The sequence below is a fragment of the Dyella sp. Tek66A03 genome, from assembly GCF_052567735.1.
Map to the genome: position 1 here is coordinate 3,944,509 of NZ_CP199584.1, position 230,686 is coordinate 4,175,194.

A 230,686-nucleotide genomic window follows, 5' to 3' on the forward strand; every position below is an offset into this window, starting at 1 on the left:
GCCCGAAGATCGCCGCACGCATCTGGCTCCAGCCCAGCGCGCTGAGGGCATCGTCCAGCTGTCCCCGATAGCTTCGCTGGCCGGTGTCGCCATGGCGCAGCAAATCGATGCCGATGTGCTTGCCGCTCATGCGCCACTTACCCCTGCCTGGGCGAACGTGGCCATGCGCGAATGCAGCTCACAGGCCAGGCGCATGAGTGGCACGGCGGTCGCTGCACCGCTGGCTTCGCCCAGGCGCAAACCAAGATCAAGCAGCGGATCGGCATTCAGCGCGGCGAGCACCTGCGCATGCCCGCGCTCCCTCGACCGATGGCCAAAGAACATCCATGGGCGACAAGCGGGATTGATGCGGGTCGCCGCGAGCGCCGCCACCGTCGTGATGAAACCATCGACCAACACCGGCAGGCCTCGCTGGGCCGATGCGATATAGGCGCCGGTCAGCGCCGCGATCTCGAAACCGCCTACCCTTCCCAGCCACGTCAGCGCGTCATCATCGGGCTCAAAACGGGCCAGGGCGCGCGCAATCACCGCGGCCTTATGGTCGATACCGGCCGCATCCAGCCCCGTGCCCGCCCCCGCCAACCGGCTCGGCAATTCACCGAGCAAGGCGCAAGCCAGCGCCGCCGCCGAGGTGGTATTGGCGATACCCATTTCACCGCCGATGAAAAGCTGCGCGCCGGCGTCGCGCGCCGCAGCAACACTTTCGGCACCGGCGCGCAGCGCCATGTCGAGCTGCGCCTTGGTCATGGCCGGCCGCTCGCAGAAGTTCTGCGTCTGCGGCGCGATGATCGCGCGACGCACCTGGGGCAATTCACCCGGATCGTTCACCGTGCCCAGGTTCACCACTTCGAGCATGGCGCCGAGCGAGCGCGCGAGCACGCTGATGGCGGCACCGCCGTGCGCAAAGTTCCGCACCATCTCGCCAGTCACCACCTGCGGGAAGGCCGACACACCTTCGGCCGCGACGCCATGATCACCTGCGAACACGCTGATCCACACTTGCTGCACGGCCGGACGCGCCGTGTGTTGAAGCCCCGCCAGTCGAATAGCCAAGCTCTCCAGCGTACCCAGCGAACCGGGCGGCTTGGTCAATTGGGCCTGATGCTCGCGCGCGAGTTGCTCACTTTTCGTATCAACGTTCTGACAGGGCACGAACAGCCAATCGAGGCTCATGCAAGACTTCCTTTGAGGGCCAGCGGTATGCCGGCCGCAACGAACAGCACACGCTCGCATTGACTCGCGAGCGCCTGATGCAATCGGCCCGCTTCGTCGACGAAGCGGCGCGTAAGTTCACCCAGTGGCACCACGCCAAGACCTACCTCGTTGCTCACCAGCAAGACCTGGCCGGTCAACGAGGGGAAAATATCGAGTAGGGCCGCGCGCTCGCGCTCGAAACGCGAGGCATCGGCATCGCCAAGCAGATTGCTCAACCACAGCGTGAGGCAGTCGACCAGGACGCAGCGCCCTGGCCGAACCTGCGCACGCAAGACGTCGGCCAGTGCCAGCGGCTCTTCCACGCTCAGCCAGTGCGCCGGGCGCTGCGCCCGGTGATGCGCGATACGCGCCGCCATTTCGGCGTCATGGGCCTGCGCGGTGGCGATATAGACCACGGCATGACCGGACGAGACGGCGAGCCGTTCGGCCAAGGCGCTCTTGCCCGAGCGGGCACCGCCCAGAATCAGAGTGCGCATGCATCCCCCGTGGCGCCGATCTTCAGCAAGCGCAGCAGCGTCGTGGTGTCGAGATGCGTTTCAACGGCATCGGCCAGCCGCTCGATGCTGGCTTCGCGCAGGGCATGCATGTCGATGGACGATGGGTCGCGCAAGCCAGACCATGTCAGCAGGGCAGCGAGAGCGGGTGGCTCGTCGAACAAGCCGTGCAGATAGCTACCCAAGATCCTGCCATCGGACGACAAGGCGCCGTCAGGCACGCCACCATCGAGCACGCTCGAAGGCGTTGCCAGCGCTGCGCCATGGCTGACGCCGCAATGGATCTCGTAGCCGCTCACGCTTACCTCTCCCGGGACCAGCACCCCAGCCACGCGACGCAATTTCTTGCGTTCCTTCAGGGTCGTTTCCATGTCCAGCCAGCCTAGTCCAACGCTCGAGCCCGGCTCGCTCTCGATGCCATGTGGATCATGCACGAAGCGGCCCAGCATCTGGAAGCCGCCGCAGATACCGATCAGCTTGCCGCCATAACGAAGATGCCGCTCGATCGCCTCCTGCCAGCCGTTCGCGCGCAACCAGGCGAGATCCGCACGGGTCGACTTGGAACCGGGCAGCACGATCAGGTCACAGGCGGGCGGCAGCTCGCCAGGACCGACGAACAGCACGTCCACTTCGGGGTGCGCGCGCAAGGCATCGAGATCCGTGTGATTACTGATGCGCGGCAACGCCGGCACGATTACGCGCAGGCGCGCGTCAGGCTTGTAGGCCCGATCGCGCGGCAAGGCGTCTTCCGCTTCGAGTTGCAGGCCATGCAGATAAGGCAGCACGCCGAGTACCGGCTTGCCGGTTTCGCGCTCCAGCCAGTCCAGGCCCGATTGCAATAACGCCGGGTCACCGCGAAAGCGATTGATGATGAATCCGGCAACGCGCGCGCGCTCGGTCTCGGACAGCAGGGCGAGCGTACCGACGAGATGCGCAAACACGCCGCCGCGATCGATGTCGGCAATCAGCAATACCGGACAATCAACCGCTTCGGCATAGCCCATGTTGGCGATATCCCGGTCGCGCAGATTGATCTCGGCGGGGCTGCCCGCTCCTTCTACGATCACCGCGTCGTACTGCGCTACCAGCCTTGCGTGCGACGCGAGCACCGCCTGCATCGCGATGCGCTTGTAGTCGTGATAGACACGCGCATCCATATGGGCAATGGCGTGACCGTGCACGATGACCTGCGCCCCCACGTCGCTATTCGGTTTGAGCAGGATCGGATTGAAGTCGGTATGCGGCGCCACCCCAGCCGCCTGCGCCTGTACGGCCTGGGCACGGCCGATCTCGCCACCATCGACGGTCACGGCGGAATTCAAGGCCATGTTCTGCGGCTTGAATGGCGCCACCGCGACGCCGCGCCGGTGTAGCCAACGACATAGCGCCACCACCAAGGTGCTCTTACCTGCATCGGACGTGCATCCCTGCACCATCAATACGCTGGCGCTCATCGTGTAACCTCCATCAAACGGATGCTTGCCAATGCATCGTCCAGGCGACGTAAGCCAAGCTCATCGGCAGGCAATCCAAAACGCAGACTAGGTGGCGCGTCGAACAGCCGCGTGAGAATGCCGCGCTCGGCCAGCGCGCGATGCAGGTGCACGGCCAGCTCATCGCGCCACCAGTGAAAGAACGCGCACCCTGCCGTCGGTGTGATCCCGTGCCTGTTCAACACCTCGGCGAGCCGCGCGCTGCTGTCCTGCAGCCATCCACGCGCCTGCGTTTGCCAGTCGCGATCGGTCAGCGCCAGCTTGAGCACGTGGCGAGTCGGTCCGCTCAATGGCCACGGACCTAGATAGTTACGAAGCGCATCCAGTAGCGGCTTGGACGCGCAGACAAAGCCCGCGCGAGCACCGGCCAGCCCAAAGAACTTCCCTACCGAGCGCAGCACGACCAGACCGTCACGTGTGGCAAAGGGGCAAAGACTGTCGTCCGGCGAGGCGTCAATAAACGCCTCATCGACAATCAGCCAACCACCTCGCCCACTAAGCCGCGCGTGGCAAGCCAGCAGCGCCTCGCGCTCGAAGCGCTCGCCGCCCGGGTTATTGGGGTGGATCAGCACGATCACGTCGACATCCTCGATGCGCTCGAAAAGCAACGACGCCGACATGCAGGTCACTTCGTGCCCTGCCCTGCGCCACGCATGTGCGTGTTCGCCGTAGCCGGGCGCGATGACGCCCACGCGGGAGCGCCCGCGCAACATCGGCAAGGCCTGGATCGCAGCCTGCGAACCGGCAACCGGCAACAACTGGGGCGCGCCATAGTAGTCCTGCGCCAGCTCGATCAGACCATCGTCATCCTCGGGGAGGCGATGCCACGCCACGGCCGGAATGTCCGGCAGCGGCCACGCGAACGGACTGACACCCGTGGAGAGATCGAGCCAGTCGCCGACCGCGATGCCATAGCGGCGGGCGGCCTGGTGCAAGCGTCCACCATGCTCAAGCATGCATCACTCCCTGACGCAGCAGCGCGAGCAACATGACGACCATGAGCCAGAGCACCACGCCACGACGCACCAGGCGGAGCGCGCGCGCGATCGAGCCCGCGTCTGCCGGCCTGCCTTCACCCAAATCCGGACGCGACTTCCACACGCCGTCATAGGGAGCCGCACCACCGAGCTGCACATCCAGTGCGCCGGCGCCTGCGGCCATCACGGGACCGGCATTGGGGCTGTCCCATGTTGGCGCTTGCGCTCGCCAGCAGCGCCACGCGCGCGTTGCGTTGCCGAGCAGCGCATAGGTGACCGCAGTAAGTCGCGCCGGAACATAGTTGAGTGCGTCATCGAGGCGTGCCGCCGCCCAACCGAAGCGCCCGTAGCGCGCCGTGCGGTATCCCCACATGGCGTCCAAGGTATTGGCCAACCGGTACAACACGACCCCTGGCGCACCGAACAGGACAAACCAGAACAGCGCGCCGAAGACGGCATCGTTGCCGTTCTCCAGTAGCGACTCGGTGGCCGCCGCCGCAACCTGCGTTTCGTCGAGCATGTGCGTATCGCGACTGACCATGCGACCCACCGCGGTACGCGCCTTGACGATGTCGCCATCATGCAGCGCACGCGCCACCGGCCGCGCATGCTCGCCCAGGCTGCGCAGCCCGATGGCCAAATAGAGCACGAGCACATCGAATACGAACGACAGGGTCGCCGCGCCAAGCATCTCTACCGCCAGCCATGTGAGTGCCACCAAGGGCAAGACCGCCATGCTCCAGGCCAGAAGGCCGGCCAGGTGCCGGTCGCGATACAGGCGCGCTTCGATGCCGCCCGCAAACCGGCCGAAGCCTATCAATGGATGCGCACGCCTTGGCTCACCCAGCCAGGCGTCGAGCAGGATCGCCGCCAGCATCGCCAGCGCGGTCGTCATGGCAGGAACAGCTTCGTGGCAGCCTCCGGGTTCGAGGAGAAGTACGCATGCATAAAGCTCGCGGTCATGCGCGCGCGGCGGTAGACGCCTTCGCTGCTGGGTCCTTTGTCGGGATTGAGCGCGATCGCCAACGGCTCCGCCTCGATTTCCGCGTGGGCGTAGTGGAACGTGTGTCCGCGCAGCGTGCCTTCCGGCAACGCGACGGACTGCATGCCGAGACCTCCCAGGCGCGCCTGCATCGCGGCCCGTCCCGGCAGCAGACCTGCCATGGCGAAGCTTTCACCCGCGAGGTCGGTCAAGACATCGAGCGCATAGAGCATGCCGCCACACTCGGCAAGCAAGGGCTTGCCGGCCTCGACATGCGCATGCAGCGCCCGTCGCAACAGGTCGTTGCGCGATAGCGCTGACAAGTGCAGCTCCGGATAGCCGCCCGGCAGCCACACCGCATCGCACGGGGGCAGCGACTCGCCCGCGACCGGCGAGAAGTAAAGGAGTTGTGCGCCGGCCGCACGCAATACATCAAGATTCGCGGGATAGATGAAGCAGAAAGCCTGGTCGCGTGCGACCGCAATCCGCCGTCCCTTTAACCAGGCCGATATCGGCGAAGTCGCGCTTGGCTGGAAGGCCACCGGAGCAGGCAGCTCGGACGATGCGTGCGCGGCCCACGCATCCGCCAGCGCGTCCAGCCGCGCATCGATATCAGAAAGCTCGCCCGCCGATACCAGGCCGAGATGCCGCTCCGGCAAGGCGAGCGACCCGTCCCTTGGCAACGCGCCGAGCCAGTGCAAATCAGGCGGCAGGCTGCCGGCCAATAGCTGCGCGTGATACGCGCTGCCAATGCGATTGGCGGCCACACCATGCACCTGAAGCCCCTCGCGATAGCGCGCCAAACCCGTCGCCACCGCACCGAAGGTCTGTGCCATCGCCGAGCCATCGATCACGGCCAACACGGGCAAGCCAAGCTTCTGTGCGAGATCGGCGCTGGACAAACTCCCGTCGAACAGACCCATCACGCCTTCGACCAGGATCAGGTCAGCTTCCCCGGCAGCCTCGTACAAGCGCGCACGAACATCCTCCTCGCCACCCATCCATAGGTCGAGCTGGTACACCGGCGCTCCACTGGCTCGCTCGAGCACCATCGGATCGAGAAAATCCGGCCCCGTCTTGAACACACGCACGCGCTTGCCAGCGCGCGCATGCCAACGCGCCAGCGCAGCCGTCACCGAGGTCTTGCCCTGCCCCGATGCGGGTGCCGAGACCAGCAGTGCCGGGCAATGATGGGTCTTGGGTTGCATCGCCATCACCTATAGCTCGATGCCTTGCTGGGCCCGGATGCCGGCCTGGAACGCATGCTTCACCACGCGCATCTCGGTGACGGTATCGGCTTGTTCAACCAATGCATCCGGTGCCCCGCGACCGGTGATCACCACGTGTTGCCGGGACGGACGCGAGGCAAGGGTGGCGCAGACCACGGCCACGTCGAGATAGCCTTGCACCAGGGCGATATTGAGCTCGTCCAGCAGCACGAAGTCGTAACTGGCATCGGCCAGCATGCCAGCCGCGATCTGCCACGCGGCCTCGGCGGCCTGGATATCGCGCGCCTTGTCCTGGGTCTCCCAGGTATAACCCTCACCCATCACGTGGTAGTCGAGCTCGTCGGGAAAGCGACGGAAGAACGCTTCCTCGCCCGTCGAAAAACTGCCCTTGATGAACTGCACCACGCCGCAGTGGAAGCCATGGCCAAGCGAGCGCGCCAGCATGCCGAAGCCCGACGAACTCTTGCCCTTGCCGTTACCGGTGTTCACCACCAGCACCCCACGCTCAATGGTGGCGCGGGCGATCTTGCGGTCCACCAGTTCCTTCTTGCGCTGCATGCGTTCGCGATGGCGTTCTTCGGCGGTCATTGCATCACTGCCTGATGGATCATTCATGAGTCGGTTCCTCGGCCAAGCAGGTGATCAGGCCCTGGCATCTATGACAGGACGTTTATGCTTGCTGCGCAGACGGGTCGGCGCGCTTCGCCATCAGCGTGGCCATGCCGGCATACGCCACCAGGGCGACCGTGACATAAGCCTGGGTGGTACGCACGAACAACGGGCCCCACTGCCATAACCGCGATACGTACTCGGCAACATGCGGCTGCGCGTAACGACCGCCCAGCCAGTAGAAGGCGCCATTGGAAATGGCGAAGGAAAGCGACGAAGCCAGCAGGGCCACGCCCCATGCCCCGATCAATGGCGCGGCGCTGGCGTGCAGGCGCGGCGCATACCAGCGACCGCCATACCACAGCACCGCGTAGGCCAACGGCTGGAAGGCATAGGCTGGCGTCACGCAGAAATCGCTGACACCTGCGTAGTGGATCGACGCCCAATCCACACCCACGGCAAGCGCCACCAGCGACGCCAACATCCAGTGTCGGCGCAGCATCAGGCCGCCCATGAAAAACACGGCCATCGACGCATCGGGCAGATGCATCACATCGCCAAAATGCTTGAAGCGGGTGGATAGCATGACCAGCACCAGCAAGCCGGACAGCAAGATGGATCGCGAACTCGACGGTAACTTCATAAGGTGACTCCCGGATGTCGGTGAAACGTCTAGTAGGAATCACGCGGGGCTGGACCGACCAGCCCCGCGCTTGGGCTTATGGCGCCGGCTGGTAGCGCAGGGTCAGCATGGTGTTGCGACCCGGCTGGTTGTAGTACCAGGCCGTCTCATAGTTCTTGGCGAACACGTTATTGAGCGCCAACTGCAGCTTCCAGCTGCGATCCAGCGCATAGGCCACGCGCAGGTCGGTCAAGGCGTAAGCGCCCAGTGGATGCTGATTGGCCAGATCGTCGTAGCGACGGCCTGCGACATACCAGCTGCCGCCCACGCTGAACGCACCGAAGCTGCGGTCCAGGTCGACGCGAGCTGTCTGGCGGGCACGGCGCGGCAGCAGGTTGCCGTGCTGGTAGCCAGGCGTTTCATCGCGCGGATCAAGCCAGGTGGCCGTACCCGTGACCAGCCAGCCTGCGACGTGCCCGCTGACTGCGCCTTCGACGCCACGAATACGTGCATCTTCCACATTGCCTGGCAGACCGGTCGAAGCGTCATAGGTGATCAGGTCGTCGACCTTGTTGCGAAATGCATTGAGCGACCAGTAGCCCCAGCCGTACGTGCCACGCAGGCCCAGCTCGATGTTCTGCGACTTTTCCGGCTTGAGGTCCGGATTGCCGTAGTACGGGTAATACAAGTCGTTGAACGTGGGCGCCTTGAACGCGGTGCCGTAGCTGGCCGTCAGGCGCAAAGAGCGGGTGAAGTCCCAGCCCCACAGCACGCTGCCCGTGTTCTTGCCGCCGAACTGGCTGTTGTCGTCGCGGCGCACGCTGGCCTGCAGCGATTGACGCCCAAAGGTCTGCTGCCACTGCACGAACACACCGCGATCGATACGGCTGTCCACCGCGTAAGCCGTGCTGCTGTCCACTTCGTCACGCTGCCAGTCGAAACCGGTGCTGAGCAGGCCAGCGCCAACACCGATATCCGCCTGCAAGGAGCCGATGTCGCGGTGGGTGTCGAAGCGGTCGACGTAGACGCCCTGCAGGTAATCCTTGCTGAAGTCTCCGCTGGTGCCCACGCTCAGGGTAAAGCTGAGGTCCTTGCTGGGACGGTAATGCAGACGGCCGCCCACCACCTGGGTCGCACTTTCGTCGGAATCGGAATAGGTGCCGTCGTAATAGTTGTGACCCTCGCTGCGGAACAGGCGGACGTCGGCATCCCACTGTTGGTCGAAGCGATAGCCGCCCTGCAAGGTCACGGCGGTGTTGCGATATCCGTCCCTGTCGGGCTGGTCCGCAAAACAGGCGGCGCCGACTTCGGCTGCACCCACGCGACAGGCGTTGATGCCGTCGGTCTGGTCGTGCGAGGCCTGCAGCGAGTACCAGCCATTGCCACTCTGCCCTGCCAATCCGGCCGCACCGGCAAGATGGCCGTAGCTGCCCACACCGAGGCTAAAGCTGGGTACGAAGGCGCCCTCGGGGCGACGGGTAAAGATCTGGATCACACCACCGATGGCCTCCGAGCCGTACAGGCTGGAGAACGGCCCACGCACGATCTCGATGCGCTCGATCTGCTCGACGGGAATGTCCTGCAGTGCCGCCGTACCGGTGGTGGCCGATCCGATCTTGATGCCATCGACCAGCACCAGCACGTGATCGGACTCGGTGCCGCGCAGAAATATGCTGGTGGCCTTGCCGGGACCGCCGTTGTTGGCCAGCTGCATGCCGGGCGTGCCACGCAGCAAATCCGCCAGCGATGCTGGCTGCAGGCGCTCGATATCGGCGCGATCGATCACGGTGATCGCCGAAAGGGTCTGATCCTGGGTCTGCTCGGTACGGGTGGCGGTGACCACGACGCCGCTGAGATCGGTCGTCGCCTCGTCCGCGAACGCCGACGAGAACACGCTCAACAACGCCGCCGCCAGGATCGTCTGGCGGACTTGGGAAATCTGAAATGCCACAGCAATGCTCCTCGACCGCGCCTGCCCGTGCGGTCTTGCATGAGATGAGGAACAGGCGTGAGGAGACGTGGCGGCCGTGCGTGAGGCACGGCATCCATGACATGGCCCGCCGCCTGTCTGGTCGTACCTCGAGGCCGGTCTCCGGGCTCGCGAGCGAAGGCATCGGATGCCTTCCGGACCAGCGCCTTCCCATGCCTAGGCACAGTGGCTGTTGCTGACCGTTTACTCGCCTACCGTTGCGGGGGCAGCTCCGGAATTGGCGCGTGCAACGAGCACACGCAACCGCACCGGATTCCCGTTTCAACCGCCAACGCAATGTTGGCGGTCACCTCAGGCCGGGCGATCTTAGCAGCATCGGCCAGGGATGGCTTGATCGAACGTTGGAGTGCGGCCAGCGCGCCGGGCCGGATAGGTACTGTCTAGAAACCGTCCCGAAACTGGCGCGAGATTGAAACACCAAAGCGTTGTCATTGATGCCCGCGAATCCCCGGCTGGCATCCCCCGCGCCAGCCCCCAGCCCGGAGCGCGGCATTGGACGAGATCGACGACGTCAATCGACGCAGATTCCTCAGGATGGCCGCCGCATCGGCCGGCGGACTGGCCGTCCTGTCAGCCCTTCCCCCGGTCATCCGCCAGGCGCTGGCCACGCCCGCAGCTAGCGTGACCGGCAGCATCGACGATGTGCAGCACATCGTGATCTTCATGCAGGAAAACCGCGCCTTCGATCACTACTACGGCAGCCTGGCTGGCGTGCGCGGCTTTGCCGACCGCGTTCCCGCACCGCTACCGGGTGGTATGCAGAACGTGTGGTACCAGCCCTACACGGGGAACTCGGCCGGCCACATGCTGCCGTTCCACATGAACACCACGATCACCAGCGGCATCTGCGTGAGCGCGCCGGCCATGAGTTACCCGGTGGACATCGCCATCTGGAACAACGGCAACTTCGACGCCTGGAACACCGCGCGCCCGGCCGGCCTCGGCATGGGCTATTTCACCCGCACCGATCTGCCGTTCTATTACGCGCTGGCCGACAATTTCACCCTCTGCGACCAGTATTTCTGCTCCACCCTCACGCAAACCAACCCCAACCGCCTGCACGCGTTCACGGGCAGCAATGGATTGTCTGTTGGGCAACCCGCCGTGCTCGACAACACCGAGCCCGGCGCCGGCTTCAGCTGGACCACCTATGCCGAGCGCCTGCAGGCCGCCGGCATCAGCTGGAAGGTCTACCAGGAAGACAACAACTTCGACGACAACGCACTGGCGTGGTTCGCTTCGTTCAAGCACGCATCGCCCGGCCAACCGCTCCACGACCAGGGCATGGCCACGGTGCCCGACCTGGTGGCCGCCTTTGCCAACGACGTGGCCAACAACACCCTACCCCAGGTGTCGTGGATCATCGCACCCGACTACCTCTCCGAGCACGCAAACTTCAAGCCGGCCTACGGCGAAAATCTCAGCGCGCAACTGCTTGCCGCCCTGGTCGCCAACCCCAGCGTGTACGCCAAGACGGTTTTTATCCTCAACTACGACGAGAACGGGGGCTTCTTCGATCATGTGCCGCCACCCACGCCACCGTCCTCCTCCGCCGATGGCCTGTCCACGGTCAGCACGCGCGGCGAAATCAGCAACGGCCAACCGATCGGCCTGGGCTTTCGCGTGCCGATGATGGTGGTCTCGCCCTGGACGACGGGCGGCTGGGTGTGCTCGGAAGTGTTCGATCACACCTCAGTGTTGCGCTTCATGGAAAATCGATTCGGCGTCGCCGAACCCAATATCAGCGCGTGGCGACGTGCCGTCTGCGGCGACCTTACCTCGGCCTTCGATTTCAGCGGCAGCCAAACGAGATGGCCGAAGCTACCCGAGACCACCGGTTATTCGGCTCAAGCCGACCTCGAATGCGCAACGCGCCCCGCGCCCAAAGCACCCATCACGCAGTCGATGCCTGTCGCCGAATCATCGAACACGCGACCGGCGCGCGCGCTGCCGTACGAAATCGACATCCAGGGCAGTGTCGACCCATCGGAGGGACACTACGGACTGGAGTTCATCAATACCGGCACGGTCGGCGCCGTCTTTCAGGTGTATGCCGCGAATCGCAATGATGGACCTTGGCGCTATACGGTCGAAGCCGGCAAGGCCCTCGCCGACTACTGGAGTGCGAGAACCCGTAGCCAGAGTGTCTATCAACTCGAAGCACACGGGCCGAACGGCTTTCTTCGGGTATGGCAAGGCAAGCTCGAGAGCGCGGCGGTCATGCCGGAGATTTCGCTGGCTTACGACCCAAACAGCAACCGTGTGCAGCTGATCATGACCAACGCGGGTACGGGCACGTGCACGTTTACCGTCAGCAATGGCTACTTCAGCGAAGACGTGCGCATTTATGCCGTGCCCGCGCGTGGCAGCAAGACGGACACCTGGGACCTGAGCAGCTTCGCCAACTGGTACGACTTGAGCATCACCGTGGCGGAAGCGAATGGGTGGTTGCGGCGTGTTGCGGGACATATGGAGAACGGTGGGGCAAGCCGCAGCGAGCCGCACTGAGCCAGGCCCAACAGCTTCCGCCCCGGATAACGACTCAGGGGCGGGAGCTGAGTGCCTTGTCTCGCGGCTTAGCCCTGCTTGCGGAAGACCAGGTGCCCACCCTCGGCATCCACCGCGATGGTGTCCCCGGGCGAGAAGCGACCCTCAAGAATCTCCCGGGCCAGCGGATTCTCCAGTTGCTGCTGGATCGCGCGCTTGAGCGGGCGTGCGCCGTAGACGGGATCAAAACCCACGTTACCGAGCAGGTCTAGCGCCTTGTCACCGATCTCCATCTTGAGCTGGCGCTCGGCCAGACGCTTCTCAAGATAGGTGAGCTGGATCTTGGCGATCGCGCGGATCTGCTGCTTCTGCAGCGGACGGAACACCACCAGCTCGTCCAGGCGGTTGATGAATTCCGGGCGGAAATGCGCCTGCACCACGCCCAGCACGCTCGCCTTCATCTGCAGATAGTCCGCTTCGCTGTCGCCCGCTTGCTCCTGAATCATCTGCGAGCCAAGGTTGGAGGTCATCACGATGACGGTATTGCGAAAATCCACCGTACGACCCTGGCCGTCGGTGAGGCGACCATCATCGAGCACCTGCAGCAGGATATTGAACACATCCGGATGCGCCTTCTCCACTTCGTCCAGCAGGATCACGCTGTACGGACGGCGACGCACGGCTTCAGTCAGATAGCCACCTTCCTCGTAGCCGACATAGCCCGGGGGCGCACCAATCAAACGGCTGACGGAGTGCTTCTCCATGAACTCGCTCATGTCGATGCGCACCATCGCGTCCTGCGTATCGAACATGAACTCGGCCAAGGCCTTGCACAACTCGGTCTTGCCCACGCCAGTAGGACCCAGGAACAGGAACGAGCCATACGGGCGATTGGGATCGGACAAACCGGCACGCGCGCGACGGATCGCGTCGGATACCGCTCGCACGGCTTCGTCCTGGCCCACCACGCGCTTGTGCAGCGCGGACTCCATTTGCAGCAGCTTTTCGCGCTCACCTTCCAGCATCTTGTTGACCGGGATACCGGTCCAGCGCGACACCACCTCGGCGATCTCTTCCTCCGTGACTCGATCCTTCACCAGCTTGAAGTCCTGCGTTTCGGCGGCCTGCGCGGCGGCAAGCTGCTTCTCCAGCTCCGGCAAGGTGCCGTACTGGATCTCGCTCATCTTGGCGTAGTCCTGGCGGCGCTGCGCGGCCTCCAGCTCGACGCGGGCAGCTTCGATCTGCTCCTTCACCTTGGTCGCGCCCTGCAGCGCAGCCTTTTCGGACCTCCAGATCTCGTCGAGGTCGGAGAACTCGCGCTCCAGCTTCTGGATGTCCGCATCCAGATCCGCAAGGCGCTTCTTGGACGCCTCGTCGGTTTCCTTCTTCAGCATCTCGCGCTGGATCTTCAGCTGGATCAGGCGACGCTCCAGGCGGTCGAGCTCTTCGGGCTTGGAATCGATCTCCATGCGGATGCGTGAAGCGGCCTCGTCCATCAGGTCGATGGCCTTGTCCGGCAGCTGGCGATCCGCAATATAGCGATGGGATAGCGTGGCCGCGGCAACTATGGCCGGGTCGGTGATCTCCACGCCGTGATGCACCGCGTAGCGCTCCTTGAGGCCGCGCAGGATGGCGATGGTGTCCTCCACGCTGGGCTCGCCCACATAGACTTTCTGGAAGCGGCGCTCCAGCGCGGCATCCTTCTCGATGTACTTGCGGTATTCGTCGAGCGTGGTCGCGCCGATGCAATGCAGCTCGCCGCGCGCCAGCGCAGGCTTGAGCATATTGCCGGCGTCCATGGCGCCCTCGGCCTTGCCGGCACCGACCATGGTGTGCAGCTCATCGATGAACAGGATGATCTGGCCTTCGTTCTTGGACAAATCATTCAAGACGGCTTTCAGGCGCTCCTCGAACTCGCCGCGGAACTTGGCGCCGGCGATCAGCGCGCCCATGTCGAGCGCCAGCACGCGGCGATCACGCAGGCCTTCCGGCACTTCACCCTTGACGATGCGCTGGGCCAGGCCTTCCACGATGGCGGTCTTGCCGACGCCGGGCTCGCCGATCAGTACCGGGTTGTTCTTGGTACGACGTTGCAGCACCTGGATGGTGCGGCGGATTTCCTCGTCGCGACCGATCACCGGATCGAGCTTGCCGCTCTCGGCGCGGGCGGTGAGGTCGATGCAGTACTTCTCCAACGCCTGGCGCTGTTCCTCCGCATTCTCGCTTTGCACTTTTTCGCCACCGCGCAGTTTCTCGATGGCCGCTTCGAGATTGGCCTTGTTGGCGCCAGCTGCCTTGAGTGCGACACCCAGTTCGCCCTTGTCTTCCAGTGCCGCCAAGACGAACAATTCGCTGGCGATGAACTGGTCGCCGCGCTGCTGCGCGAGCTTGTCGGTAAGGTTGAGCAGGCGCGTCAGCTCGTTGCCGACGTGCACATTGCCTTCCTGCCCGCTGACCCGCGGCAGCCGCTCGATCTGCTCGCTGATGCGCTGGCGCAAGGCAGGCACGTTGACCTGTGCCTGGGTGAGCAACGGCGCCGTCGATCCACCTTGCTGATCCAGCAAGGCGGCCATCACGTGCACCGGTTCCAGCATATTGTTATCGCGACCGACGGCCATCGATTGCGCGTCAGCCAGCGCCTGCTGGAAGCGCGACGTGAGTTTGTCCATCCGCATGGGCATGCCCCTCATCAAAGGTGATCTGGCGGCATCGCCGCCACTGCCGCAGAGATGCGGACAAGGCGGCGCGATTCAAGCACCTCGTCATCACGTACACCTCACGCCTTCGTTTTTCGCGGCCGTCATCCATAGCTAGCCTTCACATATGTCTTGCTAGGCTCGCGCTCGTGATGTCGTCCTCACCCTCCCCGGCCATGTCCGCTCAACTGCCTCTGCCAGCGCCCCCCTTGCCGGGCGTCGGCGAGCACTGGGCCCTGTTTCTCGACGTCGATGGCACCCTGCTGGATTTTGCCGATCGGCCGGACCAGGTAGCCGTCGACACGGACCTGCGCGACCTCCTCGACGACCTGTTCGGCACCCTGGATGGCGCCCTCGCCCTGGTCAGCGGGCGCAGCCTGGATGACCTGGACGACCTATTTGGCCACCCGCCCTGGGCCATGGCTGGTTTGCACGGGCTGGAGCTGCGTGGCGCCGATGGCAGCTATCGCGGTGTGCACATTGGCGCGGCACGGCGCTCGCTGGTCCGGGAGATCGCAGGCACCATCGCCGCGGATCTACCCGGCGTGCTGTTGGAGGACAAGGGCATGGCGGTGGCCCTGCACTGTCGCAGCGCACCCGAGCAGTTCCAGGCCTTGCGCGCGAGCGTGGAAGCCTTGTTGCCCAGCCTGGCCGGCTACGACATGCAGCTGGGCAGCATGGTGATCGAACTCAAACCCCATGGCATGGACAAGGGCACCGCGATTGCCCACCTGCTGGCCCATTGGCCCTTCCATGGTCGACTACCTGTCTACGTCGGCGACGATCTCACCGACGAACACGGTTTTGCCACCGTCAATCTGGAAAGCGGCTTGAGTGTGCGGGTCGGCAGGCGCGAGCCCAGTCTTGCCCACTATTCGCTGCCGGAGCCCGCTTCCACGCGTGCCTGGTTGGTCCGCGTGCTGATTGCACTCAAGCATGGAGCCCTCTCTCATGCCGACTACTCCGGAGGACATGCCTGACGCCCCCTCCAGCCTGGCACTGGGCGTTATCGGTAACGGCAGTGTCGCCGTTCTGATCGACGAGCGCGGTCGCATCGTCTGGGGTTGCCTGCCCCGCTTCGATGGTGACGCGAGCTTCTGTGCACTGCTGTCGCCCCTGCGCGAGGGGGGCGACTGGACCATCCAGCTCGAGGATTTCGAGCATGCCGAACAACACTATCTGCCCAATACGGCCGTGCTGGTCACGCGCCTCTACGACCGCGATGGCGCGGGCGTGGAGATCGTCGATTTCGTGCCGCGCTTTCGCTCCAACGGGCGCTTCTACCACCCGGTACTGATTGCCCGGCGCGTGCGCCCCATCGGTGGTGCACCGCGAATTCGGGTATGGCTGCGGCCGCTGTGCGATTACGGCGCTCAAGCACCGCAGACCACCTCGGGCAGCAATCACATCCGCTACCTGCTCAGCGGCGTGGTGCAACGACTGACCAGCGACGTGGCAGTACCGATGATCGAACGTGGACTGCCTTTCAGCCTGGAACGTCCGGCGCACTTCGTGTTTGGCCCCGACGAAACGCTCAACCACAATCCCGCCGACTTCATTCACCACACGCTGGAGCGCACGCTGGAATATTGGCGCGAATGGGTGCGAAACCTGTCCGTGCCTTACGAATGGCAGGAGGCGGTGATCCGCTCGGCGATCACCTTGAAGCTGTGCCAGTACGAGGCGACTGGCGCGATTATCGCCGCCTTGACCACCTCGATTCCCGAGTCGCCCCACTCCGCCCGCAACTGGGACTACCGCTACTGCTGGCTGCGCGACGCCGCCTTCACCGTGCGCGCCCTCAACCGCCTGGGCGCCACGCGCAGCATGGAAGAATACATCCGCTATGTATTCAACCTGGTAGCCGCGGATGGCGACCGCGAGATCGGCCCCGTCTTCGGCATCACCTTCGAGCACGAATTGACCGAGCGGCAGGTGGAGAGCCTCGCCGGCTATCGCAACATGGGGCCGGTGCGCGTCGGCAACGATGCCTGGCGACAGCGGCAGAACGACGTCTATGGCTCGGTCGTGGTTGCGTCGGCGCAGCTGTTCTTCGATCGGCGCCTGGAACACCCCGGCGACGAGCTCACCTTTCGACGGCTCGAACGCATGGGCCAGATGGCGCTGCGCATGGCCGAGGAGCCTGATGCGGGGTTGTGGGAATTTCGCGGGCGGGCGGCGATTCATACCTACTCTGCCGCCATGTGCTGGGCCGCGTGCGATCGGCTCGCCCACATCGCCACCGAGCTCGGCCTGGACGAGAGCGCACGCCACTGGCACAGCGCGGCGATTGCCTTGCATGCGCGCATCGAAGCACGCTGCTGGAGCGACAAGCTCGGTTATTTCGTCGACGCCTACGACGGCGAGCACCTCGATGCGAGCTTGCTGTTGCTGGCCGACATCGGCTTTGTCGACGGCAAGGACCCACGATTTATCGCCACCGTGGATGCCATTGGCAGCGCACTGGGTCGCGGCGACTATCTGTTCCGCTATATCGCCCCCGATGACTTCGGCGCGCCCGAGACCAGCTTCAATATCTGCACGTTCTGGTACATCGACGCGCTCGCCGCCACCGGTCGACATGAACGCGCCCGCGCGATGTTCGAGCACATGCTGGCCCAGCGTAATCCGCTCGGCCTGCTGTCCGAGGACATTGCGCCCAGCAATGGCGAACACTGGGGCAATTTCCCGCAAACCTATTCGATGGTCGGCCTAATCCAGGCCGCCATGCGCCTGTCGCGGCGCTGGGAGGACGCATTGTGAATGTTGGAGGCGATGCCCATTGGAACCGCCTGGTGGTGGTTTCCAATCGGGTCGCGCTACCGGAACAGACAGCCACCGGAGGCCTCGCCTCCGCCATGCGCGCCGCGCTGCAGGAGCGCGGCGGCCTGTGGTTTGGCTGGAGCGGCAAGATCGCCCGGCAAACCGCCGAACAGGTCCACCGACTCAAGGACGGCGCGGTCGAGTACGCCACCATCGATCTCTCGCGTGCCGATCATGACGACTTCTACGACGGCTTCGCCAATCGTACGCTGTGGCCGCTGCTGCACTATCGCCCCGATCTGGTGGACTACAGCCGCCGCCATCTGGCCGGCTATTTGCGCGTCAACAGCGTGTTTGCCGATCACCTCATGTCGCTGATCGGGCCGCACGACCTTGTCTGGGTCAACGACTTTCACCTGATTCCGCTGGCGGCCATGCTGCGCGAACGTGGCGTGCGCAACCGCATTGGCTTCTTCCTGCACACGCCGTTACCGGCGGCGAGCCTGCTGATCACCCTGCCACACCATCGCGAACTGCTGGAGACGCTGGCCAGTTATGACCTGGTCGGCTTGCATACGGCGCGCGACCGGCGCGCGCTGGAGGAATATTTCCTGTACGAGATCGACGCCACGATGCGACGTGATGGAAGGCTGCGCACCCACGCGGGCCGCATCTTCCGCGCGGCGGTATTTCCCATCGGGATCGACACGCGGCAGGTCGCCGACGATGCAAGCCATGCCGATGAACACGAGGAGATCGGCCAGCTGCGCACGAGCCTCGAAGGCCGCGCCTTGATTATTGGGGTCGATCGCCTGGACTACTCCAAGGGACTGGCGGAGCGCTTCCAGGCCTATGCGCGCCTGCTGGAGCGCGCGCCGGAACTGCATCGCAAGGTGAGCTTTCTGCAAATTGCCCCGCCATCGCGAGGTGGCGTGCCGGAGTATCGCCAGATCCGCCGCGAGCTGGAGCGCAGCGCCGGCCACATCAACGGCATGTATGCCGCGCCCGACTGGGTGCCGATCCGTTACGTCAACAGCTCGTTCCCGCACACCCTGCTTAGCGGTTACTACCGGACAGCCCGCGTCGGTCTGGTGACGCCGCTGCGCGATGGCATGAACCTGGTGGCGAAGGAGTACGTGGCAAGCCAGGACCCCGACGATCCGGGCGTGCTGGTGCTATCGCGCTTTGCCGGCGCTGCGCAGGAACTGACCGACGCGCTGCTGGTGAATCCGGCGGATACGGAGGAGGTCGCCGAAGCGCTACAGCGGGCACTGACGATGCCATTGCAGGAACGCCGCGCACGCTGGCGACGCATGATGGACGTGCTGGAACGCCACGATGTAACGGCCTGGCGCACCGCGTTTTTGGGGCGGTTGGCGGAGTAGGCGTGGCGCGTTGCACGTCTGTGGGCAACGCCCAAATCACGAGCTCTTTGTTGCGCGTCATCCCAGCGGCTCTCAACAGCCGAAGGGCTGGTCATGCTGGGATGACGCGCGGAGGGGTTTATCTACCCTTCCATCCAGATCAGGCTGGCGAAACGCCCGCTATGCGCACCATCCCTGCGATAGGAATAGAAGCGCTCATCGATCCGCGTATCGAAGCCACCGCCGTAGACCTGCGCGACACCCGCCGTCAGCAGCCGGCGACGCGCCAATCCGGCGAGATCGCACAGCCAGTGTCCTGGCCTGGTCGACATGAAGCATCCATCCGCGCCGGCATCGACAGCGAGGAACGCATCGCGCACCTCTTCGCCTATTTCGTAGCTGGGCGCACCGATGCACGGCCCCAACCAGGCCATGATCTTCGCTGGCGGTGCCGGCAGCGAAGCTAAGGCCGCCTCCAGCACACCAGCCACCATGCCGCGCCAGCCGGCATGCGCCGCCGCGACAGCGTCGCCGTCGAGCGCGCAAAACAGCACCGGCAGGCAGTCGGCTGTGAGTATTGCCAGCGGCTCACCCATCCGGCAGGTCACGGCGGCGTCTGCCCGCGGCTCGTCCTCGTCGTACAGGCGATCGATATCCGCTACGTCGACGCCATGCACCTGTTGCAGCCAGTGCGGCGCCCGTTCCAGCCCCAAGGCCGCCTGCACGGCATCGCGATTGACCGCCACCGCCGCCGGCGCATCACCCGAACGCGCGCCGAGATTGAGGCGATCGTAAGGTTCGGCGGACACCCCGGGGCCCTGCCGCGTGCTGACCGCCGCGCGCACCCGCGGCGGCGCCGGCCAGTCGGGGATCAGCCAATCCGTCACGCGATCACTGCCAATCATCCCGCGGTGCCTGTGCCGTATCGGCACGCAGGGCATCGATCAGCGCCTGCTGATCCGCCGGCCGCTCCGCGCTGAACGACAACGGCTCGCGGCTGACCGGGTGCTCAAAGGCCAGCCGCTCGGCATGCAGCGCCTGCCGCCGGAACCCGCGCAGGGCGGCGGCCAGTTCCGGCGTGGCGCCCTTGGGCAGCTTCAGGCCGCCGCCGTAAAGCGGGTCACCGATCAGCGGATGGCCAATATGGGCCAAATGCACGCGGATCTGGTGGGTACGGCCGGTTTCCAGGCTGCACTGGATCAGGCTATGGGCGCGGAAGCGCTCGCGCAGCCGATAGTGGGTGACGGCATGCTTGCCGTCCTCCTCGTCGCGTACCGCCTGGCGCAAGCGGTCGCCCATGTGCCGGCCGATCGGTGCATCCACCGTGCCGCCGGCCACCAGGGTACCCAGCACCACGGCTTCGTACTGCCGTTCCACGTCGTGGCGCGACAGCATGTCGACCAGGGCGGTATGCGCCGGCAGCGTCTTGGCCACCACCATCAGGCCCGAAGTGTCCTTGTCCAGCCGGTGCACGATGCCGCCGCGCGGCAACTGGGCCAGCACGGGATCGTGATGCAGCAAGGCGTTCAGCAGGGTGCCCGCGCTGTTGCCGGCGCCTGGATGGACTACCAGCCCGGCCGGCTTGTTCAGCACCAGCACGTGCGCATCTTCGTGGACGATGTCCAACGCGATGTCCTCGGGAGCCATTTCCACCTCGGCCTCCAGTTCCGCTTCCAACCGCACCTGCTCCCCACCCCGCAGCAGCTGGCGGGGCGGCGCCAGGGCGCCGTCCAGGGTCACCGCCCCCGCCTTGATCCACGCCGTCAGGCGGGAGCGGGAGTAGTCCGGGAACATCTCGGCCAAAGCCTGGTCGAACCTCCGACCCGCGGCAGACAGGGGCACCGTGGCCTCATGACTTATGGTCGTCATGGCCGCCTGCCCGGGCAACCGGTGGTTTCGGCTATCATCCCTTTTCGATCAAACATCTGAACCCTTTACTCATGCGCGTAACCAAGCTGCCGGCTTTCAAAGTTTTCGTCGTGCTCGCCATCGCCGTATCGATGAGCGCTTGCTCGATGTTTGGCCACAAGAGGGACACCAACGATAACCTGCCGGTGGACAAGCTTTACGCCAAGGCCCACGACTCGATGGAGCACGCCGACTATTCGGCAGCCTCCAAAGCGTATCAGCGCCTGATCGCGCGTTTCCCGTCCGGCAACTACAACGAGCAGGCCCAGCTTGATCTGGCCTACTCACAGTACAAGGACAACCAGCCGGACGACGCTTACTCCACGGTCAACCGCTTCATCAAGACGTATCCGACGCATCCACATGTGGATTATGCCTATTACTTGCGCGGTCTGATCAATTTTGATCGCACCGGCGGTGCGATGGAGCGCCTCCTGCAGCGCAACGAGGCCCAGACGCGCCGCGACCAGGGCTTCAACCTGAAGTCGTTCGACGACTTCTCGGAACTGTCGCGTCGCTTCCCGGACAGCGCCTACACCGCGGATGCGCGCCAGCGCATGATCTACCTGCGCGACGTGCTGGCCCAGTTCGAGATCAACGTAGCCGAGTTCTACCTGCGCAATAAGGTCTATGTCGGCGCCGCCAACCGTGCCCAGTACGTGATCGAGCATTACCAGCAGGCGCCGCAGACCGGCGATGCGCTGGCCATCCTTACGCGCAGCTACCTGAGCATGGACCAGAAGGGCCTCGCCGACCAGACGCGTCAGGTGCTGGCACTGAACTACCCGAATCATCCATACCTGAAGGATCCGAGCTGGCCGCATTCGCCGTCGCTCATCCGCAAGATGATTCCGTTCTCGGGTCACCATTGATGCAAGAAGGCTAGCCGCGACGCGGCTGGTAATGGCAAAACAAGAAGGCCGGTGAGCGCGAGCTCACCGGCTTTTTCCGTTGGCTCACTGGTTTTTCGCGCACAGTGTGCGCGATCACGCCTTAATCCATCACTTCCAACCGGAGGTGATCGGATAGCGCCGCTCGCGACCAAAGGCACGCGTAGTCACACGGGGGCCCGGTGCAGCCTGGCGACGCTTGAACTCATTGAGCAGCACCAGGCGCACGACGCGACGTACCGTGTCCGCGTGGAAGCCCTGCGCCACGATCTCGGCCTGTGACTGCTCGCTTTCGATGAATCGGGCGAGGATGGCGTCCAGTTCGTCGTAAGGCGGCAGCGAGTCCTGGTCGGTCTGGTTATCGCGCAGTTCGGCCGATGGCGGACGCTCGATCACCGCCGACGGAATCGGCTCGGGCTCGCCCAGGCGCGCCGCATGGGCGTTGCGCCAGCGTGAAAGGCGATACACCACGGTCTTGTAGACATCCTTGAGCGGCGCATAGGCGCCACACATGTCACCGTAGAGCGTGGCGTAACCGACCGCCATTTCACTCTTGTTACCGGTGGCCAACAACAGGCGGCCATGCTTGTTGGACAGCGCCATCAGCATCACGCCCCGAGTGCGTGACTGCAGGTTTTCCTCGGTGGTATCGGCGGCCTTGCCTGCGAATGCCGGCGTCAGCGCATGGATAAACGACTCGTAGGTCTGCTCGATATCGATGACGTGGTAGTCCACGCCAAGCTGGTCGGCCTGCGCGCGCGCGCCGTCCAGCGACAGTTGCGAGGTGTAGCGCGTGGGCATCATCACCGCCGTCACGCGTTCGGCACCCAGCGCGTCCACCGCCAGCGCCAACGTCAGCGCTGAATCGATGCCACCCGACAAGCCCAGCAGCACGCCGGAGAATCCGTTCTTGTCGATATAGTCGCGAATGCCGCGCACCAGGGCGGCGTACAGCGTCGCCTCCAACGAACCGTCCGCCGCAATGGGCCAGTCTTCGGCACGCAACGTACGCGTTTCGCTATCGAATTCGGCCCATAGCAAGGCGTCGACGAAATTCGGCGCGCGTGCCGCGATGCTGCCATCGCTGTTCACCAGCAACGAGCCGCCGTCATATACCACTTCGTCCTGGCCACCGATCAGGTTGAGATAGACGAGCGCGCAACCGGTTTCCTGCGCGCGCGCCTGCAGCACCGCTTCGCGGCCGGCATGCTTGGCATCGTCCCAGGGCGAGGCATTGATCACCACGATCAGTTCGGCCCCCGCCGCAGCGGCCTTGGCGGCAGGCTCGGGTTCCCAGATGTCTTCGCAAATCAGCATGCCCACTTGCACGCCATCGATCAGCGCCACCGCACTGTCGTGCCCGGGGCGGAAATAGCGCTTGTCGTCGAACACACCGTAGTTGGGCAACGCCTGCTTGTGCGTGGTCAACTCGATCCGCCCACCGCGGAGCAGGCTGGCGGCGTTGTATACCTCGCCTTCGCTGTGCGGGTGGCCGACCAACGCGGCGACGCCGTTGGTGCCGCCGGCCAGCGCGTTGAGTTCGCACTGACATGCGGCGAGGAAACTTGGGCGCAGCAGCAGGTCTTCCGGCGGATAGCCGCTCAGGGTCAACTCGGGGAACACCACCAGCGCGGCGCCGCCTTCACGCGCCTGCGCCAGTAGATCACCCACCTTGGCCGCATTGGCCGCAACCGCGCCTACCGGAAAATCGAATTGCGCGAGCGCGAGGCGTAGGGAGGACATGCCGGGGAATCCGTGTTCGGGGTAGCGCCTTATGATACCCGAGGCGCTCCCTGGACCCGGCGATCAGCCCGTCGGCTAGGCCACCAACAGTACCGCCAGGGTGATCATGAAGGCGGCTACCGCGACGTCGAAAACGCACCAAGCCACGGGATTGCGGAACACCGGCAGCAGCACACGAGCGCCATAGCCCAGCGACACGAACCACAACACGCTGGCCGTGGACGCACCCGCCGCAAAGGCCCAGCGCCCGTCGCCGTCGTAATGGGTGGAGAGGCTCCCCAGCAGCACCACCGTATCCAGGTAAACGTGCGGATTGAGTAGGGTGAAGCCCAGGCAGGCCAGCACGATACGGCTACGGCTGTGCATACCATTGCCGGCCGGCTGCAGCCCGCTTTCGCCGCGCCACGCACGCCACAGTGCCAGCACGCCGTACGCAGCCAGGAACGCCGCGCCGGCATAGCGTAGCCATTGCAGTAGCCCAGGATGCAGCTGCACGGCCAGACCCATGCCAGCCACGCCCAGCAGAATCAGGCTGATGTCGGCCAGGATGCAGACCAGCACCACGGCACCGACGTGATGACGCCGCAGCCCCTGCCGCAGCACGAACGCGTTCTGCGCGCCGATGGCTATGATCAAGCCCGCGCCTGCACCAAGACCGGCCAGGTAAGCCGAAGAGAACATGCCAAGTACCTCGAAAAAGTGGTTACTTTGGCGCACCGCCTTGCTTCAGTAAAACTAAATATTTTTATGTTTGATTAGAAACTCTAAACTAGATCCAACACCTTAGCGGTTGATGCTGCCCCATGAGCCTGCTCAATCCCCAACTCGCCGCCTTCGCCTCCGTCCTTGATGAAGGGAGTTTTGAAGGCGCTGCGCAGCGCCTCGCACTCACGCCGTCAGCCATTTCGCAGCGGATCAAGGCCTTGGAGGATCGCCTCGGCCAGGTGCTGATCCTTCGCCGCTCACCCTGCACGGCCACGGAGGCCGGCCAACGCCTGCTGCGCAGCGTGCAACAGATGCGGTTGCTGGAAGCGGAAACACTGGAGGCTTTTCATGCGGAGCCGACCCGTAAGGGCCCAACGTCCGTGGCGATCGCGGTCAATGCGGACTCACTCGCCACCTGGTTTCTCACCGCATTGGCTCCTCTGCACGAGCAGCACGGGCTGCTGTTCGACGTGCGCGTGGAAGACCAGGACCATTCGACCGACCTGCTGCGCGATGGCTCCGTGCTGGGCGCGATCACCGCCACCGCCCAACCCGTGCAGGGCTGTAGCGTGATCAAGCTGGGTGTGATGCGTTATCTGCCGGTGGCCTCGCCCGCCTTCGTGGCGCGCTACTTCCGGCGCGGCGTGAATGCCGCCTCGCTAGGGCAGGCGCCCATGCTCGTATTCAACCGCAAGGACGCACTGCAGCGGCGTTTCATGCACAGCGTGACGCGTGCGCGGCTGGCGCCGCCGATGCACTTCCTGCCCTCCTCCACCGCCTTCGTGGAAGCGGCAGCACTGGGTCTGGGTTGGGCGATGGCGCCGGAGTCGATGCTGGCGAAGCCGTCTGCGCAAGGCACATTGCAGGCGATCGCCCCCAGCCGTTGGCTCGACGTGCTGCTGTACTGGCAGCACTGGTCGATTCGTTCGGCCACGCTGTCGATTCTGACCGAAGCGCTGCAGCACGCCGCGCGCAAAGGACTACGAAACGCGCCACGCACCTGAGTTGTAGGAGCGCACCCTGTGCGCGATCAGGACGTTACCGCTCCGTTGGTTGTTAGCGCACAGGGTGCGCTCCTACACAGTCAAAGACGGTGCATGTGGAAACGGCCCGTCACCGCACAAACAAAAAAAGGGCCGCATCGCTGCGGCCCTTTTTGCGTCGATCATGCAGACTCGACTTACTTCTTCATCAGACCTGCGAGGGCTTTGCCGAGGTCAGCCGGCGACTTCACCGTGGTGACGCCCGCCTTCTCCAGCGCAGCGAACTTGGCCGCTGCCGTGCCCTTGCCACCGGAGATGATCGCACCGGCATGGCCCATGCGCTTGCCCGGAGGAGCCGAAGCACCCGCGATGAACGACACCACCGGCTTGGTCACGTACTCGCCGATGAACTCGGCGGCGTCTTCTTCAGCGCTGCCACCGATTTCGCCGACCATGATGATGCCTTCGGTCTGCGGATCGTCCTGGAACAACTTCAGGCAGTCGATGAAGCTCAAGCCATTGATCGGGTCGCCACCGATGCCGATCACGGTGGATTGGCCCAGGCCTTCGTTGGTGGTCTGGAACACGGACTCATAAGTCAGCGTGCCGGAGCGCGACACGATACCGACCCTGCCCGGCGTATGAATGTGACCCGGCATGATGCCGATCTTGCACTCGCCCGGGGTGATGATGCCGGGGCAGTTCGGGCCGATCAGTACGGTTTCCGGATGCTGGGCCAGCACGTTCTTCACGCGCAGCATGTCCAGCACCGGGATGCCCTCGGTGATCGCCACGATGACGCGGATGCCCGCGTCGATCGCTTCGAGGATCGAGTCAGCCGCGAACGGCGGCGGCACGAAGATGACGGACGCATCGGCGCCCGTCTCGTCGACGGCTTCGGACACGCTGTTATAGACCGGCAGGCCGATGTGCTCGCTGCCGCCCTTGCCCGGGGTGATACCGCCGACAACCTTGGTGCCGTAATCCAGCGCCTGCTGGGCGTGGAAGGTGCCCTGCTGGCCGGTAAAGCCCTGCACGAGGACCTTGGTGTTCTTGTTAACGAGAACGCTCATGGTTCAGTTGCTCCTCAGGCCTTGGCCGCAGCCACGGCTTTCTGCGCCGCGTCGTTAAGATCGTCAGCCGGCGTGATCGCCAGGCCAGAATTGGCCAGCAGTTCGCGGCCCAGCTCCACGTTGGTGCCCTGCAGGCGCACCACCACCGGAATCTTCAGGCCCACTTCCTTCACCGCGGCAATGATGCCCTCGGCGATCAGGTCGCAACGCACGATGCCGCCGAAGATGTTGACCAGGATGGCCTTCACCTTGTCGGAGGAGAGAATCAGCTTGAACGCCTCGGTCACGCGCTCCTTGGTGGCGCCGCCGCCGACGTCAAGGAAGTTGGCCGGCTCGCCGCCTGCCAGCTGGATCACGTCCATGGTGGCCATGGCCAGGCCGGCGCCGTTGACCATGCAGCCAATGGTGCCGTCCATGGTCACGTAGTTGAGGTTATAGGTGATCGCGGCAGCTTCGGCAGCGTCTTCCTGGGTCAGGTCGCGCATGGCGGCCAGATCGGCGTGACGGAACTCGGCGTTGTCGTCGGAATTGACCTTGCCGTCGAGCGCGGCGAGGTTGCCGTCCTCGAGGATGGCGAGCGGATTGAGCTCGACCAGGGCCAGGTCCTTCTCGTTGAACAGCTTGTACAGGCCCAGCATGATCTTGGTCAGCTGGCCGACCTGCTTCGCGTTGAGGTCCATGGCGAAGCCGAGCTGGCGACACTGGTACGGCTGCAGGCCTTCGACGAAATCCACCACGATGGTGTGGATGTCTTCCGGCGTGTCCTTGGCGACCTGCTCGATGTCGACGCCGCCGTGCTTGGAGGCGATGAACGAGATGGACTTGGTATCGCGATCCGTCAGGATCGACAGATACAGTTCCTTGGCGATGTTGGTCGCGTCGGTGACCAGCACCAGGTTCACCGGCAGCGCACGGCCGGCGGACTGGTAGGTTTCCATCTGGGTGCCCAGCATGCCCTTGGCAGCGGCATGGACATCATCGAGGCTGCGGCAGAACTTCACGCCGCCGGCCTTGCCGCGGCCACCTGCGTGGATCTGTGCCTTAACCATCCACTGCGAACCACCAAGGTGCTTGGCGGCGTCGACAGCGGCATCGGGAGAGTTGGCTACTTTGCCCGGCGGGACGGCGATGCCGTACTGCGCGAACAATTCTTTGGCCTGGTACTCGTGGAAATTCATTCGATACCTCGAGCGAACGGGGAAACATGGCGGCCGCTACCAGGCTCGAGCCGGGGCGGGCGGGGGACGGACGGCGTTACAGCGCTGCCGGGACACATGCAGTGCGCTGCTGCCATGCCTGTCGACATGGCAAAAACCGCGCAATACGGCCAGGTATTTTCGCGGAAGCGGGCCCCGATGGAAAGGGGCAGATCGCCAACCGCCGACCTTACGACCCCTTGATGCCCTACCCCTATACGGGCTAGGGATGCTCTGATTAACTCTGCGCAGGCGGCATGATGTCCAGAAGGCCCGCAGGGTGTGTCGCGCGGCGCCGGGAAGACTGGCCGTCTTGCCAAGACGCGCGGTGCACCCTGCGGGCCTTCTGGACATCACCCCATCGCTTTGAATTCAATACGTTGGGGCCGGCTCTGTCTGTCCGCATCCCTTCGGTGCGCCGGCTCGACAGACGTCCAGTCTGCCTTCGCCGCCACCCCTGTGGTCTGCGAACAGACAGAGCCGGTGCCGCCTGCGCAGAATTAATCAGAGCATCCCTAGGCCCGTTTATACTCATCCGGACCGTCCGGTCAGCCCAATCGAGAGTACCCCGCCAGGTGTCCAGCGCCGTTCAGCCCATGTACCCCAGCGCCCGCCCGACTCCCGAGGCGGCGCGGCATGAACTCCTGTTCCTGAACTGTTTCCGCCTGGCCCAGGCCCTGGTTTATGTGGGCCTGTCCCTCAGCCCGACCACCCTGGGTTGGCCCAAGCTGGCCGACGTCGGCCTGGCCCGTGGCGTGGCGGTGCTGTTCCTGCTCTTCGCGCTGGGCATGCTGTCGCTCACCCGACGTTCCACGCGACACGTCTGGCTCACGGTCTCGGGCGCCCTGGTGGTGGACATCATCGCCGCGGTACTGGCCATCACCACCATGCACGACGCGCGCATCGGCATCGCCATGATGCTGGCCGTCAACCTGGCGGCCGGCGCGCTGATCCTGCCCTTGCGCCTGTCCTGCTTCTTCGCCGCCCTGGCCACCCTGGGTGTGCTCGGCCACTCCTTCCTGGAAGGCCGGCACTCTGATATCGGCATGGACAGCGAGCTGCTCGAATCGAGCCTGTTCGGCCTGGCCTACTTCGCCATCACCATGCTCTGCTACGTGCTGAGCCGGCAGATGCGCGCCACCGAAGCGCTGGCCGAGCAGCGTGGCGTCGACCTGGCCAACCTGGCCCAGGTCAACGAGCTGATCATCCGCCGCATGAAGACCGGCGTGCTGCTGGTGGACGATGCCAACCGCATCCACCAGATCAACGAGTCGGCCTGGATGCTGCTGGGCAACCCCACCGCCGATCAACGCGACCTGGGCCGTGTGGCGCCGGAGTTGTCGCGTCGCCTGTATCACTGGATGACCTCCGGCAAGCTGGACGAATCCGCCACCCAGCTGGCCGATGGTGTACCCGAGGTGGTGCCCCGCTTCAGCCGACTGGCGCCAAACGACGACTCCCACGTGCTGATCTTCCTCGACGACACCTCACTGGTGTCGCGCCGCGCGGAAGAACTTACGCTGAGCTCGCTGGGTCGCCTGTCTGCCTCCATCGCCCATGAAATCCGCAACCCGCTGGCCGCCATCCGCTATTCCGCCCAGCTGCTGGCCGAGTCCGAAGGCCTGGACAACACCGACCAGCGCATGGTCGAGATCATCAACAACCATTGCGTGCGCCTCAACGAGATCATCGAGAACATCCTGCAGCTGTCGCGCCGCGAGCGCTCACGCCCGGAAACCCTCGACCTCGGCCATTGGGCCAACGGCTTCGTCGACGAATACCGCCAAGGCAACGACCTGGGCGTGGATTCGCTGCGCGTCATCCAGGCCAGCACCCCGGTAGCCGCCGTGGCCGACCCGCAGCAACTGCAGCAGGTGGTATGGAACCTGGTGCAGAACGCCCTGCGCTACGGCCGCCTGCCCGGTGAGCCGGCGCGGGTCATGGTGGTGGCGCGACACGGAGAGCATGGCGTGCCGATCCTGGAAGTGATCGACCGCGGCCCGGGCATCGCGCCCAAGGTGGCGGCGCAGATCTTCGAGCCGTTCTACACCACGCATGAATACGGCACCGGCCTGGGCCTGTACCTGGCGCGCCAGATGAGCGAAGCAAACCAGGCCTCGCTGGAATATGTCCGCGTGGCCGGCGGCGGCAGCTGTTTCCGGCTGGTGCTGACGCCACCGGCGCGTGGCCCGACCGAGCACGGAGAGACGGCACGTGCCGCACAACTTTGACCCTTGCGCGCGTCGCCTAGTAACCTTCCGACGCTACCTACATCCCGAGAAATCATGAGCGCACAGACCGTCCTGGTCGTTGACGACGAACGCGACATCCGCGAACTGCTAACCATCACCCTGGGCCGCATGGACCTCCAGGTCGATGCGGTAGGTACCGTGGGTGAAGCCCGACGCGCTCTCGGGGAGCGCAGTTACGACCTTTGCTTCACCGACATGCGCCTGCCGGACGGCACCGGCCACGAAGTGATCGAGCTGATTTCAGCCGAACATCCGGATACACCCGTGGCCATGATCACGGCCTACGGCAACGTCGATGCGGCCGTGAGCGCGCTCAAGGCAGGTGCCTTCGATTTCGTCTCCAAGCCGGTCGACATCCAGATGTTGCGCCGACTGGTGCGCACGGCGCTGGCACTGGCCGAGCAAAAGCGCAGCGGCAATGCCGCCTCGTCGCGACAGGATTCCAACGAGCGCCTCATCGGCGACTCGTCGGCCATGCAGCAGGTGCGCTCCACCATCGGCAAACTGGCGCGCAACCAGGCCCCGGTCTACATCGCCGGCGAATCGGGCGTGGGCAAGGAACTGGTTGCCCGCCTGATCCACGAGCAAGGACCGCGCGCCAGCGGTCCCTTCGTGCCGGTGAACTGCGGCGCCATCCCTTCGGAGTTGATGGAGAGCGAGTTCTTCGGTCATCGCAAGGGCAGCTTCACCGGTGCCGCGGGCGACAAAGAAGGTCTGTTCCAGGCCGCCAACGGCGGCACGCTGTTCCTCGACGAAGTGGCCGAGCTGCCGCTGCATATGCAGGTGAAACTGCTGCGCGCGATCCAGGAAAAAGCCGTGCGCCCGATCGGTGCGCGCGAGGAGGTGCCAGTGGATGTGCGCATTCTCTCGGCCACCCACAAGAATCTCGCCACCCTGGTCGAACAGGGCCAGTTCCGCCAGGACTTGTTCTACCGCATCAACGTGATCGAACTGCGTGTGCCGCCGTTGCGCGAGCGGCGCGGCGATGTGACCCTGCTGTCGAACTTCGTGCTGCGCCAGCTGGCCGCCAAGAGCGGTGACGGCCCGGGGCAGTTGCTGCCCGCCGCGTTGCAGGCACTGGAAAGCTACGATTTCCCCGGCAACGTACGCGAGTTGGAGAACATTCTCGAACGCGCCATGGCCATGTGCGACGGTGATCAGATCGACGTCAGCGACCTGATGCTGCCGCAGCGCGCGTCACGCACCCCGATCGAGCCGGTTCCGGCCATGGCCAGCAGCATGCCGATGACGCCGCCACCGGTGCCTGCCGCCTCGCCAACCGCCGATGGTGGCCTGGACGACTACATCAGCAACCTTGAGCGCACGGCCATCATCAAGGCGCTGGAGGAGTCGCGTTACAACAAGACGGCTGCTGCCAAGAAGCTGGGCATTACCTTCCGCGCATTGCGCTACAAGCTGAAGAAGCTTGGGATTGATTGATAGAGTTGGCATCGATTGATGACGAGAAGGCCGAACTCTGTTCGGCCTTTTTGTTGTTGCGTGCCCGCTAATTTTGTAGGCGAGAGTACGAAGCCGATCATCCAAGGCCTCTAACCGTCATCCCAGCGGCTCTCAACAGCCGAATGGCTGGTCAAGCCGTGGTCCAGTGACTTTCGCTCTGGTGTGATGCTTCCGCGACCTGGCTCGCCTGCCGCGGGCTTCCGCCCTCCTGCCGGAGGCCGGGTTACTTCTCTTTGTGTGGCCAAAGAGAAGTAACCAAGAGAAAGGCCACCCCGATGGCGCGCCTTCCGGGCTGACGCCCTCCAGGTACGCGGGTGGGTTACGGAGGTTTGTCGACAGGGCCTCCTGCCCTGACGACAAACTGGCTTGCATCCATGCAAGCCACCCTACGGGCTTTTCCTCCACCCACCCGCCGCGTCATAGGGGCCCGACGAGCAGAAGAGCAATCCCCAGAGCAAAGCACACAGCGAAGAGCGATGAGCAGCGCGACGCGCTGCTCGAGCCTTCGGCTCGGGCTTTTGACCTTCGGGACCCCTGTGCGGCGGTGAGGGGCGGACGATCAGGCCCGCAGGGGGATCGACAGGGATGTCGATCCCTTTTCGTCAGGGCAGGAGCCCTGTCGAAAAGCCCGGCCGGCCCTCACGGACTTGCCGAGCTTCGCTCGGCAAGCGCCAAGCGGGGTGCCTTTCTCTTTGGTTACTTTCTCTTGGGCAAGCAAGAGAAAGTGACCCGGCCTCCGGCAGGAGGGCGGAAGCCCGCCGCAGGCGAGCCAGGTCGCGGCCACGCTAGACCAGAGCGAAAGTCACGATGCCCAGCTTCGCCGTTGTAAAGCGCCTCCAGCTTGAGCAGCCATTCGGCTGTTGAGAGCCGCTGGGATGACGTTCGGGAGGGAAGGATAAGTCGCCGCACAACACACCGCACGCCACACCACCTCCACACGGCGCCCCCTTAAAGCGGCCCCTCCGGCAACTGCGTCGCCGCGCTCGCCTCCAGTGCCTCACGTACCGTCCGCAGCAGCTTCTGCGTCGAGATGGGTTTGTCGACCATGTAGAGGTGCTCCATCACGGGCAGTTCGTCCATGTCCGGTGGTGCATCCGGGCGCGCCAGCAGCAACACGGCGCGGCGATAGCCATGGTCGATCAAGGCGGCGAGCGTGCGCACGCCGGTGAACAGATTCATGTCCGCGTCCATCACCACCAGGTCGGGCACGCCTTGCGCCTCGATCCATTGCAACGCGGCCGTACCGCTCTGGCTGGCATGCGCCTGATAGCCCCACGAGTCGAGCGTGTCGACCAGCAGTGACAGCTGGCCGGCCTCCTCGGCCACCACGAGGACGCGTTCCGCCTCGCCCTGCAGGTCGAATTGCTCCTCCTTCTCCGTTGCTTCGGCGGAGCGCTCCAGTGGGATGTAGATATAGAAGCGGGTGCCCTGCCCTGGCGTGCTTTCCACCCGCATGACACCACCATGCGCCGTGACGATGCGCTTGCATGAGACCAGACCCAGTCCGGTGCCCGAGTCCTTGGTGGTGAAAAACGGTTCGAACAGGTGCTGCAGAACGGCTTCGTCCATACCCAGACCGGTATCGGAGACGGTCAGGCGCAGATAGTTGCCCGCGTGCGCCTCTTCGTCGCTAGCGAAGAACGATCCCAGCAGGGCAACCTGCGTGGTTTCGATGCTCAGGTTGCCACCCTCGGGCATGGCCTGGATGGCATTCAGGCTCAGGTTCAACAGGCATTGCTGCAGTTCGGTGTGATTGCCGTCGAAGGTGAGCTCCGTATCGTCCGCATGCATCTCCAGCAGCACGGTACGCGGCACGCTGCCCTGCAACAGCAAGGCCATGGCATCGAGCAGTCCTCCGAGGCGTACCTGCTCGGCACGCCGTGCGCCTCGGGCAAACGAGAGCATCGACTGCACCATGTCCAGGCCGCGCTTGCCGCAGTCGCGCACCAGGCGGCCGAGGCGGGCCAGGCGCGGATCCTCCTGATAGTCCTGCAGACTGTCGCCGGCCAGCAACAGGGGTTGCAGCAGGTTGCGCAGGTCATGACTGAGACCGCCCGCAAGCATGGCCAGGCTTTCGAAACGCTGGGCGCGAATGAGCTCCGCTTCGGCGCGACGGCGCGCACGCTGGGCGTCGGCCTCACGCAGCGCGCGGCGTACCGCCGAGGCCAGGCGCGCCGGGTTCTGCTTGAGGATGTAGTCGGTGGCGCCGTTGCGCAGCGCCTCGATGGCCGCCTCTTCACCGAGGGTGGCCGAGACGAAGATGAAAGGAAGATCCTGGTCCCGCTCGCGCAACAGATCGAGTGCACGCTGGCCCGAAAATCCCGGCATGCTCAAATCCGACAACACGATGTGTGGATCGAATTCCTCCAGCGCCGCCATGTAGTCGCGCTCTTCGTCCACCAGGCGCACGTCGTATTCGATCGCGTCGGCGTCCAGTTCAGACAACACCAGTTCGGCATCGAGTTGGCTATCCTCGATCTGCAGCACGCGTATTCTGGCAAGACCCCAGGGGTGCCTATCGGGCATTTGCGCCTCCAGCGCCTGTTTCGATCGGACTTAAGGCTCCGGGCCCTGATTCAACACGGCCCAGAATTGCCCCAGTGTCCGCACGGCATCGAAAAACTGATCGACGTCGACCGGCTTGATCACGTATGCATTGGCGCCGATGTCCCAACTGCGCGCCAAGTCGCTTTCCTCGCGCGACGAGGACAGGATCACCACGGGTACGCGGCGAAAGCGCTCATCGGCACGCAAGTGCGTCAGCACCTCAATGCCGCCCATGCGTGGCATCTTGATGTCCAGCAGCACCACCGCGGGATCGTTTGGTTCGCGGCTGGCCCACTCGCCACGGCAATAGAGATAATCCAGGCAATCGACGCCATCCTCCACGTGCACGACGGGATTGGCCAGATGCGCGCCATTGAGCGCGTCCAACGCCATTTCAGCATCAGCCAAGCTGTCTTCGACCAACAGGATGGTTCGGATATCGCGATGATTCATGGCCGCCTCTGGGCAAGACTTTCCGCCAGATCGGAGGACGGCAGCGTGAAATGGAAGCGTGCGCCCTGGTCGGGCTGGGCGTCGGCCCACACCCGTCCACCGTGGCGCGAGACGATGCGGCGCACATTGGCCAAGCCAATGCCGTTGCCGGGAAACTCCGACGCGCGATGCAGCCGCTGGAACACACCGAACAGCTTGCCGGCATATTGCATGTCGAAGCCGGCGCCGTTGTCGCTTACCAGAAACTCGTAACTGCCGTCACGATTGCGCTGGACGTCGACGTCGATGCGCGCCACTTCGCATTTGCCGGTGTATTTCACCGCATTGCCCAGCAGGTTCTGCCACACCGTGCGCAACATGTTCTCGTCGCCGATGACGATAGGCAGCGGCGCAATCGACCAGACGATATGGCGACCGTGCGCATCGGTCTCGGCCAGCGCACGCGCCTCGTCGGCCAGGGACTGCATGTCCACCGGCTGCAGGCGCAGCGCCCCGCGGCCCAGGCGCGAGAACACCAGCAGGTCTTCGATCAACAAGGCCATGCGGCGGGCGGCATCGTTGATGACTTCGATGTAGTGCTTGGCCTTCTCGTCGGCGCCATCGCCCAGATGATGCGACAGCTTGCCGGCGAAGCCACTGATATGCCGCAGCGGCGCGCGCAGATCGTGCGATACCGAGTAGCTGAAGGCCTCCAGTTCGCGGTTCACGTCCGACACCTGCTCGATCTTTCCCTCGAGCTGGCGGTTGAGCTCCTTCACCTGCTGTTCGACCAGTGCGCGTGCCGTCACGTCGCTGAGCGTCAGCAGCAACACGGGCTCACCTTCGCCATCCTGTTCCAGGCGGCGGGCATTGATCACCACGTGACGATCGACGCCGTCCACGGTGCGCTGGATCAGCTCGTAGTCCCACAGCTCACGATCTAGCAGCAGCACATCGTTCAGGCGTTGCAGCAGTGCGCCATCGGTCCATGCGCCATCACCGATCTCGACCAAGGGCATGGACTGCCGAAAATCCGGCGGCAATCCATAGAGTTCGCCGAAGGCCGCATTGACCAGCAGCGTGCCGAGCGAGGTATCGAGCAATGCAATGGGTTCGCGCACCGCCTGCACGATCAGTTGCGAGCGCTGCACGGCCTGCCCTTCGCGCACTTCGGCGCGCAAGCGGCGGCTGATCTGGCGTTCGGACACGATCACCACGATGGTCAGCAACACGATCTGGGCGATGGCGGTGATCGCCAGCGCCAGACTGCTATTGAAGGACTCCCGTTGGGCGTCGGAACGCCGCGCCAGCAGCGTGCTGTCCTCATTGCGCACGATGCCGTCGATGAGATCATCCATCTTGAACAGCGTGCCGGAGTCGCGCATGGCGTCGCTGGCGCCGTTCTGGTCATGCTGCTTGTAGCGCAGGATGGCCTGGCTGGTGAGCGCCAGGCGGCCGTTGACGGTGGAACTCAAGGCGCCGATCAGCGATTGCTGATCAGGGTTGTCTCGCGTCATTTCCCGCAACTGCGCCAGCAATCCTGGCACTTGATGGCTGGCGCGCTCGGCCCGCATGTGCACCTGGGGATCGGTGTCGCCATGGATCAGGCGGTAGATGGCCGCCTCGCTGTCGCGTGTTACATAGGCGATTCGATAGGTAAGTGATTTCACTTCCGACGAGTGCGTCACGCGCTCGTTGGCCTGGATGGCCTCGCCCGAGCCGCTGCGCGTGACCATATAGGGCAACGCCACGATCACCAGTACGGCAAACAGCAGCCCGCCCAGGCGCCAACGCAGCGCCATGCGGTCCTTCATGGCGGGCCGCAACGTCGACGCCAATTTCCAGGATGAGCGCAACATATAGGGCATGTTTGCAGAATCACCCAGGCACTTCCAGCTTTATGACCTAGACCTCCCTTACATGGAGAGTCAGCGATTTCCCGGCATGCTCATCGATGACGGCCTGGCCTTAGGCGCCTGCCCCCAGCTGCGATTGGGTTCGGCCTGCATGGTGAAGTGCAGCTCGCCGCCGGCAAGGATTTCCCCGTGCCGCAGGAAGACGCGGTCCAGCGGCTTGCCGTTGAGTGTGACTGCGCCGACATAGGGGTGGGCATCGTCCAGCGGCTCGGCGGTGACCGTGAAGTCCTTGCCATTGGTCAGGTGCAGCGTGGCTCGCGCGACGAAGGGGCGGCCGATGGCGTATTCGTCGCTGGCCGGGGTCACCGGATAGAAGCCCAGGGCGGTGAAGATGTACCAGGCGGACATCTGGCCCAGGTCGTCATTGCCGGCCAGGCCATCCGGGCGCTGCGCGTACTGGCTGTCCATGATCTGCTTGAGCCGCTTTTGCGTCTGCCACGGCGCGCCGGCGTAGTCGTAGAGATAGGCCAGGTGATGACTTGGCTCGTTGCCGTGGGCATACCAACCGATCAGTCCGGTGATGTCTTCCACGTTCGCAAAGTGCGAGGGGTCCACCTTGGCTTCGAACACGCTGTCGAGCTTGGTCACGAAGGTCGCATCGCCACCCATGGCCTTGACCAGGCCGGCGACGTCCTGCGGCACGTACCACGAGTACTGCCAGGCATTGCCCTCGGTGTAGTCGGTGCCGTAGCCGGCCGTATCCGGATTGAACGGTTCGCGGAACACGCCATCGGTTTTGCGCGCGCGCATGAAGCCGGTCTTCGGGTCATACGCATGGCGCCAGTTGCCGGCGCGCTTGTCGAACGTCGCGGCGATGTCCTTGCGCCCCAAGGCCTTGGCCATCTGCGCCAGCGACCAGTCGTCGTAGGCGTATTCGAGGGTCTTGGAAGCACCCTCGGGTTCCTTGTCGATCGGCACATAGCCGAGTTTCATGTAATCGCCGAGATCACCGTAGGGTGCATAGGTCGCGCTGGCCACCATCGCCTTGAGCGCGGCATCCACATCGAAGCCGCGCACGCCCTTGATATACGCATCGGCGATGACCGGCACCGCGTGGTAACCGATCATGCACCACGTCTCCATGCCCTGGTACGCCCATACCGGCAGGATGCCGAACGGGCTGGCCTCACGCGCGGCGATCAGGGAGCGGATGAAGTCGGTGCTGCGCTGGGGCATTAGCAAGGCCATCAGCGGTTGCTGGGCCCGATACACGTCCCACAGCGACCAGGTCGAATGGAATTCGAACTTGCCGTTCTTGTCGGTGGCCTGGTGCACCGCGCCGTCGGGGCCGCGGAACTGGCCATTCACGTCCATGCTCAGCGTGGGCGACAGCATGGCGTGGTAAAGCGAGGTGTAGAAGCCTACGCGCTGGTCCTTGGAGGCATCCACGTCGATCACCGCCAGCGCCTTGTCCCAGGCTGCGCTCGCTTCCGCGCGACGTGCATCGAAGTCCCAGCCCTGCCCTTCGGCGTCGAGGTTGGCGATGGCGTTGTCTTCGCTCACCGGCGAGATCGCCACCTTGACGCCGAGCGGCTGCTTCAGTGCGCCGAAGTCGAATACACCCACCAGGGCGCGACCGCTCTGCGCATCGTGGTCTTCGGGCTGATGGCCCGGGCCGGCGAAGCCCTTGTAAACATTGTCCGTCTCGCGGTTGTACAGCGTGCGCGAACGCAGCGGCTGCGAGAAACGCATGGCAAAACACAGTTCGCGCCCAGGTGCCCAGCCACGCGTCGTTCGGCAACCGGTCACGGTGCCGTCGTCATGCACGCGCAGGCTCGACCACAGCACCTTGCCCTGATAGTCGTAAACACTCGGCCGCAGATCCAGCAGCAGATGCGCCGGCTTGCCGGTCGGGAAGGTGTAGCGATGCCAGCCGACGCGACGCCCGGCGGTCAATTCGGCACGCACGCCGTAATCGCTCAACGTCACCGCGTAATAACCCGCCTGTACCGTCTCGCTGTCATGACTGAAACGGGAGCGGTAGCCACTGCCCGGCTTGGCCACGTCGCCCGGCTCCAGCCGCACCTCACCGGCGATGGGCATCACCAGTACGTCACCCAGGTCCGAATGTCCCGAGCCGGAAAAATGCGTGTGGGAGAAACCGAGCAGGCTGCTATCGCCGTACTGGTAGCCGGCGGCGTACTTGTAGGCGTGTTTGAAGTCCGGCATCGCGGTATCCGGCGACAGCTGGATCATGCCGAACGGCATCGTCGCGCCCGGGAAGGTATGTCCGTCGCCGCCGGTGCCGATACGCGAGTCGACATCCTCCGCATGGCCGGTAGCCGCGTGACTCAGGCCAGAAGACAACGACAAAGCGGCGGCAAGCAGGCTCGGCAGCCATGCGCGGGACAGCAGACAGCTCATGGATTCCCCTTCAGGAATAGATTTGAATCGTTCTAAATTGGAAAACTAACACTGCCCCGGGCGCTCATGCATGCTGCAGCGCGCCATCGATTCTGTTTCCGTTTCAGGTAGGGAGCGGGTTACATTTAGATCGTTCTAATCACAGCGGCCCGCTATGGAAAGCCAGACATCCGTTGATCGCAAGATCACCCTGAACGACATTGCGGCCGGCTGTGGCGTGTCGCGCGCCACCGTGTCGCTGGTGCTACGCGGCAGCCCGCTGGTGAACAAGCATACCCGGGCGCGCGTCGAAGACGAACTACGCCGTCAGGGTTATGTCTACAACCGCGCCGCGGCGAATCTGCGCCGACGCACCTCGTCGAGCATTGCCCTGGTCGTCAACGAACTGGGGAACCCGTTCTTCGCCGAATTTGCCGCCGGCGTGGATGAGGCCCTGGGCGAAGCCGGCTTCGTCACCCTGCTTGGCAGCACGGGCGAGTCGAGCTCGCGCGAACATGCCGTGCTCAGCTCGCTGGTCGAACACGGTCCGGGCGGCATCATCCTGTCGCCCGCCGAAGGCAGCGAAGCGCGCGATGTACTTGCCGCCGTGGGTGCCCGCACACCGGTGCTGCTGTTCAACCGCGAACTGGGCGGCACCCTGCCGGAATACGCGCACTGGGACCGGCTGATGCTCGATAACCAGCGCGGTACGCGTTTGGCGACGGAGCACTTGATCGCGCGGGGACATCGCCGCATCGCGTTCTTTGGCGGCCACGACGATGCCAGCTCCAGCCGTGAACGATATGCCGGCTACGAGCAGGCGATGCAGGCCGCCGGGCTCGCCATCGCACCGGCGTGGCGCGTCGAAAGCGCGCCGACGCGTGTCGATGCGGCACGCGCCACGCAGGCCCTGCTCGCTGGCGACGCGACGCTTACGGCGGCGGTTTGCTACAACGATGCCGTTGCGCTGGGCTTGATGCTTGGCCTCAATCAACATGGCCGACAGCCGGGACGCGACTTCGCGGTGACCGGCTTCGACGATATTGCGGAAGCCTCGCTGAGCATGCCGCCGCTCACCACCTTGTCCACGGCACCACGTGCTCGCGGGCGTCAGGCCGCTGAACTCATCCTCGCCCGTCTGCGGCAACCGCAGGCCAAGGCAGGCACCGTCGTCGCACCGGTGGAGCTGGTGGTGCGCGAGAGCAGCTGTCCTCCCCTCTGACCGACGGAATCCGCATGGCCTTTGCAGCCCCTCCCACCTTGTCGACGAGCGCGTCCCAGGGCACCGGCAAGACACGCTATACCGACTACCCACTGGCCATGGCGGTGGCCACCACGATCTTCTTCATGTGGGGGTTTCTCACCGTACTCAACGACATCCTCATCCCGCACCTGAAGTCGGTGTTCGAACTGAACTACGCGCAAGCCATGCTCGTGCAGTTCACGTTTTTCGGGGCGTACTTCCTGATGTCGCTGCCCGCCGGACGGCTGGTGGCGGCACTCGGCTACAAGAAGGGCATCGTCGCCGGACTGGGCATCGCGGCGCTCGGCGCCTTCGGCTTCTGGCCCGCGGCGCAGCTGCACTCCTACGCGGCGTTTCTCGGTGCGCTGTTCATCCTGGCCACCGGCATCACGGTGCTGCAGGTGGCGGCCAATCCCTATGTCGCCCTGCTTGGACCGGAGCGCACCAGTTCGAGCCGCCTGACCCTGGCGCAAGCGATGAATTCGCTCGGCACCACACTGGGACCGTTGCTTGGCGGCCTGCTGATTCTTTCCGCCACGTCGGCAGCGATACCGGCGAGCCTGCACAAGGCGCCGGAGACAGTGGCGCTGGTTCATGCGCTCAACAATGCCGAGCCCGCCCAAGCCATCGTCGCCATGCAACAGGTGCCCGCCGACCGCCTGATCACCGCCTTGGGCGATGCGGCGGCGGGCGCGCTCGATCGATTGCCCAGCGATCAGGTGGCGGCAACGATGACCCAGCTACCGCCAGCGCAACTGGCTGACGTACTCGACAAGCTCCCAGTCAACCAGCTTGCGGCCACACTGGCCGCGCAATCGGCCGACCGCATGGCGGCACTGCCGGCGGAGCGACTCGCCAACGCACTCGACAAATTGACTGCCGCACGTCTCGACGCGACCGCAGCAGCGCAACTGCAGTCCGTACGCGGCAGCCTGTCCGTCGACACCCAGCACACGCTGAGCAGCTATCGCCAGAAACAATCCGACCTCGTACGCGTGCCCTATCTGGGACTGGGCCTGGTCCTGATCGTACTTGCGGCGGGCGTGTGGATGTTCCGCATGCCCGCGCTTACCGAGGCCACCGAACGGGCGGACCAGGGCCATCACACGCTGCTGGACGCCCTGCGCCATTCGCATGTGTTCTTCGGCGTACTGGCGATCTTCTTCTACGTCGGTGCCGAGGTCTCGATTGGCAGCTTCCTGGTCAACTACCTCTCGCTACCGGATATCGGCCATATGAGCGAGCAACAGGCATCGCGCTACGTGTCGATGTACTGGGGCGGCGCCATGGTGGGACGTCTCGCTGGCTCGGCCATGCTGGTATGGATCAACCCACGCAAGCTGTTGGCGGCATTTGCGGCCATCGCAGGCCTGCTCGTGGTCATCACCATGCTCACGCATGGCCAGGTGGCGATGGCCAGCGTGATCGCCATTGGCCTGTTCAACTCCATCATGTTTCCCACCATCTTCACCTTGGGCATCGAACGCATGGGGCCCATGACCGGCAAGGCGTCGAGCCTGCTGGTGATGGCCATCGTCGGCGGCGCCATCCTGCCGCTGCTGCAAGGTGTGCTGGCTGATCGTCTCGGCATCCAGCACGCTTTCATCCTGCCGGTACTTTGCTACGCCTATATCGTTTTCTATGGCCTGCGTGGCTCGCTGATACGCGACAACGCCTTGCCCGCTTCTACTTCCTGAGACTCATTGATGTCACGCACCATTCTCTGTTTTGGCGAAGCACTGATCGACTTCCATAGCGAAGGCGGCGATGAATTCGGCTTTCCGCGCAGCTTCGTACCGTATGCGGGCGGCGCACCCGCCAATGTCGCCGTAGCCGTCGCGCGGCTCGGGGGCGCGGCGGCCTTTGCTGGCATGCTGGGCCAGGACCTGTTCGGCGATTTCCTGCTCGACAGCCTGCAACGCGCCGGTGTCGACACGCATGGCGTGGCGCGTACCGGCGAGGCGAACACCGCGCTCGCCTTTGTCGCACTCGATGCCAAGGGCGAGCGCAGCTTCAGTTTCTATCGTCCGCCGTCCGCCGACCTGCTGTTTCGACCCGAGCATTTCAGCGACGACAGTTTCCGCGAGGCGGCCGTTTTCCATGTCTGCTCGAACAGCATGACCGACCCGCAACTGGCACAAACCACGCGCGAAGGCATGCGTCGTGCACGCGCGGCCGGGGCCCTGGTCAGCTTCGATCTCAACTTGCGCCCGGCGCTGTGGCCGCACGATGTCGAGCCGCGCGAATTGCTGTGGCCGGCACTCGAACTGGCCGACGTGGTGAAGCTGAGCGCCGAGGAATTCACCTGGCTGGCGGTGGATGGCGAAGAGGCGACGCTCGAACGCCTGTGGACCGGCCATGCCCGCTTATTGATAGTCACCGATGGCCCCAACCGGCTGCGCTGGTTCCATCCCGATGCCGATGGCGAACTGCCGGTCTATGCCGTGCCGGCGGTGGACACCACCGCCGCGGGCGACGCCTTTGTCGGTGGCTTGTTGTGCAAGCTCGCCGGGCTCGATGCCACCAGCGATCGTCTCGACAGACTCGTCACGGAACTGCCGCGCCTGCACGCCGCCTTGCGCTTCGCTGCTGCCTGCGGCGCGCTGACCGTGACCCGTCAGGGCTCGTTCGCCGCCATGCCGGACGAGGCCGAAGTGCTCGGCTTCATGGAGACCTACGCATGAGCACGCCGACGACTCCCGATTTTCGCAGCGAAGCGTTCCTGCGCGCGCACATCGCACAGACGATGGCGTTTTATCATCCACGCGCCATCGACCCAGCCGGTGGCTTTTTCCACTACTTCAAGGACGACGGCACGATCTACGAACGGAGCCATCGGCACCTGGTGAGCAGCACGCGCTTCGTCTTCAACTATGCGATGGCGGCGCGTGAGTTCGACAACGCCGACTACCTCGATGCCGCACTGCATGGCCTGCGTTATCTGCGCGAAGTGCATCGCGACCCGGTTTCCGGCGGCTATGCGTGGACGATCCGCGACGGCGTACCGGAAGACCGCACCAACCACGCCTATGGCGTTGCCTTTGTGCTGCTTGCCTACGCCACCGCGCGCAAGGCCGGCATCAAGGAAACCGAGGCGTGGATGGACGAGACCTGGAACCTGCTTGAGCAGCGTTACTGGGACGCCGAAGCCGGCCTCTATCGCGATGAAGCGGACGAGCACTGGCAGTTCAGCGGCTATCGCGGGCAAAACGCGAACATGCATATGTGCGAGGCGATGCTCGCGGCCTATCAGGCCACCGACGAACCCCGTTACCTGGAGCGCGCGCTCACACTCGCCGACCATATGACGCGCCGGCAAGCGGCCAAGGCCGATGGCCTGGTGTGGGAGCACTACGACAGCCACTGGCAGGTGGATTGGGACTATCACCGCGACGATCCCAAGCACCTGTTCCGCCCCTGGGGTTTCCAGCCCGGGCACCAGACCGAGTGGGCCAAGCTGTTGCTGATCATGGAGCCGCTGCTGCTCGAGCGCGGCCGCGAGGAAAACTGGCTGGCCCCTACCGCCATGCGCTTGTTCGATACCGCCCTCGCCCGCGCCTGGGATAACGAATACGGCGGCATCTGCTACGGCTTCGCGCCGGACGGTCGCGTCTGCGATGACGACAAGTACTTCTGGGTGCAGGCCGAATCCTTGGCCGCCGCTGCGCTGCTACACGCTCGCACCGGGCTGGCCGCGTACGACACTTGGTACGCGAAGCTCTGGGCCTACGCCTGGCAGCACTTCATCGACCACCAGCATGGCGCGTGGTATCGCATCCTCACTCGCGACAACCGCAAGCTCGATGACGAGAAAAGCCCGGCCGGCAAGACCGACTACCACACCATGGGCGCGTGCTATGAAGTGATGGAACTGATCCGCGAAGGCGGCGTGCCCTGATCGCTTAGCGCCGTTCGTCCCGGGCGGCCAGGAAGGTCACACGAGTGACCTTCCTGTCGCGTCGTCAGCCTTTCGTCTTGGCCTTCGGCGTGACCGTGATGGCCAGCGCCTCCACATACGTGATGCGTACCATGTCGCCCACTTTCAGCTGGCTCATGCGCGCCTGGCGCGCCGGATCCTTCACCTCAATGACTTGCTTCTCACCGTTGTCCCCCTGCAGGGTCACCGTGTGATTCTTCATGTCGACAGCCGCAAGCTTGGCCACGATGGTGACCGAGTGCCCCCCCGTCATACCTGGCTTTTCGCCCTTGGGGGCGCCGACCACACCACCTTCGACGGCCACGCCGGTCGATGCGCTGCCGGCAGGCAATAGCTCAAGCGCCAGCGCGCGTTGGAAATGGGCGGTGACCACGTCGCCCGCGTGCAGCTGGGCAAGGTTCTTTATCTCGGGGCCGGCTTCGATCGTGGCTTCTTCGCCGTCGGTGCTGCGCAAGGTGATCATGCGGGTGTCTTGATCCACCTTCACGACGGTGGCCGTAAGCGTCTCTTCGCCGCGCGCCATCTCGTGCGCCGTGCTGTGTACCGTTGACGAATGCGCGACTTCCTGCGGCTGGGCAACGGCACACAAAGGCAGGCTCATGGCCATGGCAGCGCCGAGCAAATACGACCGGGAACGATGCAGGGTGTTCATGATGACGATCTCCTTCGGATCACATGGACTGGGACTTGTCTGATGACCGCAGGCGCATTACGTCGGCGGCCCACTATCGGCAGCCGGTGAAGCGCTGCCCTTGCTACCATCCGACGCCTTCGGAGGGACCGACGTCGCCGACCCACGTGCAGGAGGGTCGTACCAATGCTCCGTCGGCACCCAGACTTTCTCGTCGGGATTACGGCGGAAATGCGGCGACATGATCTGCACGCCGAATTCGTTAAACGCGTCCTGGATGTTCTGGTGCAGGTCCGACAGCGTCTGCTTGTAGACCGACGGATGCAGGGTCCCTACGTTGAGCAGGTATTCGACGTAGTAGTCCGACAATGCGGTTTGCAATACGAATGGGCGCGGCTCGCGCAGCAGGCCGGCCGTGCGCGAGGCGGCCAGTTCCAGCAAGCCCTCCACCTGTCGCCATGGCGTGTCATAGCCGATGGTCACCGCCGTGGTGAGCAGCAATCCGCCCTCTTGCAACTGACGGGTGAGATTGCGCATCGGCGTGGACGACAGCACCGCATTCGGGATGATGACCTCTTCGTGCGTGCGCGTGATCAGCTTGATGGAGAGCGCTCCCATCTCACGTACGGTGCCCTCGTGGTCTCCCACGTGCACGAAATCACCTACCCGCACGGCGCGCGAATACAGCACCACGAGCCCGCTCATCAGCTGATTGACGATACCGGCTGAACCGAGCGAGAGCATCAGGCCGACAAACACGCTGACACCCTTGAACGCGTCGCTGCCGGCACCCGGAATATAAGGATAGGCGACCACCAGCGCGAACAGTCCGATCAGCACTGACACCAGCTTGCGCGTGATCGAAGCCGTCGGGGGATCGAGCCAACCCACTTGCACGGTGCCTTTTTCCACCGCATGGAACCAGGCGGAGATCAAGCGGACGATGCCCCGCGTGATGAAGAAGATCACGAACAGCGTCAGCAGATTGGGCAACTGCTCGACCAGGCCCCCCATCATTTGCAGGGCCAGGTCGATCAGGTACAGGCCGAGCTGAGCACCCCATGGACGGCTGTAGGGAAACTGCCGCAGCACATAGCTCAGCCACAGGTAGAAAACGAGGACCACCAGTAGCAGGTGCACCAGCGCCACCAGTCGCCGCAGACTTACCCAAACAACGGGCCGCAAATCGAATCCAGCGATGTCCAGGCGCATGCGCGCCTCTGTGATCGCAATCAGTCGCCGCTGCACGACTCGATTGAGCCGGACCAACAACCAGCACAGCACCACCAGCACCAGCGTGGCCAGCACGGCGAAGGCGATATCGGTCAACAGTTCCATCGGCCGGCGCGCCTCGGATCGCTCCTTGACGATGTCGCGCAACACATCGGCGGCTCGGCGCCCTTCCTGTTCCACCGCCGCGCGATCGCCGCCCTCGACGTCGCCGGTGAGTAGCGCAAATAGCACCAGATTGCCTGTCCGAATGATCACCCCCTTGTCCGCACCCGACTCGGCCCAGACTTCGGAAATGTCGTCGACGCTCAGCTTGTCGAGCGCGTCGTCAATCCGCTTGCCCGCTGCGGCGGCGCGATCGTGTGCCGACAGGCCGCGAAACGGTACGGACATGGTCGTCACCGTCCGGTTCCAGACCACGACCGGGAACGTCGTCGACTCGGTGGCGGCCAGGGACGACGGCGCGCTCGAGGCGCTCGCAGGTGGCGCATCCGCCAGGGACAGCCCGGGCAGGCATGCCAGCAGGACTACCAGCGGCCACGTTAAAGCCCGCGCTCCATGAGGGCCTTGGCGCGCGCGGGCCTCCCATGCCGGCCCTCGGTCAACGCATAGCGGGTCGTTCGGATACGCCATAAAGTGCCAACGCTCTTCCCGGGCATGAGACGAAGGTGCGGCAAACCAGCGCCCCATGTATGGCTGCAGCAAAGCTCTTGCGGGAGATCCTCACCGTGCTCCCGGCCGTGCTCATGCCGCTCATAGGGCGCACTTCCCTTGAGCAATGAAGTCCGGCCATGGCCCGAAAGCGTCAGGCGGCCCCAGCAGGCTAAGTAGCGCTCCCGTCGTCACGATGGCGTGAGCATCGGGCACGCTCCGAATGGCCGAACGTCTCGCGACCGGGCCGCTTTGGCGTTTCCCCGATCGGGGAGTGACGTCGCCCATGCCAGGCGCTAGGGTGAGGCACCCAACGCACTTCGGCCAGGCGTCCAAGGGTAGGCTTACAGCGACGGTGAATGCGCGGCCTCCCGACCAGGCGCTGCAGCGCAACGATGAGCCATTCGTCATTTGTCTGGAGGTTTCCGTCATGTCAGCCACCCACCGGCTCGATACAGCGCTTATTACCGGCGCCTCCACCGGCATTGGCGCCACCTATGCCCAACGCCTGGCCCAGCGCGGGCATGACCTGGTGCTGGTGGCCCGCGACAAGGCTCGCCTGCAAGCCCTGGCCGAACGGCTGACACGAGAGTCCGGTGTGAAGGTCGATGTCCTGGCCGCGGACCTCACGTCGGCGCCCGAACGAGAACTCGTCGAGCAACGTTTGCGTGACGACGGCAGCATCGGCCTGCTGATAAACAACGCCGGCATGGCGGGTTCGGGCCCGATCGTGGCGCAGCAGTTGGATCGGTTCGAAGCGATGATCCAGCTCAACGTGGTTGCCCCCACACGACTCACCAGCGCCATCCTGCCGCGCCTGCTGGAACGCGGCCGCGGCAGCATCATCAATATTGCCTCGGTGGTTGCACTGGCGCCCGAGCTGTTCGACGGCACCTACAACGGCACCAAGAGCTATCTGCTGAATTACACGATTACGCTGCATAAGGAAGTAGCCGGGCGTGGCATTCAGGTTCAAGCCGTCTTGCCTGGCGTCACACGCACCGAGATCTGGGAACGTTCGGGCATCGACGCGAACACCCTTCCCGCCCATCTGATCATGGAAGTGGACGAGATGGTGGATGCCGCCCTGGCGGGCTACGACATGGGCGAGCTGGTCACCATTCCTTCACTGCCCGACGTCGAAGACTGGAACCGCTATACCGCCGCGCGGCTACATTTGGGGCCGAACCTCTCACGCGATCACGCCGCCGATCGTTACAAAAGTGACATTTCCGAAGACGCTTGAATCGGATGGCCGAACGCAGCAGCCGTTGTCGATTCGCATGCGCGAGACGACGGCTCAAACCGTGGCAGGTAACGATCGTGCCGCCCGCTCCCGCCTGGCCGGTAACCGTCATCACGGTGTGCCGCAGCCGGCCCCGCGCGCGATATAGTGGTGCCGGCCGTGCTGCCAACGGGCGGCGGCCGTTGCAAGGCCAGGGCGAGCGCCGTGCTCGCATGCGCCAGGTACATTCATGGGAGAACCACCATGCGATATACGTTCCTGGAAAGCAGTAAAGACGGATGTATCCTGATTGCCCGCATCCTGCTGATGGTCCTGTTCGTGATCTTCGGTTGGAACAAGCTGGTGGGCTTTTCGGGTGCGGCCGCCTACATGGCCACGGAGGGCGTTCCACTTCCCGTCGTCACTGCCGCCATCGCCGTCATCATGGAGTTCGTCGTGGGCCTGGCGATCCTGGTGGGCTTCTACACCCGTCCGCTGGCGCTTTTGCTCGCGATATACACGCTGGCAGCCGCGCTCATTGGCCACCAGTTCTGGAACATGGTTGAGCCCGACCGCGCGGCCAACGTGATCAATTTCTACAAGAACGTGAGTATTGCCGGCGGCCTGCTGTTGTTATGCATAACGGGGCCAGGCAGCTATTCGATCGACAGGCGATAGGCTTGCACGAAGCATGAGGAGCCCCGCAGTCCGGGACTCCTCCGACAGGCCGGAACCCGCGCCCGCGGCGACCGGCCGGAATGCGTTTTGCAGAGTCTCGTCCTAGCCGGCCAATGCGCGCAGTTCGGGATGACGCGAGTGCTTCAGCTGCTCCAACAACGCAGCCGCGAAGTAAGCGGGCGCCGTCACCAGAGCCGACCTCAGCAAGGTGCACGCCTGTTCCAGACGTCCTTCTTCCGCGAGAAAGGACGCCCAGCTGCATTGCCCACGGTAATCTCCCGCCTCCGCGGAGCGCCGATACAGCTCGCGGGCCTTGCCGAGATCCACCGGCGTCTCCCATCCGTACTCGTAGTACTGCCCCAGGAAATGCATGGCGCGAGCATGCCCTGCCCCCGTCGCCAGTCCGAAATACACGAAGGCCTGGGCCCGATCCACAGGCACGCCGCGCCCGTTGGCGAGCACATGGGCGTAGTTGTACAAGCCCCAGTGCGAGCCGTGTTCCGCCGCTCGCCGATACCATACGGCGGCGAGGGCGTAGTCCACCGATGCACCCCAGCCATTTTCATAGCAACGACCGAGCATGTTCATCGCAGCGGGCTCGGATTGGTGGGCAGCGTGCTGGAACCAGTACAGGGCTTCCTGCGCATCGCGTTCGCAACCAATGCCTTCCAGATACGCCTGCGCCAAGGCCAACTGCGCTGCGCGATCACCGGCCAGTGCAGCGGTCAGCAACCGGCCATGCGCCTGCCCGGGTGCGGTCTGCAGAAGTTGCTGCAACTCTCCGACATCTACCCGTCGCGATTCGCTCACGTTTCGGACCAAGTGCGCAGCAGATTGTGATAAACGCCTGTCAGCCGCAGCACATCCGAGTGATTGGCCTTGGCCTGCGTCAAACTCTGGATGGATACATCCAGCTCAAGCAATAGACGGCGCTTGTTCTCGTCGCGAATCAGGCTCTGGATCCAGAAAAACGCGGCCACGCGCGCGCCCCGCACCACCGGCTCCACCCGGTGCAGGCTGCTTGAGGGATACAGCACGAGATCACCTGCGGGAAGCTTGACCGTGTGCGTGCCGAAGGTGTCCTCGATGATCAGGCCGCCGCCTTCGTATTCGTCCGGTTCGCTCAGGAACAGGGTCGCCGAGAGATCCGTGCGGATCGGCATGCCCTGACCCGATCGACGGTCATAGCGGATCGCGTTGTCCACATGCACGCCGAACGAGCCGCCGCCCTGATAGCAATTGAACAAGGGCGGAAAGATGTGACACGGCAGCGCGCCGGCAAAGAACGTCGTGTGGCGGTTCAGTGCGTCGAGCACCAGTTCACCCAACTGCCTTGCTTCGGCCGAGTCCTCCGGCAGTTGCAGATTGTCCTTGGCCAGCGCGGACTGATGTCCAGCGGTTGTCCGCCCATCCGCCCAGGGCGCGTCCTGCAGTCGCTGCCGGCAATACGTCAACTCTTCGGGCGACAGGACATGGGGTATGTGAAGCAACATGGCCTTTCCTTCTTTTCAGGCCGCGCCTCCTCGCGGGAGGCACGGCAGATGCCTGCGACCAACCGTGTCAGAGGCTGAAATTCGCCGTGAGCATGGCGGCCCGGCCGGGCGCCACCGAGGCGTAGTGCGCGGCGTACGCCTTGTCGAAGTAGTACTTGTTGGTGAGGTTCTGCACGTTGAGCTGTAGCGTCAGATTCTTGCTGACCTGGTACGACGCCATGGCATCGAAGCGCGTATAGCTCGGTACCCATTTGAGATTGGCGGCGTCGCCGAACACCTTGTCCTGGTAGTAGGCCCCACCGCCCACGGCCCAACGCGAGGTGATCGCCACGCTGGTCCACAACGTGAAGCTGTTCTTCGGCGTATTGGGGAATTGGTTACCCTGGTTCGCAGCAGCGCCCGGCCCCGTCTTCACCAACTCGCTATCGAGATAGGTGTAGCCGCCGAACACGCTCCAGCGCTCAGTGATCTGACCGTTGAAGCCAAGCTCCAGCCCGTCGACGCGTTGCTCGCCGACATTGATCAGCGGGCTACCGCGCCCACCGGTTGCCACGCGCGCATTGGTTTTTTCGCTGCGGAACACGGCGGCGGTAAGCGACAGGCGCTGATCCAGCACATCCCACTTCGTGCCCAGCTCGATGTTGCGACTGTCCTCTGGTTTCAGATCGGCATTGGTCACCGCAATGCCATCGGCACCATCGCCCGCGTCGACACCCGGCGGATTGGACGATGTGCCATACGACAGGTAAACGCTGCCGTTCTGTGCCGGCTTGTAGACCACACCCAGCTGGTAGTTCCAGAAATTGGAGTCGTTGCTCAGTCGCGTGACCACGCCCGTGGTGGTCGTCGTCGCGGTGGACCGGGTACTGAAGCTGTCGAAGCGTACGCCGGCGTTGACCGACCATTGCGGATTGAACGTCACCGTATCGAAAGCCCAGGCCGCACGCGTATCGGTAACGATCCGCGTCGGGTTCTGGCCGCCAATGGTCGTGCCATTGAACGGATCGTTGGGGGTGGGATGCTGGGCGGATGTGCACCAGTAGCCGGAGGCCACGCCGATGCCGTACTTGCTGCTGCACGCGCCGTTGACGATGGCGCCCGTGTTGTGGGTGTCCGCCGCGTTTTTCGCCGGGTCCACCAGGTAGCTCGTGCGTTGCGTCTTCTCGCTGCTGAGCTCGATACCTGCGGCAAGGCTGTGCTTGAGCGAGCCGGTTTCGAACTCGCCGGTGAGATCGGTCTGGTTGGTGAGGTTGGTCGTACTGCTGTCGCGATTGTTGTTACGACGCCACACGCCACCATTCAGCAGGAAGTTGCCCTGGCTGTCATCCGGCTGTGTCCAGATGTAATCGTTGGTGGATCGCGCATATACCGTGGTGTTGCGCAGCAACCAGCCGTCGCCGAAGTTGTGCTTGACCAGGATCGAACCGATGTCATTGCTCTGCTTCTGGTAGTCGCGATCCAGCCAGCCGTAGTAGGTGCCGCGCGAAACGGCATACGGGCGGCCGTCACCGTTGAGCTTGGCGTACGGGCTCGTTGTGGCAAACGGGTTGTTATAGGGAATGCCGCTGTCTGGCGTGTCGTCACTTTGCAGGTGGTAGTAACCCAGCGTCACGCTGGTCGGCGCATGCAGCCCGAAGGTGACCGACGGCGCGATACCCCAGCGCCCCATCTCCGGCCCGTTGCGTCCCGGCACATCGTTGCTATGACCCATGACGTTGAGGCGTACGGCCGAGTCCGCACCCACCCGATGGTTCCAGTCCGCGGTGCCGCGATAGTAGTTATCCGTGCCGATGCCGGCCGTGCCGCGCAGGAAGTCCTCGGCTATCGGCTGCTTGGTGGTCAGGTTGACGCTGCCGCCCACACTGCCACGCCCGGTATAGGCGGAGCTGGGGCCTTTGATGACTTCGACCTGGTCGATGTCGAAGATCTCGCGGGTTTGCGAGCCCGAACTGCGGATGCCGTCGATGAAAACCGAGCTTTCCGAGTCGAAGCCGCGAATGATCGGCCGGTCGCCATTCGGGTTGCCGCCCTCGCCCGCACCAAAGGTGATGCCTGGTACCTGGCGCAACACGTCGAGCAGGGACGTCGCAGCGGTCTGCTGGATGATCGCCTGCGGAATCACCGTCACCGAACGCGGCGTGTCGAGCAGCGGCGCGGTGAACTTGGGCGACGGCGTGTTGACCACGGTGGAGCGTACCTTGATCCCATCCAGCTCCTGCGCCTTCTGCGGATCGGCCGCGCCCTCACGGACATCCGTGGCGTCGCCGGTAGCCGCGGAGGCCGCCGTGGAAGCCAAGGCCAGACCCAGGGCGCTGGCCACCAGCTTGATGGGAGGGTTTGCCGCAGAAGACACACATGCTTTGGGGGTCATGCTCGATCCTTCGCGCAGGCGCGCGCCGCCCACCTCGGGAAAACCGGGGGCTCTGGCACCGTCTGCTTAGTTGGGGGAATTAGTGCGCTGACCGTGGCGGGGCATGGCCCCTTGGCTAGGTGACGCAAGCGGCAAGATACGCTTATTGCGAATGATTCGCAATCTCTTTCGATGCAAGTCCGGAGGATTCCGGCGTCAACACCTCCTCCCTATCGTTAGAAATTGTGATTTCCGTCACATTTTCGGCGATACTCTGCCGCATCGCAGGGGTGTCGGTCGGTTCCCGATCGATAGCGCATCAATCCGATCCGATGGACGGCAATTTCCCGGCAGGGAATGCGTAACCTCGTACGAGGGTGCGGCTTGTCATGACTCAGGCCTCTGCGGAACCGGTTTTCCGGTATCGGGCATTTATCAGTTACAGCCACCAGGACAAGACCTGGGCCGACTGGCTGCACAAGGCCCTGGAGACCTATGCCATTCCGAAGCGCCTGGTCGGACAGACCACCAGCGCCGGCGTCACGCCCAAGCGCCTCGCACCCATCTTTCGCGACCGCGACGAGCTGGCCAGCGCCACCGACCTTGGCCGCAAGGTCAATGAAGCGCTGGGGCAATCCGCAAATCTCGTCGTTATATGCTCGCCTCGCTCCGCCACCTCACACTGGGTCAACGAGGAAGTGCTCGCCTACAAACGGCTGGGCCGAAGCGAGCGCATCTTCTGTTTGATCGTCGACGGCGAACCGAATGCCAGCGCCCTGCCCGGCCACGAGGCCGAGGAATGCTTCGCTCCGGCGCTGCGCTACCAGCTCGGTGCCGACGGCGAACTAACGGAACAACCCACAGAGCCCATCGCTGCCGATGCACGGCCTGGCAAGGACGGCAAGACCAACGCCAAACTAAAGCTGGTCGCCGGCATCCTGGATGTCGATTTCGATGCCTTGAAGCGGCGTGAGCTACAGCGGCGCACCCGGCGCATGACGGCACTGGCAACTCTGGCGCTGATCGTGTTTGCGGTGACGACAACCCTCGCGATCACTGCCGTCATCGCACGCAATGCCGCAGTGCGCCGCCAGAAGCAGGCCGAAGACTTGATCAGCTTCATGCTCGGTGACCTCAATGACAAGCTGGCGCAGGTGTCACGTCTGGACATCATGGAAGCCGTCGATGATCACGCGATGAGCTACTTCCAGTCGCTGCCGACCACCGATGTCACGAGCGAAGCGCTGGCGCAGCGCGCCAAAGCGTTGGAAAAAATTGGCAGCGTGCGCCTTGACCAAGGCCATCTGCCGGCGGCGATGGTCGCCTATCAGGCGGCATCGAACATCGCGGCTAAGCTCGCTGATGCCTCGCCCGAAGATACAACAAGGCAACTATCGAACGCAGAGATCTGGGCGTTCATCGGCATGGCGCACTGGCGCCAGGGACAACTGGATGCCGCACAGCAGGCTTTCGCTTCCGCGCAGAGCATTCTTCAACATGCCCGTTCGCGTGCGCCGAACGACACGCAACTACGATTTCAGCTGGAGACGATCGACAACAACGTCGGCCATGTGCTTGAGGCGCACGGCCGGCTAGACGAAGCCACTACACAGTATCGCGAGATGCTGGCGATCATGCAGAGGTTGGTGGTCGAGCAGCCCAATGACACCGAATGGGCCGCAGAGCTTGGCAAGGCACACAACAATCTCGGCAGGATGGCTTTGCTTAGCGGCGACCTTGCCACGGCCGTGACGCAATACGCCGACGACGACGCCATTGAGTCAGCACTGGCCACGCGGGACCCGAAGGACAACAACCAACGCGACAACATGTTGACCGTGCGAGCCATCCTCGGACGCACTGTGGCAATGACGGGCGACATAAAGACCGGTATGGACGATTTGCAACAGGCTGTCGATATCGCCACGGCACTGAAGGCCATCGACCCTAACAACACCGACTTTCAAGTGCATGTTGCGCTGTACGCCACACAGCTTGGCCGTCTGCGACGTCTTAATGGCGAGTTGCCCGCGGCAGGCACCCTCACTGAGGAGGCATTGGTGATTTTTATCGCATTGACCAAACAGGATCCGGACAACGCCAGTTGGAGGCGCGAATTCGCCGAGGCCCAACTCGAACAGGCCGAACATTCGCTTGCCGCCGGCCAGGCTGACAAAGCACTCTCGCAGGCTGAGTCTTCACTGCTCACACTTCGGCCACTTCTCGCGAAACAACCTGACGATCGCGCCACCTTGCTAGCCACAGTCGGCGCGAAGTTGTTGCTCGCACAAGTCAGCGCCAATGCGGAGGTCTCGCAACGCTTGCTTGACGAAGCCTTGAGAGAAACGCAGTCAGCAAAAAAAGGGAACGCCGACCCGCGACTTCTCGCTTTGAGGGTTGAAGTGCTACTAACGCTAGGCCGAAAGGCCGAAGCGCAGCCCGCCATTCAGCAACTTTGGAGCAGTGGATATCGCGATGCGGCACTGGTTGGAGTGCTGCAGCGCGAGCAGGTCGACTACCCAATCAACACGGCGTTCCAGCAGAAGCTGCTGGCGGCAAGCAGTGCAGGCACTCGCCGGTAACGGCTGGTTTAGCGAACGGGGGAATGGCGGTAAGGAAGAGTGCGATACCAGCTCGATCCTCTCATTCATAGGAGTACATCATGCCCAATAATCTCAAAGTGACCCTCGACAAAACCACGACTCCCTGGAGTCTCGATATCGATCAGCATGGAAATGCTAACCACGTGGGCCAAGGCTCCAGTGCACAAACGATTACATGGCAACTTTCCGGCAGCGCCGCCTCGGGATCGTTCGATTCGCAAATCGCTAACCAGCCAGGATTTGCCTGGATCCAGACACCTCCCGCTGGCATCTTCGGCAGCCCAACGCTTAGTAATAACGCCAACGAAATCACGATGAGCGACCTCAATAACAGCCCTAGCACTGGGGGGGAGTGGATCTACCAGCTGAGTGCCACAATCAACAATGTCGTCTATCAATCAAACGCGACCTCAATTACAGGGACCACAACGAACCCGTCAATTAAAAACAACTAGCAGACGATGGTAAGCGGAGGCTGCGCTAAGAACGCAGCCTCTTCCCTTCCGACCGAAGCAGAGTTTGCAGGTCAGCATGCCTTGAGGGACATCTTGCCAAATGAAACGCTCTTTCTCATGCTAAGACCCCCGGCAACCCCACAAGCTCGCACCATCGCACCGCTGGTCATTGGCGTGACTAGCCATCGCAACATCTCTGCGAGTGAGATCTTGCCGATCCAGCAACTCGTGCGCGACTTTTTATCCAAGCTCCAACATGACTATCCGGAACTTCCACTCGTAGTGCTGTCGGCGCTGGCCGAGGGTGGCGATCAGTTGGTCGCGCACGAAGCGCTCGCCTGTGGTGCTCGCCTGATCGCGCCCCTGCCCTTGCCTAGGGAGCTGTACGTCCAGGACTTTGTGGATCCCGCCGTGCACATCAGCTTCGACGCCCTATGCGATCAGGCCGAGGTGGTGCAGCTACCGTTGCGCAAGGGCGAGACGAGGAAGGCGATCGAGTCGCGTGGCGTGGAGCGCGATCGTCAGTACGCGAAAGCCGGCGTTTATATCGCCAGTCATTGTCATATCCTGCTGGCGATCTGGGACGGCAAGGATTCGGGCCGACTCGGCGGTACCGCACAGATCGTCAAATACCACCTGACCGGCACCATGCCCGGCCTGATCGACCGGCATCGCGATGCGCGCCATATCCTTGGCCGCGGGGACGAGCGGCTGATCTACCACATCGTCTGCTCTCGCGATGATATCGATGGCGAAGTGGCCGAGGGCTTGCTGCCGCTGCAGACGCTATGGCGCAGTGCCGAAAGCACATCCACGGATGCCGACATGCCGGCGGAGTTCGGTCTGATGTTTACGCGTATGTCGGAGTTCAATGTCGATTGCGAGACGTACGCGGAGGAGATTGCAGAAACCGCGACAGGTGTGCCATCGGCGAATTCGTTTCCCGTTGCGTCGATTGATGAACTCTTCCGCGCTTCCGACTGGCTGGCTCTGCACTTTCAGAAGCGGGTGATGCTGGCCATGCGCGCCACTTACACCATCGCCGCCTCGATGGGCATTGCCTTCACGTTCTACGCCCATCTTTCGGAACAGAACAATCTCATCTATTTATTCGTGCTCCTGTTTGCGACCGGTGGTGTCGTGGCGTTTCTCGCCCATCACCATGGCTGGCACCGCAAGTACCTTGACGACCGCGCGCTGGCGGAAGGATTGCGTATCCAGTGGTATTGGCGTCGCGCAGGTGTCACGACCTCGATCGATCACGAATTCGCCCACGGCAATTTTCTGCAGCGGCAAAACATCGAGCTGGGCTGGATTCGCAACGTGATGCGCGCCGCCAGCCTACGGCCACCTCCCCGGCCCACGCTCGAAGACCTGACCGTGGTCATCGACGAATGGGTGGGCAACTCCGGAAAATCGGGACAGCTCGATTACTTCGAACGCAAGATCATCGAGCGCACATCGCTCAACCGTGTCACCGAGACGATCGGTGCGATCAGCCTATGGTCGGGCATCATGATCAGCGTGTTCCTGGCCCTGTTTGCCCTGAAACTGTCCGAATCAACCAAGACGCCCTTGGTGATGACGATGGCTGTACTGTCTATTGTCGCTGCCGTTCGTGAGGCCTATGCGTACCGCAAGGCAGATCGGGAACTGATCCGCCAATACCGTTTCATGCAGCATATTTTCGCCGGGGCGCGCGCAGAACTCGATCGAACCCATGACCCGGTCGAGCAGCGAGACATTCTCATATCGCTGGGTGATGCCGCGCTCAGCGAGCATGCGGAGTGGGCGCTTATGCATCGTGAGCGTCACGTTGAGCACAGCAAGTTCTGACAGGTGCGATGCGCGAGGCGAACGAGCCATTCCCGGGGCACGGCCTGAGCAGACGCATGCCCGCCGCTTCGGCGACAGCCGGAAGCGCCTCAAGGCGGCGCAGCCGACCATCCAATGCTTTCACGATCTTGCAGATTCGCTGGGCCACGGCGCGACCGGCAGCAAAGCGATGGAACAGGCTTGGAACGGCCGCCTGCCCAGCCGATACCGCGCTCATCGGCTTGCGAAACTTGTAGATAAACCGATCCGTCTTGCCATGCATGGATTTATCAAACGCGGGCAGCGAGTGATCGTCTCCGGCCTGACGCAAGGCGTCGCTCTCGCCCACGTATTCAAAGCCTGCAGCCGTTACCTCGGCCTTTACCACGGCCGGATCGATGCGATGCAGATCGTCGGTCTTGGATGCGCCACTCCCGGGGGCAGCGGCGTGGTCAAGCACGATATATACACCGCCGGGCTTCAGCGCATCGAAGATGGCCTTGTTGAGGCGAGCCATGTCCGGCGTTCCCATGAAGGGATCATGCAGGTCGTGGTAGTTCTGCGAGGTCCACACCATGTCGACATGTTGCGGTAGCGACAGCACGGCTATGGGCTGCACAAGTACGCTCACGTTTTCGTAGCCGGGCGTGCTGGCGATGCCTTTCAGGCTCTGCAGGCCTTTGGGCGCTGCCTTGTCCATTTCCGTTGGCTGCAAGGCATACACAACTCCCTTGGACCCGACGATCTTGCTGAAGACCCGCGTGTAGTAGCCCGCCCCAGGCATCAGGTCCACCACCTTGTCGCCTGGCTTGATGCCCGCGAACGCCAGCACCTCGGCCGGCTTGCGACCGGCATCCAGCGACGTGTCGCCCGCGGGACGCGCCGGGTCGGCAATCGCGGCGGCGATATAGGGCGGCGGGCCCGCTTGCGCATTCACCCGCCCGCCGGCCCAGCAGGCAAGCGCAAAGAGCACAAAAACAGCAAACAACGGTTGGCGCTTCATGGGGATACCTCCTCCGATTCAAAGCCGCCGTCGAAAAGTCCTGTTGGCTAACCACCACTCCCTGCTTGACGAGTGCGTGGCGTCCTTTCCGATCCAGCCTCCATGGGATGAAACTCAGTGTTGTCGCCTCGCTCAGATTCGTCGCAAGAAGCGCGAGGCGGTGATCTCAGTTGACGTAGTTGATTGCGATCGCCGGCGTCACCGTACGCTCGGTGTTGTGGCCGCCGGCGATCACGCGGACGCCCAGCAGAACGCCGAGATTCGACGTCCAGCTGTATTCGACCGCGGGCGCATAGCCAAAGGATTCGCTCGCTCCGGCATTCGCATAAACGCGCGACGGATTGGGCAACCCGGACGACGTGCTCAAGAAATCGACACCGTTCATGGTGTTGTTGCGACTTCGGCTATAGATCGCATCCAGCGCGAGTACCCAACGCTGGGTCAGGCTGTATTCCACCGACGTATCGACGAAGGTGGAGTTTCCCGGCTCAACCGTGCCGCGAAAGTTCGGACCGGTGCCGTACACACTGACGCCGTTGACATCCACATGGCTGGAAAACGTCTCCGACACATTGAGCCGCAGGCGCAAGAGGCGTCGATTCGGCAGCCTGAAATACGTCTGCGCGTTGATACCCAGGTCCGTCGCGTAGGCACCGCTACCGATGCCGTTGCTCGGACGATTGCCCAACTGGTCGTATTTGCCGGTAGGGAACGATTGCTGCAGTTGGATGGCGATGGTCGGTATCCAACTTCCCTCATGGAACTTGGTCAGCCGGTACTGTGCCTGCACGGTGAAATCGCCGACCAGCACGCCCGAACTGTTGGGACCATGGTCGACCTGGTTGTAGCCAAAGATCGGGATGATGCCGACCGTCAGCCGATCCACCAGCCCATAGTTCATATACGTGCGCGAGCCATAGCTGTTCGAGTGCTCAGCCATGATGTTGTAGAGATACGGCTCGATCAGCACATGCCCTTGTGGCAAGGTCTCAGCCGAATTCGCCAGCATCGGTCCGGTCCACCAGGCATCGTCTTGCACGATGGCGGCGGGGCCCACTGCTTGGGCGTACGCGGGGGTCAGCTGGAAAGAGCAGCTGAAGGCGAGCAGCAGAAAGTGGCATCCGATACGGCGAAGCGGGTTCATGGCCTGCCCTGCAACATGGCTTTCCCCCGGCACTTGCCGGGGCGTATGGGTAGAAACTAGGCTATCAAGTGGTTGTGTGAAATAGCCACTTTAAGTGGAAGTGATATAGCCACTTCACGCGGAGCGGATATGCAACGTCTATCGGCCAGCTTTCTCCCCCCGGTGGCGCTCAACGCAGCGGGCGGCGCCCCGATGTATCAGCAACTGTCCGAGTGGTTCCGGCGCGCGATCATCGACGGCCAGCTTCGACCCGGCCAGCGCGTGCCATCAACCCGGGCCCTCGCCAGTGAGCTGCAGGTATCTCGCATCCCCGTGCTGAGCGCCTACGAGCAGTTGCTGGCGGAAGGCTACCTGGAAACCTTTCCCGGGGCCGGTACCTGTGTCGCACGATCGATTCCCGACGACGCTGCACAACCCGCCGGCGCAAAATCCCGCAAGGCGGCCTCGCCACAACACCCCAAGAAAGGTGCCACGCGTCGCGTGTCCCGTCGCGCGGTACAGATGCGCGCGCCCGAGCAAACGTGGCTGAGCAATATGGGCGCGTTTCGCGTCGGCTTGCCGGCGCTCGATCACTTCCCCAGCGAAGCCTGGTCGCGACTGGTCAACCGCCATTCCCGGCACATGCCGCTCGAGGCCATGGCCTACGGCGACCCGATGGGACTGCTGCCCCTCCGCAAGGCTATCGCCGAATACCTCAGCACCGTGCGCGCAGTGCAATGCGACTCTTCGCAGATCCTGGTCACGACGGGTTCGCAACACAGTCTGCAGATCTGCTCCCACGTGCTGCTGGACTCCGGCGATGCTGTCTGGGTGGAGGAACCCGGTTACCCAGGCGCGCACCAGGCGCTGGCGTCGGCAGGCGCGCAACTCGTTCCCGTACCCGTCGACGACGAAGGCATCCGCGTCGCCGAAGGCATGCGCCTCGAGCCCCTTGCGCGCGCTGCCTACATCACGCCGTCACACCAGTTTCCGCTGGGCACCACCATGAGCGCCACCCGACGCATGCAACTGCTGGGCTGGGCGGCACAGAACGATGCGTGGATCATTGAAGACGACTACGACAGCGAGTACCGCTTCGGCGGACGACCCACCATGTCGTTGCAAGGCCTGGATACCGATGCCCGGGTGATCTATCTGGGAACCTTCAGCAAGGTCATGTTTCCCGCGCTGCGCCTGGGCTACATGGTCGTGCCCAAGGACCTCGTAGCGGCGTTCCATGCTGGCCGCGACGCCATGGATACGTTCTCATCCACGCTCCATCAGCTGGCCATGACCGACTTCATCCGGGAAGGACATTTCGCACGACACATCCGCCGCATGCGGATGCTCTACGCCCAACGGCGAACCGCCGTGCTCGAAGCCATCCATCAGCATCTGGGCGACAAACTCGAGGTAATTGGGGCCGAAGCAGGCATGCAACTCGCCGCCCTGCTCCCGCCCGATATCAGCGACGTTGACGTTTCGCGCAAGGCGGCCCAACTAGGCGTCTCGGTCAGACCGCTATCCCTGTGCTATCTCAAGCCACCTGCAAGAGGTGGCTTGATCCTCGGTTACGGTGGCGCCACCGCGGAGGAAATCCACGATGGCATCCGCAAGCTCAAGCTGTGTCTCTGACGCCGCGAGTCGTCGTCATGTCGTACTGACCACGGACGCTGGCCCAGCGCAGATCACATGTGGTTGACGTCGATGATGGCCTTGGCGAACGCCTCGGGAGCCTCTTGCGGCAGGTTGTGCCCGATGCCGCCTTCGATCAGCCGGTGCGCGTACTTCCCGGAGAACTTCTTCGCATAAGCGCTGCTGTCCGGGTGCGGCGCACCATTGGCATCGCCTTCCAGCGTGATGGTAGGCACGCTGATGAGCGGGCCTTCGGCCAGCTTCTTTTCGTAATCGTCGTACTTGGCTTCACCCTCGGCCAGCCCGAGACGCCAGCGATAATTGTGGATGACAACGGCCACGTGATCGGCGTTTTCGAAGGCGGCGGCCGAGCGATCGAAAGTGGCATCGTCGAAGTTCCACTTTGGCGAGGCGAGCTGCCAGATGAGCTTCGCGAAGTCGTGCCGATTCTTGTCGTAGCCGTCACGGCCGCGCTCGGTGGCGAAGTAGAACTGGTACCACCATTGCAGCTCGGCTTTAGGCGGCAATGGCGCCTTCCCCGATGCCTGGCTGCCGATCAGATAACCGCTAACGGACACCATCGCCTTGCAACGCGCCGGCCAGAGTGCAGCGATGATATTTGCCGTACGCGCGCCCCAATCGAATCCGCCGATGGTCGCCTTCTCGATCTTGAGCGCATCCATCAGCGTGATGATATCCATGGCTAGCGCCGACGGCTGGCCATTGCGGACCGTGTCACCCGAAATAAAGCGGGTTGACCCGTAGCCGCGCAAAAAGGGAACGATCACTCGGTAACCTGCGGCAACCAGCAGCGGAACGACATCGACATAGCTGTAAATATCGTAGGGCCAGCCATGCAGCAGAAGCACGGGGGGACCATCGGCGGGCCCGGCCTCGGCATAAGCGACATTCAGGAGACCGGCGTTGATCTGCTTGATCGAGGCAAACGACGTATGGGCACCCGGCTTGATGGCGGCCGGGCTCTTGGAACCCGCCGCGGCTTGTTGGGCGTCTGCGAACGTCGCCACGCCTAGCGGGAAGGCGGCGAGCGTCGCCGCGGCTGCGCCGAGAACCCGGCGACGCTGAGGATCCACCTCTTCAGACGGGGTGATCTTGCTCATGTTGAACCTCCTTGGGGGTGAGAGCGTTGGGGCGACGCCGATGGTGCCGCATCTTGATCGGGAATGCAGAGTCGTCTGGCCTGCCGCAGCGAACCCTTTGAGAGCGACTTCACGATCGATTCCCAGGGCGTGGCCTCTGGAAAGATCCTCGTCTTGAATCTCGGCGCCGCTCCGCGCCTCGGGCTCATCAGCCAAATGTAAACACAAAGGCCTCGGCGCCCGGGTCGAGAAACTCGATCTCGAACTTCCGATCCGTGATGGGCTCCGGTTGCCGAATGAGTTGATACAAGCGCTGTCCGGAAACAGTGCCGTTGCCCTGCTCGTCCACGTCGATGCCGTGCGCAGCGCCCGGTGGCTTTCCATCGATGAGCACGCGAAATCGTACGGGCCTTCCATTTTCACTTGGCCCCATGACCAAATGAAGATCGCGTGCATGAAAGCGATACGCGATGCGTCCGCCGACCTTGTTCAGGACGGCCGAGTGCTTCCCTATCGTCCAATCGCCGACCAGGGCCCAATGATTGAGGCTCAACGCGTCGGGCGCAGCATAGACACTGCGGCTATTGAAGAGATGGCCTCCCTTGGACGCAAAGTTCTCCGCGCGCTCGGAACCGACATAGGTTTCCGGTGACTTCAAGTTGGCCAGGTCCGGAGCGGCTTCAATACCTTTGCCATCCCCCGAGACCAGCGCTTGATCGACGTTGTGCGCGCCGGCTTCAGTCAGCAATTGCTGAATGACTCGTTCCGTCTGCTCGTACTCGCCTTCGCCAAACACATGGTGTCGAATGCGGCCATGGGCGTCCACGATATAGATCGCAGGCCAATATTCATTGTTGAAGGCGAGCCAGACCCCATGATCGCTGTCGATGGCGGTGGCAATCGGAGCACCGACCCTGAGGTCCTTGACCGCCTGACGAACGTTGTCGAGATTCTTCTCGAAGGCGAACTCGGGCGAGTGCACGCCGATCACCACCAAGCCTTGATCCTTGTATTTCCTTGCCCACGCGCGCAGATACGGAAGCTGACGTATCGAGTTGATGCAGGAATAGGTCCAGAAGTCGACGAGCACGACTTTTCCGCGCAGATCGGCTGGCGTCAGTGGCTGCGCGTCGAGCCAACCGATCGCCCCCTTGAGTGACGGCATGTCGCCTTCGATAGGCAAATCCATCGCCTGGGGTGCGGATGAGAGGGGCATGCCACTTGCCTCGGCGTAGGCGCCGAACGGTGTCCCCATGATGCAGGCGCATAAGCAAGCCAGCAGGAACTTGCTTGCTTTCATGATGAATGCCCTCCACAGGGTGGTTTGCGTGGCGAGGCGGTCGCGTATCCCGCCGTTCGCTCAGACAGAAGCACGATCTTCGCACGCTGGACGTCGTGGTTCAGTCTATTTGGCGAAGATGTGGCCGCACCTGCTGGGTCTTAGCTAGCTGCGCCGGAAGGGCATCAGCACCTCATCGCACTACCTACCAGGTCGGCCGTCGAATCCTGACGTGTTCCGCTGCCCCCATGCGATCCAGCGACCTAATTCACGGCGTCGATGTGGTTCGCGCCACCCATTCCGAGCTGTTGCTGATGGGCCGCAGCCGAAGTTCGTAGCATGACCACCCCGAGACAAATCATCCACACCGACTGCGCGGCAAACAGCCACTGCATCCAGTGAAGATGAAGGACGAGCCGTCCCGTCAGGAGCGCGATGAGGCTGGCAATGCCCAGCACGAGGCCGAAAACACCGACACAACGCGCACCGCCCCGAAGGCCAAGCAGATCCACGGACAGGCACGCAAAACCTACCGACATAGCCGATTCACCGGCCACGATCAGCACCTGATTGAGTGACATTGAGTAACGAATCAGCTGGTCCATGATGTGCAGATCGGGATCGCCATCGTGGGGAAACGTGGCGACTCGCGCGACCATGAATCCGTCGATGAGCGCGGCCCCAATCACGCCCACCGCACCCAGCACCAGCATCACGGCCGCCGCCCGCGGCAGCGCATGCAACAGGTCACGCGATACCAGCCAGGTAAGCAGGGCATAAAGCAGGGCGCATTGCATGGCGATGAGTGTGCCGTGCACGATGCCTGCGAACGCTGCGATGGCACCGAGCTGGCTCGCGGCCTCATGCGCGTCGTGCGCTGCTATGGTCGGATGGTGGGCCAGCACCAGCAGTGACAGGAGCGGCACGACAACCAGCAGCCATCCGGCCAGACGAAGGCCCTTGATGGAATCGACTTGGTGCAGTGTGACGGACATGACTCGTATCTCCCGCGTTGGACTGCAGCGACCTTAAGGTCTTGGCGGGCGCCTTTGTCGGACGAAATCGCCCTACTGTCCGTTTGCCAAGCCCGCTCCATCGAACGCATGATGACCTCGGACCCCGTAGGGAAGGACGATCAGGAGGAGCGTGGTGGACCAGCGAATCGACCGTAGCCGCACGGCGCTCAAGCAGGCCCTGTTCAAGCTGCTGCTTACCCGCACCTACCGAAGCATCACGGTCGAGGACATCGTGCTATGTGCCGGCGTGGCCCGATCGACGTTCTATGTCCATTACAAGGACAAGGATGCCCTGCTTAGCGGCACGGTGTCCGGCCAGACCGCGGTGCTGGGTCAGCTGGCATCGGAGGGGGCGCAAGGCTCCATGGTCGTCAAAACGCTCGATCACTTCGTATGGGCCGGACCGGCCGCGAGCACCCTGCTCACGCCAGACATCAGCCCCATTATCTCTGCAGCGATTGCAGCCCATATCGAACACCACTTGCGTGCGCGCGGCTTACATCGACCGGGGCGCCTGCTCGTTTCATCCACGATGCTCAGCGCGATGCTTGCAGATGCGATCCTGGCAGGCATTCGCATCTGGCTGGCATTGCCAAGGCGCATGAGCTCGGAAGACTTGGCGTCTGCACTGACACGTCAGGCGTCCGCCATGATCAAGGCGTCCATGGCGGGGACGCCTGTGACGGCGGACGCGTAGGAGGCCGCGCGCCCGGCGATGCCCTGCCCCTCGCATAGGATGCAGGGAGGGTCTGGACATGGTCATGCAGGCGAATGTGGTACACCCCTGCTGCGCAAGCGTGATCACGTTCGCGATGGGATTGATGGTTGGTCCACCCGAGCGTTACACGACACGACAAACTTGCTTCAAAACCCCAATCGAAAGGAGTGGATTGTGCCTTTAATGGTTTCGCAACCGGTTGCCGAAAAGCTGACGCGCTCGGCCATCTTTCTGGTGGTGACACTGAAGCCGGATCCTTGCGCCGGCCAAGCGGTGCGAATGCTTTGCGGCGATCTGGCAGCGCTTTTGCGTGCCATTGGCTTTCGCTATCCGGATGGGCGCCTGTCCTGCGTCATGGGATTTGGCTCGGATAGTTGGGACCGGATATTTGGCAATCCCAGGCCCGCCAACCTGCATCCGTTTCAGGAGATCCGCGGGGAGCACCACGCCGTCTCCACGCCGGGCGATCTACTCTTCCATATCCGTGCCACGCAGATGGACCTGTGCTTTGAGTTGGCGACCCAGATCATGTCCCGACTAGGCGACAGCGTTGCCACCGCTGACGAAGTGCATGGCTTCAAGTACTTCGACGCGCGAGACCTGCTGGGTTTTGTCGACGGCACCGAGAACCCCGTGGACCAGGACGCCCTGGACGCCACCATCATCGGCGATGAGGACCCCGCCTTTGCCGGCGGCAGTTACGTCATCGTGCAAAAGTACCTGCACGACTTAAAGGCATGGAACGCGGTGCCTGTCGAACAGCAAGAACGCATTGTCGGCCGCAAGAAGCTATCGGACATCGAACTGGACGATGCCGCCAAGCCAAGCTACGCCCACAACGTGCTCACCAGCATCGAAGAGGACGGCGAGGAATTGGAGATCGTGCGCGACAACATGCCCTTCGGCGACGTCGGCAAGGGCGAGTTCGGCACCTACTTCATCGGCTATGCGCGGTCCCCGGCCCGCATCGAGCAGATGCTTACGAACATGTTCGTCGGCAAGCCGCCCGGCAACTACGACCGCCTGCTCGACTTCAGCACGGCGGTGACGGGCACCCTGTTCTTCGTGCCGTCCGCCACGTTCCTCGCCAATGTGCCGGTGGATGACGTTTCCTCGCCGCCACCAGCGCGCGATGGCGAAGCGCTAGACGCCGCGCCAGCCCATCCACAGTCTTCCGACGGTTCGCTCGGTATTGGTTCGCTCAAAGGAGAGCCAGCACATGAATAATCTGCATCGGGCGCTTGCGCCCATTTCGGGAAAGGCGTGGGAGCAGATCGAGCAGGAAGCGGCGCGAACGCTGAAGCGCTATCTGGCGGGACGGCGGGTCGTCGATGTCCTGGGACCCCAAGGACCAGAGTACTCGGCCGTAGGCACCGGACACCTGGAGGTGATCCAGCCGCCGGATGCCGGCATCGAGGCTTGGTTGCGTGAAGTGAAGCCCCTGGTGCAGCTGCGCGTTCCGTTTGAGCTTTCGCGTCGCGCCATGGATTCGGTCGAGCGTGGGGCCAACGATCCGGACCTGCAGCCGCTCAAGGATGCTGCGCGAAAGATCGCTTTTGCTGAAGATCGGGCGATCTTCGAAGGCTACGAAATCGGCCACATCCGCGGTATTCGCAATGGATGCAGCAATCCGGCCATAGCCCTGCCGAAGGATGTCGCGGGTTACCCCGCCGCGGTCGCGCAAGCGGTAAACCAGCTGCGCGACATGGGCGTCAATGGCCCTTACACGCTCTTGTTGGGCGAAGGCCCTTATACCGCGGTCAGCGCGGCCACCCAGGAAGGCTATCCGATTGCACGGGACATACGAAACCTGGTGGACGGCGAAATCATCTGGGCGCCGGCCATCGGCGGTGGCGTGGTGCTCAGCACGCGTGGCGGTGATTTCGAGCTGCATCTTGGCCAGGACATCTCCATTGGCTATCTAAGCCATACCGAGACTTCCATTCACTTGTACCTGCAGGAGACCTTCACCTTCCTGCAACTGACCGCGGAAGCCGCGGTCGTGTTGTCACCCAAGGGCAAGTGAGGCCACATCGAAATCGTGGTCCAGCAAGCCCCAGGTCGTCGGGCTGCCTTAGCAGCCCTCTTGTCGTAGCGGAGCCAGGAAGTCAGATACGGGCTCGAGGATCAACTCCGGCAACGTCTCGGCGATGGCTTCTCGCAGTTGTCGCCAGGCTTCCGGGTCGACCGACGGGCGTGCAAGACCTTCAGCTTTCGCGATCGCGGATGGCCATTGCGTATAGCTGTACCAAATATCGTCAGGGCCACGGTGCAAGCGCGAGCCCAACGATCCCCGTTCCGTTAAAAGCAGCTCGGTCACTCGCGACCAAGCGCGGACGAACGAGTCTTCAGACCCGGGATGCAGGCGCCAACGGTAGATAGCGCAGAAAGCTGGACTCGCATCGCCCATATCTCACCCCAGCAGCAGTGGCAGTTCCGCGATTCTCAGGCCTTCACCTTCGCGACGCCAGGCCTTTGATGGCGCCTGTAGGGCAAGTCCGTTTCGGATCGCTAGCCGACCTTCCCCGCTTGCCGGGTAGCTTTTCCCCATCGCAACGCCGCCCGCCCGCTCCCTTGGCGAGAGCCCGTATACCGGAAACCGAGGTACGCTATCCAGGTCGCGACATCCGTAGCATGGGAGGGCACGCGACATGAGTAGCGATCAGCTCAACAACACTCACTACGATGTCCTGATCATCGGCGCGGGACTCTCGGGCATAGGCATGGCCTGCCATCTGGCCATCGCTTGCCCGAGCAAGCAGGTAGGCCTGCTTGAGCGACGCCATGCCATCGGTGGTACGTGGGATCTGTTTCGCTATCCGGGCGTCCGCTCCGACTCCGACATGTTCAGTTTCGGCTATCAGTTTCGGCCATGGAACGAGCTGAAGGTGCTTGCCGACGGTCCATCGATTCGAGCGTACGTGGAGGAGACAGCACGTGCCTATGGGGTTGACCGGCGCATTCATTTCGGCATCGAGGTGACGCGCGCTTCCTGGTCGAGCGAACAGAAGCATTGGACTGTCATCGCGGTGAATGCGAACAACGAGCAGGCGTGCAGTTTCACCTGCGATTTCCTGATCACCTGCACCGGGTACTTTGACCACGCAAAGGGCTACCTACCCGACTACCCCGGCATCCACCGCTACCAGGGCCAGTTTCTCCACCCGCAAGGTTGGCCTGAGGGCCTGGAGTATCGCGGCAAGCGCGTCATCGTCATTGGCAGCGGCGCGACGGCGGTGACGATCGTTCCCGCAATGGCCGGAGAAACCGCGCATATCACCCTGCTGCAGCGATCACCCAGCTACATTTTCTCGCTTCCCGCCCATGACAGCATCTCCGCTGGTCTACGACACATGCTTCCCGAGCGGCTCGTCTACGCGATGGCGCGCAGGCGGAATATCTATCTGCAACGCCTCATCTACAGGGCAGCGAAGCGTTGGCCCGCGCAAGTGCGGGCTTGGCTTCTGTCGGGTGTGCGCAAGCGCGTGGGCCCCCATGTAGACCTGGACAACTTCTCGCCGAAGTATGATCCATGGGACCAGCGCCTGTGTGCCGTGCCCGATGGCGATCTTTTCGAGGTGCTTCGACAAGGTAAAGCGTCCATCGTGACGGACACCATCGACACCTTCACCGAATCGGGCATTCGGCTCAGCTCGGGCAAGACACTCGAGGCCGACATCATCATCACGGCGACCGGCTTTCTGTTGCAGGCGCTGGGCGGAGCGACGCTGGATGTCGATGGCGAAGCGCGCGCGGTAGGCAACCTGATGACCTACAAGGGCGTCCTGCTGCAGGATACGCCGAACCTGGCCGTGATCCTTGGCTATACCAACGCCTCCTGGACCCTGAAAGTAGACCTTGCCGCAAGCTACGTCTGCCGCCTGCTCAACCACATGGACGAGCATGGCTTTGCTACCGTCACCCCGCGCGCACCCGCCAACGAGATGCAAAGCGAAACCATCCTGGACTCGCTGACGTCAGGATACGTGCGCCGCGGTGGGGCATCGATGCCACGCCAGGGTCGCGAGTTGCCGTGGCGGGTGATGCATAACTACGAGATGGATCGCCGGATCCTGCTCAAGCTACCCATCGACGACCATGCCGTGGAGTTTGGCGCGCAGAGCGACACCCGCGCACGCCTGAAGGCGACCTGTGACCTGCCTGGCCTTGGGTGAAGGGTCTGCGAGAACCGTTGGGGAACGAGTGCTTGCAACGTCTTGCATCGGACCTTGTGTCCGGCGAGCGCGCCAAACATCGTGAAAATCGCTGCGCGCGCCGAAGCGGTTCGGCGCGCGCAGCGACGATGATCGTGCGCGTTTTGCCTTAGCGCTTGAGCTCGTTCTTTTCCACGGCGCCGCCCTTCATCACGAAGCCGACATGTTCGAGTTGCGCGATGTCCTTGATGGGATCGCCGCCGACGGCGACGAGGTCGGCATAATGGCCGACTGCCACGGCACCTACCTTATCCTTCATGCCAAGCAGGTCCGCGGCGTTGACCGTGGCGGCCTGGATGGACTGCATCGGCGTCATGCCCCACTTGGTCATGGTGGCGAACTGCTTGCCGTTCCAGCCGTGCGGATAGACGCCGGCATCGGTGCCGAAGGCAAGCTTCTCGCCCGCACCCACTGCGCGCTGGAAGTTCTCGCGCTGGGTACGACCCACCAACCTCTCCTTGTCGATGGTGCTCGCCGGGAAACCTTTTTTTGAGTACTCGCTCAGGATGTAGTCGTCGTTGTAAACGTCAAAATCGAGATAGGTGCCGTGCTGCTTGGCCAGCTTCAGGCCTTCGTCGTCGATCATGCTGCTGTGCTCGACGGAGTCCACGCCAGCGCGGATGGCCATCTTGATCGCTTCCGCGCCGTGGGCGTGCGCCGCCACTTTCTTGCCCCAGCGATGCGCCTCGTCGACGATCGCATTCATTTCTTCCTGAGAATATTGCGGCGCGCCCACCGATGTCTCCGCACTGAGCACGCCCGCACTGGCCATGAACTTGATGACATCGGCGCCGTTCTTGACGTTCTCGCGGATGCGATGGCGGATGGCGTCCACACCATCGGCGACGCCGTCGACACTATGGAACTCGATCCACGGCGAGAAGCCGGTGGTGTCGTCGGCATGGCCGCCGGTAGCGCCCAACGGTGGACCGGAGACCAGCATGCGCGGGCCGGGGATGTCGCCGCGATTGATCGCGTTGCGCAAGGCGACATCGACATAGTCGCTGGCGCCGAGATTGCGCACGGTGGTGAAGCCCGCGTCCAAGGTGCGCTTGGCATAGATCGGCGAAAGGATGGCGGAATCGATTGCGCTGCGCTTGAGGATGGACTCGTAATAGTCGCCCTTGATCTCTCCCGGGTCACCGGTCAGGTGCACGTGGCAATCGATCAGGCCGGGCAACAGCGTGGCGCCGCCAAGGTCGATCACGTTGGCCCCGGCCGGCATCTGGCCGTCGTAGCGCACCTCGGTGATGCGCTCGCCCTCGATGACCACCAGCGGATTGTCGCGCACCGTGCCGCTTTGCACGTCCACCAGGTGGGCGGCGCGGACGACGACCCGAGCGGGGGCAGGCGCATCATCGGCCTGGGCAACACCCTCGGTTCCAAGGATCAGGGTGATGGCGGCGAAAAGTGGTAGCAGGCGCATGAGACAACATCTCCGTGGGCAATAGGCAAGGTAGCTGTACGGGCGGACAGCCGGACGATGCGCGTTGCGCCACGGTCATGCGATATCCCCCACCGCCACCTTACCGTGGATGCCCGGCCAATGCCCCCCGTCTTTGGTCATGATTGCCCCCGGCAGGTCGATGGACCCAGGGAAAGCCCCCCTGCCGCCAGATACCGGCGAGTCTGGCTAGCCCTACCTCTCGGCCCGGCTATCCATCGCCAAAGAAAACAGGGCGCTCCATGGGTTGAGCGGCAGTCCCCAAGGTGGGCACGTCAGGCAGAACGGAATCAGCGACCGTGGAGCACATCCGTAAATCAAGGCGGAACTAGGCACGTGGCAGGATATCGCGCGCAAGCCGCCCAGCAACGTATCGCCGGGAAATCAACGCGGACTCATTGTCGCCTGACGTTATTCTTCATGAGAAAGAACGTAAGCGCGGCCACTACAAAGGCGAGCGCAACGCCAAATGTAGCGATATCGCCATTGCCATCCCAGGCCACGACTTCGCGAAGGAACAACACGGCCAGCACGGCGATAACCACGCTGACCAAGTTTCCTTTCAAGTCCTCAAGGTTATTTACCTCCAGCCATTTCGGCAGTGGCAATTTGTCGTCAACGAACAGCGAATAGAGGCCGATGCTGATGATGTAGATGGCGATGGCAATCAGAAAAACGTCCACCGCCTCAACGATACTCACGGCGAATATTTTTACCGACTTGGCCGAGACCGTGCCGTTCCGTGCGGTATCGACGATGCTTGCAAACAACACGAGCGCCTCATAAAAGATCAAGGCCACAAAGCCAAGAAACGTCCCCACGATGGGAACGAGCATGATGTAACGGCTTGAGGCCAGGATACGGCGCAGCATCGATGCAACCTCTTTCAGGTGACTACGACTAGGCAAGCTGACGAAAGGACACTTTGGCTTCGTCCGGACCGCTCGATGCCACTTCTTCAGTGCCAAGCCAATGTCCTCGCTTAAGCCGTGAAGTGCCCGTGAAGACGAGCGAACTTGCCCATATCCCCATGCGCCCGGGATGTTAGTTTAGGGCTGCACTTGAACCGTGGTTCTTGGCACGAGCCGCATCCTTGCCTCCTTTGCCGACGAACGGCAGCTGCGTGGCGGCTGCTCCCCCGACGCGATCACACACCCGTGTGACAGTGGCAGGATGGCTCTTCCTAAGAAGGTGTTTTGTTGGTCACTCGCGCTGTCACTGGCCACTGGAGGCCTGACCATGTCGACCGTCCAAGCCGATCAAGGCATTGTTCGTATTCGATCCCAACATAACGTGCCGCAAACGATGGAGAAGATCGAGCAACTTCTCAACGCACACGACGTGATGATTTTTGCGCGCATCGATTTCAGTGGAGACGCCGCGCGAGCAGGCCTCGAACTGCGCCCGGAACAGATGCTGATTTTCGGCAATCCAAAGGCGGGAACGCCGCTGATGCAAAGCATCCCCACCGTGGCGCTGGATCTTCCCCTAAAGGCATTGGTCTGGGAGGACGATCAGGGTGCCACCTGGATCGGCTACAGCACGCCTGACTACATCGTGCAGCGTCACGGGTTGCCGGTATCCATGCGCAACCATCTGTCAGGGGCCGTCGGCCTGCTCGAACAGGCCGCACTTTGAAGCGCCGACCGCAACGCCATCGGGCCGTCCCATAAGGAGGCGCCCTGAAATCCTAGTCCCTCAGTGCTTCCGCGATTTCGCCCGCTCCGCTACCTGTTGGCAACTGGCGTAATAGTTCTTGAGTTCAGACCTGACCGGGTCGAGTTCGAAGGTGAAGCCATATCGGACGGCGCCATTCTTGTCGCTGACCCAGGCGCCCATGGAGGTCGCCGTCACCAGGCGCGCCAGCCCTCCCATGGGAAACGGGCGATTGATCACCAGCGATTGATTGCCGTCATCCACGCTAGCCCGTTGTTCCGGCAACATCTCCAGGTCGTCGACCTGAAAGTATGCCCCAGCACCACGCGCGGCCAGCTGTCTTGCACGATCGAGACCTACCTTGAAGTAGGAAGTGAGGGAGAGTCCGTCCGGCCCGCACTGGAACGTGATTTTATGCTCGCCATCACGGGCGACTTGGCTGAGCTCCAGATACGTGCCCCCTGCCGACGGCAGATATTTGGAGGTGGGCGGCAGACGTCCGTTATTGGCAAGTCCCGAGGAAAGCATGTGCTCGGGCGCCAGCCAAACGACCTTATCGCTCGACGCCGCCGATGCTCGCGTCAATACTTCCTGGTCAATGCCCATCTCCTTCAAATACGAAGTGACCTCAACGGGTACCTGCGATGTTCCCGCATCACCCGCCTTGGGAATTGACGCGTTGAACGAGTTCAGGCCGATGCGGTCGTTACCCGTGACCGCCCATCGGTAGAGCCCGCCAAAGTACGCATAAGTGCAAGCGCCCACGCACAAGGAGTCCCTGGGCGTCGCTCCGTAACCCGACTTCTTTTTCGGCGCACCCAGATGCGTCACCATCGATTGGGACCGAAATAGCCGTCCCAACGCCAGACCGGCATTCAAATCACCGCCCGGTGAATTCAAATAGATATCGGAGCCTGGCGGAATCTTCCTCGACCTCATCAACCCCTCAAAACGACGGGGCGCATCGGCGTCGATCGCGCCGAAGAGATACACCTGGGGAACGCGGGTAAGCGCAAGCGTCATCCGATCATCGTTGACCTGGATCGAAAGTGGTTCGGCGCTCTGCGCTTGCGCAACACCCGAAGATGTGCGCACAGCAGTGCTCTGACCCTGGGCTGCATATGTCGGACCCATGCAGGCTACCAGCAGTAAGACACCGGACCAACGCCTGCCTGCAAGACGAAAAGGACTTTTATTGGTGAAACTGTGCTGCACCTGCTATTCCCGTAGTTAAGCCCTTTAAGTGTGCTTTGTTTCGGGAGAACAGCAAGTGAACTCTTCGTCATCATCGATGAGACCGATCCTGCGTTCTGGATCGCACCGGTATCAGGAACCTTCAGGAACCTGCAGAGTGCGTCCGGTCGCAAGCCGGCCAGCGATGTCCCATCGCAAGTAAACCTCTCGCCGGCAGCACATGAACGCTTCAGGAGTCTGTCTAGGCGTGTCGATTCGACGCTGCCGGCGAGCGCGCGCATAGTGTGTGCGCTGCCTGCAGCTTGAATTGGCAACGCCGGCCTACCGGTCGCGCATGACTTCCACTGGCGCCGCATCTCCCGCCTTCTGCGCCAAGGGCAAGGCATCGGTCACCAGGTGCAGCAGGAATCGGCCGGGCTGTTCCTGCATCATCATGTGCGCCGAGTCAGCGAACGAGACCAAGCGCTTCGACGGCGCCTGGATACGCTCGAACCATTGTTCCGCCAGTTCGTGCGGCGTGGTGTAGTCGTGCTGCCCCACGAACACGATGACCGGGCACTCGAAATGCGTCGTGTGGTCGAAGTCGACGGCGAACAGCGATGGCAGAAGGTGGTCCAACGAGAACAGGCTACCCTTGCCGATGGCGTCGAGATCCTGTTGGCTGTAGTCGGGCGAGAGCTTCTCCACATCATCTTCGAACTGGTAATCCTTGCGGCCATAGGCGAGCCCGCCGTAGTACATCTCCCATTTGCTGCGCATGCCGATGCTGTCGAGCGTCAGCTTCGTGCCAGGGTACGGTGCGATGGATTGCAGCTCGCGCACGGCCTTCTCATTGCCCTGTGCCTTCGCCTGTTGCAAGGCGAAGGCGTAACCGAGTTCTTCATTGCGGCGCCCGTTCACCACCTGTCCTACCGAGATATAGGCGTAGAACCAGTCCGGGTGCTGCTGCGCCAGATGCACGCCCAACACAGAGCCCCAGGAGTGCCCAAGCAGGAAGATCTTTTCCTTGCCGAAGCGCTGACGCAGGTACTGGACCACCTCCGTGGCATCGTTGACCTGGCCTTGCACGCTCATGCCTGGCGCCATCGCCTCTTCGCTATTGGCCCGATAGGTCTTGCCGGCGCCTCGCTGATCCCACTGCACCACCGTGAAGTAGTCCTCCCAGGGCGTCTGGAACGTGTACGCCTCCGGCATGGCCGGAGAGGCCGGGCCGCCGTGCAGGAACAGCAGGATCGGATTGCGCCGATCCTTGCCTCGAATCGACAGCCATTGATCGATGCCACCAATGCGCACCTTGATCATTTCGTCGACGCCTTGAGGCGAAACGATCTTGCGATTGCTCTCAAGTATCCGCGTAACCTCGTCGCGCGACATCATGGACGACTTGCCCTGGGCGGGCGCCGCCGCCGTACTTGCCACGTCGGCAGGTGCCGCCACAGGCGAGGCTTCAACCGCCGCGATGCCCATGGCCCAGGTCAGCGCGAAGAGCAGGGAGGTGCGGAACATAGCCAAGGTAACTCTCCAGGTTCGGATTTTCGTCAACCCACTTGATGTCACCGAGTCTCGGTGACGGCAGGGAATGGCCGGGCGTGTCCATTCCGGAACACGGCACCGTTAGCCCATCTCACAGCAAGCCGCGTGCCAGCGACTCTTTAGCGGCCGAACCGAATCATTTCAAGCGCTTGCCGTTGCGCGACCGTTTCGCACCATCGTCCGCGGACAGGCTCACGGACGTCCGTGAGCACACGCTAGGGATGAAGTCCGACGGCAACGCTACGCCCCAGTTCGGCAAACAAGGCATCCCGCTCGGCAGCCGAGGCACGCGAGCCCATGAGGAAAGCGGCGACGATGACGGTGTGGCCGTCTGGCCAGGTGAGTATGCCGATATCGTTGTATGCACCGGTTTGGCCGTCCAGCGAACCCGAAGTGCCGGTCTTGTCGGCCAGGCGCACACCGCTGGGCAAGCCTGCCCTCAGCCGGCTGGGAATCGTCTGCGCGAACATCAGGCGTAGCAGGTGTTGGGTCGATGTCGGCGAAAGCAACTCGTTGAGCCAGAGTTTGCGGAGGAAGGCAACGGCGGCATCCGGCGTGCTGCGGTTGCGTGGATCGGCAAGAAACGCCTGCAAGCCACGCTGGTACCGGTCATGCGCCTGTTGCATCGACTCGTTGGCTGGCAGGGCCTGTGCAGAATCGAGTGCGCTGAATACACGCCCTACCCCAACCTCATCCAGATCCACACGCAGGCCATCGATCCCATGCGCACGCAGAAATGCGGTGACGACCTGCGGACCGCCGACGACCCGGATCAAGGCGTCCACCGCCGTGCTATCGCTTTCGCTCACCGCGGCCGTGAGCAACTGATCGACCGTAAACGTCATTTCCTCGCCGTGAAACTTGGCGCCAATCGAAGGCACCGCCGAACCCGACACAACGTCGGCGCGCTTGATGGTGACTTTTTGATCCAGCGACAACTCACCTTTTTCGATGCGAGATAGCACCGCGGCAGCCACCGGCGCCTTAAACACGCTCATCAGCGGATAGGCCTGGTCTGCGTTGACCCGCCATTCGGCGCCCGATTGCAGATCAAGGACGGCGACGCCAAGAAGCCCTGGACGCGCACGCTGTGCCAGCGCCTCCAGCGTGTGCTGGAGGTCGACCTGCGTCACACCTGCTTGAGTCTGCTCAGCGGCGCTGACGGGCGTCGGCAGGCATGCAAGCGCAAGATGGAGCACGATTGCTGCACCGACCGGAACACGAATACGCGGAAGACTCATCGGACACATCCTTGCAGATAGAGTTGGCAAGCTGACCAGTTTGCATACCGGGATGGCAAGCTTATGGCGTGTCCCTGACGATAAGGGGCTACTGGAACGCAAGGCACCATGGCTTTCGCGCCAGTACCGGTAACAGTAAAGCCTCAGTACGATGTGCGCTCGACTCCATGCCGGCATCCTCATGCTCATCGTCCACCACCTGAACAACTCCCGCTCCCAGCGCGTACTGTGGCTGCTGGAGGAACTTGGGGTGCCGTACGAGATCAGGCTCTATGAACGCGACAAAAAGACCATGCTCGCGCCACCCGAGCTTCGCGCGATCCATCCGCTCGGCAAGTCGCCAGTGGTCGAGGATGACGGCCTGGTGATCGCCGAATCCGGCGCGATCATCGAGTATCTGATCGAGCGTTATGGCTCCGGTCGCCTCGCTCCAATGACCGGCACCACCGAGCGTCTGCGCTACACGTATTGGCTTCATTACGCCGAAGGCTCGGCCATGCCCCCACTGCTGCTGAAGCTGGTCGCCTCGCGCATCGCCAACGCGCCCATGCCGTTCTTCGCCAAGCCGATTGCACGAATGATCGCGGGCTCACTGCAAGCCGGCTTCGTCGATCCGCAGCTGAAACTGCATCTTTCGTATATCGATGAAACACTCGCCACGACGGGCTGGTTCGTGGGCGATACATTCAGCGCGGCGGACATCCAGATGAGTTTTCCGCTGGAAGCCGCTAATGCGCGCGGTGGCCACCAGGGCGCCTATCCGCATATCGCAGCCTTTCTGGAACGCATGCATCAGCGACCTGCCTATCAGCGTGCGCTTGAACGCGGCGGCCCCTATTCGCTACTGAGCTGACGCGACGCTTCGCGCGCTGCCCTATCGGAAGAAGCGTTCGTTGTAGCGCCTGATTCGGATAGCTGCCTTCGCGGAAGGCCTCCCGGCGCCGAGACCTCTTCCGAAGCTCGTGCGAAGCACCTGGAAGCTCGCAGTCTATTGAGCTTCGGCGTCAACCCGGGTGTGAAGCGCAAAGTGGAGATGCGCGCCGCGACGGTGATGGCAACGCCCGCAGGAGAAGCTCCATCAAGTCCAGGACTTCTGCGTGCGTTCGACGCCCATTTCGCGTGCCATGGCTGCGAAGCGTTTGCAGCGCAATCAGCAGCTCGCCATAAGGCGCCTCGCGAACTTCCACTGAGGCGCCAGGATGCTCTTGCGCAAATAGCGCCAGAAAATCGGGCAGGAACACCGCGCGCGCCATCGGCAGCGTACCGATGCTGATACGGCCGCCGCCGTGCTTGTCGGCGGCGATTTCGTCCAGTCTGGTGCGCAACTCGGACAGCATCAAGCGTACGAAGCGTACGAACCGACTAGCCAGATCGGTGGGCCGCACTACGCGCCCGGCTCGCACCAGCAATTGAGCACCCAGCGCGTCCTGCAGTTCGCGCACGGCGCGGTATACGGCCGGTTGCGATAGTCCGATCTGCTCGGCGGCGGAGGCATAACTGCTGCAATGCTCCACCGCCACCAGGGCCCGCAGCTGAATCATGCTGACGCGTCGCTCGATATGGTCCAGCGGCGCCAGGAAAAACGTGTACTTCGATACCTGTGTCTATCATCAGCCGGGTATCGATTTACTGTTCAGGGTGATCGACATCGACAACATACTGTTTGGCTCGGAAATGGTAGGCGCCGTGCGCGGCATCGACCCGACCACCGGCCACTACTTCGACGATACCCGCCGCTACATCGACTCTCTGGCAATCTCTTCCGAAGACAAGCAAAAGGTCTTTGAAGGCAATGCCCGCCGCGTTTATCCCCGCCTGGACGCACAGCTGAAGGCACGCGGCAACTAACAGGAACTACCCCTGCCTGACCGGCTTCTTCCAGACGCGGCGACCCACCACCGTATGGCTGAGAGGTTCGCTAGATAGGCACTGGCTGATGGCGGCGCGTTCGTCAGCGCGAGGGACCCTCTCGGCTAGAGCGGCATGCCGTTTGCGCCCAGGCGGGGATAAACGAGGCTCCCTTCGCCACCCAGACGAGTCGGCAATTCCAATAAAAAAGCCCATGCATGACATGGGCTTTTTGGTATACGCGACAAAAAAACGGATGGTGTAAATCAGAACGGAATATCGTCGTCGTCGAAGCTGTTGTTCTGCACCGGCGGCGCGGACTGGCGCTGCTGGCCGCCGGCGTTGTCACCACCGCCGCGGGACTGGCCGCCGCCGTAACCGCCGCCGCTAGCACCACCCTGGCGCTGCTGGCCACCGCCACCACCGCCCTGCGGGCGCTCGCGATAACCGCCACCGCCGCCACCCGCGCCAGCACCTTCGGTGCCGCCGCCAAGCATCTGCATTTCGGCGGCGATGATGTCGGTGCTAAAGCGCTCGACGCCATCCTTGTCGGTGTACTTGTCGGTGCGCAGCGAGCCTTCGATATAGACCTGGCGACCCTTCTTCAGGTACTCGCCAGCGATTTCAGCGAGGCGGCCGAACAGCTTGACGCGGTGCCACTCGGTGCGCTCCTGCTTTTCGCCGCTCTGCTTGTCGGTCCAGTTCTCGGAAGTGGCGATGCGGATGCTGGTGATCGCCGTGCCGTTGCTGGTGTAGCGCGTTTCCGGATCGGCGCCGAGGTTGCCGACGATGATGACTTTGTTGATACCACGTGCCATGGATTTTGTTTCCTCTTGAAGCCGGCGCTGCGTTCTAGGGCAGTCAGCACCGGGATGGTTGAACTGGCGGCTATCATAACCGCGCCACCCGCCGAGTACAGGGTTTGACCGGGGCCCCATGCTCGTGAAGCTGTCGGTCATTCGCCCTACCCGCTTGTCCGGGTCGGACGAAAAATCCCGCGGAATCAGACCACTGGCGACTCTCAGGGATTGCGACACCCGACCGGGGCGAATCGCCGCTCAGATCCCGCTGATAAAGCGGTAGCCCACCCCGGGCTCGGTCTTCAGCCAGCGTGGGGTAGCCGGGTCGTCACCCAGTTTCTGGCGCAGTTTGCCCACCACGATGCGCAGGTAGTGGCTGTCGTGGGTATGGGTGGCGCCCCAGATATCGCGCAGCAGCTGCTGCTGGGTAACGACGCGACCAACGTGACGCACCAGGGTGGCGAGTACTGCGTATTCCTTGCGGGTAAGCGCAAGCAGGACGCCTTCCAGCATCACCTCGCGGCGGGCCAGATCGATCACCAGGTGGCCGTCGTCGTAGCGCTGCGGGGCCTCCGGCTCGCCAGGGCGGGCGCGCATCATGGCGCGCAGCCGCGCCATCAGCTCCTGGATGCCGAAGGGCTTGGTGACGTAGTCGTTGGCGCCTGCGTCGAGCGCCTTAACCTTCTCGCTCTCGGAATCGCGCACCGACAGCATCAGTACCGGCACGTGGCTCCATTGCCGCAGTTCGGCCAGGACATTGTGGCCTTCGCGATCAGGCAGGCCGATATCCAGGATCACCAGATCCGGTGAGCGGGTGGCGGCGAGCGCCAGGCCCTCGGCCCCGTTCGCCGCCAATAGCACCTCGTAACCTTCGGCCCGCAAGCCGATGTCGAGGAACTTGCGGATCTGCGCCTCGTCATCGATGACCAGGACACAGGGAGTGACGGCAGTCATAGAGGCTGAATTTATCCAGATTGATCGGGCGGCGCCGGCAACGGCAAGGTGATGCGAATGGTGGTACCTATACCGTCACCCGGCAAGGCCTCTACGCTGCCACCGTGGGCGCCGATCATGCCGCGGCAGATGGCAAGACCGAGGCCCGTGCCTTGCGGCGCCCGGTCGCCGCGCGATACCGAATAGAACATGTCGAAGATGAGCGCTCGCTCTTCCTCCGGAATACCTGGGCCGCGGTCGATGACATCGATCTGCAACCGCTCGCCCTTCGAACGCACCACCACCCGCACCGGCTCACCTGGCGGCGAGAAGCGTGCCGCGTTCTCCAAGATGTTGAACAAGGCCTGTTCGATAAGCGCCGGATGCACATAGAGCAACAACGTGCCCGGTGGCAGCTCGGTGACCAGCTTCAGGTCCGGGAACAGCTTGCGCAGACGCGTGGTGGATGCGGCCACGATCTCGGCCACGTCGGTCCAATCCCGATTGAGCTTGAGCGTACCGTGGCCCAGCTTGGTCATATCGAGCAGGTTCTGGATGTAGCGATCGAGTCGCTGACCCTCACCCAGGATGGCTTCGAGCAGCTCGCGACGTTCGCCAGCGGGCAGCTGGTCGCCGTAGCTGGCGAGCGTGCCGGCGGAGCCGATCATCGACGCCAGCGGCGAGCGCAGATCGTGCGAAACGGAAGACAACAGCGCATTGCGCAGCCGCTCGGTTTCGCCCTGCACGCGCGCGCCCTCCAGCTCCTCGGCAAGACGCGCACGCTGCAATGCCTGGCCGATATCCTGCACCATCGCGAGCGCGAGGCTGCGCTGATCCGGCGAGGGCTCACCCTGTTCAGGCGGAAATCGTAGCGCGGCCACGCCGAGGCGGTTGTCCTCGTTGCCCAGCGGCAACGCCCAACAGGGCGCTGCGTTGAGCGTATCGGTGTAGCGCCCGGCTTGCTCGGCGTGTTGCTCGCTCCAGCCCGCTGCAGCGAGATCCTGCGTGAGCAGGGGGAAGTCGCGGGGCGACGACGCCACCACGCGAAGCACCTGGCTGGCGTCGCGTGCCAGTATCGCCGCATCGCAGCGAAGCCCGTGGGCCAGCGCCGAAACACCGACGCCGCGAATGCCTGCGGCATCGGTGCTTGTCGACAGCCGCTGCCCCAACGCCAGCAAGGCACGCGCGTGCGCGTGCGCTCCGCGCATCGACTCCACCTGGCTGGCCAGCTGGGTGGCCAACCGGCTGCACACCAGCGCCGCCACCAGGAACAAACAGACCGCCAGCACATCGTCGAAGTTGGCGATGGCCAGGGTGTAGCGCGGTGGCGCAAAGAAGAAGTTGTAGCCAAGGAAACACAGGATCGCCGTGTACACGGCCACCGCCATGCGCGTGCGCACCGCCACCACCAGCACGGCGGTGAGGAAGATCAGCGAGAGATTGGCGACGGAAAGATAGCGGTCCGCGATAAACGACAACCCAAACGCGACCAGGGTGGCCAAGGTGGCGTAGATGTACTCCCCTCGACGCCCGCGACCACCGGGCATGCGCAAGCGCAGGCGCGACTTTGCACGTTCGGTGGGCGTGGCGATGATGGTGAGTTCGAGATGCGCACCGCGGCGCAAGAGCAGCTGGGTCAGCGACCGTCCCAGCATGCGCGCCAGCAATCGCTCGCGCGTGCGGCCGAGAATGATCTGGCCAATGCCTTCGCGATCCGCATGAGCAATCAATTCGTCGGCAACCGCGTGGCCGCGCAATACTACGGTGTCGCCACCGAGGCGACGCGCCAGGCGCATGGCCGAGTCGAGTCGCTCCCGTCGCGCCTTGTCCAAGGTGGCGCCGGTGTCGACAAAGGCCACGCTCCACGGCGCACCGCGTCGCTCGGCAATGCGCCGTGCGATGCGCACGAGGTAATCGCTTTGCGAATGGCCGTCGATGGCGGCGAGCACACGGCGACGGACCGGCATAGCGCCACCGCGCGCCAGCATGTGCTCGCGCAGGTCGCTGTCGACATGGCCGGCTATCGTGTCGACCGCCAGTTCGCGCAGCGCGGCCAAGTTGGTCGGCGAGAAAAACGCGTCGAGTGCGGCGGCGGCCGTTTCCGGCACATAGACCTTGCCTTGCTTGAGGCGCTGGATCAGCTCGCGTGGCGGCAGGTCGACCAGCACGATGTCGCGCGCCTGGTCGAGGAAGGCATCGGGCACGGTTTCGCGCACGGTGACATTGGTGATGCGCCGCACCTGGTCGTTGAGGCTTTCCAGATGCTGCACATTGAGCGCGGTATAGACCTCGATGCCCGCATCCAGCAGCTCGGAGATGTCTTGCCAGCGGCGCTCGTGACGCCCGCCGGGCAGATTGCGATGCGCCAGCTCGTCGACCAGGATCACCTCGGGGCGTCGCTGCAAAGCGGCGTCGAGGTCGAACTCGGTGAAGTCGCGTCCGCGATAGGTCACCGGCCGACGCGGCAGCTGCTCCAGTCCTTCGAGCAGCGCCGAGGTTTCCGGACGGCCGTGGGTTTCGACCAGGCCGATCACCACATCCACACCTTGCCGCTTCAGCTCGCGAGCGGCCGAAAGCATGGCAAAGGTCTTGCCAACGCCCGGGGCCGCGCCGAGGAATATTTTCAGGCGACGGCTTCGCTCTTCCTGTACGGAATCGAGCAAGGCGTCGGCGCGTGCGTCGCGGGAAGGTTCGGACATGCTGTCCCAGTAGGTCAGTGGTCGGACATTACGTTAGGCCTCAATGGCCATCGAGCTCCAGATTGAGCTTGAGCACGTTCACCCGCGGTTCGCCGAGCATACCGAACTGGCGACCACTGGTGGCCATGGTGACCAGCGCTTGTACCTGCGACTCGCTCAGGCCGCGCGCCTTGGCCACACGCGATACCTGATAGGCCGCCGCCGCCGGCGAGATCTCCGGATCGAGACCGCTACCCGAGGCCGTGACCAGATCCACCGGCACCGGCGCGGTGTTACCCGGATCGGCGGCGCGCAACGTGTCGATCCGCTGTTTCACCGCATCGGTAAGCGCCGGATTGCTCGGCCCCAGGTTGGAGCCGTTCGACGCCGTGCCGTTGTTGGCCTGGGGCGTGGTCGCCGAAGGGCGTCCCCAGAAGTACTTCGGTTCGGTGAAGGACTGGCCGATCAGGGTAGAGCCGATCGGCCTGCCGTCTTTCACGATCAGGCTGCCGTTCGCCTGCGAGGGGAACAGCACCTGGGCCAGTCCGGTAACCACCAGCGGATAGGCGATGCCGGTGATCACCGTCATCAGCAACAGCATCCCCACCGCGTTGCGTAAGAGCCTGCTCATAATCATGACCTCAGTAGTGAAGGATCGCGTCGATCAGACCGACGACCTGGTAGTTCTTGGTGCCCTTGTCGTAGGCATTCACGTCGTACGAGTGCTCGTAACGCAGTTCGGGACGAATCTCCAGATCCTGTGACACCCAATGCGTCAGGCCCAGCGTGTGGCTGGTATAGCGCGTAGCGAAGCCCGTGCGCTGTCCCTTCTCGTCGTCGTAGTACTCGTTGCGGAACGACATCATGTTGTTCGAGTTCAACTCGAAGTTGAGGTAGTTGACGATGCCGAATTCGCCTGCGGTGCCCGCGACCGGCGAGGAGCCCGCGACGCCCGGGGTGCCGTACGGGCCGAAGCCGGGGATGTTGCGACCGTACATGCGATAGGCCTCAGTCTGCATATGCACACTGCTGTTGAAGCGATGACCCCAGGTCATCACGTACATCTGCACGTTGTTGTAGTTGTAGTCGGACTTGTTCACATTATTGATGCAGGGGTAGAGCATGTCGTTGTTGTCCGCCGATACCCAGCGCACGCAGGTCTGCAGTGAGGGTCGCGCCGACGAATTCCAGGGCGCAACGTCGTTGCTTGCATTGATGCCGATCTGGAACGTCCACTGGCTGCTGAGCTTGGTGGTGGTCATCACGCCGGTCTGGGTGTACGGGTCGACCGTATAGAGGATCGAATGCGTGACCAGATAGTTCTGCGGCGCGAACTGGGCCTCGATATCCGGCAGCGACAGCCAGCGACCGACGCGGACGACCATGCCCTCGGCGACCCACGGGATGTAGAGATCGGCGTAGAACAGCATCGGATCGTCACCGTAGACCTTGCCATTCAGTGCGCTGTTGGGCCTCGGGTTGTTCAGCAATTGATTGCTGAAAACACCCTTGGTCACGGTGTAGTGGTAGTCATAACCATACAGATTCGAGATGTTGAAACCCCAGTCCAAGTGATCCGTCTGGACGGTGTCTTCGACGCGCGTGATATTGGTGACGAACTGATCGAATTCCACCCGGTTCGGCCGCGTCGCATAGGAGAGCGGAAAGTTGCTGTGACTGGACGAACTCAGGTTGGCCGAGGGATTGATCCAGCCGTTGATCTCGATCCTGTTGCGCTCCATCCAGTTGCCGAGCTTGGTGCAGGAGAGCGCTTTCTGCAGCGGATACTGGCCGTATGCGACGGGAACGCCGATGGGCGCAGCAACGCCGCCGAGCTGCCATTCCGAGTTGGGGAACGGCGGCGAATTGAGTGGCGCATCCATGGCGCGACGGGCGGGCGCGGGCGCATTGGGGTCGGACGGCTGGGCGTCCTCACGGTAAGCCGAGCCCAAACGTGAAAAGAAGCCTCTTGAACAATCGGCACTACCCGCCGCCGGCGCCGAAGGCGCCACGTTGCCGACATCGGCAGCAGAAGCGGCGGATGAAACGTCCGTCGTTGACGCCAGTACTTCGCTGGCCGGGGCCAGTGCAAGCAGAACTGCAAACGAAAGAATCTTCTTCGAAACCATAAGTGTTCCTGACATTCGGCCCGATGCGAGCCGTCCTTTCTTGTGGGGTTGTTGGGGGCTGTAAAACGTCGATGCCTCCAGGTATCGACTTCAGATGCCGGCGTAGCCGCCGAGCACGTAATCGTCCTGGGCGCTGCAGGGCGCCTCGGCATCATTGATCCTGTCTACCTTGACTGTTCGCGGCGAGTTCAATGGCAAGGCGATCACCACGTCACAGGCGGAATCATCGGTGGATAGGCGTAGCTCCATTTCCGGATGGGTATCGTCGGGTAGGGAAACGGAAAGCTTGAGCGTCTGCATGATCTAAACCTCTCGCTTCAGGCCAGTCCGCACAGGACCAGCAGCATGTCGATCAATTTGATTCCGATGAACGGCACCGCGATGCCGCCCAGGCCGTAAACCAGTAGATTGCGGCGCAACAGCGCACCTGCTCCAAGCGCACGGTATTTCACGCCTTTCAGCGCCAAGGGAATGAGAAAGATGATGATGAGCGCGTTGAATATCACGGCCGACAGGATGGCACTCTGCGGTGTGGCCAGCCTCATCACGTTGAGCGTATTGAGCGCCGGATAGGTGGTGGCGAATGCCGCCGGAATGATGGCGAAATACTTGGCCACGTCGTTGGAAATGGAGAACGTGGTGAGCGCACCGCGCGTGATCAGCATCTGCTTGCCGATCTCCACCACCTCGATCAACTTGGTCGGATTGGAATCCAGGTCGACCATGTTGCCGGCTTCCTTGGCCGCCTGCGTGCCGGTGTTCATCGCCACGGCGACGTCGGCCTGAGCCAGCGCCGGCGCGTCATTCGTACCATCACCGCACATTGCGACCAGTCGGTTCTCGGCCTGGATCTTGCGGATCAGCTTGAGCTTCGCTTCCGGCGTGGCTTCGGCGAGGAAGTCATCAACACCGGCCTCGGCAGCAATCGCCGCGGCGGTGAGCGGGTTGTCACCGGTGATCATCACCGTCTTGATGCCCATCCGGCGCATCTCGGCGAAACGCTCGCGGATGCCGCCCTTCACGATGTCCTTCAGCTCGATCACGCCCAGCGCGGTGGAACCTTCGGTCACGATCAGCGGCGTGGCGCCACGACGTGCGATGTCCTCGGCCATATGCTTGACCAGCGGAGGCAGGTGGCTGCCGCTGGCTTCGAGGTAGCGCTCCACTGAGTCGAGCGCACCCTTGCGGATCAGGCGCTCGCCGATGTTCACGCCACTCATGCGCGTCTGCGCAGTGAACGGCACGAACTCCGCATGGCCTTCTTCCAACTGCCGTTCGCGCAAGCCGAACCGCTCCTTGGCCAGCACCACGATGCTGCGACCTTCCGGCGTTTCGTCGGCGAGCGAAGCGAGCTGAGCGGCATCGGCAAGGATGCTTTCCTCGATGCCCGGCGCGGGCAGGAAGGCCACCGCCTGGCGGTTGCCCAGCGTGATGGTGCCGGTCTTGTCGAGCAACAGCACATCGACGTCGCCCGCCGCTTCCACCGCACGACCCGAGGTGGCGATGACGTTGGCCCGGATCATGCGATCCATGCCGGCAATGCCGATGGCCGACAGCAGCGCACCGATAGTGGTGGGAATCAGGCAGACCAGCAGGGCGACAAGCACCGTAATGGTGATCGGATTGCCCGCACCCGCCGCCTTCACGCTGTAGATGGAATACGGCAGCAAGGTGGCGCAGGCCAGCAGGAAGATCAGCGTGAACTTCGCCAGCAGGATGGTCAGCGCGATCTCGTTCGGCGTCTTGCGACGCGAAGCGCCTTCCACCATGGCGATCATGCGATCCAGGAAGCTCTCGCCCGGATTGCTGGTGATGCGCACCACCAGCCAATCCGACAGCACGCGCGTGCCTCCCGTGACCGCACTGCGGTCACCGCCCGATTCACGGATGACCGGCGCGGATTCACCGGTGATGGCACTTTCATCCACGCTCGCCGCACCGACGACCACCTCGCCATCGCCCGGCATTTGTTCGCCCGCTTCCACCAGGACCAAGTGGCCGACGCGTAGTTCGGACGATGGGGTGAAGGTAATCGATGCATCGCGGTGGGGGCTGTTCAAGCGCTTCGCCATGACATCCTTGCGCGAACTGCGCAACGCCGCCGCCTGCGCCTTGCCGCGGCCTTCGGCCAGGGCTTCAGCGAAGTTCGCGAACAACAGGGTGAACCACAACCAGAGGGTGACCCAGAAGATGAATGCCGTCGGCGCCTCGCCGTGCCCCGTCAGCCCCTGCACCCACAACAACGTGGTCAGCACGCTGCACACGAACACCACGAACATCACCGGATTGCGGAACTGCAACCGCGGCGACAGCTTGCGGAACGAGTCCGCGACAGCCTTGAGGATCAAATCGCGGTCGAACGTCCGTACCGCGTGTACATGAGTATGCGTCGTCGTCATGAATCAGTGTCCCGTCAATGGGCCGACATCAGGAATTCGGCAACCGGCCCCAGTGCAAGCGCCGGCAGGAAAGTCAGCGCGCCGACCACGATCACCACGCAGGCAAGCAGGGTGACGAACAGCGGCGTGTGGGTGGGCAGCGTGCCGGCCGAAGGTGGCACATGGCGCTTGGCCGCCAGCGAACCGGCCATGGCCAGCATGGCGATCGCCAGCAGGAAGCGCGACAGGTACATGCACACGCTCAGCAGCACGTTCCAGAACGGTGTGTTGGCCGACAGACCGCCAAACGCACTGCCATTGTTATTGGAGGCTGAGGAGACGGCGTAGAGCATCTGGCTGAAGCCGTGGGCGCCAGGATTGGACACGCCAGCTGCGCCCGCCGGAGTCATCGCCGCGATGGCCGTGCAGATCACCACCAGGGCACACGGCACCAGTACGGCAAGGCTGGCCATCTTCATCTCGTGTGCCTCGATCTTCTTGCCGAGGTACTCCGGCGTGCGGCCCACCATCAAGCCAGCAATGAATACCGCCACCACGGCAAAGGCGAGCATGCCGTAGAGACCTGAGCCCACACCGCCGAACACGACTTCGCCTAGCTGGATAAGCCACATGGGTACAAGGCCACCAAGCGGTGTCATGGAATCGTGCATGGAGTTCACCGCACCACACGATGCTGCCGTGGTGATGGTGGCGAACAAGCCGCTGGCAGCGATGCCGAAGCGCGTTTCCTTGCCTTCCATATTGCCGCCCGCCTGCAGCGCGGAGGCATGCTGATCCACGGCCAGGCCATGCAAGGCCGGGTTGCCCGCCTGCTCGGCGGCAATGGCGCCGTAGGCCAGCGGTATAAAGATCAGCAGCATGGTGGCGAGGATTGCCCAGCCCTGCCGCCGGTCGCCGACCATGCTGCCGAAGGTGTAACAGAGGCCACCGGGTATCAGGAAGATCGCCAGCATCTCCAGGAAATTGCTGAAGGGCGTGGGGTTCTCAAAAGGATGCGCGGAGTTTGCGTTGAAGAAACCGCCGCCATTGGTACCGAGCTGCTTGATCGCGATCTGCGAGGCGGCGGGGCCCATCGGCAAGGTCTGCGTCGTCACTTTCGATTCATGGGTGACATCGCGGCCCGCCGCGTCCTTCAATGGATTGCCAGCGGCATCCTTGACGGTCTCGGTCATGCGGGTGACCTGAGCCACCGGCACGTCCACATAAGCCGAGAAGTTCTGCACCACGCCCTGCGATACCAGCAGCAACGCCATCAGCAGCGAGAACGGCATCAGCACGTAGAGCGTGCTGCGCGTCATGTCCACCCAGAAGTTGCCGACGCTGTTGGCACTCCGACGGGTGAAGCCACGCACTACCGCCAGCAACACCGCGATGCCCGTCGCTGCGGAAAGGAAGTTCTGCACCGCCAGGCCGAGCATCTGGGTCAGGTAGCTCATGGTGCTTTCGCCGCCGTAGCCCTGCCAGTTGGTGTTGGTGATGAAGCTGATGGCGGTATTGATCGCCGAGTCGGGTGTCACCGCACCAAAGTGTTGCGGATTGAGCGGCAGCCACTGCTGCGTGCGCTGCAATACGTATACGGCCAGCATGCCGACGATATTGAACGTCAGCATGGCGATCGCGTAACGGCGCCAGCCCATCTGCTCGTCGGCGTGTACGCCGGCGATCCGGTAGAGCAGGCGCTCCACCCCGCCGCCGAAGCGCGTCACGCGGTTGGGCGTTTCGGAAAACGCCAGCGCCATATAGCTGCCGACCGGCTTGATCAGCACCAGCAGCACGGCCAGGTAAAGCACCACCTGGAAGAAGTCGAAGGTAGTCATTCAAACCACTCCGGCTTGAGCAGGGCTACGCACAAATACCCCGCCAGGGCCACCGCGATGACGGCGGCCAAGATATAGATGACGTTCATGGGAGATCTCCCGCAGAGGAAGGGTGAGCCAGGGAATGCGTCGCCGCGCGGGCGACGGCCGGCAATCAGGGGCGTCGACCCAACCGGTCGCAGATCAGCAGAAAGCCGAGTGCTGCCGCAAACAGCACGAAGGAGAACAAGAGATAGATGGCGTCCATGGGTACCGACTCACCGTATTAATCAACGGTGCGAATTGTCGGAACTGGCGCATAAGAAAGGGGTAGCGAATGACCCCGGGGGCGTATAGAACGCGTAAAAATTTGCTGCTTAGGCCGTGGTGGTCATGACCGTATCGTCGACCATGACCAGACGATGGATCGGGAGTCCGGCGTGGTCCCAGGCGTCAAGGCCGCCCAGCAAGGGGCGCACCCGGGTGTAACCCTGGGCCATCAGCGCCTTGGCCACGACCGCAGCAGAGGCCTCGTTCGGACAGCTGCAATAAATCACCAGCTCGCTGTCGATGGGTACGGCTTCGATGATGCGGTCAACGCTGTTCACGTCGGCCAGCAAGGCCCCAGGGATGATTCGCGTATCCACCATGCGCGCCGCGGATGAGCGCACATCGACCACCGCTGGCATGCGGCCATCGGTGAAGGCCTGGTTGAGTTCTTCCACCGTGATCCGCGCCATGCGCAAGGTCCGCAGCAGGCGATGGCGCTGCCACCACTTGGCGGTGATATAGAGGGCCAGCAGGCACCCCAGCAACAGCAGGGCAATGCTGCCGGCATTGGCCAGCGCCTGGAGCACGTCGTCGATCTGGCTGGCGAACACATAACCCAGGCTCACCGCGACGCCGACCCACAATAGTGAGCCCAGGCCATCGAACAGCGCGAACGGAGCGGCCCGCAGGCCCATTGCCCCGACCAGTGGCGGCGCCACGGTGGAAAGCCCCGGCACGAACTTGGCCAACAGCAACATGCCGCCTCGCCAGCGCTGGAAGCGCAGCTCCGACTGCTTCACACACGAATCGGGTGAAAGCGAGATGCGGCACAACGTGCGCATGACCCCGCCGCCGTAATAGCGGCCCGCCGCATACCAGGCAAAGTCGGCCACTAGACAGGCCACCACCGCCACCGCCAAGACCCCACTCAGGGGCAACCGGTCCGCGGCGGCCAGGGCACCGGCCACGATCATGGTTGGCACGGCCGGCACCGGCGCACCGGCCTGTTCGACCAGCACATTGATGAAGACCAGCAGCAGGCCGTATTGCGCAATCAGCTCGACGATGTGATGAGCCATGGGCGGGAAACCTCGCCCGGCCAAGAACCCGGCCGGTATGGGCGGTGCAGCTCCCCGATGATTGGGGCGAGCGGGTCCAAACGCAATCCATTTTGCGCTCGGGCCCGCGGCGGTGTCAGGCCCCCGACGACGCCTGCAGCGCCCCTGCCATGGGCGCGTCCGACCCAGCCACGCGACGACCGCCAATCAGCACCAGCGGCAGCCATACCAGGGTCATCGCGGCCGCGCAGATAAACACCCCACCCGTACCCAGCTGCCCAAGCGCCACGCCACCTACCGCGCCGCCGACAAAGGCACCCAGAAATTGACTGGTGGAATAGGCCCCCATGGCGGCCCCGCGCATGTGGCTGGGCGCCAGCTGGGAGACCAGACTCGGCAGCGCCGCCTCCAGCAAATTGAAAGCCGAGAAAAACACCGCCGCCGCCACACCCAGGACGGCCAGATGGTCGCCGGACCAGGCGAAGCCCAGCAGCCCCAGGCCAATCGCCACCACGCATGCCGCCACGATGCGCAGGCTCTGCGCCACCTTGCGCATACGGTGCAGGCAGGCGCCCATCACGAAGGCGGCAATCACCATCACCGGCAGGTAAAGCTCCCAATGGCGGTTCACCGGCAGGTGCAGGCGGTCAGCCAGGAGCAGGGGCAAGCCGACGAAGCTGGCCGTGAGCAACATGTGTAGGAAAAACACCGAGCCATTCAGGACCAGCATGCGGCCGTCACGCAGCATCGACAGCACACTACCCAGAGCCGCGGCGGCCGGCGCCTTGCGCCGCTCCGGCGTGGGTACGATCAGCCACAGCAGCACCAGCGCCGCCAGCGCGAGGATGGAGGTCGCGGCAAACAGGCCGGAAAGGCCATCAATCGCTTCCAGCGGCGGCCCCAGGATCAGCGCCAGCAGAAAAGCCACGCCGATCGACACGCCGATGATGCCCATCACCTTGCTGCGGTTCTCCTCGCGGGTCAGATCCGCGGCCAACGCGGTACCGGCCCCGGCCACCGCCCCCATGCCCTGCAATGCCCGCCCGATTACGATGCCCATCAGGCTGTGTGAAGATGCCGCCAACAAGCCGCCGCCGGCGAACACCAGCAATCCGAGGGTAATCGCGGGCTTGCGTCCGATCCGGTCCGACAGCAGGCCCAGCGGGATCTGCAGCAGCACCTGGCCCAGGCCGTAAACGCCCAGGGCCAGCCCAATCAGCCACGGCGTGGCGTCCGGCAGCTGTTTCGCATACAGCGAGAACACCGGCATGATCAGAAACAGGCCGAACAAGCGCAGGCTGATGACGCAAGCGAGGGTCAGCGCGCTGCGCCGCTCGAGAGGGGAGAGTTTGCTCACCGAATGGGATCTTGTAAGGACGGGCTATCCCGTCATTATACGTTTCGCCCCATCCGTCAAACTGTGGTCGCGTGTCGCGTGGCATTCTTGCGCCGCCATTTCCTTATAATCGGCGGATACGAAGCCTTGACCCAATCATGACAACGACTTCTACCGACACTCGCCGCTCCGCCGATTATGCCGCCGTACGAGCGCTCGCTGCCGGTGATATGCAGCGCGTCGACACCTTGATCCGGGCCCGTCTGTCCTCGGGCGTGGTGCTGATCAACCAGATCGCGGACCACATTATTGCCAGTGGCGGCAAGCGCTTGCGGCCGATGCTGCATGTCCTGGCGGCCGGCGCGGCCGGCTACCACGGCGACCAGCACATCAAGCTGGCGGCGGTGATCGAGTTCATCCACACCTCCACCCTGCTGCACGACGACGTGGTGGACGAGTCGGACCTGCGCCGTGGCCGCAAGACCGCCAATGCGCTGTGGGGCAACGCCGCCAGCGTGCTGGTCGGCGACTTTCTGTACTCGCGTTCGTTCCAGCTGATGGTCGAATTGAACAATATGCGCATCATGCGCATCCTGGCCGACACCACCAACACCATCGCCGAAGGCGAGGTGCTGCAGCTGCTCAATATCGGCAATGCCGACGTCGACGAGGCCTCTTACCTGGCCGTGATCGAACGCAAGACGGCCGTGCTGTTCGCCGCTGCCACCGAACTGGGCGGCCTGCTCGGCGGCCTGCCCGAGCATCAGGTCAGCGCGCTCCGCCGTTATGGCATGGAGCTTGGCTATGCCTTCCAGATCGCCGACGACCTGCTCGACTACGTCTCGGACGCCGGCACCATGGGCAAGAACGTGGGCGACGACCTGGCCGAAGGCAAGCCCACCTTGCCGCTGATCTACGCCTTGCAGAGCGCCGACGCCGAGCAGACGCAATCGCTGCGCCATGCCATCGAGCACGGCGGCCTCGATTCGCTCGATCGCATCATCGGCGCCATTCGCGATTCCGGTGCACTGGAGCGCACGCACGAGCGCGCCGTGGCGCATGCCAATGCCGCACGCCATGCGCTGGGCGAGCTGCCCGAATCGCCCTGGCGCGACGCCCTGGCTGCCCTGGCCGACTACTCGGTACAGCGCGACTACTGATCTCCCCGATGACCACGTGCACCTCCACCGAGGTGCACGCGATCGGTCTAACTTCACGGCGTGCCGGTAAACGCCCCGTGCAGCCAGTCCTGCATCATGCGATAGCTGCGCTGGGCCGCCCGCTCGTCATAGGCACAGCCGGGTTTGTGCTGATCGGTTTCGGTAAAGCAATGCACCGTGTTGCCGAGCACTACGAACTGCCAGTCGGCCTTGCTGCCGCGCATCTCGTCCATGAACTTGTCCGCGTCGGGCATGGTGCCCTTGTCGTCGGCGCCGTTCATCACCAGCACGCGCGCCTTGATCTGCTTGGCCAGCGCTGGGTCATCGGTTTGCAGCCCACCATGGAACGACACCACGGCGGCAATATCGGCACCGCTGCGCGCCAGGTCGAGCACGGCCGAACCGCCGAAGCAGAAGCCGATCGCCGCCAGCTTGGAAAGATCGATGGGGGCGTCCTTGGCCTGTGCCTTCAGCTGATCCAGCGCAAGGTTGACGCGGGTACGCATCAAGGCGCGATCGCCGTACAGCACCTTCACCGCCGCCATCGCCTGGTCGTCGTTGGTCGGCCGCACCTTTTCGCCATACATATCGGTCACCAGGATGACGTAGTCCTTGCCGGCAATGCCCTCGGCCTTCTTCAGCGCAAGATCATTGACGCCATACCAGTTCGGCACCATCACCAGGCCCGGGCGCTTGGCCGTCACCGCATCGTCATAGACCAGCACGCTATGGAACCGCGTGCCGTCCTGCGTCCATTCCACCGGTTTGTGCACCATCTTCGCCTGGGCGGCGAAGGCCAATCCGGACAACAACAGCGCACAACAAAGTCGGGCAATACGCATGGCTTCCACTCCTCGTTGCAGGTTAAAAACAGTCAAAGACCGGCAGCGTGCTCCGCCAACCGACGTTTGATGGGGGACAACCGATCGAGCAGGCGCACACCCAGGCCGCGTGCGGCCACCAGTGGCGGCAACTGCCAGCTATAGATGCGCGCGAGCGCGTCAAAGCCCAGCGCGTCGAGCGTGTCGGCACTGCGTCGGCGGCGCGCGTATCCACGCAGCACGTGGCTGGCAGCGATGTCACGGCCCGCGTCGCGCGCAGCCACCAGGGTGTCGCGCAGCTCAGTGACGTCCCGCAGCCCCAGGTTCACGCCCTGCCCGGCCAACGGATGCACGGCATGCGCGGCATCACCCAACAGCACGAATCGTTCGGCCTGGTAGCTTTTAGCCAGCTGCAACCGGAGCGGGAAGGCCGCGCGCGGCGTGCTGCCCATCACACGGCCCAGACGGAAATCGCTGGCGACGCCCAGTTCATCAAGAAATGCCTGGTCGCCTAGTGCCATGACGCGCTGCGCCTCGGCTTCAGGCAGCGACCACACGATCGAGCTGCGCCCGTCCGCCAAGGGCAACAGCGCCAGCGGGCCAGTCTCCAGAAAACGCTGCCACGCCGTACCCTCGTGAGCGCGTTCGGTGGTGACATGTGCCACCACGCCGCGCTGGGCGTAGTCGCGCCCCTGCGTCTCGATACCGGCCAGTGCGCGCAGCGGTGAAGCGGCGCCGTCGGCGGCCACCAGCAGGCGCGCGGACAACGCCTCGCCGCCGGCAAGCTCCAGCTGCACGCGATCTTCAAGCACGTCGAAGCCCTTCACCTGCGCCGGGCACAGCCGGCGCACGCCTGCATGTTCCAGCGCCTGCCACAACGTCCACTGCACCAGATTGTTCTCTACGATGTAGCCGAGCAGATCGCGCCCCTCGGTGGCTGCATCGAAATGGATGGCGGCACCCGTCGCCGCATCCCACACGTGCATGTGCGCATAGGGGCTTGCGCGCGATTCGCGAATGGACGTCCATACATCGAGTTCGTCAAGCAATGCGACGGACGAAGGCGCAAGGCCAACCACGCGCAGATCAACTTCGTCCTGGGCCGACCACGGCAACGGAGCTCGAGCTTCAAGCAAGGCCGTGGCGAAACCCGCGCGCGCCAGCGCCAACGCGGTAGCGGCCCCCACCATGCCGCCGCCGACAACCGCTACGTCCAAGGCAGGTCCGCGACGGCGGGAGGACTCGCCTCGCATCAGGGCTGTCGCGCTCATGGCAGTCGCTCCAGCACCGCGCGCGGCGGATCGGCGCGAAACCCCATGCCCCGCTTGGCCAGCAAACGCTGCACGGGCGGCAGGCGATCGAGCGCCAGCATGGCCATGGAACGCAACGGCCCGAGCCATGGTTGTGCCAGGCAGGCCAACTGCACGAGACCGTGGCTCATCGCCATCGTGCCCTCTCGATCAGCCGCACGACGCGCCGCATAGCGCTCCAGCAAGTCCTGAGTCCCGGGATCGGCGACACCAGCCACCAACTCTGCCAGTGTCAGCGCATCGCGCAGGCCCAGGTTGAAGCCCTGTGCGCCAATCGGATGAATGGTCTGGGCGGCATTGCCTACCAGCACCGCCCTGGGCGCGACCAGCGCGCTCGCCGCCACCCGATGGATGGGATAAGCATGGCGCTTGCCGGGCCGACTCAAGCGACCCAGGCGCCAACCAAACCGCTGCTGGGCCAAGGCGACGAAATCCTCATCGTCCAGCGCAGCGACGGCGTCAGCGTCCTGGCGTGGAACGGTAAGCACCAGGCCGCAGCGGCGTTCTGTTAGCGGCAGCAGCGCAATCGGGCCACTGTCGGCGAAGCGCTCGTACGCGCGGTTGGCGTGGTCGCGCTCCGGTGTGATCGTGCAGACGAACAGGGTCTGCTGGTAGTCATGACGTTCGCTGCCGATACCGACCTGGTCGCGCACGAACGAGGCGGTACCATCCGCGCCGACCAGCAGCGGCGTGTCGATTTCCATCAAGCCATCGGGGGTGCGGATGCGTGCCCGCCAACCCTGGGCCAGTGGCTCCGCCGCCTCCAAGCGCGCAGGAGCCAGGCGCCTTAGGTGTCGGCACTCATCCAGGCGACGCAGCAGCGCCGCGCCGAGTTCGCGTGCGGGCAAGGTCCAGCCCAATGCGTCGACACCATGCTTCGCGGCATCCAGCTGGACGCTGCCGAATTCGCCGGCACGCGTGACGTGGATGTGACGAATCGGAGTCGCCTGAGGCGCGGCATATGGCCATACGCCGATCGCCGAGAGACCGTTCACGGTAGCCCGGGCCAGCGCGAGATTGCGTTCATCGTAGCTGGGCTGCTCCCCGACGCGTGGCGCGGCGGCCTCGACCATGACGGCTTCGATACCGGCCACGTCGAGCGCGATGGCCAGGCTGGCGCCCACCAGGCCACCGCCAATGATGAGGACCGGCTGTCGCGCTGTAGTCGTCGGGCCGACGTGATCAGATGAGGTAATCATGGCGGGGGATGATACGCGCTGAAGCGACCGGACCCCATGCCAGCCCCCGCTCGAGGGCCGTTGGCTCATCCCTATTTGGGATAGACTTGGCGTCTGCATTTGGCGTATCAGACGGAGCAACTCATGGCTATGACGCAAACCCAGCGGCTAGGCATCTTCCTGGCACTCGCCCTGGTGATGGCCGCCACTCGTATTCACCTTTCGCTGTTCAATCATGATGTGCGCGATGCGTCGTGGGCCGTGTTCTTCCTGGCCGGGTTCTGGCTGCGTGGATCCTTTCGTTGGGCGTTTCCGCTGCTCATGGCCGGTGCCGTACTGACCGATTACCTGGTGATCAACGGTCAGGGCATCGACTTCTGGAGCCACTACTGCGTATCGGTGGCCTATTGGTTCCTGATTCCCGCCTACCTCAGCTTGTGGATGGGCGGGAGCTGGCTGGCGCGCCACCAGCGCGGCCTGAGCATGTCGACCCTGGGTCTGGCGGCCGTCGCGCTGCTGGTCAGCCAGCTGGTTTGCTACGTGCTCTCCAACGGCAGCTTCTACTGGCTCAGCAACAGCGTGCCGCTGCCGCGCAGCTTCAGTGCGTGGTTCGAGAACCTGGGCGACTGGTATCTGCCGTTCCTCGGCACCACCGCGCTGTATGTAGGCATTGGCGCCCTGGCGCACGTGCTGGTCACGCAGCTTTCGCGCACGCTCGGTCACGCCGTGTCGCGTGACCTGCACCACTAACGAGGCGCGAGTCACACGTGGGACATCGCCTCTCAAAGATCTACACCCGCACGGGTGACGACGGCAGCACCGGCCTTGGCGATGGTTCCAGAGTCGCCAAGGATTCGCTGCGCGTATCCGCCTATGGCACGGTCGACGAACTCAACAGCACCATCGGCATGGTGCTGGCTGCCGATGGCGTGGACGACGCCATCCGCGAAGCGCTGACCCAGGTCCAGCATGAACTGTTCGACCTCGGCGGCGAGCTGTGCATTCCCGGCATGGCGATGATCGAGGACCAGGACATCGACCGGCTGGAGCAGGTGCTCGACGGCTTCAATGACCCGCTGCCACCGCTCAAGGACTTCATCCTGCCGGGCGGCGGCATGGCCGCATCCTGTTGTCATCTGGCGCGTACCGTGTGCCGCCGCGCCGAGCGCGAAGTGATCGCGCTGGCCCGCGTCGAAGACGTACGACCGCAAGCCCAGCGCTACCTCAACCGCCTTTCCGACCTGCTGTTCGTGATCTCCCGTGTGCTGGCACGCGCCAGCGGCCACGGTGAAGTGCTATGGCAGCACGAGCGTCGTCGTAAGGCATAGGGCCGATGCTGCGGCTCTACACCCACGCCAGCTGCCTGCAGCACGACCCGGGCCCTGACCATGTCGAGTCGCCTGCGCGCTTGCGCGCCGTACTACAGGCGCTCGACCACGACCGGTTTGCCGCCCTGGACCGCATCGAGGCGCCGCGCGCCACGCGTGAACAACTGCTGCGTGTGCATACCCCCGAGCACATCGACCGCATCCTGGGCATCGTGCCTGAGAGCGGCACCGTCCGGCTCGATGAAGACACCTTGATGTCCCACGCTTCGGCCGAAGCCGCCCTGCGGGCGGCCGGTGCCGCGGTGGCGGCGGTCGATGCCGTGCTCAGCGGCGCTGGCGGGCAGGCCTTCTGCGCGGTACGGCCACCGGGTCATCATGCACCGCCGGACCGGGCGATGGGGTTCTGCCTGTTCAACAACATCGCGGTGGCTGCCGCCCACGCCATCGCGGTTCATGGCCTCAAGCGCGTCGCCATCGCCGACTTCGACGTGCACCACGGCAACGGTACGCAGGATATTTTCGCGAAGGAATCGCGTGTGCTGTTCATTTCCAGCCACCAGATGCCCTTGTATCCCGACAGCGGGCGCGCGGACGAGCGCGGTGTCGGCAATATCGTCAACGCGCCGTTGTCGCCGGGCGATGGTTCCTACGAGTTCCGCGAGCTGTGGGAGGGTGCGCTAATCCCTCGACTGCAGGCCTTCAGGCCACAGCTGTTGCTGGTATCTGCAGGCTTCGACGCACATCGCAACGACCCGCTGGCCGACCTGCGCCTTGGCAGCGAGGACTACGCCTGGATCACGCGCCGACTACTCGACGTGGCACACGCCCACGCAGAGGGGCGCTTGGTATCCAGCCTGGAAGGTGGCTACAACCTGCTTGCCCTGGCCGCGAGCGCCGCCGCACACGTCAGCGAACTGCTGGACGCCTAGGTTCTTAAATGGCTACTGCCGCCTGCTGGCCATAGCCCTTGCCACGGGCCAGGGGTTTCGTGGTCGAGCAACCGCAGGCACGTACCATTTCAGGGTCTGCTCGGCAGGCCATCAGGCGTCGGTCTTGCCCGGGTTGCGCTAGCGCATACTGAATCGGCGTAGCCAAGGGCAGTGATGCAACTGCCGTCCAGGGGGTCTTTCTGATAGTTTTACGAGCCTTCCCAGCCGACAGACTGCCAACGTGACGCCCAAGCTGACTTCGCGCCACCTGCCTCCGCGCCGCCTGCTGGCGGTCGCTGCTGCCATTGCCCTGTTCGGTGGCCCGGTTGAGGCCCAGTCGGCGGCGCAAACGTCAGCACCCACGATCACCGCCCGAGCGGCGGCGGGCTGCCCGCTAGGAGCCTTCCACTGTTCGCCGAGGCCGGTCAGTTTCGCCATGTGCCGCCCGAACGCGATGCTTGATTTCTACGACCCGACGCTGAGCAAGGACAGCTCGGTGCGCGCCACCTCGAACACCTTTGTTGACGCCGAGCGCGTGGATAGTTCCAACCAGTCCATCTACCACCTGGAAGGGCGGGTCAAGTTGGAACGTGCGGACCAGCGCGTTCAAGCGGACGTGGCCGACTACAACCAGGACACCAGCGACTACGATGCGCGCGGCAACGTGCGCTACCAGGAAGTGGGCCAGCTGATGTCCGCCGACCACATGCGTGGCAACCAGGACGCCAGCACCGGCACCGCCGACAACGTGACCTATCAGATGCTGATCAATCGCGGTCATGGTGTCGCCGACCAGGGCCAGATGCTGGACGATCAGCGCACTCGCTACCTGCGCGCCACCTATTCCACCTGCGATGTCGGCAGCCACGTGTGGGAACTGCGCGCCAAAGACATCCGCATGGACAAGGAGACCGGCGAGGGTATTGCACGCGGCGCCACCATGTACGTCGGCAACGTACCGATCTTCTACCTGCCCTACTTCAGCTTCCCGATCAACGACGAGCGCAAGAGCGGCTTCCTGGACCCGAGCATCGGCAACTCCAGCCGCTCGGGCTTCATGATCAGCGCGCCTTACTACCTCAACCTGGCACCGAACTACGACGCCACCCTGGATCCACGTATCTATACGGACCGCGGCGTGTTGCTGGGTGGCGAGTTCCGCTACTACGTGCCAGGCAGCACCGGCCAGGTGAATATCGAGTTCCTGCCGAATGACCAAGGCGCCAACGATCCCGACAGTGTCCAGAACACGAAGGGCACGGATCGCTATCTGTTCAAGCTCAACGACTCCACGCACATCTATGGTCCGTGGTCGTTCTATACCAGCATCAATCGAGCCTCCGACCGCAATTACCTGCGTGACTTTGGCAACGACCTGTTCACCGCATCGATCGGCACGCTTGCTTCCAGTGCCTACATCAACGGCGGTGGTAGCTGGGGCGGCGGCAGCGTGTGGAGTGCCCAGTTCGGCGCGGACGACTACCAGAACATCGACCCCTCGCTGCCCGACAGCTCGGTGCAGTACAGGCGTTGGCCACGCGCCGCCTTCAGTGTGGACGTGCCGATCGAGCGCTGGCTGGAGTTCGGTGCCCAGACCGAGGGCGTGGCGTTTCGCAAGGACGAAGCGGTGGAAGGCAATCGCCTCGACTTCTACCCCTATCTCGCGGCCGACTTCCGTGGCGCGGCATGGTTTGTTCGTCCCAAGATCGCGTACCGCTACACCGCCTACGACCTCATCGGCAATTACAACGAATTTGGCTATACCGGATACAGCGTCCCCGGGCCGCTGCCAGTGGGTACGCCCTCGCCGTTCACGCAAAGCTCGCCCAGTCGTTCGCTGCCGATTGTCAGCCTGGATAGTGGCCTGATCTTCGATCGCAGCACCTCGCTGTTTGGCACCAGCTATACGCAGACGCTGGAACCGCGCATCTATTACCTGTATGTGCCTTATCGCAATCAGGACAATCTGCCGCTGTTCGACACGAACCTGATGTCGTTCGACACCTGGCAGCTGTTCACGCCCAACCAGTATTCCGGCGCGGACCGTCAGATGAATGCCAACAACCTGACCGGCGCCGTCACCACGCGGCTGCTGGACGACAATGGCATTGAGCGGTTGTCGGCGAGCTTCGGCCAGATCCGCTATTTCACGTCGCAACGGGTGCAGTTGCCCAACGGCCCCACGACGGTCACCCCGCCCACCAACTGGTCGGGTTCTGACTACGTGACCGAAATCGACACGCAGCTCGACGACCAGTGGCGGGTCACCTCGTCCTACCAGTGGAGCCCGAACACGCGTCTCACCGACCTCGGCGCGATCGGGGTGCAGCGACGCCTGCTCACCGACGGCGTCATCAATTTCTCCTACCGCTACCGTCGCACCCCCGGCACCACCCTGCCGCTGTTGGAACAATACGACGCTTCCATTGTCTATCCCGTCTCCGATCGCTGGAGACTGCTCGGTCACTGGACGTACTCGGTGCTTGACAAGCGTACGGTGGAGGCGCTGGCCGGCGTGGAATACGACAGCTGTTGCGTCGCCTTACGGTTGATCGCGCGGCATTACGTGAATACCTACAACTACCTCACGCCGTTGGCGGGCGCCGCTGCCAATACCTCCATCATGTTTGAAGTCGAATTCAAGGGCATGGGGAGCTCCATGGGCAAGTCGGAAAACCTCCTGCGCAGTGGTATTCTTGGATATCAATAACTTCCCTGTCGCCTCAGGCGATTGAAGGCTCCGGACTAATGAAGCAACCTTTCGCGTTGTTCCTGCTCGCGATCGCTACGGCGACCGCCTTGCCCACCCATGCCCAGCTGCTGCCGCAGGCGGCCACCGGCAAACAGCCGCTCGACCGTATCGTGGCGGTGGTGGACGAAGGCGTCATCCTGCAGAGCGAGCTGAACGAAGCCGTGCGCTCCGTGCAGCAGCAGTACGCCAGCAATCCCGGCCAGCTGCCGCCGATGGACGTGCTGCAGCGCCAGGTGCTCGATCGCCTCATCCTCATGAAGCTGCAGGTGCAGCGTGCCGATGACCAGGGCATCCGCGTCTCTGATGCCGATGTGGATCAGGCCGTCAACGCCGTCGCACAGCAGAACCGGATGACTGGGGACCAGCTGCGGGCAGCGGTTGAGCACGACGGTTCCAGCTTTGCCGCATTCCGTCACCAGCTTTCCGACCAACTGGTGGCCCAGCGCCTGCACGATAGCGTGGTGCGCGACCAGGTGACGGTCACCGACAGCGAAATCAACAACATGCTGACCAGCCCGTCCTATAAGGCGGGTGAAATCCATCTGGCGCATATCCAGGTCAGCCTGCCTGCCGGGGCCAGCGCCGCCGACATCAAGGCTGCCCAGGAAAAGTCCGAGCAGGCCATCAATGCGATCAAGGGCGGCATGGACTTCCATGCAGCGGCGATCCGCTATTCCGATGCCCAGGATGCCCTCGAGGGCGGCGATCTCGGCTGGCGCCGTGTGGATGAAGTTCCACCCGCCTTTGCCGACGCCGTGGCCAATATGAAGGCTGGCGATGTCACCGCGGCCTTGCGCGGCCCCACGGGTTTCCACATCCTCAAGCTGATCGAGCAGCGCGCGCCGAGCCGTCAGGTGGTGGATGAGTTCCATGCCCGCCAGATCCTGATCAAGCCCAGCGAGCTGCTGACGCCCGAGCAGGCCCATCAGAAGGCGACGGACCTGTACAACCAGATCGTCAACAAGCATGAGGACTTCGCCAAGCTGGCGAAGGAAAACTCCAAGGACGACACCACCGCCAACAATGGCGGCGACATGGGTTGGTTCCAGCTGCAGGACTGGGGTTCGATCATTGCCCAGCACCTGGGCGAGATGAAAGACAACCAGGTCTTGCCGCCGTTCCAGAGTGAAGCCGGCTGGCACATCCTGGAGCGCCTGGGCACCCGTCAGGCCGACCGCACGGACGAGATCTCACGCAATCAGGCCCGTCAGGCCATCGGCAACCGCAAGGCCGAGCAGGTCTATGAAGACTACCTGCGCGAGATGCGTTCCAACGCCTACGTGAACATCCTGGTACCCGAGCTGCGCGAGCCTGGCGAGCAGCAGAGCACGGCGAAGTCTCCCTGAGACGACGTTGAGCAACGAGACCCTACCCCGGCTTGCCATCACTGCGGGTGAGCCGGCGGGGATCGGCCCAGAGCTGTTGATCCGATTGGCCGCCACTCCGCTGGCGGCCAATTTCGTTGCGGTCGCCGATCGCCATCTGCTGCAGCGAGCCGCTGACCGCTGCGGCCTGTCAGTCGAGCTTATCGACGACGACTCGACGCCTGTTTGCACTCGGCGTCCCGGCGAACTGCGCGTCCGTCATCTGCCGCTGGATACGCAAGAAGTCCCGGGGCAGCCTGATCCACGCAATGCGCGCCATGTGCTGGCCACGCTCGCCGAGGCGGCAGACGGCTGCATGGCAGGACGCTACGCTGCCGTGGTCACTGCTCCGCTGCAAAAGTCGGCCATCAACGAAGCGGGCATTCGCTTCAGCGGACATACCGAATTTTTCGCCGAGCGCGCCCACGCCGACGTGGTCATGATGCTGGCCAGTCCCGAGCTGCGCGTGGCGCTGGCCACGACACACCTACCCCTGTCGGCGGTGCCGGCTGCCGTTACGCAGGCAATGCTGGAACGCGTCCTGCGCATCGTTCAGCGCGAATTGCGCGACAAGTTCGGCTTTGGCGAACCGCGCATCGCCGTGCTGGGCCTCAACCCCCATGCGGGAGAAGGTGGTCATCTCGGGCGTGAGGAGATCGATACGATCATCCCCTTGCTGGACACGCTACGCGCTGAAGGCATGCAACTGATCGGGCCGCTACCCGCCGACACCGCCTTCGTGCCCGCCCAGCGTGAACGCTACGATGCGGTCTTGGCGATGTACCACGACCAGGCCCTGCCCGTGCTCAAGAGCGAGGCCTTTGACCGCACGGTCAATCTCACGCTGGGACTACCCTTCATCCGCACCTCAGTGGACCACGGCACGGCCTTGGATCTCGCCGGAACCGGCCGAGCGGATCCGGCAAGCCTGATCGCGGCGGCGCGGCTGGCGCTGGATCTGCTGGCACGGCATGCCCGCTGATACGCCCGTCAGCCACAAACTCACATTCTCATTCCCGGCGACCTCGCATGATGTCCACGCACCTGAATACAGGCCCCGAATTCCCGCTATGAATGCCCGCCCCAAGAAAAGTTTTGGCCAGCACTTCCTCCACGAGAAGCGCTATATCGAGCGGATCGTCAGCGCCATCTCGCCGCGCGCCGATGACTTCGTGGTGGAGATCGGCCCGGGCGAAGGTGCACTGACGCTGCCGCTGCTTGCCGCGGCAGGCAAGCTCACCGCCATCGAGCTGGACACGGACCTGATCCCCGCTCTCAAGGCGCGGGCCGCCAGTGTTGGCGAGTTGAACATCATCCACGCGGACGTGCTCAAGGTGGACTTCACCGCTCTCGCGCATCGCCAGGGTGTCGAGCGCCTGCGCGTGGCTGGTAACCTGCCGTATTACATCTCCAGTCCGATCCTGTTCCACTGCGTCGAGCACGCACGCGCCATCCAGGACATGCACTTCATGTTGCAGAAGGAAGTGGTCGACCGCATGGCGGCCGAACCTGGCAGCAAGGTGTATGGACGACTCTCGGTCATGTTGCAGCTGGCCTGTCGCGTCGAACCGTTGTTCACGGTACCGCCCGGCGCCTTTCGCCCGCCGCCGAAGGTCGACTCGGCGGTAGTGCGGCTGGTGCCACTGGCACGCGAGGAATTGCCGGATGCCGATCCCGAACGGATTTACACCATCGTCAAGGCGGCCTTCGCCCAGCGTCGCAAGACGCTCAGCAATGCGCTCAAAAATGTCATGGACAGCAGCGCCATCATCGCCGCGGACGTGGACCCCAAAGCACGCGCCGAAACCCTTTCGCCGCATGACTACGTGCGTCTGGCCAAAGTTACGGTCGGTTGAGAGTGGGGTGTCGCCGATGCGGCAGCCCCGCGACGACGTAACAACCGGCCACAATGCCCCAAGTCACCGCTGAGCCGTCGAACAAAAACGAGCTACCAAAGTCCCGCGGTTGACGCTTATTCAGCCGTTTCAACGCAAGCTTTCCCCATGCACGGCGACAACCCGTACAATCTCGGCATGAACGAAAGATCTTCCTACACGATCGACGTGCAGGTCGAACCCCGCTTTGTCCCCGATCAATCCCGTCCCGGCGACAACCGCTACGTCTTCGCCTACACGATCACTCTGCACAACGCGGGCGATGTCCCTGCGCGCCTGCTGACGCGCCACTGGGTCATCACCGACGCCAATGGCAAGGTCGAAGAGGTGACCGGGGAAGGCGTCGTCGGCGAGCAGCCGTGGATTCGACCGGGCGACGAATACGAATACACCTCGGGCGCCGTGCTGGAAACGGCAGTCGGGGTGATGCAGGGCAGCTATGAAATGCTGGCGGACGACGGCACCCGCTTCGAGGCGCCGATTCCGCCGTTCACGCTGTCCATTCCGCGAACGCTGCACTGATGGCTACGTACGCCATCGGCGACGTGCAGGGTTGCCGTCCCGAACTCGAACGCCTGCTCGACAAGCTCCGCTTCGATCCGGCCAGCGACCGCCTGTGGTTCTGCGGCGACCTGGTCAACCGCGGCGGACAGTCGCTGGAGACCCTGCGTCTGATCCACGGCCTGCGCGAGCAGTCGGTGGTCACTCTGGGCAACCACGACCTGAGCCTGCTGGCGATCGCCCAGCGGCGCCCCGAAGCGCAGTCCAAGGTGAACCCGGAGCTGCGCGAGGTGCTGTTCGCCGACGACGCGCCCGTGCTGCTTGAGTGGCTACGCTCGCAAAAGTTGCTGCATCATGACGAACAGCTCAACTGGACCATGGTGCATGCGGGCCTGGCCCCATCGTGGACCCTGCGCCAGGCGCAGCGATCTGCGCAGGAGATCGAACGGGAACTGGGTAGCCCACGTCATCCGCGACTCCTGAAGAATCTGTTCGGCAATCGTCCGGCCGCGTGGAATAGCCGTCTGCAGGGCATCGAACGGATGCGCGCCTCGATCAACACGCTGACCCGCATGCGCTACTGCGATGTGCAGGGACGCATCGATTTCGAAAGCAAGGGCATTCCTGGGACGCAGAAGCCGGGCATGTATCCCTGGTTCGAGGTCCCCGGCATGCGCCGACGCGAGACGCGGTTCGTATGCGGCCACTGGTCGGCACTGGGCCGGTTCTCAGGCCTGGGCGTCTACGCCATCGACACCGGTTGCGTCTGGGGTGGCCAGCTCACCGCACTGCGCCTGGATGAAGAAGAGCCACGCTACATCGCCGTGGACGCCGAGCCTTACCGCCAGCGTCCGCCCGGCGGCGGCGACTGATACAGCCACCCCCTCTGTAGGAGCGCACCTGTGCGCGAAAGACCTACGTAGCGGTAACGCCGTGATCGCGCACAGGGAGCGCTCCTGCAACAGCCACCAAAGACAATCCAAAAGAAACCCCGCCGAGGCGGGGTTTCTTCGTTGCTCAGCTCAGCTGACCGTGGCAATGCTTGTATTTCTTGCCCGAACCGCAGGGGCAAAGATCGTTGCGGCCAACCTTGGGGCCATCATGCGGGCCAGCTGCCGCCGGCTGCGCAACCATGCTGCCGGCCGCCAGCGACTCCGGATCAGCGCCCAGTGCGCCCACCGGTGCACCGCCGCCACTGGCCAGCATGTGGCGCTGCAGGCGCTCGGCCATGCGCTGCTGCTCGGCTTCCATCGCAACCACTTCTTCTTCGCTGCGCACGCGCACGCGCGCCAGCATCTGCACGACTTCGATCTTGATGCGATCGAGCATGCTTGAGAACAGTTCGAACGACTCGCGCTTGAACTCCTGCTTGGGCTGCTTCTGCGCATAGCCACGCAAGTAAATGCCCTGACGCAAATAGTCCATGCTCGCCAGGTGTTCCTTCCAGGCGTTGTCGACCACGCTGAGCATGATGTGCTTCTCGAGCTGGCGCATGGTTTCCGCGCCGATCTGCAGTTCCTTGTTCTTGAACAACTGCTCGAGCGCCTCGCGCGCGTGCTCGAGGATCATCTTGTCGTCGATCTCTTGCTGCTGATCGACCCAGTGCTTCAGGTCCGCGGAAAGCCCAAACTCGCTTTCCAGCTCGCGCTCGAGACCGGCGATATCCCACTGCTCGTCAATGCTGTCGGCCGGAACGTGGCGGCGAACTATCTCGATCGCCACGTCGTCGCGGATGTCGGCGATGGTTTCGGAAACATCGTCGACTTCCAGCAATTCATCACGCTGGCGATAGATCACCTTGCGCTGGTCGTTGGCGACGTCATCGAACTCCAGCAGGTGCTTGCGGATGTCGAAGTTGTGCTGCTCGACCTTGCGCTGGGCCTTTTCGATCTGACGGCTGACCATGCGGTCTTCCAGCGCATCGTCTTCCTTCATGCCGAACATGCGCATCCAGCGGCCAACCCAGTCGCCCGCGAAGATGCGCAGCAGGTTGTCCTGCAGCGACAGATAGAAGCGCGACGAACCCGGATCGCCCTGGCGACCCGAACGACCACGCAGCTGGTTGTCGATACGACGCGACTCGTGGCGCTCGGTACCTACGATGTGCAGGCCACCGGCAGCCAGTACCTGCTCGTGACGCTTCTTCCAGTCGACCTTGACCTGGTCACGCTGGACTGCGGTGGCGTCTTCCGGCAATGCCGCAAGCGCCGCTTCCAGGCTACCGCCCAGCACGATATCGGTACCGCGACCGGCCATGTTGGTGGCAATGGTGACCGCACCCGGCGCACCGGCCTGGGCCACGATGTGCGCCTCGCGCTCATGCTGCTTTGCATTGAGTACTTCGTGCGTAATCTTGGCCTGGCGCAGCAGGTCGGAGAGCAGCTCGGACACTTCGATCGAGGTGGTGCCCACCAGCACGGGCTGGCCGCGCTCGTGGCAATCCTTGATGTCCTCGATCACCGCCTTGTACTTGACCTCCTGGCCAAGGAAGACCATGTCGGCGTTATCCTGGCGGATCATCGGCTTGTGGGTGGGAATGACCACCACTTCCAGGCCATAGATCTGCTGGAATTCGTACGCTTCCGTATCGGCCGTACCGGTCATGCCGGCCAGCTTCTTGTACATGCGGAACAGATTCTGGAACGTCACCGTGGCCAGCGTCTGGTTCTCGCGCTGGATCGGCACGCCTTCCTTCGCTTCCACCGCCTGGTGCAGACCGTCCGACCAGCGGCGGCCCGGCAAGGTGCGACCTGTGAACTCGTCGACGATGACCACTTCGCCATCACGCACGATGTAATCCACATCGCGGTGGTAGATCGCATTGGCGCGCAGGGCGGCGTTGAGGTGGTGCACCACCGCCAGGTTCTTGGAGTCGTACAGGCCGCTGTCCGGATCGATCACGCCCGCTTCGCGCAGCAGCTCGTCCGCATGCGACATGCCTTCTTCAGACAGATGCACGGCCTTCTGCTTTTCGTCGACGAAATAATCGCCGTCGGTATCTTCCTTCTCCTGGCGGATCATCTTGGGGACGATCTTGTTCACCGCGATGTACAGCTGCGGTGAGTCCTCGGCCGGGCCGGAGATGATCAGCGGCGTACGCGCCTCATCGATCAGGATGGAGTCGACCTCGTCGACGATGGCGTAGTGCAGGCCGCGCTGATAGCGCTGGTCCTTGCTCAACGCCATGTTGTCGCGCAGGTAGTCGAACCCGAATTCGTTGTTGGTGCCGTAGGTAATGTCGGCGCCATAGGCCTGGTGCTTGTCGGCGTGATCCATGCCCGGCCACACCACGCCCGTCGACAGTCCGAGGAAGTTGTACAGCTTGCCCATCTGCGCCGAGTCACGGCGAGCCAGGTAGTCGTTGACGGTAACGACATGCACGCCCTTGCCTTCCAGCGCATTGAGGTACACCGGCAAAGTGGCGACCAGGGTCTTGCCCTCGCCCGTGCGCATTTCGGCGATACGGCCCGAATGCAGCACCATGCCACCGATCAGCTGCACATCGTAGGGGCGCATGCCGAGCACGCGCCTGGCGCCCTCGCGCACCGTGGCAAAGGCCTCTGGCAGCACCTTGTCCAACGATTCACCCGCCGCAATACGCTGCTTGAACTCCTCGGTCTTGGCGCGCAGGGCGTCGTCGCTCAGCTTCTCGAACTCGGGTTCCAGCGCATTGATGCGGGCTACATTCTTGGAGAGCTGGCGCAGCACGCGTTCATTGCGGCTACCGAAAAGGCTCGTCAGGGCACGATTGAACATCGATCTTCCGGATCAGGATTCATAAGCCGCCCGCCCGACGAATCCGGGCAGGACGAAAGGAAAAGATGATACTAGGGTCGGCTGGGTATCCCAAACGCATGGCCCGCCGACTGGCGGATCCGCCGGAACAACCCGCCTGGCGCGGCCACCGGCCTCGCCGAACTCCCCCGTTCATCGTCCCCGTCAAGGAGTGGCGGCGCACAGGAAGGCTTTCAAGGCCGGCCGGGGCCACCCAGGGCAACGCGCTCAGCGATGGTTCTTCACGAAGGCCAGCGGATTGACCACGCGGCCCTTGTACCAGACCTCGAAATGCACGTGCGAGCCGGTGGAGCGGCCGGTGGAACCGGCCTCCGAGATCACGTCGCCCACGTGCACACGCTGGCCCGGACTCACGTCCAGCTTGCTGTTGTGGGCGTAGCGGGTCATGTAGCCGTTGCCGTGATCGATCTCGATCACGTCGCCATAGCCGGTGCGTTCGCCAGCAAAGGTCACCATGCCCTCGGCTACGGCATGCACCGGGGTACCCTTGGGCGCCGAAATGTCCAGACCGGTGTGGTAGGCGCTATGCCCACTGAACGGATCGGGGCGGCCGCCGAAATAGGATGAGATATAGCCCTCGACGGGCATGCCGGTCGGCTTCAGATTGGATTCGATCTTGGCGTCGAGCAGCAGACTTTGCAGCGCGGAAAGCTGCGCCTGCTGGCTGTCGAACTGATTGGCCAACTGGTCGATGCTGGCATTCAGCGCCTGCGGCAGCGCGTAAGCGCTATCGGCCGTGTCTTCCACACCACCGACGGCGGGCTGTTCATCGAAGTTGAACTCGCCATCGTCGAGCTTGCCGACCTGGGTCAGGCGCTCGCCGAGCGCATTGAGGCGGGTCGATTGGGCTTGTAGCTGACCCAGCTTCACCGCCAATGCGTCGATGTCTCGCTGGGCATCCTTGCGCACGCCACCCAGCTGAAGATTCTGCTGCTGCACCTGCTGGCGCAGCTGGCGAATCTCGGACAAGGCGCGGTCGTGAGGACTAGCGACCGCCATGGTCACGGCACCACCCAAGGCAGCGCAACCGAGCACGGCTGCTGCTGCGATCCCGAACAGGCGAAAACGTAGCCGCTTGTCAGCAAGATTCCAGGTTTTCGGCACCTTTTTGGTGCGTGACACAAGTATGATTTGCATGTCTCTACTACTTTGAAGATGTCGGCACCCATGCAGCGCGACGTCCCAACTCCATCCCGGCGCACCGGTTCTGGACTCAAACCCGTCATCGAGTTCGGCCCCGTTGCCTCACTGGCCCGCAAAGCCCGTGAGTTGGATGCATTGGATCGCGCACTGCGCCAGACGTTACCGTCACCACTCCGCGAACAGGTTCGTTTTGCCAACCTGCGCGACGGCCGCCTCATTTTTCTGGCTCCTTCGCCGGCTCTGGCCGCCAGGCTGCGCCTTCTCCAGACGCAAATCCTCTCGACCGCACGCGCCATTGGCACGTACGCCAGTTCAGTCACCGTGAAAGTGGCCCCCCAACCACCGACAGAAATCGTGCCGGATCGGTCAAAACCGCTTTCGCCCGCCGCCGCCTCTCACCTGAGAGCCGCAGCGACCTCAACCACAGACCCCGAATTGCGGGAACTGTTCCTCGAGTTGGCGTCCATCGCCGAAGTTTCTGATTCCCGATCTGACGGAACCGCTTGACCACACAGCGTGTGTCCCGTTCCGCCCTACAGCACTTCCGTACTTCCCTGACGCCGATCCGAGAACCGGCGCTGCAAGGTTTATAACACGCCCCCACCGACCTGACCGACTGATATGTCATCAGAACGTGAACAGCAGCATATGGAAGTTGACGGGTATATCACAAAACGAACGGCCGCGTCCCAAGGACGCGGCCGTTCAGGTTGTTCAGCTTGGACGAGGAGCGGCTGGCTTAGATCGCCTGGGCCGGGTGCGCGTAGGAGATCGGCGAGGTGGCCGGATCGTCCGCGAAGCTGACCTCTTCCCATGCCGTGGCATCGGCCATCAGCGTGCGCAGCAGCTTGTTGTTGAGCTCGTGGCCCGACTTGTGCGCGTAGTAGGCGCCAATGAGGCTGTGACCGAGCAAGTACAGGTCGCCGATGGCGTCCAGGATCTTGTGCTTGACGAACTCGTCTTCGTAGCGAAGGCCGTCTTCATTGAGCACGCGGTAATCGTCCAGCACCACCGCGTTGTCCATCGAACCGCCCAGCGCGAGGTTGTGTTCGCGCAGCATTTCGATGTCACGCATGAAACCGAACGTGCGCGCGCGGCTTACTTCCTTCACGAAGGAGGTGGTGGAGAAGTCGATCTCCGCCTTGGACGTGCGCTTGCTGATGATCGGGTGGTTGAATTCGATCGAAAAACCCACCTTGAAGCCTTCGAACGGCTCAAAGCTGGCCCACTTGTCGCCTTCCTGCACCTTGATCGGCTTCTTGATGCGGATGAAGCGCTTGGCCACGTTCTGCTCTTCGATGCCAGCAGACTGCAGCAGGAACACGAACGGACCGGCGCTGCCATCCATGATCGGCACTTCAGGCGCGGAAAGATCGACATAAGCGTTGTCGATGCCCAGACCCGCCATCGCCGAGAGCAGGTGCTCCACCGTGGAAACGCGCACGTCGCCGTTCACCAGCGTGGTGGAGAGGCGCGTGTCACCCACTTTGTCCGGGCGTGCCGGCAGTTCCACCGGCGGATTCAGATCCGTACGACGAAACACGATGCCCGTGTTCGGAGCGGCCGGGCGAAGCGTCATGTACACCTTGTCGCCGGTATGCAGACCGACGCCTGTGGCGCGAATGATGTTCTTGAGCGTACGCTGCTTGATCATTTTTCTGGTACCTGTAAGGGGCAGCAGCCAATTTAGGGGAGCGATGCTAACACAGTCTTAACCTGTGAAAAGCCGATCCGCGCCACAAACCCTGACATCCCTTTCATGTTCCTTTCATTTACGAAAGTTACGCACTGCCGAGAGAATCAGGGAATTTCCTAACATCTTCAATGACTTGGTATAGACGCAGCGCCCCGCACCGGGACGGGATTCCGGTTGCGGGACGCTGGACCTACCCGGATTGACCCGGGCCGGTCATGCGTCATCCCTGAGGCACGGTCTATGAAGCCCTACGTACTCAAGAACGATCGCCGAGCAGCGTCAGCCAAGCCACCCGCTTTCTTAACGGGAAGGCCCTCGCGGATCCGATCCGCCAAAACGGACAGACGCGCGATTTGTAACTGACAAGTTAAATCGGCGATTTGTTCAATTTTTCTTCAAATTATTTGCCCTGTCAGCTAACTCAGTCCGCCTGGCGACGCAGGAAGGCCGGGATATCGAGGTAGTCAAAGCTAGGATCGGCACTCTTGGCGGATGCCGTGGCGTCGACGCGGCTGGTGGTGACCGACTCTGGCTGGGCGTAATCCACCACCTCGTTGCCGGTACCGGTACGCAGCACCACCGGACGCGGACGCTGGCGCATCTCGACCTGCTGAGTCGCGACCGGACGCATCGGCTGGCGGGCCGCGGCGCGGTTGAGGCCGGTGGCCACCACGGTGACACGGACATCGTCCTGCATTTCCGGATCGAGCGAGGTGCCCATGACCACGGTGGCGTCTTCACTCGCGAAATCGTGGATGATCCGGCCGATCTCGTCGAATTCGCGCATGGTCAGGTTCGGGCCGGCCGTGACGTTGACCAGGATGCCGCATGCGCCGTTCAGGTTGACGTCTTCCAGCAACGGGTTGTTGATAGCCGCCTCAGCCGCCGCCTGGGCGCGGTCGTCGCCGCGGGCCGTGCCCGAACCCATCATCGCCATGCCCATTTCGGACATCACGGTGCGCACGTCGGCGAAGTCGACGTTGATCAGGCCCGGTGCGGTGATCAAGTCCGCGATGCCCTGCACGGCGCCTTGCAGCACGTCGTTGGCGGCCTTGAAGGCGTTCAACAGGGTGACTTCACGGCCGAGCACGGACAACAGCTTCTCGTTCGGCACGGTGATCAGCGAATCGACGTGCTGCTGGAGGTCCTCGATACCCTTCATCGCCACCTGCATACGGCGACGCCCCTCGAACGGGAACGGCTTGGTGACCACCGCCACGGTGAGGATGCCCTTTTCCTTGGCCAGCTGGGCCACCACCGGGGCTGCTCCGGTGCCGGTACCACCACCCATGCCGGCGGTGATGAACACCATGTCGGCGCCTTCGAGCATTTCCTCGATGCGCTCTCGGTCTTCCAGCGCGGCCTGGCGGCCGACTTCCGGATTGGCGCCGGCGCCGAGACCCTTGGTTACATTGGCGCCGAGCTGCAGGTGCGTGCGAGAGCCACAGCTCTTCATCGCCTGCGAGTCGGTGTTGGCGACGACGAATTCGACGCCCTCGATGTTTGCATTGAGCATGTGAGCCACGGCATTACCGCCGCCGCCGCCCACGCCGATGACCTTGATCACTGCATTTGGTGCGAGTTTTTCGATCAGTTCAAACATTTCCCGTCCTCCGTAGAGCTTCGTTGTCGTTGTAACCGCGGGCGTCGACCTTCCTGTCGCCCCGAGGTGGCGGACGAACATCCATTCGTCCATGACTAGGCCTCATGCCCTGTCGAAATCAAAAATTCTTGGTAATCCAGCCGCGCAATTTCTCGACCAGCCCGCCCACGCTGCCGCCCGCCGGACCACTCGCGCGCATGCCGCCGGAGCGCGCGCCATGCAACAGCAGGCCCACGCCGGTGGAATGCAGCGGATTGGCGATCACCTCGCCCAGGCCACTGACGTGTTGCGGCACGCCGACGCGCACCATCTTGTGGAAGATCTCCTCGGCCAGCTCCAGCGCGCCTTCCATGCGCGAAGCACCGCCGGTCAGCACCACGCCGGCCGCCACCAGGCTGTCGTAGCCGGAGCGGCGCAGCTCGTCCTGCACCATCTCGAAGATTTCCTCGTAGCGCGCCTGCACCGACTGCGCCAGCGACTGGCGCGCCAGTCGGCGCGGCGGACGATCGCCCACGCTGGGTACCTGGATGGTTTCTTCCGCGTGCGCCAGCTGGGCCAGCGCGCAGGCGTACTTGATCTTGATTTCCTCGGCATGTGCGGTCGGCGTATGCACGCCATAGGCGATGTCGTTGGTGACCTGGTCGCCGCCCACCGGCAGCGACTTGGTGTAGCGAATCGAACCTTGCGTATAGATCGCGATGTCGGTGGTGCCGGCGCCGATATCGACCAGGCAGACGCCCAGCTCGCGCTCGTCATCAGTAAGCACGGACTTGGAACTGGCCACGGCCGAAGGCACCAGCTCGTCCACAGTCAGGCCACAGCGCTGGATGCACTTGCTGATGTTCTGCACAGCGGCGGCGGCGCCGGTGACCAGATGCACGCTGGCTTCGAGGCGCACGCCACTCATGCCGACCGGCGAGCGGATGCCGTCCTGGCCGTCGATGCGGTACTCCTGCGACTCCTTGTAAAGCACCTTGCGGTCGGCCGGAATCGCCACCGCGCTGGCCGCTTCCAGCACCTGGTCCAGATCGCCCGCGGTCACTTCGCGGTCACGGATGGCTGCGGTGCCGTGCGAGTTCTTGGTCTCCAGGTGGCTGCCGGAGATCGAGGCAAAGACCGAGCGGATATCGCAGCCGGCCATCAGCTCGGCCTCTTCGACCGCGCGCTGGATCGAATGCACGGTGGATTCGATATCGACCACCGAGCCGCGCTTCATGCCACGCGAGACGTGCGTGCCGATGCCGATCACTTCGATCGGCTCGCCCGGTTCGTACTCGCCGACGATGGCAACCACTTTTGAGGTGCCGATATCGAGGCCGACCACCAGCTGTTTATCGTTCTTGGTCTTCATGTGCGGGGCGTGCCTCCAGCGTTCACGGCGTTCGCCTGCGGCGGCCATCGAACAGCAAATCCATTGGTGTAGCGAAGATCGGCATAGGCGAAACCATCGGTATGGCCCGCCATCAGCTGCGGATAGACATCGAGGAAACGGCGCAGGCGGCGACCGGCCTGGTCGCGGTCGCCCAGGATGATCTGTGCGCCGTTACTCGTGGTAAGGCTCCAGCTGCCGCGCTCGGTGAGCGCGACGCCGGTGATTTTCAAATGCGTATGGGTGAAGGCTTTCTGCGTTTCCGCATAGAAGCTCACCACTTCGGCCAGTCGCGCGTCGGGACCGCGCAGATCCGGCAGGTCGGTATTGGCGGCCACGTCGGGCGCGTCGAACACCAGGCCCTGACGGCTGATCAGCCGCTTCTCGTTCCAGCGCGCGAACGGCTGGCGCTCGTAGATACGCAGGATCAAGGTGTCGGGCCAGCGCTTGCGCGCCTCCACCGACTCCACCCACGGCAACGCGGCCACCGCCTTCTGCACGCCATCGAGGTCGAGTGCGAAGAAACCCTTGCCGAGGCGCGGCATGACGGCCTGGCGCAGTTCGTCCTGCGTCACATGCTTGAACTCGGCCTGCACCGTCAACTGGGTCACCGGCCAACGATTGGCCGCAAACCATCCGCGCAGCACGCCGACGATCGGCAGCACCACGAGCGCAATGGCCAGACACCAGGCAACGAGGCGGATGGTTCCCCTCACACGCCCTCCCGGAAACTCGTTTCAAGCACGCGCCAGCACAAGGTCTGGTAATCGATGCCGGCTACGGCAGCGGCCTTCGGCACCAGCGAATGCGAGGTCATGCCCGGCGCGGTATTCACTTCCAGCAGCCAGTTGCGGCCCTGCTTGTCGCGCATTACGTCGACGCGGCCCCAGCCCGAACAGGCCAGCGCGTCGAATGCCTGCAGTGACAACGCCTGCATCTCGCGCTCGGCCTCGCCTTGCAGGCCCGGGCAGAGGTACTGGGTGTCCTCGGCGATGTACTTGGCGTTGTAGTCGTAGTACTCGCCCTTGGGCACGATGTTGATGGTGGCGAGCACCTGCCGATCGAGGATGCCGACGGTGTATTCGCCGCCTTCGATCAGCGTTTCCATCAGCAGGTCGCCGGGGTACTTGTGCGCAAGCGCAACGGCGGCGTCGAGGTCTTTCTCGTCGAACACGCGCGTCACGCCGACGCTGGAACCTTCCCATGCAGGCTTCACGATCAGCGGGAAGCCGATCTCTCGCGCAGCGGCATGCACGTCGGCGCCGCGCGGCAGCGCCTTGAAGCGCGGCGTCGGCAAGCCCAATGCCTGCCACACCAGCTTGGCGCGGATCTTGTCCAGCGACAGCGCCGAACCGAGCACGCCCGAGCCGGTGAACGGGACCCGCAGCGACTGCAGCGCGCCCTGTAGTTCGCCGTTCTCGCCGCCACCACCGTGCAGGATATTGAACACGCGCGCAAAGTGGCCAGCCCGCACGGCATCAAGCAGGGCCGGGATGCCGTCGATGGCATGTGCGTCCACGCCACGCGCCTGCAATGCAGCCAGGACGTTGCGGCCCGAATCGAGCGAGACTTCGCGCTCGGCCGAGCTGCCGCCCATCACCACGGCGACGCGGCCAAACTGTGCGGGATCGGTAATCGTCTTGCTCACTTATGGGTCCTCAGGTTGCCGGCCTGCGCCAGCTCCACCGCCGCCGCACCGATATCGCCGGCGCCGAGCAGCAGCAACAGATCACCGTCGCGCAGCAAGGCCGGCAACGTGTCCTTCAATTCGCGCGGATGCTCGATCAGCACCGGATCGACCTTGCCGCGTGCGCGTACGGCGCGTGCCAGGGCGCGACCGTCAGCGCCGGCAATCGGCGCTTCGCCTGCTGGATAGACATCCGTCAGCACCAGCACATCGGCTTCGGCCAGAACGTTGGCGAAGTCGTCCAGCAAATCGCGGGTGCGGCTGTAGCGGTGTGGCTGGAACCCCACCACCAGGCGGCGATCCGGCCAGCCGCCGCGGGCCGCTTCGAACACCGCTGCCAGCTCACGCGGGTGATGACCGTAGTCGTCGACCAGCAAGGCGGTGCCATGGTCCAGTGCGATCTCGCCACGACTATGGAAGCGGCGACCCACACCCTGGAAGTTTTCCAGCGCGCGGGCGATGGCCTCGGCCTCCACGCCAAGCTGCCAGCCGATGGTGGCTGCGGCCAGCGCGTTCAGCACATTGTGGCGACCCGGCAAGTTCAGCTTGACGTGCAGCGCCTCATTGCGATTGGGTAACCACAGGTCGAAATGCATCTCGAAGCCGTGCTGCGACAGGTTGCTGGCGCGCACATCGGCGTCCTGGGCATCGATGCCGTAGGTCATTACGCGGCGCGTCGTGGTCTTGGCCAGTTCGACCACTTCCGGATCATCGACACACAGCACGGCGAGGCCATAGAACGGCAGGCGATGCAGGAAGTCGCTGAAGGCCTTCTTCACCAGCGCGAAGTCGCCGTTGTAGTTCTCCAGATGATCCGCGTCGATATTGGTGACCGCAGCGATCACCGGCGACAACATCAGGAACGAACCGTCCGACTCGTCCGCCTCGGCCACGATGTACTGGCCGGTGCCCAGGCGTGCGTTGGCGCCCGCTGCGTTGAGCTGGCCGCCGATCACGAAGGTCGGATCGTAGTTCGCCTCGGCCAGGACGCTGGCCGCCAGACTGGTCGTGGTGGTTTTGCCATGCGTACCGGCAATGGCAATGCCACGACGGAAGCGCATCAGTTCGCCAAGCATCTCGGCACGCGGCACCACCGGGATACGCGCGGCACGGGCGGCGACCAGTTCGGGGTTCTCCGCGCCGATGGCACTGGAGGTCACCACGACGTCCGCATCGCCGATGTGCTCCGCTGCATGACCGACGTGTACTTCGATGCCCAGCTTGGCCAGTCGCTGCGCGGTGGAGGAATTAGAGCGGTCCGAACCCGACACCGCGTAGCCAAGGTTGTGCAGCACTTCGGCGATGCCGCTCATGCCAACACCACCGATGCCGACGAAGTGCACGCGGCGAAACGTGGTCATCAGGTCTTCGTGGGCGAGCAGGCGACGCGGCGTCATGCGGCCACCTCCAGGCAGGCGCGGGCGATCACCGCGGCCGCATCGGGCTTGGCCAGCGTGCGTGCGGCCTCGGCCATTGCTACCAGCCGATCATGATTTCCCAGCAACGCCTCGAGGCGCTGCGCCAATTGCTGTACGTCCAGATCTCGCTCCTGCATCAATTCGGCCGCACCCGCGGCGACCAGCGCCTCGGCGTTGCGGGTCTGGTGGTCGTCCACCGCATAAGGAAAAGGCACCAGCACGGCGCCAAGTCCTGCTGCCGTCAGCTCAGCCAGCGTCAATGCGCCCGCTCGGCAGACGGCAAGGTCGGCCCAGGCATAGGTGCCGGCCATGTCTTCGATAAAAGGCACGATGTGCGCGTCGACGCCGGCCTTGGCGTAAGCGGCCCGCGCCTCGTCGATGCCGCGACTGCCGCACTGATGCAGCACTTCGGGTCGCTGCCCGGTCTCGAGCAGGGACAGTGCCTGCGGCAGCGCCAGATTCAACGCGCGAGCGCCCAGGCTGCCGCCCAGCACGAGCAGACGCGGGCGACCGCTACGCGCAGCCATCCGCTCATGCGGCGCCGGCAAGCCCGCAATCGCGCCGCGCACCGGGTTGCCCACCCACTCAGCGCCAGGCAAGGCATCACTGAAACCGGCCAGCACGCGCTGCGCAAAACCGGCGAGCTTGCGATTGGTGAAACCGGCCACGCGATTCTGCTCATGCACCAGCAGCGGACGATGGGTGAGCCGCGCGGCAATGCCGCCTGGACCGGCCACATAGCCTCCCATCGACAGCACGCTGCGCGGCTTGACCCGGCGCAGCACACTGAGCGACGCGAGCAGCGCACGCGCCAGCATCAGCGGTGCCAGCAGCCGGGTCTTGATGCCCTTGCCGCGCAGTCCACCCACCGGCACGGTCATCAGCTGGATGCCATGGGCGGGGACGACTTTTGTCTCCATGCCGCCTTCCGCACCCAGCCACACCACCGGCACGCCCTGTGCCTGTAGCGCCTCGGCCACCGCAAGGCCTGGGAAAATATGCCCGCCGGTACCGCCGGCCATAATCAGCACGGGGGACTGAGCGCTCATGCGGTCACCGCTTCGCGCGCAGGCGTGGTGGCGACAGTAGCGTTGGCGTCAGGGACGGCATTGGCCGGCAGACGCGCCGCCATCTGGCGCGCGTCGATCGCGCGATTGATTTCGTAGGTGGTCCGCAGCAGCACGCCGGCCATCGCGCAGGTCAGCACGATGGACGAACCACCGTAGCTGATCAGCGGCAAGGTCAGGCCCTTGGTCGGCAACGCACCGAGATTCACGCCAATCGACACCATCGTCTGTGCGCCCAGCATCAGCGAAATGCCGAAGGCGACGTAGCCGGAGAAGCGTTGACCCATTTCCATGCCCTTGAGGCCCATGGTCAAGCCGCGACCCACCGCCAGCGCAAACAAGCCCATCACCAGCAGGATGCCAGCGAGGCCGAGTTCTTCGGAGATCACCGCGAAGATGAAGTCGGTATGCGCTTCGGGCAGATAGGACAACTTGAGCACGCTCGAACCCAGGCCCACGCCGGTCCATTCGCCGCGGCCAATCGCCATCAACGACTGGGTGAGCTGGAAGCCGTCGTTGAACGGATCCGCCCACGGATCGATGAACGAGGTCAGGCGACGCATGCGGTAGGGCTCGAATTTCGCCACGAACCACAGCAAGGCCACCACCGGCAAGCCCATGCCACCGAGGTAAACCGGCTTGGCGCCACCCAACCAGATCATGCCGATGGTCACCGCGATCATCAGCGTCGCCGAACCGAAGTCTGGCTGCAGCAGCAACAGCACAACGAACAGGCCAGCCACCACGATCGGTTTGAACAAGCCCCAGAATGAAGTCTCCACGCTCTCACGGTGGCGCACGAGGTAGCTCGCCGTGTAGATCACCAGAATGAGCTTCACGGCCTCGACCGGCTGGAAGCTGGTGATCAGGAAGTTCAGCCAGCGCCGTGCGCCGTTGATACGCATGCCAATACCCGGCACGAACACCAGCAGCAGCATCAGTACAGCACCGCCGAGCAACAGGTAGGCGTGCTTCTCCAGCAGCTTCAGCTCGGTGCGCATGGCAATGGCGGAAAGCACCATGCCGATGCTGAGAAACAGCAGATGACGCTTAAGGAAGTAGAACGCACCGATGTGCTGGCTTTCGGCCACGGCAATGGAACTGGACGCCACCATCACCACGCCGATGCTGGCCAAGCCGACGAGCGCGATCACCAGCGGCATATCGAAACTGCCGCGGGGTCCCTGTCGTCGTTTGGCCTGGGTGGTGTCAAAGAGCCCGCTCATGACCTCTCCGTCGCCCGCGTTGAGCCTGTGCGCGCGCCGGCGCGTGGTGCGCGGCGCCGCGCCTGACTGGCGGTCAGGTCAAGCCGTGCGCCGCGTGCCGGCGCGCGCACAGGCTCAACCCTCCGGGCCGGGTCTGTTTGCCCACAGGCCGGCGTCATCGCTCGGTCGTGTATCGACATACACTCCCTCACTCTTCCTTGGCCTGCGCGCAAACAGATCCCGGCGCGGACCACGGAGAGGTCATGAGCGGGCTCTATGAACATGCTCAGCGCACCTTCAACGTGGCAAGACCAATGAGCACCAGCACGACGCTGATGATCCAGAAGCGCACGATCACGCGGGGCTCCGGCCAGCCCTTCAACTCGAAGTGGTGATGGATCGGCGCCATGCGGAACACGCGCTTGCCGGTCATCTTGAAGCTCGCCACCTGGATCATCACCGAGGCGGTTTCCATCACGAACACGCCGCCCATGATCAGCAGCACGATCTCCTGGCGCACAATCACCGCAATGGCGGCGAGTGCCGCACCGATGGCGAGCGCGCCGACGTCACCCATGAAGACCTGGGCCGGATAGGTGTTGAACCACAGGAAGCCCAGGCCGGCACCGGACAGTGCGCCACAGAAGATCGCCAGTTCGCCCGCACCGGGAATCGAAGGAATACCGAGATACTCGGAGAACAGCCGGTTGCCTGCCAGGTAGGCAAACACACCCAGCGCGCCCGACACCAGCACCGTCGGCATGATGGCCAGCCCATCCAGGCCATCGGTGAGGTTCACGGCATTGGAGAAACCCACGATCATGAAATAGGCGACGACCACGAACATCACGCCCAGCGGCAGCGCCACCTGCTTGAACAGGGGCACGTACAACGCCGTCTCCGCCACCGGCAACGCGCCAGTCGCCTGCGGTGCGGTGTAGTAAAGGAACAATGCGGCAGCAAATCCGAACATGGACTGCCAGAAGTATTTCCAGCGCGAAGCCAGTCCGCGGCTGTCCTTCAGCACCAGCTTCTTGTAGTCGTCGTAGAAACCGATCACGCCGAAGCTGATCATCACCGCCAGCACCACCCACACGTAGCGGTTGTGCAGGTCGGTCCACAGCAAGGTGGAAATGCTCACCGCCAGCAGGATCATCACGCCGCCCATGGTCGGCGTTCCGGCCTTGGACAGATGCGTCTGCGGGCCATCCTTGCGCACTACCTGGCCGGCCTTGAGCTCGGCCAGCTTGCGGATCAGGAACGGCCCAAACAGCAACGACATCGACAGCGCCGTGAGCGCGGCCATGATCGTGCGGAACGTGATGTACTGAAACACGTGCAGGGCGGTGAAGTGCCGTGCCATCCAGTCTGCGAGTTCAAGCAGCATCGGATGCGCCCTCCCCTGTTCTCTTGTTGTTGCGAAGCGCGGCGACCACCTGATCCATGCCGGCCGAGCGCGAGCCCTTGACCAGGCAAGTGACGCCGTCGTGCAGGTGTTGTTTGAGCGCGGCGACCAGCGCCGCCTTGTCGCTGAAGTGCCCGCCGCTCTCGCCAAACGCCTTGACCGCGGCGGCGCTCAGCGGACCGACCGCGAACAGCCGGTCGATGCCGTGCTTGCGCGCGCGCTCACCGATGTCGGCATGCAAGGCCACGGCGCTCTCGCCCAGTTCGGCCATATCGCCCAGCACAAGCCAGCGCTCGCCGTCTGCCAGGGCGAGCGTGTCGATGGCTGCACCGACGGAACCGGGGTTTGCGTTATAGCTGTCGTCGATCAAGGTCCAGTTGCCGGGCATGTGTTCGAGTTGCAGACGGCCGGCGACACCTGGCACCTGCTCCAGCCCAGCCACGATGGCGGCCAGCGGCACCTCGAGCGCCAGCGCAATCGACGCGGCGGCAAGCGCATTGGTAATGTTGTGCCGACCGGCCAGCGGCAGCAGTACTTCGGCATCGCCATGTGGCGTGCTGAGTACGAAGCGCGAACTGTCCACGCGCTGCTCAAGAATTTCGGCGCCGACGTCCGCCTTGTGGTCCAGCCCGAAACGCAACTGGCGGCGTGTACCCGCCAGCCCCGCGAAGAAGCTGGCGAAGGCGTCGTCTGCATTGATGATCGCGACGCCGTCGACCGGCAACGCCTGGTACAGCGCGCCCTTGGTTTCGGCGACGCCTTCCACGCTGCCCATCCGCTCAAGATGCGCGGGCGCAATGGTGTTGACGAGGCCGATATCGGGCCGCGCTATGGCAGCGAGGTAGGCGATATCGCCCGGCTTGCCCGCACCCATTTCCAGCACGGCGAACTGAGTGTCCTGCGGCATCGCCAGCAAGGTCAGCGGCAAACCCAGTTCGTTGTTGTAGTTGCCGGCGTTGACGTGAATGCGGCCATGATGCGACAGGATCGACGCCGTCAGCGTCTTCACCGTGGTCTTGCCGTTGGAGCCGGTGATGCCGATGACGCGCACGTTGCTCTGCGCGCGCACCGCGCTCGCCAGGTCACCCAGCGCCAGCTCGGTATCGTCCACCAAGACCTGCGGCAACGCCGAATCCACCTTGCGGGTGACCAGGGCAGCCACGGCGCCACGCGCCATGGCCTCGTCGAGGAAGTCGTGGCCGTCGACCCGCTCGCCCTTGATCGCGACGAACAGGTCACCCTGCTTCAGTTTGCGTGTATCGATAGCGACGCCGGTCACGTCCATATCGGCGCTGTTCGAGCGGCCGCGAGTCCACAGGGCGATGGCGCTCAAGCGCATCATGCGCGTGCCTCCAAGGCGTGGCGGGCCACGGCAAGATCGTCAAAGGGACGCTTGCCGGCGGCGCCTTCCTGATAGGTCTCATGACCCTTGCCGGCGATCAGCACCACATCGCCAGCCAGGGCGAGGGCGAGGGCCCGATCGATGGCAGCGGCGCGATCGCGCTCGACGGTCGCCACGCCTGGCCGACGAAGCCCGGCCACGATCTGCGCCACGATGACGTCGCCGTCTTCGCCGCGTGGGTTGTCGTCGGTGATGATGATCTGGTCGGCCAAGCGCTCCGCAATCGCGCCCATCTGCGGACGCTTGCCCGCATCGCGCTCGCCGCCGCAGCCGAACACGCAGATCAGGCGACCGTCGCAATGCGCGCGGAGCGCGGTAAGGGCTTGTTCCAGCGCATCCGGCGTGTGTGCGTAATCCACCACGACCAGCGGCAGGTGAGCGACGCCACCGAGACGGTTCATGCGGCCGTTGATCGGCTGCAGGCCCTCGATGGCCGTGACTATGTGTTCGAACGATGCACCCAGCGCCCCCAGGCACGCGACGACGGCCAACAGGTTGGCCACGTTGAAGCGGCCAAGCAGGCTGCTGCGGATGACCTGGGTTCCCCATGGCGTCCGCAGCTCGAAGGCGAGCCCTTTCGCTGATGTCGCGACATCGACGGCGCGAATGTCCGCGGTGGTGTCGCCTTCTGCACTCAAACGCAGGACGCGTACGCCAGACGGCAGACGGCCGGCGAGCGACCGGCCAAAGGCATCATCGATATTGATGGCGGCGGCTTTCAGCGACGGCCACGCGAACAGCTTGGCCTTGGCTTCGCCATAGGCTTCCATGCTGCCGTGGTAGTCCAGATGGTCACGCGTGAGATTGGTGAAAGCGGCCATCTCAAATGCCACTGCGGCGACGCGGCCCTGCTCCAGCGCGTGCGACGACACTTCCATCGCTACATGCGTGGCGCCTTCGTCGCGGAACGAAGCCAGCAGCCCCTGCACGCTGATCGCGTCCGGCGTGGTGCGCTCGCCTTCACTGATGCGGCCATGCAAGCCTGCCCCCAAGGTGCCGATGGTGGCTGCGCGATGACCAAGCTGCTCCAGCGCCTGGGCCAGCAATTGCACGGTGGAGGTCTTGCCATTGGTGCCGGTCACGCCGATCACGCGCAGCGATTCGGACGGATGCCCGAAGAAGCGTGAGGCGATCTCGCCGACCTTGCCGTGCAGGCCATCGACCCACAGCACGGGCACGTCCATCGGCAGCACGTCCGCGGCGGGCGCTTCGGCAAGCACGACGCGCGCACCGCGCGCCACCGCGCCCTGCGCAAACGTGATGCCGTGCTCGCGCGTGCCGCGCAGCGCGAAGAACGCGTCACCGGGACGTACCTGGCGCGAATCCAACGCGAGCCCTGAAACGACGATATCGCCGACACCCGGGGTTTCGGCGATATCGCGGAGAAGCTGGTCGAGGCGGGCAGTCATGGCGTGACCTCCTCAACGGGCGCGTCGTCCACGGGTTCCACCACGGGCTGCTTGTTGCCGGTCAAGCCATTCTGTCCCTGCAGCGGTCCCCCGACATACCAGCGGCCGATGTTGTCCGGCGGCACGTCCATGAGACGCAGCGCGCCATCCATGACCTTGGCGAATACGGGCCCCGACACCAGCGCGCCGTAGTAGCTGCCCTTCCTCGGGTTGTCGATCACCACCACCGCCGCCATGCGCGGATCGGAAGCCGGCACGATGCCGGCGAAGGCGGAGCTGTAGTTGTTCTTGGCGTAACCGCCAGCGACGGCCTTGTGGGCCGTACCCGTCTTGCCGGCCACGCCGTAGTTGGCGATCCACACGTACGGCGCCCCGGTGCCGCCCGGCTGCGTCACGGACACCATCATCTGTACCAGTTCGTTGGCGATCTTGGGGTCGATGATCTGCTTGGCTTCGTTGTCCGAGCCCTTCACGAACGTCGGCAAATGCATCACGCCGTTGTCGGCGATGGTGGCGTAGCCGTTGGCCAGCTGCAGCGGCGTCACGTTGAGACCGTAGCCGTAGGCCAGAATGGCCTTTTCCAACATGCCCCAGCTCTTGCCCGGCTTGAGGTAACCCGCGGCCTCGCCTGGGAAGCCGCTGTTGGTGCTGGCACCAAAGCCGAAGGCGCGGTAGGTGTCGTACATCAGACCGGCATCCAGCGTAATCGCCACTTTGGCGGCGCCAATGTTGCTGGATTTGGCGAGAATGCCCGTAGGAGACAGCATGCCGTTGGCATGCGTGTCACGGATGTCGTGGGAGATATAGTAGAAGTGACCGTTACCTGTATCGATCAGCGGGCCATTCGGCGTGTACTTTCCGCTGGATAGCGCAGCGGCCAGGACGAACGGCTTGATGGTGGAACCTGGTTCCACCACGTCGGTCATCGCGCGGTTGCGGCGGCTCGACGGGTTGCTGCCGCGCAATGCGTTCGGGTTGTAGGTGGGCCAGTTCGCCATGGCCAGCACTTCGCCGGTGCGCACATCGATGATCACCATCGAGCCCGAGTCCGCATCGGACTGTTCGATGGTGTTCTTCAACTCGTTGTAGGCCAGAAACTGAATGCGGCGGTCGATACTCAATGTGATGTCGCGGCCCGGCTGCGGGGCACGAACCAGCTCCACGTCCTCGACGACATGCCCCATGCGATCGCGGATCACCCGCTTGGCGCCCGGCTTGCCGGCCAGCCAGTCGTCGAAGGCCAGCTCCAGACCTTCCTGGCCGTGATCGTCGATATTGGTGAAGCCAAGCACGTGCGCGGTTACCGGGCCCGACGGATAGAACCGGCGGAACTCGCGCTGGCTGTTGACGCCCGGCACGGCCAGGTCGATCACCGCCTGCGCCGCGTCCGGCGACATCTGGCGCTTCAGGTAGACAAACTCACGCTCCGAGCGCTGCATCAGGTACTGCTTGAGCGCCCCTTCATCCATGCCAATGGCCTTGGCGAGCGCGGGCAGCTTGTCTTCGCTTTCCAGCACTTGGGACGGATTCGCCCAGATCGATACCACCGGCGTGGAAACAGCCAGTGGTTCGCCATTGCGATCGAAAATGGTGCCGCGCGAGACGGCAATGGGCAGCTCGCGCAGGAAGCGCGCATCGCCCTGGTTCTGATAGAACTCCTTGCGCACTACCTGCAGGTCGAACGCACGCGCCACCAGCCCCAATGAGGCCAGCGAAAGCACCGCCACCACCAGGGTCATGCGACGGCGGGTGCTGGGAGCCGCAGTGCGGCGGCGGGTAGGTTGTGCGGTGGTGCGCGGGCGCGGCTTCATTGGCGCACCAGCTGGATGTCTTGCGGCTTGGGATTGACCATGCCGAGCTTCTGCCGCGACTCGTCGTCGACGCGACGCGGCTCAGCCCAGGTGGCCTGCTCCAGCTCCAGCTTGCCGTATTCGATATTGAGATCGTCGCGCACGTTCTGCAGACGGGTTAGCTCGACAAACAGCACGCGGCTCTCATGACGCGTCCACACCACGGCAATGGCGGTGGACAGCACCGCCGCGATGAGGATCAACATGAAGATGCCGCCGAGGACCTTCATTCGAGTTTCTCCGCCACGCGCAGCACCGCCGAACGGGAGCGTGGATTGACGGCCAACTCAGCATCGGAAGGAAACTGCGCCTTGCCCACGGCGGCCAGGCGGGCAGGCGCGGCCGCCACCGGCGGACCGCGACGGCTGCCCTGCACGCGACCGGAGTGGTCGCGGATGAACAGCTTGACCGCGCGATCCTCCAGCGAATGGAAGCTGATGACCGATAGGCGGCCGCCGACCTTGAGTAGCGACAAGGCCGCGATGAGCCCCTGGGCCAGCGCGTCGAGCTCGCCATTCACGTGGATACGCAACGCCTGAAAGCTGCGCGTGGCCGGATGCTTGCCCGGCTCGCGGCGGCCCACCACGCGCTCGATCAGCGCGGCCAGTTGACCCGTGCGGGTGATCGGGGTCTCGGCACGGTCCTCGACGATGGCGCGCGCAATCTTGCGGCTGAAGCGCTCATCGCCAAAGGCCCACAGTACCTCCGCAATCTCGCGGTCGCTGGCATGGGCCAGGAAATCCGCGGCGCTTTCGCCCTGGGTGGTGTCCATGCGCATATCGAGCGGCGCATCGGCCATGAAGCTGAAGCCGCGCGCGGCTTCGTCCAGCTGGGGCGAGGACACGCCGAGGTCGAGCAGGATGCCGTCCAGGCCGCCGGCGGTTTCGTTCCACTCGGCCATGCTGGAAAAATTGGCGTGACGGATCGACACGCGCGGGTCGGCCGCGAACTCGGCCTGCGCCGTGACGATGGCCTGGGGATCGCGATCCATCAGCAACAGACGACCGTCCGGGCCGAGACGCGACAGCACGGCCCGGGCGTGACCGCCCCGTCCGAAGGTGCCATCGAGATAACGCCCGCCTTCCCTCACGGCGAGTCCCTCCACTGCTTCACCCAGCATCACCGGGATGTGCCGCAATTCCTGCTCGGCCATGCCGCACTCCCGCTCCCGTTCATTCCACTGCGCCGCCACCGTTGCCGGTTACAGGCGCAGCTCCGCCATCTCGTTGGTGATCTCTTCTTCGCCGATGGTCTGGCGGATCTTGGCCAGGTGGGCCTGTTCGCTCCAAAGCTCGAACTTGTTGCCCATGCCCAGCAGAACCGCTTTCTTCTCGATGCCCGTGGTCGCGCGCTGACTGGTCGGCAGCAGGATGCGTGCAGCGCCATCCGGCTCGACCACGGTCGCGGCGCCCACCAGCTTCATCTGCATGTCGCGATGGGCGGCCTTGACCTTGGGCAGTGCATTTACCTGCTCGCGTACCTGCTCCCACTCCGCATACGGGAACAGCCACAGGCAGCCCGACTCGAAGGGGTTGTAGGTGATCACCAGACGATTGGCGCAGGCGTCGGCCACCAACTCGCGATACGCGGTCGGAATGGCCAGCCGGCCTTTGTCGTCAACAGTGATGGCGGTTTCACCCTGGAACACGACCGATAGACTCCACTAATTCCCACGATTTCACACAGGAACCCACGATAGTCTCGCCCCCTGAGACTGTCAAGGGAATTTCGCTTGTGAATCAATGAGAAAGGCGATGATCTGGCAGTAATTCCAGCCATTTATGAGGAAACACTCAAAGGTGCTTGAAAGGGTAGGATTTTTTCAAAATGCGAGCCCGCTTTTCCGCAGGCCACACGACCCTCGGGAAGGGTCCGGCATGAATCGCCCGTTCATGCCCGCTACGCAGGCGTCATCGCCACGTCAGGATCGACATGGCGATGACGGCCGGTAGTGAATAGAGGCGGAGTCGGCCTGTAAGCCGGGTTCTGTACGTCTTGCGACGCGACAGTCATTCCTCTCGGCCAGACGTCGCCGTCTGGCTCCAGCAACCTACCCGGGAACAACGCGGGCCGCGTTATCGTTCCCCTATTCGGTCTTGCTCCAGGTGGGGTTTACCGTGCCATGCGGCGTTAGCCCCGCACGCGGTGCGCTCTTACCGCACCCTTTCACCCTTACCACGCACATCCGAAGATGCCGTTCGGCGGTCTGCTCTCTGTTGCACTGGCCGTCAGCTCGCGCTGCCCAGGCGTTACCTGGCACCTTGCCCTATGGAGCCCGGACTTTCCTCGATGCGCTTGCGCGCGACGCGACTGTCCGGCCGACTCCGCAAGGCATTCTAGTGGAAAGTGGCACTCAACGCGCCTGAGAAACCAATAAGGCCTATGTAGGAGCGCACCCTGTGCGCGACAAAGCGGCAGGACTGCCGCTTTGCACAGCACTAGCTGCCCGCAGGGCGAGGGCCAAGGATGGCCCGAGTGACAAAGCGGCAGGACTGCCGCTTTGCACAGCACTAGCTGCCCGCAGGGCGAGGGCCAAGGATGGCCCGAGTGACAAAGCGGCAGGACTGCTGCTTTGCACAGCGCCAGCTGCCCGCAGGGCGAGGGCCAAGGATGGCCCGAGTGAAAAGCCCATGTAGCGGCAACGCCGTGATCGCGCACAGGGTGCGCTCCTACGCCTCATAGAGAAGCTTGCGCGGCGCTCCGGTAATGGCCGCAGCCAGCTTCGCCGCCTTGGCCGGCGGCAGCTCCTCGCGCAGCAAGGCGAACACGCGCTGCCCTTCCGCTTCGCGCGCGTCCGTCTCTTCGCCGCGCCCCGCCACCAGCAGCACGCATTCGCCGCGCTGCTGGTTGGGGTCGTTCGCCACGCGCGAGGCAAGTTGGCCCAGCGGCTCACCAATCACGGTTTCGAACAATTTGGTCAGTTCACGCGCAAGCACGCCTTCGCGCTCCTCGCCAAAGATCTCGCGCATATCGGCAAGGCTCTCCGCCACCCGATGCGACGACTCATAGAAGATGAGCGTGCGCGCATCGCCCGCAAGTTCCTGCAAACGGGCGCGTCGCGCGGCGGACTTGGGCGGCAGGAAGCCCTCGAACACAAACCGGTCACTGGGCAGCCCGGCCACGGAAAGCCCGGCAATGGCAGCACACGGGCCCGGCACCGGCGCGCAGCGGATGCCGGCCGCACGGGCGGCGCGCACCAGGCGAAAACCGGGGTCGCTGATCAACGGCGTGCCCGCATCCGAAATCAAGGCGACCGACTCGCCACCCAGCAATCGCTGCACCATCGCATCGACCACCTCGCGCTCGTTGTGCTCGTGCAGGGCCAACAGCGGCGTGCCAATGTTGTAGTGCATGAGCAGCGGACGACTGTGGCGCGTGTCCTCCGCGGCGATAACCGCGACCGAGCGCAAGGTTTCGATGGCGCGCGCGGAAAAGTCGTCGCGATGACCTATCGGGGTGGCGACCACCCATAGCTGGCCGGGCTGAATCTGTGACATCTTGCTGCTTTCCTCCGCCGCGAGGCGGCAATCCGATGGGCTATCATCGCCCATCCGCCGACTAAGTCGTCAAAAAGCTCGAAAGGGATTTGGCCATGCGCTTGTACCGCGCCGCAGGCGTTGCCCTGCTGATCTCACTCGCACTCAGCGCCTGCGTTCCACCAACGGCGACCCGCTCCCCCGCCGAAATCGCCGCCAGCCAGCAGGCCGATGCCCTCGTTCAGCAAGGCAAGTTCGAGGACGCGGCGCAGGCGTATCTGGCCCTGGCGCAGACGTCCGGCAACCGCGATCACTATCGCCTGCTCGCCGCCGAAGCGTATCGCCAGGAAGGTCAACTCGACCGCGCAGCCCCCTTTGTCAACGATATCCGCCGCCAGCGGCTGACCGGTGATGAACCCTCACGCCTCGACCTGTTGCAAGCCGAGCTGGCACTGAAGCAGCACGATGCGAATCGCGCCCTGCAGCTCACCACGCAACCGAACACCAGCGTGCCGCCGGCGCTACAGCTGCGCCTGCTCGAGCTGCGCTCGCAGGCCATGCAGGAGACCGGCGACTTCTGGGGCGCGGCGCGCTCGCGCGTGGAGATGGATGGCCAGCTCAGCGGACTGGACCAAAGCCAGAATCGCAAACAGGTGGTCGCCCTGCTGGTGAAACTTGGTGCCGAGCCGCTGAAACAGCGCGCTGGCGCCATGCAGCAGAGTGACCGCATGCTGCCGTGGGTGAACGAGGCACTGACCCAGCTCGGCGTTGCGGTGGCGCATCAGCCGCCTGCGCTGGAGCAGGAAGTCGGCACCATGATGCCCGGCGAAGGTGCCAACGTGCGCGAGGGCTACAAGATGCCTGCGCATGTCGCCCTGCTGCTGCCGGCGACCGGTAACCTCGCCACCGCGAGCTCGGCGATCCGCGAGGGCTTTTTCGCTGCCTACGCCGATGCTTCGCGCAATCACGCGCCGCGACCGCTCGTACGCGTATACGACAGCGGCGGTACGCCAGCCAGCGCCATCAAGGCTTATCAGCAGGCGGTCACCGACGGGGCACAGCTGGTGATCGGTCCGCTGACGCGTGGCGAGGTGTCCGCCTTGTTCGGCCTGCCGGACCTGCCCGTTGCCCTGCTCGCCTTGAACCATCCCGACGACAAGAGCCTGCCCGCCAATGGCGTGAGCGAATTTGGCCTGCTGCCGGAAACCGAGGGCGCCCAGGCAGCCGACCACATGGTCGAGCACGGCACGCTTACCGCGTACGTCATCGTCAGCAGTGACGACTTTGCGCAGCGCGCCTCCACCGCCTTCAAGGCCGAGATGGAGGCCCGCGGCGGCAAGGTCGCCGGCACCGGCAACCTGCCCGCCAGCGGCGTCAACTACGCGCCGACCATTATCGGGCTGGGCATGCCCACCGATAGCAATGACGCCAGCAGTGCTCCCAATGAGGCAAGTAGCGCTAACCCTACCGGTGTGTTCATCAGCATGCGCCCGCAGCAGGCACGGCTGCTGCTGCCGCAACTCAAGCTTGCGCGCGTGAATCTCCCAGTGGTTGGCACCTCGCATGTCTATGCAGGCGTGGACGACGCCGGTGCGAACCGCGACCTGGAAGGCGTCGAGTTCTGCGATGCACCGTGGTTGTTCGACGTGCAGCCCGGCCTGCCCAATCACGGCGACATCGCCGCGCAGCTGCCCGCTGCGCGCGGCACGTCGGCGCGACTGTTCGCCTTCGGCATGGACGCCTGGAGCCTTGCTCCTTATGTCGACTGGCTGCGCGCCCATCCGGGAAGCTATCTGCCAGGCGCCAGCGGCCAGCTGACCGCCGACCAGTTCGGACGCGTGCGCCGCGTACTGGTGTGGGCCAAGTTCCAGGACGGCCTCGCCCGCCCACTCAATGGCAGCCTGCAAATGGACAGCGCGCCGGCGCTGGCACCGCCGGTCGGTAACGATAAGCCTACGCAAGGCTGATGCGGGCGGCGGGAGCGCGCTTCGAGGAACGCGCCGGCGCCGCGCTGCAGCGCGCCGGCCTAAAGCTGCTGGCCCGTAACTACACGACTCGCCATGGCGAGCTCGATCTGGTCATGCTCGATGGCGACACGGTGGTGTTTGTCGAAGTACGGCACCGCCTGCGTGCAACGCACGGCAGCGCCGCAGCGTCGGTCACCGCCAGCAAGCGAGAAAAGCTGATACGCACCGCCGAACTGTGGCTTGCTGCCCATGCCAGGTACGCCAAGTGCAACTGTCGCTTCGATGTCGTCACCTACGATGGTCCCGAAGAACAGGCCGAGATGCACTGGATCGGCAACGCGTTCGAGACGGACTAGCCACACCACGATTCCCGCGCCGATGGCATCCGGTGTGATACTGCGCGCATGAGCCTTCCAGACTCCTTGCTCGTCACCCTCCGCTCGCACTTTCCGGAGGCCTCGCTGGCCACCGGCGACGCGGAGCGCCTTGCCTATGCCTACGACAACTCGCGCCGCAACGCATTGCCGGACGCCGTGGTGTTTCCTACCGAGCATGCCCAGGTAGAAGCCCTGGTGCAGGCCTGCCGTGAACATCATGTTCCCGTGATCGGTCGCGGCCGCGGCACCAATACCACCGGTGCCACCGTGCCGGTGGAGGCGGGTGTCGTGGTGAGTTTCGAGCGCATGAACCGCATCCTGCGGATCGATCCGGACAATCGCTACGCGGTGGTGGAACCAGGTGTGCTCAATGGCGATCTGCAGCAGGCGCTGAAACCTTATGGGTTCTTCTGGCCGCCCGATCCCTCGTCGGCGCCGTGGTGCAGCATTGGCGGCAATCTCGCTTGCAACTCAGCGGGTCCGCGTACGGTGAAATACGGCAGTCCACGTGAGAACACCTTGGGCATGCGTGCCGTCGCCGGCACGGGCGAAGGATTCCGCTGCGGCACCTATACGAGCAAGGGTGCCACCGGCTATGACCTCACCCGCCTGCTGATCGGCTCAGAAGGCACGCTCGCGCTGATCACCGAAGCCACGCTCAAACTCACGCCCAAGCCGACCGGGCTGCGCACCATGCGCGCGACATATCGCGATGTCGGCGCTGCGGCGCGCGCGGTGGCGCGAATCATGGCGCAGCCGGTCACGCCGTGTGCGCTGGAATTCATCGACGATGTGGCGCTCAAGCTCGCCCGCGATTACGGCGGCGACATCGTTCCGCTGGCCGGCGCGATGCTGATGGTGGAAGTGGACGGCGAGCCGGATACCTTGGCCGGTGCGATGGAAGCCGTTTCCCGGGCCGCGCGCGGCGATGGCCTGGAAGAGCTGCGCATCGCTGAGACGGCGGAGGAGACGCAGGCGCTTTGGTCTGCGCGCAAAGCCCTGTCACCCGCGCAACGCACCATCTCACCCAACAAGATCAATGAGGACGTGGTCGTGCCGGTGAGCCGGTTACCCGAGCTGGTCGATGGCATCAAGCAGCTGTCGAAAAAGCACAACGTGCTGATCGTCAGCTTCGGTCATGCCGGCAATGGCAATCTGCACGTCAACTTGCTGCCGCGGGACGAAGCTGAGCGTAAACGTGCCCACGACTGCCTGGCGGAGGTGTTCGCGCTGGTGATTGCACTGGATGGCACGCTCTCGGGCGAGCACGGCATCGGCCTGGTCAAGCGCGAATTCATGCCGCTGGCGTTGCAAGCATCGACCTTGCATCTAATGCGTAGCGTCAAGGCAGCGTTCGATCCGGATGGCATCCTCAATCCGGGAAAATTGCTGCCGTGAGGCCGCTAATGTAGGAGCGCACCTTGTGCGCGATTACAGCGTTACCGCTGCGTAGGCTTTTCGCGCACAGGGTGCGCTCCTACACCGCGCGTTTCGCGAAGATCAGGTGCAGGCCGAACAGGACGAAGACGGCGCCTGCCAGGCCATCGATCCAGCGTGACAAACGCAGATAGCCGCGCCGCATGGCCGGCAGGGCGAATACGCTGGCCACCAGGGTGAACCACAGCAGGGTCTCGACGATGATCATGGTCCACAGGCCCCAACGAGCGCCGGTGCTCACGCGGTCGCCCAGGAAAGCCGAGAACACGCTGCCGAAGTAGATGACCACCTTGGGATTGGAGAGATTGGTCAACAGGCCGGCGCGCAGTGTGGCCCAGTCACCCTGCTGGAGTACGGGCTTCTGTTCCGCGCCGGGAGGCGACGGCTTGCGCAAGGCTCCGCGCAGCATTTTCACGCCCATCCAGGCCAGGTAGAGACCACCAGCAATGGCAATCAGCCGCTCCAGCCAGGCCAGCCGCTGCAACAGCAGCTGCAGGCCAGCCAGGGCCAGCGCCGACCACACCATGACGCCGAGGGTGATACCCACCACGCCAAACATGGCCTGACGGCGGGTACGGCTGACCGCCGTCTGCGAGACGAAAAAGAAGTCGGGGCCCGGGCTCAACAGGGCTACCAGGTGCACTACCGCAATGGTCAGGAACAAACTCACGCCTCATCTCCTTGGTGATCCGAATGGGCGTCGCGGCGCCGCAACTTGTCGCGGCTGCACCCATTCCTCTACGCTGGCCGCTATTTTGCCATGGCCATGGTTCGCCCACGGCTTTAGGCAGGGGATCATCAAGATCGCCGCGACAGGCCGCCATTGCACTGGCCTGCCCGGAAGAGCGTGTCCCGCCCTACCGTCCAACCGTTTCAACTCATACGAACACGCCGATGAATCTTCGACTCCGCCTGATTGCAATGAACTTCCTGCAATTCTTCGTATGGGGGTCGTGGCTACTCACGATTGGGGCCTATTGGTTCCAGACCAAACAGTGGTCGGGGGCGCAGTTCGGCGCCATCTTCTCGACCATGGGCATCGCTTCGCTGTTCATGCCGTCGATTGCCGGCGTTATCGCCGACAAGTACATCAACGCCGAGAAGCTCTACGGCCTGTTCCATATCTGCGGCGCGGCCGTCTTGTTCACGGTGCCGATGGTGCAGTCGCCGGGCCTGATGTTCTGGGTGATGCTGCTGAACATGGTGTTCTACATGCCCACCATCTCGCTTTCCATCGCGGTGGCCTATAACGCGTTGAAGGACGACGGCAAGGACATCGTCAAGGACTACCCGCCGATCCGCGTGTGGGGCACGGTGGGTTTTATCGCCGCGCTGTGGACGGTAAGTCTGTTGCGCCTGGAGACCTCGTCCGGGCAGTTCTATGTTGCCTCAGGCGCGTCCCTGCTGCTGGGCTTGTACGCCTTCAGCCTGCCGCCCTGCCCGCCGCGCTTCCAGCGCAAGCCGAACCAGTCGCTGCTCGATACATTGGGCCTCACCTCGTTCTCGCTGATTCGCGATGCCCGTATGGCGGTGTTTTTCGTCTTTGCGATGCTGCTCGGTGCCTCGCTGCAGCTGACCAATGCCTACGGCGATACCTTCCTGCATGATTTCGCCAAAATGGACGTGTACAAAGATCTGGTCGCCGTGCGCTACCCGGCCATCATCATGTCGATCTCGCAGATTTCCGAGACGCTGTTTATCTTGGCCATTCCGTTCTTCCTCAAGCGCTTCGGCATCAAGACGGTGATGCTGATCAGCATGTTCGCCTGGACGCTGCGCTTCGGCCTGCTCGCCTATGCCGATCCGGGCCCGGGCCTATGGATGATCGTGCTGTCGTGCATCGTCTATGGCATGGCCTTCGACTTCTTCAACATCTCCGGCTCGCTCTTCGTGGAAGGCCAGAGCGATCCCTCGATCCGCGCCAGCGCGCAGGGCCTGTTCATGCTGATGACCAACGGCATCGGCGCCGTGCTGGGCAGCTCGCTGAGCGGCCTGATCATTGAGGCGTTCTTCACGCACGAGGACCAGAGCAAGGACTGGCACGGCATCTGGATCTCCTTTGCGCTGTATTCGCTGGTGGTCGCCGTGCTGTTCATGTTCATGTTCAAGCACAAACACGATCGCGCCAGCCTACAGGGCACACTAACGGCCAAGTCCGCCCACTGAAGCCGGCGCGGGAACCGCGAAGCCGCCCCGGTTACAATGGGCGGATGCAGATTGGCCCCTACCGTATCGACCCGAACGTGGTGCTCGCCCCCATGGCCGGCGTCACCGACAAACCTTTTCGCCTGCTGTGCAAACGGCTGGGCGCGGGGTTGGCCGTGTCGGAAATGACCGCGTCCGATCCGCGCCTGTGGCGAACGCGCAAATCGCTGCAGCGCATGGACCATGCCGGCGAACCCGAGCCGGTAAGCGTGCAGATCGCCGGCTACGATCCGACCATGCTGGCCGAAGCCGCGCGCTACAACGCGGACAACGGGGCGCAAATCGTCGACATCAACATGGGCTGCCCGGCCAAGAAGGTCTGCAACGTATGGTCCGGTTCGGCCCTGTTGCAGGACGAACCGCTGGTCGCGCGCATCGTCAAGGCGGTGGTCGACGCGGTCGACATCCCCGTCACCTTGAAGATCCGCACCGGCTGGGACCGTCAGAACAAGAACGCGCTGACCATCGCGAAGATTGCGGAAGACGCCGGCATTGCCGCCTTGGCCGTGCACGGCCGCACCCGTGCCGACAAGTACGAAGGCGAAGCCGAGTACGCGACCATCGCCGCGGTAAAGCAGGCCGTGCGCATTCCCGTGCTGGCTAATGGCGACGTCCTCACGCCACAGCAAGCCAGACACGTGCTCGATGTCACCGGCGCCGATGCAGTGATGGTGGGGCGTGGCGCCCAAGGGCGGCCGTGGATATTTCGCGAGATCGCCCACTACCTGGCGACAGGCGAGACCTTGCCCGAGCCGACACCGCAGGACGTCTGCGCCATCCTGGTCCATCACCTCGAACAGCTTTATGCGTTCTACGGTGAACTGCAGGGCGTACGCATCGCGCGCAAGCACCTGGGTTGGTACGCCAAGGATCGAGCCGAGAATGCCGCGTTCCGCCACGTGGTGAATCGCGCCGAAAGCGCAGCCGATCAGCTGCAACTCACGCGCGACTATTTCGCGGCTCTGGATGCCGGAGAACGATTAGCAGCGTGAAGTCACGCAACAGCACTGGCGGATCGCAAACCCTTGCGCGCGCGGCTGATGCATCATTCGCGTTCTGCCGTATGCATCCCAGGTCATGGCCCAGCGCAGCTGGAAACACATCCGTTGCGATCGGCTCGCCCTCCTTGGGCGAACGATGCTGCTTGGTGCCGCTGTATGCCTGAGCGGCTGCGAAGCCACGCTGTTCGCCGGGCTGAACGCGACCGACCAGCACAAGGACATCAAGCAGCGACGCGACATCGTTTTTGACGCCGATCATCAACTCGCGCTCGATGTCTACGAACCCGCGCACGCCGAGCACGCCCCGGTGGTGGTGTTTTTCTATGGTGGCAGCTGGGTGCGCGGCGAGCGGGCCTGGTATCGGTTTGTTGGCACCGCGCTGTCGGCCCAGGGCGTGATCGTGGTGATCCCCGACTACCGCAAATACCCCCAGGTGCGCATGGACGGCTTTATGCAGGACGCTGCGAGCGCCGTGGCCTGGGTGCATCAGCATGCGCCGGATTGGGGTGGCGCGCCCGATGATGTCTTTGTGATGGGTCATTCCGCCGGCGGCCAGATGGCGGCCCTGGTGGCAACCGATCCGCAATGGCTGGGCGCGCACGGCATGCGGCCGGTCGACCTGGCGGGCTTTATTGGCCTGGCCGGTTGCTACGACTTCATGCCGATTCCGGCCGACGAGACCGACATGCTTGGCATGTTCGGGCGCACACCGAACGAGCAAAAGAAGGCTCAGCCGGTGCTGTACGTGCACGGTGCGGAACCGCCCATGCTGCTCCTGCAGGGCACGGACGATCACGAAGTGGAGCAGTCCAATGCTATTTCGTTGGCCCGGGCAATGCAGGCTCAGCATGAGGACGTGACGCTCAAGCTGTATCCCGGCCTGGGGCACGAAGCCGTGCTGTTCGCCTTGTCCCGGCCCTTGCGCAGCGATGCGCCGACCTTAGCCGACATTCTCACCTTTATTCACGCGCACACTGCAGCGCTGCCGCCCGTTAGCCATGCGTCGAGCGCGACGTGCACGGAGGACGCCTGCGGCGGTCGCCATGGCACCGCCCCGCCCAACAGCGACCTGCCCTAGACAAGTAGCGGTGTAGCGTTGCGGCCTTGGTAGCGCTTTCCGCGAAAGGCCTGTCACGTGAACAGCATCGTCACCGGCGAGTTTCCCTACATCCATGGCTTCTCCTCCGAGGAGCAGTCGCGCCTGATGCGCCAGGCGCGGATGTTCGAGACCAAGCTTTTCAGCCGCATCGACTACAGCGAGACCTCACGCCTGCTAGAAGTGGGTTGTGGCGTCGGCGCCCAGACTGAAATCCTGCTGCGACGCTTTCCTCATCTGCATGTCACCGGCGTGGATCGATCGGCCGCCCAACTTGCCGCAGCGGAACACAATCTGGCGACCACGGCATGGTGCAGTGCACGCTATACGCTTCAACTCGCCGACGCCACCGACCTGCCCTTTGCGGAGCGCAGTTTCGACGGCGCCTACCTTTGCTGGGTACTGGAACACATGCCCAGCCCCGCCCGCGTACTCAGCGAGGTGCGTCGCGTGCTGAGCCCCGGCTCGGTCATCTATGTGACCGAAGTGCTCAACTCATCGTTCTTTCTCGATCCGTACTCACCGAACCTGCTGCGCTACTGGATGGCCTTCAACGACCACCAGTACGACAGCGGCGGCGACCCGTTCATCGGCGCCAAGCTGGGCAACCTGCTGCTGGCCGGCGGCTATCGGGATGTACAGACCGAGGTGAAGAGCTTCCACCTGGACAACCGGCAGCCCGGCAAGCGCAAGCAGATGATCGAGTTCTGGCAGGAGTTGCTGCTCTCGGCCGCCGACCAGCTGACCGACACCGGCAAGGTCGATGCGGCGACGGTCGAAGGCATGCGCCGGGAGTTGCAGGCGGTACGCAACGATCCCGACGCGGTGTTCTTTTTTGCGTTTGTGCAGGCGCAGGCGACGGTGTATTGAACGTAGCATCGCGATGGCCAGGGATGGTCATTACCACAGGGATGGTCGTTGCCGTCGTCCCAGAGGATGTTGGAATCCAGTGCCTTGGCGCCGAATTAGAGCAAAGCATCAAAGACACTGGATTTCAGCTTGCGCCGGAATGACGACCTAGGTGCCGCGTAACGGGAGAGCGCTGTTGTTAGGGCGCGCGTACCGTGAAGCCGTAATCGGCCAGCACCGGCTTTAGCGCCTGGATCCATAGCGCATATCCCGCCGGCAGCATGTGCAATCCATCGGGACGGAATAGTTCGGCGCGTGGCTGGCCGTGCGCATCCAGCATGCCTGGAGCGATATCCACGAAGCGCACGTCGTGTTGCGTCACTGCCCAGGCGCGGATGCCCTCGTTCGCGGCCTGCATCTGCGACCACAAAGCCAGCCGCGCCAGGCTGGGCTTGATCGACACGTAAACCACCGGTACACCGGGAACGCCCTCGCGCGCCTTGGTCACGAAAGCCTGGAACGAGGCCAGCACCTGCGCGGGACTGGCACCTTCGGCGATGTCGTTGTCGCCGGCATACATCACGATGAGCCTGGGACGGTACGGCCACACGATACGTTCGGCGTAATCGGTGGCGTCCGGGATGGCCGAGCCGCCAAAGCCCCGATTGATCACGGGGACGCCAGGAAAGTCCGCCGCCAGCGTGGCCCAGAAACGAATCGAGGAACTGCCGATAAACAGCACTCCACCGGCCGCCGGCGGATGCGCCTGGTCGGCGGCGGTGAACGCGTCGATATCCGGCTTCCATCGGGCGGAGCCCGCCTCTGTTGCCGACACACTCATCGACAGCGTAGCCAGCCACAGGGTCAGCCACAGGACGCGCCAGGCTTGCCAGATGGTTCGCTTCATCCACCACTCTCCGTGCCCGAGCTGAGACGGGCCTTCGCCTGAAGTGTAGCGAACCGCTTGCCGTCCGTGCCAACGCCATGGGTTCGTCCCGACCAGCTCGCCATTCGTCACCGTGAGGCCGCCACTCGTCCCCATCCACTTGTGGCAGACGATGGGCGGCGCACAGTGGTGGCTTCCTATGCCCCAGGGCCTCGCTATGAATCGTCGTGATTGCCTGAAAGCCGCGCTGACCTTGCCGTTGCTTCCCCTGCTGGCGTCACCCGCCCTTCGCGTGGCGCAAGCGGCGGCGGGATCGCTGTCCCGCGTCTATAAGCGCGTGCGCCCCGGCGATCCGGGCTGGCCCGGCCCGGCGCAATGGGGACGCCTGAATGAGGCGATTGACGGACGCCTGCAGCGGGTCCGCTCACCGTTCGAGGACTGCAGCGGCAACGATGCGGCCTGCCGCGAGGCGATCGCACAGATCAAGAACCCTTATTACATCGGCGACGAGCCCGCGCTCACGCAAACCAGCGGCTGGGTCGACGCCTGGATGTCGCGCCCCAGTGTCTACGCGGTGGCCGCAAAAAACGCGTCGGATGTCGTGGCGGCGGTGAACTTCGCCCGCGAGCATCACTTGCGCCTGGTGGTGAAGGGCGGTGGCCACAGCTACCAGGGCACCTCCGATGCGCCCGATTCGCTGCTGGTGTGGACCCGCCATATGAATGCGGTGAGCCTGCATGACGCCTTTGTGCCCCAGGGTTGCGCGGGCAACCTGGCGCCGCAACCGGCCGTGACCGTCGAGGCGGGTGCCATGTGGATCGATGCCTATGACGCCGTGACCACCCAGGCCGGGCGCTATGTGCAGGGCGGCGGCTGCACGACGGTCGGCGTCGCAGGACTGATACAAAGCGGCGGCTTCGGCAGCTTCTCCAAGAACTACGGTTCGGCCTCGGGCGGCTTGCTTGAAGCGGAGGTGGTGACCGCCGATGGTCAGGTACGCGTGGTCAATGCCTGCCAGCATCCCGAGTTGTTCTGGGGTCTCAAGGGCGGTGGTGGCGGCAGCCTGGGCGTAGTGACCCGACTGACCCTGCGGACGCATGAGTTGCCGGAGATGTTCGGGGCCGTATTCGGAGCCATCCAGGCCGATTCGGACAAGGCTTATCGTGCCTTGATCGCGCGGGCGATCGCGTTCTACCACGAGGCGCTGTTCAACCCGCACTGGGGCGAACAGCTGGTCTTTCGCCGTGACAACACGCTAAGGCTGGCAATGGTATTCCAGGGCCTGGACCAGGCCGGCGCTGAAAAGGTGTGGGCGCCCTTCCTGGCCTGGGTACGCGAACGCAAGGAATACCGCTTCACCGACGAGGTGCATGTGATTGCCCTGCCGGCCCGACACTTCTGGGATGCGGAATTCTTCCGCCAGCACGCGCCGCAGCTGATCGTATCGGACAGCCGCCCCGGCGCTCCGCGCGACCACATCCTGTGGGCGGGCGATCAGGGTCAGGTCGGCCAGTTCATCCACGGCTACCGTTCGGCCTGGCTGCCGCAGTCGCTCTTGAGTGACGGGCGCCAGGCCGCCCTCGTCGACGCCCTGTTCGAGGCAACCCGGCACTGGGGCCTGTCCCTGCATTTCAACAAGGGCTTGGCCGGTGCACCTGCCGATGCCTTGGCCCGCTCGCGCGACACCGCTATGAACCCGGGCGCGCTGGACGCGTTCGCCCTGGCGATCACCGGCAGCGAAGGCGACCCCGCGTTTCCCGGCATGCCGGGGGCGAAGCCCGATCTGGCCGATGCACGCAGCGAAGCCGCACGCATCGACCAGTCGATGGACACGCTGCTGAAAGCCGCCTCGGGCGCAGGCTCGTATGTATCGGAGAGCAACTACTTCGAGCGCGACTGGCAGACCTCGTTCTGGGGCAGCAACTACCCCAGGCTGGCGGCGGTGAAGCGCAAGTACGACCCGGAGGGGTTGTTTTTCGTGCGCCACGGCGTAGGCAGCGAAGCCTGGAGCGAGGATGGCTTTACGCGATTGCACGATGCCGGCTGACCCCGTTCTTCAGCTGACTCCGACACCCCGGGGGAAGCGGCCGAGCCTGCCATTCCCGGCTGCGGTGGGACGGGACTGCGCTATGCTCCGGCCTTTCTGGCCGGCCCGCAGACGCCATGAGATGCCCGCTCGGGCGCTTGTAACGCGCTGCAAAGCCGTCCAAATGGCTGAATCGGCATGAAATCGTCATATGCGGCGGACATGCTGAGGCTGCAAAACGGGGGTTCCCCGTGTATCATGCGCCACCCCTTTCATCTTTCTATCCGTAAGGAAGGATATATCCCGCGATGAGCAATTTCCTCTTCACTTCCGAGTCGGTTTCCGAAGGCCACCCGGACAAAGTCGCCGACCAGATCTCCGATGCCGTCCTCGATGCGATCATCGCGCAGGATCCGCGTGCGCGCGTGGCTTGCGAAACGATGGTGAAGACGGGCGTCGCAATCGTCGCCGGCGAGATCACCACCAGCGCCTGGATCGACCTTGAAGCGCTGACCCGCAAGGTCATCGTCGATATCGGCTATGACTCGTCCGACGTCGGCTTCGACGGCGAGACCTGCGGCGTGCTGAACCTGATCGGCAAGCAGTCGCCCGACATCAACCAGGGCGTGGACCGCAAGAAGCCGGAAGAACAGGGCGCTGGCGACCAGGGCCTGATGTTCGGCTACGCGACCAGCGAAACCAAGGACTACATGCCGGCGGCGATCTACTACTCGCACCGCCTGGTCGAGCAGCAGGCCAAGGTCCGCAAGAAGAAGAATTCGCCGCTGCCGTGGCTGCGTCCGGACGCCAAGAGCCAGGTCACCCTGCGCTATGAAAACGGCGTGGCGACGGCCATCGACGCCGTGGTGCTGTCGACCCAGCACGATCCGAGCGTGAAGCAGAAGGATCTGATCGAGGCCGTGCGCGAGCACATCCTCAAGCCGGTGCTGCCGGCCAAGCTGCTGCACAAGGGCACCAAGTTCCATATCAACCCGACCGGCAAGTTCGTGATCGGTGGCCCGGTGGGCGACTGCGGCCTCACCGGCCGCAAGATCATCGTCGACACCTACGGCGGCTGGGCCCGTCACGGCGGCGGCGCGTTCTCGGGCAAGGATCCGTCCAAGGTCGACCGTTCGGCCGCCTATGCCGCTCGCTACGTGGCCAAGAACATCGTGGCTGCCGGCATTGCCGACCGTTGCGAAGTGCAGGTGAGCTACGCCATCGGCGTGGCCGAGCCGACCTCGATCTCGGTGACCACGTTCGGCACCGGCAAGATCGCCGACGAGAAGATCGAGAAGCTGATCCGCAAGCACTTCGACCTGCGTCCGTACGGCATCATCAAGATGCTCGACCTGGTCCACCCGATGTACCAGCAGACCGCGAGCTACGGCCACTTCGGCCGTACCCCGTACGAAGTGAAGGGTCCGGACGGCAAGACCTACACCGCATTCTCGTGGGAAAAGACCGACAAGGCCGAAGCGCTGCGCGCCGATGCCAAGCTGAAGTAAGCCTCACGCTTCGCTTCAAACAGAAACGGGCCGCTCACGCGGCCCGTTTTCTTTTGACGATACGGCGACACCGCAAGCTTTCGCCAGCTCGACGCGCCGGCGTGAATCTGTTGAAACAGTGTGCTCGAATTCCCGACCTGGCTCCTGTTTCAGCACCTCGGCCGCCTCCGCGAGGTTGAGACGTTTGGCCTCGCCGCCGCCGTGAAGCGATCTGGCAGCCGCACCTACGCCACCCAGGCGAAGGACAACACCGGGTGACAACGCCGATCGATAGCGAGCGGGTGCGGAATCAACAACCGGGAGCGGTGTGCCCAAGGTCCCCAGGGACGAAAGCAGACGTGCACAGGGCGAACTGCCGCTGTTCCTACGTAGCCGTGTTTACCGGCTTCTTGGGCTGTGCCGGTGGAGTCGCCTTCGCCTGTGCCTGCGCGCGAGCCGCGGGCGCCTTCTTGCTCGGCGAGCGCTTGGCAGCCACAGGGCAGGTCGTCCCTTTGCGCTTGCTGCAGGTATTGCTAGCCACGGTCGCGGACTTGCCCACCTTGCCACGGCGATGGCGTCGCTCCGGCACGGGCGCGGGATCGGCCTCAGCAGTGCCGATCGGCGACAACGCCGTCAGGATCTTCTGCGCCGTGCCGGTTCCGGTGGCACCACCGGCGCGGGCGACGAGGTAATCGGGCGTCGAACGATCTTCGAAGCCATCGTCCAGCAGGCGCGCCATTAGATTGTCGCGAGCTGCGGCGGTGCGACCGCCCAGCACCACGCTGAACAGCCGATGGCCATCGCGCACCGCGGTCGAAGCGAGATTGAAGCCCGACGCATTGGTGAAGCCGGTCTTCAGCCCATCCATGCCCGGGTAACGTTCCATCAGGTTGTTATGACCACGCACCAGCCGGCCGCGGAACATGAATTCCGTCGTCGCGAAGTAGTGGGTGTATTGCGGGAAGTCGTGATACAGCGCCATGGCCAGCTTGGACATGTCGCGCGCCGTGGTGGAATCGTCCGGGTCGGGCAGGCCCGAGGCATTCTCGAAGTGCGTGCCGGTCATGCCGAGCTTGATCGCCTGGGCATTCATCATCTCGACGAACTGACCTTCGGAGCCGCCCAGGCCTTCGGCCACCACCGTGGCGGCATCATTGGCCGACTTGGTGATCATGCCGAGGATGCAGTCGCCAACCGAAATGGTCTGGCCGTGACGCAGATCGAGCTTGGTCGCTGGCCGTCCTGCCGCCCACGCCGACACCGGCAGCTCCTGGTCGATCTTGATCTGACCGCTCTCCAGCTGCTGGAACGTGAGGTAGAGCGTCATCATCTTGGCCAGCGATGCTGGACGGTTCGGCTCATCGGGGTTGACCGCCGTCAGCACCTGCCCATCGGACTCGCTGACGACAATCGCTGCATAACCCGCGTGGGCGACGCCGGTGAAGCCGGCGAGCGCTAGCAGCGCCACGGCAGTCAGGCTCTGACGGCAAGCAGACAGCCATCTCGGTGTTTTGATCTTGATGGCCACCCTGACCCCTCGCGCCGCCATCGGCACCTAGATAATGGTTAAATTTGACAACATAATGCCATGTTATTCAAGGGTTATTTCCCCTGACATGATCTTAGCTAGATCGCAGCGACCCGGTGCGGGCTCGATGAGCAGTCCCGCAAGCCGACTTTGCAGCGAGGAGTTCGGCAGGAACGGCCGAAGCTTAAGTCGGTAAAACTACTGCATTAAGCCCCGCAGGCGCCATAAATTCGCCGTTAAGTGACGAGCCCATCCATCGAACGCAGGGCGCATCGCCTAGAATAGGGAGATGTCCCTAATCCAACTTCAGCGCGTCGATTTCAGCATCGGCGGCCCCCTCCTGCTCGAACATGTTGATCTTTCGATCGAACGTAACGAGCGCGTGTGCATCGTCGGCCGTAACGGCGAAGGCAAATCCACCCTGATGAAGCTCATCGCCGGCGAGCTCAAGCCGGACGATGGCGAGCTTCGCGTACAGAACGGCATCGTGGTTGCCCGCATGGCTCAGGAGGTGCCGCAGGGCACCGAAGGCACCGTGTTCGACGTCGTGTCCGAAGGGCTGGGCGATCTCGGCCATCTGCTGGCGCGCTACCACCACTTGTTGCATGAAGGCGACTTCGATGCGCTGGGCGACGTGCAGACCCAGATCGAGGCGCAGCACGGCTGGGATCTCGATCGTCGCGTGACCGAAGTACTCACCAAGCTCGAACTGCCGGCCGACACCGATTTCGCCGCGCTCTCCGGCGGCATGAAGCGCCGCGTGCTGCTGGCGCAGGCGCTCGTGCGCAAGCCCGACGTCCTGCTGCTGGACGAGCCGACCAACCATCTCGACATCGAAGCCATCGGCTGGCTGGAAACCTTCCTCAAGCAGTTCGACGGCAGCATCATCTTCGTCACCCATGACCGCAGTTTTCTGCGCGCGCTGGCAACGCGCATCGTCGAGATCGACCGCGGCCAACTCACCGACTGGCCGGGCGACTATGAAAACTACCTGCGTCGTCGCGAGGAACGCTTGCACGCCGAGGCGCAGGCGAATGCGTTGTTCGACAAGAAGCTGGCCCAGGAAGAAGTGTGGATCCGCCAGGGCATCAAGGCCCGACGTACCCGCAACGAAGGCCGCGTGCGCGCCTTGAAAGCGCTGCGTGTCGAGCGCGGCGAGCGGCGCAATCTGAGCGGCAACGTCAAGATGACGGCGGCCAACGCCCAGGCCTCGGGCAAGAAGGTGATCGATCTTGAGCACGTGCACCAGGCCTATGACGGCCGTGTGCTGATCGACAATCTTTCCACCACCATCATGCGCGGCGATCGCATCGGCATCATTGGTCCGAACGGCGCCGGCAAGAGCACGCTGCTGAAGATCATGCTGGGCGAGCTGAAGCCACAGCGCGGCCACGCCACGATTGGCACTGGCATCCAGGTCGCCTACTTCGACCAGCACCGCCTGCAACTCAACGACAAGTTGAACGCGCTGGACAACGTGGCTGAAGGTCGCGATTTCATCGAGTTGAACGGCAGCCGCAAGCACATCATCGGTTACCTGCAGGACTTCCTGTTCTCACCCGAACGCGCGCGCGCACCGATCACGCGACTGTCCGGTGGTGAGCGCAACCGCCTGCTGCTGGCCAAACTGTTCGCCCAGCCGTCCAACCTGCTGGTGATGGATGAACCGACCAACGATCTCGATGTGGAGACGCTGGAGCTGCTGGAAGAACTGCTCACCGATTACCAGGGCACCTTGCTGCTGGTGTCGCATGACCGCGCCTTCCTCGACAACGTGGTGTCCAGCACCCTGGTGCTGGAAGGCCATGGCCAGATCGGCGAGTACGTGGGCGGTTATAGCGACTGGCTGTGGCAGCGCCCGACGGCCGCGCAAGCCGTGGCGGCCGCTGCCGCCAAGCCAGGCCTGGTTCGCCAGGATCCCGCTCCTGTCGCCACGCCGGCAAAGCGCAAGCTCAGCTTCAAGGAGCAGCGCGAACTGGAGCAATTGCCGCTACGTATCGAGCAGTTGGAAACCGACATCGCCACGCGTAGTGAAGCCATGAACGATCCCTCGTTCTTCCAGCAGGACAGCGCCACCATCGTCAAGGCGAACGAAGCGCTGGCCGTCGTGCAAGCGGAGCTAGACGGCGCGTACGCACGTTGGTCGGAACTGGATAGTTGACCCATGGCGCGCGGGTGCAGCGCTGCTTGCACCCGCGCGTCAGTCGGTATCTGACTCGGTCGACTTACGCCATCGGCGCGTAAGGCATCTTGGCCACGCCACTGAACCAGCGGAGTTTCAAATAGGCGGCCAATCCGAACAGGACCGTCCAGCGGCTTACCGGGTGGATGTCGTTACCCGCCGCCTGTCGCGATACCTCGTCGCCCACGCCACTACGGACTGCCCGGTCGGCACGCAACCATCGCACGCGACCGCGCATCGTTCCGCTTCGCTCCCGCCGCGCCCGGATCGCATCTTCGTAAGGAAACGACACGTCCCGTCCCTGGGCGTCGAACAACCGCTGCTGCCAGGCGAACAATGATCGCAGCCGCGGGTGGTGACTGAAATGAGGCACGACGCGCAGGGGACGCAACAGCGACGCCAGCGTCAGGTCGGCCGCCGTGAATTGTCGCCCCACTAGAAACCCTTCGCGCTCCAGTCGCTCCGCCACGGGAATCAGCAGGTCCTCCAGTTGCTCGTAGACGCGATCATGCCGATTGCGGTGAAAGTGAAAGCGCAGAGTCAGCATCATGCCAATCACCGGCGGAGCCAGCGTTCGCCAACCTCGGCGTGCAAACAAGCCACCCCAGACCCTGGGCATGAACAACGCGGCGAGTGTCTGCGGGCACTCCATGATGACCTGGGTGTAACCCAGGCGTCGCGCATGCAGCCCCAGCGTGGAGTCGAGCCGGAGCATCCATTGCCAGACCTGTTCGCGCTCGGCCGGATCGGCGGGAAACAGCGAATGCTCGGGATAGGTTTCTTCCAGGTAGCGGATGATCGGCGATGAATCGCTGATCGCCACGCCCGTCGCCGTGTCATGGATCAGGGGCACGGTCTGCGCGCAGTCAAAACGACGCATCTCCTTCTTGACGAATGCAACGATGTCGATCCCGCGCCAGGGCAGCTGCTTGAAATCAAGTGCCCAGCGGACCTTCTCGACGTAGTGCGACCAGTGCAATTTGTACAACTCGATCATGGCTTGCCCCATTCCGTGGTTAAGCACGGAATGGGGCCAAGACTTTTCAGACACAAGGCCTCAGCCGGTATTCTGCAGGCCCTGCGATACGCCATTGACGCACGCCACGAGCGCGCCAAGCAGCGCATCGTCCGCTCCACCACCCGCGCGCCAGCGCTGCAGCAGGTCCAGCTGCAGCAGACTCATCGGATCGATGTAGGGATTGCGCAGGCCGATCGACACGGCCAGGCGTGGCTCGTTCTGCAATAGCTGATCGGTTCGCTTGAGACGGATCAGCCAGTGCTGCGTACGCTCGAACTCCTCGCGGATCAACGCAAAGAACGGCTCATGCAACGGACCGGCCAATCGCGAGAATGCCTCGGCGATATCCAGGTCGCACTTGGCCAGCACCATCGCCACGTCATCGAGCATATTGGCGAAGAACGGCCAGTCGCGGGCCATCTCGGCCATTTCCTCTTCGCCGAACAGGGTCACCCCCTGCTCCAGCGCCGTACCAAGGCCGTACCAACCCGGCAGGATCGAACGGCATTGCGTCCACGCGAACACCCAGGGGATGGCGCGCAAATCCTGCACGCCACGCATGCTGCGACGGCGCGAGGGACGCGAACCCAGGGTCATGCGTTCGATCACGTCGATCGGCGTGGCGGCGCGGAAGTAGTCCACGAAGCCTTCGCGGTCGACGAAAGCGCGATAGTGCTCACGGCTACGCGTCGCCAACTGGCTCATGCGCGACCGCCACTCGTCTTCGCGCAACTCTTCCGTACGTGGCCGCAGCGACGCGCGCAGCACGGCGCTGACGGTCTGTTCGAGATTGCGCAGCGCCAGCGCGCGAATACCGTACTTGCGGTGAATCACCTCGCCCTGCTCGGTGATACGCAACACACCCGCTACCGAACCACGCGGTGACGACATCAACGCCGGTGCAATGCGCGAGCCACCACGACTGGCGGAACCGCCGCGGCCGTGGAAGAACGACAGCCGGATACCCGCTGCCGAAGCGACCTCAAGCAACTCCACTTGCGCCCGCTGAAGGCCCCAACGCGAGGCCAGCGTACCGCCATCCTTGCCGCTATCGGAGTAGCCCAGCATTACCCACTGGCGATCGCCACGCGAGGCGAGATGCGCGCGATAAACGGGATCGTCGAGCAAGGCGCGCAAGGTGTCGGGCGCACTGGTCAGGTCGTCCACCGTTTCGAATAGCGGTGCGATATCCAACGGTACCTTATCGTCCTGGACCAAGCCGCCGTAGCGCGCCAGCGCCAGTACGGCGAGCACATCTGCCGCCGAACGCGCCATGCTGATGATGTATAGACCAAGCGCATGCGTGCCATAGCGTCGACGCGCATCGCCCAAAGTGGCGAAGACATCGTACAAAGCGACGGCGGTCGGCTCGTCGCTGATGTTGAGTTTTGATTCACCGCCTGCGATCGGACGTAGACGCAACACCCGCTCTTCGGTGCTGCGCTTCGACCATTCGCTATCGCTGAGCAAGCTGGCCAGCGCGTCATCGTGCACGCGCGAATCCTGGCGCACATCCAGCCTGGCCAGATGGAAGCCGAAGGTACGCACGCGCCAGATCAGTCGCTGTACGGCATACGCACCCGCATGCAGACCACGATGATCCACCAGGCTCAAGGCAATCAGGTGCAGGTCGTCGAGTAATTCGCGAACCGAGGTATAGCCTTCCGGATGATCGTCATCATGCGTCGCTTCCAGGCGCGCACCGATCACCGTCAACAAGCCGCGATACGGCATCTCCGCATGACGTGGACGAACCTTGGCCGCTGCCTCGGGAAAGCGCACGCGATAGTCCGCCAATCGCAAAGCCAGCGTACCGTCTACCGCCACGCGACCCTCGGTCTGGCTCAGTAGTCGCCCCAGTCCGGCGATGTCTTCGATGTAATGTTCCAGCACATGCGCGCGTTGCGTCGCCAGGCTGGCTGCAATGGTGGCGGCACCCACGTTCGGATTGCCGTCCATGTCGCCGCCGACCCAGGTGGCGAAACTCAGCAGGCGCGGCAGCGGCACAGCCACGCCGTACACCGCTTGCAGCGCGTCAGCGAGGGATTCATACAGGGCCGGCACGATGCGATAGACGGGGTTGGCCAGATAGAAGCCGACGTGGTGATGCTCGTCCTGCACGGTGGGACTTACCGGCGATGCTTCGGCCGTCTGCCAACCGGCATTGAGCGCCATGAAGATGCGGTCTTCGTCTTCCTTGCGCTCCTGCGGCGTGCGCGAGGGATCGAAGTTGTCGACCAGCGCGCGCACGATGGATTGTTCTTTTTCCAACAGCGAACGACGCACAGCCTCGGTGGGATGCGCGGTGAAAACTGGTTCCACTTGCAACCGTTCCAACCACTCCAGCAGCTCACCCGCCTCCACACCCTGCGCCTTCAGCTGCGTCAGCGCGTCGAGCAAGGACTCGGGCTGCGGCGCACCGCCTTCACGCTGATAGTCCCGACGTCGGCGGATGCGATGCACGCGTTCCGCGATGTTTACCGCCTGGAAATAGGTGGCGAAGGCCCGCGCCAGCGCTTCGGCATGCGCCGTTTCCAGGCCACTCAGCAGATCGGCCAGCAAGGCCAGGGGCGCGCCTTCGTGGCGACGCGCGATGGCGGCCATGCGGATGCGCTCCACTTCGTCGAGGAACGCCGGCGAAACCTGCTCGGCCAGCATATTGCCGACCAGGGTGCCAAGGCGGCGGACGTCTTCGCGCAACGGGGATTCGTGCGGGGCGAACTCAGGACTGCGGTACTGGTTCATCGATGCCTGGAATGAAGTTGGATGTCTGGACGTCCAAGACTACCCCAAGCTTCATTGATTTGTGCACCGCCACAAAACTATCTTTCTGCTCGAACGAAAACGGAGGCGCAAGGCGCCCCCTTTTCATGGGACCTGGTCAAGGCCGCTGCCACGAGCGTCGGAATGGCCCGAAACGTCGCGTCTTCCAAAACCGTCATCCCAGCGAAAGCTGGGATGACGAGTAGGAAAGGGGATCGCAAACCGTTGTTCGTTGCGGTGACCTGGAAGAGGCACTTGCCCCTCCGCCGAAACGTCAGCGCGACGCCTCCGCCGGTTTGGCGTTCTTCACGTACTGCTCCAACCAGGCATTTGTCTCGGCCAGCATCTGCATGATCGATTCGCGCGCACGATAGGCGTGCGCTTCGTTCGGCAGGATTACCAGGCGCGCGGTACCACCCAAGCCCTTGATGGCGGCGTAGAGGCGCTCGCTCTGGATCGGGAAGGTGCCGGAGTTGTTGTCCTGCTCGCCATGGATCATCAACAGCGCGTCCTTGATCTGGTCGGCGTAGCTGAACGGCGACATGGCCTGGTACACATCCTGCGCCTGCCAGTAGTTGCGCTCCTCGGACTGGAACCCGAACGGCGTGAGCGAGCGGTTATAGGCGCCGCTACGCGCGATGCCCGCCCGGAACAACCGCGTATGCGCCAGCAGGTTCGCCGTCATGAACGCGCCATAGGAATGACCGCCCACGGCGATGCGATGGCGGTCGGTCACGCCACGTCGGACCACTTCATCTACCGCGGCCTCGGCGCTGGCGACGAGTTGCGGGATATAGGTGTCGTTCGGCTCCTTGCTGCCCTCGCCCACGATCGGCACCGAGAAGTTGTCCAGCACGGTGTAACCCATGGTCAGGAACGCCTGCGGTCCCCAATAACTGATGCGGTTGAAACGGTAGGGCGAGTCGGTGACCTGGCCGGCTGCATCGGCCGATTTGAACTCGGCCGGATACGCCCACATCAGCATCGGACGCGGACCGTCCTTCTTCGGGTCGTAGTTGGGCGGCAGGTACAGCGTCGCGGTGAGCTCGACACCATCCTTTCGCTTGTAACGAATCTGCTCTTTTTTCACGCCCTTCATTTGCGGGAACGGGTGCGGGTTGTGGGTGAGCGCGCGCGGCGTGCTGTTCGCTGCCAGCTCGCGCACGTAGTAATTGGTCGGCTCGTTGGGCGATTCGCGCGAGGTCAACGCCCGCTTGCCTTCGTTGTCCAGCAGTACCTGCGGCGCTTCGTAGTACGGCGCCTGCGAGCGGAACAACCGCGTGCTCTGGCCGTTGCGCAGATCGACCTTGTCGACGAACGGACGGTCGCCCTCCGACGATGCGCCTTGTCCCAGACGGAAAATACTCTCGCCACCGTCGGCCAACAGCAGACGCGACTCGCCGTGTTCATCGAGCGCGGTCGCCGGCATACCCGGGTCGTTGTAACGATCCTCCGAAGAACCTTCATGGATCAGCTTGGGCGACAAATCGAGATGGTCGGGCATGACCCGCCATTCCTTCACCTTACGCGTCTTCCACCAGAACTCGTCGATCAGGGCCAGATCGCCATTGCCCCAATAAACACCGGCATAACGGCTGCCGAGCTTGGCCAGCGTGACTGGCGCCTGGTCAAAGGGAGCTCCCTGCATCAGCACGAGATCGCGAACGTCGGCCTTGCGGGCCGGATCGCCGCCATCCTGTGCCTCGGCCCATACGAGCGTTGCGGCTGCATCGGCACGCCACTCGATATCGCGCACGCCCGTACGCACCGCGTCATTGCCGGTAGGCAGGCCTTCGACCAGGGGTTGGTTGGCAATTTCCTTGACCAGCTTGCCGTCGAGATTCAGCACCTCGATGCGGCGCGGGAAGCTATCAGCCGGCACCAGGTAGGAGAACGGCCGCTCGATGCGTTGACGCAACAGGTTACGACCGTCCGGCGAGGCACTGATCGACAGCGTCAGCGTGGGTTCGCCCACCATCGTCACCTTGCCGTCCAGGTCGACCAGGGCGGACTGCGAGCGCATGTAGTGCTCGAACACACGCGCATCATCCTCGTTGCGCAGCATGTCCTGATAGGTGCGGATCGCTTTCACGCCGCCGCCCGCCTGCGTTTGCTGCGTATTCGGCCCGGTCGGAATACCGCTGGAGACGGGTGCCTCGCCCTGCCCCTGGGGCTGCAACTGGACCAACAGCTGCTTGCCATCCGGCATCCAGCGATATCCGCGTCCGGCCACCGTATTGAGTGGCAGCGCGGTAAGACGGCGCGCCGTGCGGGCCGCGACATCGACGATCCACAACTCGTTGCGACCCTGCTTCGCATCGACCTGATTGAAGGCCAGATAGCGCTGATCCGGCGACCAGCTGGACGTGGCGATGGACAACGGCGTCGGCAAACCCTGCAGACGGATCTCCTTGCCACTGGCCACATCCATCAGCCACAGGTCGCTGCCGAAGGAAAAACGGCTTTGCGCATAGGTGCGCGGGTTGATGCGCAGACCGGCCAGTTTCAGCTCCGGCTGCGCCACCACGTCGATGCCCGGCAACGACGGCGTCTGCGTCAGTGCCAGCAGGTCACGGTGCGGGCTGATCGAGAGCTGCGGCGGGCGCGGCGCATCCACCAGGGCCTGCAATGGCGCCGGTGGCAATAGATACCCTCCGGCAGATGCGCTCGCCGCGATGGGCGCTTTCTGCGCCAGCACCGCCATGGGGAGCGCAGCGAACAGGAAACCTACGAGAACGAAACGCCGGAACCGAATATCCATGTCGTAACAAGGGCCTTTGTCGTAATAATTTGCGAAATTAACGCTCCCGCCCTCCCCTGGCCAAGGCCATCAGTCATGGCTGGCACTGAAGCCGGACATCGGCGCTGGGGGCAGAACCCATTCCTCTCTGACGGTATACTCACATGTCCCGTTGAGGGGCGCTGCGACCGTTGGCATGGCGAACGCGGAGATTTCCGCTTCAGTCCGCACTTTCATGTGCTGGCGTTCACCTTCCCCGGCCAGGCTCGACGGATTCAATTTGTAACGGCGCCCGGTTACCGATGCGACCCCTTGGTCGCAACATCCGGAGCTACGCCATGAACGCAGTCACCAAAGATTCCGCCCAGCAGGACTTCAAGGTCCGCGATATCTCGCTCGCCGACCTGGGCCGCCGCCGCATCCGCATGGCCGAAGAGGAAATGCCGGGCCTGATGCAGATCCGCGCCCGCTACTCCAAGGACAAGCCGCTGAAGGGCGTGCGCCTGTCGGGCTCCCTGCACGTCACCAAGGAAACCGCCGTGCTGGCCGAGACCCTGCGCGAGCTGGGCGCCTCGGTGCGCTGGGCTTCGTGCAACATCTTCTCGACCCAGGACGACGTCGCCGCCGCCATGGCTGTCGGCGGCCTGCCGGTGTTCGCCTGGAAGGGCGAGTCGCTGGAAGAGTACTGGGAGTGCACGCTGGACATGCTGTCCCATCCGGGCGAGCTCGGTCCGCAGCTGATCGTCGATGACGGCGGCGACGCCACCTTGTTCATCCACAAGGGCGTCGAGCTTGAAGACGGCGACAACTGGGTCAATACCCCCAGCGGCAACCACGAAGAGCAGGTCATCAAGGACCTGGTCAAGCGCGTCCACAAGGAGCGTCCGGGCTGGTTCAAGAAGGTCGCCGCCGAATGGAAGGGCGTGTCCGAGGAGACCACCACCGGCGTGCATCGCCTCTATCAGCTGGCCGAAGCCGGCAAGCTGCTGGTGCCGGCGATCAACGTCAACGACTCGGTGACCAAGTCCAAGTTCGACAACCTGTACGGCTGCCGCGAGTCGCTGGCCGACGGCATCAAGCGCGCCACCGACCTGATGGTCGCCGGCAAGGTCGCCGTGGTCTGCGGCTATGGCGACGTGGGCAAGGGCTGCGCGCATTCGCTGAAGGGCTTCGGCGCGCGCGTCATCGTCACCGAAATCGATCCGATCAATGCCCTGCAGGCGGCGATGGAAGGCTTCCAGGTCACCACCATTGAAGACACCCTGGGCCTGGGCGACATCTACGTCACCACCACCGGCAACAAGGACATCATCACGCTCGAGCATATGGCGGCGATGAAGAACAACGCCCTGGTGTGCAACATCGGCCACTTCGACAACGAGATCCAGATGGATCGCCTCAACACCGCCAAGGGTGTGACGCGCGAGAACATCAAGCCGCAGGTGGACCGCTACACGTTCGAGAAGTCGGGCCACAGCATCTACATGCTGGCCGAAGGCCGCCTGGTGAACCTGGGCTGCGCCCACGGCCACCCGAGCTTCGTGATGTCCAACAGCTTCTCCAACCAGACGCTGGCCCAGCTCGACCTGTGGGCGAACAAGGACAAGTACGAGAAGACGGTCTACCGCCTGTCCAAGAAGCTGGACGAGGAAGTCGCTCGCCTGCATCTGGAGCAGATCGGCGTGAAGCTGACCAAGCTGACGCCGGAACAGGCCGCCTACATCGGCGTGCCGGTCGACGGCCCGTACAAGCCGGAGCACTACCGCTACTAAGTCGTAACCAACGCACTTGGTCAACGCGACAAGCCGAAGGGGCCGCCACTGGCGGCCCCTTCTTCATTTATAGCTTACTGGGAAGTAGCCACAGGTTCGCCGGCCACTGTCGACCTCGAGCTTGGAAAAAATCTAATAAATGATCATTCCAACGAAAGCCAAGGGCGTGCTCCGCTCCCTAATCAAAATTCATCAGAAAACAAGATGGTCTTTAATTTTCAAAGTGGCAGTCGAGATAGAGTGTGGTGCCCTCTAGCTGCACCACCTTGGCGATGAGCGTGGCGTAGTCATCATTACGCAGTGCGATAAAACGCCCCGCTTGCTTCGGGTCCGTGCGACAAGTAATCGCCGTCCTGCTATCTATCCCTCTCGTTATCCCGGGGAGAAGTCTGAATTTACTTGTGATGTACTGAATGTCAAAAGAGGGGGCGCCAACCGCATGTGCTCCGATGGGAATGGAGACCTGGCCATCAATGCGATATACCTTGCCGATGTACAGGCCTGCCACATACTCTGGATGCGCGGCGTGGATGGCTAATGCCTTGTCCAATTGAAACGCGAGGTCGGGAGCCTTGACGTTGATAATCTCGTCGCTATGCGTTTGGGCGCGTGCTTCCGCGGCCCGGGCCACGCCCGCGCTGTCCATGGTTACCTTCGACAACATGCTACACATGAAGTCACGCATGCTATCCGAGCTGACTGTCCCGCCTGGATTCAGGCGAAGCGTTATCGCCAGGCGATTTGTCGCTTCATAGGCGCCGATCATGATCGGAAAAACCTTTTCCGGATGAAGAAGGCTGTCTTTATGCACTATCGTCAGAGTGCCTTGATCGCCGCTGTAGTTCTCAGCTCCGATTTTGAAATCCTGATCCAGAGCATTCTTTTCGATCTGCCCCAGCGCGCTGTGAATATCCAAGTTCGGAATTGTCACAAAGGTCAAGTAGGAGGCGCCGTTGCGCGGGTCACCCTCGACTTTGAAATTTGCCGCACACTCGCTCTGCGCAAATGCTACTTGGGTGATAAATAGCAACGAAAGAAGGCTAAATAAATTAACTCCAATCCGTAAGCTTTTGGAGGAAAAATGAATAGATCTCACCAAATATCCTTTGATAGGTCTTGCGCTAGGACTGCCTGACCTGTCGAGCGGCAGTCTAAAGAGCTCCACCCTACGCTAGTGTCTACACGGTATAAATAAGACTTATCTGAAAGCCTCGTTGATGGATCGAGGCATCCCGGAACCGCGTCCACGGTGACAACACTCTCATGAAAAGTGCTCGTTCGTGCCGTTGAGTTTTGAATCGATGAATAGATCTACGCGTCGCGTAATAGCTCAAGTTGTCATAGCCGCCAGGGATACCGTCTCGGATTAGCTTCTCGACCAGATTGATAGTTTCCGTGGTCGCAGACGATGAGCGACAAGACGGCAAGACCGAGAATGGGATCAAACGTAGAAGCGTAATGGCTGGCCATTGCCCCGATGGATTTTCGGTGCAGCATGGACCGACTGCTAGTGACCGTGCGCGAAGTGCTGGAGGGACGCTGGATGGCGGCGCCTATGTGTTGCGCAGTCGTCACGCCACGCGTATCAAAGTGCTAGCGGTGGATGTCCAAATAGTGTGGCTAGCAGTGCGTCGTTTGTGGTGGCGCCAGTCATTTTATGAATCAAGCCATGCCATGCCGCCTGACTTGGCTCCAGCCAGCACCACCTCCCGCCTCAACGTGAAGACGGACCGCAGCCCAATGCGCCGAGCAGGCCGTGCAGGACCGGCACCTGCATGAGCCAAGGCGCCGACAAGGTCAGGACTCCGACCAGCAGGATGAAGAGCGCGGCGTAGCGGCGCGGTGCGGGTTGCTGCAGCCAACGCCCTACCCGCGCGCCGGACCAGGTCAACGGCAACATCACCGGCAACGTGCCCAGGCCGAATACCGCCATAGTCAACGCGCCATCGCGCGCGCTGGCCTGGAACCAGGCTGCGGCGAGCATCGTGGTACTCAGCCCGCACGGCAGCCATCCCCACAACACACCCGCGGCAAGACGGCGCGCCAACGTGTTGGTAGGCAGCAGACGCCGCTGTAACGGTTGCAGCCAGCGCCATAACCGCGCCCCCGGACGGGCGAACAGACTGAGCCGGCCGCGTCGGTCGAGCAAACGTAGCGCCGCAATGATCAACACAAGACCGACTGCCACGCGCATGGCGATAGCCAGCGCGCTCCATTCGAACAAGCGCAGCAGACCATCACCCACGCCTCCCACGACCGCACCGGCCAATACATAGCCTGCCACCCGCCCCAGATTCAATTGCAACGCGGCACGCCAGCCTGCCCGCGGTGACCACACCGAAAAGCCCGTAGCGATGCCGCCGCACATCGCGGCGCAATGCACACCACCGAGCAGGCCGGTGAACAGGACGGCGAGCAGGGCTGGAGCATTAATCGGCATCGCCTGCATCCTTCGAATCGATCCTCACCTCAGGGGATGAACGAGCCGGTGGATCGTCATGGAGGATATCCAGCGCCGGCGTATCCATGTCGTCGAACTGCCCCTTGCGCACGGCCCACACAAACGCGCCGACGGCTGCGGCGAGCAGCACCAGGCTAAGCGGTATGAGCATGAGCAGGATGATCACGGCGTCGGCTCCGGCACGCGGATGCGCGTCAGCCGCAAGGCATTGCAGGTAACGATCAGCGAAGACGCCGCCATGCCCAGCGCCGCCACGGCCGGCGTCACCTCTCCGGCGATCGCCAAGGGCAGCGCCAGCAGGTTGTAGCCCACGGCCCAGGCGAAATTCTGGCGCACGATGCGCTGTGTACGTCGAGCGAGCTTCACGGCAGCGGGAATGCGCAACAGTGCGGGTGCCGTCAGCACCATATCGGCCGCGCGCTGTGCCAGCGGGGCACCCTCGCCCATGGCCAGCGAAACATCCGCACCCGCTAGCACGGGCGCATCATTCAAACCGTCTCCGACCATGGCGACGATGCGCCCATTCGCCTGCAGTCGACGCACCAGGGCCAGCTTGTCCTCCGACGTCTGCCGAGAGTGCGCCTCGCCAATATTGAGCTTGCCCATGAGGCGTTGGACGGACTCCCGTGCATCGCCACTGGCCAGATGGACGGCCAGGCCCAGCCCACGCAACGCCCTGATGGTCTCGCTTGCATCCGGTCGCAAGCTTTCCTGTAGACGGAAGCGCGCCGCGACATGCGAGCCCTGGCTTAGCCAGAGACATCCATCATCCTCTCGCTTCGCGGCAAAGGGCGCCTGACCAAGCTTCCATTCCACGCCGTCCACCTTGCCGATCAGACCCTTCCCACTGATGGACCGAACCTCGCTGGCTCGTAGCTCGGTTCGCACGTCAGCGAAGGCGACGGCGATAGGGTGGCCACTGTCCCGCTCCAACGCCGCGGCGATGGCTTTCGCCGTCGCCGATGTCATCCCTTCAAACACCTGCACTTCGCCCAGCGTTGGCTGTATGCGTGTCAGGGTGCCGGTCTTGTCGAATACCACATCGGTAGCCCGGGCTAGACTGTCCAGCCCATTGGCGCGGATGGACAGCACGCCTAGCCGCGCCAAGGCGCCATGCGTCGCAGCCAAGGCGGCAGGCACCGCGAGTGACAAAGCACATGGGCAGCTGATGACCAGCAGGGACAACGTGACCTCGAAGGCACGCGCCGGGTCGACCATGCGCCAGCCGAGATAGACCAGCACCGCCGCAACCAACAAGGTCGCGACAAACCAGCTGCCCATGCGATCTGCCAGTCGAGCGATAGGTGGGCGATGGGCCTGGGCTTGTTCGACCAGGCGAGTCAGCTGAGACAGGCGCGTGGCGCTGCCGACTTGGGTGACTTCGATGCGCGCAGGGGTTTCTCGGCATACCGTCCCTGCCAAGATCAGCGCGCCCTGCTCCCTGCTCACCGGACGGGACTCGCCGGTCAGCAACGCTTCCTCGAACACCGCTACGGCATCCAGCAGGTGGCCATCGGCGGGCACTACCTCGCCGACAACCACGCAGGCAATATCGCCAACCTGCAGCGCCGTCAGCGGCACGGATTCTCGCGCGCCATCCCCCCGTTCGCGCACGGCAAGCGTTGGCCTGGAACGGGCCAGCGTGTCCACTTGCGAACTGGCAATACGCCGTGCCCGTTGTTCGAGCATGCGCGCACCGAGCAACAGGAACACAAACATCGCGGCCGCGTCGTACCAGACCTGCGCGCCGCCGCGTGCGGTTTCGACGGCGCTAGCCAGATAGGCCAGCAGAACGGAACTGGCGATCAACGTGTCCATGCCCAGGTGACGCTGGCGCAACTCCCGCCAGCAGCCGGCCAGGAACGGCCAGCCGGCGTAAAACACCACTGGCGTGCAGACCAGAAAGGTGATCCAGCGAAAAAAATCCCGCGTCGATATCGGCATGTGGTGAGCGAAGTCGAGATACATCGCCTCCGACAACATCATCGTCTGCATCGCGCCAAGCCCGGCGATGCCAAGACGCAGCAACCAACGCCGCCGCTCGGCCACGCGCTCACGCTCGCGCAGCGCGCCGCCGGCAAGATAGGGTCGATAACCCAACAAAGCCAATCGTTGCAGCACGAGCGACAAGCGGGTTTGGGCGGGATCCCAGCCGATGCGAATGCGGCCAGTGACGGCGTTGGCGCTGACGTCGAACACGCCTGGCTCGCGCTGCAGGGCGCGATCGATCAACCACGCGCAGGCAGCGCAGCGCATGCCATCGGTAAGCAGCGTAATCTCGAGTCCGCCGGTTACCGGGAAAGCATGCTCGCTCTGCAGATCGCCGCGATCCCATCCGTCGAGATCGGGCGTATCGATGCCCACACGAGCGCCAGCGCTACTGCGCAACCGATAGTAGTCGCCCAGGTCGGACTGGCGAATCCACTGCGCAGCTGCTGCGCAGCCGTGGCAGCAGAAGCCTTGTTCGCTGCCATCCAGGTCGAACCGCATCGACCCTGCCGGCAAGGCTTCTCCACAGTGATAGCAAGTCTGGATGCCTGGCAGGTTTGCGGCGTCTACGGCGCAGTCCACGTTTACGGTTTCAGGTGGATGAAACGCGCTTGCGACGGCCAGTGTCCACGCAACAGCCAGACGGCGTTGTCGGGCGTCAGCTGCACCGCCCAGTCATCACTACCCTCCAGCGAGCCGAGCCCACGCCAGCCCAGCTCGCTCGGCACAAGCTGATAGCTGCGGTTTCCACCCGGGGCATGCGGCGAAGTCAGGGTCAACGTAAGCTTCCCGCCGCGCGGGAAGTTGCCGTCCATCGGCAAGGCCTCGATCATGTCGCCCTTGGTCCGCAGCACCAAGCCCTGCGTCGATACCTCGACCGCGCTACGTGCCGAGACGAGCATCCTGCCTACCTGTATTTGCTTGTCGGCCATTTCCCTATCCTCACGACCCGGATGGACGGCGGCGAACAAGAGACTGAAGCCGATCGCAACCGAGGCCAGGGGCAGTCCCACCAGCATCCATATCATCGGTTCGCGCCAGAGGCGACGTGTCTGGTTCATGGCAATGGCCCGAAGAAGCTGCTGTTGACCGTGGTCTTGGCGTCCATATCGACGCCGCGTACCTGGAATTGCACGTCATGACGACCGGAGACCTCAGCAGAGGCGCTGACGGTAAGCGGCACCGAAACCACGCCGCCGCTTTCCGCCTGCACCGTCTGAGGCCCATCGCGCAGGCTGATACCCGGCATATCGGTGGCGCTCACATCGATGACGAAACGGCGTGGCTGCTGATCCTTGTTGACCAGCTTGAGCGTGTAGCTGTTCTCGATGCGGCCGCCGCTGGCCTGGCTATACATGACATTGCGGTCACGCAGCACCTCGGCGATCAACAGACTGCGATGGGTCACGCCGTACATCCACCCACCGGCCAAGGCCAGCAGCAGGCAGGCGTAGACCACGATGCGCGGCCGCAGCACCCGCACCGGCTTGCTATCGACATGGTTCTGCGTGGTGTAGCGGATCAGTCCCTTCGGATAGCCCACCTTGTTCATCACTGCGTCGCAGGCATCGATGCAGGCACCACAGGCAATGCACTCGTACTGCAGGCCGTTGCGGATATCGATGCCCGTGGGGCACACCTGCACGCAAATGGTGCAGTCGATGCAGTCGCCAAGCTGATCAAGCGTGAACTTCGGCAACGGCTCGGCCGTCGCACCGGCGGTATCCGCCAACACGATGGTACCGCTGGCCTGTGCGCGGTTATCGGCCGCCGAGGGATGCTGGCTGGCGCGAAATACGTAGTTGTAGGCGGTGACTTTATCGAGCAGGCCGCGCGCCCGCGCCAGCACGCTGTGCAAGCCGCGCTTGCGTGAACCCCGTGGTTCGCCACGCATGGGATCGTAGGCAATGATCAGCGTGTTTCGATCGAACATCGCACTCTGGAAGCGTGCATAAGGGCACATGTACTTGCATACCTGCTGGCGCAGGAACCCGGCATTGCCCCACGTGGCGAAGCCGTAGAACAGAATCCAGAACGTTTCCCAGCCACCCCAAGCCAAGGGCGTACGCTGCGTGAGATCAACAATCGGACTGAAGAAGCCGACGAAGGTGAACCCAGTCCACAGCGAGAACAACGCCCATAGCAGGTGCCGCGCGCCCTTGCGCAGAATTTTTTCGCGGTTCCACGGCCCCGCATCCAGCTTCATTTGCTTGTTGCGGTCGCCCTCGCACCAACGCTCGATCCAGATCGAGACCTCGGTCCAGACGGTTTGCGGACAGGCATAACCGCAGAACAGTCGACCGGCCAGGGCGGTAAAAAAGAACAGCGCAAGCGCCGCAATGATCAGCAGCATCGACAGGAACAGGAAATCCTGCGGCAGGAACATCAAGCCGAAAATGTGGAACTTGCGCGCAGGCAGATCGAGCAAGACTGCCTGCTGTCCATTCCAGCGCAGCCACGGAAACAGATAGAACATGCCGAGCAACCACAGCACAGCCGCCACCCGCAGGCGATTGAACCGCCCTGACACTTCACGGGGGTAGATCTTGCGTTCGCTGACGTAGTACGAGCTGCTTTCGTCGTCGATGACGTGCAGCGGAATGCGGCCACTCATGATTTTCCATCGGGTCGTAACCCGCCTTGGACAAAGCGCGAAGGGCGCAACAGGATCCACGTGAACAGGCTCGACGATGCCGTGGCCAACCAAATCAGGAAAAATCCCAGCGTGTAGCCAAGCTCACGACTCAGCCGCAGCGATGGAAAGGTTATTTCCCGCAAGGCCTCAGGGTCGATGAAGGCGAAGAACACCATCGTCACCACGCCGGCCACGAAGAAGCTGGGCCACAGAATGGCTCCGACACATTGCAACGATGCACGTGGCGGCGCCTGCTCCGACAGGTTGGGAGGCTGCGGCTTCATTATTCCGCGGCAGCCCCATCGGCTGGCGGCGGGTCGGTATGCGGCGACAGCGTCCAGACGTAGGCGCCAACCAGCCGTGTACGAGTGTCGCCCAGCATCGGCTTCCAGGTCGGCATGACGCCCTGGCGGCCTTCGCTCAGCGTCTTGTGCAGCGCGGCCTCGCTGCCGCCGTACAGCCAATGGCCGGCGGTGAGGTCCGGCGCGCCCAGCATCGGGTTGCCCTTGCCCTGCGGGCCATGGCAGGCCACGCAGGTCGTGGCGAACAACTTCTCGCCGCGTTCCGCCGCATCCTTCGGTTGGTCGGTTCTGGACAGCGACAGCACATAGGCGATCGTGTCATCCACCGCGGTGGGACCGCCTTGCTCGATCAGCGTGGGGGCCCACGCCGGCATGACCGCCTGGCGGCCATCCTGGATCGTTTCGAGAATGCGCTCGGGCGTGCCGCCCCAACGCTTGGCGCCAAGGGTCAGGTCGGGAAAACCGACCGTGCCGTGCCCACCTGAACCATGACAGGCCGCGCATTGATTGATGAAGATGGTGCGGCCGATCGACACCGCCCCCGGATCCTGGGCCAACACATCGATAGGTTTGCCCGCATAGAGCTTGAGCGTGTCATCCAGCCGGGCGTCCTCGGCGGCGTTGTCCAGCGCCCATTCGGACTTCGAACTCCAGTGGCCGTAACCTTTCAGCTGGCCCACACCGAACCACATGAGATAAGCCACGGCGAAAACGATGGTGATGTAGAACAGGTTGATCCACCAGCGCGGCAGCGGCTTGTTGAATTCGGTGAGATTGCCGTCCCAGACATGCCCGGTTTCGTCCGGCTTTGGGTCGCTCGGCCGACGTTTGGTATTGCCTACCAGCAGCCACGCGCAACCGGCCAGGTTCAACACCGTCAGGATGACTACGTACCACGTCCATGCGGGCGTCATGTTGTTTCCTCCTTGTCGTCTTCCAGAGGCATCTGGGCAGCTGCATCGAGTACGGACTTGTGACCCGGCAGCCAAAGCCAGATACAGCCCCCTACAAACAGCAGCAGCAATGCAGCGGTAATCAGGCCAGGCAGCATGTCACTCAGCCCCCTCGGCCACTTGCATATCCGCCTGCGAGACATGGGTGCCAAGCCCCTGCAGATAGGCGATTACAGCATCGAGTTCGGTCTTGCCTTCAACCGCCGCTGGCGCGTCCGCGATATCGGCGTCCGTGTAGGGGTCGCCAATGCGCCTGAGGGCGCGCATATGCTGCGCGACTTCCGCACCGTCGAGCTTCGCCTTGGCCAACCACGGGTAGGCCGGCATATTCGACTCGGGCACCACGTCGCGCGGTTCGTTCAGATGCGCGCGGTGCCACTCGTCGGAATAACCGCGCAGGCCCACGCGGGCAAGATCTGGCCCGGTGCGCTTGCTGCCCCACTGGAACGGATGGTCGTAGACCGACTCGCCTGCCAGCGAGTAATGCCCGTAGCGTTCGGTCTCGAAGCGGAGCGTGCGAATCATCTGCGAGTGGCAGCCGTAGCACCCCTCACGGACGTAGATGTCGCGCCCGGCCAGTTCCAACGCGGGATAGGGTTTGATCCCCGGCAGCGGCTTGATGGTCTCGGCCTGGAACATCAGCGGCACGATCTCCGCCAGGCCGCCGAAGGACACCGCGACCGCGATCAAAATCATCATCAGCCCGATGTTCTTTTCGATTTTTGCGTGTGTATGACTCATGTCTGTTCCCTCAGGCACGGGCGTCCGAAACATCGGGCGGAAGTACCGCTTGCGGCGCGGTACTTGCTGCTGCCAGCCGGAAAGTCTTGAACACATTCCAGGCCATCACCAACATGCCCGACAGCACGATCAGTCCACCGCAGAGGCGGAACAGGTAGTACGGCTTGGTGGCGTTGAGCGCCTCGACGAACGAGTACACCAGCGTGCCGTTCTCCGGGTCGGTGGCGCGCCACATCAGGCCCTGCGTCACGCCGGCGATCCACATCGTGGCGATGTAGACGACCACGCCGATCGTGTGGAGCCAGAAATGCGTGTCGATCAACTTGATCGAGTACATCTTCGACAGGTTGAGCACACGTGGCAGCATCGCGTAGATCGAGCCGATCGAAATCATCGCCACCCAACCGAGTGCGCCCGAATGCACGTGACCGATGCCCCAATCGGTGTAATGACTGAGCGAGTTGACCGTCTTGATCGACATCATCGGTCCCTCGAACGTGCTCATCATGTAGAACGAGAGCGAGACGATGAGGAACTTCAGGATCGGATCGGTGCGCAGCTTGTACCAGACGCCCGACAAGGTGAGGATGCCGTTGATCGCACCGCCCCAGGACGGCGCCAGCAACACCAGCGAGAACACCATGCCCAGCGACTGCGCCCAGTCGGGCAGCGCGGTGTACTGCAGGTGATGCGGACCGGCCCACATGTACACCGCGATCAGCGCCCAGAAGTGCACGATCGATAGCCGGTAGGAATAGATCGGACGGTCCGCCTGCTTGGGCACGAAGTAATACATCATGCCGAGGAAGGCGGTGGTCAGGAAAAAGCCCACGGCGTTATGGCCGTACCACCACTGCACCATGGCATCGACCGCGCCGGAATAGACCGAGTACGACTTGGTGAGGCTCGCCGGAATCGCCAGGTTGTTGACGATGTGCAGCAGCGCGATGGTGATGATGTACGCGCCGAAGAACCAGTTGGCGACGTAAATGTGCTTGACCTTGCGCTTGGCGATGGTGCCGAAGAACAGCACCGCGTAGGCGACCCAGACGATCGTGATGAGAATATCGATCGGCCATTCCAGCTCGGCGTATTCCTTGCCCTGGGTCATGCCCAGCGGCAAGGTGATCGCCGCACCCACGATCACCAGCTGCCAGCCCCAGAATACGAAGGACGCCAGCTTGTCCGATAGCAAGCGTACGTGGCAGGTGCGCTGCACCACGTACAGGCTGCTGGCGAATAGCGCCGAGCCGCCGAACGCGAAGATCACCGCATTGGTATGCAATGGCCTGAGACGACCATAGCTGAGCCACGGCACGCCGAAAGTAAGGTCGGGCCAGTACAGCTGGGTCGCGATGATCACGCCGACCAGCATGCCTACGATGCCCCACACCACGGTCATGACGGCGAATTGCCGCACGACCTTGTCGTTATATGTTCCCTCGACGCCTACCATGAGGCCCACTCCTAGGCATGACTGATTCGGGGCAAGTCTGGTGGGCACCCCCTGGGCCGCACATGATCTAGATCAAGCGCGACGGGTAGGGCTCAGGCGCGGTTTGTCGCAGGTCTTTCCCTTGTCGCGGCCTGCTGAGACATCTCTATATCGCGAAAAAGAGATATATAATTCCAGCACCGCCACTTTCGGACCTGTCGCGATGCCGCCCATCAGCTTTGAGTTCTTTCCGCCCAAGACTGACGAGCAGCGCGCTCAGCTCGACAAAGCCGCGGTGCTGCTCAAGTCACTGTCCCCGGAATATGTGTCGGTGACCTTTGGTGCGGGTGGCTCGACGCTCAACTACACGGGCGAAACGGTGCACCGGCTGCACAGCACGCATGGCCTGAATGTGGCGCCGCATCTGTCCTGCGTCGGCGGCACGCGCGCCGAGCTGGCCGAATTGCTGGACAGCTATCGTGCAGCGGGCTACCGACGCCTGGTGGCGCTGCGTGGAGACCTGCCCTCGGGCATGGCCTCGCCTGGCGACTTCCGCTATGCCTCCGAACTGGTGAAGTTCATCCGCGAACATTCCGGCGACCACTTCCATATCGAGGTGGCCGCCTATCCGGAAATTCACCCTCAGGCCGATGATGCGCTGGCCGACCTGCGCCACTTCAAGGCCAAGATTGATGCCGGCGCCAACGGCGCGATCACCCAGTATTTCTTCAACGCCGATGCGTACTTCCGTTTCGTCGACGATGTACGCCGCCTCGGCGTGAAGGTGCCGATCGTGCCGGGCATCATGCCGATCTCCAATTTCACCCAGCTCAAGCGCTTCTCCGACATGTGTGGCGCTGAAATTCCCCGTTGGATCGTCAAACGCATGCAGGCCCATGGCGACGATGGGGCATCGGTGCGCGAGCTTGGCGCTGACGTGGTGGCGCAGCTTTGTCGTCGGCTGCTGGAGGGCGGCGCTCCCGGCCTGCATTTCTACACCTTGAACAGGGCCCAGGCGACGCGGGCGATACTGGATCGACTGCACGGTTAAGCAGCCTGGGCGGGCGTATGCTCGTTCGATGCTGTCTACGCGTATGCGCCTGTTGCTTCTGCTGCTTCTGCTACCGATGAGTGCGGCGGCCCAGGAGGGTATTCATCACTGCATGGGGGCGGACGGAAACCCCGTGTTCACGGATCAGCCCTGTGCGGCGCTGCAGGCGACGCCAGTGGCCGATGCCGCGGCCGCCAAGGCCACCAACGCCACCAACGCCACCAACGCGATCCCGCCACAAGAACAGTCCATAGCCCCACCCGTGCTATGTGCGGCGAGCGTGCCCGAGCTCCGCCAGAGCGTGCTCGAAGCGTTCAGCCGGCACGACCCAAACCGTTTAGCCGGGCTGATGCTGTGGGGCGGTTATGGGCATGCCGCCGTCGTCGCCGATATCCGTTCCATGAGCGAACTGATGCAACGCCCGTTGCTGGATATCGGCGACACCTCGGAGGAAGCAACACCGGCGCCGTCCCAGTCCAGCGACTTGGGCAGCCTGGAGCGTTCGCTGGATCCTGCGGCGGCCCCGGCGCCTTCCGCCGTACCTGCCCCGCCGCCCGCCGATCGGCAAATCGTGGTACGCACGGCGGCCAGCGATGGCAGCGGCGTGCCCCACGAAACGCACTACGCCGTGGTGCGGCGTTTCGGTTGCCTTTGGTTGCGTAGCCGCGGCTGAGCCCGCTGGACTGCTGATTTCCCCACGCTCCTGGCAGCTTCCAGCAGGCCTCCGGAGAAGGCGTCAAACCGCCTCGGCACGCTGCGAGTTATCATGTCGCGATTTCCCCGGAGAACCGACATGGCGCAGCAGTACCCCGACTGGATCTGGCAGAACGGTGCCATCAAGCCCTGGCAAGAGGCGACCACCCACGTCATGGCGCATGCGCTGCATTACGGGTCTTCGGTGTTCGAAGGCATCCGCAGCTATGCCACGCCCGATGGCGCGGCCATTTTCCGTCTCACTGACCATCTCAAGCGCCTGTACCAGTCGGCCAAGATCTACGACATGACGCTGCCCTACTCGCAGGACGAGCTGGCCGCTGCTTGCCGCGACGTTGTCCGCAAGAACGGCCTCAGTGCGGCGTATCTGCGCCCGGTGGCCTATCGCGGACTGGGTGGTTTTGGTCTCTCGGCCGAAACGCCGATCGATGTGGCCGTGGCCGCGTGGCCGATGGGTCCTTACCTCGGTCCCGAGGCGCTGGAAAACGGCATCGACGCCTGCGTGTCGAGCTGGCAGCGCTTTGCGCCGAACACCATTCCCGCTGGCGCCAAAGCCGGTGGCAATTACCTTTCTGGCCAGCTGATCGCGCGCGAGGCTCGCCGTCTGGGCTTCGGCGAGGGCATCGCTCTGGCCTCCAGCGGCCTGCTTAGCGAAGGTGCTGGCGAGAACCTGTTCCTGGTGTTCGACGGTGTGCTGCACACCACGCCGGCCAGCGCTTCCATTCTCGCCGGCATCACGCGCGATACGCTTAAGACGCTGGCGCGCGAAGACGGCATCGAAGTGGTCGAACGCGATCTCCCGCGCGAATACCTCTACCTCGCCGATGAATTGCTGATGTGCGGCACCGCAGCCGAGATCACGCCGATTCGCTCGGTGGACGGCAAGCAGATCGGCAGCGGCAAGGCTGGCCGCGTCACCCGTCGTTTGCAGGAGTTGTTCTTCGGCCTGTTCACGGGCAAGACCAACGACCAGTGGGGCTGGCTGGAATCGCTCTGAACGTTTGACCGGGCCATCAATGGCCCGGAAGGACATTCCCAGAGCTGAAGCCCACGGCCAAAGGCAAAACCCCCTGTAGGAGCGCACCCTGTGCGCGACAAACCGGCAGGATGGCCGGTTTGCACAGCGCCAGCTGCCCGCAGGGCGAGGGCCAAGGATGGCCCGAGTGATAAGCCAACGGAGCGGTAACACCGTGATCGCGCACAGGGTGCGCTCCTACAACGGCGGGTCCCTGCGCTGTCACCCAGGTTTTGGCACGTCTGTTACCTATGTCTCGGGTCTTGCCAGGGGTTGACCAAAGACCTTGAAAGGGCTGGGTTTCAGGCCTTACCCGAAGACGATGCTGGCGATGGCGCCATTGGTGTCGGTGCGTGGTCGCATCGACACGTCCCAGCCGTACAGTTCGCACAGGCGACGCACGATCGCCAAACCCAGTCCCGCGCCGCTGCCGCCCGCGCCTTCACCACGCACGCCGCGCTGGAACAGTCGCTCGGCGTCCTCCGGCTTGATGCCGGGACCGGTATCGATCACTTCGATGCGATTGGCGCTCACTTCAACCGTCACCATACCTTCCATGGTGTATTTGATCGCGTTGCCGATCAGATTGGTCAGCGCCACCGAGAGCACCGAGGCCGGCGCATTGATGCTCACCGACTGCTTGACCATCAGCTCGACGCCCAGCGGCTTGTCACGCATCTGCGGACGCTGACTCTCGATCACGTCAGCCGCCACCTTCGCCACATCGGTGGTCTCGCCGCGCGTCGGTCCGCGACGCTCCGCACGCGATAGCAGCAGCAACGCCTCGATCAGCTCCGTGGCCTGGCGCGAGGCGCGCTCGATGCGCTTCAAACGCTCGCGCAACTTATCGGTGAGGTCGGGCGAGCCCTGCAACAATTCCGTGGTGCTCGCGATGACCGCCAGCGGCGTGCGCAACTCGTGGCTTACATCGGAATTGAATTCGCGATCGCGCTCGACCATCGCCGTGAGCCGTTGCGCGTACTCGTCCAGCGCCAGCGCCAGCTCGCCCACTTCGTCGTCGGCGAAATGCGGCGCCAGCAGCTCCGCCTTGCCGTTTTTGCGAAAGTCACGCAGGCGCCGCGCCAGGTCGCTGACTGGCTTCAGTACCTTGCGCGAGAGCCACAGGCCGAGCGCAAGCGAAAGCAGGCCGAACACGAAGACCGCGCCAATGACGCTGACCAGTAGCTGCTGCTTGCCCAGCTCCTCGCGCGACACGTCATAGCGGATAAAGCTGATGATGCCGTTTTCGTGGTAAACGGCCAGCTTGTAGTGATGCCGCTGGCCCTCCTCGTCGGTCTCGAAGATATCGTGCACGCCGTTGGGCAGGTTCTGCCACGAGAGCGGCGCCTTGTAGAGCGTGCGATCGCTGAGCACAGTGCCGGTAAGCAGGCGCGAGCCGCTGGGCGTACCCGGGTGGTCATGGGCCTGCTGGTTGGCCCAATGCGCATCGTCAAGCAGGCTGGCGTTGACCAGCTGATCTTCCACGCGACCGCGGATGTTCAGCGCGGCGATCGCAAACAACGCGCTGAGGCCAAAGCCAAACAGCGCGAACGAGACGACCAGGCGAAACCTGAGCTTACGCCTGGACCGCATCCGGCTCGACCATCCGATATCCGATACCGTGCCGCGTGTGGATCAGCGGCTTTTCAAACGGTTTGTCGATGGCCGCGCGCAGACCATGGATATGCACGCGCAGCGAATCGCTGTCGGGCAACTCCTCCCCCCACACACGCTGTTCCAGATCCTGTCGCGTCACCACCGACGGGCTCGCCTCCATCAGCGCCTGCAGCAACTTCAGGCCAATGGGATTGAGCTGGATCGACTTGCCTTCGCGGGTGACCGTGAGCGTGTCGAGGTTGTAGGTGAGATCGCCCACTTTCAGGACACGGCTTTGCGGGCCCTTGCCACGACGCGCCAATACTTCCAGGCGCGCCGATAGCTCCTGCAGGGCGAACGGCTTGGTCATGTAGTCGTCGGCACCGGATTCGAAGCCGGTCAGCTTCTGCTCCAGTGCGTCGCGCGCCGTCAGCATCAGGATCGGCGTCTGCTTGTGCGCCTCGTGTCGCAGCTTGCGTGCCACGTCGAGGCCGTCCATGCCAGGCAGGGTGAGATCGAGCACGATCACGTCGAAGTCGTGGACCACCGCCAAATGCAGACCGGTGACGCCGTCGCCGGCGAAATCGACCACATGGCCACGATCTTCCAGGTAATCGCCGATGTTGGTTGCGATATCGCTGTTGTCTTCAATCACCAGTACGCGCATGCGTCCTCCATACGCAGCCGGGCTAGGGGCCGGCCGAGGTGGCAAGCTTAACAAGCTTGCATGCGGGAAAGGGGCGCTGACGGACAACAAGCTGAATAAAACGGGCATCGCCAAAGAAAAAGGCCCAGGCGGATCGACTTAGCGTCGTTCGCCTGGGCCCAAGCTACTGCCCCGATACCGTAATCTGCTGTCACCCGACCTCGCGGTTGAAGTGCCACGCAAATTGCAGCGAAACCTTTATAGGGGCCTCACGGTTACACAGTAGTTAACCGGTACTCACTTCGATGTTAACTATTTGCCGCCTTTCATCGTCTGCTGCTGCTTCATGTCCTGCAAATATCGCTGCGCCACCCCGTTTTCTTCCTGGACCTGGCGATTGGTGCGGCAGACTGTCTTGGGAATATTGGAGCCCATCGGCTTGATCTGCTCGCAGACCTCCTTGTCCGCATCGCGCCTGGTCAGGATCGCATTGATCTCAGACTGGTTGTTGTAGAGCGCGACCTTGGACGACGAGTCCATGGCGTCGACGGTGCCGAACTTGTCGTACAGCGACTCCATGTTCGCCAGATTGCGATCGACTGTTTCGTGCTCGGTCTTGTCGACAAACTCGAACCGTCCTCCCGGCCCCATCTGCTGGCGCACGTGATCCGCCACAGCGGCAAACTGATCCTTAGTCTCTGCCTTTACATCAGGCTTGGCCTCCTTGGCTTGCACGGACGCCACTTGCAACAGAACCACCGTCGCCGCCACCAGCGGCAACCAGAGTTTGACCTTCATGCCTTCCTCCCGACCCCTGCCGCACCCCCCCTCGGGGCGCGCCTTGCAGGACCGTCGGATGGTATGCCGCGTCAGGGTCCTGGTCAAAACTTCGTCAGGGGGCCACCGTCAGCGTGTCAGAAAAAGCTGGCTTTCGCGCCCCGCGCGCCGGGCGACGGCGCCCGGCGTGCGCCAACCGACCCGAAGCGGCCGTCAGTGCGAGGGCTGCGGATTCATGGTGTGCAGCATGTCGTCCTTCATCTTGACCGTGTCCCGCCTGTCCCGCTCCATATCGCTGTATTTGCGACAGGTGGTCTTGGGGATCAGCGTGCCCAACGGTGGCGCCGTCTCGCAGACTTCGCGATCGCCATCGCGACGGGTCAGGATCGCATTGACTTCGGACTGGTCGTTATAGAGCTGGATCTTCGAGGGCATATCCATCGCATCGACGCTGCCGAACTTGTCGAATAGCGACTGCATTTGCCCAAGATCTTTCTCGACCGTGGCGCGCTCGCCAGGGTCGACGAATTCGAAGCGGCCCGCTGGCTCCATCTGTTCACGAACGCTATTCGCCACGGTAGCGAACTGATCCTTCGTATCCGCTTTGACGCTGGGGGGTGGCGTTGCCTTTTTCGCCTGAACAGGCGTCATGTGCGCCAAGGCTATCGCGACCACCACCAGCAACGATGAGAGCTTGAGCTTCATCCCGACCTCCCTGGTCCTGCCGCGCCCCAGCGCGGGACACGCCCTGCAGGAGTGAGGAATGCTATGCCCGCACTGCGCCCGGGTCAAAAGTCGCCTAGCGACGCCGAGCGGGCGTAGCGGATGCCTGTGGCGAACCCTCAGTTTCGAGCAAGCCAATGATGGCGGCGGCGACATTCACGCCGGTGGCCGCCTCGATGCCTTCCAGGCCGGGCGAGGCATTCACTTCCAGAATCAGCGGGCCGCGCTTGGAGCGCAGCATGTCGACACCGGCAACACCCAGGCCCAAAGCCGAGGCGGCCTTCACCGCGATGCGGCGCTCTTCGGGGCTAAGGGTGGCCGGGCTGGCCGTGCCGCCGCGGTGCAGGTTGGCGCGAAACTCGCCGGGACTGGCATCACGCTGCATGGCGGCGACGACTTTCTTGCCCACCACGAAGCAACGCAGATCGCTGCCCTTGGCTTCGGCGATGAACTCTTGCACCAGAAAGTTGGCATAGAGGCCACGAAAGGCCTCGATCACGCTTTGCGAGGCGCTACGCTTTTCCGCCAATACGACACCTGTGCCCTGGCTGCCTTCGTTGAGCTTGATCACATGCGGCGGCTCGCCGAGTATGGCCAGCACATCGGCGGTGTCGTCAGGGTTGTCGCCGAATACCGTGGCGGGCATGTCCAGGCCCTGGGCCGCGAGCATCTGCAGGCAACGCAGCTTGTCGCGCGCGCGCAGCACGGCGTCGGAGGAATTGGGCGTGTACACGCCCATCATCTCCAGCTGACGCAAGACGGCCGTGCCATAGAACGTGCTGGTGACGCCGATGCGCGGAATCACCGCGTCGATGCCCTTGAGCGCCTTGCCCTTGTAGCGAATCGACATGTTGCCGGGCGCAATGCGCACATAGCAGCGCAGCGGATCGAGCACGCGCACGACGTGACCGCGATCGCGCGCCACTTCGACCAGGCGCTGGGTCGAATAGAGCCGGGTGTTGCGGGAGAGAATCGCGATCTTCATGAAACACCCGTGGTCACGACCCAGATCGGTCGTGGCTGTGAATAGGAAAGTGCAGGATCGACCGCAAACCGGCCGAGCAGCGCGGTGCGGCCCAGCAACATGGGAAACAGCATATGCCGCCGATCCGTCAGATTGATGTCGACCGCGAAGCGCTGCCCCGCCACCATGACATCGGTGCGAATGAACCAACGCAAGGTTCGCCGGCCGCCGGTATCCGTCACGGCACGTCGATCCAGCGCGGGCGTTTCGCAAGACACGCCGACCCGATGACGGCCTCCCACATTCACCGCAAAGCGCAGCCAGGTTTCACCCTCGCGCTCGAAGCTTTCCAGCGCGTCCACATGCAGCGAACTGCTGCGCGCGCCGGTATCCAGCTTGGCCTTGAGCAGGGGAATGCCGAGTTCCGGCAACGTCAGACGCTCCCGCCAGCCGAGGGTGATCACATCCGCCATTATCAGCGCACGCCGCAGGGTTACGTGAAAGAAAGCTCGGTGGGGTCGAGAGCAAGTTGGAGCGGGTGAAGGGAATCGAACCCTCGTCAGTAGCTTGGGAAGCTACAGCTCTACCATTGAGCTACACCCGCGGGGTTCGGCGATGGTAACCCGGGATTGCGTAGTATGGGAACCGCCGGCCACAGCCGAACGCGGCATGAACCGGACATGGCGGCCCGCTGAATCACGGGCGGCGATGGACCCGGCAGGTCCTTGCCGATACCGGATCACCCGTCCGCATAATGGCGGCGTCAGCGTCCGCTGGTTCTTGCGCGTTTTAGTGACGGTGAATCCTGCTCGCGCGACATGGGTCGCGCCCTACCCTTCGGAGAACTCGATGCGCGTGTTTCCTGCTTCCCTGACGTCGCCGCGGGGCTGGCGATGGCTGGCGGCGGCCTTGCTGATCTGTGTCGGCGGCCTCGCTCAGGCCCAGGCACAAGCACCGGACGACAGCAGTGCGGGTGACCCGCCGTCGCGCGTGGCGCGCCTGTCCTATCGCAGCGGCGACGTCGGCTTGTTGCCAGCAGGCACGAAGGACTGGGGCGACGCCAGCCTCAATCGCCCGTTGACCACCGGCGACCGTCTTTCCACCGGGAAAGACGCCCGCGCCGAGCTGGAACTGGGCGGCGGCACGCTGCGTATCGCGGACGATTCGGACTTCGGTTTTCTCACGCTCAACGATCAGCTGACCCAGGTGGAACTTACCCAGGGCGCCCTGAATCTCTCCGTGCACGGCCTGGCCGAGGGCCAGAGTTACGAGATCGATACACCTACCGTGGCGCTCGTGGTGGATCAACCTGGCAGCTTCCGTGTCGACATCGGCGACGACGGCAAATCCACGCGCATCATCGCTGCCGACGGCCGAGCCGTCGTCTATGGGGAAGGCAATACACAGCGCAATATCGTCGGAGGGCGCAGCTACGAGTTCGCCGATTCCTCGCTCAATAACGTGGTGATCAGCGATATCAACGGCGGCGACGACTTCGACGCCTGGAGCAATAGCCGCGACCGGCGCTACACACAGGAGCAATCGCAGTCGGACAGCTATGTTTCCAACGAAGTCGTCGGCGGCCAGGACCTGAACCAGTACGGCAACTGGCAGGCCGACCCCGAATACGGACAAGTCTGGTATCCGTCCAATGTGGCGGTGGGCTGGGCACCGTATCGCGATGGCCACTGGGCCTATATCGCGCCCTGGGGCTGGACCTGGGTGGACGATTCACCGTGGGGCTTCGCGCCGTACCACTACGGCCGCTGGGCCCATGTGCGCGGCAACTGGGGCTGGGTCCCCGGCCCGGTCAGGGAGCGACCGGTCTATGCGCCTGCCCTGGTCACCTTTGTCGGCGGTGGTCACGGCGCCCCGGTGGGCTGGTTCCCGCTGGGCCCGCATGAGGTCTACAACCCCTGGTATCACGCCAGTCGCGGCTACTACACCAACGTCAACGTCACCAATATTTACGAGCGTCGCGGCCACAACGTGGTGATGGAGAACATCAACAATCACTACAACTACTTCCGCGATGGCCGGCCGATGCCGAATGAGCACTATGTCAATCGCGAGGTTCCGCACGCCTTTACCGCCATGTCCGGCCAGGACTTCGCGGCGGCCCGCAATGCTCAGCACCACATGGCGGCGATGGACCCGCAGCACTTCGCCGCGGCCCAGGTGATGCCGCGCGGCGCCGGCGTGCAGCCAGGGCAGGCCAGCTTTGCGCCGTCGCGCGCGGCGGCAACTCGCGCCTTGCCGGCGGGCGGCTTTCAGCGCGACGTAGTGGCTCGCCACGCCCCGGCCGCGGCCTTTGCGGGGCGTACCGCAAACACTCCGACGGGTGAGCCGCGCGCCTTCCAGCGCCCGGGCAATGTTCGTCTGCTCAATGGGCAGGGGGAGGGCAACCGCCCAGCAAGTGCCGCCGCACCGAATCGTGCCGTCGAGCCGTCGACGGCGGGACCGGCCGTGCAAGCGGGCGCCAATGGCTCGCGCACGCCCGACATGCGCCAGCCGGCCGTGCAGGACAACGAGCGCGCGGCCACGCGTCCAGGTGACATGCCGTCCGCCCGATTCGCGCATTCGAGGGAGGATAATTCGACGATCGAACGCGCGACGCCGGGCAATCAACCACGCCCCGGCGTGAGCTACATCCCGAGCGCCGAGTCGGATCGCGCACGCATGCAGCCTGCACAGGGCGCGCTGCCCAATGTGCCGCGTGTCGAGCGTGCCCCCGTGAGCCAGGACAACGAGCCACGCTATCAGCGCGAATCCGCCGGCCCGCGTCCCGCGGTGCAACAGCCGCGCAATGCGCCAGCGCCGGGCGGCGAACCCCAGCAGCGCGCATTCCAGGCGCAGCAGCGCGTTTACGAAGCGCCACAACGCAACGTTGAACCGCCGCGCGGCAATCCCGCTCCGCAGCCGCCGCAGCGTGTTTATGAAGCGCCACAACGCAACTATGAACCGCCGCGCGGCAATCCCGCGCCACCGCCGCAGCAGCGCCCACCCCAGAACGCGGGCCAGCCGCATGAGCAGCAGCACAGCCAGCCCCGCAATGAGGACCGCCGCAAGGACGAGCAGCACAACTGACGCCCGTCTCATGTAGCTCACCAGGGCCCGGTCCATGCCGGGCCCTCTTCGTAGCGTGGCGGTAGCCGCTACAATGCACGGATGCATATCACGCTTAACGGCAGTCCACGCGACTGCGCCCCCGCCACGACGGTCGCCCAGTTGTTGCAGGAGGCCGGTTACGGCACCCGCCGGGTCGCCGTGGAAGTGAATCACGAGATCGTTCCGCGCAGCCTGCATGTGAGCCATGCGCTGACCGATGGCGACCAAGTCGAAATCGTTCACGCCATCGGCGGCGGTTGATCGCCGTAAGGGATGCTCTGATCTATTCAACGAGGGTGGCATGATGTCCAGAAAGTTCGCAGGGTGTGGGGCGTGGCGCAGCGCAGGCTGGCTGCCTGCGCAAGCCGCGCACCGCGGCCTGCGGGCTTTCTGGACATCACCCGAAGGGCCGGTTCTGTCTGCCCGCAGCTCCGCGCCGCGCCGTCTCGACAGGCAGCCAGCCTGCCTTCGCCGACGCAGCACGCATCTGCGGGCAGACAGAACCGGTGACCCTCGTTGAATAGATCAGAGCATCCCTATTCCCTGGCGACGCCGATGGGGCGTTGCCCGCAGCCCAAGACATCACGATGAACATCAAGACGCTTGATTCAGCCGATCCGCTCGTCATTGCCGGCAAAAGCTACGGCTCGCGCCTGCTCACCGGCACCGGCAAGTACAAGGATTTCGACGAAACCCGCCGCGCCACCCAGGCGGCCGGTGCCGAGATCGTCACCCTGGCGATCCGTCGCGTGAACATCGGCCAGGATGCCAGCCAGCCCAATCTGCTGGACGCGCTGCCGCCCGAGGAATTCACCCTGTTGCCCAATACCGCCGGCTGCTACAACGCGGTGGACGCCGTGCGCACGTGCAAGCTCGCCCGCGAGCTGCTGGACGGCCACAAGCTGGTGAAACTGGAAGTGCTGGGCGACCAGCGCACGCTGTTCCCCGATGTGGTGGAAACGCTCAAGGCGGCAGAAATCCTGGTGGCGGATGGTTTCGACGTGATGGTCTACACCAGCGACGACCCGATTCTGGCCAGGCGCCTGGAGCAGATCGGTTGCGTGGCGGTAATGCCCTTGGCTGCGCCGATCGGCTCGGGCTTGGGCATCCAGAACCGCTACAACCTGCTGGAAATCATCGAAAACGCCAAGGTGCCGATCATCGTCGATGCCGGCGTGGGCACGGCCTCCGACGCGGCTATCGCCATGGAGCTGGGTTGCGACGGCGTACTGATGAATACCGCCATTGCCGGCGCCAGGGACCCACTGCTGATGGCGCATGCCATGAAGCTGGCGATCCAGGCCGGCCGCGCCGCCTTCAAGGCCGGACGCATCCCGCGCAAGCGTTTCGCCTCGGCCTCCTCGCCGATCGACGGCACCATCGGCTGATTCAAGGGATGCTCTGATCTATTCAACGGTAGTGGCATGATGCCCAGAAAGGCTGCCGGCCGCGGCGCGTGGCGCCGCGCAGGCTGGCTGCCTGGGCAAGCCGCGCACCGCGGCCGGCAGCCTTTCTGGGCATCACCCGAAGGGCCGGTTCTGTTTGCCCGCCGCTGCGCGCCGCGCCGTCTCGACAGGCAGCCAGCCTGCCTTCGCCGACGCAGCACGCAGCGGCGGGCAAACAGAACCGGTGACACTACCGTTGAATAGATCAGAGCATCCCATGGCATGAGCGATACGCACGACCACGACCAAGACGCCGGGCATCCGGACTATATGCGCCGCATCCGCAGCTTCGTGCTGCGCGAAGGCCGCATGACGGCGGCCCAGCAGCGTGCCTTCGACGATCACTGGGCTCGCTATGGCATCGACTACGCCGGCACGCCGCAGGACTACGTTGCCCGTTTCGGTCGCTCCGCGCCGCGGGTGCTGGAGATCGGCTTCGGCAACGGCGAGGCGCTGGCCTGGGCCAGCGAGCACGACCTGGCTCGCGATTTCATTGGCGTGGAAGTGCATGGACCGGGCGTGGGCCGGCTGATGAACGCACTGGCCGCTCGTGATGCCGGCAATGTACGCCTGTACAAGCACGATGCGGTGGAAGTGCTGGAGCACGAGATCCCTGCCGGCACGCTGGCCGAGACGCGCATCTGGTTTCCCGATCCCTGGCACAAGAAGCGCCACAACAAGCGCCGCATCATCCAGCCCGACTTCGTCGCCCTGCTCGCGTCGCGCATGGCACCGCAGGGTCTGCTGCATCTGGCCACCGATTGGCAGCCCTATGCCGAGCACATGCTGGAGGTGATGGAAGCGGCGCCGGACTGGCGCAATGACATCGCTGCCGGCCAGTACGCCGAGAAGCCGGCATGGCGCATCGAGACCCATTTCGAGCGTCGCGGCCTGAAGCTTGGCCACGGCGTGTGGGATCTGCTTTACCGCAAGGCCTAAGCACTTGCTCCCTCTTCCCAACGGGCGACCCGAAGGTAGTCCCTGTGGGAGAGAGGGAATCAAATGCTGTTCCGTTGTGCGGACGCAGTTCACCAGCACTCATCACGACCCGCTTATACTCGCCCCTCAAACAGGGACGAGTCGTCGCAGCGTGAAGCTTCCACTGCCCAGCACCATCCATCGCCAGGCCGCCCGGCAAGGGGACGCGCGCTAGTGGGTCTTTCGCTCACCCCCGAAATGATTCTGGTGCTCGGGCTGGTGGGCTTCACCATGCTGATGCTGGTGCTGGAATGGATCCGCGCCGACATGGTGGCGCTGCTGGTCGTGGTGGCGATCGGCCTTACCGGCCTGATTCCCTCCGAGCGCGTCTTCAATGGCTTCGCCGGCAACGCCGTCATCGCGATCATCGCGATCATGATCATGGGCGCGGGGCTGGACCGTGCCGGTGTACTCACACTCACCGCCAGCTTCGTGATGCGCATGGCGCGTGGCGTCGAATCGCGCCTGGGCCTGGTGATCAACCTCGTCGCCAGCCTGTTCAGTGCGGTGATTCCCAGCCAGGCGCTGGCCGCCTTGATGATACCGGTGACCAGCCGTCTCGCTGCGCGTACCGGCGTGCCAATCTCGCGGCTGCTGCTGCCGATGTCGTTCTGCATACTCGCCGCCACCAACACCACGCTGATCGCGAACTCGCCGCTGATCGTGCTCAACGACCTGGTGGCCAGCGCCAACGCCAACCTGCCCGCGGGTGCGCACACGATTCCCAAGTTCGGCCTGTTCAGCGTCACCCCGGTAGGCTTGGTGCTGGCGCTCACTGGTGTCGGCTTCTTCTACTTCTTCGGCAAGAAGCTTTTGCCCGAGCGCGAGGACGAACGCCTCAAGGTCACGCCCGGACGCACCGAGAGCTACTTTGCCGACACCTACGGCATCGTCGGCGAAACCGCCGAACTTACCGTGACGGCAGAAAGCCCACTGGTCGGCATGAGCATCGGCGAAGTCGAACAGCTTTATGGTGCGCCGCTGATCCTCGCCATCAAGAGCGGCAATGATGCGCGCATGGCGCCGCCAGCGGACCACGTCATCTGGGTCGGCTCCGTGCTCGGCGTGCTGGGGCCGCGCGAACAGCTCAACCAGTTCGCCAACAATCAGCTGTGCAAGCTGTCGCCGCGCATGCGCCAGTTGGGTGAGTTGTTCAATCCTACCCGCGCAGGCATTTCCGAAGCGGTGATTCCGCCCAGCTCGCGCTTCCTCAAGCAGACTGTCGGCGACCTGCGCCTGCGCAAGCGCTACGGCATCTCAGTGCTGGCCGTGAATCGCGGCGACCAGGTGTATCGCGACGACGTGCGCTCGGTGAGCTTGCGCGCCGGCGATACCCTGGTGCTGCATTCCAGCTGGCGCGACCTGGGCCTTGCCACCGAGGACAAGGACCTCGTCGTGGTCACCGATATTCCGAAGGAAGAACAGCGTCCCGGCAAAGTGTGGCAAGCGGTAGGCTTCTTCGTGCTGGCCAAGTGCCTGGCCTTGTTCACCCACCTCGACCTTTCCGTGGCCATGATGACCGGCGCCGTCGGCATGCTGCTCACCGGCGTGTTGAACATGGACGAGGCGTACAAGGCGATCAACTGGAAGACCATCTTCGTCACCGCCTGCCTGATTCCGCTGGGCTGGTCGATGGACGCCACCGGCGCGGCCGCGTGGCTGGCGCAGGGCGTGTTGCAGCACTTGGGCCATACCTCGCACTGGGTCCTGCAGCTGTCGCTGGCCGTGCTCACGCTCATGTTCTCGCAGGTGATGTCGAACGTGGGCGCCACCGTGATGATGGTGCCCATCGCCATCAGCGTGGCCGTGGCCACCGGCGGCAACCCCTCGGCCTATGCGTTGATCGTGGCCGTATCCTCGTCCAACACCTTCCTGCTCAGCTCCGGCCACCCCGCCCTGATGATGGTCGCCGGCCCCGGTGGCTACCGCGCCAAGGACTTCCTCCGCGTCGGCCTGCCGCTCACTACGCTGGTGCTCGTGATCACCTTGGTGGCGATCAACTTGCTGTACCACTGATCGCTCGGCGCACGCTTCAGCCTTCGAGATAAACCTCACCGTCGTCGACCCGCAACGGTACGGCGCGGAGATGCTCGCCACGGCAGGGGCCGCCTACGCAAAGGCCGTCGCTTTCGTTGAACGACGCACCGTGGGCAGCACAGATCAGCAGGTTATCCTTGATGAGGAACTTGCCCGGCGCCCAGTCCAGGCGGCGGCCCGCATGCGGACAGATATTGAGATAGGCACGTACTGCGTCATCGCGACGCAGCACGATCACACTCTCCTCGCCATCACGCAGCACGGCATCGACGGCAATCGCGCCGCCATCGGGAATATCGTCCAGCCGGCATAGCGCCTGGTCGGGGGTAGCTGCATCCATCGGCACTTGCCTCTTTGGCCCTAAGGCCCCATCGTTACGCCTGTAAGTCCTTGATTTTACCACACGGATTTTTAACACATGCGCTTTTCGATGCCCATGCCACGTCGTCCCCGTCATCCGCTGGTTCGTGCCCTGTCGCTCGTTGTCGGGCTCGCCCTGGTCGGTGTGCTGCTGGTGTTCGGCCTGGTCGTTGCGGGTGTACTGCTGATCGGCGGCAGCCTGGTGTTCGCATTGCGCCAGTGGTCTCGTAGCCGCCCGCCAGCGTCCGTGGCCGGTCGCCCGCACCAGCCCGAGATCATCGAGGGTGACTTCGTGGTGCTGAACCAGAGTCGCCACGCGGTGCGTTGAACACCATCGATCGGACGGGCGAACGCCATAGCGTTTGCCCTGGGTGTTCGGTTCACCGTAGTTCTGCGCAAGATCCGGATGGCCACCGGCCCCGACCGCGACTAGCCTGAGGCCATTCGTCTTGCGGATGCCGCCATGACTATACGCAGCGCCACCGATACCGCCTTGGAACATGTCCGCACGCTGGTGGAGCGAGCCGACGAGGCCCCGACCCTGCAAGCGCTGGCCGACGCGGCCAAGCTCAGTCCCACGCATTTGCAGCGCGCCTTCCGGCGTCGCTACGGCATGAGTCCCGCCGAATATCACCGTGCGCGCCGCTTCGGCCAGCTCAAGGCGGCCCTGCGCGATGGCGCCGCGGTAACGGACGCCGTGTATGACGCCGGCTTCGGTTCGGGCAGCCGCGTCTACGAGCACAGCGACCGCTTGCTCGGCATGACCCCGGCCAGCTACCGCGCAGGTGGTGCCGGCGCCGATATCCGCTACACCACCACCGACACGCCACTGGGCCGCTTGCTGGTAGCCACCACGGCGCGAGGCATCTGCTCCGTCACGCTCGGTGACGACGATGCGGAACTGGAATCCCGCCTCGCTGCGGAATTTCCCCAGGCCACGCACCAGCGCGTCGATGCCGGCCGCGAGGAATGGCTGGATGCGGTCATCAGGCACATTGCCAGCGAGCTGGGCTGGAGCGATGCCGAGGCACCCGAACTGCCGCCGCTCGATGTCGCCGCAACCGCCTTCCAGTGGCGGGTATGGGACGCGTTGACGCGCATACCCAGCGGCACCACCAAGAGCTATGGTGAACTGGCCGCCGAGCTGGGCATGCCCAAGGCGGCGCGCGCTATCGGCCGTGCCTGTGGCAGTAATCGCCTTGCCCTGATCGTGCCGTGTCACCGCATCGTGCGCGAGGACGGCTCGCTGGGCGGCTGGCGCTGGGGGGTGGAGCGAAAGCGCGAGCTACTGGCTGGCGAGCAGCGGGACGAGAACCATCACACGCGACATACAGCCGCCGCGTAATCACAGGCGACTTGAGCGCATCTCAAATCAGCCTTGTATAGGTCTCGCTTCTGCCCGCGTCCCGACCGGCCTATGTTATGAGCCCTGTACACTATGGCTTGCATCCACCCCCGCGATGCCTCCTCCCGTTCCGTGCCCATGACCGACTCCGCCATGACATCCGCCGCTGCTGCGGCGCCTGCCTCTGTTGCCGACACGCGCGTTTTCGTGCCACTGGCGCTGTTTGCGCTCTACATCATTTGGGGCTCGACCTACCTCGGCATCCGGTTCGCGCTGGAAAGTTATCCGCCCTTCCTGCTGGCGGGCGTGCGTTTCCTCGGTGCGGGCGTGGCCTTGTTTGCGTTCCTGCGTCTGCGCGGCATGAAAGCGCCGACACCGCGCCAATGGGGCAATGCGGCCTTCACGGGCGTGCTGCTGCTCGGCTTCGGCAACGGACTGGTTTGCTTTGCCGAGCAACGCGTGAGTTCGGGCATTGCCGCCGTGGCAGTAGCAAGCATGCCGCTGTTTGCCGCGATGTTCGCCGGCATGTATGGCGAATGGCCCTCGCGGCGGGAAACGCTCGGACTGGTGATCGGCTTCGTCGGTGTGATCGTGCTTAACCTCGGCAGCGGTCTCGCCGGTTCGCGCATCGGTGCCATCGCCTTACTGGTGGCCGCGATGAGCTGGGCCTTTGGCTCGGTCTGGAGCCGTCGCCAGGACATGCCTGCCGGTCCCATGAACACCGCGGCGCAGATGCTGTGTGCCAGCGTCGCGTTGCTGCTGGTGGGTTTTGTCAGCGGCGAACATCTGCCGGCACATCCCACCCTGCGCGCTACCGCGGCGGTGGTCTACCTCGCCGTATTCGGGTCGATCATCGCGTTCAGTGCTTATCTCTACGTACTCAAGCATGCCCGCCCGGCTCTGGCTACCAGCTATGCCTATGTAAACCCGCCGGTGGCGGTGCTGTTTGGCGTCATGCTGGCGGGAGAACACGTCGGCCCTTATGACATGGTCGGCATGGCGATTATCCTGCTTGGCGTGGGTGCGATCACCCTGGCCAGGCAGCGTCGTAGTGCCTGAAGGAGCGCGGGCAGGTGCCCGCGCTCCGCGATCATCACAGCTCGCGCAACGCCGTGGTTACCGGCAGGCGCGCCGCTCGTACCGCCGGGAACAGGCCGCCGATGAAGCCAATGGCGAGCGCCCATTTCAGGCCGGTCCAGAGCAAGGCCGGCGACACTCTTAGTTCAAAGCTGAGTTTGCCCACGGTGCCGGCCGCCAAGGTCGACGCGCTGTAGCCGTTGAAGATCAGCCAAGCGAGCAATCCGCCGAGCAGGCCACCGATCAGCGCAAGCAACATGGTCTCCAGCATCACGGCGACCACCACGGGCAATCCGGGGAAACCGATCGCCCGCAGTGTCGCGATCTCCCGGGCACGTGCTGCGACGGCGGCAAACATGGTGTTGAGCGCGCCGAACATGGCACCGATCGCCATGATCAGGCCCACCGTGATGCCGACGACACGGATCACCTTGGTCATGCCTTCGGACTGCTTGCTGAAGTAGTCGAGCGTGGTGTTCACGTCCACCTTCAACTGCGGATTGCCGTCGAGTTCGGCCTTGAAAGAGTCGTAGGCCTTGGGATCGGTCAGCCTCACGGTGACCGATGCGCGGCTGCTGCCGCGGCGATAGGTATCCGCCACCACACTGGCATCGCCCCACACTTCCGAATCCATGGCGTCTCCGGAAGAGAACACACCCACCACGGTCCACTGCTGGCTGCCCAGATGGATCGTGTGGCCTGGCTCCAGACCGGCGAACTGCTTTGCCGCGCCTTTGCCCACGACCAGCTCGCGCATGCCCGGCTGGAAGTTGCGTCCTTCGACGATCTTCACATTCGGACGCACCGCCCACGCCTGCTCACTCACGCCGCGCAGCTGGACGCTGCCCTCGTCATCGGCGGTACCGCCCTTGATCGGCAGGTTCGCGGCGACAACGATTTCCGGCGACGCGATTGGCTGGCCCTTGGCGTCTCGTGCAATGCCGGGCGCCTGCGGGATCAGGGTCACGCTGTCGTGATCGAGCACCGACATCACTTCGGCGGCAGAAGAGCCGCGCATCACGATGGCGGTGTCATCGCTACCGGTCTTGCGCAGCGTTTCGGCATAGCCCTCGCCCATCGCAAGCAACGCGACAAGTACGCCGACCACACCGGCAATGCCGATGACGATCACGGCGGACGAACCGATGCGCTGTCCCAGCGTGCTGATACCCACACCGGCTACGGAGGCCGCCTGCTGCCCGCGCCGGGTAAACATCATCCAGCCGGCAAACAGCAGCGCTAGCGCAACCACGCCGTACCAGGGAAGCATCACCCAGATGATCATCACGGCGACGACCAGGAGCAACAACAGAAAATTCGTCAGTGCACTCATGTCGTTCTCCTTAGCGTCCAGCCAGTGCATCGACAATATTCAGGCGCATGGCGCGCCATGCCGGCAAGGCACCCACGAGCAAGCCGATCAGTATCATCAAGACGATGCCGAGTACCCAGCTGCTGCCGCTGACCACGCCAAGATTCAACATGCCGCCGCTGCCAGCGCTGATCGTCGGGATAATCAAGGTGGCCAGGCCAAGTCCAATGCAGCCGCCCAACAACACCAACAGCACGGACTCAGCCAAAACCATCGCCAGCACGCTCTGACTGGAGAATCCGATGGTCTTGAGCACGGCCAGCTCACTGGTCCGCTCGCGTACCGCCTGCATCATCGTGTTACCGGACAAAAGCAACAGAGTGAAGAACACCGCACCCATGATCGAACCTACGATCAGGCCGATATCGGCAAGCTGCTTCATCCAGTTCGCGGTAGCTGCCTGTTCGGTTTGCGTACGCGTCTCGTGATCCGAGTTGGCGGAAATGGCGTCGATCCCCTTGGCCACCCGATCCGCCTGGTTGACGTCGGCCACGCGCGTGACGTACCAGCCAACGGTGCCACGATTGAACGGCGTGGTCTCATCGAAATATTTCCAATGCAGCAGGAGCAGCTGGTCATAGAAACCGCCAGCCTTCTTGTCCTTCGAGTGCAAGATGCCGACGATATCGAAGGTCCAGTTCTTGCTGCCTTCGCGATTGGGGAAAATGGTCGACTGCAACGGGATCTTGTCGCCGACTTTCCAATTAAAACGTTGCGCCAGCTTCTCGCCCACCAGCACACCGGTGCGCGTCTCGTCGAAGGCCTTGCGCTCGGCAGGACTCACTTCGATCTCCGGATAAAGATCAATGTAGTTGGGCTCCACCGCGAAACTGAAGACCTGGTTGTGCGGGTCCTGGTAGGCGCCGCCGAACCAGTTGGCGTAGGTCACCATCTTCACGCCCGGCACCTGCGCAATCTGTGCTTCCAGCGACTGCGGCAAGGTCTGGATGAAGGAGAGCTTGGAGCCGGTCTGAAGGCGCTGCGCACCGTTTGCGCTCTGGCCGGCCTGGTTGAACGAGGTACGCACCGCATCGAGCATGCCGAACAACAGGAATGCGGCGATGATCGATACCAGGGTGAGTATCGTGCGGGCTTTGCGCCGGAACAGCGCCGCCCAGATGAGATGAAGATATTTCATCGCCGCCTCCTCACGCCACGGCCTGTTCGACCAAGGTGCCCTTGTCCAGATGCAAAGTATGGTTGGCGTATTCGGCCGCCTTGGGATCGTGCGTGACCATCACGATGGTCTTGCCATGCTCTCGATTGAGCAGGCGCAACAGGCCGAGCACTTCTTCGGCGGATTGACGATCCAGGTCGCCGGTGGGCTCGTCGCAAACCAGCAGGGTCGGATCCGACACGATCGCACGGGCGATCGCCACGCGCTGCTGTTGGCCGCCGGATAGCTCGCTGGGCTTGTGCGTCGCGCGGTCGTCCAGCCCAACCAGCTGCAACGCGATGGACGCATTCTTGCGGCGCTGCGCACCGGAAAGCTTGGTCAGCAACAAGGGCAGCTCGACATTGCGCTGGGCCGAGAGCATCGGCATCAGGTTGTAGAACTGGAATACGAAGCCGACATGCGACGCACGCCACTTGGCGAGCGACCCGCCGCTGAGCTGGTCGAGTCGTTGTCCGGCGACGGTGATGCTGCCGCCGGTCGGCGCGTCCAATCCGCCGATGAGATTGAGCAAGGTCGTCTTGCCGGAGCCCGACGGCCCCATCAAGGCGAGAAAATCGCCCTCGGCAATATCCAGGTTGATGTGATGCAGCACTTCAACTTTCTGCTTGCCGCGTTCGTACACCTTGGAAAGGTCGCGGGTTTCGATCAACGTGCCCATGCGTGTGCTCCCTATGTGACTACGTGGCATCGCGCGCTGCGATGCGCTCAGTCATACGCCGCGGATCCGTGCCCGCTCAGTCTTTCGGCTTGCCGGTTGCGACTACTCGCATACCATCTTTCAACTCTATCGGCGGTGAAACCACCACCGTGTCGCCGACCTTCACGCCAGCAGGCAGCAAGCGCAAGTCGCCCTGGCTCGACGCCGCCGGCGTGACGGTACGCTGCTGCGCGATCTCATCGCTGACGACGAATACCACCGCGTGGCCATCGCGCTGCGCAATGGCCGGCGCCGGCACCAGTGCACCCCCGGGCGCCTGCGCTATCGGATGGTCCTGCTTCTGCTCTAGGAACGACACGCGTACGCCCATGTCCGGCACGATGCGCAAGTCTTTCTGTTCCAGTGCCACACGCACTTTCACGGTGGCCTTGCCGCGATCGGCGGCCGGCACGATGGCGATGACGTGTGCCGGAATCTTCCAGTCCGGATACGCATCCAGTACGGCTTCGGCGGGCATGTTCGGCTTCACGCGACCGATATACGCTTCGTTGACGTCCACGTCGACTTCCAGCGAATCCATGTCGACGATGGTGCCCACGCCGGTGCGGGTAAAGCCGCCGCCTGCCGAAAACGGCGAAATGATTTCGCCCACCTGGGCATCCTTGGTGGTGATGACGCCATCAAACGGCGCACGGATCACGCAGTAGTCGAAATTGACGCGAGCCACCACCACCTGGGCGTCCGCTGACGCGGCCTGGCGCTGCTGGGAGACCAGTTGTGCGCGGGACGTATCGACCAGCGTGCGCGCCTGTTCCGCCGCCTGCTTCGCTACCAATCCCTTGGTAACCAGCGACTCCTGGCGCTCCGCATCCTTGATGTTCTGCACGAGCTGCGCCTGAAATTGCGCCACCAGCGCATGCGCAGCCGCGGCCTGGGTGCGTGCGGCCTCCAGTGCGGCCTTGTATTGGGCGTCGTCGAGACGGGCCACGATCTGTCCCAGCTTGACGTGATCGCCTTCTTCGATCAGCACGTGGGTCAAGGTGCCGGTGATCTGAGCCGATACCGTCGCCTGGCGCCGTGCCGTGACATAACCGGTGGCTTGCAGCACGGCGCCAGCGCCGGCATTCGACGCGGGCGACTGTGCCACGGCGGTTTGCACCTCGAGCGGGCGTCGACCGGTCAACCACCAGCCGCCGAGCCCGAGCAGCATCAATACGACGAGGACAACAGCGACGATCCACGGCCAACGACCCGGTCCCTGGCCATGCTCCTCGCGCTGATGCTTCTCGATGCGCAGTTCCTTCAAAAGATCCGTATTCGCCACTAATGCTCCCCGCCGCCGGCTGCTGCCGGTTGCTCAATGTACAAACCATGATGGAGCGGCCGCTTCGCAGCCAGGGCGCGCCATCAGGCATTGACGATGACAGCTGTCACACGCGGCCTGCCGCCGAGTAACCCCGCCGTTTGTACTCGCAAGTTCATCCGGAGAAAAGCTGACGTGAAACTTGCCTCCTCGCTGGGAGCCAGCCAGCCTGAACTGCTAATCTTGCCGGGCCATGTCATACGCCATCACGCCCCCCACGATTCCGAGCCTGCCGATCCTTGGCAGCGACCAGCGTTTCCCCGTCCGCCGGGTGTTTTGCATCGGCCGCAACTATGCCGAGCACGCCCGTGAAATGGGCGCGACCGTGGACAAGGACACGCCGATGTTCTTCTGCAAGCCGGCCGACGCCATCGTCGCCGACGGTGCGGACGTGCCTTACCCGCAGGCCACCCAGGACCTCCATCACGAAGTGGAAATGGTGGTCGCGCTTGGCGCCGGCGGTCGGGATATTCCGCTGGAGCGCGCCGCCACGCTGATCTGGGGCTATGGCGTGGGCCTGGACCTCACCCGCCGCGACCTGCAGGCGATCGCCAAGGCCAAGAGCCACCCGTGGGATGTGGCCAAGGGGTTTGATCACTCCGCGCCGGTATCCGCCTTGCGGCCGGCCGATCAGGTCGCCTTGAGCGACGGGACCACCCTGAGTCTGAGCATCAACGGCCAGCAGCGCCAGCAGGGCCGACTCGGCGACATGGTGCATGGCGTGGCGGAGATCATCGCCATCCTGTCAACCTTGTTCGAACTGAAGGCCGGCGACCTGATCTTTACCGGCACGCCGGCGGGTGTGGCCGCGCTGCAGCGCGGTGATCGTTTCCATGCCGAAGTCGCAGGCGTGGCCACGCTGGACGGACAGGTCGTCTGAATCGCGCACATGCTTGCCGGGCTCTATGGTGTCGCGTCCGGCCCATGCTGCGTTAGAGTTCCCTCGCCATCCGCGGCCTTAGCGAGGAAGTGAAGCATGAGCATGCTCAAAGAGTTCAAAGAATTCGCCATGCGCGGCAATGTCATCGACCTCGCCGTCGGTGTGGTGATCGGCGGCGCGTTCGGCAAGATCGTGACATCACTGGTCGACCAGATCGTCATGCCACCGATCGGCGCCCTCACGGGCGGCATCGACTTCTCCGATATGAAGTGGGTACTCAAGCCGGCCGATAACAGCAACCCGGCTCACAAAGTGGCCGAAGTCGCCATCGGCTATGGCGCCTTCATCAATACGCTCATCCAGTTCGTCATCATCGCGTTTGCCATCTTCCTGGTGGTCAAGGCGATCAACCGGCTGACCCGTCGCCAGGAAGCCACGCCGGCCCCGCCGCCGCCGGATGTGGTGTTGCTTACCGAGATCCGCGACCTGCTGAAAGCCAAGCAGTAACGTTTGCCAAAACGGTAACGGCCTGCGCCTTGCGCGGCCGCTGCCGTTTTGGCACCAGCGTGACTTCTGGCCTAAGCGCGATGGGGCAGGCGCGCCATAATTGCGGTTTCCGCCCGAGGAGTTACCCATGCGCCGCCTGCCCCTCACCCTGCTTGCTGCCAGCCTGATCCTGGCTGTCGGCACGGCCAGTGCCGCCACCCAGACCACCATCCCTGCCGCAGCCGTAAAGGCGGCCGAACAGCTGCGCGACAAGGCGATGAACGACAACACGAGCTATCAGATCGTGGAGTCGCTGACGACCGAAGTCGGCCCTCGTCTCGCCGGCAGTCCCGCGGACCAGCGCGGCCGCGAATGGGCCATCGCCAAGTTCAAGGCGCTGGGTTTCGACAAGGTTTACACCGAACAGGTCACCTATCCGCTGTGGGAGCGCCGCAGCGAACACGCGGAAATCGTCGCTCCGTTCCCGCAGCCGCTGACCCTGATCGCCCTGGGCTATTCGTCCGGCACGCCCAAGGGCGGCCTCACGGCCGACGTGGTGAGATTCGACAGCCTCGATGCGCTGAAAAAGGCTGATCCAGCCAGCGTGAAGGGCAAGATCGTTTATGTCGACGCGCGCATGCAGCGTCACAAGGACGGTCAGGACTACGCCATCGGTTCGGCTATCCGCGTGGGCGGCCCGGTGATTGCCTCCAAGATGGGCGCAGCGGCCTTCCTGCTGCGCTCGGCCGGTACCGACGCCAACAGCCGTACGCCACATACCGGCGTGACTGGATTCAAGGATCCGAAGGAAGCCATCCCCGCCGCCGCCCTCTCCAACCCCGACGCCGACCAGCTCACGCGCGTGCTGGCCCATGGCAAGCCGGTCAGCATCAAGCTGGAGCTCGATTGCGGCATCAGCGGCACCTATACCGGTGCCAACGTGATCGGCGAATTCACTGGTAAGAAGCACCCGGACGAGGTGGTCGCGATCGGTGGTCATCTTGATTCCTGGGATCCGGGCACCGGCGCCATCGACGACGGTGCTGGCGTGGCCATCGCCATGGCGGCGGCCAAGCTGATCGGCGAGATGCCGCAACGCCCCGACCGCACCATTCGGGTCATCGCCTTTGCCAACGAGGAGATGGGGCTGTGGGGTGGTCGTGCCTATGCGGACAAGCACGGCGCTGAGGTCGCCAAGTTCCAGCTCGGCACCGAGTCCGACTTCGGCGCACGCAAGGTATGGCGCATGAGTGCCAGCGTGAAGCCGGAAGCACGCGGTGCCATCGAGCAGATGGCCCAGGTGCTGGCGCCGATCGGGGTGGCCTATGACGCCAAGCGGGCGGGTGGTGGCGGCTCCGATCTGTCGCAGATGCACGCCAAGGGTATGGCCGCTCTTTCGCTGACCCAGGACGGCACCGACTACTTCGACTTCCACCACACGGCCAACGACACGCTCGACAAGATCGATCCGAAGGAGCTGGCGCAGAACGTCGCGGTGTATGCGGCCTTCTCGTATATGGCGGCGCAGGCGAATGGCGACTTCGGTTCGGCACCGGGCGCCTTCGCCAACGACGGCGCGGAAGAGTGATCCACTAACGCCAGTGAGCAACAAAAAGGGCGGCCTCCGGGCCGCCCTTTTTGTTGACCGTGTGTTGCCGACCCGCCGCTTTACTCGTGCGCCGGACTCATCTGCGGAAGATTGCGCTTGCTTGAAAAGCGTTCGTTCCAGCGATCCAGATACAGGTAGATCACCGGTGTCAGGTAAAGGGTGAGCAGCTGCGAAACCAGCAGGCCACCCACGACGGCAAGTCCCAGGGGACGACGCGTCTCCGCGCCTGCACCGAGGCCCAGCGCAATCGGCAAGGTGCCAGCCAGGGCCGCCATCGTCGTCATCATGATCGGACGAAAACGCACATGACACGCCTCGAGGATGGCTTCGGCCGGCGAAATGCCATGGCTACGCTGCCTCGCCAGCGCAAAGTCGATCATCATGATGGCGTTCTTCTTCACGATGCCGATCAGCATCACGATGCCGACGAAGGAGAACAGATCCAGCGGCGCCCGGAAAATCATCAAGGTCAGCAGGGCGCCCACGCCCGCGGATGGCAGGCCCGAGAGAATGGTCAGCGGGTGGATGAAGCTCTCATAGAGAATACCCAGCACCAGGTAGATCACGAACAGCGCCAGCACCAGCAACAAACCCATGCCCTGCATGGAGTCCTGGAAGGCCTGCGCGGTACCCTGCACGCTGCCGGTGATCGACGGTGGCAACTCCATCTTCTTCATCGCGCCATCGATGCTGGCCACCGCCTGGCTGAGACTGACGCCAGGCGCCAGATTGAACGATACCGTCACGGCGGGGCTCTGGCCCTGATGGTTGACCGTGAGTGCCTGGGGCTTGCGCTCGAAGCTCGCCACCGCGTTGAGCGGTACCAGGGTGCCGCTGCTCGACGTCACATAGAGCTGTGACAGCACATCGGCATCGTTCTGCAGCGCGTAGTAGACCTGCAGAATCACCCAATACTGCGAAGACGCACCATAAATCGTGGAGATCTGGTTGGCACCGAATGCCGAGCCAAGCGCGGTCTGCACCTGATCCATGCTCAGTCCCAAGGTGGCCAGTTTGTCGCGATCGACATTGACCACGATCGACGGGCCATTGAGGTCCAGGTCGCTGGTGACATCCTGGAAACCGGGCAACTTGCTGAAGGCGTCGATGACCTTGCCCGACCACCTATACAACGCATCCATATCGATGGATTGCAGCGTGTACTGATACTGTGCCTTCGACTGGCGACCACCCACCTGGATCGATGGCGGGTTCTGGATATACGCGCGAATGCCCGGCACCTCCGCGAACTTCTTGCGCAGCTCCTGGATGATGCCATTGGGGTCGAGTGCGCGCTCGCTGGCCGGCTTCAGCCGCAACAGGATCGAGCCGTTATTGGTCGTGGTGCGGGCGCCGCCACTGCCCACCGACGACATGTAGGCATCGATGTTCGGGTCCTTGGCCACGATGGCCGCCAAGGCCTGCTGACGCAGCCCCATGCCCCTGACCGAAATGTCGTCCGGGCCTTCGACATTCACATTGAGCTGACCGGAATCACCGGCCGGAATGAAGTCCTTGTCGACCACGACGAACAGCACGGCGGTCAATACCAGGCTGCTGAAGAACACGCCGAGAATCGAGCGCGGGTGCGCTACGGCCCAGGCCAGCGTGCGCGCGTAACCCATTCGCACGCGCTCGAAGCCGCGATCAAACCAGAGCACCACGCGCGCCTTTTTCTCGTGCTCGGCATGACGCAGGAAGCGACTGCACAGCATCGGCGTCAGCGTGATCGAGACGAATCCGGAAATCAGAATCGCCACGCTCAGGGTCACGGCGAACTCGTGGAACAGGCGGCCGACGATGCCGCCCATGAACATCACCGGCAGGAACACCGCCACCAGCGACAGCGTCATCGAGAGAATGGTGAAACCGATCTCGCCCGCGCCCTTTAAGGATGCCTCGTACGGGTCCATGCCGTCCTCGACATGCCGGACGATGTTCTCCAGCATCACGATCGCATCGTCCACCACGAAGCCGACCACGAGGGTCAAGGCGAGCAGCGACAGATTGTCCAGGCTGTAACCCAGCGCAAACATCACGCCGAAGGTGCCCACGATCGACACCGGCAAGGCCAGGCCCGGAATCAGCGTGGCCGACGCATTGCCAAGGAACAGGTAGATCACCAGCACCACCAGCACGCCCGCCAGCAGCAGGGTGTACTGCACGTCGTCCACCGAGGCGCGGATCGAATCGGAGCGATCGTAAAGCACGGCCATCTTGATCGACGGCGGCAAGGTCGCTTCGAACTGCGGCAACGCAGCGCGAATGCGATCGATGGTGGCGACCGTGTTCGAACCCGGCTGGCGCTGGATGGCCAGAATGATGGCGCGCTCGCCGTTGTACCAACTTGCCACCTGATCGTTCTGTACGCTGTCTTCTGCGCTGCCCAGGTCGGACAGGCGCACCGGCGCGCCATTGCGGTAGGCAACGATGATGTTGTTGTAGCGATCGGCGCGCTGCAACTGACCGTCGGAACGAATCGAAAGCAGTTGGCGATTGCCGTTGAGCGAACCGGTAGCCAGGTTGACGTTGGCATTGGAAACCGCGTTCTGCACCGTATCGATGCCAATGCCGCTCGCCGCCAGCTTCTGCGGATCGACGCTGATGCGCACGGCATACTTCTGCGCGCCGTACACATTCACCTGGGCCACGCCATCGATCATCGACAGATGCTGGGCCAGCTGGGTCTCTGCATAGTCATCCACGACTGCAAGCGGCTGGGTCTTCGAACGCAGGGTGAGATAAATGATCGGCGCATCGGCCGGGTTCACCTTGCGGAACGTCGGCGGTGTCGGCATGTTGGTCGGCAGCTGGCGTAGCGCCGCGGAAATGGCCGCCTGCACGTCCTGCGCCGCACCGTCGATATTGCGGTCCAGCTCAAACGTCAGCGTGATCGACGTGCCGCCCAAGGCACTCGTGGACGTCATCGACTGGATGCCTGCGATCGTCGACAGCTGGTTTTCCAGCGGCGTGGCCACGGCGGTCGCCATGGTTTCCGGCGCGGCACCGGGCAAGCTCGCGCTGACCGTAATGGTCGGGAAGTCGACGTTGGGCAATTCGTTGACCGGCAACTTCGGGTAAGCCGCGATGCCGAACACGAGCAAGGCGATCATCAACAGCGTCGTCATCACCGGCCGCTGGATGCACAGTGCAGGCAGGTTCATTCACCAGCCTCCTTCACGGCAGCTTCAGACGGCGGCGTATGGCTACGAAGTAGAGGCGCAACATGGGTGCGAGGGGTGAGCATGGTGAGCATGGCAGGCGCTTATCCGTTGTCGGCAACGACACGTATATGCGCGCCATCCACCAGCAGCAGCTGGCCGTCGGTCACCACATGCTCGCTGCCAACTAGGCCTTTCTCGATCACCACCTGCGAACCACTGGTGGGCCCGGCCGTCACCATGCGCTGCTGCACCGTGCCGTCAGCGTTGGCGACAAATACGAAGCTGCCCAGGGGCGAATTCTGCAAGGCCACCACCGGCACCGTGACCACCTTGGTCAAGCGCGTCGTCGGCAAGACGACCTCGACAAACTGACCCGGCGTGAGCCGGTCATCGTTGTTGTCGTAGCGTGCCTTGAGCTGGATCGTGCTGGTCGTCGGGTCCACCGCGTTGTTGATGAAATCCAGTTCCGCCTGCATGGATGACATCTTGGTGCCGGGAATGCTTGCCGTGACCGGTACCGTGCCGCGACCCATGGCAGCCTTGGTTCCCGCCAGCCCGGTTTCCGGGATGGAGAAGGTGATGTGGATGGGGCGAATCTGGTTCAGCACCACGATGGATGTGCCGTTCGCACTTACCTGCGCGCCCGGATAGATCAACGGCGCGCCGGCGACGCTGTCAAACGGCGCTTGGATTTGTGCGTAGCCAAGCTGGGTGCGCGCCAGCTCCACGGCGGCCTGATCGGATTTCACCGATGCCTGATAGATGCCCTGGTTGGCCTTGTAGGTGTCGTAATCGGACTGCGCCACATAACCCTTGCCAAGCAACGGCTGGTAACGCTTCAGCACGGCCTCGGCATTGGCCAGCTGTGCCTGGTCCTTGGCCAGGTTGCCCAGGGCCTGATCGAGTTGTGCCTGCAGCAGGCTGGGATCGATACGGATGATCGTGTCTCCCTTCTTGACATGAGCACCCGGCGTGAACAGCAACGACTGCAGCTGGCCACTGACACGTGCCTGCACATTGACGGTCGAGAAGGCCTCGGCGCGGCCAATCACTTTCAGCGTCAGATCGAGATCGCCACGGTGCGCGCTGACCACTTTCACGGGAACCACGGCAGGCGCGGCAGGCGTCTTGGCGGCGGCCCGCTCGCTCCCGCGAAACATCTGGACGGCCAAAGCCGTTGCGACGAGCACCGCCACAAGCAAGGCAAATTTTCTGCGGGACGTACGCTGCATGAGTTCTCCGACCATCGACCGCGGGCTGGGGACGGCGTGTGCCGGGGGCGCCACGGTATCGACTTCGATGTATGTCACAGGAGGCACGCTACCCCCCTCTTTTTACCGAGCAGCGCGCCGCATTGGACATTGTGCGGCAGTCGGTGCCCCCGAAAGGCACGACCGACAGCACTTGGCAAACACGCCACTATGCGGCATGCATGCGAGGTGCGAGTTGATCTGATCGCAGGACATTACGCGCGCATGGCGGCTGGCAGGCCCGCAGCGAAGCCTATTCAAACCCAGGTCCGGCGGTCGAACGCCGCTTAGGCATGGGCGACGATGGCTTACGATTCCTGCTCGTCCTCCACCGACGAGGCCTCAAGCGCCTGCAGATTTTCCTTGATCCGGTTCAGCACGCCCATGGCCTGCTCCATTTCGGCGACATTGACGCCAATGGTGGCGTCCTTGCGTAAGCCTTGGGCAATGAGCTCCATATCGGCAATGACGCCACGCGCCTGATCGGTCACGTACAGGCGCCAGGCTCGACGATCCTTGGGATCCGGGCGGCGTTCGACAAAGCCTGCCGCCTGCAAGCGATCGATGACTCGACCTACCGCGATGGGCTCCATTTCCAGTAGCTCGGCGAGCTCGGTCTGACGCAGGCCTTCGCGGTAATACAACATCTTGGTGGCCCGCCATTGCGCGCGGGTCAACCCGAATTTCACGGCGCGTCTGTCGAAGTGCTTGCGAAACAGCAAGGTCACATCGTTCAGCAGATAACCAAAGGAAATATCTTCCACCTTAGTCATAGATGTGATGTCGGTCTGCGCTGTCCAAGTGTAACCTCAAGCATACGTCGCAAATTCCCACGAAACCACGCCTCATGTCTATCGAAATTGTCACCGCGGACATCACCCGGCTTGACGTGGACGCCATCGTCAATGCCGCCAACACTAGCCTGCTGGGCGGCGGTGGCGTCGATGGCGCCATTCATCGCGCGGCGGGTCCGGCGCTGCTGGAGGCCTGCCGCAGCTTGCCGCAGGTACAACCTGGCGTGCGCTGCCCTACCGGAGAAGCCCGCCTCACACCGGGATTCCATCTGCCTGCACGCTACATCATCCACACGGTCGGCCCGGTCTGGCACGGCGGCGCCCACGATGAAGCTTCGCTGCTTGCCAGCTGCTACCGGCAAAGCATGACGCTGGCGATCGAGCACGCGGTGCAGTCCATTGCTTTCCCGGCCATCAGTTGCGGCATCTATGGCTACCCTCCCGAACTTGCCGCAGCCGTGGCGCTGCGAAGCCTTCGCGAGGCACAAACAGGCATCGCTCCGATCCGTGTGTTGTTGTGCTGTTTCGGCCCGTCGATGACATCGATCTGGCAGGCAGCGCTTAACGATGCAAGTTGAACGGGTACAACGGCGGCAGCGGTGACGCGTTGACGGCCTGCTCGGCCTGGCGCCACAAGAAGCCGTCGCGGAAAGCGTTCGCCAGCTGCTCTCCCACACCCTGTTCGTCCACGCCTGCATAGTGCTTGCGTTGCAGCGCGGCGATGGCAGCAGCCTGGCTGTCCGATGCCAACGCACGGGACAGTTCGCCAAGATTCTGCAAGGCCGGGCGTTCGGCCCGTGCCCAGGCCATCAGCGTCATGGCTTGTGCTGCATCATCGCTACTGCGGGCAGCATCCAGGAACGCCGCCCGCAAGCGTGCAGGCGTCACCTTCGCGGCGGTGCTTTCCGCGTTCGCGGTGAGAGTCTGCGTACGCCGACGTCGCCACCAAAGCCAGCCGACCACGCTGACCAACCACAGACCGATGCTGCCCAGTGCGATCCAGCGCCAGGGCGTGGCGTGACTGATGGCGGGCGCCGATGTCGCTGCCGGCAGCGTGGCCCGCGTGGGCTGCGCTGCACTCGCGGGTGGCGCCGCCACGACACCGGCGGCAGGCGACACCGTGAAACTCTGTGCCGGAATGTGCGCCACCTCGGCATGATCGGACACCACGTTCCACCAGGTAAGCGTGGTTTCGGGAATCGTCAGCGTGCCGGCGCGATTGGGCACGATGGCAAAGCCCTGCTGGCGACGGCCGACGATCCATTGGCCATCCACGCGCGTGCCGTTGACGGGCTTGTCCGGATACACGGTGGCGCCATCCAGCGTGGGCAGACTCAGTGCGGGTAATGCCTCGTAGGGCAAGCCGGTGGCCTGCACGCTCATCACCAGGTTGAGCGGCTGTCCTACGCGTAGTTCGCCTTGCGCAGGTCCACCATCCAGTGTCAGCGTCAACTCGCGCGCCGGCAACCAGGCGGTGCGAGCGGCCAGTGCGGGGGCTGGCCGTATGTCGATGGCTACAGGCGGCGACGATGCCGACACCGGCGTGGCATTGCCGAAGAACGTATCGGGATCGGCCAGATTCACCATGTCGCCCTGGAAGGCGACCGGCGGAATCACCAGGTGACCCTCACGTTGCGGCGTTAGCGCGTATCGGCGTTCGATAACGTTGTAGCGACGACCACCACGTTCCGCCTGGTAATTCGTCTCATCCCCCATGCGCCGTGCATCCACACCGGCCAGCTGGGGATCTTCCAACGCGCCATTGGTCAGGTTGGCTGCGAAATACAGGCGTACGGTATAGACCAGCTGCTGTCCGACATAGCCACTAGCCGGCTCGACGGCCGCTTCCAGAAAGACGTCTTTATGGCCGGATGCGGCCGCCGACGGATCGGGCGCCACCACCTCCAGCGTCAACGAAGCCGTGGTGCCGCCGGCAAATGGGAGGGATGGTATCTGCAGCGTACCCACGTGCAGTGGACGCAAGGCCACGCCGACGACGACCTGTGCCGAGCGGCTGCCATTGACGATACTGACGCTGGAATTGCTGGACGTTCCCAGCACGGCAAAGTCCCGCCCCAATACGCTCAGATCCGGCACCTGGACCAGGCCGCCACCGGCCGCGCGCAGGTTCAGCGTGACGGTTTCACCCAACTCCACGCGCGTACGATCCAGCGCGGCCTGTACCTCGGCCGCGCGCGACGCCATAGGAACCAGGCACGCGACCAGCCACAGCAGGGCGAGCAAGTGACGCGACTTCACGGTGAGTCGTCCTCCGACGGTGCAGCGCCATGGCGCTGCCGGTATTCAAGATCGAACTTGCGGCGCAACAGGGCACCCGGATCGTCCGGTACGCGCTGCAGCGCCTGCCGCACATCGGCTGGAAGTTTGGATTGCGGGTCATCCGCGGGCACGGCGCCCAGCTCATGCGTAGCGGACTGCCGCTCTGCTCCCGGCTTTCCCAGCGCCTTGTCCATCTGCTTTTGCAGCGCCTGCTGCGCCTGCTGCTCACGAGCGCGTTGCTCAGCCTGCTCCTGTGGCGTCAGCGGCTTGGTCTGACTCGACCCGTCTGCGCGCTGATCCTTATCCTGCTGTTCCTGGCTGCCCTTGTCTCGGTCCTGGGAGTCGCCCTTTTCATTCTGCCCAGGCTTGCCTTCGCCGTTCTGATCGGCACGCTCGTGCTGCTGTCCGCCCTGGTTTTGCGCATCGTCCGATGGCGTGTCCTGCTTGCCCTGCCCCGACTTGTTCTTGTCGTTGCGTGCACCCTTGTCCTGGGACTGATTTTGCTGCTGGCGATGCAGCCAGTCCTCCACGGCCTTGCGGTTCGCAACAGCGTCCGTATTGGCCGGCGACAACTTGAGCGCCTGGTCGTACGCATCCAGCGCGCCCTGATAGTCGCCCTGCCTGGCCAGGGCGTTGCCCAGGTTGTACTGCGCCTCCGCGCCGGACGATTGCTTCAACGCGGTGGCGGCGGCAGGGTAGTCACCGGCGCGATAGGCTGCGGCTCCACGCCATGCGGGATCGCGCGCCAACTGCTGCGCCTCCTTCGCCCTACCCTGGCTGAGCGCCGCGGCGGCCTGTTGGTCGGGACGCTGCCACAGATCGTTCCACGCGCCCGCGTGGGCTGCGCCAGGGAAACAGGGTAACAACACCAGCGGAAGCAACATCAGCCAGCCTCGACGAAACGCCATGGCAAGCAGCGGTAACAGTGGCAGTAGCAACCAGGGTCCACGGTCCTGCCATTGATCACCGTGCTGATCGCCGGCCAGCGTCGCTGCGCCATCGGCGCGCAGTTCGCCGCCTAATGCATCGATGTCATCGCGACCGTCGCTCATCGGCACATAGCGACCACCACCTGCGGCGGCGAGGCTCCTCAGTGACTCGTCATCGCGGCGCGCCATGGTGAGGCCGCCTTGTCCGTCGCGCAGAAAGCTATCGTCGGCCAGCGGCACCGGGCCACCTTGCGGCGTACCTACGCCAAGCACGGAAACACGAACGCCCTCGCTGAACGCCTTGCGTGCTGCTGCCTCGGCCGAGGCGTCTGCACGGTCGGTGACCAACACCAGCGAGCCACCGCCCGCCTTGGCATCGCGCATCAAGGCCACGCCACGTTCGATGGCCTGTGCCGCGTTGTCGCCGTCGGTTGGCATCGTATCGGGCGCCAGCGCGTCGAGCAGATCATTGAGGCTGCCTGCGTCCGTGGTAAGCGGCGCCACCACGAACGCTTCGCCCGCATACGCGAGCAACGCGTTGAGACCATCATGATTGGCCGCAAACAAGTCGCGCACCTTGTAGCGGGCGCGGTCGAGGCGACTCGGCGCCACGTCACGCGCCAGCATGTGCTGAGACAGAGACAGGGCGATCACCTGAGGCGCGCGTCGCGCATAGAGCGGCTGCGCAACGTGGCTCCAGGTCGGGCCGGCCATGGCCAACGCGCACAGCGTCCAGCCCACGGCGAGCAAGACGTACGGCAGTTTCTGCCGACGCTCGCGACCCTGCAGGAGATGCGGCAGCAATTCGGCATCGACCAGAGATGCCAGCGCCTCACCCGCGACGCTGCGCCGGGTAGCCAGCATCAGCAGTGCCGGCAAGGCCAGCAAGGCCAGCAGCCACAGCGGCCGCAAGAAATGAAACTGCTGCCATGCCTCGGTCATGCCATGACCTCGACGCGGCGCACTCGTGGCGCCAACGCAAGCAACCATGCCAGCGTGGCCAGTGCGAGCGGCCACGGGAACAGCTCATGGCGCGGCCGCAACGTTGGCCCTTGCTGCGGCATCGGCTCCAGGGCATCGATGGCGCGATAGGCATCGGCGAGCTGGTCCGAGTCCGTAGCACGGAAATAACGTCCCCCGGTTTGCGAGGCCATCGATCGCAACATGCCCTCATCCAGGTCCGCTGACGGATTGATCGTACGCGATCCAAAAAAGTCGGGAACGCGCATTTCGGTTGCGCCGATGCCGATGGTATAGACGCGCACGCCGGCTGCCTTGGCGGCGCGTGCGGCGTCCAGCGGCGCGATGCTGCCGGCATTGTTCACGCCATCGGTGAGCAACACGACCACGCGTGCCTGCTCAGGCAGGCCTGCCAGACGCTTCACCGCAACCGCGATCGCGTCGCCAATGGCGGTCTCGGTGCCCGCCAAGCCAACCGCCGCACCCTGTAGCTGGGCACGCACCGCATTCAAGTCGTAGGTCAATGGCGTGACCAGAAACGCACGACTACCAAACACAATAAGCCCCATTTCGTCGCCGCTACGACGGGAAATGAAATCACCAGCGATCGCCTCGACGGCCCCGAATCGACTGACCGGCTGACCGCCGAGCTGCATATCGTCAGTGCGCATGCTTCCGGACAGATCCACGGCCAGCATCAGCGCCCGGCCACTGCGCTGCTGCGCCTGCGGCGGCCCTACCCACTGCGGGCGCGCCGCGGCCACGAGCAAGCAAAGCCACGCAAGCAGCAAGAACCAGAAGCGGGCACCGCCCTCACTTCTCCGCTCTGCGGCAGCCAGATGCAGTCCAGGATGGGGCAAGTGCAGCGCCTGGCCCGGCTGGGCCGGACGCAACCAGCGGTGCAGCAGCCATGGCAACGGCAGTAGCAGGAAAACCCAGGGCCACGCGAACTCAGGCATGACTGGCCTCCACGCGCGCGGACGACTGAGCCGCGGACGCAGCCTTCCTGGTCGGGTGATAACGCCACGCCTTGAGCAGCCACAGCCGCGTCGATGCGAGGGTGGCATCCTTTTCAAACGAGGCATCCGGCCGATACATGGCCGATTCGAGGTGGGTCAGCCGGTCCAGCATGACCTGGTCATCGGATACCACCGCCAGGAGTCGTCGCCAGTCATCGCCATGTACGCGGGCGGCGGCGGCGTCATAGCGCAGGGCGGCACGACGCAGAAGCTGGTGCAAGGCGGCGGCGAGCTGCTGGGGTTGGTCGATCCATTGGCTGGCGACGAGATCCACTTCGGCCAATACGGCGCGCTCGATCGCACGGCGCCGCTTGCTGCGCAACCACCACCAGACACCTGCCGAGCCGACTGCCACGAGCAAGAGCGCAAGCATCCACCAGCCCGGCGCGGGTGGCCACCAGGAAGGATCCCGCGGCAGATGGATGTCACGCAACACCGGGCCTGCATCCACGGGCGCCTGACTGGATGCCGCCATCATCGGCGCACTCCGGGCGCCAGCAACGCCATGACGGCGTCGACCGGGTCACTGGCGGTGTCCATCGTACGGTGGGACATCCCGAGTCGTTGTGCCAGTTCGTTCAAGCGCGCCTGCCCTGCGCCCAGCAACTGCTGGAATTCGCGGCGCTGGCGCTCGCCGAACAAAACCACCTCCCGACGCTCACCTTCATGCTCAAGCGGGTAGCGGCCTGGTGCCGGCATGGACAGCTCGAGCGCGTCAGCCACCACCAGCACACGGACACCCGCCTTTCTTGAGAGGTCGAGCAGACGACCATGGGCCGCTTCGTCACAGCTGAGCCCGTCGCTGATCAGCAGGACGCGATTCGCGCCATGCATGAGGCGGGACGCGCGCTGCAGCGCGTCGGACAGTTGCTCGCCCGGCGCGCGCGCGTCCGCTCCGTCCCACTCGGCCAAGGCGCCGCAGACAGCCAGCGCACCTCGCGGACCCGACTGCGGACGGAGCAAGCGATCACCGCCTCCAAATTCCATCAGCCCAACGCGCTCACCAGCGCGCACCGCGTACCAGGCGGCAATCGCGGCGACGCGGGCGGCCTGCACCGATTTGAATCGCACACGCGTGCCAAAACGCATGCTTTCATGCGTGTCCAGCAAGATCAGCAGGCGACCTTCGCGCTCTTCCTGGAACAGCTTGGTATGCAGGCGTCCGCTGCGAGCCGTCAGGCGCCAGTCGAGCCGGCGCACATCGTCACCCGGCTGGTAGACACGCGACTCGGCATAGTCCATGCCGCGACCGTATAGACGGCTCGACTGCTGACCCGCACGCATGGCACGGCTTTCCAGCCGCGGCAGGGCCGCCTTCGCCACGCGGGCGCGCAGCGCCACCAGTTCGGAAAGTCGAACGCGGGTGCGACCATCCGCCTCCAAAGGCCTATTCACGACAGCGCTCACGGCAGCGGCACGAGGTCCAACACGCGCTTGATGACCTGATCACTGCGCACGCCCTCGGCTTCTGCCTCGTAGCTGAGCAGGACACGGTGACGCAGCACTTCATGCGCGATGGCGTGAACATCTTCGGGCAAAACGAAGTCGCGACCCGCCAGCCACGCATGGGCGCGAGCACAACGATCCAGCGCAATGGTGCCGCGAGGACTCGCGCCCCAGGCAATCCAGCGTTTCAGCTCGAGCCCGTAGGCACTGGCGTTGCGGGTCGCCAGCACCAGTTGCGTCAGATACTCCTCCAGCGCCGGCGCCATGTGCACGGCCAGCACGGCGTCGCGCGCTTCGAATACATCGGCCTGACTCAACGTCGGCCCCGGCGCAGCCACCGGATGCAGGCTGCGGCGTGCTTGATCACGTGCCAGCTTGAGGATGGCCAGCTCGGACGCGGCATCCGGATAGCCGATGGTCACATGCATGACAAAGCGGTCGAGCTGTGCCTCGGGCAGCGCGAACGTGCCCTCCTGCTCAATCGGGTTCTGCGTCGCCATCACCATGAACAGCTCGGGCAGGTGCCAAGTGCTGCGGCCTACGGTGATCTGCCGCTCGGCCATGGCCTCGAGCAAGGCCGACTGCACTTTCGCCGGCGCACGATTGATTTCGTCCGCAAGCACGATGTTGTGGAACAGCGGACCGCGCTCGAACTCGAAGCTGCCGGACTGCGGACGAAAGATATCGGTACCGGTGAGATCCGCCGGCAACAAATCCGGCGTGAACTGGACGCGATGAAAATCAGCCTCGATACAGGCGGCCAGCGCCTTGACCGCGGTGGTTTTGGCAAGGCCGGGCGCGCCTTCGACGAGCAAGTGGCCGTCGGCCAGCAGCGCCACCAGCAGGCAATCGATGAGGTGCGGCTGGCCGATAACGCTACGCTGCAGCTCGTCGCGTACGCGTAAAAACGCCTGCTGCAAGCGGGCTGCAGGCTGTGCTTGGGGCATGTCCATCAGGTGTTCCATCAAAGGTTGCGCGGTTACAGACCTTAAACCCGCCGAGAAGTTTAGTACCCATGACTTTTGGCTAGCCCCGCCAGCACGTAAGGGCGCTCGGGCGGCAACGAAAAAGGGCGGCCGAAGCCGCCCTTTCCGTATCGCCATGTAACCGGGCTTATTTCAGGCTGTCGCTGAGAATGCGCGGCGTCACGAAGATCAGCAGCTCCGCCTTGTCGCTTTGACGCGACGTGTTGCGGAACAGGATACCGATACCCGGGATGTCGCCCAGACCAGGCACCTTGGTCGCGGTGTTCTGCTTGGTGATCTCATAGATGCCGCCGAGCACGACGGTCTGGCCGTTATCCACCAGTACCGAGGTGTTGATCTCGCGGGTGTCGATCTGCGGCACCTGGCCGCTACCCGGCACGGTGATGAAGGCCGCCAGGGCATCCTTCTTCACGTTGATCATGAGGTAGACGCGATTGTCCGCCGTGATGGTCGGCGTCACCTTCAGCTCGAGCACGGCATCCTTGAACTGTACCGTGGCCGTGCCGCTGCCAGCCGCACCCGAAGCGCTGTTCTGGAAGGTCACATAGCCGATTTCCTGACCCTGGCGGATCACCGCCTCCTGCTGGTTGGCCGTAATCACTCGCGGACTGGAGATCACCTCACCACGGCCTTCGGTCTGCGCCGCGGATAGTTCCAGATCCAGTGCGTAGTTCTTGCCCAGGATGCCAAGGGCCAAACTGCCTGCGGGACTGGAGACAGGCAGATTGACGTTAATGCCACTGGCGGTGCCCGCGGCGATAGTCTTACCACCGGTCGAGAGCTGCTGACCGCTCGGATTGGTCCGCGTGCCCTGCACGCCGAACTTCGCGCCCAGATCGCGGGTGAAGTTGTCGGTGGCAATCACGATGCGCGATTCGATCAACACTTGCTGTACCGGCTTGTCCAGTACGGCGATCAGGTCACGCAGCTCACGAATCTTCTGCGGGTTGTCATTGATCAGCAAGGTATTGGTGCGCTCATCGAACGACACGCTGCCACGGGAAGAGAGGAAACCGTGTGATGTGTTAGCGCCACCACCGCCGCCGCCCGCAGACTGGCTGCCGGTGGTCAGGAGCTTGGCGATATCCTTCGCCTTGCCATAGCTGATCGGCACATAGTCGGTGACCAGCTCGGCGTTGTCTTCCGCCTTCAGGCGGGCATCGGCAACGTTCTGCTCGTACTTGGCCAGCTCTTCCTGCGGCGCAATCCAGATCACGTTGCCGTTGCGACGCTTGTCCAGGCTCTTGGCACGCAGCACGACGTCAAGCGCCTGATCCCAAGGGACATTGACCAGGCGCAAGGTGACGCTGCCACCCACCGTATCGGACGCCACCAGGTTCAGGCCCGAGATGTCGGCCAGCAACTGCAGCGCCGAGCGTACCGGGATGTCCTGGAAATTGAAGGTGACGCGATTGCCGTTGTAGACAGGATCCTGACCCTTGGCCAGCTTGCCGTCCGCGGCCTTGGGATCCTTCTTCTTCGGCGCAATCTCGACCACGTACTGATTGCCGCTCTGGTAGGCCGATGTATCGACCTGGCCCTTCACAGCGATCTCCATGCGCGCACCGCCGCGGACACCCGCCTTGGTGACAATGGACTGCACCGGCGTGGCGAAATCGAGCACGTCCAGGCGCTGAGCCAGGTTCGCCGGCAGGTTCACCTGGCTGAGTTCGACTACGACCTTGTCGCCCTGCTGCTTCATATCGGCGTTCGCACCCGCGCCGCTGAAGTCGATCAGCACGCGGCCTTCGCCGTTCGGTCCGCGACGGAAGTCGATATTCGACACGGTTGGGCCGTTCATCGCCGAAGGCAGCGCCTTGGACGGATCAATGGTGGCCGCCGTCGTCGTGGTTGACGCCTCGGTACCGTTATTCACGGTCAGCACCAGGCTATTGCCCTCGACGCGCGAGCGATAGGTGGACTCACGCAGCAGTTCCACGACGACGCGCGTACGGCCGCCAGCCGACACGGCCGACACGCCCGTGGTGGAACCCTTGCCGATGTCGATATGACGTGGCGCTGCGTTATCGGTGTCGGCAAAGTCGACGGCGATGCGCGGCGGGTTACCCGTGGTGAAGATCTTCGGCTCCGGCACCGGCCCCTGCGCGAAGTTGAGATGCAGCTCGATGCGGCCACCTGGCAGCGTGTCGAAACTGATCTCCTTCAGGGTACTGGTAGCGGCAGTTGCCGCGTTCGACCAGGCGGCACCGAGCGTCAACAGGCCCACGATCACATAGCGGCTTGCCTGGCGCATGACACGGTCCCGAACAGGTTTGATTTGGTTGCTCATTGCATCAGCCCCTGTATTTCTCATTTCTCGCTGAGCGCGATGCTGGCAGGACGTTCCATCCAGCCACCATTTCCGTTGGAAACCAGCTCTACCAGGTCGATATGGTCATCGCCGATGGCGGTGATCCGACCGTAGTTCTGGCCCATGTATTCGTTGCGATGGACACGGTGAATCACCCCACCGGGATCCTTCACGAGCACTTCGATGCCCGCGCCTCCTCCGACCGTGCCGACCATTTTCAGGCTGTCCAGCGCAAACATTTCCAACGGCTCCTTGGAACGGTTCTCGTCCGGGCGCGGGCCGCTATTGACGTTGTTCTGCTGCAGTTCGACGGTGCTCGGACTGAACGGATCACGGCGACCCTGAGCGTTGTACTGGAAGGTCTCGAAGGTCTTGATGACGGGCAGCGGCGGAATCGGCGCGCCCTTCTTGTGCTTTTCCTGGTCAACCCAATCGTGCAGATCGGAGGTACCGCGGGTGCAACCGGCAAGCACCAGCAAGGCGGCGAGCACCGGCACGATACGCGTCGCCCGGACGGAGCGGATGGCAGTCAACTTGCTCATTTCTGCCCCCCTGTCTTGGCAGCCTGTGTCTTGCCCCCGGCTGACTTGGCATTGGCTGCCTTGGCCTCGGCACTCTCGTCATCTTCCAGATAGCGGTAGGTCTTTACCGTGCCTTGCAGCACAAGCACGCCACCGCCTGGCGCAGCTCCCTTGGCAGGGGGCGCGTTCTTCGGCGTCAACGAAACATCGTGCAAGGTCAGGATCACCACGCGGGGCAGCGATGCCACGCCGCTGATAAAGGTGCCGAACTGGTGATACGTGCCCACCATGCGCAGGGTGATCGGCTTCTCCGCATAGAAGTCCTTCGGCGATTCCGGACCAGGCTGGAACAGCTCGGTTTCCAGACCTGCCGAGAGCGCCGTCTGCGAAATGTCGACCAGCAGCTCCGGCATTTCGGTCTTGCTGGGCAACTGGCGCAGCAACTGGCGCAGCATGTCCTGCATCTCGTCGAGCTGCTGCTGCAAGGCTTCCAGATTGGCCGACTTGGCCTGCTTCTGCGAGAACTCCTGCTTGAGCTGGTCCTCCTTGCCAACCAGCGACTGCAGTTCGGTCTGCTGGTCACTGACGTGCAGGTACCAGCCAAGAAAGACCACAAGAGCGAACACTAGCCCGGTGAAAAATACCTTGATCGACTGCGGCCAGCCGCCGATGTTGTTGCGATCAAGGCTCTGCAGGTCGGTGAGGAACTTCATGACTTGGCCCCTCCGTTACCTGCCGGGCTCGTGGGCTTGGCCCCCGAGGAAACACTGCCCGCTGCCGCCGGCTTGGCCGGCTCGCTGACGGCTGCCGGAGCCACTGGAGTGCCAGCCGCGCCGGACGCCGGGGCGGCCTTGGCGGCCGGTACAATCGGCGCCTGATCGTCGTCGGTGACCTCGCCGCTCTCGTCGGACTTGGGTCGGCTCAACGCCACATCCAGCCCGAAGTTATAGGGCATCCGCGTGTCGCCGCCGTGCGTGTTCTCGGTCTTGCGCAAATCGGCATGACCCATCCACGGCGACGCCTCGATATTGCGCATGTACTCCGCCACGCTGGCGTTGGATTGCGCTACGCCGTCGAGGGTCAGCGAGTCACCGGTTTGCTTGAGGCCGCCCAGGCGCGCGCTGGCCGGAATGGTCCTCACCAGCTCATCGAACAGATGCACCATCTGCGAGCGGTTGGCCTGCAGCTGCTCAATGATCTGCTTGCGGGCCAGCAATCGCTCACGCACCTTCTCCAGATCCTTGATCTTGACGATGCGTTCGTCGAGCTGCTTGATCTCGCCCTGCAAATAGGCGTTGCGGTCGGTCTGGTTGTCGACGCGCTCCCCCATCCAGAACGACCACAGCATCAGCACCAGGATCGCCGCCACCAGAGCCGCGCCCAGCTGCATGAAGAACTCGCGCTCGCGCTGCTTGCGGCGCTCGGCGCGCCACGGAAGTAGGTTGATATGTGCCATCAGTCGAAGCTCCTCAGCGCGAGGCCGACCGCAATCATCAGGGCCGGGGCGTCCTGAGCCAGCGACTGCGCCTGCACACGCGGCGACAACGACATACGCGCCAAAGGATTGGCCACGACGCAGGGCACACCCAGCTGGTCTTCGAGCATGGGACCGATGCCCTCGATCGAGGCGCAGCCACCTGCCAGTACGACCTGGTCGACCTTGCTGTATTCGCTACCGGCGAAGAAGAACTGCAGGAGGCGTCCGATCTGCTGGATCAGCGACTCCTTGAACGGCTCCAGCGCCTCGCTCTCATAGGAGTCCGGCAGGCCGCCCTTGCGCTTGGCGCGACCGGCTTCCTCATAGGACAGACCGTAGCGGCGCATGATTTCGTCAGTCAGTTGCTTGCCGCCGAACACCTGCTCGCGCGAATAGATGGTGCGCTGGTTGCGCAGCACCGACAGCGTGGTCATGGTGGCGCCGATGTCGACCACGGCGACCAGCGCGTCGCGACCGACATTGAGCTGGTCGGCCACCATGGCGAAAGCGTTCTCCATGGCGAAGGCCTCGACATCGACCACCTTGGCGGAGAGCCCGCCCAGGTCGAGCGCGGCCACGCGCATGTCCACATTCTCGGTGCGCGAGGCAGCGAGCAGGACATTGTTCATTTCGGGGTTGTCGCGGACCGGACCGAGCACCTCGTAGTCGAGGCTGACTTCGTCGATCGGATACGGGATGTACTGGTTGGCCTCGACCTGGATCTGGCCTTCGAGATCGTCCTCGGACAACTCACTCGGCATCGGTATGACGCGGGTGATTACGGCCGATCCGGCTACCGCCGCCGACGCGTGCTTTAGCTTGGACCCGGATCGCGCCAACGCGCGCCGGATGGCCTCGCCCACCGCCTCGACCTCGACGATGTTCTTTTCGACCACGGCATTAGGGGGCAGTGGCTCGACCGCGTAATGTTCCACGCGATAGCGACCGCCGGCTTGGCTGAGCTGCAGCAACTTGACGGCCGTCGAACTGATGTCGACGCCAACAAGCGGCGGCTTCTTGGGTGTAAAAAGCCCCACGATTTTCCCCCTTACCCCTGGGCGCCTGCACCTAGACTGGTGAGTACGCCCTTGCATTAAATCCAAAAATTAACGTATTGGCAATGGCCTACGAGCTTTTTCTCGACACATTCGCGTGATGGCACGCACACTTGGACCAAGAGCATCGGTTGGCGTGTCTTTTGCCGGGACGCTTTCGATTCATGTGGCAGATACTGCAACATCTATACTCTGACTTGTTTTGACTTGCGTCTCGCAAATACCCACATCATGCAAATTCTCAAGCGGTTGGTGCGCTGGATCCTGGTTCTGGCCTTTACCGGGTTGCTGCTGGGCGTTGCGGCCGTGGGGGTGGCGTACTGGCTTATTTCCCCGCGCCTGCCCTCGGTAGCCGTCCTCAAGGATTACCACATGCAGGTACCCCTGCGTGTGCTCAGTGCCGATGGCAAGCTGATTGCCAGCTTCGGTGAGACGCGACGCATCCCCATCGCGATCGCCAATGTGCCTGAGCGGCTCAAGCATGCCGTGCTGGCGGCCGAGGACGCGAGCTTCTACAACCATCCAGGCGTCGACTGGCACGGCATTGCCCGTGCCGGCTGGCACGTCATCGTGTCGGGCGGCGACAAGGGACCGGGCGGATCGACCATTACCCAGCAGGTCGCCCGCAACTTCTTCTTGAGCCCGGAGAAGCTGTATTCGCGCAAGTTGACCGAAATCTTCATTGCGCTGCGCATGGAGAGCGAGTTGACCAAGGACCAGATCCTTGAGCTCTATCTCAACAAGATGTTCCTGGGTCACCGTTCTTATGGCGTGGCCGCCGCGGCTTCCTTTTACTACGGCAAGACGCTGGACCAGCTCACCATTGCCGAAGCGGCCACGCTGGCCTCGACCTTCCAGCTGCCTTCGGTCGTCAACCCGCTCAACAACCCCAAGCGCATCCTGGCCCGCCGTAACTGGGTGCTCGGCCAGATGCTGGAAAACCGCTATATCAGCAAGGCGGAGTACGAACAGGCCATCGCCGAGCCCAACGCTGCCGCCCCGCATGAGCCGGCGATCGAGCTCGATGCTCCCTACCTGGCCGAAATGGTGCGCCTGCAGGTACTGGACCGGCTGGGCAATGACGCCCTCACCGAAGGCTATGTGGTGAAGACCACCTTGCAGAGCGACCGTCAGCAGGCCGCGGTCATCGCGATGCGGTCTGGCCTGGTCGAATACGACCGTCGCCACGGCTGGCGTGGCCCCGAGGCCCATCAGGAGCTAGCTGTCGACGCCGGTAGCGAGGACTTCGAGCGCGTACTGTCTGCCTACACCGATATCTCCGGCATGGATCCAGGTCTGGTCACCGCGGTATCAGCCGACGAAGCCAGTATTTACCTGCCCAGCCGCGAAACCGTGAAATTGCGCTTGGAAGCGATGGACTGGGCCCGTCCCTACATCAATGACACCCGCGTCGGCGCCGCCCCCAAGAACGTGGCCAGCGTGCTCAAGCGCGGCGACATCGTGCGCCTGTCCCGTGATGAGAAGGGCCAGTGGCAGTTGACCCAGATCCCGGGCGCCCAAGGCGCCCTGGTCTCGGTCAATCCCGAAGATGGCGCGCTGCAGGCGCTGGTCGGTGGTTTCAACTTCCTGCGCAGCAAATTCAATCGTGCCGTCATGGCGGCCCGCCAGCCGGGCTCGAGCTTCAAGCCCTTCATCTACTCGGCCGCCTTCGAGCGCGGCTTTACGCCGGCGTCGATCATCAATGACGCCCCGATCGCCCTGCCCGATCCCTCGCGACCGGGCGGCCTGTGGACGCCCTCCAACGACGACGACAAGTTCGACGGCCCGATCCGCCTGCGCGAGGCCCTGGTGCTGTCCAAGAACCTGGTCTCGGTGCGCCTGCTCGACGCCATAGGCGTGCGTTTTGCGCGCGATTACATCACCCGCTTCGGATTCACCCTCGACTCGCTACCCGCCAACCTGTCGATGGCGCTGGGTACCGCTTCGGTGTCGCCCATGACCATGGCCCGCGGCTATGCCGTGTTCGCCAATGGCGGTTACCTGGTGACGCCCTACTTCATCAGCGAGATCACGGACCGCGATGGCAAGCCGGTGTATCAGGCGAACCCGGCGCGCGCCTGCCGCACCTGCGCCGAGCGCCTGCTGGATACGCGCCCGCCCGGCCCGCCGCCCGCCGGCAGTGCCGCCACCAACCCGAGCAATGCCATGGCCAGCACCGGTACGGCAGGCACGCCAGGCACCTCGGGCAGTGTCGCCGGCGTCGGTGATGCCGTGCTTCCGGCCGATGCCCACGACGGCGCACACGCCCCCGTGCTCGCTCCCCAGGTCATCGACGTACGCAACGACTACCTGGTCACCTCGCTGATGCAGGATGTCATCAAGCGCGGCACCGGAGCGGCTGCCATGGCCCTGGGACGCGACGACCTCGCCGGCAAGACGGGCTCGACCAATGACCATCGCGACGCCTGGTTTGCCGGCTTCAATGCCAATCTGGTGACCACCGTGTGGGTGGGCTTCGACGACTTCAGTTCACTCGGCAAGGGCGAGTTCGGTGCCAAGGCGGCCCTGCCGATCTGGATGTCCTACATGGGGGCGGTGCTGAAGGACGTTCCCTCGAGCACCTTGCCGATGCCGCCCGGTATCAGTACGGTGCAGATAGACCGCGCAAGCGGCTTGCCCGCCGGCGCGGGCGCGCCCAACAGCCTGCCCGAGATATTCAAGGTGGAAGACGTGGATCGCCTGCGCAACCAGGCCAACCAGCAGCAGGAGGATCAGGACCAGCAGCACGCCTACGACATCTTCTAATCGTCGGCAGCCGGGTTCCAACCACTGGCCCGTCCTGCCGTCCACGTTCGCAGGGGCGAACGTCAGCACGCTGGAGGAATGAGGCATGGCACGAGGCGAACATCACCGTATCCACGCGCAGGATCGTCTTCAGCGCAACCGTCTGCGCGTCGCCCAGGAGGCGGCGCGATTGATGAGCGAACACGGCATCCGCGACTTCCACCACGCCAAGGTCAAGGCCGCCGAGCGGCTTGGCATCGTCGATGCGCAGGCACTGCCGCGCAACAACGAAATCGAACAGGCCCTGCGCGAGCACCAGCGCATCTTCCATGCCGATACGCAACCGCAGCTGCTGCAACAACGACGGGAAGCGGCGGCCGAGGCAATGCGTTTCCTCGAGCGCTTCGAACCGCGCCTGGTCGGTGCCGTACTCGAGGGCACCGCCGACGCTCATTCGGCGGTATGCCTGCACGTGTTCAGCGACAACGCCGAATCGGTGGTGCTGTTCCTGCAGGAACGGGGCGTGCCACTGACCCAGCAGACCCGGCGTTTGCGCACCACGCGCGACGAACAAACCGAATATCCGGTCCTGCTGTTCTCCGCCGACGGCCTGCCCTTCGACATCACCGTCCTGCCCAGCGATGCGCTACGGCAGCCGCCGCTCGATCGTATCGACGAGAAACCCATGCGACGCGCGCCCCTCGCCGCTGTGGAGGAAATGCTTGCGACGGGGGACGAGGAAGACGGTTTCGAGCGGATGCTCTCGGCCGCGCTGCGCTAGTTCGGCGCCTGGTACTTCACCAACAAAAACGCCCCGGCATGCCCGGGGCGTTTTCGTTGCAGCGCTAGCGGATAGCGCTTAGCCCTTGTCGGCACCAACGTAGTTGCGCACGTCCGAACCGGTGTAGATCTGACGCGGACGACCGATGCGCGAACCTGGGGTTTCGTGCTGCTCGATCCAGTGCGAGATCCAGCCGGCGGTGCGCGCGATGGCGAACATCACGGTGAACATTTCCGTCGGGATGCCCAGCGCCTTGTAGATGATGCCGGAGTAGAAGTCGACGTTCGGATAGAGCTTGCGCTCGACGAAGTAATCGTCCTTCAGTGCGGCCTCTTCCAGCTTCATCGCCACGTCGAGCAACGGGTCGTTGACGCCCAGCTCGTCGAGCACCTTGTGGCACATCTCGCGGATGATCTTGGCGCGCGGATCGAAGTTCTTGTAAACGCGATGACCGAAGCCCATCAGGCGGAAGTTGTCGTTCTTGTCCTTCGCGCGCTTGACGGCCGTCTCGACCTTGTCCGCCGTGCCGATCTCCTCCAGCATCTTCAGCACCGCCTCGTTGGCGCCGCCATGTGCCGGACCCCACAACGCCGTGATGCCAGCGGCCACCGAGGCGTACGGGTTGGCACCGGTCGAACCGACCAGACGCACGGTTGAGGTCGACGCATTCTGTTCGTGATCGGCGTGCAGGATGAACAGCAGGTCCAACGCCTTGGCGGCAACCGGGCTCATTTCCAGCGGCTCGCTCGGCACTTCGAACATCATGTGCAGGAAGCGATCGACGTATTCGAGATTGTTGCGCGGATAGCGGAACGGCCAGCCGATGGAATAGCGATAGCAGGCGGCGGCGATCGTCGGCATCTTGGCGATCAGGCGGATCGCGGCCAGCTTGCGGTCGGCCGGGTCATCCACGTCCAGGGAGTCGTGATAGAACGCCGACAACGAAGCCACCGAAGCGGCCAGCATGGCCATCGGATGTGCGTCGTGGTGAAAACCCTGGAAGAAGTTCTTGTGCGACTCATGCATCATCGTGTGATGCGTGATCTCGTGCTCGAAGTTCGAGAAGTCCTGCTTGTTCGGCAGTTCGCCATTGAGCAGCAGGTAGGCCACTTCGAGGAAGCTCGACTTCTCAGCCAGCTGCTCGATCGGGTAGCCGCGGTACAGCAGCACGCCCTCGTCGCCGTCAATATAGGTGATCGCGCTCTTGGTGCTTGCCGTGCTGCCGTAGCCCGGGTCGTAAGTGAAGTGGCCCGTGTCCTTGTACAGCGTGCCGATGTCGATGCATGCAGGACCGAGCGTACCGCTGAGCAGGGGCAATTCGCTGCTGCGCTTGGTCGACTCATCCACCAACTTGACGATCTTGGAATCGGACACGGAAACCTCCTTCACGTAATGTCGTCGTCGGCGTGTCGCGAAAGCGCGAGAGCCAGCGAGGTAGGGTTGATGTCGCCCATGGGGACGTACTGCGACACCTCAGCGCCCATTATCGCACAAGGTTCTGGGGACATGCCCTAGCGAATGGTCGGATTGCAGGCACAAAAAAGCGCGGGGCGAGCCTAGGCTCGCCCCGTGCTTCTTATCCATGCAGTGCCACGCTTGAGTGGCACTCAGGCAAGTCTGCGCGCGCTCTTACTTCTGCGCGTAACGACGACGGAACTTGTCGACGCGACCGCCAACGTCCAGCGTCTTCTGCTTGCCGGTGTAGAACGGATGGGACTGGCTGGAGATATCCACCTTGATCAGCGGGTACTCGTTGCCGTCTTCCCACTTGACGGTTTCCTTGCTGGCGATCGTCGAACGCGTAAGGAACGCGAACTCGGACGACAGGTCCTGGAACACCACCGGGCGATAATTCGGATGGATATCGGGCTTCATGACAGACTCAAAGCGGTGGGTGAAAAGAGCGGCATTATATCGACCGACCTGGCTCATTGGCAAGTCGGTCAATCACTTGGGGCACTCGGGCCCGACATGGAGCCATTCAGGCCCCTAGCGCCCGCCTGACCAGGGCGGCAAAACGGGCCTGATCCACGTCCATCACGATGCGCGCATTGGCCGGCCGATCGAGGCGCCCCATCCAATCCACCACCGTCGCGCCGCGCGTCAGGCGACCATCCAATTCTACCGCCACATATCGCTGTTCACTGCGCGTCACGATGCCTGGATCGAGCGCCACGGCCATGGCCAGCGCATCGGCCGCAATCACGCCACGACGGCCGCGCTGGCGATTGAATGCGCGCGCCGTGCCGAATACCTGCGCGAAAAACGCAGCGCGCTTATCGCCTGCTGCCAGCCAGCCATCGAACGCTTCGTCGGTAAAGGCGTGGCGCAGTGTCGCTTCCCAATCGACCAGATCGAACCTCGGGAAGGCTTCGAAGACGACGTGCGCGGCTTCCGGATCGAAGCCGACATTGAACTCGGCGGGTATCTTGCCGGTGTTGCCCTGACCGGTCACCGCCCCACCCATCACGACCAGTCGCGTCACCCGCTGCGGCATGGTCGGATCCAGACGCAGGGCCAGTGCCAGGTTGGTCAGAGGCCCCAGCGCCACCAGGGTCAAGCCGGGATGTTCACGCGTCAAACGCAGGATGGCCTGAGCGGCATGCTCATCGGAGGCCACGGCCTTCGGCTCGGCAAAACCAATGTCACCAAGGCCATCCACACCATGCACGTGCACCGCATCTTCTTCAGGCATACGTACCAGTGGCGTCGGACAGCCCGCAAAAATCGGCGTCGCCGTTTCCACCAGGTCGACCAGGGTCCGCGCGTTGCGAACAGTATGACCGAGGCCGACGTTACCCGCAGCAATCGTCAGTCCCAGGACGTCAGCGTGGGCATGCGCCATCAGTATCGCCAGCGCGTCATCCACGCCAGGGTCGGTATCGATCAGCAGTTGCGGCTTGCTCATGAGGCTTCGTCGTTGGATTTGAACCGAATAGCTTAGAAGCTCTCTCGTCGCGAGCAAATACCTGCGTTAGGCGTGGACATAGCGCGCGGCAGCGCCGATCCAGCGCACGATCAACTGCTCGGCCTGTTGCGGGTAATGCGCTAGCAGATGCGCACCTACTTCCTGCACCGCCGGCAACAAATGCGCATCGCGTGCCAGATCGGCAATGCGGAAACTGAGCTGGCCGGTCTGGCGCGTGCCCAGCACTTCACCCGGGCCACGCAGCTCAAGATCCTTTTCCGCGATACGGAAGCCATCATTGGTCTCGCGCATCACCTGCAGGCGTTCGCGCGCCAGCTGCCCCAGCGGCGGCTGATAGAGCAGCACGCAGTTCGACGCCACCGAGCCGCGTCCTACCCGTCCGCGCAACTGGTGCAGCTGCGCCAGGCCAAGCCGCTCACTGTTCTCGATGACCATCAAACTCGCGTTGGGAACGTCCACCCCCACCTCGATGACCGTGGTCGCCACCAGCACGCTGAGCTCGCCGGCCTTGAAAGAGTCCATCACGAGCTGCTTTTCCTTGGGCTTCATGCGCCCGTGGATCAAGCCGATCCGGCAATCGGCCAGTGCCGCCGAGAGCTCGGCGTAGGCCACCTCGGCGGCTTGCGCGCGCAACTGCTCGGACTCCTCGATCAGGGTGCACACCCAGTACACCTGTCGCCCTTCAAGGCAGGCAACGTGGATGCGTTCGATCACTTCCGCGCGCCGCGCATTGGAGATCGCGATGGTCTGCACCGGTGTGCGGCTCGGCGGCAATTCGTCGATGGCCGACACATCGAGGTCGGCATACGCACTCATGGCGAGCGTACGCGGAATCGGCGTGGCGGTGAGCACGAGCTGATGCGGCACCAGCCCAGAACCCTGATCCGCCCCCTTGTCGCGCAAGGCAAGGCGCTGCTGCACGCCGAAGCGGTGCTGTTCGTCCACGATGACCAGGCCGAGCTGGGCGAACACCACACCTTCCTGCATCAACGCGTGCGTGCCAATGACGACGTGGGCACCCTCAGCGACGTGCTGCAGTGCTTGCTGCCGCGCCTTGCCCGCCACCTTGCCGGCAAGCCAGGCCACGTCGACACCGAGCGGCGTCAACCAATGGCGAAAGTGCTGAAGATGCTGTTCCGCCAGCAGCTCGGTCGGCGCCATCAAGGCCACCTGCTGGCCTGACTCCACCGCAGCGATGGCGGCCAGCGCCGCGACGATCGTCTTGCCGCTGCCGACGTCGCCCTGCACCAGTCGCAACATGGGTTTCGGTTGCGCGATATCGACAGCAATCTCGGCCGTCACGCGCTGCTGCGCACCAGTCAGGCCAAACGGCAGGCCGGCCAGCAGGCGTTCGCGCAGTTGCCCCGTGCCACGCAGGCTCGGAGCATGACGACGACGCACCGCGGCGCGCATGCGCTTGAGGCTGAGATGCTGGGTCAGCAGTTCCTCGAAGGCCAAGCGCTGCTGCGCCGGATGGCGCCCTGCCGTAAGCTGCCCCAAAGGCGCATCCGGCGGTGGCCGGTGCACGTAGAGCAGCGCATCCCGCAACGAGGTGAGGCCATGTTCCGCGCACAGTGCGGGTGGTATCAACTCGAGTTGCGCATCCGGCGGCAGCAGGGCCATCGCCTTGGCGATGACGCCAGCGAGACGCTTCTGTCCCAGTCCCTCGGTGGTCGGATAGATGGGGCTCAGCAGCTCGTCCACGCTAGCCGGCTCGTCGCCGCTGAGCCGCTGATACTGCGGATGCACCATCTCCAGCCCTAGCGAACCCTGGCGCACTTCGCCGTAGCAAAGCAGGCGCGTACCGGGCTGCATCTGTTCGGACTGGCTGCGCCGAAAATGGAAGAAGCGCAGCATCAGCGTCTGGCGCGAGTCATCGCCGATCGCCACCTTGAGTTGCGGGCGATAGCGAAAGCCCCGCTCGACCGCCTCGACGACGCCTTCGACCTGCGCGCGCTCACCCGGGCGCAGGTCGGCGATCGCAACCACCCGCGTCTTGTCCTCGTAGCGCAACGGCAAATGGAACCAGAGATCCTGTACACGCTCCAGACCAAGCCGCGCCAATGCTTCCGCCAGCGCAGGGCCCACACCAGGCAGCGCCGAAACCGGCGTGTCGCCAGGGGCCGGATGCGTCGATGTCGTGGCTAGCGTGCGAGGGGTCGGCATCGGCAAAGCCTAACCGAGCAAGGGCCGAGGGCGCAGCCGGCAATGTCCTTCTGGCTGTCGGCAGAGGGCACGCTTAGTGATCAGTCGAGCACCATCACGGCATCAACTTCCACTTCGGCACCCTTGGGCAAGCCGGAAACCTCGATGGTGGAACGGGCCGGGAATGGCGCCTGGAAATATTCCGCCATGACGGCGTTCACGGCGGCGAAATTGCCGAGATCCGTGACATAGATGCCCACGCGGACGATCTTGTCCAGCGAACCACCCGCCGCCGCCGCGACCGCCTTGAGGTTGTCGAAGACACGACGGGTATGGCTGGTGATATCACCGTCGACCAGCGCGCCCGTTGCCGGATCCAGCGGAATCTGTCCGGAGAAATAGACGGTGTTACCGGCACGCACGGCCTGCGAATAGGGGCCGATGGCGGCCGGGGCCTGGTCGGTGGAAACGATGCTGCGGGACATGGCAAACCCTCTGCGCGATAACGAAGGCACCGAGTGTAAGACCTGGGTATCTCGAACGTGCGTTGCCACGCCCCGCAAAAGCTCAGAGCGGATAACGGTAGGCGCCGCTGACCACACCGGTACGCCGCACGCGGCGAATCACTTCAGCCAAGTGCTTGCGGTTCTTCACTTCCAGCGCAAACAGCAAGGTGGCCGCCGACGCATCGCGTTCGACGTACTCCACGTTCTCGATGTTCGAGTTGGCGGCGGCGATCGCCGCCGCTACCGTGGCAAGCACGCCCGGGCGGTTGATGACCTCGATACGCAGCTCGGCACGGTAATCGCCCTGCACGTCGCGGTCCCACTCGATGGCCACGCAACGCTCCGGCAATTTGCGCAACTCCACCACGTTCGGGCATTCCACCCGATGCACCACGATGCCCTTGCCAGACGACAGGTAACCGATGATCTCGTCGCCCGGCAGCGGGTGGCAGCAATTGCCGAAGCTGAGCACGCCGCGCTCCGCACCGGTGATGTGGATCTTCTCCGCTGCATGGGGCGACTGCAGCACATCGGACGACTTCTTGCCGCGCGCGGCCACCAGCTGGCTGGCCACCAGATGCGGCATGCGGTTGCCCAGCGCGATATCCGAGAGCAACTCTTCAAGGCGCTTGAGTTTGGAGGTCTCAAGGAACCGGTCGAGCACGGCCGGCGGAATCGCATCCAGGCTTGAACCCAGCGCATCGAGCGCGCGATCGAGCATGCGATGACCGAAATCCACCGCATCCTCGTGCTGCAGATGCTTCAGGTACTGGCGGATCGCCGTACGCGCCTTGCCGGTGACAACCGATTCCAGCCACGCAGGATTGGGCACCGCCGACGGCGCGGTGATGATCTCCACCAACTGCCCCGACTCCAGGCGCGTGCGTAGCGGCAGCAGCTTCTTGTCGACGCGCGCCGCCACGGCGTGATCGCCCACGTCCGTATGCACGGCATAGGCGAAGTCCAGCGCGGTGGCATTGCGCGGCAAGGCCAGGATGTCGCCGCGCGGCGTGAACAGATAGACCTCGTCGGGGAACAAGTCGATCTTTACGTTTTCGATGAATTCCGACGACGAAGCCGTATTGGCCTGACTGTCAGCCAGCGAGGACAGCCACTCGCGCGCACGCGCTTGGGCGCTATTGGCCGGACCGGAATCGGTCTTATAGGCCCAATGCGCAGCCACGCCACGCTCGGCCACGGAATCCATTTCGGCGGTGCGGATCTGCACCTCGATCGGCGCGCCGAACGGCCCCAGCAATACCGTGTGCAACGACTGGTAGCCGTTGGCTTTCGGAATCGCGATGAAATCCTTGAAGCGGCGATCCACCGGCTTGTACAGGCCATGCACGGCGCCGAGCGCCATGTAGCAGCTCATGGCCGAGTCGACCACCACGCGGAAGCCGTACACATCCATCAGCTGCGCAAAGCTTTTGTGCTCGTGGTGCATCTTGGAATAGATGCTCCACGGCGACTTGATGCGCCCGACCACACGCGCCGCGAGATGCTCGGTGGCGAGTCGCGCCGACAGGGCGGTCTCGATCTTGCCCATCGCTTCGCGGCGGTTGCCCAGGGCGGCGCGGATACGTTCGCTGATGACGCGATAGCGATCGGGATACAGCGCGCGAAAACCCAGGTCCTGCAGTTCCGCCTTGGCCTTGTTCATGCCCAGGCGCTGCGCGATGGGCGCGTAGATCTCGAGCGTTTCGCGCGCAATGCGGCGGCGCGACTGGGGATCCTTGGCGCCCAAGGTGCGCATGTTGTGCAGTCGGTCGGAGAGCTTGATCAGGATCACGCGCAGGTCGCGCGCCATCGCCAGCAGCATCTTGCGGAAGCTTTCCGCATCCGCCTCCTGGCGACTGCTGAAACTCATCTTGTCCAGCTTGGTGACGCCGTCCACCAGTTCGGCCACGGTTTCACCGAACTCGCCGGCCAGTTCCGTGCGGCTGAGCGCGGTGTCTTCCAGCGTGTCGTGCAGGATCGCCGCAATGATGGTCTCGGCGTCCAGGCCAAGCTCGGCCAGGATGCCGGCCACCGCCACGGGATGGGTGATATAGGGTTCGCCGCTTTTGCGGGCCTGACCCTCATGCGCCTGGGCGCCCACTTCGTAGGCGCGGATCACGCGGGCCACCTGCGCTTCGGGCAGGTAAGCCACGCGTTCCTTCAAGGCCAGGACGTAAGGCGGCAACGTCGACGTATCCGTAAGCGTGGGATCCGTGACTGCCGGCATGGATGTTCGGTCCCCGCTCAGGCGACCGCCTCCGTGCGTTTGCTTGAAGCAGAAGCCGTGGCTGAGTTCACGCGCCAGCAACGGATGCCGGTCATCCCGGCCGGTTGCGCGCGCTGTCTACAGCCACCGCCTTCCATCAGTCATCCCCAGCCTTGGAGAGATCGTCGTCCACTTCGGCCGCGGCCCATTCAAGGGCTTCGCGCTCGGCGCGCTCGCGCTCGGCCTTGTCGATCTCGTCGATCGTAGCCTGGTCGATGCGGCGGTCGGCGATCTCGCGCAGGGCAAGCACGGTCGGCTTGTCATGATCCGGATTGACTGCCGGCTCGGCACCGTTGGCGAGCTGGCGGGCGCGCTTGGTCGCCATCAGCACCAGTTCGAAGCGGTTGTCGACTACCTGCAGGCAGTCTTCGACGGTAATGCGGGCCATCTGAAATCCTTAAAGAATAAAGCGACTTATCGTGCGTCAGTGTAGCCAGAGGGCGCTTTGCTGGCAATGCAGCAAGCTTTATGATGCGCGGTTCAGCCAGCCTGCAGTGCAGCTGCCCGAAACTCAATCGGTTCTGTACATAATAAAAAACTAGCAAGTACAATATTGCGCTTAACCCCAACCCCGGGACCGTTGCCACCCATGTCACCAGCCTTCCGCTCCCTCCTCACGCGCAGTCTGCCCCTGGTGGCCCTGGTTCTGCTGGCTGGCTGCGCAATCGCCAAGCCGCGTACCGACGATCCGCACGAGAAGTTCAATCGAAGTATGTTCGCCTTCAACAACTCGCTGGACAAAGCGGTGATACGCCCGGTAGCGGTGGGTTATCGCAAGGTGACCAATGACACCATCCGTCGCTCGGTCAGCGATTTCTTCACCAATATCCACATGCCGATCACGGTGGCCAACGACTTGCTGCAGGCTCGGCCCAAGGAAGCGGCGCAGAGCAGCGGTCGCTTCATCGTGAACATAGCCCTGGGCCTCGGCGGCTTCTTCGACCCGGCCAGCCAGCTGGGTATCCCGCTGGAGGAAACGGACTTCGGCATCACCCTGGCGCGCTGGGGCGTGCCCGAAGGCAGCTTCCTAATGCTGCCGTTCATCGGCCCCACCACCCTGCGCGATGTCTGGCGCATGCCGGTGGACGGCTACTTCTTCGATCCGCTGAGCTATTTCTCGCGCAACAACAGTTACGAGTACGGGCAGGAATACCTGCCGCAGGTGCTGTACCTGATCACCTTGCGTTCGAGCGCCATCGACGCGGAGAGCTTCCTCAATTCGGCCTACGACCCCTACGCCTTCATTCGCGACGCGTATCGCCAGCAACGCCTTTACCAGATCTACCGTGGCAATCCGCCGGACGATGTCATCGAGCAGATGCAGGGCCTGAAGGACAAGAACTTCGACCCCGACGAGCTGATGGAAGAGCAGCAGAAGTGGCAGGACAAGCAGCCACCCAAACAGCCGACGCAGAACCCGCCAAGCAATCACTGATCGCCGGTATATCGGCATCACAAAAAAAGGGGCCGCAAGGCCCCTTTTTTGTTGGCTTGCCCGGCGGACCGGGCAGACCTCAGACCATCAAGCCTTCCACTTCGCACACGCTGGCCAATAGGCGCATGCCTTCGGGGATGTTGCGCACGGTGAGCTTGTGCCCGTGCTCCGCCGCCTTGGCCAGTACGGCCAGCACGCAGGCGAGACCGGCGCTATCGGTACGCGTCACACCGGCCAGGTCCAGTGTATGACGGCCATCGCGAGCCACCGCTGCACTCATGGCATCCAATGCCACTGTGGCATTGGCGAACGTCAGCGGGCCGGACACGCGAACGCTATCCGGCGCGCCATCGTCAACCTTCAAGGAGGTGCCTGGAGAAACCATCACGGGGTGGCCTTGGTTTCCTTTTCCATCGTCTCCAGCGCCTTGTCACCCTGGGTCTCGAGATTGGTGATGAGCTGATCGATGCCCACCTTGCGGATCTCGGCGTCGACCTGGTTACGGTAGTTGGTGATGTAGGAAATGCCTTCGATGATCACGTCGTAGGCCTTCCAGTTGCCCTCGCGATCCTTGCGGAAGGCGTAGTCGACTGCCACGATCTTGCCATCGTCCAAAACGACCTGCGTACGCACGATGGTGCGCTTGTCGTTGACGTCACCACTGGACGGCAACACCTTGACGCGACCGCGCGTGTAGTCGAGCAGGCCCTCGGCATAGCGATGGGTGATCGAGTTGTAGAACGCCTTGGCGAAACGCGAGCGCTGATCCGGCGTCGCCTCGCGGGCATGCTGGCCGAGCACCAGGATCGAGGCATAGTCGATATCGAAGTGCGGCAGGAAGACACCGTCGATCACGCCGATCAACTTTTCGTGATTGTTCTTCAGCTCTTGCTGGTGGCCTTCGATAGCCTTGGAGAGCTGGTCAGTAATGATCTGTACCACCTGCGCCGGCGTCTGCTGGGCGGCGTCCGCTGCTGGGGCCGGGGCAGCATTCTGGGCGAAAGCGGGGGCGGCAAGCACGCTGCCAAAGGCGATAGCGGTGGCAAGAGCCAGACTGCGCAACATGGGGAGACTCCTGGGTGGGATCTTTAGTGAATATCGGGACTCGAGGCGCGGACTCAATGTTTGGCGCCAGCGTCGGCCTTGCCGCTGTCGGGGGTCTTTTTGTCGCTGGACGAACCACTGACCAGGAACTTGCCAATAAGATCCTCGATCTGCAGCGCTGATTGGGTAAGTATCATTTCGTCGCCGTTTTTCAGCATATCGGGTGAACCGCCAGGCTGAATCGCGACGAACTGGCTGCCGATCAGCCCGCTGGTGAACACGGCTGCGGCCGAATCGTCGGGAATCTGGTCGTACCGCTTGTCGATGGCCAGCGTCACTTCCGCATCGAGCTTGACCGGATCGGCCTTGACCGACTGCACGCTGCCGATGGCCACACCGGCCATCTTCACCGGAGCGCCCACGGAAAGCGCACCCACATTGGTGAAACGGGCCTTGACCAGGTAGCTGCCGGACAAATTGTCCGCAGACCCGCCGGCGCCGAAGAACTTGCCGAGCATCTCTTCCAGCTGCTGCGCCGGCCGCGTGAGCGCCAGCGTGCTGCCGTCGGCCACGGCTTTCTTCGAGCTGCCGTACTGGATGCCCACGTACTGGTCGCCCAGCAGGCCACTGGTGAAAATGGTGGCAACCGAGTCGTCGGGAATCTGGCTGTAGCGCTGGTCGATGGCCAGCTTCACATCGGCGGTCTCCTTGCCCGGATCGAGCACGATCGACTGCACCTGGCCGATGCGCACACCTGCCACCTTTACCGGCGCGCGCTCCTTGAGCTGGCCGATGTTGGCGAAGTGCGCCTCAACCGTATAGCTCGGCCCACGGCTGCTGTTGGCGACCGAGGTGGTCTGGGTAGCGAGATAGCCCAACGCGGCAAAGCCAAGCACGATGAACAGGCCGGTGCCGACGGCATAGGATGGTCTCTGGCTCACGGCACGATCCTCAATCGAATAGGAAGGGTTACGGTTTTCATGTGGGCGCTCACCATCGGGCCGGTCACATCAAAAACGCGGTCAGTACGAAATCGAGCGCCAGGATCGCGATCGAGGACGCCACCACGGTGCGGGTCGTGGCATAGGCCACGCCCTCGCTGGTCGGTGGCGTGGTGTAGCCCTGGAACACCGCGATCAGCGACACCACGATGCCGAATACCACGCTTTTCCACAGCACCCCGTTGATCACGTCTTTCACCAGGTCGACGGTCGCGGTCATGTTCGACCAGAACGTGCCGTTGTCGATGCCCAGCCAGTTCACCCCCACCAGGTGGCCGCCAAAAATGCCCAGCGCGCAGAACACGCAGCACAGCAGGGGCATGGCGATGACGCCGGCGAGGAAGCGGGGAACGATCACATAGGCGATCGGATCGACCGCCATCATTTCCATCGCGGCAATCTGGTCGGTGGCACGCATCAGGCCGATTTCGGCCGTGACCGAGGTGCCTGCGCGACCGGCAAACAGCAGCGCCGTCACCACCGGGCCCAGCTCGCGATAGATCGCGATCGCCACCACCGTGCCAGTGGCCGAGGTGCCGCCGAAAATCGACAGTACGTCATACAGCTGCAGCCCCAGCACCATGCCGACGAACAGGCCGCAGACCATGATGATGATCAGACTCATCGCGCCGACGAACCACAACTGGCGCACGGTCTCGCGCGTGTGACGCAGGCTGCGCGGCACCGCCGCCAGAATACGCAGCAGGAACAGGCCGCAATCGCCGATCTGCGACAGCGAACGCAGCACGATGTTGTCGCGACTCATCGGCACGCTCATGCGCCCCTCCCTGGAAAACCGAGCGACTGGGCCAGATCGCCGGCCGGATACTGGAACGGCACCGGGCCATCGGCCTCGCCACCGAAGAACTGCCGCGTCCACGGCGAGCCGTCATTGGCAATCGTCTTCGGATCGCCTTGCGCGACGACCTTGCCGTTGGCGATCAGGTAAATGTGATCGGCCACCTGCTTGATCGCCTCCAGCTCATGCGCCACCAGCACACTGGTGATGCCAAGGGTCTGGTTGAGCGTACGGATCAGCTTGAGCACCTGGTTCAGCGCGATGGGATCGAGCCCGACAAACGGCTCGTCGTAAAGGATGAGCATGGGGTCGAACACGATCGCGCGCGCCAGCGCCACGCGCCGCGCCATGCCGCCGGAGAGTTCGGTCGGCATCAGGCCGGCCGCGCCACGCAAGCCCACGGCCTGCAGCTTGGTCAGCACGATGTTGCGGATCAGCACTTCCGGCAGCTGCGTATGCTGGCGCAACGGAAACGCCACGTTCTCGAACACGTCGAAATCGGTGAGCAAGGCGGAATTCTGGAACAGGTAACCGATGCGCTCACGCAGCTCGAACAGCTTCTGGCGCGGCAGCTCGGACACGTTCTGTCCATCCACCCGCACCTCGCCCGCATCGCCACGCATCTGGCCGGTGATGTGCTTGAGCAAGGTGGTCTTGCCGGTACCGCTGGGGCCCATGATGGCGGTGATCTTGCCGCGTGGGATGTCCATATCCAGCGCATCGAAGACTTTCTTGCCATTGAGCACCGTGGTCAGGCCACGGACGCGCACCAGGGCGCTGTCTTCGGGCTTGGCACTAACGGGGTCAGTCATGGGCGAGGCTGCACAAGGAAAGCCGCCACGTTAGCTGAATACCGCATCGAAGGCCATGTACCGCCTCATCCCGCGCTCAGGATCGGCTAACAAAACAGTATCTTGCGTCTTCCCATCAACATCCTGGAAACGCGAAGAAGGGCAACCCGCGGGTGTCGTTCGATCAGGCGTCGGCGAGCAACTCGGCGATCAGGCCTTCATAGCGCTGCCATTGCAGCGAGGTGCGTAGACGTATGGCGTGCACGATGGCCTGCAGGTCCGCCAAGGCGTCCTCGAAACGATCATTGACGATGACATAGTCGAACTCGTGCGCGTGGGCGATCTCCTCGCGCGAGTTGTGCAGGCGGCGGGCAATGACGTCGGCACTGTCCGAACCCCGGCCGCGCAAACGGCGCTCCAGCTCCACCCGCGAGGGCGGCAGGATAAACACGCTGACGCAATCGGGCTTGCTCTGGCGGATCTGCCGCGCGCCCTGCCAATCGATCTCCAGCAGCACGTCACGGCCCTGTTCCAGCAGCTCGGCAACGGTCGTGCGCGAGGTGCCGTAAAGGTTGCCGTGCACTTCGGCGTGCTCGAGAAAGATGCCTTCGGCAACCTCACGCTCGAACGTTTCGCGCTCGACGAAGTAGTAATGCCGGCCGTACAACTCGCCCGGACGCGGCGGACGCGTGGTGTGCGAGATCGACAGCGAAATCGACGGCTCACGCTCAAGCAGCGCATTGACCAGGGTGGATTTGCCCGCACCCGATGGCGCGGCCACCACGAACAAGGTGCCTTCGGAGGCCGCCAGGGTGGGGGTGCTCGCGCTCATTCGATGTTCTGCACCTGCTCGCGCATCTGTTCGATCAACACCTTCAGCTCAACCGCGGCATTGGTGCTGCGCGAATCGACCGACTTGGAGCCGAGCGTGTTCGCTTCGCGGTTGAATTCCTGCATCAGGAAATCCAGGCGGCGACCGACCGGCTCCTGCATGCCGAGCACGCGGCGCGTTTCGGATAGATGGGTGCTGAGGCGATCGAGCTCCTCGTCCACGTCGGTGCGCGTGATCTGCAGCACCAGTTCCTGCTCGAGCCGGCCCGGGTCGGCCGGCTGTTTGATGTCGGCCAGGCGAGATTCCAGCCGTGCGCGCAGGCCTTCGCGGATCTGCGGCATCCAGGTGCGCACATCCGCCACGATGCGCTCGATCGCGTCGAGGCGATCTTTCAGCAGCTCGGCGAGCTTGGCGCCCTCGCGTTCGCGCGTGGCAGTGAGGGCCTCGAGGGCGCGATCGAGCACCCCGAGCAAGGCGCCCTGCAACATTTCCGGGTCCACCTCGGCCTGCTGCATGACACCGGGGAAGCGCAGCAATTCGGTGAACTCGATCTTCATGCGCGGAAAGCGGGCTTCCATATCCAGCGCCAGCTCGGACAACCGCGCCAACATACCCGCATTGACCTGCAGCGATTCACCGCGGGCATCGCCACGCAGGCGCACGGTGATATCCACCTTGCCGCGTGAAAGCCGTGCACCGATGCGCTCGCGCAAGGCCGACTCGAACACGCGCAATTCGTCGGGAAGGCGCGGGCTCAGCTCTAGATAACGGTGGTTGACCGTGCGCAGTTCGCAGCTGAGCGTGCCGGCGGTACCGGTCGCCTCGGCGGAGGCATAAGCCGTCATGCTGCGGATCATTGAGGGCCTGCGGATGTCTGGAAAGGGGCAATGGTAAACTCTCCCGCCCTGCCTTGCCCACCTTCAGGCCATTCGCCCCATGAGCTCTCAAAGCCGCCCTAGCGGTCGCGCCAGCGACCAGCTGCGCACCATCACCATCGAACGCCACTTCACGCGCCACGCCGAAGGCTCGGTATTGATCAGTTTTGGCGACACCCGCGTGCTTTGCACCGCCAGCGTCGAAGACCGCGTGCCACCGTGGCTGCGCGGCAAGGGTGAAGGCTGGGTCACAGCCGAATACGGCATGCTGCCCCGCGCCACCAACACGCGCATGCAGCGCGAGGCCGCACGCGGCGGCCAGGGTGGCCGCACCATGGAAATCCAGCGCCTGATCGGCCGCAGCCTGCGCGCCTGCGTCGATCGCCAGGCCCTGGGCGAACGCGTCATCACCCTCGACTGCGACGTGATCCAGGCCGATGGCGGCACTCGCACCGCCGCCATTACCGGTGCCTACGTGGCCCTGGTCGATGCGGTCAGCCTGCTGATGAAGCGCGAGAACCTTCGACGCAACCCGGTGCTTGGTGCCGTGGCGGCGGTGTCGGTAGGCATCTACCAGGGTGTGCCGGTGCTGGATCTCGACTATGCCGAGGACTCCAACTGCGACACCGACATGAACGTGGTGATGAACGACGGCGGCGGTTTTATCGAGGTGCAGGGTACGGCCGAAGGCCACGCGTTCCGCCGCGATGAGATGGACGCCTTGCTCGGCCTCGCCGAAAAAGGCATAGCCGAGCTCGTCGCTGCCCAGCGTGCCGCGCTGGAACTGGCTTGAGCCACCAGGGAAACCACACATGTCTCGCATCGTTATAGCCAGCAGCAACCCCGGCAAACTGGCCGAGTTCAACGACCTGCTCGCCGACAGCGAGCGCAGCTTCGTGGCGCAGTCGGCGTACGATGTCGAGGACGCGGAAGAAACCGGTCTCAGCTTTGTGGAGAATGCGTTGTTGAAGGCGCGCCATGCGTCGCGCATCAGTGGTCTGCCAGCGCTGGCCGACGATTCGGGACTTTGCGTCGACCATTTGCGCGGTGCGCCCGGGCTGTATTCGGCGCGCTATGCCGGCAGCCACGGCGACAATGCAGCCAACAACGCCAAGCTGCTGCACGAGCTCGACGGCTTGCCGGTCGAACAACGTGGCGCCTTCTTCATCTGCGTGCTGGTGCTGTTGCAGCACGCCGACGATCCGGCACCACTGATCGCCGAAGGACGCTGGTATGGCCAGGTCTTGACCGAGCAGCGCGGCACCCATGGTTTCGGCTATGACCCGCTGTTCTTGCCCGAAGGGCAGCAGATCAGCGCCGCCGAGCTGGCGCCAGCGCTGAAAAACCGTCTCAGTCACCGCGCCCAGGCACTGGCCCAACTGCGCGCGCGTCTGAACGCCCAGCACCTGTGATGTCATGCCCATGATCGCGCCACCGCTATCGCTCTACGTACACATGCCGTGGTGCGTGAAGAAGTGCCCCTATTGCGACTTCAACTCACATGGCTTGCGTAACGAACCACCGCCCTACGCCACCTACGTGGATGTCCTGCTGGCAGATCTCGATGCCGATCTGCGGGATTTTGGCGAGGCTGCCTTCGGCCGCCCGGTGCAAAGCATCTTCTTCGGCGGCGGTACGCCCAGCCTGTTCGCGCCGGAGCTGATCGACCGCTTCCTCGATGGCGTGCGTTCGCGCCTGCCGCTGGCGGCCGAGGCCGAAATCACCCTGGAAACCAACCCGGGCACGGTCGAACACGGCCGTTTCGATGGCTATCTGGCTGCCGGTGTGAATCGCCTTTCGTTCGGCATCCAGAGCTTCGACGATGACAAATTGCGCCGCCTGGGCCGCATCCACTCCGCCAGCGAGGCGGAAGCCGCGGTGAAGTCCGCCCAGGACGCCGGCTACGCCAATATCAACCTGGACCTGATGTATGCGCTGCCGCAGCAAGCGCAGCAAGGTGCGCTGGACGACGTCGCGCGGGCCATTGCGCTGCAGCCCACGCATATCTCGCACTACCAGCTGACCCTGGAACCGAACACCGCGTTCGCCGCGAACCCGCCGCCGCTACCGGACGACGACCATGCCTGGGCCATGCAGGAAGCCTGCGAACAGCATTTGGCCGAGGCTGGCTATAGCCAATACGAGATATCCGCCTATGCGCAGCCCGGCCGCCGCTGCGTGCACAACCTCAACTACTGGCGTTTCGGCGACTATCTGGGCATCGGCGCCGGCGCCCACGGCAAGCTCAGCGATGCCGATGCGGGTGCCGTACGCCGGCGCTGGAAGACCCGCCACCCCAAGGCCTATCTGGCGGCGCCGGGCGGCCAGGAACGCATCGGCGGTGATGCCCCGGTGGCCGGCGCAGAGCTGCCGTTCGAGTACATGCTCAATGCCCTGCGCCTGATCGACGGCGTACCCCTGGCCGACTTTGCCGAGCGCACCGGCCTACCGGCCGAGCGGATCGCCGCGGCCCTGGCCGCGGCCCGCCAGCGTGGCTGGCTCACCGACGACCCCGACCTCCTGCGCACGACCGCTTTGGGCCAGCGATTTCTCAATGATGTGATCGGCGCCTTCCTCGACTGAGCACCTGTCTCTAAGAGATCGCCCGTCCAGCCGATAGCGGCAGCGCTGCATCCAGCATAGACTGCCGGCTCCGGGGGGAGTCTGAAACAGGGTTAATCATGGATGTCGAACAGCAGGGTCGACGTCAGCCGTTTGCAGCCGATCAGGACGCTCGTCCTGACAATGCGGGCTGGCCGCCGCGTGCGCGACGCCTGATCGAGGAAACACACGCGCTGTGCGCGAGCTGGCTGGAGTCGCCGCTACGGCTGTGCCTTGGCGATATCGAACAGCGCCTGTATGGGCTGGCCGAACGCTCGCGCAACCATCTCGAGCAGCAGCAACACCTGTTCAGTCGCCAGCAATTGCAACAGCAGCGCGTCGCGCTGGAGCGGCGCTTCATGCACGGCGTGCGCACCAGCTTCAGCAAGCTAGGCGCGCACGCGGTGACGGAAGAAGACTCCGATGCGCTGCGTCGCCCGTTGGCCCTGCTCGACCAGACCGAGCACGAACAGACGGTGGCCCTCAACAAAATGGTCGCTCGAGGCGAAGCGCGCAACGGCACCCTGCTGTTCGAGCTGGGCTATCGCTTTGCGGTCCTGGTTGGCCAGCCCCCCTTGGAGGGCGACGTCCTGCCGCTGGGTCCGCAAGCACTGTCATGTGCGTTCCGCGACGCCAACACCTGCATGGATCTGCCCGTCGAACACCGCCTGTTGATGCTGCAGAGCTTTGACAACGCCGTCGTGCAGTCGCTGCCGTCCATCTACGAGACGGTTAACGAGCACTTGCGCAGCGATGGCATCCTGCCGCAGTTGCGTGCGTTCCCCACCGCGCCGCGGGTCCAGCTGGATCGGCAGCGCGCACCGTTCGCAGAGCAGGCATCCGGCACCCCCGCACGGAATCAAGCCGCACCGTCGACGGTCCCGCCGACCGCAACGGCAGGGCGCACGGACAGCATTGCAGTGCTCGACAACCTCCGCGAGATGCTGGCGCAGCATCGCGCCGGCCAGGGTGCACTGAATTATCAGGCCGGCGCGCGCGCCGCCTCGCCGGAAGAGCTGCAACTCGCCCTCGATGCCTTGCAGTTGCATGTCTCCGATGTGACCGACCACGCCACCCGCGAGCTGCATAGCGCCAAGGCGCTGCGCGAGGAGCTGCTCACCCAGCTCAATGCCGGCAGGCCGGCAGGCGCCAGCCAGATGCACCTGAGTGACGAACAGGGCGATACGGTGGAGCTGGTGTCGATGCTGTTCGAGCAGCTCGGCCAGCAGATGCAAAGCGGCGGCAACGCACACTCGCTGTTGGGTGATCTGCAGCTGCCGCTGCTGCGCATGGCCGTAGCCGACCAGGGCTTCTTCAACCAGCGCGAACACCCCGCACGCAAGTTGCTGAGCATGGTCGCCGAAGCGGCCAACGATTGGCTGGACGGCCCGGAAGCCGATGCCGACCGCTCGCTCGCCGCCAAGCTCACCCAGCTGGTCGATCGCACCCGCCGCGAGCCACCCAGCACCGGCCTGTACACCAGCCTCATAGCCGACATCGAGCACCATCTGAGCCTGCTCAACCGCAAGGCGCAGATCGCCGAGCGTCGCCAGGTGGAAGCCATGCAGGGTCGTGAGCGCCTGGAGCAGGCACGCCATCGCGCCGCCGAATTGATGTCCGAGCGGTTCGAGCGCTGCAATCCACGCGGCCTGTTGCGCACCTTGTT

General features: G+C 63.7%; 194 protein-coding genes, 1 tRNA gene, 1 other RNA gene, 1 pseudogene and 2 riboswitches (2 of these 199 running past the window's edge). Of the genes and pseudogenes, 69 read left to right on the plus strand and 128 right to left on the minus strand.

From position 1 onward, the window contains the following. The 10 genes from ACT01B_RS17655 to btuB form a co-directional block, all read right to left on the minus strand. Positions 1-130: the 5' portion of a histidine phosphatase family protein gene (locus ACT01B_RS17655; protein ID WP_445144514.1), read on the minus strand. Its footprint begins 449 nt before the window's first position; 130 of the gene's 579 nt are visible here — the first part of the coding sequence; the start codon lies at positions 128-130; the stop codon falls past the left edge of the window. Then, positions 127-1,173, minus strand: coding sequence for a nicotinate-nucleotide--dimethylbenzimidazole phosphoribosyltransferase (gene cobT / locus ACT01B_RS17660; RefSeq protein WP_445144515.1), 1,047 nt, complete (start codon positions 1,171-1,173; stop codon positions 127-129). The genes ACT01B_RS17655 and cobT overlap by 4 nt, the downstream gene beginning before the upstream one ends. Beyond that, positions 1,170-1,691: a bifunctional adenosylcobinamide kinase/adenosylcobinamide-phosphate guanylyltransferase gene (cobU, locus tag ACT01B_RS17665; RefSeq protein WP_445144516.1), complete on the minus strand. Its 522-nt coding sequence runs from the start codon at positions 1,689-1,691 to the stop codon at positions 1,170-1,172. The genes cobT and cobU overlap by 4 nt, the downstream gene beginning before the upstream one ends. Then, complete coding sequence (locus tag ACT01B_RS17670) at positions 1,679-3,163, minus strand: cobyric acid synthase (protein WP_445144517.1); 1,485 nt, start codon at positions 3,161-3,163, stop codon at positions 1,679-1,681. The genes cobU and ACT01B_RS17670 overlap by 13 nt, the downstream gene beginning before the upstream one ends. Beyond that, on the minus strand, positions 3,160-4,158 hold the full coding sequence (gene cobD, locus ACT01B_RS17675; protein ID WP_445144518.1) for a threonine-phosphate decarboxylase CobD: 999 nt from the start codon (positions 4,156-4,158) through the stop codon (positions 3,160-3,162). Before cobD ends, ACT01B_RS17670 begins: the two co-directional genes overlap by 4 nt. Continuing rightward, positions 4,151-5,074 carry an adenosylcobinamide-phosphate synthase CbiB gene (gene cbiB, locus ACT01B_RS17680; RefSeq protein WP_445144519.1) on the minus strand — a complete coding sequence of 308 codons (924 nt, stop codon included), beginning with the start codon at positions 5,072-5,074 and terminating at the stop codon, positions 4,151-4,153. The genes cobD and cbiB overlap by 8 nt, the downstream gene beginning before the upstream one ends. Next, on the minus strand, positions 5,071-6,369 hold the full coding sequence (locus ACT01B_RS17685; protein ID WP_445144520.1) for a cobyrinate a,c-diamide synthase: 1,299 nt from the start codon (positions 6,367-6,369) through the stop codon (positions 5,071-5,073). Before ACT01B_RS17685 ends, cbiB begins: the two co-directional genes overlap by 4 nt. A 9-nt stretch (positions 6,370-6,378) precedes the next feature. Further along, on the minus strand, positions 6,379-6,978 hold the full coding sequence (gene cobO / locus ACT01B_RS17690) for a cob(I)yrinic acid a,c-diamide adenosyltransferase (protein WP_445147521.1): 600 nt from the start codon (positions 6,976-6,978) through the stop codon (positions 6,379-6,381). An 82-nt stretch (positions 6,979-7,060) separates the two neighbouring features. Next, positions 7,061-7,642 carry a hypothetical protein gene (locus ACT01B_RS17695; protein WP_445144521.1) on the minus strand — a complete coding sequence of 194 codons (582 nt, stop codon included), beginning with the start codon at positions 7,640-7,642 and terminating at the stop codon, positions 7,061-7,063. A gap of 76 nt (positions 7,643-7,718) precedes the next feature. Next, on the minus strand, positions 7,719-9,572 hold the full coding sequence (gene btuB, locus ACT01B_RS17700; protein ID WP_445144522.1) for a TonB-dependent vitamin B12 receptor: 1,854 nt from the start codon (positions 9,570-9,572) through the stop codon (positions 7,719-7,721). A gap of 115 nt (positions 9,573-9,687) precedes the next feature. Next, a riboswitch (cobalamin riboswitch) is annotated at positions 9,688-9,920 on the minus strand. 225 nt (positions 9,921-10,145) lie between these two features. Here btuB and ACT01B_RS17705 point away from each other — a divergent pair. Next, on the plus strand, positions 10,146-12,119 hold the full coding sequence (locus tag ACT01B_RS17705; RefSeq protein WP_445144523.1) for a phosphocholine-specific phospholipase C: 1,974 nt from the start codon (positions 10,146-10,148) through the stop codon (positions 12,117-12,119). A 68-nt stretch (positions 12,120-12,187) separates the two neighbouring features. Here ACT01B_RS17705 and clpB read toward each other — a convergent pair whose 3' ends face one another. Continuing rightward, complete coding sequence (gene clpB, locus ACT01B_RS17710) at positions 12,188-14,773, minus strand: ATP-dependent chaperone ClpB (RefSeq protein WP_445144524.1); 2,586 nt, start codon at positions 14,771-14,773, stop codon at positions 12,188-12,190. Between the two features lie 197 nt (positions 14,774-14,970). Here clpB and otsB point away from each other — a divergent pair, with 197 nt between their 5' ends. Genes otsB through otsA form a run of 3 tightly spaced genes read left to right on the plus strand, consistent with a single transcriptional unit; the run spans position 14,971 to position 18,942 of the window. Continuing rightward, positions 14,971-15,774 carry a trehalose-phosphatase gene (gene otsB, locus ACT01B_RS17715; RefSeq protein ID WP_445144525.1) on the plus strand — a complete coding sequence of 268 codons (804 nt, stop codon included), beginning with the start codon at positions 14,971-14,973 and terminating at the stop codon, positions 15,772-15,774. After that, entirely contained in the window at positions 15,746-17,557 is a 1,812-nt protein-coding gene (locus ACT01B_RS17720; RefSeq protein WP_445144526.1) for a glycoside hydrolase family 15 protein, read from the plus strand. The genes otsB and ACT01B_RS17720 overlap by 29 nt, the downstream gene beginning before the upstream one ends. Continuing rightward, positions 17,554-18,942 carry an alpha,alpha-trehalose-phosphate synthase (UDP-forming) gene (otsA, locus tag ACT01B_RS17725; protein WP_445144527.1) on the plus strand — a complete coding sequence of 463 codons (1,389 nt, stop codon included), beginning with the start codon at positions 17,554-17,556 and terminating at the stop codon, positions 18,940-18,942. Before ACT01B_RS17720 ends, otsA begins: the two co-directional genes overlap by 4 nt. 122 nt (positions 18,943-19,064) lie before the next feature. On the opposite strand, the gene pgeF is transcribed toward otsA, so the two are convergent. Then, on the minus strand, positions 19,065-19,826 hold the full coding sequence (pgeF, locus tag ACT01B_RS17730; RefSeq protein ID WP_445144528.1) for a peptidoglycan editing factor PgeF: 762 nt from the start codon (positions 19,824-19,826) through the stop codon (positions 19,065-19,067). Further along, positions 19,813-20,790, minus strand: coding sequence for a 23S rRNA pseudouridine(1911/1915/1917) synthase RluD (gene rluD / locus ACT01B_RS17735; RefSeq protein WP_445144529.1), 978 nt, complete (start codon positions 20,788-20,790; stop codon positions 19,813-19,815). Before rluD ends, pgeF begins: the two co-directional genes overlap by 14 nt. A 71-nt stretch (positions 20,791-20,861) precedes the next feature. Here rluD and ACT01B_RS17740 point away from each other — a divergent pair, with 71 nt between their 5' ends. Further along, positions 20,862-21,701, plus strand: coding sequence for an outer membrane protein assembly factor BamD (locus tag ACT01B_RS17740; protein ID WP_445144530.1), 840 nt, complete (start codon positions 20,862-20,864; stop codon positions 21,699-21,701). Positions 21,702-21,830: 129 nt separating this feature from the next. On the opposite strand, the gene ACT01B_RS17745 is transcribed toward ACT01B_RS17740, so the two are convergent. After that, positions 21,831-23,462: an NAD+ synthase gene (locus ACT01B_RS17745; protein WP_445144531.1), complete on the minus strand. Its 1,632-nt coding sequence runs from the start codon at positions 23,460-23,462 to the stop codon at positions 21,831-21,833. Positions 23,463-23,537: 75 nt separating this feature from the next. Further along, entirely contained in the window at positions 23,538-24,143 is a 606-nt protein-coding gene (locus ACT01B_RS17750) for a LysE/ArgO family amino acid transporter (RefSeq protein WP_445144532.1), read from the minus strand. Positions 24,144-24,265: 122 nt separating this feature from the next. On the opposite strand from ACT01B_RS17750, the gene ACT01B_RS17755 reads away from it, so the two are divergent. Continuing rightward, a complete protein-coding gene (locus ACT01B_RS17755) occupies positions 24,266-25,171 on the plus strand; it encodes a LysR family transcriptional regulator ArgP (protein ID WP_445144533.1) in 906 nt (301 codons plus the stop codon). A gap of 176 nt (positions 25,172-25,347) precedes the next feature. Here the strand turns inward: ACT01B_RS17755 and sucD are convergent, their stop codons facing one another. Both sucD and sucC read right to left on the minus strand, forming a co-directional pair. Further along, positions 25,348-26,223, minus strand: coding sequence for a succinate--CoA ligase subunit alpha (gene sucD, locus ACT01B_RS17760; RefSeq protein WP_445144534.1), 876 nt, complete (start codon positions 26,221-26,223; stop codon positions 25,348-25,350). Between the two features lie 14 nt (positions 26,224-26,237). Next, positions 26,238-27,401 carry an ADP-forming succinate--CoA ligase subunit beta gene (gene sucC / locus ACT01B_RS17765; protein WP_445144535.1) on the minus strand — a complete coding sequence of 388 codons (1,164 nt, stop codon included), beginning with the start codon at positions 27,399-27,401 and terminating at the stop codon, positions 26,238-26,240. A gap of 614 nt (positions 27,402-28,015) precedes the next feature. Between sucC and ACT01B_RS17770 the strand changes: the two genes are divergently transcribed. Both ACT01B_RS17770 and ACT01B_RS17775 read left to right on the plus strand, forming a co-directional pair. Then, the gene (locus tag ACT01B_RS17770; protein ID WP_445147522.1) at positions 28,016-29,650 is read left to right on the plus strand and encodes a sensor histidine kinase; all 1,635 of its coding nucleotides are present in this window, start codon (positions 28,016-28,018) and stop codon (positions 29,648-29,650) included. 54 nt (positions 29,651-29,704) lie between these two features. Continuing rightward, entirely contained in the window at positions 29,705-31,111 is a 1,407-nt protein-coding gene (locus ACT01B_RS17775; protein ID WP_445144536.1) for a sigma-54-dependent transcriptional regulator, read from the plus strand. Positions 31,112-32,080: 969 nt separating this feature from the next. Here ACT01B_RS17775 and ACT01B_RS17780 read toward each other — a convergent pair. The 4 genes from ACT01B_RS17780 to ACT01B_RS17795 form a co-directional block, all read right to left on the minus strand. Beyond that, positions 32,081-33,658: a response regulator gene (locus ACT01B_RS17780; RefSeq protein ID WP_445144537.1), complete on the minus strand. Its 1,578-nt coding sequence runs from the start codon at positions 33,656-33,658 to the stop codon at positions 32,081-32,083. Positions 33,659-33,688: 30 nt separating this feature from the next. Next, on the minus strand, positions 33,689-34,132 hold the full coding sequence (locus tag ACT01B_RS17785; protein WP_445144538.1) for a response regulator: 444 nt from the start codon (positions 34,130-34,132) through the stop codon (positions 33,689-33,691). Next, positions 34,129-35,925, minus strand: a complete 1,797-nt coding sequence (locus ACT01B_RS17790; RefSeq protein WP_445147523.1) for a sensor histidine kinase — start codon at positions 35,923-35,925, stop codon at positions 34,129-34,131. Before ACT01B_RS17790 ends, ACT01B_RS17785 begins: the two co-directional genes overlap by 4 nt. Positions 35,926-36,039: 114 nt before the next feature. Beyond that, complete coding sequence (locus tag ACT01B_RS17795; RefSeq protein ID WP_445144539.1) at positions 36,040-38,391, minus strand: GH92 family glycosyl hydrolase; 2,352 nt, start codon at positions 38,389-38,391, stop codon at positions 36,040-36,042. Between the two features lie 154 nt (positions 38,392-38,545). Between ACT01B_RS17795 and ACT01B_RS17800 the strand changes: the two genes are divergently transcribed. From ACT01B_RS17800 to ACT01B_RS17815, 4 genes are read left to right on the plus strand one after another with little or no spacing between them, the layout of a single operon-like run. Beyond that, positions 38,546-39,592: a LacI family DNA-binding transcriptional regulator gene (locus ACT01B_RS17800; RefSeq protein WP_445144540.1), complete on the plus strand. Its 1,047-nt coding sequence runs from the start codon at positions 38,546-38,548 to the stop codon at positions 39,590-39,592. 14 nt (positions 39,593-39,606) lie between these two features. Beyond that, a complete protein-coding gene (locus ACT01B_RS17805) occupies positions 39,607-41,310 on the plus strand; it encodes a sugar MFS transporter (protein ID WP_445144541.1) in 1,704 nt (567 codons plus the stop codon). A 9-nt stretch (positions 41,311-41,319) separates the two neighbouring features. Continuing rightward, positions 41,320-42,297, plus strand: a complete 978-nt coding sequence (locus tag ACT01B_RS17810; protein WP_445144542.1) for a carbohydrate kinase family protein — start codon at positions 41,320-41,322, stop codon at positions 42,295-42,297. Next, entirely contained in the window at positions 42,294-43,511 is a 1,218-nt protein-coding gene (locus ACT01B_RS17815) for an AGE family epimerase/isomerase (protein ID WP_445144543.1), read from the plus strand. The genes ACT01B_RS17810 and ACT01B_RS17815 overlap by 4 nt, the downstream gene beginning before the upstream one ends. A 64-nt stretch (positions 43,512-43,575) precedes the next feature. Here ACT01B_RS17815 and ACT01B_RS17820 read toward each other — a convergent pair whose 3' ends face one another. Together ACT01B_RS17820 and ACT01B_RS17825 are read right to left on the minus strand one after the other, a co-directional pair. After that, entirely contained in the window at positions 43,576-44,202 is a 627-nt protein-coding gene (locus ACT01B_RS17820; RefSeq protein WP_445144544.1) for a hypothetical protein, read from the minus strand. Between the two features lie 57 nt (positions 44,203-44,259). Further along, positions 44,260-45,804, minus strand: coding sequence for a mechanosensitive ion channel family protein (locus ACT01B_RS17825; protein ID WP_445144545.1), 1,545 nt, complete (start codon positions 45,802-45,804; stop codon positions 44,260-44,262). Between the two features lie 688 nt (positions 45,805-46,492). Between ACT01B_RS17825 and ACT01B_RS17830 the strand changes: the two genes are divergently transcribed. Both ACT01B_RS17830 and ACT01B_RS17835 read left to right on the plus strand, forming a co-directional pair. After that, positions 46,493-47,308, plus strand: coding sequence for an SDR family NAD(P)-dependent oxidoreductase (locus ACT01B_RS17830; protein WP_445144546.1), 816 nt, complete (start codon positions 46,493-46,495; stop codon positions 47,306-47,308). 243 nt (positions 47,309-47,551) lie between these two features. After that, the gene (locus ACT01B_RS17835; protein WP_445144547.1) at positions 47,552-47,965 is read left to right on the plus strand and encodes a DoxX family protein; all 414 of its coding nucleotides are present in this window, start codon (positions 47,552-47,554) and stop codon (positions 47,963-47,965) included. A gap of 102 nt (positions 47,966-48,067) precedes the next feature. Here ACT01B_RS17835 and ACT01B_RS17840 read toward each other — a convergent pair whose 3' ends face one another. The 3 genes from ACT01B_RS17840 to ACT01B_RS17850 all read right to left on the minus strand — a co-directional run bounded on the left by ACT01B_RS17840 (position 48,068) and on the right by ACT01B_RS17850 (position 51,829). Beyond that, the gene (locus tag ACT01B_RS17840) at positions 48,068-48,775 is read right to left on the minus strand and encodes a tetratricopeptide repeat protein (RefSeq protein ID WP_445144548.1); all 708 of its coding nucleotides are present in this window, start codon (positions 48,773-48,775) and stop codon (positions 48,068-48,070) included. After that, on the minus strand, positions 48,772-49,458 hold the full coding sequence (locus ACT01B_RS17845) for a Fe2+-dependent dioxygenase (protein WP_445144549.1): 687 nt from the start codon (positions 49,456-49,458) through the stop codon (positions 48,772-48,774). Before ACT01B_RS17845 ends, ACT01B_RS17840 begins: the two co-directional genes overlap by 4 nt. Positions 49,459-49,525: 67 nt before the next feature. Then, complete coding sequence (locus tag ACT01B_RS17850; RefSeq protein ID WP_445144550.1) at positions 49,526-51,829, minus strand: TonB-dependent receptor; 2,304 nt, start codon at positions 51,827-51,829, stop codon at positions 49,526-49,528. A gap of 368 nt (positions 51,830-52,197) precedes the next feature. On the opposite strand from ACT01B_RS17850, the gene ACT01B_RS17855 reads away from it, so the two are divergent. The 3 genes from ACT01B_RS17855 (at position 52,198) to ACT01B_RS17865 (ending at position 56,702) form a co-directional block, all read left to right on the plus strand. Beyond that, positions 52,198-54,390: a TIR domain-containing protein gene (locus ACT01B_RS17855; RefSeq protein ID WP_445144551.1), complete on the plus strand. Its 2,193-nt coding sequence runs from the start codon at positions 52,198-52,200 to the stop codon at positions 54,388-54,390. Between the two features lie 80 nt (positions 54,391-54,470). Beyond that, a complete protein-coding gene (locus ACT01B_RS17860) occupies positions 54,471-54,866 on the plus strand; it encodes a hypothetical protein (protein ID WP_445144552.1) in 396 nt (131 codons plus the stop codon). 174 nt (positions 54,867-55,040) lie between these two features. Next, on the plus strand, positions 55,041-56,702 hold the full coding sequence (locus ACT01B_RS17865; protein ID WP_445144553.1) for a hypothetical protein: 1,662 nt from the start codon (positions 55,041-55,043) through the stop codon (positions 56,700-56,702). Here ACT01B_RS17865 and ACT01B_RS17870 read toward each other — a convergent pair. Then, entirely contained in the window at positions 56,662-57,684 is a 1,023-nt protein-coding gene (locus ACT01B_RS17870) for a class I SAM-dependent methyltransferase (protein ID WP_445144554.1), read from the minus strand. The two genes, ACT01B_RS17865 and ACT01B_RS17870, sit on opposite strands and share 41 nt — an antisense overlap. 166 nt (positions 57,685-57,850) lie before the next feature. Beyond that, the gene (locus ACT01B_RS17875) at positions 57,851-58,828 is read right to left on the minus strand and encodes a transporter (RefSeq protein ID WP_445144555.1); all 978 of its coding nucleotides are present in this window, start codon (positions 58,826-58,828) and stop codon (positions 57,851-57,853) included. Between the two features lie 129 nt (positions 58,829-58,957). Between ACT01B_RS17875 and pdxR the strand changes: the two genes are divergently transcribed. Continuing rightward, positions 58,958-60,442, plus strand: coding sequence for a MocR-like pyridoxine biosynthesis transcription factor PdxR (gene pdxR, locus ACT01B_RS17880; RefSeq protein ID WP_445144556.1), 1,485 nt, complete (start codon positions 58,958-58,960; stop codon positions 60,440-60,442). 53 nt (positions 60,443-60,495) lie between these two features. Here the strand turns inward: pdxR and ACT01B_RS17885 are convergent, their stop codons facing one another. The 3 genes from ACT01B_RS17885 to ACT01B_RS17895 form a co-directional block, all read right to left on the minus strand. After that, the gene (locus ACT01B_RS17885; protein WP_445144557.1) at positions 60,496-61,758 is read right to left on the minus strand and encodes an alpha/beta fold hydrolase; all 1,263 of its coding nucleotides are present in this window, start codon (positions 61,756-61,758) and stop codon (positions 60,496-60,498) included. Beyond that, a complete protein-coding gene (locus ACT01B_RS17890) occupies positions 61,751-62,842 on the minus strand; it encodes a redoxin domain-containing protein (protein ID WP_445144558.1) in 1,092 nt (363 codons plus the stop codon). The genes ACT01B_RS17885 and ACT01B_RS17890 overlap by 8 nt, the downstream gene beginning before the upstream one ends. A gap of 242 nt (positions 62,843-63,084) precedes the next feature. Further along, positions 63,085-63,816, minus strand: coding sequence for a hypothetical protein (locus ACT01B_RS17895; RefSeq protein ID WP_445144559.1), 732 nt, complete (start codon positions 63,814-63,816; stop codon positions 63,085-63,087). A 154-nt stretch (positions 63,817-63,970) separates the two neighbouring features. Here ACT01B_RS17895 and ACT01B_RS17900 point away from each other — a divergent pair, with 154 nt between their 5' ends. The 3 genes from ACT01B_RS17900 to ACT01B_RS17910 all read left to right on the plus strand — a co-directional run bounded on the left by ACT01B_RS17900 (position 63,971) and on the right by ACT01B_RS17910 (position 66,581). Beyond that, positions 63,971-64,534, plus strand: a complete 564-nt coding sequence (locus tag ACT01B_RS17900) for a TetR/AcrR family transcriptional regulator (protein WP_445144560.1) — start codon at positions 63,971-63,973, stop codon at positions 64,532-64,534. 204 nt (positions 64,535-64,738) lie between these two features. Next, a complete protein-coding gene (locus ACT01B_RS17905; RefSeq protein WP_445144561.1) occupies positions 64,739-65,782 on the plus strand; it encodes a Dyp-type peroxidase in 1,044 nt (347 codons plus the stop codon). Continuing rightward, complete coding sequence (locus tag ACT01B_RS17910; RefSeq protein ID WP_445144562.1) at positions 65,775-66,581, plus strand: family 1 encapsulin nanocompartment shell protein; 807 nt, start codon at positions 65,775-65,777, stop codon at positions 66,579-66,581. Before ACT01B_RS17905 ends, ACT01B_RS17910 begins: the two co-directional genes overlap by 8 nt. A gap of 48 nt (positions 66,582-66,629) precedes the next feature. Here ACT01B_RS17910 and ACT01B_RS17915 read toward each other — a convergent pair whose 3' ends face one another. Next, positions 66,630-66,965 carry an antibiotic biosynthesis monooxygenase gene (locus tag ACT01B_RS17915; RefSeq protein WP_445144563.1) on the minus strand — a complete coding sequence of 112 codons (336 nt, stop codon included), beginning with the start codon at positions 66,963-66,965 and terminating at the stop codon, positions 66,630-66,632. 241 nt (positions 66,966-67,206) lie between these two features. Between ACT01B_RS17915 and ACT01B_RS17920 the strand changes: the two genes are divergently transcribed. After that, on the plus strand, positions 67,207-68,730 hold the full coding sequence (locus tag ACT01B_RS17920) for a flavin-containing monooxygenase (RefSeq protein ID WP_445144564.1): 1,524 nt from the start codon (positions 67,207-67,209) through the stop codon (positions 68,728-68,730). Positions 68,731-68,878: 148 nt separating this feature from the next. Here the strand turns inward: ACT01B_RS17920 and ACT01B_RS17925 are convergent, their stop codons facing one another. Both ACT01B_RS17925 and ACT01B_RS17930 read right to left on the minus strand, forming a co-directional pair. Next, positions 68,879-70,195, minus strand: a complete 1,317-nt coding sequence (locus ACT01B_RS17925; protein WP_445144565.1) for a Xaa-Pro dipeptidase — start codon at positions 70,193-70,195, stop codon at positions 68,879-68,881. Between the two features lie 413 nt (positions 70,196-70,608). Beyond that, complete coding sequence (locus ACT01B_RS17930; protein ID WP_445144566.1) at positions 70,609-71,085, minus strand: YqhA family protein; 477 nt, start codon at positions 71,083-71,085, stop codon at positions 70,609-70,611. A gap of 196 nt (positions 71,086-71,281) precedes the next feature. Between ACT01B_RS17930 and ACT01B_RS17935 the strand changes: the two genes are divergently transcribed. Further along, the gene (locus ACT01B_RS17935; RefSeq protein ID WP_445144567.1) at positions 71,282-71,851 is read left to right on the plus strand and encodes a DUF302 domain-containing protein; all 570 of its coding nucleotides are present in this window, start codon (positions 71,282-71,284) and stop codon (positions 71,849-71,851) included. Positions 71,852-71,911: 60 nt separating this feature from the next. On the opposite strand, the gene ACT01B_RS17940 is transcribed toward ACT01B_RS17935, so the two are convergent. From ACT01B_RS17940 to bla, 3 genes are all read right to left on the minus strand, one after another. Then, positions 71,912-73,084, minus strand: coding sequence for a hypothetical protein (locus ACT01B_RS17940; protein WP_445144568.1), 1,173 nt, complete (start codon positions 73,082-73,084; stop codon positions 71,912-71,914). A 300-nt stretch (positions 73,085-73,384) separates the two neighbouring features. Next, a complete protein-coding gene (locus tag ACT01B_RS17945) occupies positions 73,385-74,569 on the minus strand; it encodes an alpha/beta fold hydrolase (protein ID WP_445147524.1) in 1,185 nt (394 codons plus the stop codon). A gap of 242 nt (positions 74,570-74,811) precedes the next feature. Next, positions 74,812-75,837, minus strand: coding sequence for a class A beta-lactamase (bla, locus tag ACT01B_RS17950; RefSeq protein WP_445144569.1), 1,026 nt, complete (start codon positions 75,835-75,837; stop codon positions 74,812-74,814). 181 nt (positions 75,838-76,018) lie between these two features. Between bla and ACT01B_RS17955 the strand changes: the two genes are divergently transcribed. After that, positions 76,019-76,690: a glutathione S-transferase family protein gene (locus tag ACT01B_RS17955; protein WP_445144570.1), complete on the plus strand. Its 672-nt coding sequence runs from the start codon at positions 76,019-76,021 to the stop codon at positions 76,688-76,690. A 151-nt stretch (positions 76,691-76,841) separates the two neighbouring features. On the opposite strand, the gene ACT01B_RS17960 is transcribed toward ACT01B_RS17955, so the two are convergent. Beyond that, positions 76,842-77,378 carry a LysR family transcriptional regulator gene (locus tag ACT01B_RS17960; RefSeq protein WP_445144571.1) on the minus strand — a complete coding sequence of 179 codons (537 nt, stop codon included), beginning with the start codon at positions 77,376-77,378 and terminating at the stop codon, positions 76,842-76,844. Between the two features lie 40 nt (positions 77,379-77,418). Here ACT01B_RS17960 and ACT01B_RS17965 point away from each other — a divergent pair. Beyond that, positions 77,419-77,685: pseudogene (locus ACT01B_RS17965) on the plus strand (amidohydrolase family protein); the annotation flags it as partial. A 266-nt stretch (positions 77,686-77,951) separates the two neighbouring features. Here the strand turns inward: ACT01B_RS17965 and ssb are convergent. The 11 genes from ssb to ACT01B_RS18020 form a co-directional block, all read right to left on the minus strand. Continuing rightward, positions 77,952-78,503: a single-stranded DNA-binding protein gene (gene ssb / locus ACT01B_RS17970; protein WP_445144572.1), complete on the minus strand. Its 552-nt coding sequence runs from the start codon at positions 78,501-78,503 to the stop codon at positions 77,952-77,954. Positions 78,504-78,743: 240 nt separating this feature from the next. After that, a complete protein-coding gene (locus ACT01B_RS17975) occupies positions 78,744-79,439 on the minus strand; it encodes a response regulator (protein ID WP_445144573.1) in 696 nt (231 codons plus the stop codon). Positions 79,440-79,450: 11 nt separating this feature from the next. Further along, on the minus strand, positions 79,451-82,117 hold the full coding sequence (locus tag ACT01B_RS17980; protein WP_445144574.1) for an ATP-binding protein: 2,667 nt from the start codon (positions 82,115-82,117) through the stop codon (positions 79,451-79,453). Between the two features lie 40 nt (positions 82,118-82,157). Next, positions 82,158-82,727, minus strand: a complete 570-nt coding sequence (kdpC, locus tag ACT01B_RS17985; protein ID WP_445144575.1) for a potassium-transporting ATPase subunit KdpC — start codon at positions 82,725-82,727, stop codon at positions 82,158-82,160. Positions 82,728-82,737: 10 nt separating this feature from the next. Next, positions 82,738-84,225 carry an outer membrane beta-barrel protein gene (locus tag ACT01B_RS17990; protein WP_445144576.1) on the minus strand — a complete coding sequence of 496 codons (1,488 nt, stop codon included), beginning with the start codon at positions 84,223-84,225 and terminating at the stop codon, positions 82,738-82,740. Positions 84,226-84,315: 90 nt separating this feature from the next. Continuing rightward, positions 84,316-84,525, minus strand: coding sequence for a hypothetical protein (locus tag ACT01B_RS17995; RefSeq protein WP_445144577.1), 210 nt, complete (start codon positions 84,523-84,525; stop codon positions 84,316-84,318). A gap of 17 nt (positions 84,526-84,542) precedes the next feature. After that, complete coding sequence (kdpB, locus tag ACT01B_RS18000) at positions 84,543-86,624, minus strand: potassium-transporting ATPase subunit KdpB (protein ID WP_445144578.1); 2,082 nt, start codon at positions 86,622-86,624, stop codon at positions 84,543-84,545. Positions 86,625-86,638: 14 nt separating this feature from the next. Beyond that, a complete protein-coding gene (gene kdpA, locus ACT01B_RS18005; RefSeq protein ID WP_445144579.1) occupies positions 86,639-88,441 on the minus strand; it encodes a potassium-transporting ATPase subunit KdpA in 1,803 nt (600 codons plus the stop codon). Then, positions 88,438-88,530: a K(+)-transporting ATPase subunit F gene (gene kdpF / locus ACT01B_RS18010; protein WP_445144580.1), complete on the minus strand. Its 93-nt coding sequence runs from the start codon at positions 88,528-88,530 to the stop codon at positions 88,438-88,440. Before kdpF ends, kdpA begins: the two co-directional genes overlap by 4 nt. Positions 88,531-88,797: 267 nt before the next feature. Continuing rightward, positions 88,798-89,769: a DedA family protein/thiosulfate sulfurtransferase GlpE gene (locus ACT01B_RS18015; RefSeq protein ID WP_445144581.1), complete on the minus strand. Its 972-nt coding sequence runs from the start codon at positions 89,767-89,769 to the stop codon at positions 88,798-88,800. A 115-nt stretch (positions 89,770-89,884) separates the two neighbouring features. Continuing rightward, positions 89,885-91,105: an MFS transporter gene (locus tag ACT01B_RS18020; protein WP_445144582.1), complete on the minus strand. Its 1,221-nt coding sequence runs from the start codon at positions 91,103-91,105 to the stop codon at positions 89,885-89,887. Between the two features lie 137 nt (positions 91,106-91,242). On the opposite strand from ACT01B_RS18020, the gene ACT01B_RS18025 reads away from it, so the two are divergent. Next, positions 91,243-92,244, plus strand: coding sequence for a polyprenyl synthetase family protein (locus tag ACT01B_RS18025; RefSeq protein ID WP_445144583.1), 1,002 nt, complete (start codon positions 91,243-91,245; stop codon positions 92,242-92,244). Positions 92,245-92,297: 53 nt separating this feature from the next. Here the strand turns inward: ACT01B_RS18025 and ACT01B_RS18030 are convergent, their stop codons facing one another. The 3 genes from ACT01B_RS18030 to ubiH are packed head-to-tail and all read right to left on the minus strand — an operon-like array spanning position 92,298 to position 95,574. Then, positions 92,298-93,086: a dienelactone hydrolase family protein gene (locus ACT01B_RS18030; protein WP_445144584.1), complete on the minus strand. Its 789-nt coding sequence runs from the start codon at positions 93,084-93,086 to the stop codon at positions 92,298-92,300. A 32-nt stretch (positions 93,087-93,118) separates the two neighbouring features. Then, the gene (locus ACT01B_RS18035; RefSeq protein WP_445144585.1) at positions 93,119-94,336 is read right to left on the minus strand and encodes a UbiH/UbiF/VisC/COQ6 family ubiquinone biosynthesis hydroxylase; all 1,218 of its coding nucleotides are present in this window, start codon (positions 94,334-94,336) and stop codon (positions 93,119-93,121) included. Next, complete coding sequence (gene ubiH / locus ACT01B_RS18040; RefSeq protein ID WP_445144586.1) at positions 94,333-95,574, minus strand: 2-octaprenyl-6-methoxyphenyl hydroxylase; 1,242 nt, start codon at positions 95,572-95,574, stop codon at positions 94,333-94,335. Before ubiH ends, ACT01B_RS18035 begins: the two co-directional genes overlap by 4 nt. A gap of 123 nt (positions 95,575-95,697) precedes the next feature. Here ubiH and ACT01B_RS18045 point away from each other — a divergent pair, with 123 nt between their 5' ends. The 9 genes from ACT01B_RS18045 to ACT01B_RS18085 all read left to right on the plus strand — a co-directional run bounded on the left by ACT01B_RS18045 (position 95,698) and on the right by ACT01B_RS18085 (position 105,194). Further along, positions 95,698-96,303: a hypothetical protein gene (locus ACT01B_RS18045; RefSeq protein ID WP_445144587.1), complete on the plus strand. Its 606-nt coding sequence runs from the start codon at positions 95,698-95,700 to the stop codon at positions 96,301-96,303. A 17-nt stretch (positions 96,304-96,320) separates the two neighbouring features. Beyond that, complete coding sequence (locus tag ACT01B_RS18050; protein ID WP_445144588.1) at positions 96,321-96,881, plus strand: cob(I)yrinic acid a,c-diamide adenosyltransferase; 561 nt, start codon at positions 96,321-96,323, stop codon at positions 96,879-96,881. Positions 96,882-96,886: 5 nt separating this feature from the next. Then, complete coding sequence (locus tag ACT01B_RS18055) at positions 96,887-97,810, plus strand: histone deacetylase family protein (protein WP_445144589.1); 924 nt, start codon at positions 96,887-96,889, stop codon at positions 97,808-97,810. A gap of 241 nt (positions 97,811-98,051) precedes the next feature. Continuing rightward, entirely contained in the window at positions 98,052-100,520 is a 2,469-nt protein-coding gene (locus tag ACT01B_RS18060; RefSeq protein WP_445144590.1) for an LPS-assembly protein LptD, read from the plus strand. 38 nt (positions 100,521-100,558) lie between these two features. Next, entirely contained in the window at positions 100,559-101,908 is a 1,350-nt protein-coding gene (locus ACT01B_RS18065) for a peptidylprolyl isomerase (protein ID WP_445144591.1), read from the plus strand. 7 nt (positions 101,909-101,915) lie between these two features. Continuing rightward, a complete protein-coding gene (gene pdxA, locus ACT01B_RS18070) occupies positions 101,916-102,908 on the plus strand; it encodes a 4-hydroxythreonine-4-phosphate dehydrogenase PdxA (RefSeq protein ID WP_445144592.1) in 993 nt (330 codons plus the stop codon). 88 nt (positions 102,909-102,996) lie between these two features. Then, positions 102,997-103,782: a 16S rRNA (adenine(1518)-N(6)/adenine(1519)-N(6))-dimethyltransferase RsmA gene (gene rsmA, locus ACT01B_RS18075; protein WP_445144593.1), complete on the plus strand. Its 786-nt coding sequence runs from the start codon at positions 102,997-102,999 to the stop codon at positions 103,780-103,782. Positions 103,783-103,959: 177 nt separating this feature from the next. Beyond that, a complete protein-coding gene (gene apaG / locus ACT01B_RS18080) occupies positions 103,960-104,343 on the plus strand; it encodes a Co2+/Mg2+ efflux protein ApaG (RefSeq protein ID WP_445147525.1) in 384 nt (127 codons plus the stop codon). Then, positions 104,343-105,194 carry a symmetrical bis(5'-nucleosyl)-tetraphosphatase gene (locus ACT01B_RS18085; protein ID WP_445144594.1) on the plus strand — a complete coding sequence of 284 codons (852 nt, stop codon included), beginning with the start codon at positions 104,343-104,345 and terminating at the stop codon, positions 105,192-105,194. Before apaG ends, ACT01B_RS18085 begins: the two co-directional genes overlap by 1 nt. A 145-nt stretch (positions 105,195-105,339) precedes the next feature. Here the strand turns inward: ACT01B_RS18085 and secA are convergent, their stop codons facing one another. Both secA and ACT01B_RS18095 read right to left on the minus strand, forming a co-directional pair. Continuing rightward, the gene (secA, locus tag ACT01B_RS18090; RefSeq protein ID WP_445144595.1) at positions 105,340-108,078 is read right to left on the minus strand and encodes a preprotein translocase subunit SecA; all 2,739 of its coding nucleotides are present in this window, start codon (positions 108,076-108,078) and stop codon (positions 105,340-105,342) included. Between the two features lie 246 nt (positions 108,079-108,324). Continuing rightward, a complete protein-coding gene (locus ACT01B_RS18095; protein ID WP_445144596.1) occupies positions 108,325-109,254 on the minus strand; it encodes a M23 family metallopeptidase in 930 nt (309 codons plus the stop codon). Between the two features lie 30 nt (positions 109,255-109,284). On the opposite strand from ACT01B_RS18095, the gene ACT01B_RS18100 reads away from it, so the two are divergent. After that, the gene (locus ACT01B_RS18100; RefSeq protein ID WP_445144597.1) at positions 109,285-109,767 is read left to right on the plus strand and encodes a DciA family protein; all 483 of its coding nucleotides are present in this window, start codon (positions 109,285-109,287) and stop codon (positions 109,765-109,767) included. Between the two features lie 232 nt (positions 109,768-109,999). Here ACT01B_RS18100 and lpxC read toward each other — a convergent pair whose 3' ends face one another. From lpxC to rsmI, 17 genes are all read right to left on the minus strand, one after another. Continuing rightward, positions 110,000-110,914, minus strand: a complete 915-nt coding sequence (lpxC, locus tag ACT01B_RS18105) for a UDP-3-O-acyl-N-acetylglucosamine deacetylase (protein WP_266147934.1) — start codon at positions 110,912-110,914, stop codon at positions 110,000-110,002. Positions 110,915-111,377: 463 nt separating this feature from the next. Continuing rightward, positions 111,378-112,559 carry a cell division protein FtsZ gene (gene ftsZ / locus ACT01B_RS18110; protein WP_445144598.1) on the minus strand — a complete coding sequence of 394 codons (1,182 nt, stop codon included), beginning with the start codon at positions 112,557-112,559 and terminating at the stop codon, positions 111,378-111,380. Between the two features lie 118 nt (positions 112,560-112,677). Then, a complete protein-coding gene (ftsA, locus tag ACT01B_RS18115) occupies positions 112,678-113,910 on the minus strand; it encodes a cell division protein FtsA (protein ID WP_445144599.1) in 1,233 nt (410 codons plus the stop codon). Beyond that, complete coding sequence (locus ACT01B_RS18120) at positions 113,907-114,644, minus strand: cell division protein FtsQ/DivIB (protein WP_445144600.1); 738 nt, start codon at positions 114,642-114,644, stop codon at positions 113,907-113,909. Before ACT01B_RS18120 ends, ftsA begins: the two co-directional genes overlap by 4 nt. Beyond that, entirely contained in the window at positions 114,641-115,576 is a 936-nt protein-coding gene (locus ACT01B_RS18125) for a D-alanine--D-alanine ligase (protein WP_445144601.1), read from the minus strand. Before ACT01B_RS18125 ends, ACT01B_RS18120 begins: the two co-directional genes overlap by 4 nt. After that, complete coding sequence (gene murC / locus ACT01B_RS18130) at positions 115,573-117,012, minus strand: UDP-N-acetylmuramate--L-alanine ligase (protein ID WP_445144602.1); 1,440 nt, start codon at positions 117,010-117,012, stop codon at positions 115,573-115,575. Before murC ends, ACT01B_RS18125 begins: the two co-directional genes overlap by 4 nt. Beyond that, entirely contained in the window at positions 117,009-118,082 is a 1,074-nt protein-coding gene (gene murG, locus ACT01B_RS18135) for an undecaprenyldiphospho-muramoylpentapeptide beta-N-acetylglucosaminyltransferase (protein WP_445144603.1), read from the minus strand. The genes murC and murG overlap by 4 nt, the downstream gene beginning before the upstream one ends. Next, on the minus strand, positions 118,079-119,326 hold the full coding sequence (gene ftsW, locus ACT01B_RS18140; protein ID WP_445144604.1) for a putative lipid II flippase FtsW: 1,248 nt from the start codon (positions 119,324-119,326) through the stop codon (positions 118,079-118,081). The genes murG and ftsW overlap by 4 nt, the downstream gene beginning before the upstream one ends. A 265-nt stretch (positions 119,327-119,591) precedes the next feature. Further along, entirely contained in the window at positions 119,592-120,692 is a 1,101-nt protein-coding gene (mraY, locus tag ACT01B_RS18145; protein WP_445144605.1) for a phospho-N-acetylmuramoyl-pentapeptide-transferase, read from the minus strand. Next, entirely contained in the window at positions 120,682-122,052 is a 1,371-nt protein-coding gene (locus ACT01B_RS18150) for a UDP-N-acetylmuramoyl-tripeptide--D-alanyl-D-alanine ligase (RefSeq protein ID WP_445144606.1), read from the minus strand. The genes mraY and ACT01B_RS18150 overlap by 11 nt, the downstream gene beginning before the upstream one ends. After that, entirely contained in the window at positions 122,049-123,521 is a 1,473-nt protein-coding gene (locus ACT01B_RS18155) for a UDP-N-acetylmuramoyl-L-alanyl-D-glutamate--2,6-diaminopimelate ligase (RefSeq protein ID WP_445144607.1), read from the minus strand. The genes ACT01B_RS18150 and ACT01B_RS18155 overlap by 4 nt, the downstream gene beginning before the upstream one ends. Continuing rightward, positions 123,518-125,332, minus strand: a complete 1,815-nt coding sequence (locus ACT01B_RS18160) for a peptidoglycan D,D-transpeptidase FtsI family protein (protein ID WP_445144608.1) — start codon at positions 125,330-125,332, stop codon at positions 123,518-123,520. The genes ACT01B_RS18155 and ACT01B_RS18160 overlap by 4 nt, the downstream gene beginning before the upstream one ends. Then, positions 125,329-125,601: a cell division protein FtsL gene (gene ftsL, locus ACT01B_RS18165; protein WP_445144609.1), complete on the minus strand. Its 273-nt coding sequence runs from the start codon at positions 125,599-125,601 to the stop codon at positions 125,329-125,331. The genes ACT01B_RS18160 and ftsL overlap by 4 nt, the downstream gene beginning before the upstream one ends. Then, a complete protein-coding gene (gene rsmH, locus ACT01B_RS18170; RefSeq protein WP_445144610.1) occupies positions 125,598-126,524 on the minus strand; it encodes a 16S rRNA (cytosine(1402)-N(4))-methyltransferase RsmH in 927 nt (308 codons plus the stop codon). Before rsmH ends, ftsL begins: the two co-directional genes overlap by 4 nt. A gap of 48 nt (positions 126,525-126,572) precedes the next feature. Next, positions 126,573-127,019, minus strand: a complete 447-nt coding sequence (gene mraZ, locus ACT01B_RS18175; protein WP_445144611.1) for a division/cell wall cluster transcriptional repressor MraZ — start codon at positions 127,017-127,019, stop codon at positions 126,573-126,575. A gap of 311 nt (positions 127,020-127,330) precedes the next feature. Further along, positions 127,331-127,697, minus strand: an RNA gene (gene rnpB, locus ACT01B_RS18180) — RNase P RNA component class A. Positions 127,698-128,040: 343 nt separating this feature from the next. Continuing rightward, on the minus strand, positions 128,041-128,868 hold the full coding sequence (gene rsmI, locus ACT01B_RS18185; protein ID WP_445144612.1) for a 16S rRNA (cytidine(1402)-2'-O)-methyltransferase: 828 nt from the start codon (positions 128,866-128,868) through the stop codon (positions 128,041-128,043). A gap of 95 nt (positions 128,869-128,963) precedes the next feature. Here rsmI and ACT01B_RS18190 point away from each other — a divergent pair, with 95 nt between their 5' ends. Genes ACT01B_RS18190 through ACT01B_RS18200 form a run of 3 tightly spaced genes read left to right on the plus strand, consistent with a single transcriptional unit; the run spans position 128,964 to position 132,589 of the window. After that, a complete protein-coding gene (locus tag ACT01B_RS18190) occupies positions 128,964-130,814 on the plus strand; it encodes a penicillin-binding protein activator (protein WP_445144613.1) in 1,851 nt (616 codons plus the stop codon). Next, positions 130,814-131,170, plus strand: coding sequence for a YraN family protein (locus tag ACT01B_RS18195; RefSeq protein ID WP_445144614.1), 357 nt, complete (start codon positions 130,814-130,816; stop codon positions 131,168-131,170). Before ACT01B_RS18190 ends, ACT01B_RS18195 begins: the two co-directional genes overlap by 1 nt. A 48-nt stretch (positions 131,171-131,218) precedes the next feature. Next, positions 131,219-132,589 (plus strand): FAD-binding oxidoreductase, encoded by a 1,371-nt coding sequence (locus ACT01B_RS18200; RefSeq protein WP_445144615.1) that lies wholly within the window; start codon positions 131,219-131,221, stop codon positions 132,587-132,589. A 79-nt stretch (positions 132,590-132,668) separates the two neighbouring features. Here ACT01B_RS18200 and rhtC read toward each other — a convergent pair whose 3' ends face one another. Next, the gene (gene rhtC, locus ACT01B_RS18205; RefSeq protein WP_445144616.1) at positions 132,669-133,298 is read right to left on the minus strand and encodes a threonine export protein RhtC; all 630 of its coding nucleotides are present in this window, start codon (positions 133,296-133,298) and stop codon (positions 132,669-132,671) included. 224 nt (positions 133,299-133,522) lie between these two features. Between rhtC and ACT01B_RS18210 the strand changes: the two genes are divergently transcribed. The 4 genes from ACT01B_RS18210 (at position 133,523) to ACT01B_RS18225 (ending at position 137,800) form a co-directional block, all read left to right on the plus strand. Next, complete coding sequence (locus ACT01B_RS18210; RefSeq protein WP_445144617.1) at positions 133,523-134,794, plus strand: nucleoside permease; 1,272 nt, start codon at positions 133,523-133,525, stop codon at positions 134,792-134,794. A 44-nt stretch (positions 134,795-134,838) separates the two neighbouring features. Continuing rightward, positions 134,839-135,825: a tRNA dihydrouridine synthase DusB gene (dusB, locus tag ACT01B_RS18215; protein ID WP_445144618.1), complete on the plus strand. Its 987-nt coding sequence runs from the start codon at positions 134,839-134,841 to the stop codon at positions 135,823-135,825. 85 nt (positions 135,826-135,910) lie between these two features. Further along, positions 135,911-136,912: an alpha/beta hydrolase gene (locus tag ACT01B_RS18220; RefSeq protein WP_445144619.1), complete on the plus strand. Its 1,002-nt coding sequence runs from the start codon at positions 135,911-135,913 to the stop codon at positions 136,910-136,912. Positions 136,913-136,978: 66 nt separating this feature from the next. After that, positions 136,979-137,800, plus strand: coding sequence for a class I SAM-dependent methyltransferase (locus tag ACT01B_RS18225; RefSeq protein WP_445147526.1), 822 nt, complete (start codon positions 136,979-136,981; stop codon positions 137,798-137,800). 178 nt (positions 137,801-137,978) lie between these two features. Here ACT01B_RS18225 and ACT01B_RS18230 read toward each other — a convergent pair whose 3' ends face one another. Continuing rightward, positions 137,979-138,686 (minus strand): GDSL-type esterase/lipase family protein, encoded by a 708-nt coding sequence (locus ACT01B_RS18230; protein WP_445144620.1) that lies wholly within the window; start codon positions 138,684-138,686, stop codon positions 137,979-137,981. 196 nt (positions 138,687-138,882) lie between these two features. Here ACT01B_RS18230 and ACT01B_RS18235 point away from each other — a divergent pair, with 196 nt between their 5' ends. Both ACT01B_RS18235 and metK read left to right on the plus strand, forming a co-directional pair. Beyond that, positions 138,883-140,712 (plus strand): FAD-dependent oxidoreductase, encoded by a 1,830-nt coding sequence (locus ACT01B_RS18235; RefSeq protein ID WP_445144621.1) that lies wholly within the window; start codon positions 138,883-138,885, stop codon positions 140,710-140,712. A gap of 287 nt (positions 140,713-140,999) precedes the next feature. Then, positions 141,000-142,199 carry a methionine adenosyltransferase gene (gene metK / locus ACT01B_RS18240; RefSeq protein WP_445144622.1) on the plus strand — a complete coding sequence of 400 codons (1,200 nt, stop codon included), beginning with the start codon at positions 141,000-141,002 and terminating at the stop codon, positions 142,197-142,199. A gap of 364 nt (positions 142,200-142,563) precedes the next feature. Here metK and ACT01B_RS18245 read toward each other — a convergent pair whose 3' ends face one another. Continuing rightward, complete coding sequence (locus tag ACT01B_RS18245; protein ID WP_445144623.1) at positions 142,564-143,706, minus strand: D-alanyl-D-alanine carboxypeptidase family protein; 1,143 nt, start codon at positions 143,704-143,706, stop codon at positions 142,564-142,566. 289 nt (positions 143,707-143,995) lie between these two features. Here ACT01B_RS18245 and ACT01B_RS18250 point away from each other — a divergent pair, with 289 nt between their 5' ends. Next, a complete protein-coding gene (locus ACT01B_RS18250) occupies positions 143,996-145,867 on the plus strand; it encodes an ATP-binding cassette domain-containing protein (RefSeq protein WP_445144624.1) in 1,872 nt (623 codons plus the stop codon). Between the two features lie 64 nt (positions 145,868-145,931). On the opposite strand, the gene ACT01B_RS18255 is transcribed toward ACT01B_RS18250, so the two are convergent. The 3 genes from ACT01B_RS18255 to ACT01B_RS18265 form a co-directional block, all read right to left on the minus strand. Then, entirely contained in the window at positions 145,932-146,885 is a 954-nt protein-coding gene (locus ACT01B_RS18255; RefSeq protein WP_445144625.1) for a glutathione S-transferase family protein, read from the minus strand. A 60-nt stretch (positions 146,886-146,945) separates the two neighbouring features. After that, positions 146,946-149,651: a phosphoenolpyruvate carboxylase gene (gene ppc / locus ACT01B_RS18260; protein ID WP_445144626.1), complete on the minus strand. Its 2,706-nt coding sequence runs from the start codon at positions 149,649-149,651 to the stop codon at positions 146,946-146,948. A gap of 292 nt (positions 149,652-149,943) precedes the next feature. Beyond that, positions 149,944-152,430, minus strand: a complete 2,487-nt coding sequence (locus ACT01B_RS18265; RefSeq protein WP_445144627.1) for a S9 family peptidase — start codon at positions 152,428-152,430, stop codon at positions 149,944-149,946. 147 nt (positions 152,431-152,577) lie between these two features. Next, positions 152,578-152,710, plus strand: a riboswitch (S-adenosyl-L-homocysteine riboswitch). Positions 152,711-152,747: 37 nt separating this feature from the next. On the opposite strand from ACT01B_RS18265, the gene ahcY reads away from it, so the two are divergent. After that, positions 152,748-154,181 (plus strand): adenosylhomocysteinase, encoded by a 1,434-nt coding sequence (gene ahcY, locus ACT01B_RS18270; RefSeq protein WP_445144628.1) that lies wholly within the window; start codon positions 152,748-152,750, stop codon positions 154,179-154,181. Between the two features lie 211 nt (positions 154,182-154,392). On the opposite strand, the gene ACT01B_RS18275 is transcribed toward ahcY, so the two are convergent. The 11 genes from ACT01B_RS18275 to ccoN form a co-directional block, all read right to left on the minus strand. Further along, complete coding sequence (locus tag ACT01B_RS18275) at positions 154,393-155,277, minus strand: hypothetical protein (RefSeq protein ID WP_445144629.1); 885 nt, start codon at positions 155,275-155,277, stop codon at positions 154,393-154,395. 618 nt (positions 155,278-155,895) lie between these two features. After that, on the minus strand, positions 155,896-156,621 hold the full coding sequence (locus tag ACT01B_RS18280) for a sulfite exporter TauE/SafE family protein (protein ID WP_445144630.1): 726 nt from the start codon (positions 156,619-156,621) through the stop codon (positions 155,896-155,898). Beyond that, positions 156,611-156,808: a cbb3-type cytochrome oxidase assembly protein CcoS gene (ccoS, locus tag ACT01B_RS18285; RefSeq protein ID WP_445144631.1), complete on the minus strand. Its 198-nt coding sequence runs from the start codon at positions 156,806-156,808 to the stop codon at positions 156,611-156,613. The genes ACT01B_RS18280 and ccoS overlap by 11 nt, the downstream gene beginning before the upstream one ends. Beyond that, positions 156,805-159,132, minus strand: a complete 2,328-nt coding sequence (locus tag ACT01B_RS18290) for a heavy metal translocating P-type ATPase (protein WP_445144632.1) — start codon at positions 159,130-159,132, stop codon at positions 156,805-156,807. Before ACT01B_RS18290 ends, ccoS begins: the two co-directional genes overlap by 4 nt. An 83-nt stretch (positions 159,133-159,215) precedes the next feature. Then, positions 159,216-159,692: a FixH family protein gene (locus ACT01B_RS18295; protein ID WP_445144633.1), complete on the minus strand. Its 477-nt coding sequence runs from the start codon at positions 159,690-159,692 to the stop codon at positions 159,216-159,218. Beyond that, entirely contained in the window at positions 159,689-161,245 is a 1,557-nt protein-coding gene (locus ACT01B_RS18300; protein WP_445144634.1) for a 4Fe-4S dicluster domain-containing protein, read from the minus strand. The genes ACT01B_RS18295 and ACT01B_RS18300 overlap by 4 nt, the downstream gene beginning before the upstream one ends. Then, positions 161,242-161,550 (minus strand): hypothetical protein, encoded by a 309-nt coding sequence (locus tag ACT01B_RS18305; RefSeq protein ID WP_445144635.1) that lies wholly within the window; start codon positions 161,548-161,550, stop codon positions 161,242-161,244. Before ACT01B_RS18305 ends, ACT01B_RS18300 begins: the two co-directional genes overlap by 4 nt. Further along, positions 161,550-162,482, minus strand: coding sequence for a cytochrome-c oxidase, cbb3-type subunit III (gene ccoP, locus ACT01B_RS18310; RefSeq protein ID WP_445144636.1), 933 nt, complete (start codon positions 162,480-162,482; stop codon positions 161,550-161,552). The genes ACT01B_RS18305 and ccoP overlap by 1 nt, the downstream gene beginning before the upstream one ends. Beyond that, complete coding sequence (locus ACT01B_RS18315) at positions 162,479-162,664, minus strand: cbb3-type cytochrome oxidase subunit 3 (protein ID WP_445144637.1); 186 nt, start codon at positions 162,662-162,664, stop codon at positions 162,479-162,481. Before ACT01B_RS18315 ends, ccoP begins: the two co-directional genes overlap by 4 nt. Continuing rightward, positions 162,621-163,262: a cytochrome-c oxidase, cbb3-type subunit II gene (ccoO, locus tag ACT01B_RS18320; protein ID WP_445147527.1), complete on the minus strand. Its 642-nt coding sequence runs from the start codon at positions 163,260-163,262 to the stop codon at positions 162,621-162,623. The genes ACT01B_RS18315 and ccoO overlap by 44 nt, the downstream gene beginning before the upstream one ends. Positions 163,263-163,272: 10 nt before the next feature. After that, positions 163,273-164,718 (minus strand): cytochrome-c oxidase, cbb3-type subunit I, encoded by a 1,446-nt coding sequence (gene ccoN, locus ACT01B_RS18325; RefSeq protein WP_445144638.1) that lies wholly within the window; start codon positions 164,716-164,718, stop codon positions 163,273-163,275. A 202-nt stretch (positions 164,719-164,920) separates the two neighbouring features. Between ccoN and metF the strand changes: the two genes are divergently transcribed. From metF to ACT01B_RS18340, 3 genes are all read left to right on the plus strand, one after another. Next, the gene (gene metF, locus ACT01B_RS18330) at positions 164,921-165,748 is read left to right on the plus strand and encodes a methylenetetrahydrofolate reductase [NAD(P)H] (RefSeq protein WP_445144639.1); all 828 of its coding nucleotides are present in this window, start codon (positions 164,921-164,923) and stop codon (positions 165,746-165,748) included. 43 nt (positions 165,749-165,791) lie between these two features. Further along, positions 165,792-166,421, plus strand: coding sequence for a DUF4124 domain-containing protein (locus ACT01B_RS18335; protein WP_445144640.1), 630 nt, complete (start codon positions 165,792-165,794; stop codon positions 166,419-166,421). Positions 166,422-166,541: 120 nt separating this feature from the next. After that, entirely contained in the window at positions 166,542-167,459 is a 918-nt protein-coding gene (locus ACT01B_RS18340) for a branched-chain amino acid transaminase (RefSeq protein WP_445144641.1), read from the plus strand. A gap of 327 nt (positions 167,460-167,786) precedes the next feature. Here the strand turns inward: ACT01B_RS18340 and ACT01B_RS18345 are convergent, their stop codons facing one another. The 7 genes from ACT01B_RS18345 to ACT01B_RS18375 form a co-directional block, all read right to left on the minus strand. Beyond that, positions 167,787-169,070 carry a sensor histidine kinase gene (locus ACT01B_RS18345; RefSeq protein WP_445144642.1) on the minus strand — a complete coding sequence of 428 codons (1,284 nt, stop codon included), beginning with the start codon at positions 169,068-169,070 and terminating at the stop codon, positions 167,787-167,789. Further along, a complete protein-coding gene (locus ACT01B_RS18350; RefSeq protein ID WP_266147878.1) occupies positions 169,054-169,740 on the minus strand; it encodes a response regulator transcription factor in 687 nt (228 codons plus the stop codon). The genes ACT01B_RS18345 and ACT01B_RS18350 overlap by 17 nt, the downstream gene beginning before the upstream one ends. Before the next feature lie 291 nt (positions 169,741-170,031). Further along, positions 170,032-170,517 carry a hypothetical protein gene (locus ACT01B_RS18355; protein ID WP_445144643.1) on the minus strand — a complete coding sequence of 162 codons (486 nt, stop codon included), beginning with the start codon at positions 170,515-170,517 and terminating at the stop codon, positions 170,032-170,034. 192 nt (positions 170,518-170,709) lie between these two features. After that, positions 170,710-171,201, minus strand: a complete 492-nt coding sequence (locus ACT01B_RS18360) for a hypothetical protein (RefSeq protein ID WP_445144644.1) — start codon at positions 171,199-171,201, stop codon at positions 170,710-170,712. A 94-nt stretch (positions 171,202-171,295) separates the two neighbouring features. After that, the gene (gene rimK / locus ACT01B_RS18365) at positions 171,296-172,204 is read right to left on the minus strand and encodes a 30S ribosomal protein S6--L-glutamate ligase (protein ID WP_445144645.1); all 909 of its coding nucleotides are present in this window, start codon (positions 172,202-172,204) and stop codon (positions 171,296-171,298) included. Beyond that, on the minus strand, positions 172,201-172,656 hold the full coding sequence (locus ACT01B_RS18370) for an ATP-dependent zinc protease family protein (protein ID WP_445144646.1): 456 nt from the start codon (positions 172,654-172,656) through the stop codon (positions 172,201-172,203). The genes rimK and ACT01B_RS18370 overlap by 4 nt, the downstream gene beginning before the upstream one ends. A 57-nt stretch (positions 172,657-172,713) precedes the next feature. Then, positions 172,714-172,787 (minus strand) — tRNA-Gly (locus ACT01B_RS18375). Positions 172,788-173,032: 245 nt separating this feature from the next. Here ACT01B_RS18375 and ACT01B_RS18380 point away from each other — a divergent pair. The 5 genes from ACT01B_RS18380 to ACT01B_RS18400 all read left to right on the plus strand — a co-directional run bounded on the left by ACT01B_RS18380 (position 173,033) and on the right by ACT01B_RS18400 (position 179,730). Next, positions 173,033-175,270, plus strand: a complete 2,238-nt coding sequence (locus tag ACT01B_RS18380) for a DUF6600 domain-containing protein (RefSeq protein WP_445144647.1) — start codon at positions 173,033-173,035, stop codon at positions 175,268-175,270. An 81-nt stretch (positions 175,271-175,351) separates the two neighbouring features. Next, positions 175,352-175,552, plus strand: coding sequence for a sulfur carrier protein ThiS (gene thiS / locus ACT01B_RS18385; protein ID WP_445144648.1), 201 nt, complete (start codon positions 175,352-175,354; stop codon positions 175,550-175,552). A gap of 326 nt (positions 175,553-175,878) precedes the next feature. Further along, positions 175,879-176,679 carry a thiazole synthase gene (locus tag ACT01B_RS18390; protein ID WP_445144649.1) on the plus strand — a complete coding sequence of 267 codons (801 nt, stop codon included), beginning with the start codon at positions 175,879-175,881 and terminating at the stop codon, positions 176,677-176,679. Positions 176,680-176,958: 279 nt separating this feature from the next. Then, positions 176,959-177,675 carry a tRNA (guanosine(46)-N7)-methyltransferase TrmB gene (gene trmB, locus ACT01B_RS18395; protein ID WP_445144650.1) on the plus strand — a complete coding sequence of 239 codons (717 nt, stop codon included), beginning with the start codon at positions 176,959-176,961 and terminating at the stop codon, positions 177,673-177,675. A gap of 237 nt (positions 177,676-177,912) precedes the next feature. Further along, positions 177,913-179,730 carry an SLC13 family permease gene (locus tag ACT01B_RS18400; protein WP_445147528.1) on the plus strand — a complete coding sequence of 606 codons (1,818 nt, stop codon included), beginning with the start codon at positions 177,913-177,915 and terminating at the stop codon, positions 179,728-179,730. A 16-nt stretch (positions 179,731-179,746) separates the two neighbouring features. On the opposite strand, the gene ACT01B_RS18405 is transcribed toward ACT01B_RS18400, so the two are convergent. Then, positions 179,747-180,091, minus strand: a complete 345-nt coding sequence (locus ACT01B_RS18405; protein WP_445144651.1) for a Rieske (2Fe-2S) protein — start codon at positions 180,089-180,091, stop codon at positions 179,747-179,749. A 96-nt stretch (positions 180,092-180,187) separates the two neighbouring features. Here ACT01B_RS18405 and ACT01B_RS18410 point away from each other — a divergent pair, with 96 nt between their 5' ends. The 3 genes from ACT01B_RS18410 to yedA all read left to right on the plus strand — a co-directional run bounded on the left by ACT01B_RS18410 (position 180,188) and on the right by yedA (position 182,515). Continuing rightward, positions 180,188-180,439: a hypothetical protein gene (locus ACT01B_RS18410; RefSeq protein ID WP_445144652.1), complete on the plus strand. Its 252-nt coding sequence runs from the start codon at positions 180,188-180,190 to the stop codon at positions 180,437-180,439. Between the two features lie 135 nt (positions 180,440-180,574). Next, positions 180,575-181,456: a methylated-DNA--[protein]-cysteine S-methyltransferase gene (locus ACT01B_RS18415; protein ID WP_445144653.1), complete on the plus strand. Its 882-nt coding sequence runs from the start codon at positions 180,575-180,577 to the stop codon at positions 181,454-181,456. A 138-nt stretch (positions 181,457-181,594) separates the two neighbouring features. Then, positions 181,595-182,515, plus strand: coding sequence for a drug/metabolite exporter YedA (gene yedA / locus ACT01B_RS18420; protein WP_445144654.1), 921 nt, complete (start codon positions 181,595-181,597; stop codon positions 182,513-182,515). Positions 182,516-182,549: 34 nt separating this feature from the next. On the opposite strand, the gene ACT01B_RS18425 is transcribed toward yedA, so the two are convergent. From ACT01B_RS18425 to ACT01B_RS18440, 4 genes are all read right to left on the minus strand, one after another. Next, positions 182,550-183,866 carry an ABC transporter permease gene (locus ACT01B_RS18425; RefSeq protein WP_445144655.1) on the minus strand — a complete coding sequence of 439 codons (1,317 nt, stop codon included), beginning with the start codon at positions 183,864-183,866 and terminating at the stop codon, positions 182,550-182,552. A 10-nt stretch (positions 183,867-183,876) separates the two neighbouring features. Further along, positions 183,877-185,043: an ABC transporter permease gene (locus ACT01B_RS18430; protein ID WP_445144656.1), complete on the minus strand. Its 1,167-nt coding sequence runs from the start codon at positions 185,041-185,043 to the stop codon at positions 183,877-183,879. Between the two features lie 10 nt (positions 185,044-185,053). After that, positions 185,054-185,740 (minus strand): ABC transporter ATP-binding protein, encoded by a 687-nt coding sequence (locus ACT01B_RS18435; protein WP_445144657.1) that lies wholly within the window; start codon positions 185,738-185,740, stop codon positions 185,054-185,056. A gap of 76 nt (positions 185,741-185,816) precedes the next feature. Continuing rightward, positions 185,817-187,064 carry an efflux RND transporter periplasmic adaptor subunit gene (locus ACT01B_RS18440; RefSeq protein ID WP_445144658.1) on the minus strand — a complete coding sequence of 416 codons (1,248 nt, stop codon included), beginning with the start codon at positions 187,062-187,064 and terminating at the stop codon, positions 185,817-185,819. 232 nt (positions 187,065-187,296) lie between these two features. On the opposite strand from ACT01B_RS18440, the gene ACT01B_RS18445 reads away from it, so the two are divergent. From ACT01B_RS18445 to ACT01B_RS18455, 3 genes are all read left to right on the plus strand, one after another. Next, positions 187,297-187,983 (plus strand): fumarylacetoacetate hydrolase family protein, encoded by a 687-nt coding sequence (locus ACT01B_RS18445; RefSeq protein ID WP_445144659.1) that lies wholly within the window; start codon positions 187,297-187,299, stop codon positions 187,981-187,983. A gap of 96 nt (positions 187,984-188,079) precedes the next feature. Then, a complete protein-coding gene (mscL, locus tag ACT01B_RS18450; protein ID WP_445144660.1) occupies positions 188,080-188,490 on the plus strand; it encodes a large-conductance mechanosensitive channel protein MscL in 411 nt (136 codons plus the stop codon). A 127-nt stretch (positions 188,491-188,617) separates the two neighbouring features. Next, on the plus strand, positions 188,618-190,057 hold the full coding sequence (locus tag ACT01B_RS18455) for a M20/M25/M40 family metallo-hydrolase (protein WP_445144661.1): 1,440 nt from the start codon (positions 188,618-188,620) through the stop codon (positions 190,055-190,057). An 80-nt stretch (positions 190,058-190,137) separates the two neighbouring features. On the opposite strand, the gene ACT01B_RS18460 is transcribed toward ACT01B_RS18455, so the two are convergent. The 3 genes from ACT01B_RS18460 to ACT01B_RS18470 all read right to left on the minus strand — a co-directional run bounded on the left by ACT01B_RS18460 (position 190,138) and on the right by ACT01B_RS18470 (position 195,265). Continuing rightward, the gene (locus tag ACT01B_RS18460; protein WP_445144662.1) at positions 190,138-193,242 is read right to left on the minus strand and encodes an efflux RND transporter permease subunit; all 3,105 of its coding nucleotides are present in this window, start codon (positions 193,240-193,242) and stop codon (positions 190,138-190,140) included. Between the two features lie 101 nt (positions 193,243-193,343). Beyond that, the gene (locus ACT01B_RS18465; protein ID WP_445144663.1) at positions 193,344-194,474 is read right to left on the minus strand and encodes an efflux RND transporter periplasmic adaptor subunit; all 1,131 of its coding nucleotides are present in this window, start codon (positions 194,472-194,474) and stop codon (positions 193,344-193,346) included. A gap of 326 nt (positions 194,475-194,800) precedes the next feature. Further along, the gene (locus ACT01B_RS18470) at positions 194,801-195,265 is read right to left on the minus strand and encodes a MarR family winged helix-turn-helix transcriptional regulator (RefSeq protein WP_445144664.1); all 465 of its coding nucleotides are present in this window, start codon (positions 195,263-195,265) and stop codon (positions 194,801-194,803) included. A gap of 74 nt (positions 195,266-195,339) precedes the next feature. Between ACT01B_RS18470 and ACT01B_RS18475 the strand changes: the two genes are divergently transcribed. Next, entirely contained in the window at positions 195,340-195,864 is a 525-nt protein-coding gene (locus ACT01B_RS18475; RefSeq protein ID WP_445144665.1) for an O-acetyl-ADP-ribose deacetylase, read from the plus strand. Here the strand turns inward: ACT01B_RS18475 and ACT01B_RS18480 are convergent. From ACT01B_RS18480 to ACT01B_RS18530, 11 genes are all read right to left on the minus strand, one after another. Then, positions 195,848-197,545, minus strand: coding sequence for a BatD family protein (locus tag ACT01B_RS18480; protein ID WP_445144666.1), 1,698 nt, complete (start codon positions 197,543-197,545; stop codon positions 195,848-195,850). The two genes, ACT01B_RS18475 and ACT01B_RS18480, sit on opposite strands and share 17 nt — an antisense overlap. Continuing rightward, a complete protein-coding gene (locus ACT01B_RS18485; protein ID WP_445144667.1) occupies positions 197,542-199,437 on the minus strand; it encodes a tetratricopeptide repeat protein in 1,896 nt (631 codons plus the stop codon). The genes ACT01B_RS18480 and ACT01B_RS18485 overlap by 4 nt, the downstream gene beginning before the upstream one ends. After that, positions 199,434-200,414, minus strand: coding sequence for a VWA domain-containing protein (locus tag ACT01B_RS18490; protein WP_445144668.1), 981 nt, complete (start codon positions 200,412-200,414; stop codon positions 199,434-199,436). The genes ACT01B_RS18485 and ACT01B_RS18490 overlap by 4 nt, the downstream gene beginning before the upstream one ends. Beyond that, positions 200,407-200,952, minus strand: coding sequence for a DUF4381 domain-containing protein (locus tag ACT01B_RS18495; protein WP_445144669.1), 546 nt, complete (start codon positions 200,950-200,952; stop codon positions 200,407-200,409). Before ACT01B_RS18495 ends, ACT01B_RS18490 begins: the two co-directional genes overlap by 8 nt. Further along, complete coding sequence (locus ACT01B_RS18500) at positions 200,949-201,881, minus strand: DUF58 domain-containing protein (protein WP_445144670.1); 933 nt, start codon at positions 201,879-201,881, stop codon at positions 200,949-200,951. The genes ACT01B_RS18495 and ACT01B_RS18500 overlap by 4 nt, the downstream gene beginning before the upstream one ends. Further along, positions 201,878-202,873 carry an AAA family ATPase gene (locus tag ACT01B_RS18505; RefSeq protein WP_445144671.1) on the minus strand — a complete coding sequence of 332 codons (996 nt, stop codon included), beginning with the start codon at positions 202,871-202,873 and terminating at the stop codon, positions 201,878-201,880. The genes ACT01B_RS18500 and ACT01B_RS18505 overlap by 4 nt, the downstream gene beginning before the upstream one ends. 160 nt (positions 202,874-203,033) lie before the next feature. Continuing rightward, entirely contained in the window at positions 203,034-205,160 is a 2,127-nt protein-coding gene (pilQ, locus tag ACT01B_RS18510) for a type IV pilus secretin PilQ (protein WP_445144672.1), read from the minus strand. Between the two features lie 56 nt (positions 205,161-205,216). Beyond that, entirely contained in the window at positions 205,217-205,759 is a 543-nt protein-coding gene (locus tag ACT01B_RS18515; RefSeq protein ID WP_445144673.1) for a pilus assembly protein PilP, read from the minus strand. Next, entirely contained in the window at positions 205,756-206,451 is a 696-nt protein-coding gene (locus tag ACT01B_RS18520) for a type 4a pilus biogenesis protein PilO (RefSeq protein WP_445144674.1), read from the minus strand. Before ACT01B_RS18520 ends, ACT01B_RS18515 begins: the two co-directional genes overlap by 4 nt. Beyond that, positions 206,448-207,194, minus strand: a complete 747-nt coding sequence (locus ACT01B_RS18525) for a PilN domain-containing protein (RefSeq protein ID WP_445144675.1) — start codon at positions 207,192-207,194, stop codon at positions 206,448-206,450. The genes ACT01B_RS18520 and ACT01B_RS18525 overlap by 4 nt, the downstream gene beginning before the upstream one ends. Beyond that, positions 207,194-208,252, minus strand: a complete 1,059-nt coding sequence (locus ACT01B_RS18530; RefSeq protein ID WP_266180694.1) for a pilus assembly protein PilM — start codon at positions 208,250-208,252, stop codon at positions 207,194-207,196. Before ACT01B_RS18530 ends, ACT01B_RS18525 begins: the two co-directional genes overlap by 1 nt. 249 nt (positions 208,253-208,501) lie before the next feature. On the opposite strand from ACT01B_RS18530, the gene ACT01B_RS18535 reads away from it, so the two are divergent. Continuing rightward, complete coding sequence (locus ACT01B_RS18535) at positions 208,502-211,036, plus strand: penicillin-binding protein 1A (RefSeq protein ID WP_445144676.1); 2,535 nt, start codon at positions 208,502-208,504, stop codon at positions 211,034-211,036. A gap of 85 nt (positions 211,037-211,121) precedes the next feature. Further along, a complete protein-coding gene (locus ACT01B_RS18540; RefSeq protein WP_445144677.1) occupies positions 211,122-211,796 on the plus strand; it encodes a hypothetical protein in 675 nt (224 codons plus the stop codon). 78 nt (positions 211,797-211,874) lie between these two features. On the opposite strand, the gene ACT01B_RS18545 is transcribed toward ACT01B_RS18540, so the two are convergent. From ACT01B_RS18545 to rpoZ, 7 genes are all read right to left on the minus strand, one after another. Next, positions 211,875-213,170 carry a citrate synthase gene (locus tag ACT01B_RS18545; RefSeq protein ID WP_445144678.1) on the minus strand — a complete coding sequence of 432 codons (1,296 nt, stop codon included), beginning with the start codon at positions 213,168-213,170 and terminating at the stop codon, positions 211,875-211,877. 255 nt (positions 213,171-213,425) lie between these two features. Next, positions 213,426-213,671: a type B 50S ribosomal protein L31 gene (locus tag ACT01B_RS18550; RefSeq protein WP_445144679.1), complete on the minus strand. Its 246-nt coding sequence runs from the start codon at positions 213,669-213,671 to the stop codon at positions 213,426-213,428. 106 nt (positions 213,672-213,777) lie between these two features. Next, entirely contained in the window at positions 213,778-214,704 is a 927-nt protein-coding gene (locus ACT01B_RS18555; protein ID WP_445144680.1) for a nucleoside hydrolase, read from the minus strand. A gap of 66 nt (positions 214,705-214,770) precedes the next feature. Next, positions 214,771-216,891: an ATP-dependent DNA helicase RecG gene (recG, locus tag ACT01B_RS18560; protein ID WP_445144681.1), complete on the minus strand. Its 2,121-nt coding sequence runs from the start codon at positions 216,889-216,891 to the stop codon at positions 214,771-214,773. Positions 216,892-216,971: 80 nt separating this feature from the next. Continuing rightward, on the minus strand, positions 216,972-217,355 hold the full coding sequence (locus ACT01B_RS18565; protein WP_445144682.1) for a RidA family protein: 384 nt from the start codon (positions 217,353-217,355) through the stop codon (positions 216,972-216,974). An 82-nt stretch (positions 217,356-217,437) separates the two neighbouring features. After that, positions 217,438-219,603, minus strand: coding sequence for a RelA/SpoT family protein (locus tag ACT01B_RS18570; RefSeq protein ID WP_445144683.1), 2,166 nt, complete (start codon positions 219,601-219,603; stop codon positions 217,438-217,440). Positions 219,604-219,739: 136 nt separating this feature from the next. Continuing rightward, positions 219,740-220,030: a DNA-directed RNA polymerase subunit omega gene (gene rpoZ / locus ACT01B_RS18575; RefSeq protein WP_445144684.1), complete on the minus strand. Its 291-nt coding sequence runs from the start codon at positions 220,028-220,030 to the stop codon at positions 219,740-219,742. A 201-nt stretch (positions 220,031-220,231) separates the two neighbouring features. Between rpoZ and ACT01B_RS18580 the strand changes: the two genes are divergently transcribed. Next, positions 220,232-221,077: an MlaA family lipoprotein gene (locus ACT01B_RS18580; RefSeq protein WP_445144685.1), complete on the plus strand. Its 846-nt coding sequence runs from the start codon at positions 220,232-220,234 to the stop codon at positions 221,075-221,077. 79 nt (positions 221,078-221,156) lie between these two features. Here ACT01B_RS18580 and ACT01B_RS18585 read toward each other — a convergent pair whose 3' ends face one another. The 7 genes from ACT01B_RS18585 to ACT01B_RS18615 all read right to left on the minus strand — a co-directional run bounded on the left by ACT01B_RS18585 (position 221,157) and on the right by ACT01B_RS18615 (position 226,401). Then, on the minus strand, positions 221,157-221,441 hold the full coding sequence (locus tag ACT01B_RS18585; protein WP_445144686.1) for an STAS domain-containing protein: 285 nt from the start codon (positions 221,439-221,441) through the stop codon (positions 221,157-221,159). 20 nt (positions 221,442-221,461) lie between these two features. After that, positions 221,462-222,142: an MlaC/ttg2D family ABC transporter substrate-binding protein gene (locus ACT01B_RS18590; protein ID WP_445144687.1), complete on the minus strand. Its 681-nt coding sequence runs from the start codon at positions 222,140-222,142 to the stop codon at positions 221,462-221,464. A gap of 53 nt (positions 222,143-222,195) precedes the next feature. Beyond that, positions 222,196-223,062 (minus strand): outer membrane lipid asymmetry maintenance protein MlaD, encoded by an 867-nt coding sequence (gene mlaD, locus ACT01B_RS18595; protein ID WP_445144688.1) that lies wholly within the window; start codon positions 223,060-223,062, stop codon positions 222,196-222,198. A gap of 64 nt (positions 223,063-223,126) precedes the next feature. Next, on the minus strand, positions 223,127-223,900 hold the full coding sequence (gene mlaE / locus ACT01B_RS18600; RefSeq protein ID WP_445144689.1) for a lipid asymmetry maintenance ABC transporter permease subunit MlaE: 774 nt from the start codon (positions 223,898-223,900) through the stop codon (positions 223,127-223,129). After that, positions 223,897-224,733 (minus strand): ABC transporter ATP-binding protein, encoded by an 837-nt coding sequence (locus tag ACT01B_RS18605; RefSeq protein WP_445144690.1) that lies wholly within the window; start codon positions 224,731-224,733, stop codon positions 223,897-223,899. Before ACT01B_RS18605 ends, mlaE begins: the two co-directional genes overlap by 4 nt. A 163-nt stretch (positions 224,734-224,896) precedes the next feature. Further along, entirely contained in the window at positions 224,897-225,544 is a 648-nt protein-coding gene (gene gmk / locus ACT01B_RS18610; protein WP_445144691.1) for a guanylate kinase, read from the minus strand. After that, positions 225,541-226,401 carry a YicC/YloC family endoribonuclease gene (locus tag ACT01B_RS18615; protein ID WP_445144692.1) on the minus strand — a complete coding sequence of 287 codons (861 nt, stop codon included), beginning with the start codon at positions 226,399-226,401 and terminating at the stop codon, positions 225,541-225,543. Before ACT01B_RS18615 ends, gmk begins: the two co-directional genes overlap by 4 nt. A gap of 79 nt (positions 226,402-226,480) precedes the next feature. On the opposite strand from ACT01B_RS18615, the gene rph reads away from it, so the two are divergent. From rph to ACT01B_RS18635, 4 genes are all read left to right on the plus strand, one after another. Then, the gene (gene rph, locus ACT01B_RS18620; protein WP_445144693.1) at positions 226,481-227,212 is read left to right on the plus strand and encodes a ribonuclease PH; all 732 of its coding nucleotides are present in this window, start codon (positions 226,481-226,483) and stop codon (positions 227,210-227,212) included. A 19-nt stretch (positions 227,213-227,231) separates the two neighbouring features. Next, the gene (gene rdgB, locus ACT01B_RS18625; protein ID WP_445144694.1) at positions 227,232-227,831 is read left to right on the plus strand and encodes an RdgB/HAM1 family non-canonical purine NTP pyrophosphatase; all 600 of its coding nucleotides are present in this window, start codon (positions 227,232-227,234) and stop codon (positions 227,829-227,831) included. 4 nt (positions 227,832-227,835) lie between these two features. Further along, positions 227,836-229,002 (plus strand): radical SAM family heme chaperone HemW, encoded by a 1,167-nt coding sequence (gene hemW, locus ACT01B_RS18630; RefSeq protein ID WP_445144695.1) that lies wholly within the window; start codon positions 227,836-227,838, stop codon positions 229,000-229,002. 98 nt (positions 229,003-229,100) lie between these two features. Then, positions 229,101-230,686: the 5' portion of a DUF1631 family protein gene (locus ACT01B_RS18635; protein WP_445144696.1), read on the plus strand. Its footprint extends 685 nt past the window's final position; 1,586 of the gene's 2,271 nt are visible here — the first part of the coding sequence; its start codon is at positions 229,101-229,103; its stop codon lies off the right edge, out of view.

Coding starts and splice junctions, on each gene's coding strand:
- cobT (WP_445144515.1), bottom strand. CDS start 1,173: ATGAGCCTCGATTGGCTGTTCGTGCCCTGTCAGAACGTTGATACGAAA.
- cobU (WP_445144516.1), bottom strand. CDS start 1,691: ATGCGCACTCTGATTCTGGGCGGTGCCCGCTCGGGCAAGAGCGCCTTG.
- ACT01B_RS17670 (WP_445144517.1), bottom strand. CDS start 3,163: ATGAGCGCCAGCGTATTGATGGTGCAGGGATGCACGTCCGATGCAGGT.
- cobD (WP_445144518.1), bottom strand. CDS start 4,158: ATGCTTGAGCATGGTGGACGCTTGCACCAGGCCGCCCGCCGCTATGGC.
- cbiB (WP_445144519.1), bottom strand. CDS start 5,074: ATGACGACCGCGCTGGCGATGCTGGCGGCGATCCTGCTCGACGCCTGG.
- ACT01B_RS17685 (WP_445144520.1), bottom strand. CDS start 6,369: ATGCAACCCAAGACCCATCATTGCCCGGCACTGCTGGTCTCGGCACCC.
- cobO (WP_445147521.1), bottom strand. CDS start 6,978: ATGACCGCCGAAGAACGCCATCGCGAACGCATGCAGCGCAAGAAGGAA.
- ACT01B_RS17695 (WP_445144521.1), bottom strand. CDS start 7,642: ATGAAGTTACCGTCGAGTTCGCGATCCATCTTGCTGTCCGGCTTGCTG.
- ACT01B_RS17705 (WP_445144523.1), top strand. CDS start 10,146: ATGGCCGCCGCATCGGCCGGCGGACTGGCCGTCCTGTCAGCCCTTCCC.
- clpB (WP_445144524.1), bottom strand. CDS start 14,773: ATGCGGATGGACAAACTCACGTCGCGCTTCCAGCAGGCGCTGGCTGAC.
- otsB (WP_445144525.1), top strand. CDS start 14,971: ATGTCCGCTCAACTGCCTCTGCCAGCGCCCCCCTTGCCGGGCGTCGGC.
- ACT01B_RS17720 (WP_445144526.1), top strand. CDS start 15,746: ATGCCGACTACTCCGGAGGACATGCCTGACGCCCCCTCCAGCCTGGCA.
- pgeF (WP_445144528.1), bottom strand. CDS start 19,826: ATGATTGGCAGTGATCGCGTGACGGATTGGCTGATCCCCGACTGGCCG.
- rluD (WP_445144529.1), bottom strand. CDS start 20,790: ATGACGACCATAAGTCATGAGGCCACGGTGCCCCTGTCTGCCGCGGGT.
- ACT01B_RS17740 (WP_445144530.1), top strand. CDS start 20,862: ATGCGCGTAACCAAGCTGCCGGCTTTCAAAGTTTTCGTCGTGCTCGCC.
- ACT01B_RS17745 (WP_445144531.1), bottom strand. CDS start 23,462: ATGTCCTCCCTACGCCTCGCGCTCGCGCAATTCGATTTTCCGGTAGGC.
- ACT01B_RS17750 (WP_445144532.1), bottom strand. CDS start 24,143: ATGTTCTCTTCGGCTTACCTGGCCGGTCTTGGTGCAGGCGCGGGCTTG.
- ACT01B_RS17755 (WP_445144533.1), top strand. CDS start 24,266: ATGAGCCTGCTCAATCCCCAACTCGCCGCCTTCGCCTCCGTCCTTGAT.
- sucD (WP_445144534.1), bottom strand. CDS start 26,223: ATGAGCGTTCTCGTTAACAAGAACACCAAGGTCCTCGTGCAGGGCTTT.
- sucC (WP_445144535.1), bottom strand. CDS start 27,401: ATGAATTTCCACGAGTACCAGGCCAAAGAATTGTTCGCGCAGTACGGC.
- ACT01B_RS17770 (WP_445147522.1), top strand. CDS start 28,016: ATGTACCCCAGCGCCCGCCCGACTCCCGAGGCGGCGCGGCATGAACTC.
- ACT01B_RS17775 (WP_445144536.1), top strand. CDS start 29,705: ATGAGCGCACAGACCGTCCTGGTCGTTGACGACGAACGCGACATCCGC.
- ACT01B_RS17780 (WP_445144537.1), bottom strand. CDS start 33,658: ATGCCCGATAGGCACCCCTGGGGTCTTGCCAGAATACGCGTGCTGCAG.
- ACT01B_RS17785 (WP_445144538.1), bottom strand. CDS start 34,132: ATGAATCATCGCGATATCCGAACCATCCTGTTGGTCGAAGACAGCTTG.
- ACT01B_RS17790 (WP_445147523.1), bottom strand. CDS start 35,925: ATGAAGGACCGCATGGCGCTGCGTTGGCGCCTGGGCGGGCTGCTGTTT.
- ACT01B_RS17795 (WP_445144539.1), bottom strand. CDS start 38,391: ATGAGCTGTCTGCTGTCCCGCGCATGGCTGCCGAGCCTGCTTGCCGCC.
- ACT01B_RS17800 (WP_445144540.1), top strand. CDS start 38,546: ATGGAAAGCCAGACATCCGTTGATCGCAAGATCACCCTGAACGACATT.
- ACT01B_RS17805 (WP_445144541.1), top strand. CDS start 39,607: ATGGCCTTTGCAGCCCCTCCCACCTTGTCGACGAGCGCGTCCCAGGGC.
- ACT01B_RS17810 (WP_445144542.1), top strand. CDS start 41,320: ATGTCACGCACCATTCTCTGTTTTGGCGAAGCACTGATCGACTTCCAT.
- ACT01B_RS17815 (WP_445144543.1), top strand. CDS start 42,294: ATGAGCACGCCGACGACTCCCGATTTTCGCAGCGAAGCGTTCCTGCGC.
- ACT01B_RS17820 (WP_445144544.1), bottom strand. CDS start 44,202: ATGAACACCCTGCATCGTTCCCGGTCGTATTTGCTCGGCGCTGCCATG.
- ACT01B_RS17825 (WP_445144545.1), bottom strand. CDS start 45,804: ATGTCCGTACCGTTTCGCGGCCTGTCGGCACACGATCGCGCCGCCGCA.
- ACT01B_RS17830 (WP_445144546.1), top strand. CDS start 46,493: ATGTCAGCCACCCACCGGCTCGATACAGCGCTTATTACCGGCGCCTCC.
- ACT01B_RS17835 (WP_445144547.1), top strand. CDS start 47,552: ATGCGATATACGTTCCTGGAAAGCAGTAAAGACGGATGTATCCTGATT.
- ACT01B_RS17845 (WP_445144549.1), bottom strand. CDS start 49,458: ATGTTGCTTCACATACCCCATGTCCTGTCGCCCGAAGAGTTGACGTAT.
- ACT01B_RS17850 (WP_445144550.1), bottom strand. CDS start 51,829: ATGACCCCCAAAGCATGTGTGTCTTCTGCGGCAAACCCTCCCATCAAG.
- ACT01B_RS17855 (WP_445144551.1), top strand. CDS start 52,198: ATGACTCAGGCCTCTGCGGAACCGGTTTTCCGGTATCGGGCATTTATC.
- ACT01B_RS17860 (WP_445144552.1), top strand. CDS start 54,471: ATGCCCAATAATCTCAAAGTGACCCTCGACAAAACCACGACTCCCTGG.
- ACT01B_RS17870 (WP_445144554.1), bottom strand. CDS start 57,684: ATGAAGCGCCAACCGTTGTTTGCTGTTTTTGTGCTCTTTGCGCTTGCC.
- ACT01B_RS17875 (WP_445144555.1), bottom strand. CDS start 58,828: ATGAACCCGCTTCGCCGTATCGGATGCCACTTTCTGCTGCTCGCCTTC.
- pdxR (WP_445144556.1), top strand. CDS start 58,958: ATGCAACGTCTATCGGCCAGCTTTCTCCCCCCGGTGGCGCTCAACGCA.
- ACT01B_RS17890 (WP_445144558.1), bottom strand. CDS start 62,842: ATGAAAGCAAGCAAGTTCCTGCTGGCTTGCTTATGCGCCTGCATCATG.
- ACT01B_RS17895 (WP_445144559.1), bottom strand. CDS start 63,816: ATGTCCGTCACACTGCACCAAGTCGATTCCATCAAGGGCCTTCGTCTG.
- ACT01B_RS17905 (WP_445144561.1), top strand. CDS start 64,739: ATGGTTTCGCAACCGGTTGCCGAAAAGCTGACGCGCTCGGCCATCTTT.
- ACT01B_RS17910 (WP_445144562.1), top strand. CDS start 65,775: ATGAATAATCTGCATCGGGCGCTTGCGCCCATTTCGGGAAAGGCGTGG.
- ACT01B_RS17915 (WP_445144563.1), bottom strand. CDS start 66,965: ATGGGCGATGCGAGTCCAGCTTTCTGCGCTATCTACCGTTGGCGCCTG.
- ACT01B_RS17920 (WP_445144564.1), top strand. CDS start 67,207: ATGAGTAGCGATCAGCTCAACAACACTCACTACGATGTCCTGATCATC.
- ACT01B_RS17925 (WP_445144565.1), bottom strand. CDS start 70,195: ATGCGCCTGCTACCACTTTTCGCCGCCATCACCCTGATCCTTGGAACC.
- ACT01B_RS17930 (WP_445144566.1), bottom strand. CDS start 71,085: ATGCTGCGCCGTATCCTGGCCTCAAGCCGTTACATCATGCTCGTTCCC.
- ACT01B_RS17945 (WP_445147524.1), bottom strand. CDS start 74,569: ATGTTCCGCACCTCCCTGCTCTTCGCGCTGACCTGGGCCATGGGCATC.
- bla (WP_445144569.1), bottom strand. CDS start 75,837: ATGAGTCTTCCGCGTATTCGTGTTCCGGTCGGTGCAGCAATCGTGCTC.
- ACT01B_RS17955 (WP_445144570.1), top strand. CDS start 76,019: ATGCTCATCGTCCACCACCTGAACAACTCCCGCTCCCAGCGCGTACTG.
- ACT01B_RS17960 (WP_445144571.1), bottom strand. CDS start 77,378: ATGATTCAGCTGCGGGCCCTGGTGGCGGTGGAGCATTGCAGCAGTTAT.
- ssb (WP_445144572.1), bottom strand. CDS start 78,503: ATGGCACGTGGTATCAACAAAGTCATCATCGTCGGCAACCTCGGCGCC.
- ACT01B_RS17975 (WP_445144573.1), bottom strand. CDS start 79,439: ATGACTGCCGTCACTCCCTGTGTCCTGGTCATCGATGACGAGGCGCAG.
- ACT01B_RS17980 (WP_445144574.1), bottom strand. CDS start 82,117: ATGTCCGAACCTTCCCGCGACGCACGCGCCGACGCCTTGCTCGATTCC.
- kdpC (WP_445144575.1), bottom strand. CDS start 82,727: ATGAGCAGGCTCTTACGCAACGCGGTGGGGATGCTGTTGCTGATGACG.
- ACT01B_RS17990 (WP_445144576.1), bottom strand. CDS start 84,225: ATGGTTTCGAAGAAGATTCTTTCGTTTGCAGTTCTGCTTGCACTGGCC.
- ACT01B_RS17995 (WP_445144577.1), bottom strand. CDS start 84,525: ATGCAGACGCTCAAGCTTTCCGTTTCCCTACCCGACGATACCCATCCG.
- kdpB (WP_445144578.1), bottom strand. CDS start 86,624: ATGACGACGACGCATACTCATGTACACGCGGTACGGACGTTCGACCGC.
- kdpA (WP_445144579.1), bottom strand. CDS start 88,441: ATGACTACCTTCGACTTCTTCCAGGTGGTGCTTTACCTGGCCGTGCTG.
- kdpF (WP_445144580.1), bottom strand. CDS start 88,530: ATGAACGTCATCTATATCTTGGCCGCCGTCATCGCGGTGGCCCTGGCG.
- ACT01B_RS18015 (WP_445144581.1), bottom strand. CDS start 89,769: ATGGCTCATCACATCGTCGAGCTGATTGCGCAATACGGCCTGCTGCTG.
- ACT01B_RS18025 (WP_445144583.1), top strand. CDS start 91,243: ATGACAACGACTTCTACCGACACTCGCCGCTCCGCCGATTATGCCGCC.
- ACT01B_RS18030 (WP_445144584.1), bottom strand. CDS start 93,086: ATGCGTATTGCCCGACTTTGTTGTGCGCTGTTGTTGTCCGGATTGGCC.
- ACT01B_RS18035 (WP_445144585.1), bottom strand. CDS start 94,336: ATGAGCGCGACAGCCCTGATGCGAGGCGAGTCCTCCCGCCGTCGCGGA.
- ubiH (WP_445144586.1), bottom strand. CDS start 95,574: ATGATTACCTCATCTGATCACGTCGGCCCGACGACTACAGCGCGACAG.
- ACT01B_RS18045 (WP_445144587.1), top strand. CDS start 95,698: ATGGCTATGACGCAAACCCAGCGGCTAGGCATCTTCCTGGCACTCGCC.
- ACT01B_RS18055 (WP_445144589.1), top strand. CDS start 96,887: ATGCTGCGGCTCTACACCCACGCCAGCTGCCTGCAGCACGACCCGGGC.
- ACT01B_RS18065 (WP_445144591.1), top strand. CDS start 100,559: ATGAAGCAACCTTTCGCGTTGTTCCTGCTCGCGATCGCTACGGCGACC.
- rsmA (WP_445144593.1), top strand. CDS start 102,997: ATGAATGCCCGCCCCAAGAAAAGTTTTGGCCAGCACTTCCTCCACGAG.
- apaG (WP_445147525.1), top strand. CDS start 103,960: ATGAACGAAAGATCTTCCTACACGATCGACGTGCAGGTCGAACCCCGC.
- ACT01B_RS18085 (WP_445144594.1), top strand. CDS start 104,343: ATGGCTACGTACGCCATCGGCGACGTGCAGGGTTGCCGTCCCGAACTC.
- secA (WP_445144595.1), bottom strand. CDS start 108,078: ATGTTCAATCGTGCCCTGACGAGCCTTTTCGGTAGCCGCAATGAACGC.
- ACT01B_RS18095 (WP_445144596.1), bottom strand. CDS start 109,254: ATGCAAATCATACTTGTGTCACGCACCAAAAAGGTGCCGAAAACCTGG.
- ACT01B_RS18100 (WP_445144597.1), top strand. CDS start 109,285: ATGCAGCGCGACGTCCCAACTCCATCCCGGCGCACCGGTTCTGGACTC.
- lpxC (WP_266147934.1), bottom strand. CDS start 110,914: ATGATCAAGCAGCGTACGCTCAAGAACATCATTCGCGCCACAGGCGTC.
- ftsZ (WP_445144598.1), bottom strand. CDS start 112,559: ATGTTTGAACTGATCGAAAAACTCGCACCAAATGCAGTGATCAAGGTC.
- ftsA (WP_445144599.1), bottom strand. CDS start 113,910: ATGAAGACCAAGAACGATAAACAGCTGGTGGTCGGCCTCGATATCGGC.
- murC (WP_445144602.1), bottom strand. CDS start 117,012: ATGACGCCGCGTCGCCTGCTCGCCCACGAAGACCTGATGACCACGTTT.
- murG (WP_445144603.1), bottom strand. CDS start 118,082: ATGAGCGCTCAGTCCCCCGTGCTGATTATGGCCGGCGGTACCGGCGGG.
- ftsW (WP_445144604.1), bottom strand. CDS start 119,326: ATGAGCGGGCTCTTTGACACCACCCAGGCCAAACGACGACAGGGACCC.
- mraY (WP_445144605.1), bottom strand. CDS start 120,692: ATGCTGCTTGAACTCGCAGACTGGATGGCACGGCACTTCACCGCCCTG.
- ACT01B_RS18150 (WP_445144606.1), bottom strand. CDS start 122,052: ATGATGCGCTTGAGCGCCATCGCCCTGTGGACTCGCGGCCGCTCGAAC.
- ACT01B_RS18155 (WP_445144607.1), bottom strand. CDS start 123,521: ATGACTGCCCGCCTCGACCAGCTTCTCCGCGATATCGCCGAAACCCCG.
- ACT01B_RS18160 (WP_445144608.1), bottom strand. CDS start 125,332: ATGAAGCCGCGCCCGCGCACCACCGCACAACCTACCCGCCGCCGCACT.
- ftsL (WP_445144609.1), bottom strand. CDS start 125,601: ATGAAGGTCCTCGGCGGCATCTTCATGTTGATCCTCATCGCGGCGGTG.
- rsmH (WP_445144610.1), bottom strand. CDS start 126,524: ATGGCCGAGCAGGAATTGCGGCACATCCCGGTGATGCTGGGTGAAGCA.
- rsmI (WP_445144612.1), bottom strand. CDS start 128,868: ATGTCACAGATTCAGCCCGGCCAGCTATGGGTGGTCGCCACCCCGATA.
- ACT01B_RS18190 (WP_445144613.1), top strand. CDS start 128,964: ATGCGCTTGTACCGCGCCGCAGGCGTTGCCCTGCTGATCTCACTCGCA.
- ACT01B_RS18195 (WP_445144614.1), top strand. CDS start 130,814: ATGCGGGCGGCGGGAGCGCGCTTCGAGGAACGCGCCGGCGCCGCGCTG.
- ACT01B_RS18200 (WP_445144615.1), top strand. CDS start 131,219: ATGAGCCTTCCAGACTCCTTGCTCGTCACCCTCCGCTCGCACTTTCCG.
- ACT01B_RS18210 (WP_445144617.1), top strand. CDS start 133,523: ATGAATCTTCGACTCCGCCTGATTGCAATGAACTTCCTGCAATTCTTC.
- dusB (WP_445144618.1), top strand. CDS start 134,839: ATGCAGATTGGCCCCTACCGTATCGACCCGAACGTGGTGCTCGCCCCC.
- ACT01B_RS18220 (WP_445144619.1), top strand. CDS start 135,911: ATGGCCCAGCGCAGCTGGAAACACATCCGTTGCGATCGGCTCGCCCTC.
- ACT01B_RS18230 (WP_445144620.1), bottom strand. CDS start 138,686: ATGAAGCGAACCATCTGGCAAGCCTGGCGCGTCCTGTGGCTGACCCTG.
- ACT01B_RS18235 (WP_445144621.1), top strand. CDS start 138,883: ATGAATCGTCGTGATTGCCTGAAAGCCGCGCTGACCTTGCCGTTGCTT.
- metK (WP_445144622.1), top strand. CDS start 141,000: ATGAGCAATTTCCTCTTCACTTCCGAGTCGGTTTCCGAAGGCCACCCG.
- ACT01B_RS18250 (WP_445144624.1), top strand. CDS start 143,996: ATGTCCCTAATCCAACTTCAGCGCGTCGATTTCAGCATCGGCGGCCCC.
- ACT01B_RS18255 (WP_445144625.1), bottom strand. CDS start 146,885: ATGATCGAGTTGTACAAATTGCACTGGTCGCACTACGTCGAGAAGGTC.
- ppc (WP_445144626.1), bottom strand. CDS start 149,651: ATGAACCAGTACCGCAGTCCTGAGTTCGCCCCGCACGAATCCCCGTTG.
- ACT01B_RS18265 (WP_445144627.1), bottom strand. CDS start 152,430: ATGGATATTCGGTTCCGGCGTTTCGTTCTCGTAGGTTTCCTGTTCGCT.
- ahcY (WP_445144628.1), top strand. CDS start 152,748: ATGAACGCAGTCACCAAAGATTCCGCCCAGCAGGACTTCAAGGTCCGC.
- ACT01B_RS18280 (WP_445144630.1), bottom strand. CDS start 156,621: ATGCCGATTAATGCTCCAGCCCTGCTCGCCGTCCTGTTCACCGGCCTG.
- ACT01B_RS18290 (WP_445144632.1), bottom strand. CDS start 159,132: ATGCGGTTCGACCTGGATGGCAGCGAACAAGGCTTCTGCTGCCACGGC.
- ACT01B_RS18295 (WP_445144633.1), bottom strand. CDS start 159,692: ATGAACCAGACACGTCGCCTCTGGCGCGAACCGATGATATGGATGCTG.
- ACT01B_RS18300 (WP_445144634.1), bottom strand. CDS start 161,245: ATGAGTGGCCGCATTCCGCTGCACGTCATCGACGACGAAAGCAGCTCG.
- ACT01B_RS18305 (WP_445144635.1), bottom strand. CDS start 161,550: ATGAAGCCGCAGCCTCCCAACCTGTCGGAGCAGGCGCCGCCACGTGCA.
- ccoP (WP_445144636.1), bottom strand. CDS start 162,482: ATGACGCCCGCATGGACGTGGTACGTAGTCATCCTGACGGTGTTGAAC.
- ACT01B_RS18315 (WP_445144637.1), bottom strand. CDS start 162,664: ATGTCTCGCAGGCGGATATGCAAGTGGCCGAGGGGGCTGAGTGACATG.
- ccoO (WP_445147527.1), bottom strand. CDS start 163,262: ATGAGTCATACACACGCAAAAATCGAAAAGAACATCGGGCTGATGATG.
- ccoN (WP_445144638.1), bottom strand. CDS start 164,718: ATGGTAGGCGTCGAGGGAACATATAACGACAAGGTCGTGCGGCAATTC.
- metF (WP_445144639.1), top strand. CDS start 164,921: ATGCCGCCCATCAGCTTTGAGTTCTTTCCGCCCAAGACTGACGAGCAG.
- ACT01B_RS18335 (WP_445144640.1), top strand. CDS start 165,792: ATGCGCCTGTTGCTTCTGCTGCTTCTGCTACCGATGAGTGCGGCGGCC.
- ACT01B_RS18340 (WP_445144641.1), top strand. CDS start 166,542: ATGGCGCAGCAGTACCCCGACTGGATCTGGCAGAACGGTGCCATCAAG.
- ACT01B_RS18345 (WP_445144642.1), bottom strand. CDS start 169,070: ATGCGGTCCAGGCGTAAGCTCAGGTTTCGCCTGGTCGTCTCGTTCGCG.
- ACT01B_RS18350 (WP_266147878.1), bottom strand. CDS start 169,740: ATGCGCGTACTGGTGATTGAAGACAACAGCGATATCGCAACCAACATC.
- ACT01B_RS18355 (WP_445144643.1), bottom strand. CDS start 170,517: ATGAAGGTCAAACTCTGGTTGCCGCTGGTGGCGGCGACGGTGGTTCTG.
- ACT01B_RS18360 (WP_445144644.1), bottom strand. CDS start 171,201: ATGAAGCTCAAGCTCTCATCGTTGCTGGTGGTGGTCGCGATAGCCTTG.
- rimK (WP_445144645.1), bottom strand. CDS start 172,204: ATGAAGATCGCGATTCTCTCCCGCAACACCCGGCTCTATTCGACCCAG.
- ACT01B_RS18370 (WP_445144646.1), bottom strand. CDS start 172,656: ATGGCGGATGTGATCACCCTCGGCTGGCGGGAGCGTCTGACGTTGCCG.
- ACT01B_RS18380 (WP_445144647.1), top strand. CDS start 173,033: ATGCGCGTGTTTCCTGCTTCCCTGACGTCGCCGCGGGGCTGGCGATGG.
- thiS (WP_445144648.1), top strand. CDS start 175,352: ATGCATATCACGCTTAACGGCAGTCCACGCGACTGCGCCCCCGCCACG.
- ACT01B_RS18390 (WP_445144649.1), top strand. CDS start 175,879: ATGAACATCAAGACGCTTGATTCAGCCGATCCGCTCGTCATTGCCGGC.
- trmB (WP_445144650.1), top strand. CDS start 176,959: ATGAGCGATACGCACGACCACGACCAAGACGCCGGGCATCCGGACTAT.
- ACT01B_RS18400 (WP_445147528.1), top strand. CDS start 177,913: ATGATTCTGGTGCTCGGGCTGGTGGGCTTCACCATGCTGATGCTGGTG.
- ACT01B_RS18405 (WP_445144651.1), bottom strand. CDS start 180,091: ATGGATGCAGCTACCCCCGACCAGGCGCTATGCCGGCTGGACGATATT.
- ACT01B_RS18410 (WP_445144652.1), top strand. CDS start 180,188: ATGCCACGTCGTCCCCGTCATCCGCTGGTTCGTGCCCTGTCGCTCGTT.
- ACT01B_RS18415 (WP_445144653.1), top strand. CDS start 180,575: ATGACTATACGCAGCGCCACCGATACCGCCTTGGAACATGTCCGCACG.
- yedA (WP_445144654.1), top strand. CDS start 181,595: ATGACCGACTCCGCCATGACATCCGCCGCTGCTGCGGCGCCTGCCTCT.
- ACT01B_RS18425 (WP_445144655.1), bottom strand. CDS start 183,866: ATGAGTGCACTGACGAATTTTCTGTTGTTGCTCCTGGTCGTCGCCGTG.
- ACT01B_RS18430 (WP_445144656.1), bottom strand. CDS start 185,043: ATGAAATATCTTCATCTCATCTGGGCGGCGCTGTTCCGGCGCAAAGCC.
- ACT01B_RS18435 (WP_445144657.1), bottom strand. CDS start 185,740: ATGGGCACGTTGATCGAAACCCGCGACCTTTCCAAGGTGTACGAACGC.
- ACT01B_RS18445 (WP_445144659.1), top strand. CDS start 187,297: ATGTCATACGCCATCACGCCCCCCACGATTCCGAGCCTGCCGATCCTT.
- mscL (WP_445144660.1), top strand. CDS start 188,080: ATGAGCATGCTCAAAGAGTTCAAAGAATTCGCCATGCGCGGCAATGTC.
- ACT01B_RS18455 (WP_445144661.1), top strand. CDS start 188,618: ATGCGCCGCCTGCCCCTCACCCTGCTTGCTGCCAGCCTGATCCTGGCT.
- ACT01B_RS18460 (WP_445144662.1), bottom strand. CDS start 193,242: ATGAACCTGCCTGCACTGTGCATCCAGCGGCCGGTGATGACGACGCTG.
- ACT01B_RS18465 (WP_445144663.1), bottom strand. CDS start 194,474: ATGCAGCGTACGTCCCGCAGAAAATTTGCCTTGCTTGTGGCGGTGCTC.
- ACT01B_RS18470 (WP_445144664.1), bottom strand. CDS start 195,265: ATGACTAAGGTGGAAGATATTTCCTTTGGTTATCTGCTGAACGATGTG.
- ACT01B_RS18475 (WP_445144665.1), top strand. CDS start 195,340: ATGTCTATCGAAATTGTCACCGCGGACATCACCCGGCTTGACGTGGAC.
- ACT01B_RS18485 (WP_445144667.1), bottom strand. CDS start 199,437: ATGACCGAGGCATGGCAGCAGTTTCATTTCTTGCGGCCGCTGTGGCTG.
- ACT01B_RS18490 (WP_445144668.1), bottom strand. CDS start 200,414: ATGCCTGAGTTCGCGTGGCCCTGGGTTTTCCTGCTACTGCCGTTGCCA.
- ACT01B_RS18495 (WP_445144669.1), bottom strand. CDS start 200,952: ATGATGGCGGCATCCAGTCAGGCGCCCGTGGATGCAGGCCCGGTGTTG.
- ACT01B_RS18505 (WP_445144671.1), bottom strand. CDS start 202,873: ATGGACATGCCCCAAGCACAGCCTGCAGCCCGCTTGCAGCAGGCGTTT.
- pilQ (WP_445144672.1), bottom strand. CDS start 205,160: ATGCGCCAGGCAAGCCGCTATGTGATCGTGGGCCTGTTGACGCTCGGT.
- ACT01B_RS18515 (WP_445144673.1), bottom strand. CDS start 205,759: ATGAGCAAGTTGACTGCCATCCGCTCCGTCCGGGCGACGCGTATCGTG.
- ACT01B_RS18520 (WP_445144674.1), bottom strand. CDS start 206,451: ATGAAGTTCCTCACCGACCTGCAGAGCCTTGATCGCAACAACATCGGC.
- ACT01B_RS18525 (WP_445144675.1), bottom strand. CDS start 207,194: ATGGCACATATCAACCTACTTCCGTGGCGCGCCGAGCGCCGCAAGCAG.
- ACT01B_RS18535 (WP_445144676.1), top strand. CDS start 208,502: ATGCAAATTCTCAAGCGGTTGGTGCGCTGGATCCTGGTTCTGGCCTTT.
- ACT01B_RS18540 (WP_445144677.1), top strand. CDS start 211,122: ATGGCACGAGGCGAACATCACCGTATCCACGCGCAGGATCGTCTTCAG.
- ACT01B_RS18550 (WP_445144679.1), bottom strand. CDS start 213,671: ATGAAGCCCGATATCCATCCGAATTATCGCCCGGTGGTGTTCCAGGAC.
- ACT01B_RS18555 (WP_445144680.1), bottom strand. CDS start 214,704: ATGAGCAAGCCGCAACTGCTGATCGATACCGACCCTGGCGTGGATGAC.
- recG (WP_445144681.1), bottom strand. CDS start 216,891: ATGCCGACCCCTCGCACGCTAGCCACGACATCGACGCATCCGGCCCCT.
- ACT01B_RS18565 (WP_445144682.1), bottom strand. CDS start 217,355: ATGTCCCGCAGCATCGTTTCCACCGACCAGGCCCCGGCCGCCATCGGC.
- ACT01B_RS18570 (WP_445144683.1), bottom strand. CDS start 219,603: ATGCCGGCAGTCACGGATCCCACGCTTACGGATACGTCGACGTTGCCG.
- rpoZ (WP_445144684.1), bottom strand. CDS start 220,030: ATGGCCCGCATTACCGTCGAAGACTGCCTGCAGGTAGTCGACAACCGC.
- ACT01B_RS18580 (WP_445144685.1), top strand. CDS start 220,232: ATGTCACCAGCCTTCCGCTCCCTCCTCACGCGCAGTCTGCCCCTGGTG.
- ACT01B_RS18590 (WP_445144687.1), bottom strand. CDS start 222,142: ATGTTGCGCAGTCTGGCTCTTGCCACCGCTATCGCCTTTGGCAGCGTG.
- mlaE (WP_445144689.1), bottom strand. CDS start 223,900: ATGAGCGTGCCGATGAGTCGCGACAACATCGTGCTGCGTTCGCTGTCG.
- ACT01B_RS18605 (WP_445144690.1), bottom strand. CDS start 224,733: ATGACTGACCCCGTTAGTGCCAAGCCCGAAGACAGCGCCCTGGTGCGC.
- gmk (WP_445144691.1), bottom strand. CDS start 225,544: ATGAGCGCGAGCACCCCCACCCTGGCGGCCTCCGAAGGCACCTTGTTC.
- ACT01B_RS18615 (WP_445144692.1), bottom strand. CDS start 226,401: ATGATCCGCAGCATGACGGCTTATGCCTCCGCCGAGGCGACCGGTACC.
- rph (WP_445144693.1), top strand. CDS start 226,481: ATGAGCTCTCAAAGCCGCCCTAGCGGTCGCGCCAGCGACCAGCTGCGC.
- rdgB (WP_445144694.1), top strand. CDS start 227,232: ATGTCTCGCATCGTTATAGCCAGCAGCAACCCCGGCAAACTGGCCGAG.
- hemW (WP_445144695.1), top strand. CDS start 227,836: ATGCCCATGATCGCGCCACCGCTATCGCTCTACGTACACATGCCGTGG.